The 180,274-nt window shown below is 74.4% G+C and carries 150 protein-coding genes, 4 tRNA genes, 1 pseudogene and 2 riboswitches (1 of these 157 running past the window's edge); of the genes and pseudogenes, 95 read left to right on the forward strand and 60 right to left on the reverse strand.

All coding sequences use genetic code 11. From position 1 onward, the window contains the following. The 3 genes from IEW03_RS03465 to IEW03_RS03475 all read left to right on the forward strand — a co-directional run. Nucleotides 1–489: the 3' end of a serine/threonine-protein kinase gene (locus IEW03_RS03465; protein WP_188522254.1), read on the forward strand. Its footprint begins 1,458 nt before the window's first position; only the last 489 of its 1,947 coding nucleotides appear in the window; its start codon lies beyond the left edge, outside the window; the stop codon is at nt 487–489. 135 nt (nt 490–624) lie between these two features. Further along, entirely contained in the window at nt 625–1,422 is a 798-nt protein-coding gene (locus IEW03_RS03470) for a DsbA family protein (protein WP_229737352.1), read from the forward strand. A gap of 64 nt (nt 1,423–1,486) precedes the next feature. Continuing rightward, a tRNA-Thr gene (locus tag IEW03_RS03475) sits at nt 1,487–1,562 on the forward strand. Nucleotides 1,563–1,623: 61 nt separating this feature from the next. Here the strand turns inward: IEW03_RS03475 and IEW03_RS03480 are convergent. Together IEW03_RS03480 and IEW03_RS03485 are read right to left on the reverse strand one after the other, a co-directional pair. After that, a complete protein-coding gene (locus tag IEW03_RS03480; RefSeq protein ID WP_308808195.1) occupies nt 1,624–2,541 on the reverse strand; it encodes an SGNH/GDSL hydrolase family protein in 918 nt (305 codons plus the stop codon). A gap of 55 nt (nt 2,542–2,596) precedes the next feature. After that, nucleotides 2,597–3,247 (reverse strand): uracil-DNA glycosylase, encoded by a 651-nt coding sequence (locus tag IEW03_RS03485; protein ID WP_229737425.1) that lies wholly within the window; start codon nt 3,245–3,247, stop codon nt 2,597–2,599. Between the two features lie 137 nt (nt 3,248–3,384). Here IEW03_RS03485 and IEW03_RS03490 point away from each other — a divergent pair, with 137 nt between their 5' ends. From IEW03_RS03490 to groL, 4 genes are all read left to right on the forward strand, one after another. Then, the gene (locus IEW03_RS03490; protein WP_188522257.1) at nt 3,385–3,723 is read left to right on the forward strand and encodes a DUF3263 domain-containing protein; all 339 of its coding nucleotides are present in this window, start codon (nt 3,385–3,387) and stop codon (nt 3,721–3,723) included. Nucleotides 3,724–3,786: 63 nt separating this feature from the next. Then, on the forward strand, nt 3,787–4,473 hold the full coding sequence (locus IEW03_RS03495) for a LytR C-terminal domain-containing protein (protein WP_188522258.1): 687 nt from the start codon (nt 3,787–3,789) through the stop codon (nt 4,471–4,473). A gap of 173 nt (nt 4,474–4,646) precedes the next feature. Next, nucleotides 4,647–4,850 carry a cold-shock protein gene (locus IEW03_RS03500; RefSeq protein ID WP_188522259.1) on the forward strand — a complete coding sequence of 68 codons (204 nt, stop codon included), beginning with the start codon at nt 4,647–4,649 and terminating at the stop codon, nt 4,848–4,850. Between the two features lie 358 nt (nt 4,851–5,208). Continuing rightward, entirely contained in the window at nt 5,209–6,834 is a 1,626-nt protein-coding gene (gene groL / locus IEW03_RS03505) for a chaperonin GroEL (RefSeq protein ID WP_188522260.1), read from the forward strand. 213 nt (nt 6,835–7,047) lie between these two features. Here groL and IEW03_RS03510 read toward each other — a convergent pair whose 3' ends face one another. From IEW03_RS03510 to IEW03_RS03530, 5 genes are all read right to left on the reverse strand, one after another. After that, complete coding sequence (locus IEW03_RS03510; protein ID WP_229737353.1) at nt 7,048–7,434, reverse strand: ScoMcrA-related endonuclease; 387 nt, start codon at nt 7,432–7,434, stop codon at nt 7,048–7,050. A 130-nt stretch (nt 7,435–7,564) separates the two neighbouring features. After that, complete coding sequence (locus IEW03_RS03515; RefSeq protein WP_188522262.1) at nt 7,565–7,852, reverse strand: WXG100 family type VII secretion target; 288 nt, start codon at nt 7,850–7,852, stop codon at nt 7,565–7,567. Between the two features lie 129 nt (nt 7,853–7,981). Further along, a complete protein-coding gene (locus IEW03_RS03520) occupies nt 7,982–8,710 on the reverse strand; it encodes an HD domain-containing protein (protein ID WP_188522263.1) in 729 nt (242 codons plus the stop codon). A gap of 58 nt (nt 8,711–8,768) precedes the next feature. After that, nucleotides 8,769–10,295 (reverse strand): sensor histidine kinase, encoded by a 1,527-nt coding sequence (locus IEW03_RS03525; protein WP_188522264.1) that lies wholly within the window; start codon nt 10,293–10,295, stop codon nt 8,769–8,771. After that, a complete protein-coding gene (locus IEW03_RS03530) occupies nt 10,292–11,026 on the reverse strand; it encodes a response regulator transcription factor (protein ID WP_188522265.1) in 735 nt (244 codons plus the stop codon). The genes IEW03_RS03525 and IEW03_RS03530 overlap by 4 nt, the downstream gene beginning before the upstream one ends. A gap of 148 nt (nt 11,027–11,174) precedes the next feature. On the opposite strand from IEW03_RS03530, the gene IEW03_RS03535 reads away from it, so the two are divergent. Then, nucleotides 11,175–12,422, forward strand: coding sequence for a winged helix DNA-binding domain-containing protein (locus IEW03_RS03535; RefSeq protein ID WP_188522266.1), 1,248 nt, complete (start codon nt 11,175–11,177; stop codon nt 12,420–12,422). Nucleotides 12,423–12,431: 9 nt separating this feature from the next. On the opposite strand, the gene IEW03_RS03540 is transcribed toward IEW03_RS03535, so the two are convergent. From IEW03_RS03540 to IEW03_RS03575, 8 genes are all read right to left on the reverse strand, one after another. Next, nucleotides 12,432–13,061, reverse strand: a complete 630-nt coding sequence (locus IEW03_RS03540) for an NYN domain-containing protein (protein WP_188522267.1) — start codon at nt 13,059–13,061, stop codon at nt 12,432–12,434. An 86-nt stretch (nt 13,062–13,147) separates the two neighbouring features. Continuing rightward, nucleotides 13,148–13,903, reverse strand: a complete 756-nt coding sequence (locus IEW03_RS03545) for a PspA/IM30 family protein (RefSeq protein WP_188522268.1) — start codon at nt 13,901–13,903, stop codon at nt 13,148–13,150. Nucleotides 13,904–13,985: 82 nt separating this feature from the next. Continuing rightward, nucleotides 13,986–16,091 carry a TPM domain-containing protein gene (locus tag IEW03_RS20540; protein ID WP_268236075.1) on the reverse strand — a complete coding sequence of 702 codons (2,106 nt, stop codon included), beginning with the start codon at nt 16,089–16,091 and terminating at the stop codon, nt 13,986–13,988. A gap of 208 nt (nt 16,092–16,299) precedes the next feature. Further along, nucleotides 16,300–17,568: an AI-2E family transporter gene (locus IEW03_RS03555; RefSeq protein ID WP_229737354.1), complete on the reverse strand. Its 1,269-nt coding sequence runs from the start codon at nt 17,566–17,568 to the stop codon at nt 16,300–16,302. A gap of 101 nt (nt 17,569–17,669) precedes the next feature. Then, nucleotides 17,670–18,668, reverse strand: coding sequence for a TIGR03557 family F420-dependent LLM class oxidoreductase (locus IEW03_RS03560; RefSeq protein WP_188522269.1), 999 nt, complete (start codon nt 18,666–18,668; stop codon nt 17,670–17,672). A 112-nt stretch (nt 18,669–18,780) separates the two neighbouring features. Then, nucleotides 18,781–20,469 (reverse strand): DNA repair helicase XPB, encoded by a 1,689-nt coding sequence (locus IEW03_RS03565; protein ID WP_188522270.1) that lies wholly within the window; start codon nt 20,467–20,469, stop codon nt 18,781–18,783. 134 nt (nt 20,470–20,603) lie between these two features. Continuing rightward, nucleotides 20,604–23,141, reverse strand: a complete 2,538-nt coding sequence (locus tag IEW03_RS03570; RefSeq protein WP_188522271.1) for a helicase-associated domain-containing protein — start codon at nt 23,139–23,141, stop codon at nt 20,604–20,606. Nucleotides 23,142–23,180: 39 nt separating this feature from the next. Beyond that, nucleotides 23,181–24,104 (reverse strand): NAD-dependent epimerase/dehydratase family protein, encoded by a 924-nt coding sequence (locus IEW03_RS03575; protein WP_188522272.1) that lies wholly within the window; start codon nt 24,102–24,104, stop codon nt 23,181–23,183. A gap of 122 nt (nt 24,105–24,226) precedes the next feature. Here IEW03_RS03575 and IEW03_RS03580 point away from each other — a divergent pair, with 122 nt between their 5' ends. The 4 genes from IEW03_RS03580 to IEW03_RS03595 all read left to right on the forward strand — a co-directional run bounded on the left by IEW03_RS03580 (nt 24,227) and on the right by IEW03_RS03595 (nt 29,689). Then, nucleotides 24,227–25,075: a TetR/AcrR family transcriptional regulator gene (locus IEW03_RS03580; protein ID WP_188522273.1), complete on the forward strand. Its 849-nt coding sequence runs from the start codon at nt 24,227–24,229 to the stop codon at nt 25,073–25,075. A gap of 69 nt (nt 25,076–25,144) precedes the next feature. After that, nucleotides 25,145–25,525 carry a cold-shock protein gene (locus IEW03_RS03585; protein WP_188522274.1) on the forward strand — a complete coding sequence of 127 codons (381 nt, stop codon included), beginning with the start codon at nt 25,145–25,147 and terminating at the stop codon, nt 25,523–25,525. Between the two features lie 34 nt (nt 25,526–25,559). Continuing rightward, on the forward strand, nt 25,560–26,369 hold the full coding sequence (locus tag IEW03_RS03590) for a DUF3027 domain-containing protein (RefSeq protein ID WP_188522275.1): 810 nt from the start codon (nt 25,560–25,562) through the stop codon (nt 26,367–26,369). Between the two features lie 8 nt (nt 26,370–26,377). After that, nucleotides 26,378–29,689: a sacsin N-terminal ATP-binding-like domain-containing protein gene (locus IEW03_RS03595; RefSeq protein ID WP_188522276.1), complete on the forward strand. Its 3,312-nt coding sequence runs from the start codon at nt 26,378–26,380 to the stop codon at nt 29,687–29,689. A 3-nt stretch (nt 29,690–29,692) separates the two neighbouring features. Here IEW03_RS03595 and IEW03_RS03600 read toward each other — a convergent pair whose 3' ends face one another. Beyond that, nucleotides 29,693–29,950 carry a DUF2530 domain-containing protein gene (locus IEW03_RS03600; protein ID WP_188522277.1) on the reverse strand — a complete coding sequence of 86 codons (258 nt, stop codon included), beginning with the start codon at nt 29,948–29,950 and terminating at the stop codon, nt 29,693–29,695. 217 nt (nt 29,951–30,167) lie between these two features. Here IEW03_RS03600 and IEW03_RS03605 point away from each other — a divergent pair, with 217 nt between their 5' ends. After that, on the forward strand, nt 30,168–31,676 hold the full coding sequence (locus tag IEW03_RS03605) for a sugar transferase (protein WP_229737355.1): 1,509 nt from the start codon (nt 30,168–30,170) through the stop codon (nt 31,674–31,676). A 27-nt stretch (nt 31,677–31,703) separates the two neighbouring features. On the opposite strand, the gene IEW03_RS03610 is transcribed toward IEW03_RS03605, so the two are convergent. Then, a complete protein-coding gene (locus IEW03_RS03610; protein ID WP_188522278.1) occupies nt 31,704–32,288 on the reverse strand; it encodes an arsenate-mycothiol transferase ArsC in 585 nt (194 codons plus the stop codon). A gap of 104 nt (nt 32,289–32,392) precedes the next feature. Between IEW03_RS03610 and IEW03_RS03615 the strand changes: the two genes are divergently transcribed. From IEW03_RS03615 to IEW03_RS03625, 3 genes are all read left to right on the forward strand, one after another. Next, the gene (locus IEW03_RS03615) at nt 32,393–34,243 is read left to right on the forward strand and encodes a DUF4012 domain-containing protein (RefSeq protein WP_188522279.1); all 1,851 of its coding nucleotides are present in this window, start codon (nt 32,393–32,395) and stop codon (nt 34,241–34,243) included. 222 nt (nt 34,244–34,465) lie between these two features. Then, a complete protein-coding gene (locus IEW03_RS03620; protein ID WP_188522280.1) occupies nt 34,466–34,960 on the forward strand; it encodes a peptidase in 495 nt (164 codons plus the stop codon). A 23-nt stretch (nt 34,961–34,983) separates the two neighbouring features. After that, nucleotides 34,984–36,495 carry a sugar transferase gene (locus IEW03_RS03625; RefSeq protein ID WP_188522281.1) on the forward strand — a complete coding sequence of 504 codons (1,512 nt, stop codon included), beginning with the start codon at nt 34,984–34,986 and terminating at the stop codon, nt 36,493–36,495. Here IEW03_RS03625 and IEW03_RS03630 read toward each other — a convergent pair. From IEW03_RS03630 to IEW03_RS03645, 4 genes are read right to left on the reverse strand one after another with little or no spacing between them, the layout of a single operon-like run. Beyond that, nucleotides 36,489–37,997, reverse strand: a complete 1,509-nt coding sequence (locus tag IEW03_RS03630; RefSeq protein ID WP_188522282.1) for a lipopolysaccharide biosynthesis protein — start codon at nt 37,995–37,997, stop codon at nt 36,489–36,491. The genes IEW03_RS03625 and IEW03_RS03630 overlap by 7 nt on opposite strands. Continuing rightward, nucleotides 37,994–39,265, reverse strand: a complete 1,272-nt coding sequence (locus IEW03_RS03635; protein WP_188522283.1) for a hypothetical protein — start codon at nt 39,263–39,265, stop codon at nt 37,994–37,996. Before IEW03_RS03635 ends, IEW03_RS03630 begins: the two co-directional genes overlap by 4 nt. After that, nucleotides 39,262–40,083 carry a glycosyltransferase family 2 protein gene (locus IEW03_RS03640; protein WP_188522284.1) on the reverse strand — a complete coding sequence of 274 codons (822 nt, stop codon included), beginning with the start codon at nt 40,081–40,083 and terminating at the stop codon, nt 39,262–39,264. The genes IEW03_RS03635 and IEW03_RS03640 overlap by 4 nt, the downstream gene beginning before the upstream one ends. Then, a complete protein-coding gene (locus tag IEW03_RS03645) occupies nt 40,080–40,979 on the reverse strand; it encodes a glycosyltransferase family 2 protein (protein WP_188522285.1) in 900 nt (299 codons plus the stop codon). Before IEW03_RS03645 ends, IEW03_RS03640 begins: the two co-directional genes overlap by 4 nt. A gap of 198 nt (nt 40,980–41,177) precedes the next feature. Between IEW03_RS03645 and IEW03_RS03650 the strand changes: the two genes are divergently transcribed. Further along, nucleotides 41,178–42,641, forward strand: coding sequence for a tyrosine-protein kinase domain-containing protein (locus IEW03_RS03650; protein WP_188522286.1), 1,464 nt, complete (start codon nt 41,178–41,180; stop codon nt 42,639–42,641). A gap of 3 nt (nt 42,642–42,644) precedes the next feature. Here the strand turns inward: IEW03_RS03650 and IEW03_RS03655 are convergent, their stop codons facing one another. Together IEW03_RS03655 and IEW03_RS03660 are read right to left on the reverse strand one after the other, a co-directional pair. Then, a complete protein-coding gene (locus tag IEW03_RS03655) occupies nt 42,645–43,334 on the reverse strand; it encodes an O-methyltransferase (RefSeq protein WP_188522287.1) in 690 nt (229 codons plus the stop codon). An 88-nt stretch (nt 43,335–43,422) separates the two neighbouring features. Further along, nucleotides 43,423–44,076 carry a class I SAM-dependent methyltransferase gene (locus IEW03_RS03660; RefSeq protein ID WP_188522288.1) on the reverse strand — a complete coding sequence of 218 codons (654 nt, stop codon included), beginning with the start codon at nt 44,074–44,076 and terminating at the stop codon, nt 43,423–43,425. Nucleotides 44,077–44,292: 216 nt separating this feature from the next. Here IEW03_RS03660 and IEW03_RS03665 point away from each other — a divergent pair, with 216 nt between their 5' ends. The 4 genes from IEW03_RS03665 (at nt 44,293) to IEW03_RS03680 (ending at nt 49,496) form a co-directional block, all read left to right on the forward strand. After that, nucleotides 44,293–45,018, forward strand: coding sequence for a CAP domain-containing protein (locus tag IEW03_RS03665; RefSeq protein WP_229737356.1), 726 nt, complete (start codon nt 44,293–44,295; stop codon nt 45,016–45,018). A 98-nt stretch (nt 45,019–45,116) separates the two neighbouring features. Continuing rightward, nucleotides 45,117–46,580: an NCS2 family permease gene (locus tag IEW03_RS03670; protein ID WP_188522289.1), complete on the forward strand. Its 1,464-nt coding sequence runs from the start codon at nt 45,117–45,119 to the stop codon at nt 46,578–46,580. A gap of 118 nt (nt 46,581–46,698) precedes the next feature. Beyond that, the gene (locus tag IEW03_RS03675) at nt 46,699–48,012 is read left to right on the forward strand and encodes a UDP-glucose dehydrogenase family protein (RefSeq protein ID WP_188522290.1); all 1,314 of its coding nucleotides are present in this window, start codon (nt 46,699–46,701) and stop codon (nt 48,010–48,012) included. Between the two features lie 176 nt (nt 48,013–48,188). Beyond that, nucleotides 48,189–49,496: an MFS transporter gene (locus IEW03_RS03680; protein ID WP_188522291.1), complete on the forward strand. Its 1,308-nt coding sequence runs from the start codon at nt 48,189–48,191 to the stop codon at nt 49,494–49,496. 30 nt (nt 49,497–49,526) lie between these two features. On the opposite strand, the gene IEW03_RS03685 is transcribed toward IEW03_RS03680, so the two are convergent. After that, nucleotides 49,527–50,318 carry an MHYT domain-containing protein gene (locus IEW03_RS03685; protein WP_188522292.1) on the reverse strand — a complete coding sequence of 264 codons (792 nt, stop codon included), beginning with the start codon at nt 50,316–50,318 and terminating at the stop codon, nt 49,527–49,529. Between the two features lie 163 nt (nt 50,319–50,481). Continuing rightward, nucleotides 50,482–51,633, reverse strand: a complete 1,152-nt coding sequence (serC, locus tag IEW03_RS03690) for a phosphoserine transaminase (RefSeq protein ID WP_188522293.1) — start codon at nt 51,631–51,633, stop codon at nt 50,482–50,484. Between the two features lie 164 nt (nt 51,634–51,797). Here serC and IEW03_RS03695 point away from each other — a divergent pair, with 164 nt between their 5' ends. From IEW03_RS03695 to IEW03_RS03710, 4 genes are all read left to right on the forward strand, one after another. Then, nucleotides 51,798–52,517: an iron-dependent transcriptional repressor DtxR gene (locus IEW03_RS03695; RefSeq protein ID WP_188522294.1), complete on the forward strand. Its 720-nt coding sequence runs from the start codon at nt 51,798–51,800 to the stop codon at nt 52,515–52,517. 152 nt (nt 52,518–52,669) lie between these two features. Continuing rightward, nucleotides 52,670–52,834, forward strand: a riboswitch (cyclic di-AMP (ydaO/yuaA leader). Nucleotides 52,835–52,837: 3 nt separating this feature from the next. Next, nucleotides 52,838–53,635 (forward strand): C40 family peptidase, encoded by a 798-nt coding sequence (locus IEW03_RS03700; protein ID WP_188522295.1) that lies wholly within the window; start codon nt 52,838–52,840, stop codon nt 53,633–53,635. A gap of 243 nt (nt 53,636–53,878) precedes the next feature. After that, nucleotides 53,879–54,050: riboswitch (cyclic di-AMP (ydaO/yuaA leader) on the forward strand. Continuing rightward, nucleotides 54,051–54,848 carry a C40 family peptidase gene (locus IEW03_RS03705; RefSeq protein WP_188522296.1) on the forward strand — a complete coding sequence of 266 codons (798 nt, stop codon included), beginning with the start codon at nt 54,051–54,053 and terminating at the stop codon, nt 54,846–54,848. Between the two features lie 163 nt (nt 54,849–55,011). Continuing rightward, complete coding sequence (locus IEW03_RS03710) at nt 55,012–55,971, forward strand: universal stress protein (RefSeq protein WP_188522297.1); 960 nt, start codon at nt 55,012–55,014, stop codon at nt 55,969–55,971. Nucleotides 55,972–56,043: 72 nt separating this feature from the next. On the opposite strand, the gene IEW03_RS03715 is transcribed toward IEW03_RS03710, so the two are convergent. Together IEW03_RS03715 and IEW03_RS03720 are read right to left on the reverse strand one after the other, a co-directional pair. Then, nucleotides 56,044–56,886 (reverse strand): ABC transporter permease, encoded by an 843-nt coding sequence (locus tag IEW03_RS03715; protein ID WP_188522298.1) that lies wholly within the window; start codon nt 56,884–56,886, stop codon nt 56,044–56,046. Continuing rightward, nucleotides 56,883–58,001 (reverse strand): ATP-binding cassette domain-containing protein, encoded by a 1,119-nt coding sequence (locus IEW03_RS03720; RefSeq protein WP_229737357.1) that lies wholly within the window; start codon nt 57,999–58,001, stop codon nt 56,883–56,885. Before IEW03_RS03720 ends, IEW03_RS03715 begins: the two co-directional genes overlap by 4 nt. Nucleotides 58,002–58,142: 141 nt before the next feature. Here IEW03_RS03720 and IEW03_RS03725 point away from each other — a divergent pair, with 141 nt between their 5' ends. Continuing rightward, on the forward strand, nt 58,143–59,540 hold the full coding sequence (locus IEW03_RS03725) for a serine hydrolase domain-containing protein (RefSeq protein ID WP_188522299.1): 1,398 nt from the start codon (nt 58,143–58,145) through the stop codon (nt 59,538–59,540). Between the two features lie 25 nt (nt 59,541–59,565). On the opposite strand, the gene IEW03_RS03730 is transcribed toward IEW03_RS03725, so the two are convergent. Continuing rightward, a complete protein-coding gene (locus tag IEW03_RS03730; protein ID WP_188522300.1) occupies nt 59,566–60,336 on the reverse strand; it encodes a GntR family transcriptional regulator in 771 nt (256 codons plus the stop codon). Nucleotides 60,337–60,671: 335 nt separating this feature from the next. On the opposite strand from IEW03_RS03730, the gene ehuB reads away from it, so the two are divergent. The 4 genes from ehuB to IEW03_RS03750 are packed head-to-tail and all read left to right on the forward strand — an operon-like array spanning nt 60,672 to nt 63,822. Beyond that, a complete protein-coding gene (gene ehuB, locus IEW03_RS03735; protein ID WP_188522301.1) occupies nt 60,672–61,601 on the forward strand; it encodes an ectoine/hydroxyectoine ABC transporter substrate-binding protein EhuB in 930 nt (309 codons plus the stop codon). A gap of 4 nt (nt 61,602–61,605) precedes the next feature. Next, nucleotides 61,606–62,352, forward strand: a complete 747-nt coding sequence (gene ehuC, locus IEW03_RS03740; RefSeq protein ID WP_188522302.1) for an ectoine/hydroxyectoine ABC transporter permease subunit EhuC — start codon at nt 61,606–61,608, stop codon at nt 62,350–62,352. Next, entirely contained in the window at nt 62,349–62,999 is a 651-nt protein-coding gene (gene ehuD, locus IEW03_RS03745) for an ectoine/hydroxyectoine ABC transporter permease subunit EhuD (protein ID WP_188522303.1), read from the forward strand. Before ehuC ends, ehuD begins: the two co-directional genes overlap by 4 nt. A gap of 28 nt (nt 63,000–63,027) precedes the next feature. After that, on the forward strand, nt 63,028–63,822 hold the full coding sequence (locus IEW03_RS03750) for an amino acid ABC transporter ATP-binding protein (RefSeq protein ID WP_188522304.1): 795 nt from the start codon (nt 63,028–63,030) through the stop codon (nt 63,820–63,822). Between the two features lie 108 nt (nt 63,823–63,930). Here IEW03_RS03750 and IEW03_RS03755 read toward each other — a convergent pair whose 3' ends face one another. From IEW03_RS03755 to IEW03_RS03775, 5 genes are all read right to left on the reverse strand, one after another. Beyond that, nucleotides 63,931–65,151: a hypothetical protein gene (locus IEW03_RS03755; protein WP_188522305.1), complete on the reverse strand. Its 1,221-nt coding sequence runs from the start codon at nt 65,149–65,151 to the stop codon at nt 63,931–63,933. A gap of 239 nt (nt 65,152–65,390) precedes the next feature. Continuing rightward, the gene (locus tag IEW03_RS03760; RefSeq protein ID WP_188522306.1) at nt 65,391–66,695 is read right to left on the reverse strand and encodes an aspartate aminotransferase type Ic; all 1,305 of its coding nucleotides are present in this window, start codon (nt 66,693–66,695) and stop codon (nt 65,391–65,393) included. A gap of 10 nt (nt 66,696–66,705) precedes the next feature. Then, nucleotides 66,706–67,194 (reverse strand): SRPBCC family protein, encoded by a 489-nt coding sequence (locus IEW03_RS03765; RefSeq protein WP_188522307.1) that lies wholly within the window; start codon nt 67,192–67,194, stop codon nt 66,706–66,708. A gap of 15 nt (nt 67,195–67,209) precedes the next feature. Continuing rightward, nucleotides 67,210–68,133 carry a hypothetical protein gene (locus tag IEW03_RS03770; protein WP_229737358.1) on the reverse strand — a complete coding sequence of 308 codons (924 nt, stop codon included), beginning with the start codon at nt 68,131–68,133 and terminating at the stop codon, nt 67,210–67,212. Then, entirely contained in the window at nt 68,130–68,654 is a 525-nt protein-coding gene (locus tag IEW03_RS03775) for an OsmC family protein (protein ID WP_188522308.1), read from the reverse strand. Before IEW03_RS03775 ends, IEW03_RS03770 begins: the two co-directional genes overlap by 4 nt. Nucleotides 68,655–68,763: 109 nt before the next feature. Here IEW03_RS03775 and IEW03_RS03780 point away from each other — a divergent pair, with 109 nt between their 5' ends. Next, the gene (locus tag IEW03_RS03780; RefSeq protein ID WP_188522309.1) at nt 68,764–69,516 is read left to right on the forward strand and encodes an SDR family oxidoreductase; all 753 of its coding nucleotides are present in this window, start codon (nt 68,764–68,766) and stop codon (nt 69,514–69,516) included. A gap of 27 nt (nt 69,517–69,543) precedes the next feature. After that, nucleotides 69,544–70,467, forward strand: a complete 924-nt coding sequence (gene sigJ, locus IEW03_RS03785) for an RNA polymerase sigma factor SigJ (RefSeq protein ID WP_188522310.1) — start codon at nt 69,544–69,546, stop codon at nt 70,465–70,467. 29 nt (nt 70,468–70,496) lie between these two features. On the opposite strand, the gene IEW03_RS03790 is transcribed toward sigJ, so the two are convergent. Beyond that, nucleotides 70,497–71,891 (reverse strand): NAD(P)/FAD-dependent oxidoreductase, encoded by a 1,395-nt coding sequence (locus IEW03_RS03790; RefSeq protein ID WP_188522311.1) that lies wholly within the window; start codon nt 71,889–71,891, stop codon nt 70,497–70,499. Between the two features lie 135 nt (nt 71,892–72,026). On the opposite strand from IEW03_RS03790, the gene IEW03_RS03795 reads away from it, so the two are divergent. Both IEW03_RS03795 and IEW03_RS03800 read left to right on the forward strand, forming a co-directional pair. Continuing rightward, on the forward strand, nt 72,027–72,848 hold the full coding sequence (locus IEW03_RS03795; RefSeq protein WP_188522312.1) for a thymidylate synthase: 822 nt from the start codon (nt 72,027–72,029) through the stop codon (nt 72,846–72,848). 17 nt (nt 72,849–72,865) lie between these two features. Continuing rightward, a complete protein-coding gene (locus IEW03_RS03800) occupies nt 72,866–73,381 on the forward strand; it encodes a dihydrofolate reductase (RefSeq protein ID WP_188522313.1) in 516 nt (171 codons plus the stop codon). Nucleotides 73,382–73,394: 13 nt separating this feature from the next. Here IEW03_RS03800 and catA read toward each other — a convergent pair whose 3' ends face one another. Further along, nucleotides 73,395–74,048, reverse strand: a complete 654-nt coding sequence (gene catA, locus IEW03_RS03805; protein ID WP_229737359.1) for a type A chloramphenicol O-acetyltransferase — start codon at nt 74,046–74,048, stop codon at nt 73,395–73,397. 209 nt (nt 74,049–74,257) lie between these two features. On the opposite strand from catA, the gene IEW03_RS20285 reads away from it, so the two are divergent. Then, the gene (locus tag IEW03_RS20285; RefSeq protein ID WP_229737360.1) at nt 74,258–75,673 is read left to right on the forward strand and encodes a hypothetical protein; all 1,416 of its coding nucleotides are present in this window, start codon (nt 74,258–74,260) and stop codon (nt 75,671–75,673) included. Between the two features lie 75 nt (nt 75,674–75,748). Here the strand turns inward: IEW03_RS20285 and IEW03_RS03815 are convergent, their stop codons facing one another. The 3 genes from IEW03_RS03815 to xylA form a co-directional block, all read right to left on the reverse strand. Then, nucleotides 75,749–78,337, reverse strand: coding sequence for a helix-turn-helix transcriptional regulator (locus IEW03_RS03815; protein ID WP_188522315.1), 2,589 nt, complete (start codon nt 78,335–78,337; stop codon nt 75,749–75,751). A gap of 22 nt (nt 78,338–78,359) precedes the next feature. After that, complete coding sequence (gene xylB / locus IEW03_RS03820) at nt 78,360–79,853, reverse strand: xylulokinase (protein WP_188522316.1); 1,494 nt, start codon at nt 79,851–79,853, stop codon at nt 78,360–78,362. 111 nt (nt 79,854–79,964) lie between these two features. Then, the gene (xylA, locus tag IEW03_RS03825; RefSeq protein WP_188522317.1) at nt 79,965–81,131 is read right to left on the reverse strand and encodes a xylose isomerase; all 1,167 of its coding nucleotides are present in this window, start codon (nt 81,129–81,131) and stop codon (nt 79,965–79,967) included. Nucleotides 81,132–81,249: 118 nt separating this feature from the next. Between xylA and IEW03_RS03830 the strand changes: the two genes are divergently transcribed. The 4 genes from IEW03_RS03830 (at nt 81,250) to IEW03_RS03845 (ending at nt 85,046) form a co-directional block, all read left to right on the forward strand. Then, nucleotides 81,250–82,479, forward strand: a complete 1,230-nt coding sequence (locus IEW03_RS03830) for an ROK family transcriptional regulator (RefSeq protein WP_188522318.1) — start codon at nt 81,250–81,252, stop codon at nt 82,477–82,479. A 268-nt stretch (nt 82,480–82,747) separates the two neighbouring features. Continuing rightward, nucleotides 82,748–84,103 carry an MFS transporter gene (locus tag IEW03_RS03835; RefSeq protein WP_229737361.1) on the forward strand — a complete coding sequence of 452 codons (1,356 nt, stop codon included), beginning with the start codon at nt 82,748–82,750 and terminating at the stop codon, nt 84,101–84,103. A gap of 185 nt (nt 84,104–84,288) precedes the next feature. Then, nucleotides 84,289–84,361, forward strand: a tRNA-Arg gene (locus tag IEW03_RS03840). A gap of 157 nt (nt 84,362–84,518) precedes the next feature. Then, nucleotides 84,519–85,046: a DinB family protein gene (locus tag IEW03_RS03845; protein WP_188522319.1), complete on the forward strand. Its 528-nt coding sequence runs from the start codon at nt 84,519–84,521 to the stop codon at nt 85,044–85,046. Nucleotides 85,047–85,061: 15 nt separating this feature from the next. Here IEW03_RS03845 and IEW03_RS03850 read toward each other — a convergent pair whose 3' ends face one another. Next, entirely contained in the window at nt 85,062–86,297 is a 1,236-nt protein-coding gene (locus IEW03_RS03850) for an MFS transporter (RefSeq protein WP_188522320.1), read from the reverse strand. A gap of 578 nt (nt 86,298–86,875) precedes the next feature. Here IEW03_RS03850 and IEW03_RS03855 point away from each other — a divergent pair. Then, entirely contained in the window at nt 86,876–91,084 is a 4,209-nt protein-coding gene (locus IEW03_RS03855) for a PDDEXK-like endonuclease domain-containing protein (protein WP_415803384.1), read from the forward strand. A 53-nt stretch (nt 91,085–91,137) separates the two neighbouring features. Continuing rightward, nucleotides 91,138–91,380 (forward strand): hypothetical protein, encoded by a 243-nt coding sequence (locus tag IEW03_RS03860; protein WP_188522321.1) that lies wholly within the window; start codon nt 91,138–91,140, stop codon nt 91,378–91,380. A 13-nt stretch (nt 91,381–91,393) separates the two neighbouring features. On the opposite strand, the gene mscL is transcribed toward IEW03_RS03860, so the two are convergent. From mscL to IEW03_RS03875, 3 genes are all read right to left on the reverse strand, one after another. Next, entirely contained in the window at nt 91,394–91,834 is a 441-nt protein-coding gene (gene mscL / locus IEW03_RS03865) for a large conductance mechanosensitive channel protein MscL (RefSeq protein ID WP_229737363.1), read from the reverse strand. 131 nt (nt 91,835–91,965) lie between these two features. Beyond that, nucleotides 91,966–92,778 carry an SAF domain-containing protein gene (locus IEW03_RS03870; protein WP_188522322.1) on the reverse strand — a complete coding sequence of 271 codons (813 nt, stop codon included), beginning with the start codon at nt 92,776–92,778 and terminating at the stop codon, nt 91,966–91,968. Nucleotides 92,779–92,897: 119 nt separating this feature from the next. Next, nucleotides 92,898–93,248, reverse strand: a complete 351-nt coding sequence (locus IEW03_RS03875) for an FmdB family zinc ribbon protein (protein ID WP_188522323.1) — start codon at nt 93,246–93,248, stop codon at nt 92,898–92,900. A 267-nt stretch (nt 93,249–93,515) separates the two neighbouring features. On the opposite strand from IEW03_RS03875, the gene IEW03_RS03880 reads away from it, so the two are divergent. Next, nucleotides 93,516–96,074 carry a penicillin acylase family protein gene (locus IEW03_RS03880; RefSeq protein WP_229737428.1) on the forward strand — a complete coding sequence of 853 codons (2,559 nt, stop codon included), beginning with the start codon at nt 93,516–93,518 and terminating at the stop codon, nt 96,072–96,074. A 29-nt stretch (nt 96,075–96,103) separates the two neighbouring features. Here the strand turns inward: IEW03_RS03880 and IEW03_RS03885 are convergent, their stop codons facing one another. Continuing rightward, on the reverse strand, nt 96,104–96,784 hold the full coding sequence (locus IEW03_RS03885) for a 5-formyltetrahydrofolate cyclo-ligase (RefSeq protein ID WP_188522324.1): 681 nt from the start codon (nt 96,782–96,784) through the stop codon (nt 96,104–96,106). Between the two features lie 122 nt (nt 96,785–96,906). Here IEW03_RS03885 and IEW03_RS03890 point away from each other — a divergent pair, with 122 nt between their 5' ends. The 5 genes from IEW03_RS03890 to IEW03_RS03910 all read left to right on the forward strand — a co-directional run bounded on the left by IEW03_RS03890 (nt 96,907) and on the right by IEW03_RS03910 (nt 102,742). Continuing rightward, nucleotides 96,907–97,548 (forward strand): GNAT family N-acetyltransferase, encoded by a 642-nt coding sequence (locus IEW03_RS03890; RefSeq protein ID WP_188522325.1) that lies wholly within the window; start codon nt 96,907–96,909, stop codon nt 97,546–97,548. A 138-nt stretch (nt 97,549–97,686) separates the two neighbouring features. Continuing rightward, a complete protein-coding gene (locus tag IEW03_RS03895; RefSeq protein WP_188522326.1) occupies nt 97,687–99,036 on the forward strand; it encodes a hypothetical protein in 1,350 nt (449 codons plus the stop codon). Nucleotides 99,037–99,087: 51 nt separating this feature from the next. Next, nucleotides 99,088–99,160 (forward strand) — tRNA-Ala (locus IEW03_RS03900). A gap of 174 nt (nt 99,161–99,334) precedes the next feature. After that, the gene (locus IEW03_RS03905) at nt 99,335–101,059 is read left to right on the forward strand and encodes a hypothetical protein (protein WP_188522327.1); all 1,725 of its coding nucleotides are present in this window, start codon (nt 99,335–99,337) and stop codon (nt 101,057–101,059) included. A 189-nt stretch (nt 101,060–101,248) separates the two neighbouring features. Next, nucleotides 101,249–102,742, forward strand: coding sequence for a beta-N-acetylhexosaminidase (locus IEW03_RS03910; RefSeq protein ID WP_229737364.1), 1,494 nt, complete (start codon nt 101,249–101,251; stop codon nt 102,740–102,742). Nucleotides 102,743–102,791: 49 nt separating this feature from the next. On the opposite strand, the gene IEW03_RS03915 is transcribed toward IEW03_RS03910, so the two are convergent. Continuing rightward, a complete protein-coding gene (locus tag IEW03_RS03915; RefSeq protein ID WP_188522328.1) occupies nt 102,792–104,627 on the reverse strand; it encodes a dolichyl-phosphate-mannose--protein mannosyltransferase in 1,836 nt (611 codons plus the stop codon). A 35-nt stretch (nt 104,628–104,662) separates the two neighbouring features. Between IEW03_RS03915 and rsmI the strand changes: the two genes are divergently transcribed. Next, nucleotides 104,663–105,625 carry a 16S rRNA (cytidine(1402)-2'-O)-methyltransferase gene (gene rsmI, locus IEW03_RS03920; RefSeq protein WP_188522329.1) on the forward strand — a complete coding sequence of 321 codons (963 nt, stop codon included), beginning with the start codon at nt 104,663–104,665 and terminating at the stop codon, nt 105,623–105,625. Nucleotides 105,626–105,632: 7 nt separating this feature from the next. On the opposite strand, the gene IEW03_RS03925 is transcribed toward rsmI, so the two are convergent. After that, nucleotides 105,633–106,100: a VOC family protein gene (locus tag IEW03_RS03925; RefSeq protein ID WP_188522330.1), complete on the reverse strand. Its 468-nt coding sequence runs from the start codon at nt 106,098–106,100 to the stop codon at nt 105,633–105,635. 106 nt (nt 106,101–106,206) lie between these two features. On the opposite strand from IEW03_RS03925, the gene IEW03_RS03930 reads away from it, so the two are divergent. Next, nucleotides 106,207–107,223, forward strand: coding sequence for a helix-turn-helix transcriptional regulator (locus IEW03_RS03930; RefSeq protein ID WP_188522331.1), 1,017 nt, complete (start codon nt 106,207–106,209; stop codon nt 107,221–107,223). 58 nt (nt 107,224–107,281) lie between these two features. On the opposite strand, the gene IEW03_RS03935 is transcribed toward IEW03_RS03930, so the two are convergent. Beyond that, entirely contained in the window at nt 107,282–107,884 is a 603-nt protein-coding gene (locus IEW03_RS03935; protein ID WP_188522332.1) for an isochorismatase family protein, read from the reverse strand. A gap of 117 nt (nt 107,885–108,001) precedes the next feature. Here IEW03_RS03935 and IEW03_RS03940 point away from each other — a divergent pair, with 117 nt between their 5' ends. The 8 genes from IEW03_RS03940 (at nt 108,002) to IEW03_RS03975 (ending at nt 118,362) form a co-directional block, all read left to right on the forward strand. Continuing rightward, nucleotides 108,002–109,228 (forward strand): PQQ-dependent sugar dehydrogenase, encoded by a 1,227-nt coding sequence (locus tag IEW03_RS03940; protein WP_188522333.1) that lies wholly within the window; start codon nt 108,002–108,004, stop codon nt 109,226–109,228. 63 nt (nt 109,229–109,291) lie between these two features. Beyond that, a complete protein-coding gene (gene metG, locus IEW03_RS03945; RefSeq protein ID WP_188522334.1) occupies nt 109,292–111,100 on the forward strand; it encodes a methionine--tRNA ligase in 1,809 nt (602 codons plus the stop codon). A 4-nt stretch (nt 111,101–111,104) separates the two neighbouring features. Continuing rightward, complete coding sequence (locus IEW03_RS03950) at nt 111,105–112,034, forward strand: TatD family hydrolase (RefSeq protein ID WP_188522335.1); 930 nt, start codon at nt 111,105–111,107, stop codon at nt 112,032–112,034. After that, nucleotides 112,031–113,311, forward strand: a complete 1,281-nt coding sequence (locus IEW03_RS03955) for a resuscitation-promoting factor (protein WP_229737365.1) — start codon at nt 112,031–112,033, stop codon at nt 113,309–113,311. The genes IEW03_RS03950 and IEW03_RS03955 overlap by 4 nt, the downstream gene beginning before the upstream one ends. Before the next feature lie 236 nt (nt 113,312–113,547). Then, nucleotides 113,548–114,816 carry a resuscitation-promoting factor gene (locus IEW03_RS03960; RefSeq protein WP_229737366.1) on the forward strand — a complete coding sequence of 423 codons (1,269 nt, stop codon included), beginning with the start codon at nt 113,548–113,550 and terminating at the stop codon, nt 114,814–114,816. Nucleotides 114,817–115,181: 365 nt separating this feature from the next. Then, on the forward strand, nt 115,182–116,510 hold the full coding sequence (locus IEW03_RS03965) for a resuscitation-promoting factor (RefSeq protein WP_188522337.1): 1,329 nt from the start codon (nt 115,182–115,184) through the stop codon (nt 116,508–116,510). 20 nt (nt 116,511–116,530) lie between these two features. Then, the gene (gene rsmA, locus IEW03_RS03970; protein ID WP_188522338.1) at nt 116,531–117,403 is read left to right on the forward strand and encodes a 16S rRNA (adenine(1518)-N(6)/adenine(1519)-N(6))-dimethyltransferase RsmA; all 873 of its coding nucleotides are present in this window, start codon (nt 116,531–116,533) and stop codon (nt 117,401–117,403) included. Beyond that, nucleotides 117,400–118,362 carry a 4-(cytidine 5'-diphospho)-2-C-methyl-D-erythritol kinase gene (locus tag IEW03_RS03975; protein WP_188522339.1) on the forward strand — a complete coding sequence of 321 codons (963 nt, stop codon included), beginning with the start codon at nt 117,400–117,402 and terminating at the stop codon, nt 118,360–118,362. Before rsmA ends, IEW03_RS03975 begins: the two co-directional genes overlap by 4 nt. 22 nt (nt 118,363–118,384) lie before the next feature. Here the strand turns inward: IEW03_RS03975 and IEW03_RS03980 are convergent, their stop codons facing one another. Continuing rightward, on the reverse strand, nt 118,385–119,374 hold the full coding sequence (locus IEW03_RS03980) for an acetylxylan esterase (RefSeq protein WP_188522340.1): 990 nt from the start codon (nt 119,372–119,374) through the stop codon (nt 118,385–118,387). 140 nt (nt 119,375–119,514) lie between these two features. Here IEW03_RS03980 and IEW03_RS03985 point away from each other — a divergent pair, with 140 nt between their 5' ends. From IEW03_RS03985 to IEW03_RS04065, 17 genes are all read left to right on the forward strand, one after another. Next, nucleotides 119,515–120,726 carry an ROK family transcriptional regulator gene (locus IEW03_RS03985; protein ID WP_229737367.1) on the forward strand — a complete coding sequence of 404 codons (1,212 nt, stop codon included), beginning with the start codon at nt 119,515–119,517 and terminating at the stop codon, nt 120,724–120,726. 139 nt (nt 120,727–120,865) lie between these two features. Beyond that, a complete protein-coding gene (locus tag IEW03_RS03990; RefSeq protein WP_188522342.1) occupies nt 120,866–122,224 on the forward strand; it encodes an ABC transporter substrate-binding protein in 1,359 nt (452 codons plus the stop codon). 4 nt (nt 122,225–122,228) lie between these two features. Next, nucleotides 122,229–123,164 carry a carbohydrate ABC transporter permease gene (locus IEW03_RS03995; protein WP_188522343.1) on the forward strand — a complete coding sequence of 312 codons (936 nt, stop codon included), beginning with the start codon at nt 122,229–122,231 and terminating at the stop codon, nt 123,162–123,164. A gap of 74 nt (nt 123,165–123,238) precedes the next feature. After that, a complete protein-coding gene (locus IEW03_RS04000; protein ID WP_188522428.1) occupies nt 123,239–124,069 on the forward strand; it encodes a carbohydrate ABC transporter permease in 831 nt (276 codons plus the stop codon). A 41-nt stretch (nt 124,070–124,110) separates the two neighbouring features. After that, complete coding sequence (locus IEW03_RS04005) at nt 124,111–127,179, forward strand: alpha-mannosidase (RefSeq protein WP_188522344.1); 3,069 nt, start codon at nt 124,111–124,113, stop codon at nt 127,177–127,179. A 110-nt stretch (nt 127,180–127,289) separates the two neighbouring features. Next, a complete protein-coding gene (locus tag IEW03_RS04010) occupies nt 127,290–128,483 on the forward strand; it encodes a glycoside hydrolase family 76 protein (RefSeq protein WP_188522345.1) in 1,194 nt (397 codons plus the stop codon). Nucleotides 128,484–128,528: 45 nt separating this feature from the next. Beyond that, the gene (locus tag IEW03_RS04015) at nt 128,529–130,418 is read left to right on the forward strand and encodes an ABC-F family ATP-binding cassette domain-containing protein (RefSeq protein WP_188522346.1); all 1,890 of its coding nucleotides are present in this window, start codon (nt 128,529–128,531) and stop codon (nt 130,416–130,418) included. Further along, nucleotides 130,415–130,882 (forward strand): Lrp/AsnC family transcriptional regulator, encoded by a 468-nt coding sequence (locus IEW03_RS04020; protein ID WP_188522347.1) that lies wholly within the window; start codon nt 130,415–130,417, stop codon nt 130,880–130,882. The genes IEW03_RS04015 and IEW03_RS04020 overlap by 4 nt, the downstream gene beginning before the upstream one ends. Before the next feature lie 58 nt (nt 130,883–130,940). Further along, nucleotides 130,941–132,302: an L-lysine 6-transaminase gene (gene lat / locus IEW03_RS04025; protein ID WP_188522348.1), complete on the forward strand. Its 1,362-nt coding sequence runs from the start codon at nt 130,941–130,943 to the stop codon at nt 132,300–132,302. A gap of 185 nt (nt 132,303–132,487) precedes the next feature. Further along, the gene (locus IEW03_RS04030; RefSeq protein ID WP_188522349.1) at nt 132,488–133,075 is read left to right on the forward strand and encodes an alpha/beta hydrolase; all 588 of its coding nucleotides are present in this window, start codon (nt 132,488–132,490) and stop codon (nt 133,073–133,075) included. A gap of 315 nt (nt 133,076–133,390) precedes the next feature. Beyond that, a complete protein-coding gene (locus IEW03_RS04035) occupies nt 133,391–135,046 on the forward strand; it encodes a peptide ABC transporter substrate-binding protein (RefSeq protein ID WP_188522350.1) in 1,656 nt (551 codons plus the stop codon). An 85-nt stretch (nt 135,047–135,131) separates the two neighbouring features. Further along, complete coding sequence (locus tag IEW03_RS04040) at nt 135,132–136,136, forward strand: ABC transporter permease (RefSeq protein ID WP_188522351.1); 1,005 nt, start codon at nt 135,132–135,134, stop codon at nt 136,134–136,136. Next, nucleotides 136,129–137,103, forward strand: coding sequence for an ABC transporter permease (locus IEW03_RS04045; RefSeq protein WP_188522352.1), 975 nt, complete (start codon nt 136,129–136,131; stop codon nt 137,101–137,103). Before IEW03_RS04040 ends, IEW03_RS04045 begins: the two co-directional genes overlap by 8 nt. Before the next feature lie 68 nt (nt 137,104–137,171). Beyond that, nucleotides 137,172–138,266 (forward strand): ABC transporter ATP-binding protein, encoded by a 1,095-nt coding sequence (locus IEW03_RS04050; RefSeq protein ID WP_188522353.1) that lies wholly within the window; start codon nt 137,172–137,174, stop codon nt 138,264–138,266. After that, nucleotides 138,259–139,416, forward strand: coding sequence for an ABC transporter ATP-binding protein (locus tag IEW03_RS04055; RefSeq protein WP_188522354.1), 1,158 nt, complete (start codon nt 138,259–138,261; stop codon nt 139,414–139,416). The genes IEW03_RS04050 and IEW03_RS04055 overlap by 8 nt, the downstream gene beginning before the upstream one ends. 3 nt (nt 139,417–139,419) lie before the next feature. Then, nucleotides 139,420–140,283 (forward strand): type 1 glutamine amidotransferase, encoded by an 864-nt coding sequence (locus IEW03_RS04060; protein WP_188522355.1) that lies wholly within the window; start codon nt 139,420–139,422, stop codon nt 140,281–140,283. Then, complete coding sequence (locus tag IEW03_RS04065; RefSeq protein WP_188522356.1) at nt 140,283–141,086, forward strand: serine hydrolase; 804 nt, start codon at nt 140,283–140,285, stop codon at nt 141,084–141,086. Before IEW03_RS04060 ends, IEW03_RS04065 begins: the two co-directional genes overlap by 1 nt. Here IEW03_RS04065 and IEW03_RS04070 read toward each other — a convergent pair. From IEW03_RS04070 to IEW03_RS04085, 4 genes are all read right to left on the reverse strand, one after another. Then, on the reverse strand, nt 141,064–141,831 hold the full coding sequence (locus tag IEW03_RS04070; RefSeq protein ID WP_371870589.1) for an MFS transporter: 768 nt from the start codon (nt 141,829–141,831) through the stop codon (nt 141,064–141,066). The two genes, IEW03_RS04065 and IEW03_RS04070, sit on opposite strands and share 23 nt — an antisense overlap. A gap of 9 nt (nt 141,832–141,840) precedes the next feature. Next, nucleotides 141,841–142,353, reverse strand: coding sequence for an MFS transporter (locus IEW03_RS04075; protein WP_188522358.1), 513 nt, complete (start codon nt 142,351–142,353; stop codon nt 141,841–141,843). Next, complete coding sequence (locus IEW03_RS04080) at nt 142,350–142,859, reverse strand: MarR family winged helix-turn-helix transcriptional regulator (protein ID WP_188522359.1); 510 nt, start codon at nt 142,857–142,859, stop codon at nt 142,350–142,352. Before IEW03_RS04080 ends, IEW03_RS04075 begins: the two co-directional genes overlap by 4 nt. A gap of 194 nt (nt 142,860–143,053) precedes the next feature. Continuing rightward, nucleotides 143,054–143,926 carry an alpha/beta fold hydrolase gene (locus IEW03_RS04085; protein ID WP_188522360.1) on the reverse strand — a complete coding sequence of 291 codons (873 nt, stop codon included), beginning with the start codon at nt 143,924–143,926 and terminating at the stop codon, nt 143,054–143,056. A gap of 90 nt (nt 143,927–144,016) precedes the next feature. On the opposite strand from IEW03_RS04085, the gene IEW03_RS04090 reads away from it, so the two are divergent. Further along, the gene (locus tag IEW03_RS04090) at nt 144,017–144,634 is read left to right on the forward strand and encodes a TetR/AcrR family transcriptional regulator (protein ID WP_188522361.1); all 618 of its coding nucleotides are present in this window, start codon (nt 144,017–144,019) and stop codon (nt 144,632–144,634) included. Nucleotides 144,635–144,666: 32 nt separating this feature from the next. Here IEW03_RS04090 and IEW03_RS04095 read toward each other — a convergent pair whose 3' ends face one another. Continuing rightward, entirely contained in the window at nt 144,667–146,943 is a 2,277-nt protein-coding gene (locus tag IEW03_RS04095; protein ID WP_188522362.1) for an FdhF/YdeP family oxidoreductase, read from the reverse strand. Continuing rightward, nucleotides 146,940–147,842, reverse strand: a complete 903-nt coding sequence (fdhD, locus tag IEW03_RS04100; protein WP_188522363.1) for a formate dehydrogenase accessory sulfurtransferase FdhD — start codon at nt 147,840–147,842, stop codon at nt 146,940–146,942. Before fdhD ends, IEW03_RS04095 begins: the two co-directional genes overlap by 4 nt. Before the next feature lie 157 nt (nt 147,843–147,999). On the opposite strand from fdhD, the gene fdhA reads away from it, so the two are divergent. Next, on the forward strand, nt 148,000–149,223 hold the full coding sequence (gene fdhA / locus IEW03_RS04105) for a formaldehyde dehydrogenase, glutathione-independent (RefSeq protein ID WP_188522364.1): 1,224 nt from the start codon (nt 148,000–148,002) through the stop codon (nt 149,221–149,223). Nucleotides 149,224–149,342: 119 nt separating this feature from the next. On the opposite strand, the gene IEW03_RS04110 is transcribed toward fdhA, so the two are convergent. Continuing rightward, entirely contained in the window at nt 149,343–149,942 is a 600-nt protein-coding gene (locus tag IEW03_RS04110; RefSeq protein WP_188522429.1) for a TetR/AcrR family transcriptional regulator, read from the reverse strand. A 218-nt stretch (nt 149,943–150,160) separates the two neighbouring features. Between IEW03_RS04110 and IEW03_RS04115 the strand changes: the two genes are divergently transcribed. The 10 genes from IEW03_RS04115 to IEW03_RS04160 all read left to right on the forward strand — a co-directional run bounded on the left by IEW03_RS04115 (nt 150,161) and on the right by IEW03_RS04160 (nt 162,688). Then, a tRNA-Gln gene (locus IEW03_RS04115) sits at nt 150,161–150,232 on the forward strand. Nucleotides 150,233–150,360: 128 nt separating this feature from the next. Continuing rightward, on the forward strand, nt 150,361–152,016 hold the full coding sequence (gene glmU / locus IEW03_RS04120) for a bifunctional UDP-N-acetylglucosamine diphosphorylase/glucosamine-1-phosphate N-acetyltransferase GlmU (RefSeq protein WP_229737368.1): 1,656 nt from the start codon (nt 150,361–150,363) through the stop codon (nt 152,014–152,016). Further along, the gene (locus IEW03_RS04125; RefSeq protein WP_188522366.1) at nt 152,013–152,996 is read left to right on the forward strand and encodes a ribose-phosphate diphosphokinase; all 984 of its coding nucleotides are present in this window, start codon (nt 152,013–152,015) and stop codon (nt 152,994–152,996) included. The genes glmU and IEW03_RS04125 overlap by 4 nt, the downstream gene beginning before the upstream one ends. A gap of 210 nt (nt 152,997–153,206) precedes the next feature. Beyond that, a complete protein-coding gene (locus IEW03_RS04130; protein WP_188522367.1) occupies nt 153,207–155,669 on the forward strand; it encodes a glycoside hydrolase family 84 protein in 2,463 nt (820 codons plus the stop codon). 93 nt (nt 155,670–155,762) lie between these two features. Then, nucleotides 155,763–156,893, forward strand: coding sequence for a glycosyltransferase (locus IEW03_RS04135; protein ID WP_188522368.1), 1,131 nt, complete (start codon nt 155,763–155,765; stop codon nt 156,891–156,893). Between the two features lie 313 nt (nt 156,894–157,206). Continuing rightward, entirely contained in the window at nt 157,207–157,836 is a 630-nt protein-coding gene (locus tag IEW03_RS04140) for a 50S ribosomal protein L25/general stress protein Ctc (protein ID WP_188522369.1), read from the forward strand. 94 nt (nt 157,837–157,930) lie between these two features. Next, nucleotides 157,931–158,533 carry an aminoacyl-tRNA hydrolase gene (pth, locus tag IEW03_RS04145; RefSeq protein ID WP_188522370.1) on the forward strand — a complete coding sequence of 201 codons (603 nt, stop codon included), beginning with the start codon at nt 157,931–157,933 and terminating at the stop codon, nt 158,531–158,533. Between the two features lie 137 nt (nt 158,534–158,670). Further along, nucleotides 158,671–159,825 (forward strand): glycosyltransferase, encoded by a 1,155-nt coding sequence (locus tag IEW03_RS04150; protein WP_188522371.1) that lies wholly within the window; start codon nt 158,671–158,673, stop codon nt 159,823–159,825. Then, nucleotides 159,822–161,462, forward strand: a complete 1,641-nt coding sequence (locus tag IEW03_RS04155; protein WP_188522372.1) for a polysaccharide biosynthesis tyrosine autokinase — start codon at nt 159,822–159,824, stop codon at nt 161,460–161,462. Before IEW03_RS04150 ends, IEW03_RS04155 begins: the two co-directional genes overlap by 4 nt. Nucleotides 161,463–161,524: 62 nt before the next feature. Beyond that, nucleotides 161,525–162,688 carry a glycosyltransferase gene (locus IEW03_RS04160; RefSeq protein ID WP_188522373.1) on the forward strand — a complete coding sequence of 388 codons (1,164 nt, stop codon included), beginning with the start codon at nt 161,525–161,527 and terminating at the stop codon, nt 162,686–162,688. Here IEW03_RS04160 and IEW03_RS04165 read toward each other — a convergent pair. Genes IEW03_RS04165 through IEW03_RS04180 form a run of 4 tightly spaced genes read right to left on the reverse strand, consistent with a single transcriptional unit; the run spans nt 162,636 to nt 168,284 of the window. Continuing rightward, nucleotides 162,636–163,841, reverse strand: coding sequence for a glycosyltransferase (locus tag IEW03_RS04165; RefSeq protein WP_188522374.1), 1,206 nt, complete (start codon nt 163,839–163,841; stop codon nt 162,636–162,638). The genes IEW03_RS04160 and IEW03_RS04165 overlap by 53 nt on opposite strands. Then, nucleotides 163,838–164,926: a glycosyltransferase family 4 protein gene (locus tag IEW03_RS04170; protein ID WP_188522375.1), complete on the reverse strand. Its 1,089-nt coding sequence runs from the start codon at nt 164,924–164,926 to the stop codon at nt 163,838–163,840. Before IEW03_RS04170 ends, IEW03_RS04165 begins: the two co-directional genes overlap by 4 nt. Beyond that, nucleotides 164,923–166,317, reverse strand: coding sequence for an O-antigen ligase family protein (locus tag IEW03_RS04175; protein WP_188522376.1), 1,395 nt, complete (start codon nt 166,315–166,317; stop codon nt 164,923–164,925). Before IEW03_RS04175 ends, IEW03_RS04170 begins: the two co-directional genes overlap by 4 nt. Next, nucleotides 166,314–168,284, reverse strand: a complete 1,971-nt coding sequence (locus IEW03_RS04180; protein ID WP_188522377.1) for a glycosyltransferase — start codon at nt 168,282–168,284, stop codon at nt 166,314–166,316. The genes IEW03_RS04175 and IEW03_RS04180 overlap by 4 nt, the downstream gene beginning before the upstream one ends. Nucleotides 168,285–168,484: 200 nt before the next feature. Here IEW03_RS04180 and IEW03_RS04185 point away from each other — a divergent pair, with 200 nt between their 5' ends. Together IEW03_RS04185 and IEW03_RS04190 are read left to right on the forward strand one after the other, a co-directional pair. Beyond that, nucleotides 168,485–169,507, forward strand: coding sequence for an NAD-dependent epimerase/dehydratase family protein (locus IEW03_RS04185; protein WP_188522378.1), 1,023 nt, complete (start codon nt 168,485–168,487; stop codon nt 169,505–169,507). Nucleotides 169,508–169,583: 76 nt separating this feature from the next. Next, nucleotides 169,584–170,762 carry a class I SAM-dependent methyltransferase gene (locus IEW03_RS04190; protein WP_188522379.1) on the forward strand — a complete coding sequence of 393 codons (1,179 nt, stop codon included), beginning with the start codon at nt 169,584–169,586 and terminating at the stop codon, nt 170,760–170,762. A gap of 78 nt (nt 170,763–170,840) precedes the next feature. Here IEW03_RS04190 and rfbC read toward each other — a convergent pair whose 3' ends face one another. Then, entirely contained in the window at nt 170,841–171,389 is a 549-nt protein-coding gene (gene rfbC, locus IEW03_RS04195) for a dTDP-4-dehydrorhamnose 3,5-epimerase (RefSeq protein ID WP_188522380.1), read from the reverse strand. 168 nt (nt 171,390–171,557) lie between these two features. On the opposite strand from rfbC, the gene IEW03_RS04200 reads away from it, so the two are divergent. From IEW03_RS04200 to IEW03_RS04230, 7 genes are read left to right on the forward strand one after another with little or no spacing between them, the layout of a single operon-like run. Beyond that, complete coding sequence (locus IEW03_RS04200; RefSeq protein ID WP_188522381.1) at nt 171,558–173,024, forward strand: glutamate-1-semialdehyde 2,1-aminomutase; 1,467 nt, start codon at nt 171,558–171,560, stop codon at nt 173,022–173,024. Beyond that, nucleotides 173,021–173,842 (forward strand): glycosyltransferase family protein, encoded by an 822-nt coding sequence (locus IEW03_RS04205; RefSeq protein WP_188522382.1) that lies wholly within the window; start codon nt 173,021–173,023, stop codon nt 173,840–173,842. The genes IEW03_RS04200 and IEW03_RS04205 overlap by 4 nt, the downstream gene beginning before the upstream one ends. Further along, nucleotides 173,839–174,498, forward strand: coding sequence for a PIG-L deacetylase family protein (locus IEW03_RS04210; protein ID WP_188522383.1), 660 nt, complete (start codon nt 173,839–173,841; stop codon nt 174,496–174,498). The genes IEW03_RS04205 and IEW03_RS04210 overlap by 4 nt, the downstream gene beginning before the upstream one ends. After that, nucleotides 174,495–175,916 carry a polysaccharide pyruvyl transferase family protein gene (locus IEW03_RS04215; RefSeq protein ID WP_188522384.1) on the forward strand — a complete coding sequence of 474 codons (1,422 nt, stop codon included), beginning with the start codon at nt 174,495–174,497 and terminating at the stop codon, nt 175,914–175,916. Before IEW03_RS04210 ends, IEW03_RS04215 begins: the two co-directional genes overlap by 4 nt. Continuing rightward, nucleotides 175,913–176,830 carry a glycosyltransferase family 2 protein gene (locus IEW03_RS04220; protein WP_188522385.1) on the forward strand — a complete coding sequence of 306 codons (918 nt, stop codon included), beginning with the start codon at nt 175,913–175,915 and terminating at the stop codon, nt 176,828–176,830. Before IEW03_RS04215 ends, IEW03_RS04220 begins: the two co-directional genes overlap by 4 nt. Then, nucleotides 176,827–178,020 carry a polysaccharide pyruvyl transferase family protein gene (locus tag IEW03_RS04225; protein ID WP_188522386.1) on the forward strand — a complete coding sequence of 398 codons (1,194 nt, stop codon included), beginning with the start codon at nt 176,827–176,829 and terminating at the stop codon, nt 178,018–178,020. The genes IEW03_RS04220 and IEW03_RS04225 overlap by 4 nt, the downstream gene beginning before the upstream one ends. Next, entirely contained in the window at nt 178,017–179,459 is a 1,443-nt protein-coding gene (locus IEW03_RS04230; protein WP_188522387.1) for an apiosidase-like domain-containing protein, read from the forward strand. The genes IEW03_RS04225 and IEW03_RS04230 overlap by 4 nt, the downstream gene beginning before the upstream one ends. Nucleotides 179,460–179,520: 61 nt before the next feature. On the opposite strand, the pseudogene IEW03_RS04235 reads toward IEW03_RS04230, so the two are convergent. After that, nucleotides 179,521–180,213 (reverse strand): annotated as a pseudogene (locus IEW03_RS04235) (IS481 family transposase); the annotation flags it as partial. Between the last annotated feature and the right edge of the window lie 61 nt (nt 180,214–180,274).

Raw genomic sequence — 180,274 nt, forward strand, 5'->3', positions numbered from 1 at the left:
GCGCTGCACCACCGCCGCGAGCGCAAGGGCGTGCGCGGCTCCGACGGGGTCGTGGGCACGCTCCTGTTCCCGTGGCACGCGCTGGTCGGGACGCTGGGCGTTATCCCCGCGGCACTGGTCGGGGCGTGCGCCGGCGTGCTGTGCGTCGTGGCGGGCTGGTGGTTCTTCGGTGCCGGCCACGTCGTGATCCTGCCGCGCGCCGACGTCGAGGCGCGGTCGGTCGGCGGGATGAATGAGGAGATCGTCTTCAACGGGGTGCTGGCCGGGTCGATGGTCGTGGCGCTGCTGGCCACCTGGTTCGGCCCGGCCGGGCGCACGGCCCGTGAGGGCGGGCGCACGCTCCTCGCCCGCGTCGCGCCCGGACGCTGGGGGCCGGTGGTCTTCGTCGCGGTGTGCCTGGTGGCCGCCGCGCTGCTCGCGCAGCCGCTCCTCGACCAGCCGCCGCTCATCGACTGGTGGCCGATGAGCGGCGCCCCCGACCTGCTCTGAGCCCGCTCCGGCGCGGCCCCCGGCGCAGGTAGTCTGGACCGCGTCCCGCCTCTCGCTCGACGCGGCCGGGGGGCCGCCTGTCTCGCACTGCCCGAAGGGATCCCCGAGGACACGATGTCGAACAACAACCCGAACATGACCAAGGCACAGCGCCGTGAGGCGGCGCGCGCCGAGGCGCTCGCGCTGCGCGAGAAGGAGCAGCAGCGCGACAAGCGCAACCGGGTCATCACCCTCTCGGTGCTGGCCGTCGCCCTCGTCGCCCTCGGCGTGGTCGTGTGGATGATCCTGCAGCAGGGACAGAAGAACAGCGTCGACGACGTTCCCCTGGCGGACGTGACGCGGCCCGCGGCGGCGCAGGAGGACGGCGGCATCCCGGTCGGCGCGGACGGCGCGGCCGGCACGTCGAACGAGGGGGCGCCGGTGATCGACGTCTACCTCGACTACATGTGCCCCGTCTGCGGCCAGTTCGAGCAGGTCAACGCCGCGAGCATCGACGAGCTGGTCGGCGCCGGTGACGCGACCGTCGTCTACCACCCGATCTCGATCCTCGACCGGCTGTCCGCCGGGACCGACTACTCGACGCGCTCGGGCGCCGCGGCCGCATGGGTCGCGGACAAGGCGCCCGAGGCGTTCCCCGCGTTCCACCAGGCGCTGTTCGCCAACCAGCCCGCGGAGAACAGCGAGGGCCTCACGGACGAGCAGCTCGCGTCGTTCGCCGAGGAGGCGGGCGCGCCCGCGGACGTCGCCGCCGGCATCTCCGACGGCACCGCCCGGGAGACCTTCGGTCAGTACGTCCACTCGGCCACGATGGAGATCCAGGAGACCGAGGGCTTCACCGGCACGCCGTACGTGCTGGTGGACGGCGAGGTCGTGCAGAACTGGAACGACCCCGCGGCCCTGCAGGACGCCGTCACGGCTGCCGCCGGCGGCTGACCGGCAGCCGATCAGGTAGCGCGGCACGGCCCCGGCCCCGGCCGGTAGGCTGTGTCGCGCTCCCGCCGCCTTAGCTCAGCTGGTAGAGCTCCCGTCTTGTAAACGGAAGGTCGTCGGTTCGAACCCGACAGGCGGCTCCACGCTCCGCACCACCTCGCGGGCCACCTCGCGGGCCACGTCGCGGCACCCGCCGCCCCGGAACTAGCGCGCGGACTCCTGGACGGCCTCGGCGTCGGGGGCCGGCCACGCCGCGGTCGGTGTCGGCCACTTCGGCTCGCGCCCGTCGCCGCTGGACGTGTGCTTGATACGGCGCTGCACCCATGGCACGACGTGCGTGCGCGCCCACTGCGCGTTCGCGCGGGCACGCTCGACGAACGCCTGCGGCGGCAGCGGGTCGAGCTGGGCGGCGTAGGCGGCGTCGTCGGGCGACAGGCCGAGGCCGACGAGGGCGGCGTCCGCGACGCGGCGGTGCCCCTCGGGCGTCAGGTGGATCCGGTCGTCGGACCACATCCGCAGGTCGAACAGCGGGTTGAGGCCCCACAGGTCCAGCACGTGCGCGCCGTGCTTGCGGGCGATCGACCAGATGTTCGCGTTGTACTGCCCCACCCGGCCGCGCGTCCAGCTCAGCCCGGCGCCCGCCTTGAAGCCCGTGCCGAGCAGGACGTCGGCGCCCGTGGCGCGGATCGCGGACACGCTCTGCTCGAGGTGCGCGGACAGCACGTCCACGTCGGCCTGCGGTCGCAGGATGTCGTTGCCGCCGCCGACCACCGAGACGAGGTCGGGCCCGGCCTCGAGCGCCACGTCGACCTGCTCGGCGAGGACCTGCCGCAGCAGCCGGCCGCGGATGGCGAGGTTGGCGTACTCGAGCGGGGCCTGCCCGGCGGCGGCGCGCCGCGCGGAGAGCGCGTCGGCGAGCCGGTCCGCCCAGCCGCGCTGCTTCGCGTCCGACTCGGTGCCGGCGGGGGCGGGGGACCCGTCGGCGAACGGGTACGGGTCCCACAGGCCTTCCGTGAACGAGTCGCCGACGGCGACGTAGCGCGACCAGCGGGGCGCGCCGCCGACGGCGGCCTCGGTGGCCGGGCTGTCTGTCCTGAGGCTGTCGATGGGCTCGGAAGTCACCCGGTCATTCTGCCCCCGCCGACGGGCGGGGTGCTCGCGGTCGCGGTCGCGGGCGTCAGACCAGGCGCCAGTCGACGGGCGCCGCCCCCTGGCTCTCCAGGAGCGCGTTGACCCGGGAGAACGGCCGGGAGCCGAAGAACCCGCGGTACGCCGACAGGGGGCTGGGGTGCGGGCTCTGGACGCTGGGCACGTCGCCGAGCCACGGCTCGAGCGACGCGGCGTCGCGCCCCCACAGGAGGGCGACCAGGGGCCCGCCGCGGGCGACGAGCGCCTTGATCGCCGCCTCCGTGACCTGCTCCCAGCCCTTGCCGCGGTGCGACGCGGGCGCGCCGGGGCGGACGGTCAGCACCCGGTTGAGCAGCATCACGCCCTGGTCCGCCCAGGGCCGCAGGTCGCCGTTCGGCGGCGGCGGGGCGCCGACGTCGTCGGCCAGCTCCGTGTAGATGTTGACGAGCGACTTCGGGACGGGCCGCACGTGCGGCTGCACGGAGAAGGACAGCCCCATCGGGTGGCCGGGCGTGGGGTACGGGTCCTGCCCGACGACAAGCACGCGCACGTCCGCCATCGGGCGCGCGAACGCCGCGAAGACGTCGCGGCCCTCGGGCAGGTACGTGCGCCCGGCCGCGACCTCCGCGCGCAGGAAGTCGCCCATGGCGTGGATCTGCGGCTCGACCGGCGCGAGCACCTCGGCCCAGTCCGGGGCCATCACCTGATCGAGGGGCGGGCGGGCGCTCGTCGTCGTCGCGGTGTCCACGTCGTCGACGCTAGCGCACCGTCGCGGGGGTGCGACGCGCGGGGCGAGGTCGACGGTCGGGGGCCGTGGGCGCGCCATACTGGGACGCCATGAGCGAGATGACGGTCCAGCAGGTGCCCGGGGTCCCCGAGGCGTCGGGGACGACGGCGGACGCGCCCGCCGTCGCGGCGGAGAGCGAGCTCTCCGACCGTGACCGCGAGATCCTCGCCTTCGAGCGGCAGTGGTGGAAGTACGCCGGCGCGAAGGAGCAGGCCGTCCGCGAGCTCTTCGACCTCTCGGCGACGCGCTACTACCAGGTGCTCAACGCCCTCATCGACTCGCCCGCCGCGCTCGCGCACGACCCGATGCTGGTCAAGCGGCTGCGGCGGATGCGCTCGACGCGGCAGCGCGCCCGCTCCGCCCGGCGCCTTTCGGACGCCCAGGGCTGATCCCGGAGGGTTCTTGTGAAGCGGCTGGACGGCTCGCACCGGCGAGCGGATACCCTGTCCGCCGTGAGCAAGAGCCAGTACTCCTACCCGCCAGACGAGTTCGACGTCCGCGGGCCCGAGGGCTCGCCGGTCGGCGTGCACCGCGAGCCGCGCAGCGGGTGGAGCTCGGTGTGGCCGTTCCTCCTGGTCGCCGTGGTGTGCGGCGGCATCGCCGTGGGCGCCGTGACGTTCCTGTCCGACGACAAGGAGCCCAGCTCGCCCCCCGCCGCGGAGCAGTCCGAGGGCGGAGCCGCCGAGGGGGACGCCGAGGGCACCGAGGAGGCGCCCACCGACGAGGAGTCGGACGCGGCCACCGAGCCCGAGGACGAGGCGGCCGAGGGGGAGGGCGAGGAGTCCGGCGAGGAGGAGCCCGCCGACGTCGACGCGCTGTTCGCCTCGGCCGACCCGACGGCGCCCATCCGCGTCGTGAACTCGTCCGCGTACGCGGGCGAGGCGGTCGCCGGTCTCGCGGGCAAGGGTGCCGGGGCGCTGGAGGCCCAGGGCTTCACCGACGTCACGCCCGCCGACGCCGAGTCGAGCGACATCACCACCGTCAACACCGTCTACTACGTGGGCGACCGCGCCGAGACAGCCGCCGCCGTCGCCGGGGTGCTGGGCATCCCCGCCGAGAACACGCAGCAGGTCGACGCGCTGGCCAACGAGGCCGAGGTGACCGCCGTGCTCGGCGAGGACATCGACGCCGCTCCCTGACACCGACGTGTCGGGGACGGGCCGGGACGCGCCCCCGCCCGCCCGGCAGGCGATCGTCTCGGTCAACGAAATCGTGGTCGCCGGTGCTTCCCTCGTCGTGAGGTGCGCCACTAGGCTCGCTCTCACCGTGGGGCGCCGGCCTTGCGGCCCGAGGGAAGCACAAGGAGAAGTACATGGCCCAGGGCACCGTCAAGTGGTTCAACGCGGAGAAGGGGTACGGGTTCATCACCCCGACCGCAGGCGGGCAGGACCTGTTCGTCCACTACAGCGCCATCCAGAGCGACGGCTACCGGAGCCTCGACGAGGGGCAGCCGGTCGAGTTCGAGGTCGGGCAGGGTCAGAAGGGGCCGCAGGCCGAGCAGGTCCGCCCGCTCTGACCTCTCCCCGCACCGCCCCGGAGGCCGGCACCCGACGACGCACGGACGCGTCCCGGGTGCCGGCCTCCGGCGTCTCCGCCGGGCGTGGGCGGAAGGACGCGGGCGCGCCGTCGGGCCATGTCCTCCACGCCCTGGGCGAACGTCTTGCACTCGGCACCCGAGAGTGCCAATAATGACTTAGCACTCTCGAGGGTCGAGTGACAGTCCCGCTCCGGCGGGCCGTCAGGAGACGCCGAGGGTGAAGCACTCGGGTCGACAGGTGAGGCCCCCGCGCGTGCGTGACGTGAACGCCGCGGGGTGGGTCGTCCGTCGCGGGCACCGGCCGGCCGATACAGCCACCAGCGGAGGATCAGTCCCCATGGCCAAGATCATCGCCTTCGACGAGGAAGCTCGTCGGAGCATGGAGCGCGGGCTCAACCAGCTCGCCGACACCGTGAAGGTCACGCTCGGCCCCAAGGGCCGCAACGTCGTCCTGGACAAGAAGTGGGGCGCCCCCACGATCACCAACGACGGTGTCTCCATCGCCAAGGAGATCGAGCTCGACGACCCGTACGAGAAGATCGGCGCGGAGCTCGTCAAGGAGGTCGCCAAGAAGACCGACGACGTCGCGGGTGACGGCACCACCACCGCCACCGTGCTCGCCCAGGCGCTCGTGCGCGAGGGCCTGCGCGTCGTCGCCGCCGGCGCCAACCCGATCGCCGTCAAGCGCGGCATCGAGAAGGCCGTCGAGGCGGTCACCGAGCAGCTGCTCAACGCCGCCGTCGACATCGAGACCAAGGAGCAGATCGCCGCGACCGCCGGCATCTCCGCCGGCGACCCCGCGATCGGCGAGCTCATCGCCGAGGCGCTGGACAAGGTCGGCAAGGAGGGCGTCGTCACGGTCGAGGAGTCGAACTCCTTCGGCCTGGAGCTCGAGCTCACCGAGGGCATGCGCTTCGACAAGGGCTTCCTCGCCCGCTACTTCGTCACCGACGAGGAGCGCCAGGAGGCCGTGCTCGAGGACCCGTACGTCCTGATCGTCGAGTCGAAGATCTCGAACGTCAAGGACATGCTGCCGCTGCTCGACCAGGTCATGAAGGCCGGTCGCCCGCTGCTCATCATCGCCGAGGACGTCGAGGGCGAGGCCCTGGCCACCCTCGCGCTGAACAAGATCCGCGGCACCTTCAAGTCCGTCGCCGTCAAGGCCCCGGGCTTCGGCGACCGCCGCAAGGCCATGCTGCAGGACATCGCGATCCTCACCGGCGGCCAGGTCATCACCGAGACGGTCGGCCTCAAGCTGGAAAACGCCACGCTCGACCTGCTGGGCACCGCCCGCAAGGTCGTCGTGACGAAGGACGAGACCACGATCGTCGAGGGTGCCGGCGACGCCGACCTCATCGAGGGCCGGGTCAAGCAGATCCGCGGCGAGATCGACAACTCCGACTCGGACTACGACCGCGAGAAGCTCCAGGAGCGTCTCGCCAAGCTGGCCGGCGGCGTCGCCGTCATCAAGGCCGGCGCGGCCACCGAGGTGGAGCTCAAGGAGCGCAAGCACCGCATCGAGGACGCGGTGCGCAACGCCAAGGCCGCCGTCGAGGAGGGCATCGTCGCCGGTGGTGGCGTCGCGCTCATCCAGGCCGGTGCCGCCGCGTTCCCGAAGCTCGAGCTCGAGGGCGACGAGGCGACCGGTGCGCAGATCGTCTCCGCGTCGATCTCCGCCCCGCTCAAGCAGATCGCCATCAACGCCGGCCTCGAGGGCGGCGTCGTGGCGGAGAAGGTCCGCAACCTCACCCCGGGTCACGGCCTCAACGCCGCGACCGGCGAGTACGAGGACCTGCTGGCCGCGGGCGTCAACGACCCGGTCAAGGTCACGCGCTCCGCGCTGCAGAACGCCGCGTCGATCGCCGCGCTGTTCCTCACCACCGAGGCCGTCGTGGCCGACAAGCCGGAGCCGGCCGCGGCCGCTCCGGGTGGTGACGGCGGCATGGGCGGCATGGACTTCTGATCGACAGCTGATCCGAGGTCCGCTGCAGCCTGGCGCTGACGCGAACGACGGCGGCCGGTCACCCCTCGCGGGGTGGCCGGCCGCCGTCGTCGTCGCTGCGGGAGGTGTGCCGGGGCGCCGTGGCTCAGCCGGGCTGTCTGTCGGCCGAGTCTGCGGCTCCGCTACGGGCGCGTGCCTCGTCCCTCGGCCCCCACCCTGCGCTGCACCTTCGCCTCAGCCGCAGTCGTCGCAGACGCCCGTCGCCGGGAGCGTCATCGAACAGGTCGGGCAGATGGCCGGCTCCGGTTCGGGGACCGCGTTCTGCCGCTGGGGCGCCGGTCGCTTGCGCGCCGTCGGCGTGCTCGGCCGCGGGGCCGCCTCGAAGCCGCACTTGCGCAGGATCTTGCCGGTGTCGACCTTGCCGCCCGTCAGCTCCTCGGTGGTCGCGGCCCTGCCGGTGGCGTACCGGTGCGCGACGCCGAGGACCGCCTTGGTGTCGTAGGTCCGGCCCTCGTGGGCGAAGGTGTCGCGGGACGCCGCGAAGCCGTAGACGCCCAGGAGGTTCTCGGCACCGCGGGAGTCGTACTCGGTGATCGCCTGGAGGATGTGTTGCCGGGTCACGGCGGAGAAGGTAGCCACACCACGAGAGTAGGCGCACCGGGAGCACCTCCCTGCCGCTCGGGCTTGCCCAGGGGCGTGAACCGCGACACGCGGCGCGGCCCGGCCGTCAGGGACCGGACCGCGCCGGGGGTCAGCGCGCGAACAGGCGGGACGCCTGGGCCTCCGCGTCCGCGTAGGTGCGCGACGCCGAGGACAGCGCCGCGGTCACCGCGTCGAGCGCCGCCTCGACCTGCGTCTGCGTGGTCTGCCACTGCCCCATGACGCCCGCGAAGGACGTCGCGGCGCTGCCGTGCCAGCTCGACTGCAGGTCCTGCAGGTGGCGCATCATGGCGCCCACCTCCGAGCGGATCGCCCCGACGGACCCGTTGACCGCGGCGCTCGCCTGCGCCACCCGCTCGCTGTCGACCTCGTACCGCACGTGCTCCTCCTTCGTCGTCCCACCCGTGCTCGGGCTGCCGACGACGACGCTAGGCGGAACGCGACCCTGCCGGCGGCCGTCCTCCACAGCCTGTGGACGACGGTGCCGGGCGAGCGGTGCGGGGTCGCTTCAGGAGCGCTCGGGGCCCGCGGGCGTCTCGGCCTCGAGCCGGGAGCGTTCCTTGAGCAGCCGGTGCAGCTCCGCGTCGACGTTCTGGCGGGCCGGCTCCTCCCACGCGGCGCCGAGCGGGCTCCAGTACAGCGACGGGCGCTTGAGCAGCTTGGTCAGCACGCGGATGCGGGCGTCGAGAAAGTCCGGCAGGGGGATGTGGGCGTACTCCGCGCGCACGTCGGCGATGTACTCGCGGTAGCGCTGGGGCTCGGCCGCGAGCATCCCCAGGTCGGCGTCGTTGAGGACGGCGGAGTCGACGTCACCCGCGAGCGGCTTGTGCCGGGCGAGCGAGTCGACCAGCTGCGCCACCCGCTCCGCGGAGGCGGCGGGCACGCCGAGCCCCGTGAGCTGGGAGCGCGCCAGCTCGGCGCTGACGGTGGTCTGCTCGCCGCCCTGCGTGGCATAGGCGACCTTGCGCGCCGCGTCGAACACGGCCCCGTGGTACCAGGCGGCGAGCCGGACGAGGTCGGGCTCGTGCGTCTCCTCGGACAGCTCGTCGACCCGGTGCAGGACGTCGGCGAGGTGGCGCAGGTTGTGGAACCGCCGGTCGGGGGCCGACCACCGGCCCACCAGGTCCCCTCCCACCTCGCGGACCGCGTCCACGTCGGCGGTGGCGCCGGCGCCGCGAGCGGCCCGGACGAACGCGGAGAGGAACCAGGCAGGTGCGTCGGCGCTGATCACGCCCATCGCTATCAGGCTTTCGGTCGTCGGGTGGTGCGGCTCGTGCATTCTGCCGCACCTGCCGTCAGGTTACGACCACCGGGGGCAGCGCGACACGGACCGTGAGCCCGCCGCCCGGCGTGTCGGCGACGGACACGTGCCCGTCGTGGGCGCCCACGATGGCGGCGACGATCGCCATGCCCAGCCCGGAGCCGCCCGAGGTGCGGTTGCGCGACGAGTCGGCGCGGTAGAACCGCTCGAAGATCCGGGCCGCCTGCTCGGGGGCGATGCCGGGCCCGTGGTCGCGCACCTCGACCACCGCGCCGCCGTCGGGCGCCGTGCCGACCGCGAGCTCGGCGGGCGAGCCGGCGGGGGTGTGCCGGGCGACGTTCCCGACCAGGTTGGTGAGCACCTGGCGCAGCCGGTCCGGGTCGCCGGTGGCGGGCACGGCCGTGGGCGGGGCGCCGTCGTGCAGGCCGACCACGGCGACCTCGCGCGACGGGTCGAGGGCGTGCAGGTCCTGCACCGCGTCGCGGGCCATCGCGGCGAGGTCGACCTCCTCGCGGCGCAGGGGGCGGCCCTCGTCGAGGCGGGCGAGCACGAGCAGGTCGTTCACGAGCGTGCTCATCCGCCGCGCGGAGTCCTCGATGCGGCCCATCGTGTCGTCGACCTTCGCGGGCGTGTCGAGCGCGCCCATCCGGTACAGCTCGCCGTAGCCCTTGACGGTGGCCAGCGGCGTGCGCAGCTCGTGGCTCGCGTCGGAGACGAACCGGCGCATGCGCCGCTCCGACTCCTCCTGGGCGGAGAACGCCCGCTCGATGTGCGCGAGCATCGTGTTCAGCGACCGGGACAGCGAGCCGACCTCCGTCGTCGGTGGCAGGTCGGGGACGCGCTGGGAGAGGTCGCCGTCCGCGATCTCTGCGGCCGTCGCCTCGATGCGGCGCAGCGGGCGCAGGGACCGGTGCACGAGCAGCAGCGCCGTCCCGCCGCCGAGCAGCACGATGCCGAGGCTGGAGATCATCAGGGACCGGGTGAGGAACGAGATCGTCTCGTCCACACCGACCAGGGGCAGGGAGACGTACGCGGAGCCGACCGGCTCGCCGCCCGAGGTGTACACGAACGGCACCACCCGCCACTGCGCGTCGTCCTGGCCGCCCGTCGAGGAGACCGTGAACGGCTCGCCCTCGTGGGCGGAGACCTCGTCGAGCGTCTCGCGCGGGATGTTCGGCGTGCCGAGGAGCTCCTCGGTCTGCGGCCAGGCGATCGTCCTGCCGACGCCGTTCGCGTCGCGGATCGTCACGGCGTAGTCGGTGGGGATCTGGGGGGAGGGGGAGTCGGGCGCGCGGAACGTGATGTTGGCGACCGCCGTCGCCGACTGCTTGAGCTGCTGGTCCACCTGCCGCACGAGGTAGTCGGAGACCACGGTGCGGGTCACCGCCGCCGCCAGGATGAGGCCCGCCGTCAGCAGCAGCACCGTGACGGCGACGAGGCGCGTGCGCAGCGGCACGCGCTGCAGCCAGCCCGGCCGGGCGTCGTCGGACACCGGCTTCCCGGTGGCCGACGCCTCGGTCACGGGCTCCTCGGGCGTGCCGGGCGGCGGGAGCGCGCTCATCGCGCCTGCGGCGCCCGCAGGAGGTAGCCCACGCCCCGCTTGGTGTGGATCAGTGCGGGCAGCGTGACGTCCTCGCCGTCGGGCCCGGTGACGGTGAGGTGGTCGATCTTGCGGCGCAGGTAGGAGATGTACGACTCGACGATGTTGGCGTCGCCGCCCCAGTCGTACTGCCACACGTGGTCGAGGATCTGCGCCTTGGACAGCACGCGGCCGGCGTTGAGCATGAGGTAGCGCAGCAGCTTGAACTCGGTGGGGGACAGCTCGACCTCGACCCCGGCGCGCCGCACCTCGTGCGAGTCCTCGTCGAGCTCGAGGTCGCCGACGCGCAGGACGGCCTCGTCCTCCGGCTCGCCCGCGTGCGTGCGGCGCAGGACGGCGCGGATGCGGGCCACGACCTCCTCCAGGCTGAAGGGCTTGGTGACGTAGTCGTCGCCGCCCACGGTGAGCCCCTGCACCTTGTCCTGCGTGTCGTCGCGGGCGGTGAGGAAGAGCACGGGCGTGTGCCGGCCGGTGGAGCGCATGCGGCGTGTCACGGTGAAGCCGTCCATGTCGGGCAGCATCACGTCGAGCACCACGAGGTCGGGCTCGACGTCGCGGACCAGCTGCAGCGCCCCGTTCCCGTCGGCGGCCGCGTGCACCTCGAACCCCGCGAACCGCAGGGAGGTGGACAGCAGCTCGCGGATGTTGGGCTCGTCGTCGACGACGACGAGGCGTGCCTCGGGTGCGCTCATGCTCCCCATGGTGCGTCCGGTTCCTGGAGGATGCCTGGGAACGTGCTTGGACCCACCCGGTCGTCCCGGGGCCGGTACCGCGCCGGCCCCACGCGCGGCCCCGCGCGTGGGGCCGCGGGTGTCGGTGGCCTCCGCGAGGATGGGGGCCGTGCGGATCACGGGGGACCAGCGGCGACGGCGGCTCGTCGCGCATCAGCTCGCGCTCGGCGTCGACCGGCCGGGGCTGCCCGCGGCCAGGTCGCCCGAGGACGTCACGCGGCGCCTGGTCGCGCTGCACGCCACCGACGCGCCCAGCGTGCACCTCGCCGTCCTGGCCCGGGTGCCCGGCCTGACGCTCGACGACGTGCGCGACGCGCTCTTCGAGCGGCGCGACCTCGTGCGGGTGCTCGGCATGCGCCGCACGATGTTCGTGGTGCGCCGGGAGATGGTGCCCGTGGTGCACGCGGGGGCGGCGACGGCCGTGGCGGGGCGCCTGCGCGCCCGGCTGCTCAAGGAGCTCGCCACGCTGCCCACCGACCCGCCGGTCGCCGACCCCGAGGCGCTCCTCGCGGCGGCGGAATACCAGGTGCACGCGGCCCTCGTGGAGCACGGGCCGCTCGACGGCGCGCAGCTCTCGCGGGCGGCGCCGCTGCTGCGCACCGCGTTCCTGCCCACCACCGACAAGGCCTGGGACGTGCGCCGCACCATGACGTCGCCCCTGCTCGCCGTGCTGTCGGCCGAGGGCAGCGTCGTGCGGGGCGAGCCGCGCGGGGCGTGGACGTCGCCCCGGCACGTGTGGGAGCTCATGACCGACTGGTTCCCGGACGGCATCCCCGCGCTCGACGAGGACGCCGCGCGCGTCGAGCTCGCGCGCGCCTGGCTGGAGGCCTTCGGCCCGGCGACGGTGGCCGACCTGAAGTGGTGGACCGGGTGGAACCTCGGTCAGGCCCGCCGCGCGGTCGCGGCGCTCGACGTGCGCGAGGTGGAGGTCGAGGTGGGCGCGCCCGGCGCGGACGTCCAGGTCGCCGACGGCGTGATGCTGCGCTCCACCGACCTCGACGGCCTCGGCCCGGCAGGCCCGGCCGACGACGTCGCGCAGGGCCACGCGGCCCTGCTGCCGACGCTCGACCCGACGACGATGGGGTGGACCGCCCGGGACTGGTACCTGGGCCCGCACCGCCCGTTGCTGTTCGACAGCGCGGGCAACGCGGGCGCGACCGTCTGGTGGCAGGGGCGGGTGGTCGGCGCCTGGACGGCCCGGCCGGACGGCGAGGTCGTGTGGCGGCTGCTCGAGGACGTCGGCCCCGAGGGCGAGGCGGCCGTCGCCGCCGAGGCCGCGCGCATCGGCGCGCTGCTCGGCGGCGTCGGGTTCACGCCGGGGTACGTGACGCCGCTGTACCGCGAGCTGCGGGCCTGAGCCCGCCGGTCAGAGGTAGCGCAGCGGGTCGAACTCGTCGAGCGGGATGATCCGCACGCGCGGCAGCGGGGCGGTGAACGCGTCGGCGTCGCCCTCCAGGTCGAAGGTCTCGAGACCCTTCTCGACGAGCGGGGTGAACTGCGCGTTGACGAACTCGCGGAACGCGAGCAGCCCGACCCGGCGGTCGGTGCCGAGCAGGGCCTCCATCTGCGGCAGGAAGTCGCCGTCGTGGCTCGCCAGGAGCACGTCGCCGTCGCGGTCGGCGAGCGCCTCCAGCGTGCGCTGGATACCGACGTCCACGACCTTCTCCGTGCCGGACGACGCCAGCGGGATGGGCTTGTAGCCCATCGCGAGCAGCGCCTGCACGAACGCCATGGGCATCTGCCCGCTGCTGGCGTTGAGGAAGAAGAGGGGGACGACCTCCTGGTCCCAGACCCGGTGCGCGAAGGAGGAGACGCGGTCCCAGCGCGGGCGCTCCTCCGGGTTCGGGCGCCTGCTCAGCACGTTCATGCCGAGGGTGGCGTCGATGTTCTCCCCGTCCACCAGGAGGTACGTGCGGCGGGCGGGAGCCTCTGCGGGCGCGGACGGCGTGGAGGAGGGCGCAGCCGTCGGCGTCGGGCCTGCGAAGGAGGGGGACATGGGCCCAGCGTATCCGCCCGCCCCCCTGCGCGACGCGGCGCGGACGGTGCCGGGGCGGTGCGGACCCGCACCGCCCCGGCGGCGGCTCAGGCCTGGTCGGAGCCGGTGCCGATCTGCGGCGCGGGCGAGCCGCCCGACTTCAGCGCGGCGAGGCGCGCCTCGAGCTCCAGCTCCGCGCCCGCGTCCTCGAGCTCCGAGAACTGCGCGTCGAGCGACGACGCCGCGATCTCGGCCTGGCCCATCGCCATGGCCTCCTCGCGGCGCACGGTCTCCTCGAAGCGGGACAGCTCGCTGGTCGGGTCCAGCACGTTGATGGAGCTGATCGCGCCCTGCACGGTCTGCTGCGCCTCGGCGGCCTTCTGCCGCGCGACGAGCTGGTCGCGGCGCGACTTGAGGTCGACGAGCTTGTCCTTCATCGCCGCCAGGCCCGTCTTGAGCTTCTCGACGGTCACCCGCTGCTGCTCGATCATGGGCTGCGCCTGCTTGACCTCGGACTCCGCGTCCATCTGCTTGCGCAGCGCGACCTTCGTCAGCTGGTCGAAGCGGTCCGCCTCGCCGGCGTTGCCCGCGGCGCGGTACTCCTCGGCCTTGCGCGACGCCGCGAGGGCCTTCGTGCCCCACTCGCGGACGGCGGTGACGTCCTCCTGGTAGTCCTGCTCCGCGAGGCGGAGGTTCCCGATCGTCTGCGCGATCGCCTGCTCGGCCTCGGCGATGTTGTTGGTGTAGTCGCGCACGAGCTGGTCCAGCATCTTCTGCGGGTCCTCGGCCCGGTCCAGCAGCGAGTTGATGTTCGCCTTCGCGAGCTGGCTGATGCGTCCGAGGATGCTCTGCTTCTGGGTCATCGTCGTGCTTCCTTCCGCCTGGTCCGTCACTGTCCGTGGCACTCGCGCCCGGAGGCCTCGGGGGTCGTCGTCGGAGCGTTCGTCAGAACCGTCCACCACGGGAACGTCCGCCACGGCCTCCGCGGTTCCCGCCCGCGCGGCCTGCGCCCCGGCGGCTGCGCCCGCCGCCGCCGAAACCGGCGCCGCCGAAGCCTCTGCCGACGCCGCCGGACCGGCCGCCGAGGCCGCCCGCCCGGCCGCCGAAGCCCCCGAACCCGCCACCGAGCCCGCCGGGCCGGGCGCGCCGGCCGCCGGAGCCGCGCAGCACCTCGCCGAGCAGGATCCCGCCCAGCACCATGCCGGCGGAGCCGGAGCCCGAGCCACCCTGGCCCGGGCCCTGGTTCATGCCCCAGCCGTCGGTGTCCTCGCGGGCGAGGCGGGCCGCGTCCTGCGCGCGCGACTCGGCGCGGTGGGCCGCGTCCAGGGCCGCCGACGGGTCGGTCCGCTGCAGGGAGCGGGCCTCGTCGGCGAGCCGCGCGGCCTCGGCGAGCCGGGTGCGTGCCTGCGGGCCGACGGCGCCGCGGCGGGTCGCGACGTAGTCCTGCGTCGCCGCGACCTGCGCGTCCACCCGGGCGAGCACGTCACGCAGGAGCGCGTTCGCCCGCGCGTCGGTCTCGGCCTGCTGGCGCGCGCCCGCGAGTGCCGCGTCCAGCGCCGCCTCGGCCGCGGTGATCCGCCGCAGCGCCGCGAGCGGGTCGCCGCCCGACCGGGCGTCGCGCGCCTGGTCGACCGCGGCCCGCGCCTCGGTGACGGCGGCGCCGACGGCCGGGTCGCCGGGGGCGAGGCGCTCGGCGTCGGACACGTCCTGGGTGATCGACGCGATGCCCTTGTCGAGGTCGGCGCTCGCCGTCGCGAGGGCGGTGCCCGCCGTCTCGACCGCCTCCAGGAGGGTGCCGGCCTGGCCCAGCGCGTTCTGGGCGGCGCGCAGGTGCCCCACGGCGGAGTTCCGGGTGCGCTCGGTGAGCGCCTCCTGCCCTGTGGCCACCGCGTCGCGGGCGTTGGCCACGAGGGCGGCCGCCTGGTCGGGGTTCTCGCGCACCGACGCGAGCGCGGACGCGGGGTAGGTGGTGGTCAGCCCGGCCAGCGTCTGGCGGGCGACGTCGACGCGGGAGTCGAGCTCGTCGGCGCGCTGCGCCGTCTCCGTGAGCAGCTCGGGTGCCCGGGCGTGCAGGTCGCGCAGCTCGTCGAACGCGTCGGTCTGGGCGTCCAGGGCTGCCGCCGCACGCTCGCAGCGGGCCAGGACGTCGAGCAGGATCCCGCGACGCTGCGCCTCGTCCTCGGGCGTCTCGTCGTCGAGCTCCTGCTGGCGGCGGAACGCGCCCGTGACGTCGCCGCGGGCGGTCTCGAGGGCGGCGGCGAACTCGCGGGTCGCCTCCACGCCGAACTCGGCCTGGGCGAAGCCGAGCTCCTGCTCGCTGGTGCGCAGGGCGTCGTCGACCTCGACGAGCGCCGCCCCGGCCCGCCGCTCCAGCTCGTCGGTGTCGAGGCCCGCCAGCGCGGCCTCACCGGGCACCGGGGTCCCGTGCCGCCCGATCGTCGTCGCACCCTGCGTCGCGGACCGCCGGCGCGACCGGAACCAGAACCAGCCCGCGACGGCGAGGAGCCCCACGACCAGGACCACGGGGACGACGCCCCACGCCGACCCGCCGCCGGAGCCCGGGGCACCGTCCAGCACGGTGTCCGCCGCGGCGATCGCGGCGTCCGCCCAGGCGCCGTCGCGCAGCTCGTCCTCGGCGGCCGACTCGACGGCGTCCAGCCGCTCGTCGCTCAGCGCGATGCTGCTGTCCACGGACAGGCCGTACGCGCCGTCCTCGGTGGCGACGGCGAGCAGCAGGTCGTCGACGCCGAGCGCGGCGTTCGTGGCGGTGGCGTTGGCCCAGTCCCTGCCGGCGACGCCGTCGAACGAGTCCACGTAGACGACGAAGAGCTGGTAGGGCGTCTCGTCCGCGAGCCGGTCCAGCGACTCCTGGACCTCGGCGGCGTCGTCGCCGAGCACCCCCGCCGGGTCGGTGATCTCGTCCTCCAGCTCCGTCAGCGGGGGGACGGCGTGGGCGGCGGGCGCGGCCGCGCCCGCGAGCCCGAGCGCGCCGGCGAGCGACAGCAGCACGGTCAGCAGGACGGTCAGCGACCCCGGCGGCAGCAGGGGCAACGGTCGGGAGGTGCTGGTCGTCGCCGCACGACGTGGAACGGCTGGTCGGGCGGGATTCACGCCCTGATCGTGACGCGGGGCGGGCCCCGACGCAATCGCGCCCGGCGCCGCGTCGGTCACACCGCGGCCGGTCACACCCCGGCCGGTCGCGACGCGGCGGTGCGCCTGCCGTGCGCCTGCTGCGCTTGTGCCCCGTGTCTCCGGAGCGTCAGCCGTGCGGCGGCTGCCGGTCCTCGCCCTCGCGCCGCTCGTCGACGGCCCGCGCGGCCTCGCGGGCGGCGCGACGGTTGGCGCGGCGCCGGCGCGACGTCCCGCCCGTGGCGTCGTCGGCCTCGCTGGTCTCGCCGGCCTCGGTGGTCTCGGCGCCACCGGTGCGCTCGGGGTCGGACAGCAGGTGCGACTCGACGAGCTCGTAGCGGTGCAGGTAGGTGTTGCCCACCGCCTGGATGGTCGCGGCGATCGGCAGGGCGAGGAACGCGCCGAGAGGCCCGAAGACGGCGCCGAAGGCGAGCACCGCGACGAAGCTCACGGCGGGGTTCATCTCGAGCGCGCGCGCCGAGACCTTGGGGGAGAAGACGAGGTTCTCGAGCTGCTGGTAGGCGATGACGAACACCAGCACCCCTACGGCCTGCGGCAGGCCCTGGGAGGTGAGCGCGACGGCGACGGGCAGCGCCCCCGCGAGGTAGGTGCCGATGGTCGGCACGAACTGCGAGACGACGCCGGTGAAGACCGACAGCGGCAGCGCGTACGGCGTGTCGATGATCAGCAGGAAGACGAACGTGAACGCCGCCGACAGCGCCGCGAGCACGATGCGGGAGTTGATGAAGTCCGACACCTTCAGCTGCGTGATCTCCCACATCCGCAGCACGTCGGTCTGCCGGTTCGGCGTGAGCCACCGGCACACCGACGCCCGGAACTGCGGCCCGGCCGCGAGCAGGTAGTACGTGACCAGCAGGATCGTCAGCGCGGCGAACACCACCCCGACGATCGTGGTGCCGATGAGGAGGGTGCCCGTCGCCACGTCGGTGCCGAACTGGTCGACCGCCTGACGCAGCAGCGCGTCCGACTCCGGCAGCGTCGCCCCCCACGTGCCCTGGGCGTAGTCGCGCAGCTGCGCGTACAGCTCCGGCAGCGACTCCACGAGCTGGATCAGCTGCTGCACGAACAGGTTCCCGAACAGCGCCATCACGACGAGCACCACGACCAGCGACCCGATGAGCGACACGAAGGCCGCCAGCCCCCGCCGCCAGCCGTGCCGCACCAGCCACAGGACGATCGGCTCGAGCGCGAGGCCCACGAAGAACGCGATGACGAGGTTGACGATCAGCCCGCGCAGCTGCCCCAGCGCGTACCCGACGGCGAGCGCCGCGAACACGGCGACGGTGGCCATGAGCAGGGCGCGCGGCACCCAGCGCGGCGGGCGGCGGGAGTCGTGCAGCACGGGCGGCTGCGCTGCGTCCTCGGGCGCACGTGTCATGGGAGCGAACGTAGCCTCCGTGGGCCGTCGGGGCGCGTCACGACGCGGGGGGAGGCCGGCCCGCGTGCCCGGGGGCCGGCCGTCCGGCGGTCACTCCACGGTCATCCCTCGGCGCCCGAGGGTGCCGCCTCCCGCAGCCTGGCGAGCAGCGGGCCCGCCGCCTCGTCGAGGAACTGCTGCTGCTTCTCGTCGCCGATCTGCACCAGTGCGAGATCGGTGAACCCCGCCTCCCAGAACGCCGACGCGGCCTCCACGACGCCGTCGAGATCGGGGCCGCAGGGGATCGACGAGGCGACGTCCTCGGGCCGCACGTACGCGGTCGCGCGGTCGAACGCCTCCGTGGTGGGAAGGTTGGCGTTCACCGGCCAGCCGAGGCCGAACCAGCGGAACTGGTCGTGGGCGCGCGCGACCGCGGCGTCGCGGTCGGGGTCCCACGAGATCGGCAGCTGCCCGATCTTGCGGGAGGCGGGCAGGCCCGGTTCGGCTCGCGCCGCGTCCCACTGCTGCAGCAGCTCGGCCTTCGGCTCGGTCGCGACGAGGTGGTCGACCTGCGGCGCGAACTGCTCCACCGACCGGCCGCCGGACACGGCGACGGCGAGCTCGACCGGCTCGTCGGGCAGGTCCCACAGGCGTGCCGAGTCCACCTGGAAGTGGTCGCCGCGGTAGCTGATGAGGTCGCCGGCCAGCAGGGCGCCGATGATCTCGACGGCCTCGGCGAGCAGCTCGTGCCGCTCGTCCACCGCGGGCCAGCGCTCGCCGGCGACGTGCTCGTTGAGGTTCTCGCCCGCCCCCAGGCCCAGCACGAAGCGCCCGTCGGACAGCAGGCCCGTCGTCGCCGCCTTCTGCGCGACGACGGCGGGGTGGTAGCGGACGGTCGGGCACGTCACGTACGTCATGAGCCCGACGCGCTCCGTCGCCTGCGCCACGGCGCCCAGGACGCTCCAGGCGTACGGCGCGTGCCCCTGCGCCCGGAGCCACGGGAAGTAGTGGTCGCTGCAGACCTCGAAGTCGAAGCCGGTGCGCTCCGCGGCCGCCGCGTACCGCACCAGCTCCCGGGGGCCGGACTGCTCGGTCATGAGGGTGTAGCCGAATCGGGTCATGCGGCCACCGTGCGGCGGCGCCCGGATGCCCGCACCCGGGGCGGCGGACCGCCCGGTAGTGCCCTCCGCGCTCCGGTAGGGCCCGCCGGGCACGACCGGAGCGCGGGCGGCACTACCTCGCGGTGTCGGTGGCTCCCAGGTCCTCCGCGTCGACGATGCGGTAGGCGTACCCCTGCTCGGCGAGGAACCGCTGGCGGTGCGCGGCGAAGTCCTGGTCGACGGTGTCGCGCGCGACGACGGCGTAGAAGTGCGCCGTCCGCCCGTCGGCCTTGGGCCGCATGACACGCCCGAGGCGCTGTGCCTCCTCCTGCCGCGACCCGAACGACCCGGACACCTGCACCGCGACCGACGCCTCCGGCAGGTCGATGGAAAAGTTCGCGACCTTCGACACCACGAGCCGGGAGATCTCGCCCTCGCGGAACGCGGCGAACAGCTTCTGGCGCTCGCGGACCGTCGTCGCCCCGGTGATGAGCGGCGCGTCCAGGTGCTCGCTCAGCTCCTGCAGCTGGTCGAGGTACTGGCCGATGACGAGCACCTGGTCGTCCGGGTGGGAGGCGACGATCTGCTCGACGACGCGGTTCTTGCCCGGCGCGCACGCGGCGAGGCGGTACTTGTCCTCCGGCTCCGCCGTCGCGTACAGCATCCGCTCGTGCTCGGGCAGCGTGAGGCGCACCTCGACGCAGTCGGCGGGAGCGATGTAGCCCTGCGCCTCGATGTCCTTCCACGGGGCGTCGTACCGCTTGGGCCCGATGAGGCTGAACACCTCGTCCTCGCGCCCGTCCTCGCGCACGAGCGTGGCGGTGAGGCCGAGGCGGCGGCGCGCCTGCAGGTCCGCCGTCATGCGGAAGATGGGCGCCGGCAGCAGGTGCACCTCGTCGTAGAGGATGAGACCCCAGTCGCGGGCGTCGAGCAGCTCGAGGTGGCTGTACACGCCCTTCCGCTTGGTCGTGAGCACCTGGTACGTGGCGATCGTGACCGGCTTGATCTCCTTGCGGGAGCCCGAGTACTCGCCGATCTCGTCCTCGGTGAGAGTGGTGCGGCGCACCAGCTCGTCGCGCCACTGCCGGGCGCTGACGGTGTTGGTCACGAGGATGAGCGTCGTGGTGCCGGAGCGCGCCATCGCCCCCGCGCCGACGATCGTCTTGCCCGCCCCGCAGGGCAGCACGACGACGCCGGAGCCGCCGTGGAAGAACCCGTCCACCGCCTGCGCCTGGTAGGGGCGCATCTCCCAGGTGTGGGGCTCCTCGGTCGGGGTGCGCGGGGTGGTGGGGGAGGCCAGGTCGATCGGGTGCTTCTCGCCGTCGACGTACCCGGCCAGGTCCTCCGCGGGCCAGCCCAGCTTGACCAGCACCTGCTTGAGGTGGCCCCGCTCGGACGGGTGCACGACGACGGTCTCGTCGTCCACGCGCTCGCCCACCAGGCCGGCGGTGCGCTTCGACTTGAGCACCTCCGCGAGCACGGCGCGGTCGGTGGCCTGCAGCACCAGACCGTGCGTGGGGTGCGTGGCGAGCGTGAGGCGCCCGTACCGACCCATCGTCTCCGCGAGGTCGACCAGCAGCGCGTGCGGCACGGGGTAGCGCGAGTACTCGAGCAGCGTGTCCACCACCTGCTCGGCGTCGTGGCCGGCGGCACGCGCGTTCCACAGCCCGAGGCTGGTGAGCCGGTAGGTGTGGATGTGCTCGGGTGCCCGCTCCAGCTCGGCGAACGGGGCGATGGCGCGGCGGGCGTCGTCGGCGCGCGGGTGGTCCACCTCGAGCAGGATGGACTTGTCGCTCTGGACGATGAGCGGGCCGTCGGGCATGCGGTTCCTCTCGGTGCGCCGGACGTGGGGACGGACGCCGGGGTGCGGACGTCCAGCATGCCAACACCACGTGCCGGCCGCGTGTTCCGGGGTGGCTGGCCGTCCGTGGCGCAAGCAGAGGGAGCCTCGGCCGGTCAGCCGTCGGCGGGCTCGACCCCGGCGATGCGGTGCACGGCCACCGTGAGCTCGGCCTCGCGGACGGGGTCGAGGGCGCGCAGCCGGCCGCCGTCGAGCCGCAGGGGCTTGAGCTCCCGGCGCTCCAGGGCGCCGCGGGGGCCGACCATCTCGATCCACACGCTGCGACCGTCGCGCAGGGCGTCGTGCAGCACGGCCATCGTGTCGCCGGGCAGCGGCCCGCCGTGGCGCGGTCGCGAGGTGCCGGCGCGCGGGGCGGACCGTCCGGGCCCGGCGTCGGCCTCCGGGCCAAGGGCGTGGGAGGGCCGTGCGGCGGCACGGGCGGCGAGCCGGTCGACCGCGGTCTCCTCGCCGCGGTCGGTGGCCCGCAGCCGGGCGACGAGCGCGGCGCGGGCCTCGTCCGAGGTGTCCCCGGACTCGACGCGTGCGGTGTCGACGCGCGCGACGGGGCCCCGGCGGCGCGGGTCGGCGTCCCGCTCCAGGCGGGGCGGGCGCCGCCACCGCGCGCTGAGCACGCGGCCGTCCGGCCCCTCCAGCGCGGACAGCAGCCCGCGGGTGCGCAGGGCCTCGTGCAGCTCGCCGGCGGGCACGGAGGAGGCGAGGACCGTCGGGGCGAGGCGCACCAGGCCGAGGTGGGCGAGCCGCGGGTCCTCGGCCAGGCCGGCGAGCGTCGTCGGGTCCGCCGACCGCACGTACGATCCGGCCGCACCCACGCGCACCGCCTCGTGCCGCCGCGCCGTGTCCCGCACCAGGTAGGCGAGCGGCTGCGGCACGGGGACCCGCGAGCGGTGCGCGAGGTCCGCGAGCAGCTCGTCCGCCGTGGTGCCGTGGTCCAGCGCACGCGTGACGGACGCCGTCGAGAACCGGACCGTCGTCGCCGCGCCGCGGGACTCGGTCTCCGCCGAGCGCTCGAGCAGCCGCGCCAGCGACTGCGACGGGCGCCCCGGCACGATGCCGGTGAGGTCGCCCTGCAGCAACACCTCGTCCACCTCGTCGGGCAGCGCTGCGCGCATCGCCCCCGCGAGGCCGCCGGCCGCCGGGAGGGGCGCGGCGCCGGGGGCGGCGTCCGGGTCCGGCTGCGCGAGCAGCGCCCGCCCCGGCCCGGACAGCGCGCCCGCGCCCGTGACGCCCAGCAGCGCGGCCTCGGCGAGCAGCCCGCCGACCGCCTGCTCCGGCGGCACGGTGCGCGGGGTGCGCCAGCGCAGCACGGCCATGACCGCGTCGAGGTCCAGCGCCGTGCCGGGCTGCGCGGCCAGCACGCCGAGCACGTGGCGGCGCAGCCGCGGCACCCACGCGCGGTGCAGGTCGGGGGCCAGGGCCGCGCGCACGGTGCCCTTCTCGTCGCGCGACCCGACGAGCCACGGCGTGCGGCGCGACGGCAGCCACGCCGCCGCGAGCAGCGCCCAGCGGTCGGCGTCGTCCAGGTCGTCCCACGTGTCGGCGACGGTCGTGGGCCGGTACGACGGCGGGGCGTCGCCGTCGTCGGCCACCACCCCGGCCGTCGCGGCGAGCTCCACGACGAACGCCGCGACCGGCTCGTCGCAGCCCAGCGCCTGCGCGGTGCGGCGCAGCTCGCGCACCCCGAGCCCGCCGCTGCGCAGCACGGACGGCGGCGTCTCCTCCCAGGCCGCGACGAGCAGATCGACGTACCGCACGAGGTCGAGGGCGGCGCTCGCGGACTCGGTGTCGGCGGTCTCGGCGCCGATCGCCCGCCCCGCGGGGCGCGGGGGCGCGAGCTCGGGGGAGCGGTGCGTGCGGCCGCCGCGCAGGGCCAGCCCGAGGTCGCGCGGCAGCACGACGTGCCGGGCGTCCGTGCGCTGCAGCAGCCCGGTGCCCACCAGCGCGTCGACGGCGGCGCGGGCCGGGGTGCCGGGGGCCGGGACGACGCCGACCGGCGGGCCCCACGCCAGCGCCTCGAGGACCTCGCGGCCGCCGCGGGGCAGGTCGTCGAGGCGCGGGCCCGCCGCGCGAGCGTCGGGCACGCCCGACGGGTCGGGACGCGCGCCGGGGTCACGACGAGGGCCGAGACCCGCGGGGTAGGGGCCGAGCGCGTCGTCGAGGCCGGGGCACACGCGCAGGTCGGGGCGGGCGGGGGTGCCGGCGTCCCACAGGAGGCCGGCGGCGAGCGCGTCGTCGACCACCTGCGCGACCGCGGCGCGGGCGTCGGGTCGGTCGGAGCCCTCAGGGCCGCCGGGCGGGTCGACGTCGTCGGCCCCGACCGCCCGTGCGACCTCCGGCGCGCCGACCGGCCCGGCGTCGGCGAGCGCGAGCACCGCCTCCAGGACCTGCAGCGTCCGGGCGTCGGCGTGCGCGAGCGCGCGCTCGAGGCTGGTGCGGCTCGACGCGCGGGCGGCGAGGGAGCGCAGCGTGGAGGGCGACGGCGTCGCCAGGTCGGGGCGGGCCCGCAGCAGCGCGACGAGGCCGGCGTCGTCACGGGATCGCAGCGACTCGGTGAACGTGAGGGGGCCCGCCGGGGCACCGGCGCCGTCGGGGACGTCGGCCACCGCCGTGGGGCTCCCGGGCGACGTGCTGGCCATCTGATCGATGCTACGCGCCCCGCTGTCACTGCCGCGCCGTCACTGCCGGGCCGTGCGGCGGCAGACCTCCTCCCAGGGGGTCGGGGCGATGCCGAACTGCTGCTGCGCGGCGGTGGAGTCCATGACGTACGGGCGCTCGAACTGGTAGGCGAGCTCGCGCAGCTCCCGCATCAGGGGAGAGACCAGCCCGGCCGCCCGCAGGGCGGGCCCGCGCAGCGAGCCGACACGCACCGGCGGGCGGCCGGCGGCGGCGAGCACGTCGGCCAGCGCCCGGGCCTGGGTGCGCGGGGCGTTGCTGGGCACGTGCCAGGTGCGTCCGTGCGACGCCGGGTCGTCGGCCGCGGCGACGAGGGTGCGGGCGACGTCGCCGACGTCGGTGAAGGAGTGCGGCAGGTCGGTGCGGCCGATCATGGTCACGCGCCGGCCCGCCAGGGCGGCCGGCAGCACCCGGGACACGTGGCCGTTGGCGCCCACGCCCGGGCCCAGGTAGTCCGCGGCGCGCACCTCGACCGCGCCGCGCAGCCGGCCGGCCTCGGACGCCGCGCGGGCGTCGGCCCACATGCGGGTGCGCAGGCGCGCCTTGGGGCCGGTGGCGGCGTCGGGGAGGTCCTCGGTCATCGGGCCGTCGACGGGGCCGTAGGGGTAGAGGTTGCCTGTGATGGCGTAGACGGCGCCGGCGCGCTCGGCCGCGGTCAGCAGCGCGGCGGCGAGCGGCGGCCAGGCGCGCTGCCACTGCGTGTAGTCGCCGGGGTTGGCGCAGTTGTGCAGGACGTCGACGCCGTCGGCCGCGCGGGACAGGGCGTCCGCGTCCGTGGCGTCGAGGGCGACGTGGGTGACGCCGTGGACGCCGGTGTCCCGCCCCGAGCGGGTGACGACGGTGACCTGCGAGCCGCGGGCCGCGAGGAGGGTCGCGACGTGGCGGCCGACGGGCCCGGCGCCGACGACGAGGTGGCGGTCGGTCATGGCTGATGCTCCAATCCGAGAGCGGTGCTCTCTGTCGGGTCGAGCATGACAGGGCGCCAGCGGTCTGACAAGAGCGGTGCTCGCGTTTGTGGTCGGTGATCTCGGCGTGGCATCCTCGGACGGTGACCCCCGAGACCCACGAGCCCGCTGTCACCGGTGGCGCCCCCCGCACTGCGCGCGCGCTCGCCCGCGCCACGATCACGCGCGAGATCCTCGCGGCCGCCCGCGCGCGGCTCGCCACGGAGGGCGCGGCCGGCCTGTCGCTGCGCGCCGTCGCCCGCGACGTGGGCATGGTCTCGTCCGCGGTCTACCGCTACTTCCCGAGCCGCGACGCCCTGCTCACCGCGCTGATCGTCGAGTGCTACGACGAGCTCGGCGCCGCCGTCGAGCAGGCCGAGGCCGGCGCCCGGCGGGACGAGGACGACGTGGCGGCGCGCTGGCTCGCGGCCTGCCGGGCCCTGCGCGCCTGGAGCGTGGCCCACCCGGCGGAGTTCGCCCTGCTGTACGGCACGCCCGTGCCCGGGTATGCGGCTCCGCGGGACACGGTCGGGCCCGCGACGCGGGTCGTGCGGGTGCTCGTGGCGGTGGTGCTGGACGCCCACGTCCGCGGCGCCCGGCCGGTGGGGGCGCCCGCGGGGCCGGCCGCCGAGGCTGACGGGGCCGTCGGGACCGGCGAGGGCGACCTCGTCGCCGCGGCGCGGGAGTTCGTCGTCGAGCGCGGGCTGTGGCGCGGGCGCGCGGCCGACGTGCCCACGGAGCCGGTGGTGCGCACGATCATGGCGTGGACGACGCTGTTCGGCACGGTGTCGTTCGAGCTGTTCGGGCACCTCGTGGGATCCGTCACGGACACGGCGCGCTGGTTCGACCTCGTCGCGGGGCGGCTGGGCGCCGACCTCGGCATCGTCGCAGGTGGCGACGTCGCCGGCGGGGGCGACGGGACGGATGCGACGTCGCCCGCCGGCGGCCGGTAACCTGGGACCTTCCGGCCCCGGGCACCTGCGCCCGCGGCCGTCACATCCGACGAGCACGAAGAGGTTGAGGTGCCCACCGGCAAGGTCAAGTGGTACGACGCGGAGCGCGGGTTCGGCTTCATCGCGGGCGACGACGTCGGCGAGGTCTTCCTGCACGCCTCGGCGCTGCCCCCGGACGCGAACCCGAAGCCCGGCACGCGCGTGGAGTTCGGTGTCGCCGACGGCCGCCGCGGACCCTCCGCCCTCTCGGTGACGGTCCTCGACCCGGCACCGTCGGTGGCCAAGGCGAAGCGCAAGGCCCCGTCGGAGATGGCGGGCATCGTCGAGGACCTCATCACGGTGCTCGACCGTGTCGGCGACCAGCTGAAGCGCGGCAAGTACCCTGAGGCCGCGACCGGCAAGCGCGTGGCGACGCTGCTGCGCGCCGTCGCCGACGACCTCGACAGCTGACGAGAACCCGAGACAGAGACCCGCGAGAGGGAACATGGTGACTGCTGCCGCTCCGGCGCCCGCGCGCACACCGCGGGTCAGCGCCCGCGCACGGAACGACGCCGTGCTGCTGGCCGCTGCCGACCAGGCGCGCGAGGCCGCGCAGGAGGTGGCCTCGTCGCCGTCCGACGTGGGGGAGCACCTCGGGACGGTGGCCGAGGGCGAGCGCCTCATGTCGCACCGCTTCGCCGCGACGATGAAGGGCTACCGCGGGTGGCACTGGACCGTGACCCTGGCCCGCGTGCCGCGCGGGCGCGTCGCGACGGTGTGCGAGGTCGAGCTGCTGCCGGGCGACGAGGCCGTCCTCGCGCCGGAGTGGCTGCCGTGGTCGGAGCGCCTGCGCCCCGGCGACATCGGCCCGGGGGACACGCTGCCGTTCCGGGCGGACGACCCGCGCCTCGAGCCCGGGTGGACGCCCACCGGCGACGAGGAGCTGGACTCCGTCGCGATCGACGAGCTGGCCCTCGCCCGTGCGCGCGTGCTGTCGCCGCAGGGTCGTGACGAGGCGGCCGAGCGCTGGTACCGCGGCTCCCGCGGGCCCACGTCGCGCGGCGCGGTGGCGTCGAAGGCCGAGTGCGGCACCTGCGCGTTCCTCGTCCCGCTGGCCGGCCCGCTCGGTCAGCTCTTCGCGGTCTGCGCCAACGAGTGGTCGCCGGACGACGGCAAGGTCGTCTCGCTCGACCACGGCTGCGGCGCGCACTCCGAGACGGACGTCGAGCCGTCCGGCACGGACTGGCCGGCGGACGCCCCGCTCATCGACGAGGTGAGCGTCGAACGGATCGATCCCGCCGACGACAGGCGGTGAGGGCGACGGTGGTCGCACATCGACAGGCTCAGGGGCCGCCCGTCGCGACCACTGAGCCGGACACCGACGCACGCACGAAGGGTCCGGCCGGCGCGACGCCGGACCCCTTCGGCGCCGCCGCGCTGCGGGACGCCGTGGTTGCGGCGTGGCTCGCCTCCGGCACCCGCTTCCGGGAGGACGCGAACGCGGAGGAGGACCACGCCCGCGGCTACTACCGCGACCGGGTGGTCGTCGAGCTCGCCCAGAACGCGGCCGACGCCGCCGCGCGCGCCGACGCCCGGGGGCGCCTGCGCCTGAGCCTCGAGCGCGTCCCGGAGGGCGGCTGGCGGCTCGTGGCGGCCAACACGGGCGCCCCCCTGGACGCCGACGGCGTCGCGTCGCTGGCCTCGCTGCGCGCGTCGGCGAAGGTGTCCGGCCCGGCGGACGAGCCCGCCGCCGGGAGCGGCCCGGTCGGCCGGTTCGGGGTCGGCTTCGCCGCCACCCGGTCGGTGTCGGACGACGTCGCGGTGCGCTCGACGACCGGCGGCGTGCGCTTCTCCCTGCGCCGCACCCGGGAGCTGCTCGACGCCGTCACCGCCCCCGCCGAGGGCGCGGGCGAGGGTGCCGAGCGCCTGCGGCGCGCGGTCGCCGAGCGGGGCGACGACCTGCCGGTGCTGCGGCTGCCGTTCGAGGCGCCGGCGCTGGCCGACGCCGCCCTCGACGCCCCCTCCGACGCCCCGGAATGGGCGGTCACCGTCGTCGAGCTCGCGCTGCGCGACGACGCCGTGGACGCCGTGCGCGACCAGCTCGCCGCCGTCGACGACGCGCTCCTGCTCGCCCTGCCCGCCCTCGCGGAGATCGTCGTCGAGCTGCCGGACACGGACGGCGAGACCCGGCGCACCACGGTGCGCGACGTCGCCGAGCGGTGGGCGGTGCGCCGCCGCGCGGGGGTCGTGGACGCCGACGACGTGGCCGACCTGCCGCGCGAGCAGCGGCGCACCGCGTGGTCCGTCACCTGGGCGCTGCCGCGGGAGGAGCCCGCGCGCGCCGGCGTGCTGCACGCGCCCACGCCCACGGACGTCCCGCTGACGCTGCCGGGCCTGCTGGTCGCGTCGTTCCCGGTCGACCCGGGTCGCCGGCAGGTGCTGCCGGGCGCGGTCACGGACCGGCTGGCGGCGGAGGCGGGGACGGCGTTCGCCGAGGTGCTCACCGACCTGGCCGCCGGGGAGTCGGGCCTGCACGGTGCGGCGGTCCTCGACCTCGTGCCCGCCGACCTGCCCGCGGGCGAGCTGGACGCCGCGGTCCGGGAGGCGGCCACCGACGCGCTGCGCACGGCGCCGCTGCTGCCGGCGGGGCCCGGCCCGGACGGCTCGGGCCCGGACGGCTCGGGCGCAGGTTCGCGGGTGGCCCCCGAGGACGCCACCGTGCTCGCCGGGCCGGCGGGCGAGGACGAGGCGCTCGTCGCCGCGCTCGCGGGGGTCGTCCCGGGGCTGGTCGCGCTCGCGCCGTCCCGCCAGGGCGTCGCCCGCCGGCTGGGCGCCACGACCGTGCAGCTCGCCGACGTCGTCGCCGAGCTGCCCGCGGCCCTGCCGCCCGCCGGCTGGTGGACGCTGTGCGAGGCGCTCGAGCCGCACGTCTCGGACGCCGGGGTGCTGGAGGCGCTGGCGGGCGCGCACGTGCCGCTCGTCGACGGGCGCCGGGCGTCGGGCGTGCGCGGCACGGTCGTGCTGCCGGAGGACGACGACGACCCCGCGCTGGTGGCGATCGCGCGCACCCTCGCCGTGCGCGTGGTGCACCCCGACGCGGCGCACCCGCTGCTGGTGCGCGCCGGGGCCACGCCGACCGACGCCCGCGCGCTGCTCGACGACGACGGGGTGCGCGCGCTCGCGCTCGCCGCGTCGGAGGCGCTGCTGGACGGGGCCGCCGAGGTGCCGCCGGTGGCGGACTGGCCGGCACCGACGACGCTCGTCGGGCCGGTCGACGCGCGACCGCGGGAGGTCGTGGAGACGGCGCTGGCGCTGGCGCGGCTGGCGCTGCCGGCGGGCGCGGAGGGCTTCCCGTTCTGGCTCGGCGAGCTGCCGCTGCCGACGGCCGACGGCGAGCTGGCTCCCGCGCGCGAGACGTCGGTGCCGGGCTCGTGGGCCGCCGACGCGATGGACGGCCTGGCGCCGGTGACGCGGGCGGCGATGGCCCGGCACGGGGCCGAGCTGCTGCGCGCGGTCGGCGCCCGCGCCGACCTCGCGGTGTACCGCGTCCCCGACGTGCTCACCCCCGACGCCGACGACCCCGAGCCGGAGCACGGCCCGGACGACCCGGCGGGCTGGCTGGCCGGGTGGGCCGACTACCTGCGCTTCCTCGGCGAGCGGCTGGGGCCCGGGGTGGACCTGGGCGACGTGCTCGCCGTGGCCGACCTGGACGCCGTCTCCGTCCCGGAGGCGGCGGACGGCGTGCCCGAGGACGACCGGGCCGACGACGACCCGGCCGACGACGACCGGTGGGCCGAGGTCCTGGCCCACCTGGCCGCCGACCCGGACGCGCGCCGCGCGCTCGTCACGCCGGTCTCCGGCGCGCCGTCGTACACCGCGTGGTGGCTGCGCCGCGCCCTGGGCGCGCCGTTCGCGCGCCACGCCGGCGTCCCGCTGCTGCCCCTGCTGCCGGAGGCGATGGCGGGGCTGGACGACGAGGTGCAGCGGGCGCTCGGCGCCGTCGACGGGCTCGGGGCGCTCGCGGCGGGGGACTGGCCGGCCGCGCTGGAGCGCCTTCCCGGCGTCGGCGAGGCGCTCCCGCTGCCCGTCGCCCTCGGCGTCTGGCGCGGTCTGGCCGGGCTGGCGGTGCGGCTCGGCCGGGCGGCGCGCGCCGCGGCCCTGGACCCGCTGCCCGACAGGCTTCCTGCGCTCGACGCGAGCGACGTCGTCGTGCGGCGGGCCGACGACGTGGAGGTGGCGGGCACCGCGCGCTGGGCCGTGCTCGGGCCGGTGCTCCCGGTGCCGGAGGTCGAGGTCGAGGCCGTCGCCGACCTGCTGGACCTGCCGGTCGTGGGAGAGGACGGGCTGCCCTCACCCGACGGTCAAGGGCAGGAGCAGCCGCTCGACCCGCGCGTCGTCGCGCTCGACCCGCGCCTGCCGGAGACCTGGCACTCCCACGAGCGTCTCTCCGTCGCCGGGGCGCCTGTGCCGTGGTGGGTGGACGCCGACGGCCGGGTGCACGCCACCGACCGGGCGGGGCTCGCGGCCGCGCTGGCCGACCGGCTGGGGCGTCCGGACCGTGCCGCGCTCCTCGCGACCGTGCTCGCCGCCCCCGAGCGGGCCACCGAGCTGTGGGTCACCACCGCCTGGGGCTGAGGATCAGTCCTCGCCGCGGTAGGCGCGCCGGTTGCGCCGCTCCCACAGCAGCCCCAGGCCGCCGAGCAGGACGCCGACGGCGCAGGTGACGACGACCTCCGGCGTCGCGCGCCCGAGGGCGAGCAGCACCACGGTCACCACCAGGACAACGGCCCAGGCTGCGATGCCGGCGAGGAGCACCCGGCGCAGGTCCACCCGCAGCGGCGGGGGCCCGGGACGACGACGCTCCGGGTGGAGCAGCAGGCTCATGATCGACGGCACGAGGTCAGTCTAGGCGGGCGGGCGCCCGTGCGGCGCCCCGTGCGGCGGCCGGGAGTCAAGGATGAAGGCCGGGTGACAGCGCTGGTCAGCGCCGTTTTCACCCCCGGGTGAAGCACGGGTGAAAGCCTGGGTGAAAGGACCACGAGAACGTCCTCCGCGCCGACATGGCGCTCCTACTGTGGTGATCGACCCGGCCGCACGAGAGGGAGGAGCCGCCGTGATCACCATCCCCGTCAACGGCCAGGCTCCGCGCTCGCGCCGGGCCGCCGTCCGTGCCGCGCAGCTCCGCGAGGTGCGGGACTCGTTCCGCGGGGAGCCGTGGCAGGCCGTGTACCGCCGCCGGCTGATCCGCACGGACGTGGCCGTCGTCCTCGCGACCGCGGTGCTGGCCGCCTGGGTGCGCGGCCTGGCCGTGCCGCAGAGCGTGACGCCGTGGGTCGTCCTCGACCAGCTGATCCTCGCCGTGGTGCTCGCAGCGGCGTGGTGCTGCAGCCTCGCGCTGGGCCGGGCCTACGACGTGCGGGTCTTCGCATCCGGGCCGGCCGAGTACCAGCGCGTCTTCTCCGCGTCGTGGAAGCTCGTCACCCCGCTGGCGCTGCTGGCGCTCCTCCTGTCGTGGCCGGGGGCGAGCTGGTTCCTGCTGGTCGCGGTGCCGACCGGGATCGGGCTGCTGCTCGCCGGCCGCTGGGCGAGCCGCACGTGGCTGCACCGGCAGCGCCGGGCGGGCGGATGCGTGACGCTCGTCCTCGCCGTCGGGCTGCGGGACCAGGTGGAACGGCTCGTCCACGAGCTCAACGAGCGCCCGTCCGGCTACCGGGTGGTCGGGGTGTGCGTACCCGTGACCGACGACGTGCGGCCGGGGGAGGAGATCCTGGGCGTGCCGATCGTGGGAGACCTGCGCACCGCCGGCACGATGGCGACGGCGGTCGGCGCCGACTGCGTGGCCGTGAGCGGGTCGGACTGCGTCACGGCCGACGTCGTGCGCCGCCTCGGCTGGGAGCTCGAGCCCGTGGGCGTCGACCTCATGCTGACCGCCGAGCTGGCCGACGTCGCCGGCCCGCGCATCACCGTCACCCCCGAGCAGTCCGTGTCGCTGCTGCACGTGGACGCCCCGCGGTTCACCGGGCCGCGGTACGTGCTGAAGTCCGTCGTGGACTGGATCGGGGCGGCCGTCATCACGCTCGTGCTGCTGCCGGTGCTGGTGGTCGTCGCGGTCGCCGTCAAGCTCACCAGCCCGGGGAAGGTCCTCTTCCGCCAGGACCGGGTCGGGCGCGACGGGCGCACGTTCCGGATGCTGAAGTTCCGCTCCATGCGCGAGGGCGCCGACCGTGAGACCGCCGTGCTCGCCGGCCCCAGCGACGGCGCCGGCGTGCTGTTCAAGCTGCGCGACGACCCCCGCGTGACGCCGCTGGGCCGCGTGCTGCGACGCTGCTCGCTGGACGAGCTGCCCCAGCTGTTCAACGTGCTCGCCGGCCAGATGTCGCTGGTCGGGCCGCGACCGCCCCTGCAGGCGGAGGTGTCGAAGTACGAGGCGCGCATGCGCCGCCGGCTGCGCGTGAAGCCGGGCATCACCGGGCTGTGGCAGGTGGCCGGGCGCTCCAGCCTCTCCTGGGAGGAGGCCGTGCGGCTGGACGTCTACTACGCGGAGAACTGGACGCTGATCGGCGACTTCCTCATCCTGCTGCGCACCGCCAAGGCCGTCGTCACCGGCTCCGGCGCGTACTGAGCGTCGCCCTTCCGCCCGTCGCCGTGGTCACCGGGGCCGGGGCGTGCCGACCGCGCCCGCGCCGCCGTGCAACGAGGTCACCAGACGACCCACCTGACGTCGGAGCCAGGCGTACGACCGCCAGTACTCGTCGTCGGGACGCCCGTAGGGGTCGCGGATGTCGTCGTCGCCGTCCTGCCCGAGGAACCGGGGACGGAGCGCGAGCGCGGCGGGCACCAGGGCGGCGAGACGTTCGGCGTCGGTGGCGCCCTGCACGCTCCCGCCGGGGAGCTCTGCCGCGAGGCGGGACAGCTCGCCGAGCGTGACCGTGTGCCGCACGGCGGAGGGGTGGAGCGCGAGCGCCGACGCCCGGTGCGCCGCGGTGACCGTGAGGACCAGGTCGGCGCCCGCCATCATCTCCCCCGTCAGAGGGCGGGACCGGAACGGGCCGAGCTCCACGCCGTCGTCCCTCAGGTGGGCGGCCATCCGCTCGTCGACCGGCCAGCCGGGCAGGCCACGGGTGCCGGCGCTCGAGACGGCGACGCTGTCGTCCAGCGCGCGGTCGAGCAGGTGCTGCGCCGCGGGCGAGCGGCAGATGTTGCCCGTGCACACGACCAGCACCGAGTACGTCATGCCACCTCCTCCACGGAAAGGCTCCACCGAGCCGGGCTCGGGCGCCGCGGGTAGCGTGACGGCGATCGACCGCTGCCCGAACCCAGCAGACGACGGGAGAGCTCATGACGCATCCCGGATGGGGCGAGCGGTGGGCGAACGCCCCGACACCGATGGTCGACATGGACGAGGACAGGGCGCCTTCCGGGCACGGACGCCCCCGCCGGCCCCGGACCCGGCGTGCGGTCCGCCGCCGTCGGGTGCGTATCGCGATCTGGGTGCTGGTGGTCGTCCTGCTCCTGCTCGCCCTCCTGCTCGCGCGCGTCGTCACGGACGCCCTGCGCGCCCGGGACTCGCTGGAGCAGGCGGCGACCAAGATCGCCGCGCTCTCGTCGGACGCCGTCGCGGGACGGTCGGACCAGGTCGACGCCGGCCTCGCAGGGCTCCAGGAGGACACCGCCGAGGCGGTGCAGGCGACGTCGGGCAGCCACTGGTCGTTCGCGGCGCGCCTCCCGGTCGCCGGCTCCACAGCCGAGGCGGTGGCGACGCTCGCCGAGGTCTCCGACACGCTGGCGCACGGCCCCCTGGAGGACCTGGCGGCCGCGGTCGCCGTGGTGAATCCCGGCGCGCTGGCGCCCAGCGACGGGCGCCTCGACCTCGAGCCGCTGCGTCAGGTCGCGCCGACCGTGGTCGACGCGGACCGCGACCTCGCGAGCGCCCAGGAGACGGTGACCGCGATCGACGACACCCTGCTCCCGCAGGTCGACGATGCCGTGGCGCAGGTCGGGGCCCGGCTCGCCGAGGTCCGGTCCACGACCGCCACCGCCGCGCGGGCCGCGGAGCTCGTCCCGGCCATGCTGGGCGCGCAGGAGGAGCGGCGGTACCTCGTCCTGGTGCAGTCCAACGCCGAGCCCCGCGCGCTCGGTGGCATCCCGGGCTCGCTGATCCAGCTGCGCGCCGACGACGGGGAGCTGGTGATCGAGGACCAGCGGGCGGCGTCGTCGCTGGGTGTGTTCGACGAGTCGGTGCTCCCGCTCGACGACTCGGAGTCCGCGCTGTTCGGCGACAAGCTCGCCCGCTTCGCTCAGAACGTCACGATGACCCCCGACTTTCCCCGGGCCGCCGAGCTCGCCCGCGAGATGTGGCGCGAGCGCACGGGCGTCACGGTCGACGGCGTGCTCTCGATGGACCCGGTGGCGCTCGCGGACGTCCTCGCCGCGGACGGCCCGCTCCAGGTGCCGGACGGCGACGAGCTGGCGGGGGAGCAGCTCGCCCGGTACCTGCTCCACGACGTCTACGTCCGGCACCCGGAACCGGACGACCAGGACGAGGTCTTCGCCGACGTCACCCAGGAGGCGTTCGAGCGTGTCATGGCCGGCGAGGGCGACACGGCCCGGCTCATGGACGCGTTGGCGGGCAGCGCCCGCGAGGGGCGCGTCATGCTCTGGTCGGCGGACGGCGCCGAGCAGGCCCAGCTCGACGGGACGGTGCTGGACGGGGCGCTGCGGGGGGTCCAGGGGGACGAAACCCCCGTCGTCGGCGTGTATGCGCAGATGACCCGCGCGGCCAAGATGGGCTGGTACCTGGACTCGGACGTCGACGTGGAGGTCGTGGCCGACCGGCCGGACGGCTCGCACGAGCTCGCCGTGACCGTCACGCACACGAACTCCGCGACCGCCGACGAGGTGCGCGGTCTGCCCGCATATGTCACGGGAATGGACGAGGAAAATCCTGGTGAGCTGCGGATGAACTCGCTGGTCTACGCCCCCGCCGGGGGGCGAATTGTGTCCGCACGCGACGCAGAGGGGAATGTCGGTCTTTTCCCGCAGGTGCATCATCACCTCATTGTCGGAGCGCGTTCATTGAGTTTGTCTCCTGGCGAGACAAGCGCTGTGACCTATGTCATGATCACCGGGAAGCATCAATCCGATGATGTCGTCGTCAGGTCGACCCCGGGTGCCCGCGCAGAGCGTTGAGGCGATGCCTTTCCAACTGATTTGGTTGAGGAGCGCCCCGTTGGGCGCCAGACGGGTGCGCCGAGCCGCGCACTTACCCCACACTTCGCCACACAGGGGACAGAGAGCATGATCCGACGTCTTGTCGCCTTTGTCGGGGCACTTGCCACATTGATGGTGATCCCGACCGCGGCTGCCATTGCAGACACCGACGACTTCACCTATTCGCCCGACGAGTACTCCATGACCGTCAGCGTCACCACCGCGACGGTCGGTGTGCCGTTCGCGGTCAACCTTTCCGGTCCCGCCGGAAATGCGTCGTTCACGCTCGAGATCCCAGGGGTCGACGACGACGCGATCGAGGTCGCCGGCGCGCAGACCGCCGTGACGACCGACGGGGCGGCGTCGTTCTCCGTCACCCTCCCGGAGGAGGGTACGTACACCCTCACCGGGACCGACGCCGAGGGGCAGGTCGTGGGCTCCGCGAGCGTGACCGCGGTGGCGGCAGGCTCCGACGGCGGGGGCGTCGGGTCCGTGACCGACGACGGCACCGTCGGCGTGAGCGCCGAGGACGGCTCCGACGGCGGCATCCTCGCGGTGACCGGTGCGTCCAGCGCGCCGTACCTGCTCGCGGCAGCCGGCCTCCTGGTCGCCGGCCTGGTCGCCCTCCTCGCCGCCCGCGCCCGGAGCCGCCGGGCTGCCCGGTCCGAGCCGGGTCGCAGCGGCAGCTCGTTGTGAGGTGAGCGGGAGGAACTGTCCCGATGACGGTCGAGAAGGACGTCACGCCCGTCCAGGGCAGCTCGGTCATCCATAAACCCCAGGTCTGGGGCGGCGTCGCGCCGGTCGCGCGGCCGCCCCGGGCCAGGGAAGCCTGGCAGTCGGCGCTCGTCTCGCGGGCGCTGCTCGTCGACGTGGCGGCGATCGTCGTCGCGGTCGCGGCGGCCTACCTGGTGCGCTTCGACCTCGAGGTCGACGTGGGGCTGCTGGAGCCGCGCGGCGGGCAGTACCTGCTGATCTCCGTGGTCCTGGTCGAGGCATGGGTGCTCGCGCTCGGCGTCGGCGGCGCCCGCAGCCACCGGGTGCTGGGATCCGGTCGCGAAGAGGTCGTGCGCGCCGTGCGAGCCTCGCTCGCGCTCTTCGGGCTCGTGGCGGTGATCTGCTACCTGCTGAAGTTCGACCTTGCCCGCTCGTACGTCGCGGTGGCGCTGCCCGTCGGCCTCGCCCTCCTGCTGGCCGGCCGGGCGCTCCTCGCACGGCGCCTGCACGCCGATCGCGCGCGAGGGGAGTACCGCCGGCGCACCCTGCTGGTCGGCGCGCTCGACACCGTCCACGACCTCGGTGTGCGCATGCGTCGCGCGCGCGCGGCCGGCTTCGACGTCGTCGGGGTCTGCGTGCCGGGCGGTGCCGCGGTGGCGTCGCCGCTGCCCGACGTCCCGGTGCTCGGAGACGTCCGGGAGGCGCCGGACATCGCGCGGAGGTCAGGCATCGACGCGGTCGCCGTCACTGCCTCCGACACGGCCACGACCCAGATGATCAAGCAGTTCGCGTGGGACCTCGAACCGACCGGGGCGGACCTGCTGGTCGTCCCCGGCCTCGCGGACGTCGCGAGTCCCCGCCTCCTGGTGACGCCGGTCGACGGGGTCCCCGTGGTCCAGGTCGCCCCGCCCGGCTACACCGGCACCCAGCACGTGCTGAAGCGCGCCTTCGACGTCGCGGTCGCAGGGATCGGCCTGGTGCTCGTCGCGCTGCCGCTGCTCCTCGTCGCCGGCGTCGTCCGCCTCACCAGTCCGGGCCCAGCCCTCTTCCGGCAGGAGCGCATCGGGCTGAACGGTGAGCCGTTCACCCTCTACAAGCTGCGCACCATGCGCCTCGGCGCCGAGGCGCAGCTCGCCGAGGCCCTCGACGGTGTGGCCGGGGTCTTCTACAAGCCCAAGGCCGACCCTCGGGTCACCCGCTTCGGCCGATTCCTGCGCCGGTACTCGATCGACGAGTTCCCTCAGCTGCTCAACGTGCTCAAGGGGGACATGAGCCTCGTCGGACCGCGGCCGCAGGTCGCGTTCGAGGTCGCGCAGTACGACGACGCTCTACGACGCCGGCTTCTCGTCAAGCCCGGCCTGACGGGGCTCTGGCAGGTGAGCGGTCGTAACGACCTGCCGCTCGACCAGAGCACGCGACTGGACCTGTATTACGTGGAGAACTGGACGCTCGTCGGCGACATCGGGATCCTGCTCCGCACCGCACGGGCGGTGCTCAGCCCTGACGGGGCCTACTGACGGCCTGGGCCGGAGCCCTCAGATCCGGTGGAACGCCTGAGGAGCCGTGTGCTGCGCCAGACGGTCGCGAGGTCACGGCGCAGCGTCGGCCAGCTCAGCGCCACGACGCCGAGGGTCGCGACGGTGCTGCCGAGGCCGACCGCGATCTCTGCCCATGGTCCGGCGAGGTCGAGTCGTGACGCGACGACGCTGCCCACGGTGGCGGCGGTCCCGTGCGCGACGACAGCACGGAAGGCGACGCCGAACAGCTGGCCGGCCGGGGCGTCGTTCGTCCGACGGATCCAGAGCAGGCCTGCCAGCCAGGTGACGACGGCCGACGCGGCCACGCCACCCGCCACACCTGTCATTCCGCCGACCGATCCGACGACGATGGCAACCAGCAGCAGCGGGCGGGTGACGAGGGTGAAGACGAACAGCGCGCGTGTACGACCCGTCGACAGCAGGACCCAGGTGGTCGGCTGTGTCGCCGTCTCGAAGACAGCGGCGATCATCAGCAGCGTCAGGACGGGCGCTGCCGGCGCCCAGGAGGGCCCGAGCACGATGTCGACGAGCGGTGAGGCCATCGCTGCGGCCACCGTGCAGATCGGTGTGAGCGCGTGCAGCAGGATCGTCTGGCCTCGTCGCACGAACGGCCAGAACTCGTCCTTCTCGTCCTGCAGGCGGGCCAGGATCGTCAGGGCGACGCGCTGCGCCGGGTACGTGAGCTGCCGCATGGGAAGGGCCATCAGCTGGAACGCCCGGTTGTAGAGTCCGGCCGAGACCGCGCCGAACCGGAAGCCGACCACGATCGTGTCGGCGGCGCGACACGTCTGCTCGACCAGCTGGCTGGCGAGAAGATGGAGGCCGTAGGACACGAGCGGGCGGATGCTCACCCGGCGATGGGGGAGACGCGGTACCCAACCCGCGACGCCGGCCGAGCCGACGCAGATCACCAGGGCGATCGCGAGGTTCTGCCCTACCAGGGCCCAGTAGGCGCCTCCGAGCAGGGCGATGGCGACCGCGGTGACGAGGCCGGCGACCTGGCCGACGACGTCGATCCCCGCAGCGGCCGTGAATCGCATCTCCCGCACGATGCTTGCGCTGTACTGGGTGGTCATTCCCCCCAGCACGAACGTCAGGGCGAGCCACCGCGTGACCTCGGTCAGGGTGGGCTCGCCGTAGAACGCCGCAACCAGCGGCGCGAGGAGGTAGAGCGTCGCTCCGGTGGCGCAACCGAGTGCCGTGTTGAGCCAGAACAGGTTGTCGCGCTCCTCCTCGGACAGCGTCGCGGCCTGGATCGCAGCGTTCGCCATCCCGCCCTCCCGCACGACGTCGCCGATACGCACCACAGCGGCGGCCATCGCCACCAGCCCGAAGTCCTCGGGCAGGAGGAGTCGGGCGAGGACGACCAGCGATATCCCCTGAACGCCTGCCCGCACGAGCTGTCCGACGAGTGTCGAGACGCCGCCGCGGGCGGCGATTCCTCCGAGGCGGCGCGGGCCACCCACAGCGCCGCCCGTCATGCGGTGGAGGCGGCACGTGGTGTTGCGGGCGGGTTGCCGTACGCGAGGGCGATGGGCACGGCGAGGCCGACGACGAAGTACAGCTCGTTGTGGCTCGAGTAGAGCGACGTGGCGACGACCAGGGCGACCAGAAACATGGCCATCACCCATTCCCTTCTGCGAACGAGGGCGAGCGCGGTCCGTGCCAGGACCGCGAGGTACAGGAGCGCGACCCACAGCGGGAACTCCAGGACGATCGAGCCCAGCGTCGAGTGGAGCGGCGCCGTGCCCTCCAAGATGGCCTGGTAGACCAAGGGATCCTTGACGGCGATGCTCGTGAGGTCGACCTGGCTCCCTGCCACGGAGTTCGAGAAACCCCCGGGTGTAACTCCGAGCAGCAGGTTCCATGCACTGTCCATCTTGAGCTGTGCGCCGAGCGAGAGCAGCTCGAGGTGAGAGGCCGTCGATGCGGACGTCGACTCGCCCGGAGCCAGCACCCGCTCGAAGACGGTGAACTGCGCCGCCGCGCGCGCTGCAAGCAGCCCGGGGAGCACGACGGCGGCGAGCAACACGAGATGCGCCCCGTACACCTGCCACACCTTGACCGCGTGGGCGCGAACCAGGCGGTACTCGGTCACGAAGGCCAGCGCGAGCAACGGAGCGAAGAAGAAGGGCATCCTGGAATAGGTGATCAGGGCGAGGGCGAAGAAGCCGAGGGCGACGAGCAGCCGGAGCGGCGTGCGGAGGAATCGCAGCGAGGCGAAGGCGAGAAAGCACGCTGCCACGGCGGCGTGCGAGTTGTCGTCGAAACCGAGGTCCGGAATCTCGGTTCCCGTCCAGCGGTCGTGGGCGAGCATCGCCACGAGCACCACCGCGGTCACGGGGATGGCGTGGCGGACCCCGTGCGACAGGGCGTCCGCGGCGCCGTGGTCACGGCTGGCCCGGTAGACGGCGACCAGGTAGACCGTGGCGAGCACGAAGTAGATCATGTGCGTAGGCAGGATCCGGGCGCCGTACTGCAACGAGATCGACAGCGACGCGACCGCCACGGAGGCGACGCCCGCCAGGATCAGGATCACGTCGCGGGCTCGCAGGAGCCGGGGATAGGCCACGAAGAGCAAGGCGATCCCGACGACCTGCGCGATGTTGGAGACGGCGAGCCGGTCCGCCAGCTTCATCCCGAAGAGCATCCCGACCATCACGATCACGGTCGACGCCGCGACGAGTCGCGCCGCGCGGTCGACGTCGTGAGGTGCCGCCGCCTGCACCGGGTCGGCGACGGCTGTCATGCAGATCCTTCGACGCGTACCGCACGCGCCCGACCGACCGTGGTGCGGACGGAGCGCAGCGCCGGCCGGACCAACCCGCGGGCCGTGGTGCGTGCGAGCGCGACGGGGTCTCGCGCGAACAACCGCCAGTGTCGCCCCATGATGCGACGGATGCTGGCGTCTCTGACCCGAGCGTCACCGCGGGTGATGGAGTCCTCGGACATGAACTTGTCCGCCACGACGACCGGCACGTGCAGAAGCCGGGCGTTCGTCCTCTCGATCAGGGACAACCACAGGTCCCAGTCCTGGAACCGCCGGAGGCCATGGTCGAATCGCACGACCTGGAGCAGGGCTGCGTCGAGGATCGCGGACTGGGTGGAGAACCGGTTCGTCAGCCGGAGCGCACGCCGGGGATCGCCGACGGGGCGTGGTGGCTCGAGCCTCGGGCTCGACCCGGCCCACGCCCGGCACGTCCCGAAGACCACGGTGTCGGGGCCGGCCCAGGGCCGCAGGTGCTCCACGAAGGTGGGCATCCATCGGTCGTCGCTGTCCTGGAACGCGACGAGGTCGCCCTCGGACTCGGCGATGCCCCGGTTCCGTGCGGCGGTCGCACCGAGGTGCGGCTGCTGCACCAGCCGGACGCGGGAGTCCCTCTCTGCTGCTTCCGCCACGATCGCGGGAGTGCTGTCGGAGGACCCGTCGTCGACGACGACGAGCTCGTGCACGGGGACGGTCTGCTCGAGCACACTGTCGATCGCTGCGGGCAGCGTCTCCGCGCGGTCGTAGGTCGGCAGCACGACGCTGACCCGGTCGTGCGTCGCCCTCGACGTCTCGCTCATGAGCCCGCCACCGCTGCCCTGGAGCGAACGGCGGCCCTCGACACGTCGGCGGCCTGCACGAGACCGCTCACCGCGGTGGAGAGCGCGAAGCGCAGCCAGATGCCCAGGACGACGCCTGCGTCGACCAGCGGGTGCCCCCGCTGATGCTTGAGGTAGAAGAGCACCATGCTGCGGTGGAAGTGGAAGTTCAGCCGCAACGGTCGTGTGCGGCCGGACGAACCTCCCTTGAGGTGCGTCGCGGAGACCCGGCCGTCGTAGACGATCCTCCAACCCTGGGACCGCATCCGCACGCACCAGTCCAGGTCTTCGGCGTACATCCAGAACCGCCCGTCGAGGGGACCGACCTCGCGGACAGCCTCGGAGCGGACGAGCATGAAGGCCCCGTTCACGGCTTCGACATCGGCGACGTCGAACTCGCCGACGTCCGGCGCGGTGTACGCGGTGCCGGTGCGTCCGACGAGCCTGAGGGCGAAGTACCGGGCAGCGGTCCAGGGCCTAGGGATCCGTCTCTTGGCAGCATGGTCGAGCGTTCCGTCGGCCGTGACGAGCCGGCATCCCACGATGCCCACGTCGGGCGCCCCGTCCATCCCGTCGAGGAGCTGATCGAGGATTCCGGGAGATATCTCGGTGTCGGGATTGAGGAGAAGCACGTAATCGGCAGAGATGTCGGAAAGGACCTCATTGTTCGCCACCGCGAAGCCGTCGTTCGACTTCCGGCGGTGCAGGATGAACTCCGGAAATCGTGCCGCCACCACATCGGGGGTGTCGTCGGGGGAGCAGTTGTCGACGACATGCACCGTCGTTTTATCCGGTGCAGAGAGGCGGACCGAGGAAAGGCACCGTGCGACAAGATCGGGCCGCCCGTAGGTCACCACGATGATCTGAAGCCGATCCACGGGACTGACCTCCTCGACGCGTCGCCGAGCATTTCGAGCCGAGCGGGACGATGTCACACTATCCACGCACCACAGCGAGTGCAGCGTGAGCGCGCGGTGCGCACCCTTCGCAGTTAGGCTCGCTGATGGTTCAACTTCGACAATCCGACCGACGTGCGACGACTCGGGTGGTTCGAGCGAGGTGACGACGGGGGTGCCATGGGGCTGGCCGAGTATCTGAGCGTCCTCCGTAAGCACTGGCTCGTGATCGCCATCTCGGCGGTTGCGGGGATCGTTCTTGCGGGACTGCTGTCGACCGCCACCACTCCGCAGTACCAGGCCCAGTCCCAGGTCTTCGTGTCGACACGGTCGGGAGAGTCTCTGGGTGACCTCGTCGCCGGGAACTCCTTCACCGCGAACCAGGTCTCGTCCTACACGGCGTTGGTGTCGAGCCCTCGAGTTCTCCAGCCGGTGATCGACGAGCTCGGGCTGGCAGACTCCGTCGACACCTTGGCGGAGAGGGTGACAGCGGAATCCCCCGAGGAGACTGTTCTCATCACCATCAGCGTCACCGATCCACAACCGCAGGGTGCGGCCGAGACGGCGGACGCGATCGCATCGAGCCTTGCGACCGTCGTCGCCGAGCTGGAGCGCCCTTCGGGCGGCGAACCCTCGCCGGTCCAGATCAGCACGGTCCGGGAGGCGCAGGTCCCGGAAGGCCCCGTCACGCCGCGCACGACGTTGAACGTCGCGTTGGGCCTCGCCCTCGGTCTCCTCATCGGCGTGGGCATCGCGGTGCTCCGAGCGACCCTCGACACCCGTGTGCGGTCGGACGAGGACGTCCGTGCTCTGACCGATGCACCGCTGCTCGGGACGATCGCGTTCGACGAAGAAGCGGTGAGCCAGCCGCTCATCGTCCAGGGCAGCCCGCACAGCCGTCGCGCCGAGTCGTTCCGGAGGCTCCGGACCAACCTGCAGTTCCTCGAGTTCGACGACGACCGACGGCGGGTGCTGGTCACCTCCTCGCTCCCGGGGGAAGGGAAGTCCACCACCGCGATCAACCTCGCCATCACCTTGGCGCACGCGGGTACGCGGGTCGTGCTCGTGGACGGAGACCTGCGACGTCCGAGCGTGTCCCGGTACCTCGGTCTCGAGGGGTCCGTGGGTCTGACGACCGTGCTCATCGGACGGGTGCCCCTGGAAGCAGCGGTGCAACCGTGGGGAGACACCAACCTGTTCGTGCTCCCGAGCGGGGAGATCCCCCCGAACCCGAGCGAGCTCCTGGGCTCGGCGCAGATGGAACGGCTGGTCGCCCAGCTCGACGAACAGTACGAGGTGGCCGTGATCGACAGCGCCCCGCTCCTTCCGGTCACCGACAGCGCGGTGCTCGCGAGGCTCACCGGCGGGACGATCCTGGTCGTCAGGGCGGGCGAGATCCACAACGCCCAGGTGCAACAGGCACTCCGCGTCCTGTCGACCGGCGGGGCAAGTCTCCACGGGGTCGTGCTGAACGGGGTGGCACAGTCCGATGCGTCGGAGTATCGCTACCAGTACTACGAGCAGGACGGTGGGTCCGACGGCAGATCAGGGGTCGGTGCACCGAGCCACCCGGGGGACCAGATGCTGCACGGGGCGCACTCCTCCGGTCGTACTCGTAGCCGGGTCGGGCTCGGAGGACCGTGACCATCAACGGGCGGGTGAGGTGGCCCGGGGCAGCCAGACCGTCGTCTGGGCCGCCTTCGACTTGCTCGGCGCAAGGCCCCGGATCGTGACGTGACGGTGCCTGCGGGCGAGCTCGAACGTGGGGGCGTACCGCGACCTCTCGGAGTCGTCGAGCAGCAGCATGCCTCCGGGACGGACCTTGGGCAGCGCGTGCTCGAAGCACCGGACGCGCTGCCTGCCGTCAACGACGACGACGTCGAAGTGCTCGTCGGGGTAGTCGTCGATCGCGGGAACGTAGTCGGCGTAGTCGTCGGCGGCGCTCCTGACGAGGAGGTCGACGTTCGAAAGGGCGGCCGTCCGTTCCCGTAGTGCCTCCGCCCACTCCGGGTCGTGCTCGACCGTCACCACCTCGCCGGCCCGTTCTGCCATCCACAGCGTCGAGCCGCCGCCCCCGTACTCGAAGACCGAGGACTCGGGGGTGAGCACCTCGTCGAGCCGGTCGATGATCTGGAAGGGTAGCCAGGGGAGCCTGAGCTCCAGGGTGGTGCGCTCGACCGTGGGGATCCATCGTCCGAGGTAGCCGACCTGGCGCGGGTCCCGGACGATCTGGCCTCCGACGCGAGCTGCGCCGCGGACCGCGATCCACAGTCGTCCCGGGTCGCGGACGAGCATCTTGGCAACGCGCGACGACGCCGAGGTTGACTCTCGCAGCATGGATTCGACTGTACGAGCGCGTGCTCAGCGGCGCGCGCTCAGAACGTCGGTATCGCAAGGCCTCGCGGCATTCCCGTCCCGATCTAAGTCATTTCGTCCCGACAAAGACGCGTTCGCCACGGACCAGGCCGTATCGTCGGCAGTCCGCCGGGCTGGCGACGAATTCGGAGAGCTCGAATCCCGCGGACTTGATCCGGTCGCGCAAGTCTTTGCCGAAATACCGGACATGGTCGGTCTGACCGAACTCGATCTTGCGCTCCCGGGCGTCCGTCACGCCGGTGTTCTCATGGCTGCGGTCCCAACCCTCCACGATGGGAACCATCACGATCAGGCGGCCCCCGGGAGCCAGGACGCGGTACAGCTCCCTGAGAGCCGATCGGTCGTCGACGTGTTCCAGGACGTGTGAGCACACGATCGCGTCGAAGGAGTCGTCTTCGAGGTCGATCGCCTCGATGTCGACTCGGATGTCCGCGACGGTCTCGTCGATGTCCGCGGACACGACGAGGCCCGGCGAGATCTCGTGGAGAAGCTGCGCTACCTGCATCTCGGGAGCGAAATGGAGGACGCGATCGCCCGGCGCGACGAGCGCTTGCCGCTGGACGGCGAGCAGGAGGAGCCGGTGTCGTTCGAACGACCGGCAGACCCGGCACTTGGCGTCGAGCCGCGGCGGGTCGCCCGCGGGCGAGAATCTTCCTCGATATCCGCAGAACGGACACTCGCGTGGTGCGACACCCCGGAGCATCCGGACGGTCGACCGCGCGACGAACCTCGCGTCTGCCGCGACGCTCCGGACCTGACCTGCGGCACGTCGCCTTCGCGGGGTCGACTGCGATGGTCGTACGGACCGCACGTGCGCCACTTGTTTTGATTCCATGCCACCGGCCTTCGCGCGTGTCGCCTGTGATTGGTGTGCGTGCATTTCGTCAGCCCACCGGAGGGAGACAATTCATTCCCGTCGATGTCCGGCATTCCCGCTGCAGCGAGCGTATCGCCGGACCTCGAGTTCGACCTCCCAGGGGAATTACGACACATGGATTGCGGCACACCGTTCGTGGCGCCGATGTCGAGTGCCGGAGGTAGTGTCGGCAGACGCCTGCCTCGGCAGCCGACGGGAGGTGCGCAGGTGCGGATCTGGCCGAGCTCCGGGGGCGCCACCGTGGGCCGACGCAGACAACACGGTGTTCGTTCCGCGCTCGTGCTGGTCCCCGCGGCCGTCGGCCTGTTCGTGGGCTGCGGCCTCACCGGCGGGCCGCCAGAGAGGACGGGTCCGTCCACGCCGCCGGGTCGCACCGCATCCGTCACCCCTGCTGCCGACCTCGAGAGGCTGGTGAACGTCGCACGCGAGGACGCGGGCGTCGAGGTGCTGGAGCACGACGACTGTGCCGCGCGGGTGGCCGCGGAGCGTGCGCAGGCCCTCGTCGGCGCACAGGAACTGACGCACGGTGACCTGGACGACGTGCTCGACGAGTGCGGCGTCGCGCGGGCGGGCGAGAACCTCGCCCGGTCGGAGCGACCGCCGCAGGAGGTGGTGGACGCGTGGCTCGCTTCGCCGGGGCATGCATCGAACGTCCGTGACCAGGGCTTCGACCGTGGCGCGGTGGCGTGCGTGCAGGACGGGGAGGCCGAAAAGAGGCCGCAGATGCTGTGCTCGCACGTGTTCCTCGAGAGCGACGACGCCGACTGAGCGGCGGCGCCCCTCCGGTGGACCGGCCGATGTGAAATCGGCGTCACGGACGGGATTCCATGAAGGAATCCTTCACACGGTCTGCCATGATTCTGCTCATGGCGAACCAGACCACCGCGCCGCCGGCAGGCGACCTGAGCGCGATCGACCGCTTCTTCAAGATCACCGAGCGAGGCTCGACCATCGGGTCGGAGATCCGCGGCGGGCTGGTGACGTTCTTCGCGATGAGCTACATCATCGTGCTGAACCCGCTGATCATCGGCACGGTGCCGGACGGCACGGGCCAGGTGCTCGGCGGCGGTGCGGAGGCGACGCCCGAGAGCCTCGCCATGGTCGCGTCCGCCACGGCGCTGGTCGCCGGTGTCGTGACCATCATCATGGGCGTCGGCGCGAACTACCCCCTCGGCCTCGCGGCGGGCCTGGGCCTCAACGCCGTCGTCGCGTACTCGATCGCCGGCCTGCCGAACGTGACCTGGGCCGACGCGATGGGCCTCGTGGTCATCGAGGGCATCATCATCCTGCTCCTGGTGCTCACCGGGTTCCGCGAGGCGGTGTTCCGGGCCGTCCCGGTGGAGCTCAAGACGGCGATCAGCGTCGGCATCGGCATGTTCATCGCGCTCGTCGGCCTGGTCAACGCCGGCTTCGTCGTGCCGGGCGACGGCACCGTCCTCGCGCTGGGCAACCTCGGCACCTGGCCGATCCTCGTGTTCGTCGTCGGGCTCGTGCTGACGATCGTGCTGTTCGTGCGCAAGGTCCGCGGCGCCATGCTCGTCGCGATCATCACGGCGACGGCGCTCGCGGTGGTGCTGGAGAACACGCTGCACATCGGCACCAAGGCCGAGGGCAACCCGAACGGCTTCAACCTCAACGCCCCGGCGTTCGACGGCGTCGTGACCACGCCCGACCTCGGCCTGATCGGCGAGTTCTCCCTGCTGGGCTCCTTCGAGAACATCGCCGCGGTCTCCGTGGTCCTCATCGTGTTCTCGCTGCTCATCGCGGACTTCTTCGACACGATGGGCACGATGGTCGCCGTCGGCGGCGAGGCCAAGCTGCTCGACGCCGAGGGGAACCCGCCCCGCACGCGCGCCATCCTCGTCGCGGACTCCGTGGCCGCCATCGCCGGCGGCGTCGGCAGCACGTCGTCCAACACCGCCTACGTGGAGTCGACGACGGGCGTGGGCGCCGGCGCCCGCACCGGCTTCGCGGCCGTCGTCACCGGTGTCGCCTTCCTGCTCGCGACCTTCCTGTCGCCGGTGGTCGCACTGGTGCCCTACGAGGCGGCCGCCCCGGCCCTCGTCTTCGTGGGCTACCTGATGATGGCGCAGGTGGCGGGCATCTCCTGGCGCAACGTGGAGATCGCCATCCCGGCGTTCCTCACGATCATCATCATGCCGTTCACCTACTCCATCGCCGACGGCATCGGCGCCGGCTTCATCTCCTTCGTCATCATCAAGCTCGCGCTGGGCAAGGTGCGGCAGATCCACGCGCTGATGTGGATCGCCGCGGCCATGTTCGTCGTCTACTTCACGCTGGGGCCGATCCAGGCGGCGCTCGGCCTCTGACCTGAGGGCCGACCACCTGGGACCGTCGTCGCCCCGGGGAGTGCCCGCGCCCTAGGCTGAGCGCGACACCGCCCGGACAGGCCTGCCCGGGCGGCGCCTGCGACGAAGGGCGGCACGCGTGAAGGTCTCGGTGATCGGCCTCGGTTACCTCGGGGCGGTCCACGCCGCGAGCATGGCGAGCCTGGGGCACGACGTCGTGGGGGTCGACGTGGACGCCGGCCGCGTGGCGGCGCTCGCGGCCGGCAAGGCCCCGTTCTTCGAGCCAGGGCTGGACGACCTGCTGGCCCGGGTCGAGGCCACGGGGCGGCTCACCGTGTCCACCGACATGTCGGCGGTCGCGGGCGCCCGGGTGCACTTCATGTGCGTCGGGACGCCGCAGCGCGACGACGGCAACGCGGCCGACCTGTCCTTCGTCGACACGGCGACGGCCGCGCTGGCGGCGCACCTCGGCCCGGGGGAGGTGGTCGCGGGCAAGTCGACGGTCCCGGTGGGGACGGCGGCGCGCCTGGCCGAGGCGGTGGCGGCCGCGGCGCCGGGCGCCGTCCTCGCGTGGAACCCGGAGTTCCTGCGCGAGGGCCTCGCCGTGCAGGACACGCTGCACCCCGACCGGCTGGTCTACGGGGTCCCCGAGGGCCCGGCGGGGGAGCGCGCGGCGGCGGCCCTCGACGAGGTGTACGCCGCGCCCCTGGCCGAGGGCGTGCCGCGCATCGTCACCGACTACCCGACGGCGGAGCTCGTCAAGGTGGCGGCCAACTCGTTCCTCGCCACCAAGATCTCCTTCATCAACGCGATGGCGGAGCTCTGCGAGGTCGCCGGGGGAGACGTGACCCGGCTGGCCGACGCCATCGGGCACGACGCGCGCATCGGCCGCCGCTTCCTCAACGCCGGGCTCGGCTTCGGCGGCGGCTGCCTGCCCAAGGACATCCGCGCCTTCATGGCACGCGCCGACGAGCTCGGGGCGGGTGACGCCGTCGCGTTCCTCGGCGAGGTGGACGCCATCAACACCCGCCGCCGGGCACGCATGGTCGAGCTGGCGACCGAGGTGCTCGGGGGCATGGTCGACGGCGCCGAGGTGACCGTGCTGGGGGCCGCGTTCAAGCCCGACAGCGACGACGTGCGCGACTCCCCGGCGCTCGACGTGGCGACGCGGCTCGCCGAGCTCGGTGCGGCCGTCACGGTGCACGACCCGCAGGCGATCGACAACGCGCGCGCCAAGCGGCCCGACCTGCGGTACGAGCGCGACCTCGAGGAGGCCCTCGCCGGCGCGGACGCCGTCCTCGTGCTGACGGAGTGGCAGGACTACAAGGAGCTGGACCCGGAGCGCGTGGGCGTCCTCGTCGCGCAGCGCACGGTGCTCGACGGTCGCAACGCGCTGAGCCGGTCCGCGTGGACCGCGGCGGGCTGGCGGTACCGCGCCCTCGGCAGGCGCTGAGGGGCCCCCGGTCGCCACCCCGCGGCCGCGGGAGCCGGCGTCCCGGCTGTGGCCCGGGTCTCTCCACGGGTGGGAATAGAACGATTCGATCGTTGGTTGACCAAGGCGTCCACCCCCCCGAGGAACAGGAGTCCTGTGGCACCCGTGAGTGACGACCACCTCCGGAGCATCGACCGATGAGCGCCACGTTCTCCTCCCTCAAGTACGCCAACTACCGCATCTGGTTCGCGGCCGCCCTGGTGGCCAACGTGGGCACCTGGATGCAGCGCGTCGCGCAGGACTGGATCGTCCTGACCGACCTCAGCGACGAGTCGGGCGTCGCCGTCGGCATCACCACGGCCCTGCAGTTCGTGCCGTTCCTGCTGCTGTCCCCGTGGGCCGGCGTCCTGGCCGACCGGCTGCCGCGCCGCCGCCTGCTGATGGCGACCCAGGGCGGCATGGGCCTGCTCGCGCTCGGGCTCGGCGCCCTCGTGCTGTCCGGGCGGGCGGAGCTGTGGCACGTCTACGTCTTCGCGCTGCTGCTCGGCGTGGTCTCGGCGCTGGACAGCCCGGCCCGGCAGACGTTCGTCGCCGACCTGGTGCCCGTGGAGAAGCTGCCCAACGCCATCGGCCTGAACAGCGCGTCGTTCAACGGCGCCCGCCTCATCGGCCCGGGCGTCGCCGGCCTGCTCATCGCCGCCGTCGGCGCGGGCTGGGTCTTCATGATCAACGGCGTCACGTTCGCCGCGACCATCGCGGCGCTCGCCCTGATGAACGTGCGCCAGCTGCGCAGCCGCCCGGCCACGCCCCGCGCGAAGGGCCAGATCCTCGAGGGCGTGCGCTACGTGCGGGGCCGCACCGACATCGTCGTCATCATGGTCGTGATGTTCGTGGTCTCGGTGTTCGGGCTGAACTTCCAGCTCACGTCCGCGCTGATGGCCCGGGTCGAGTTCGACCGGGGGGCGAGCGAGTACGGCATCCTCGGCTCGGTGCTGGCCATCGGGTCGCTGACGGGGGCGCTGCTCGCCGCGCGCCGCGACCGGCCGCGGGTGCGGCTGGTCATCGGCTCCGCCTTCGCCTTCGCGGTGTCGACCGCGGTGCTGGGCCTCATGCCGACCTACTCGACGTTCGTGGTCGCGTGCATCCCGGTGGGGCTCGCGTCCCTGACGATGATGACGGCCGCGAACAGCGCGCTGCAGGTCTCCACCGACCCCGTGATGCGGGGGCGGGTCATGGCGCTGTACGTCATGGTCTTCCAGGGCGCGACGCCGATCGGCGCGCCGGTCGTCGGCTGGATCGGCGAGGCGTGGGGGCCGCGCTGGTCCATCCTGGTCGGCTCGATCGCGACGTTCGCGGTCGCGATCGCGGCGACCGTCTGGGCGATCCGGCGCTGGCGCCTGCGGGTGCGCTACCGCGTGCTGCAGCGCCCGCACCTGCAGATCGAGTACCTCGACCGCGACCGCGACTGCGCCGTCGAGCGGCCGGCGGCCGCGCTGGCCGCCTGACCGCGCGGCGGGGCCGTCCGGGCGACGACGTCAGACGCCGGCCTTGGCCTGCTGGCGCCGCTTGAGGCGCCGCTCGAAGGCGTCCCGCGACCGCATCTCGTCCTCGGTGGGCCACATCATCACGATGAAGATCAGGGCCACCGTGAGCGCCGCGATCCCGAAGATGAGCGGGCCGAGGAGGTCGATCGGGTTGGTGCCGCCCGGCGGCACGCCGGGCGTGCCCTCGATGTTCAGCGCCGCCATGCCGGTGTAGTGCATGCCGCTCACCGCCACGCCCATGATCATCGCGGCGCCGGTGGTGGCCTTCCACCCCTTCACGTGCACGCACAGCCACAGGGCGGCGGTCGCGGCGACGATCGCGATGACGACCGACACCCCGACGATCCAGGTGGTGTAGGTCATGTGGCCGGACATCCGCATGGCCGCCATGCCCATGTAGTGCATCGCCGCGACGCCGAACCCGGCCACGAGCCCGCCGATGAGCAGCACCCAGGCGCGGTCGCCGGCGAAGCCCACGAGGAACAGCCCGATCGCGACGACGACCACGGCCACCAGGGCGCTGAGGACGGTCATCGGGACGTCGTAGTAGATCGGCATGCCGGTCACGGTGAAGCCGAGCATCGCGATGAAGTGCATGACCCACACGCCGGTGCCGCCGATGGCGACCGCGCCGATCAGCAGCCAGATGCTGCGGGTGCGGGCGTCCTTCGACGCTCGTGCGCGCGACGTCGCGGACAGGCCCGTCGCCGCGCCCACGCAGGACGCGAGGTACGCGAGGATCGGGGTGATGATCCCGTACGTGAGGTGGTTCATCTCCAGCATTGGTCGCCCTCCCTGGCAGCATTGCCCGGGACCCTGGCTCCAGCGTGGTGGGTCCACTCGGCGGCCGCACGCTAACAGGAAGTCGACCGGGTGAAAAAGCCGGTGATTCCGGGCGCGTCCGGTCCGGGGTGTGGTATGCACGTCCGCCGGACGGCGCCGCCCCTCAGAGGTGGGCGACGACGTGGTCGACGCACGCGGTGAGGGCGCGCACGTCGTCCGGCTCGACGGCGGGGAAGAGCCCCACGCGCAGCTGGTTGCGGCCCAGCTTCCGGTACGGGAAGACGTCGAGCACGCCGTGGGCACGCAGCGTCGCCACCACCGCGGCGGCGTCGATCGCGGGGTCCAGGTCGACGGTGCCGACGACGGTCGACCGCGCGGACGGCTCGGTGACGAACGGCGTCGCCCAGTCCCGGGCCTCGGCCCACCCGTAGAGGGCGCCGGCCGACTCCGCGCAGCGCGCCGTCGACCAGGCCAGCCCGCCCTGCTCGAGCATCCACTCGACCTGCTCGGCGAGCAGCACGAGGGTGCCGACCGCGGGGGTGTTGAGGGTCTGGTCCGCGCGCGAGTTGGCGAGCGCCGTCGTGAGGGAGAGGAACTCCGGCACCCAGCGCCCGGTCCGGTCCGCCGCTCCCTCCACCCGGGCGGCACGCTCGACGGCCGCGGGCGAGCAGATCGCGAGCCACAGGCCGCCGTCCGAGGCGAAGACCTTCTGGGGCCCGAAGTAGTACACGTCGGTCGCGCCGACGTCGACGGGCAGGGCGCCGGCGCCCGACGTCGCGTCCACGAGCAGCAGGGCCCCGTCCGCCCGCGCGTCGGGCACCTGCGCGGCCGGGGCCATGGCGCCGGTCGAGGTCTCGTTGTGCACCGTCGCGTAGGTGTCGACGCCGTCGGCCGTCGCGAGCAGGGCGACCGAGCCCGGCGCGGCGTCACGGACCTGGGACGGCTCGAGGAAGGGGGCGCGTCCCGTGGCGGCGGCGAACTTGCCGCCGAACTCGCCGAAGACGGCGTGCTGGGCACGGCGCTCGACCAGGCACGCGGTGGCCACCTCCCAGAACGCGGTCGACCCACCGTTGCCGAGCGCGATCTCGTAGCCGTCGGGCAGGTCGAACAGGGTGGCCAGGCCCTGGCGGACCCGACGGACGAGGTCCTTCACCGGCGGCTGACGGTGGGACGTGCCCAGCACGGGCGCAGCCGGGTCCCCCGCGGCGGCCAGGGCGGCGACCTGCGCGGGGCGCACCTTCGACGGGCCGGAGCCGAAGCGGCCGTCGGAGGGCAGCAGCGACGGCGGGATGGCGAGGGTGGGCTGCGTGGGCATCGGCTCTCCGTGGTCTGGGTGGTGGGATCCGTGGGAATCGGCGTGCTCGGTGTCGGTGGCGTGGGGCAGGATGTCGCGAGCGCCGCGCCAGTCGTGCGCCAGGACCGGGCCTGGGCGGACGGGGTGCGAATAGACTAGGCCCGGGCCTGAAGACGGGAGTGGACGTGACGGACCTGATCGACACCACCGAGATGTATCTCAAGACGATCTACGAGCTCGGCGAGGAGGGCATCCCGGCGCTGCGGGCGCGCATCGCCGAGCGCCTGGGACACTCCGGGCCGACGGTGTCGCAGACGGTCGCCCGCATGGAGCGTGACGGACTCGTCGTCGTGACCGGCGACCGCCACCTGGAGCTGACCGACGCCGGCCAGACGAAGGCGACGCGCGTGATGCGCAAGCACCGGCTCGCCGAGCGGCTGCTGACCGACGTCATCAAGCTCGACTGGGAGCACGTGCACACCGAGGCGTGCCGCTGGGAGCACGTGATGAGCGACCTCGTCGAGAAGCGGCTCGTCACCCTCCTCGACCACCCGCACATGGACCCGTACGGCAACCCGATCCCGGGGCTGTCCGAGCTGGGGGAGCAGTACGAGGACGTCCCCTTCCTGGCGGGCGTCCAGTCGCTGCCGGCAGTGCTCTCCGCCCCGGCCGCCGGCGGTGACGCGGACGGCGACGGCAGGTCGCTGGTGCTGCAGCGCATCGCCGAGCCGCTCCAGGTCGACGTCGAGCTCCTGGCCCGGCTCGCGGAGTCCGGCCTCGTGCCCGGGGCGCAGATCGTCGCCCGCCGCGCGGGCGCGGACTACGCGGTGCAGGTCGAGGACGGGCCGACCGTCCTCGAGCTCCCCGAGGACCTGGCCAAGCACCTGTTCGTCGCGGCCCGCTGACCACGGCGTCCGTCCCGCGTGCACGGATCGTGCGCGTGTCGTGACCGGAGCGTGACATGGGCCCTGTCCTTCGGGTACGGTCGGGACGCTCGTCGGAGATCGATCTGGCGGGCGCTCGTCCGGACGCCGAATCCTGCCACCGGTCGAGCTCCCACGGAACATCGCAAGGCAGGAGCGGGGGACCCACTTCCGGGCGTCGGTAACGGCGCCCTCGGGGTGAAGCCGCACGGCCCGGTCTGGACGACGGGTACCGGCGGCCGGGTGATTTCTCCCACCCGAACCCGACAGCTGACCTCGTAGGCGACAGGAGAGGTTGACACGTGACCGCACGCACGACTCGCGGCCGGCACCGCGCCGCCCGCCGCCCGATCGCCATCGCCACGAACGGCAACGCCGGCCGTCGCGCGGCAGTCGTCGCGACCGCCGGTGGCCTGCTGGTCTCGACCTTCGCCAGCGCCGGTGCCGCACAGGCCGCGCCGGTGGACTCCGACGCCGCGAACAAGCTCAGCACGGTCGACCTCGGTGCCCTCACGGACCAGGCCCGCAGCGCGCTCGAGGCGGCCCCTGTCGTCACCGTCGACGCCCAGGCAAAGGTCGCCGTCGAGAAGGTCACCCCGAAGATCGCCGCCGCCGCGGAGATCACCCCGGCCCCCGAGCCGGAGCCGGAGCCCGTCGTCGTCGAGGCCTCGTACGAGGCGAGCGCGACCGAGGACTCGGCGGCCACCGAGACCACCGACACCGCGTCGCGCTCCGCCGAGCGCGAGGAGGTCGCCGAGGCGCCCGCGTCGGCCAACGGCTCGTCGATCGTCTCGATCGCGATGCGCTACGTCGGCGTCCCGTACGTCTCCGGCGGCACCAGCCCGTCCGGCTTCGACTGCTCGGGCCTGACGCAGTACGTCTACGCCCAGGTCGGCATCAGCCTCCCGCGCACCACCTCGGAGCAGCGCTACGCGGGCACCGTGGTGTCCGACCCGCAGCCGGGCGACCTGGTCTGGACCCCGGGCCACGTGGCGATCTACGCCGGCGACGGGATGCAGATCGACGCCCCCAAGCCGGGCGACGTCGTCCAGTACCGCTCCATCTGGCAGTCGAACCCCACGTTCATCCGCGTGGGCTGAGCCGCCCTTCACGGCAGGCGCCACGACGCCTCTCCGACGCCCCGTCGCGCATCGCGCGGCGGGGCGTCGGCGTGTCGGAGAAAAGCTCGTCAGAGGGGCCAGGAACGGCGTCCTGGCGCGGTTCGTGGCGCGGTTCGCCGCCTGCTGTGATCGAAACGTGACATTGCCGTTCTCGTCCGCTACGGTTTCAACCACTCGCCGGTCATTCGGTGAGTCTCGACCGGAACGCCGAGCCCTGCCGCCGGTCGAGCACCGCTATCCCCGGCAGGGACGGGGGACCCACTTCCGGGCATTGGAAACGGTGTCCTTGGGGTGAAGCCGCACGGGTCGGTCTGCATGTCAGACCCGGACGGCCGGGTGCTTTCTCCCACCCGAACCCGACAGCTCACCTCGTAGGCGACAGGAGAGGGAACACGTGAACGCACGCACCACGCGCGCCCGGCACCGCGCCGCGCGCCGTCCGATCACGCCGCTCAGCGTCGGTTCCGCCGCTGCAGGGCGCCGGGCAGCTGTTGTCGCCACCGCCGGTGGTCTGCTGGTCTCGACCTTCGCGAGCGCGGGCGCTGCCCAGGCCGCGCCGGTCGACAGCGACGCTGCCAACAAGCTCAACACCGTCGACCTCGGCGCGCTGACCGACCAGGCGAAGAACGCCCTGCAGTCGGCCCCCGTCGTCTCGGTCGACGCCAAGGCCAAGGTCGACGTCGAGAAGGTCACCGCCAGCATCGCGCAGAAGGCGGAGATCACCCCGGCGCCGGAGCCCGAGCCGGAGCCCGAGCCCGTCGTCGAGGAGGCCGTGGAGACGGTCTCCGACACCGCCTCGCGCACCTCCGAGCGCACCGAGGTGCCCGAGGTCGCGGCCTCGTCCTCCGTGGGCTCCCAGGTCGTGTCGATCGCCTCGCGGTACATCGGCACCCCCTACGTCGTGGGCGGCGGCTCGCCCGGCGGGTTCGACTGCTCCGGTCTGGTCAGCTACGTGTACGCGCAGGTCGGTATCCACCTGCCGCACCAGTCGACCGGCATCCTGGAGGCTGCGAACACGCACGAGATCTCGGAGGCCGAGCTCCAGCCTGGTGACCTCCTCTGGTCGCCGGGGCACATCGGCATCTACATCGGCAACGGGCAGCAGATCGACGCCTCGCGACCCGACGGCTGGGTCACCAAGGTGCGCGACATCTGGCAGTCCAACCCGACGTACCTGCGCGTCACGGGCTGACCTCCCGTACCCACGGCCCCCGACGCTCCGCCACGGAGCGTCGGGGGCCGTCGCACGCCCGCACTCTTTGCTGGGACTTGCGCGTATCTTTCGCTAGGCTTGAACGTGCCCGGTCGTCTCGACGGTGAGGCGGCGCGACGGGAGCGTTCGAGGGAGGCTCGTGATGACACGTCCTGAGGTCGTCCTGGTGGGTGTCGACGGCTCCGCTGCGAGCCTGCACGCCCTGGACTGGGCCGCCGGCTACGCGCGGCGGACCGGCTGGGCGTTGCACATCGTCTGTAGCTACTCCCTCCCGTCGTTCACGGCGGCCTCCCTCGACGGGGGCTACGCCGCGCTCGACGACACCGCGATCCAGGAGGGTGCCCGGGCCGTCCTGGCCGAGGCTCAGGAGCGGGTCGCGGACTGCGGCGTCCCGGTGACGTCGGCGGTCGCGTCCGGGGACGCGGCCGGGGTGCTCGTGGAGCTGTCGCGCGAGCACGGGCTGGCCGTCGTCGGCACGCGCGGCAAGGGCGGGTTCACCGAGCGCCTCCTCGGCACGGTCTCGTCGGCGCTGCCGGCTCACTCGCACTGTCCCACCGTCGTGGTGCCGTACCGCGGGCCGGGGACGGGGGAGTCGACCGACCCGGAGCGGCGCGACGGCGACGTCGTGCACGAGGTGCGCCGCATCGTCGTCGGTGTCGACGGCTCGCCGTCCGCGGAGGTGGCGCTGCGGCACGCCGTCGCCCAGGCGCAGGTCTGGCGGGCGGAGCTGGTGGCGGTCGCCGGGGTGCCGCTCGCCGGCGGCGCCGGGGTGCTCGCCTGGCTGCCCTCGCAGATCGACCACGAGCAGGTGCTGGCCGACGTCAAGGAGGGCCTGGACGTCACGGTGGACAAGTTCGAGGCCCAGAACCCCGGGGTCACCATCAAGCGGCACGTGCTGGACGGCTCGGGGGCCGAGCTCCTCACCGAGTTCTCGACCGGCGCCGACCTGATCGTCGTCGGCTCGCGCGGCCGCGGCGGGTTCCGCGGGCTCCTGCTCGGCTCCACCAGCCAGGCCGTGCTGCACCACTCGGCCTGCCCGGTGCTCGTCGTGACGCGCAAGTGCGACGAGGAGATGCGGCACGACGCCGAGCCCGCCGCCTGACCGAGACGTGGGAGGGACGAGTCCGGCGTGGTTTCCCCCTCGGGACCACGCCGGACTCGTGCCCGCACCGGGTCAGTGGCGGGTGCGGTACAGCCGCATCGTGATCGGTCCGAAGACGGCGGTGAGCACCACCGACGCGACGAGCACCCACACGATCTCGCCGCTGTCCGGCTGCCCGGCCATGAGGCCGCGGACCGCGGTGACCAGGTGCGACACGGGGTTGACGTCGACGAAGCGCTGGAGCGCCGCGGGCATCGTCGACGGGTCGACGAAGATGTTCGACGCGAACGTCAGCGGCATCAGCACCATCATGGACACGCCCATCACGGCGTTCGGCGTGCGCAGCAGCAGGCCGAGGATGGTGAAGATCCAGCTCAGGGAGAACGCGAAGACCAGCAGGAGCAGCACGCCGAGCAGCACACCGACGACGCCGCCGTCGGGCCGGAACCCGAGGATCAGGCCGAGGCCGATGCACATCACGGACGCGATGGAGTAGCGGACCGTGTCGCCGAGCAGGGCCCCCACGATCGGGGCGGGCCGCCAGATCGGCAACGAGCGGAACCGGTCGAAGACGCCCTTCGTGATGTCCGTGTTGAGGGTGTAGCCCGTGTAGACGGTCACGATGATGATCGTCTGCACGAGGATGCCGGGCAGCAGGAACTGGATGTACGCCGACGTCGACCCCGCCAGGGCACCCCCGAACAGGTACGTGAACATCAGGGTGAAGATGACGGGCGAGACGAGCACGTCGAAGAGCTGCTCGGGCACGTGCTTGATCTTCAGCAGCGCCCGCCAGCCGAACGTGAACGTGGTCGACAGCGCCGACGGACGCGACGGACGCTCCTGCAGCGCGACCGCCTCGCGCAGGCTCGTCGTCGTGATCGTGGCCTCGTGGTCCGTGGACTGCGCGGTCATCGGGACACCTCCTCGGCAGCGACGTTCGCGCGACGCCCGGCGTCGCCGTCCGCCCCGGGCTCCGCGGAGTCCTCGTCGGGGAGCGGCCTGCCCGTGAGGGTCAGGAACACCTCGTCCAGGCTGGGCTGGCCGAGAGAGAACTCCGGGACCGCGATCCCGGCGTCGGCCAGGGCGGGAAGGATGCGCGCCACCGCGTCGGCGCCGTCGTCGGGCACCCGGGCGCCGAGCGCGTACGGGTCGGTCGGCAGCGTCGGCGAGGTGCCGAGCAGCTTCTCGAGGATCTCCGCCGCCTCGGCCCGCCGCGCGGAGTCGGCCAGGCGCAGGTCGACCGCACCCTGCCCGACCGACCGCTTGAGCTCGTTGGTCGTGCCCTCCGCGATGACCTTGCCGTGGTCGATGACGGAGATGCGGTCGGCGAGCTGGTCGGCCTCCTCGAGGTACTGCGTGGTCAGCAGCACCGTGGCGCCGTCCTCCACGAGCACCCGCACGATGTCCCACACCTGGTTGCGGGAGCGCGGGTCGAGGCCGGTGGTGGGCTCGTCGAGGAACAGCACGCGCGGCGCCAGGACGAGCGACGCGGCGAGGTCGATCCGGCGACGCATGCCGCCGGAGTAGGTCTTGACCTGGCGCCCGCCCGCGTCGGACAGGCTGAACGCCTCGAGGAGACCCTCGACGCGGCTGCGTGCCCCGGCGCCGGTGAAGCCGTAGAGCCGGGCGAGCATGAGGAGGTTCTCGGTGCCGGTGAGGTCCTCGTCGACGGAGGCGTACTGGCCGGTCAGCCCCACGGCGCCGCGCACCGCGTCGGCGTCGCCGACGACGTCGTGGCCCAGGACCCGGGCCGACCCGGCGTCAGGGCGCAGCAGGGTGGCGAGCATCCGGACGACGGTCGTCTTGCCGGCGCCGTTGGGGCCGAGCAGGCCGAAGACGGTGCCGGTCGGGATCTGCAGGTCGACGCCGTCGACCGCCTTCGTGACCTGCTTGCGGGTGGAGAAGTGCTTGACGAGGCCGGTGGCCTCGACCGCGAGGGCCGAGCCGGGAGGGGCGTGCGCGGGCACGGCGCTCGCGTGGCGGCCCGGAGGCCGGTCGGGTTCGGGGGCGTCCATGGGTGAGGTCATGAGCTCTCCTGGGGTGACGTGGGCCACGTTAGACGCTAAGACAGGCCACCGACAGAGAATTCATCGCTGGGCGAATCCACGGGTGAATTCCGGACCGGGACGTCCGGCCGGGGCCCCCGGGCCCCTGGCTAGGGTGTCGCCATGAGCGACGACATCGACCCTGGTTACCTCGCGCAGTGGGTCGCGACGCAGGCCGGGCTCGCGCGCGTGCCGGGTGTGCAGTACGCGGTGCTGGTCGGCGACGACGTGGTCGCCGGGGGCGCGTGGGGCGTCGCCGACGTCACCACGGCGGAGCCGTTGCGCACCGACCACCTGTTCCGCGTGGCGTCGCACTCCAAGACCTTCACGGCGTCGGCCGTGGCGCGGCTCGTGGAGGACGGGACGCTGCGGCTCGACGACCCGTTCGCGACCCACCTGCCCGAGCTGGAGGAGGCGGCGGTCGGCCGGGTGACGGTGCGGGAGGCGCTCGGCCACACGGGCGGGGTGCTGCGTGACGGGCGGGACGCGGACTTCTGGCAGCTGGGCGCCCCGTTCCCCGACCGGGCGGCGCTGCTCGCGTCGGTCCGCGCGGACGGCGAGGCGCTCGGCCGCGGCGAGCGCTTCAAGTACTCCAACCTGGCGTACGGGCTGCTCGGCCTCGTGATCGAGGCGGTGACCGGCACGTCGTACGCCGACCACGTGCGGCGGACGCTCGTGGAGCCGCTCGGCCTGCGCGACACGGCCCCCGAGCTCGACGACGGGCTCACCGGCCGGGCGGTCGTCGGGCACTCCGCGCGGGGCGTCGCGGACGACGGCCGCCTGCCGGTCGCCCCGGTGACCACCGGTGCCCTGGCGGCGGCGACGGGGTTCTGCTCCACGGCCCACGACCTGGTGCGCTGGCTCGCCACCCACTTCGACGACGACGGCGGCCGCGACGGGATCGCACGCCTGCGGCCGGAGTCCCGGCGGCTGCTGCAGCGCGAGGAGTCGGTGATCGACGTGCCGCACGCGCGCCGGCGCGCCTACGGCCTCGGGTTCGAGGCGCGGGAGATCGAGGGCCGGCGCGTGGTGGGCCACTCCGGCGGCTTCCCCGGCCAGCTCACGCGCACGTGGGCCGACCCGGCGGGGCGGGTCGCCGTCTCGGTGCTGACGAACGCGGTGGACGGGCCGGCGGACGCGATCGCGACCGGGCTGTTCACGCTGGTCGCCACGGCCTTGGACGGCGGGGCGGCGGACGCGCCGCCGGTCGCCGAGCTCGACCGCTGGACGGGACGCTTCGCCAACCTGTGGGGCCAGACCGACATCGTGCGGCTGGGCCGCCGGCTGTGGCTGGTCGACCCGCGGGAGGCGGACCCGCTGGCCGGCGCGGACGAGGTCACCGTCGACGGCGCGGTGCTGCGACCGGTCGCCCGCCCCGGGTTCGGGCCGGTCGGCGAGCCGGTCGAGGTGCTCCGGGACGACGACGGCCGACCGGCGGCGATCGTCGTGGGCGGGATGACGTCGTGGCCGGTCGAGGAATACGAGCGCGAGCGCCTGGCGCAGCTCTCCCGCCCCCGCTGACGCGGGCCGGTCGGGACCGGCCCGGTCAGGACTCGGCGAAGGTCGGGGTGATGGGCTCCAGCCGCGGCGCGGGGGAGGGTTTGGGCTCGTCGAAGGTCTCGATCTCGACGCTCTCCGGGGCGAGCAGCCGCACGACGGCCTCGTCGAGGCTGGCGCGGATCGCGGCGACGAGGCCGTCGGCGTCGCGGGCCTCGAGGCGCTCCACCAGCTCGAGGTGGGACTCGGCGGCGTCCTTGCGCACGGCGTAGTCCTCGCTCGTCGTGAAGCTGGCGATCCGCACCTCGACGATGAGGGTCGACATCCAGCGCAGCAGCCACGGGTTGCCGCTGGCCGCGACGATGCTCCAGTGGACGTTGAGGTCGGTGTCGCCGATCCGGCGGGCGTCCTCGCTGTGCTCGGCGGCGACCAGGGCGTCGTGGGCCCGCCGCACCGCCGCCACCTGGGACGACGTGGCCCGCTCGACGGCCAGCGGGGCCGCGGAGGTCTCCACGAAGGTGCGGGCCTCGTACAGTGCCCGCACCCGGTCGCTGCCGATCCGCACGACGCTGAGACCCCGGCCTGGCGTCGACAGGAGCAGGCCCTCCTGCACCAGGCGCTGGGCCGCCTCGCGGAACGGGCCGCGGCTCACCCCGAGCTGGCCCGACATCTCGACCTCGCGGATCGGCGCCCCCACCGGGAGCGCCCCCGAGTAGATGGCGTTGCGCAGCTCGACGGCGATGAGGTCCACCGTCGAGGGTCGTGTCACCGGCGCCCGGAACGGTGCGCTGCCGACGGGGACCCGTGACGACGAGGTCATCTGCTCTCCTTCCACGCGGCCAGGGACGCCGCGTCCCGGCCGATATCATCCCGCAATCCGGACACACACCAGATCGTGACCAGACTGTGACGGAGCGTTTTCCGTGCGCTGACGCCCGCGTGACAGCCGGCATGTCGCCCACGAAACGTCGCTGACCTGCACCGTCATGGGGCGACCGGGGCGAGGTCGGGGCGCATCCCGAGATTGTAGACAATCGGACAGGCTGACACGTAGATTGTCGCACCATCAGCATCGACGCTACGGTGTCCGATCGTCCACGTACCTCAGGCCCGTGTGACGCAGTTGTGACGCCGGGCCACGGAAGGGAGACACCCGTGTCGTCCACCACGACCAGGAACGGCCGGCGAGCGATCGTCGCCGCCGGCTCCGTACTTGCCATGACGGCGCTCGCCGCCTGCTCGAGTGTCGACGAGGGGGGTTCGGGCGACGGCGGTGGCTCGACCCTGAGCCGGCTCCAGGACGAGGGCACCGTGAACGTCGCGTACAACGGCGAGAAGCCCTACAGCTACGACGACGGTGGCGAGCTCACCGGCGCCACCATCGAGCTCGACCGGCAGATCTTCGGCGCGCTGGGCGTCGACGAGGTCGAAGGCACCCAGACCGAGTGGAACTCGCTGATCCCCGGCCTCACCGCCGAGCGCTACGACACCGTCAGCGCGGGGATGTCGATCCTGCCGGAGCGCTGTGAGCAGGCGGCCTTCGCAGAGCCGACCATCATGTACACCACCGCGTTCCTCGTGCCCGAGGGCAACCCGGACAAGCTCACCGACTGGCAGTCGGTGGAGGGCTCCGACCTCACCGTGGCCGTGACCAGCGGCGCGATCGAGGACGGCTACGCGAAGGACACCGGCGTCAAGACGATCACGGTCGGCGACTCGACCGACGGCCTCAACGCCGTGGTGGCGGGCCGCGCCGATGCCTTCGCGCTGACCGGCATCTCGATCCGTGCCCTCGCCGAGAGCACCGACGAGCCCGTCGAGGCCACCGAGGCGTTCGTCGCGAAGATCGACGGTGTGTCGCAGGTCGGCGCCGGTTCGGAGGTCTTCCGCAAGGGCGACACCGAGCTGCTCGAGGCCTACAACGAGGAGCTCGCGAAGTTCACCGGCGACGAGGCCAAGTGGCTCGAGGTCATGGAGCCGTTCGGCTTCACCGAGGCGGAGTTCCCGCCGGAGGGCCTGACCGCGGAGATGCTGTGCGAGGGCGACCTGGAGAAAATCTCCAACGAGCTGGGGCTGGACTCCTGACCGCATGTCAGATGATCTCCAGCTACTGATCGACAGTCTTCCCGACCTCGGCAACGGCGTCCTCGTCACGCTCCAGATGACGCTCGGCGGCGCCCTTCTGGCGATGGTTGTCGCGCTCGTGCTCGGGTTCGGCGCACGCACCCCGTCGCTCTGGGTGCGTGCGCCCTCCCGCGTGGTCATCGAGTTCTTCCGGGGCACCTCGCTGGTGGTCCAGATCTTCTGGCTCTTCTACGTGCTGCCGCAGTTCGGGTTCAAGATGGAGGCGCTCGCGGTCGCCATCGTGGCTCTGGGGCTCAACTACGGGGCTTACGCCGCCGAGGTCGTGCGCGGTTCCATCGAGTCCGTCCCGACGGGCCAGTGGGAGGCTGCGACGGCGCTCAACCTGGGATGGCTGCACAAGGTGCGGCGCGTGGTCTTCCCCCAGGCGTGGGCGCTGATGATCCCGCAGCTGGCCAACCTGCTGATCCAGCTCCTCAAGGGGTCGGCGCTGGCGTTCTACATCACCCTGCACGACGTGTATTGGTGGACGGACGAACTGCAGCGAGACACGAGGGACACGTTCTTCAGCTTCGGCTGCGGTCTGATCGTCTACTTCGTGATCGCCTACATCCTCACCTGGGGAATGAACTGGCTCGAGGAGCGAGCAAAGCGGCGTCTCGGGCGCGGAACGCGCCCGCGGCTGCGTGACGTCTTCGGCCTCAAGCCGGGCGTCCCGTCGGAGATCGCCCGGATGAAGGGGGGCACGGCATGAACGACGAGAGCATCTGGAGCTGGGAAACCGCCTGGGACGTTCTGCCAGCGCTCCTTCGTGGGCTGGTCGTCACCATCGAGGCGACGGTCGTGGGGATGGTGATCGCGTCGATCCTGGGGCTGCTCATCGCGCTGGCGATGCGCGCACCGACGCGGTGGGTCCGAGGACCCTTGCGGTTCATCGTCGACTTCATCCGCATGACGCCGCTGCTGGTGCAGCTGGTGTTCGTGTACCTGCTGTCGCCGCCGGAGATCCCCGCCCTGGTGATCGGGTTCGTGGTGCTGGGCATCCACTACGCGACGTACATGTCCGAGGTGTACCGCGCGGGGATCGAGGCGGTCCCGCAGGGGCAGTGGGAGGCGGCCACCGCGCTGAACCTCCCGAAGGCCCGCACGTGGCGCGCGATCATCCTGCCGCAGGCGATCCGCAACACCCTGCCCGGGCTCGGGAACTACGCGGTCTCCATGTTCAAGGAGACGCCGTTCCTGTTCGCCATCTCTGTCGTCGAGATGTACACGGAGGCGCAGAGCTACGGCGCCAACACGTTCTCGTACATCGAGCCGCTGACGATGGTCGGGCTGCTCTTCCTCATCGTGAGCTACCCGACGTCGCTGCTGGTGCGCAGGATGGAGATCCGCCTTGCCTGACCCGAAGACCCCCGCTGGGAGCCACACCATGACCACATCGACCAGCAGCACGGGCGACGTGCCCGCCATCGAGTTCAAGGACGTCGTCAAGCGCTTCGGCGACAACGTCGTGCTCGACAAGCTGAACTTCAGCGTCGCGCAGGGCGACCGCGTGACGCTCATCGGCCCGTCGGGATCCGGCAAGACGACGATCCTGCGCCTCCTCATGACTCTCGAGGAGGCGAACGGCGGGCTCATCCTCATCGACGGCGACCCCTACACCCACGAGTACAAGGGGCAGAAGTGGGTCGAGATCCCGGAGAAGCGGCGCCGCGTCGTGCGCAACCGGGTGGGGATGGTGTTCCAGCAGTTCAACCTGTTCCCCAACATGACGGTCATCGAGAACATCATCGAGGCGCCGATCCACGTGCTCGGCAAGTCGAAGGCCGAGGCCGTCGCCCGCGGGGAGGAGCTGCTCGAGCAGGTCGGCATGTCCGAGAAGCGGGACTTCAAGACGAACCAGCTCTCAGGCGGCCAGCAGCAGCGCGTGGCGATCGCCCGCGCGCTGGCCATGGACCCCGAGATCCTGCTGCTCGACGAGGTCACGTCGGCGCTCGACCCCGAGATCGTCGCCGACGTCCTCGGCGTCCTGCGCGAGATCGCGGAGACCACGGACATCACGATGCTGCTGGTCACGCACGAGATGCAGTTCGCGCGGGAGGTCTCCAACCGCGTGCTGATGTTCGACCAGGGGCAGATCGTCGAGGAGGCCGACCCGGAGACGATGTTCACCAACCCGACCCACGCGCGCACGAAGGAGTTCCTCAAGGCCGTGCTGGGCTGACCGCACGGGCCGGAGGGCCCTGGACACCCCGCTCCCGGCGGGTGGCGCGAACGACGACGGCGAGGACCCGCGAAGGGTCCTCGCCGTCGTCGTGCCTGGCCGGCCTGGTCAGGAGGCGGGGGCCTCCTCGACGGTGCCGCCCAGCGTGCTGCCGGAGCCGCCGCTGCTCGTGGCGTCGTCGCCGGACGTCCCGCCGCTCCCGGTCTCGGGGGCCACGCCACCGTCGCCGGAGTCCGTTCCCGTGCCCGTATCCGTGCCGCCGGTGTCGGTCCCGGTGCCGCCCGAGCCGCCGTCGGTCCCGGTGTCGCCGGATCCACCGGTCCCGGTGTCGGTCGACCCGTCCGTCGAACCGTCGGTCGAACCGTCCGTCGAGCCGTCGGTCGACCCGTCCGTCGAGCCTCCGGTCGACCCGGACCCGTCGGTGGTCGGGGCGGTGGGGTCGGTGTCGGGCACGGTCGCCGGGTCGTCGGCGGGGGCGTCCTGGTCCTGCTCCTGGCGGCCCTGGCCGTCGTCGCCCGAGCGGTCGCCGGTGGAGTCGCGCCCGTCGGTGTCGTCGGTGCCCGCCGGCGCGTCGGAGCCGGAGCCGCCACGCATCGTGCTGATGGACGTGCCGGAGCCCTCCTGGCCGCGGACCGCGTCGGAGATCGGCTTGCCGATGGCCAGCTCGATGGTCAGCACCACACCCATCACGACGGCGAACAGCGCCAGCGCGCTCACGGTGAGGACCTTGACCTTGCCGTGCCGGTCGATGAGCCGGAGCCAGCGGTTGCGCGGCTCCGGCGCGTCGTCGGCGTCTGCCGGCAGGTCCGCGGGCTCGCCGGCCGCCGACACCTGCCCGAGCGGCACGGTCTCGGATCCTGCGGCCGTGAACGCCGCGGTGTCGGACGCCGTGCCCGACGTCGCCGTGTCGTCGGCCGTACCGACCGCCGTACCGACCGCCGTGCCGGTGGCCGTGCGGCGGGCGCCGGCCGACCAGTCGGCCCCGGTCGTCGAGAGCGTGGTCCGCGGGCGCAGCCCGGGCCGGATGCTGGCCACGACGGGCTTGAGCTGGGCCTGCGTGCGCTCGATCGAGCGCGTGTACAGGAAGTTGCCGACGACGGTGACGACGCTCGCCAGGCCCGCGCCGATGATGGTGCCGGCGACGCCGAAGAACGACATCAGCACGGTGGCGCTGACGGCCGCGAGGCCGCTGGCCACCACCTGGGTGAGCGACAGTCGGGTCGTGCTGGCCGGTGCCTCCTGGTCGGCGCGGCCCTGGGCGGGCGTCTCGCCGGTCGGGGCGTCGTGCTGGTGGCCCGGGATGGCGGGGGAGCGGGAGGAGGGGGTCACAGGGCTCGCGTCCAGGTCGGCGGTGGTCGGTCGGACGCCCGAGCTCCGCCGGCGTGTGGTGCCGCGCGCCGCGGGGCTCCGGCGTCAGCCGCGGGCGTCCCTCCCAGCCTAGGACGACCTTGTGCGCGCCGCGCCGGGCAGGCGTGACCCGCCCCGTGAGGAAGGGCGAAGATCCTGTGATGCCGGGACGACAGGCCCTGGCGAGGGCCCGCGAGAGCGCCGGCCGGGCCCGGCCGGTGTCAGCCGGCAGCGGCCTCCGCGGCGGCGAGCAGGATGCAGGTGGCGACGCCGTCCATCGCGACCCGGACCTCGTCCAGGGGCGGCATGGTCGGGGCGAGGCGGATGTTGCGGTCCTGCGGGTCCCGGCCGTAGGGGAAGGTGGCCCCGGCGGGGGTGAGCGCGATGCCGGCCTCCTTGGCGAGCTGCACCACGCGCGACGCGGTGCCGGCCGTGACGTCGACCGAGACGAAGTACCCGCCGGCCGGCTCCGTCCACGTCGCGACGCCGAGGTCGCCGAGGCGGTCGGCGAGGATGCCCGTGACGGCGGCGAACTTGGGGGCGAGGATCTCGCGGTGCCGGCGCATGTGGGCGCGCACGCCCTCGGCGTCGCCGAAGAACATCGCGTGCCGCAGGTGGTTGATCTTGTCGGGGCCGATCGACCGGATGCCGAGGTGCTTCGTGAACCAGGCGACGTTCGCGGGGGACGACGCGAAGAAGGCGACGCCGGACCCCGCGAAGGTGATCTTCGACGTCGACGCGTACATCAGCACCCGGTCGGGGTGCCCGGCCTCCTCGGCGAGCGCGATCGCGTCGGCCGACTTCGCCTCGTGCGCCGTGAGGTGGTGCACGGCGTAGGCGTTGTCCCAGAAGATCCGGAAGTCGGGTGCTGCCGTGGGCATCGACACCAGCCGGCGGGCCACGGCCTCGGAGACGACGGACCCGTCCGGGTTGCCGTACGTCGGCACCACCCACATGCCCTTGATGCTGGGGTCGGTGGCGACGAGCTCGGCCACCGCCTCGGCGTCCGGCCCGTCGGAGGTCATCGGCACCGTGACCATCCGGATGCCGAGCTCCTCGCAGACGGCGAAGTGCCGGTCGTAGCCGGGCACCGGGCACACGAACGTGATCTGCTCCTCGCGCGACCACGGGCGCTCGGACCCGGGGACGCCGAACAGCAGCGCCTGCACGACGGTGTCGTACATGAGCGTCAGCGACGCGTTGCCCTGCGCGAGCAGCTGCTCCGTGGGCACGCCCAGCAGCTCGGCGAAGATGCCGCGCAGCTCGGGCAGGCCGGCCAGGCCACCGTAGTTGCGGGTGTCCGTGCCGTTCTCGCTGGTGTGCACGCCCTCGCCGGGCAGGGCGAGCAGCGCCTCGGAGAGGTCGAGCTGCTCGGCGGACGGCTTGCCGCGGGTGAGGTCCAGGCGCAGCCCGCGGGCCTGCAGCGCGGCGTACTCGCCGCGCAGCTCGTCGAGGCGGGAGGCGAGGCCCTGGGCGGGGACCTGGGCGGGGACCGGGGCGGGCTCGGGCGACGGCACGGTGCTCACGCCCGCGACTCTACCGGCCGCGGCGCTCCAGCAGTCGGCCGAGCCTGGACAGCGAGACGCGCATCATGACCCACAGCCCCAGCCTGAGCAGCGGGTCGGTGAGGGAGCGGGGGAGCGGGCCGGCGGCGCGCGCGGCGAGGTGCGCCTCCTCCCACCACACGACGCGGCTGCGGCGGTCGTCCACGGGCACGACGTCGAAGCCCGCCGCACCCAGCAGCACCGGGCCGAGCTTGCGCAGCCGTGTGCGCCCGACCCGCGCCGCCGCGGTCGAGGGGCGCTCGATCGTCTCGACCTCCATCCGGTCGGTGACGGGGCCGCTGACCATCGTGAACCGGTCGCCCGGCTCGGGCCCGCGCGTCGCCGGCGACACCAGGTGCGTCAGCGGGATCCAGCGCGGGTGCGTGCGCAGGTCGGCGACCCACGCGAAGGCGACGGACGCCTCGAGGGGCAGCAGCCGCGCCACCTCGACGCGGCGGGCCGGACGCTGCGGGTCGGTCATCGCGGCACCCGCTCGTCAGCCATCGGCCGGTCCGCCGGTGGCCTCGCCCGCGGACCTGCCGCGGCGACGCGGCAGCCAGCGGCTGACCCGGGTGCCGCGCGGCGCGGTCCCGGTGCCGGGCGCGGCGTCCAGGGCCGGCAGGTCGGACGGGCCGGACACGTCGCCCTCGACCACCCGGGGGAAGTGGTCCGGCGGAGGGCCGAAGGCTCGGCGCGACTGCGCGACCACGCCGTGCCCGAGCGCGCGACCGCCCGCGACGCCCACGACGACGCCGACGCCGAACGGCAGCAGCCGGCCGAGCGCGAGCGAGCCCTGCTTCGCGACCTGCCGCTTGAGGAACTGGCGCGCGAGCGTCTTGTTGACCCGCTTGATCGTGGTCTGCGGCATCGACGTGAGCAGCACCTTGCCCCACGCCACGGTCGAGCCGCCGACGGCGTTCTCCACGTCGCGCGCGCCCCTGTCGCCCAGCACCGTCGCCAGCAGCAGGGCGCGGCGGCGCGGCACGTCGTCGATCTCGATGCCGTGCACGTCGGCGACCGCCAGCGCGAAGGCCGACGACGCGGCGAAGTACGTGGCGACGTCGCCCGTGGTGAGGGCGGTGGCCGCCGCCGTCCCGACCGCCGGCGCGGCCGCCGCGGCGCCGACCGCGCCGCCCGCCGTCGTCAGCAGCGTCAGGTACTCCCGCTCCAGCAGGCGGATGATCTGCGCGGGGTCGGCCTCGGGGTTGCGGGCCCGCAACCGGTCCACGTGCCGGTGGATCGACGCCGACGGGATCGTCACGGCCTTGTCGAGGAGCATGTCCAGCAGCGGCGTCCGCCGGTACGTCAGCCACTCCTCCCGGCGCGCCGAGACCTCGCGGTCGCCGGCACCCGGCTGCGTGCCGTCGTCGCCGCGCACCACCTCGCCGCGAGCGTCGTCGACCCCGCGGCCGGTGGTCACGGCCGGCCCCCCGCCGGGTCCCCGTCCCCGCGCGCGGTGTCCGGCGCGGGCGGGTCGAACACTGCCGGCGGCACCAGCGCACCGGCCTTCAGCGTGCGGCCCACCGTGCAGGCGCGGTCGATCGAGCGCTGCGCGAGCAGGAGCGTCTTGTTGCGTGCCGCCTCGTCGAGCCCCGACAGGTCGATCTCGAACCGCTCGGTCAGGACCGGGTAGCGGTCCTCGTCCAGGTCCTTCGGGTCCTCGACGCGGATCGTGGTGCGGTAGTCGTCGCCGAGGACGCGGGCGAACTTCGTGTCGCTGCTCATGCCGGCGCAGGCGGCCAGCGCGATCTTCAGCAGCTCGCCCGGCGTGAAGACGGCGCCCGCCTCGGCGGGCCCGATCTCCACGCTCGCGCCGCGGGCCGAGTACCCGCGGTAGGTGCGGCTGCCGGTGCGCTCCACCCACAGGGGGTCCGTGGGCGACGGCGTCACGGGGGCCTCCGCGTCGGCGGCCGGGGTCTCGGGCGTGGTGTCCTCCGTCATGAGCCGATCCTCCCACTCCGGCCGCGGCCCGGGGTGTCACATCCGGCCGTCCCGCTCGGTCGGGTGGGTGGCAGGCGGCCACGGGCCGCACCCAGGAGAGGAGAACGTCATGAAGATCGTCGTCGTCGGTGGGACAGGCCTCATCGGCAGCCAGACCATCGAGTTCCTGCGCGACGCCGGGCACGACGCCGTCGCGGCCGCGCCCAGCACCGGCGTGGACACGCTGACCGGCCAGGGGGTGGACGAGGCGCTCGCTGGCGCCGACGTCGTGGTGGACGTGTCGAACTCGCCGTCCTTCGCGGACGACGACGTGCTGCGGTTCTTCACCACCTCCACGCGCACCCTGCTCGACGCCGAGGCGCGCGCGGGGGTGCGCCACCACGTCGCCCTCTCGATCGTCGGCGCCGACCGGACGCCCGACTCCGGGTACCTGCGCGCGAAGGTGGCCCAGGAGCAGCTGATCCGCGAGTCCGTCGCCGGGTGGTCGATCGTCCGTGCCACGCAGTTCTTCGAGTTCGCCGGCAGGATCGCGGACGGCGCGACCGTCGACGGCCGGGTGCGCATCCCGCCGGTGGCGTTCCAGCCGGTCGCGTCCGTGGACGTCGCGCGCACCGTGGCCGAGGTCGCGGCGGGGGAGCCCCGTGGCGGCGTCGTGGAGCTGGCCGGCCCGGAGCGCCTGCGCTTCGACGAGTTCGTCCGGGCGGCGCTCGCGGCCCGCGGGGACGAGCGCGACGTCGTGGCCGATCCCGCCGCGCCGTACTTCGGGGCGGTCCTCGCGGAGGGCTCGCTCGTGCCCGCCGGGGAGCACCGCCGCGGCGCCGTCACGGCGGGCGACTTCGCGGCCGCGCAGCGCCCGGCATGACACCCGGCCCGGGCGTAGCGTGACCGCATGACGTCGCGCCCGCCCGCGCCCGAGCGCCCCGGCGTCGGCGAGGCCACCACCCTCGACGACACCGGGGCGCTCGACACGTTCCTCGCCGTGCGGCCGCAGCTGTTCGGCATCGCGTACCGCATGCTGGGTGGCGTCGCGGAGGCGGAGGACGTCGTCCAGGACGCCTGGATCCGCTGGCAGGGGACCGACCGGACCGTCGTGGCGAACCCGGCGGCGTTCCTCACCACCGTGACGACCCGGCTCGCGATCAACGCGGCGACGTCGGCGCGCGCCCGGCGGGAGACGTACGTCGGGCCGTGGCTGCCGGAGCCGGTGGACACCTCCGACGACCCGGCGCTGGGCGCCGAGCGGGCGGAGGCGCTCGAGACGGCGACCCTGCTGCTCATGGAGCACCTCACGCCGGTGGAGCGCGCGGTGTACGTGCTGCGCGAGGCGTTCGGGTACCCGCACCGGAAGGTCGCGGAGATCCTCGACCTCAGCGAGGCGAACGCCCGGCAGCTCGCCCGTCGCGCCCGCGACCGGCTCGGCCGCCGGGAGGCCGTGCCCGTGGACGCGGGGGAGCACCGTCGCCTGCTCGACGAGTTCGTCGCCGCCGCGCACGAGGGCGACCTGGCGCGCTTCGAGCGCTACCTCGCGGACGGCGTCGTCGCGCGGCCCGACGGCGGCGGGCGGGTGCACGCGTCGCGTGTCGAGCTCGTGGGGAGGGCGCGGGTGTCGCTGTTCTTCGAGAACGTGTGGCGCAAGTACTGGGACGCCGGCCGGGTGCGGTCCGTCGAGGCCAACGGGCTGCCCGCGATCGTCGTCGACCTCGACGGCGCCCCGTTCGCGCTCGTGTCGCTCGACGTCGTCGACGGCCGGGTCGAGCACGTGTACGTGCAGGTCAACCCCGACAAGCTCGGCGGGTACACCGCCGCGGGCTGAACCCGCGGCGGCGCGGCCGGGCGTCGTCGTCAGGCGGCGCGGACCGGCGTGCTCGTGCTCGTGCCCTCCTCCGCGGGGGCGGGCGCCTCGGCGACCCGCACCGGTGGGGCCGCGGCCGCGAACGCGGCACGTGGCGTCTGCACCGAGGCCAGCGACACGACGTCCCGGCCGAACAGCGCGGCCGTGAGCCAGACCGCCGCCACGCGGGCCTTGCGCTCCCACGTCGGGATGGCGAGCACGTGGTATCCGCGGTGCATGAGCCACGCGAGGCGGCCGCGCACCACGATCCCGCGGTACTGGAAGATCCCGGAGCCCAGGCCGAGCGTCGCGACCACGCCGAGGCTGCCGTGCACGTACGGGCGGGTCGCCCGGCCGCGGCGGGCGGCGACGAGGTTGCGCGCCAGCCGACGCCCCTGGCGCACGGCGTGCTGCGCGTTGGGGACGGCGAGCGCCCCCGGCCGCGGCACGGCGAGGTCGGGCACCGCCGCGCCGTCGCCCGCCGCCCACGCGTCGGCCACGGGCGCGCCGTCGGTGCCCACCCGCAGGTCGGGGCGCACGACGACGTACCCGCGGTCGTCCACCGGCATGTCGGTGTGGGTCGCGACCACGGGGTTGGCCGCGTTGCCCGCCGTCCACACGAGCAGGCCGGAGGGGAAGGACTCGCCGCTCGAGAGCGTGACGACGCCCCCCGCGGCCGACACCAGGCCGGTCTCGAGGTGGACGCGTGCGCCGCGCCGCTCGAGCCGTTCGGCGACCCAGCGGCCCTGCGGCTCGGTCACCTCGGGCAGGATCCGGGCGCCCCGCTCGACGAGGTGGAACGCCGGCTCCGACGCGTCGATCTCCGGGTAGCGACGCAGCAGGTCGTGGGCGAGGGACAGCAGCTCGGCGAAGCCCTCCACGCCGGAGAAGCCGCCGCCGACGAACGTCACGGTGAGCAGCCGCGCGCGCTCGGGCCCGGCGGGCAGGCTCGCCGCCCGGTCGAAGGAGGTCAGGAGCCGGTCGCGGATCGCGACGGCCTCCTCCACGTGCTTCATCCCGATGGCGTGCTCCGCGACGCCCGGCACGGGGAAGACGCGGGTGACGGCGCCGGCGGTGACGACCACGGTGTCGTAGTCCAGCCGGAACGGCTCCCCGGAGCGCGGCCGCACGACGACGACGCGGGCGGCGTGGTCGATGCGCTCGACGGCGCCGTCGACGAGCCGCGTGCGGCGCAGGTGGCGCCGGTGCGAGACCGCGGCGTGCCGTGCCTCGACGGACCCGGCGACGACCTCGGGAAGGAACGGCTGGTAGGTCATGTACGGCCGCGGGTCGACGAGGACGAGCTCGACCTCGCCGCGCCGCAGCTCGCGCCGCAGGCCCTTCTTGAGCTCCCGGGCCGCCGTGAACCCGGCGTAGCCGCCACCGACGATGACGATGCGTCCCATCACTGCCTCCTGTGCCGCGCCCTGCGGGCGCTCTCACTACGTCGACCGCGCAGCGCCGGGCGACGTGACACCTGATCGGTGTGACGTCGGCCGCGTCCGTGGGACGCACGCCGGGGCGAACCTAGACTGGCCGGCATGAGCGCGCCCACGCCGTCGAGCCCCGTCCCCACGCCGTACGAGGACCTCCTGCGCGACGTGCTGGAGCACGGCACGCACAAGGACGACCGCACCGGGACGGGCACGCGCAGCGTCTTCGGCCGGCAGCTCCGCTACGACCTGCAGCAGGGTTTCCCGCTGATCACGACCAAGCGGGTGCACCTCAAGTCGATCGCCTACGAGCTGCTGTGGTTCCTGCGCGGCGACAGCAACGTGCGCTGGCTGCAGGAGCACGGCGTGAGCATCTGGGACGAGTGGGCCTCCCCCCAGGGCGAGCTCGGCCCGGTGTACGGCGTGCAGTGGCGCTCGTGGCCGACGCCGGACGGCGAGCACGTCGACCAGATCGCGGGCGTCATCGACCAGATCAAGGTCAACCCCGACTCGCGGCGCCTGATCGTCAGCGCCTGGAACGTGGCCGAGCTGGCGGACATGGCGCTGCCGCCCTGCCACCTGCTGTTCCAGTTCTACGTCGCCGACGGCAGGCTCAGCTGCCAGCTCTACCAGCGCTCGGCGGACCTCTTCCTCGGGGTGCCGTTCAACATCGCCTCGTACGCGCTGCTCACGCACATGGTGGCCGCGCAGACCGGGCTCGAGGTGGGCGAGTTCGTGTGGACCGGCGGCGACTGCCACGTCTACGACAACCACGTCGAGCAGGTGCGCACCCAGCTGGAGCGCGAGCCCTACCCGTACCCGACGCTGCGCCTCGCGCCGCGCGAGTCGATCTTCGACTACGCCTTCGAGGACATCGAGGTCGAGAACTACCAGCACCACCCGGGCATCAAGGCCCCGGTCGCCGTCTGACCGCGGATCGGGCTGACGTGATCGGGCTGATCTGGGCGCAGGCACGCGACGGCGAGGGGCGGCCCGTCATCGGGGCCGCGGGCACCATCCCCTGGCGGGTGCCGGAGGACTTCGCGCACTTCAAGGCGACGACGGCCGGGCACCCGGTGGTGATGGGTCGCCGCACCTGGGAGTCCCTGCCGCGGCGTCCGCTGCCGGGCCGCACCAACGTGGTCGTCACGCGGCGGGCGGGCTGGCACGACGACGGCGCGGTCGTCGCCTCCTCGCTCGACGAGGCGCTCGCGACGGCGGCCGCCGCGGACGGCGGCGACGAGGTCTGGGTGATGGGCGGCGAGCAGGTCTACGCCGACGCGCTGGCGCTCGCCGACCGGCTCGTCGTCACCGAGGTCGACCTGGACGTCGCGGGCGACGCCTTCGCCCCGGTCGTCGACCCGGCCATGTGGCGGCTGGTCGACGACGGCGCGTGGGCGACGTCGTCCGGCCCGGGGAGCCTGCGTCACCGCGTCCGTGCCTACGGCCGGGCGCGCGCGTAGCGGGAAGAGGTCGTCAGGAGATCCACGACGGGTCGGACGCGAGCTCCTGGAGCTCGTTCACCAGCCGGGCCGTGTGGAACCCGTCGGCGACGGCGTGGTGCACCTGCACCGCCAGCGGGAGCACCGTGCGCCCGTCCCGCTCGGTGTACCGACCGAGGGTGAAGATCGGCGCGAAGTGGTCCCACCCGCCCGCGACCTGCAGCGTGAAGCCGGTGAACGACGTCCAGGGCAGGCTCGACACGTCGAACGTGTTGGCGGGGACGTCGTCCTGGGGGAAGAAGGTCGTGGCGCTCCGGTGCGTGGCCAGGAGGTCGGCCGCGACGTCGTGGAACCGGCCGAAGTCGGCGTCGAAGGGCGCCCAGACCGCGGCGAACGTCTCCCGCTCCGGGTTGAGCACGGTGAACATCGGGTGCAGCTCGTCCCACGTCGCCGGGGCGCCGTCGGCCGTGAGCGTCGTGCGGAACTCCGCGTGCCGGTTGACGAGCGAGGCCAGCGCCCACACCTGGGCGACGTAGGTCTTGCGGCCGGAGGCCCGCAGCGCGGCCGCCATCTCGGTCACGTCGACGTCGACCGTGACGGCGTAGGTGCACGGCACGCGGTCGCGGTAGTGCTCGAAGTGCTCGCGTCGGGGCCAGGTGGCGAGGTCGATCGGGCGCGCGGTGGTCACCAGCCGGAGCATGCCAGCCCGCGTCGTCGGGACGCCAGCGCATAGTCGGTCGCCGCCGCCGTGCACCCTCTCCAGGAGCGACTTGCACCCTGTCGGGCGCGCCGGCACCCACTCTGAGGCCGACGGCACCCATGCGCCTCCCCGCGCGCCCTGGGTGTCCTCTGGCCTGCGCGAACGTGGTCATACCACCACTTCAACAGGAGGAGACCATGAAGACCACGAGGACCACCAAGATGCTCCGCACCGGTACGTGCTTCGCCGCGGGGGCGGCCCTCGCGCTCGCCCCGGGCGTCGCGACGGCCGTGGGCCAGGAGTCCGGGACCGGAGCGGACGGCGTCGGGGGTGGCCTCGAGGTCGAGACGGCCCCTCCGGCCGAGGAGACCACCGAGACGGAGCAGCCGTCGGTGGAGCCGGAGCCGGTGGAGCCTGCGCCGGTCGAGCCTGCGCCGGTCGAGACGGCTCCTGTCGAGCCTGCGCCGGTCGAGACGGCTCCTGTCGAGCCTGCGCCGGTCGAGCCTGAGCCGGTCGAGCCCGAGCCCGTCGAGCCCGCGCCGGTCGACACGGCTCCTGTCGAGCCCGCGCCGGCGGAGACGGCTCCTGCCGCGGACGACGCGGAGGCCGCGACCCCGGACAAGGGCGAACCGGCCACCGAGACGTCGAAGCCCGCGGCACCGAAGCCGGAGACGTCGGAGCCGAAGGCCTCGACGACGCAGAAGGCCGACGAGCCCGCCGGTGCGGGCCCCGGGATGTCGAACGGCGGCTTCGTCGACGGCAACGACAAGTATCCGAACCCGGTCGACAAGATCGACGGGGACAGCTGGGAGGGCGCCGGCATTCCCGGTGTGACCTTCACGTTCACGAACAAGGGGACGATCGTCCTGACCTTCGGACCCGAGTTCAACCCGGAGACGCCGATCAACACCATCGTCCTGAAGGCCGGCAGCGGGCACGTCGTCTACACGGCCGACCGCCCGTTCCGGGCCGGGGACGTCGTGACCCTCACGACGGACCTGCTGCTCGAGGGCAAGGACATCAGCCACGTGACGTTCTACCCCGGTGGCGAGGACCCGACCGACCCGACGGACCCGACGGACCCGACGGACCCGACGGACCCGACGGACCCGACGGACCCGACGGACCCGACGGACCCGACGGACCCGACGGACCCGACGGACCCGACGGACCCGACGGACCCGACGGACCCGACGGATCCCACGGACCCGACGGACCCGACGGACCCGACGGACCCGACGGACCCGACGGACCCGACGGACCCGACGGACCCGACGGACCCGGTGGACCCGGTGGACCCGGTGGACCCGGTGGACCCGGTGGACCCGGCTGACCCCACGGTGCCGACCGACCCGACCGACCCGGCGAACCTGCCGACGTCGGACGTCACGACGGTGGCCCTGGACGTCGACACCATCGGCGCTCCGAGCCTGACCGAACCCGTGGCGGCACCGGTGGCCGAATCGGCGGCAGTGGTCGAGACGGACGGCGACGCACTCCCGCGGACCGGCCCGGACGGTGCCGGTGCGATGGCCGCGGCGGCCGCCGGACTGGTCGCCCTGGGCGGCCTGAGCCTGGCCGGGGCGCGCCGGGCGCGTCACGACGCGGACTGACTCGGGCTGACGAGGGCACGATGCCGGCCGGTGAGCGATCACCGGCCGGCATCGCGTTGTGCCGGAAGGGCGTCGTCAGCCGCGCAGCGCGGCGCGGACGCCGGACCGGTCGGTGACCCCGAGCTTGTGCAGCAGCCGGTTGAGGTGGTTCTCGACGGTCTTGACGGAGATCCCGAGGGCGCGGGCGATCTCGCCGTTGGCGAGGCCGTCCGCGACGAGCGTGCCGACCTCCTGCTCGCGGGCCGTGAGCGTGGCCCCCGGCAGCGGGTCCAGCAGGGCGTCCGGGTCGACCCCGGCCCGGCGCAGCGCACGGTCGACGTCCTGCTGCACGGCTCGTGCCTCAGCGTTCCGGTCCTCCGCCCGGAGACGGCGGACGGTCGCCCTTGCCGCGCGGACACCGAGCGTGACCTGGCCGGCGTCCGCGAGACGGCGGCCCAGCGTCGCACCCGCCATGACGTCCTCGTCGACGGTCGCCTCCGCGACCTGCACGATCGTCTCGACGAGGCCCGCGGGCTCCGGCCCGACGGCACCGCGCAGCGTCGCTACCCGCTCGGGGTCGGGGGCGACGTCGATCAGGTCCCCGGCGCGCACCGCCGCGGAGACGAGGTAGCCGCGCTCGAGCAGGTCGAGCACGGCCTCCCACCCCTGCTCGGGGTCGACGCCGTCGGCACCGTCCGTCCGGGGCACCCAGGACACCGACGGCAGCAGGGCGGCCCCGCGGCGGGACGTCCGTTCGGCCTGACCGGCCAACATCGCCGACGACGTCACGTGGCCGTCGCGCCGGGCGACGGCGGCGGCGACCTCGAGGATGGCAGCCAGGTAGTGGCGCTGCAGGGCGGAGCCGAGCCCGATCGCCAGGACCGACCCGAGCAGGCGGCGCAGCTCGCGCGTCCGTCCGAGCAGCAGGAGGGCGCTGAGCGCCACGAACGCGTGCCCGGGGACGGCCTCGACGTCGACGTGGGCCCGCGCGCGCTCAAGATGCGCCGAGCTCCAGGTCAGCGCGCCGTGCACGTCACCGTCGACGAGCATCGCCAGGCCCGTGAGCACCCGCGACCGCGTCGCGAAGTCGGGGTCGGTCCACTCGGTGGCGCTCAGCAGGGCGGCGGCGGCCTCGGGCCTGCCCGTGGCGAGCAGGTGCTCCGCGTCGACCGTCGACGAGAACTCGCGAGTGCGGGACCACACCGGGTCGGACGTCGCGGGCCACTCCCGCCACGCGGGGACCCGGTCGTACACGAGGGTCAGATGGTCCTCGACCGCGTGGAGCAGCCCCGACCAGGGGCCGACCTCGCCTCCCGCCCGGCGCAGCAGGGCACGGGCGGCGTCGGGGTCGTCGTCGGCGGTGGCGAGCGCGTGAGCCCGCCACCGGTAGAAGGCCGCCATCTCGGCCGGGTCGTCGGACGGTGGCGTTCCGTCGACGACCTCGTGCATCGCCTCGATGCTGCCGTTGCCGATCAGCAACGCCCGCAGATAGTGGGCGGCGGTGCGCGGCGACGGGTGGCGCTCCCACTCGTGGCGGCGCAGGAGGAGCTGCCGGCGCTGCTCGTCCGCGGTGAGCCGGTTGAGCACCGTGTCCGAGAGCCCGGCCCTGCCCGGCTCCTCTGTGGGCACCGCCGAGGCGTCCACCACGGGCTCGAACCACTGCGCCACGGTCGAGCGTTCACGCTCCTCCGGCTCGGTGCGAGCCCCCGGGTCGAGCAGCTGCGTCATCCGGTCGGCGAACCGCAGGCGGCGCGCACCGAGTGGCAGGTGGCGGTACCGCTCCTCGACGAGCGGCGGGTAGATGCCGACGACGACGCCGTCGCCCTGCGGGACGAAGCGCAGGAGCTGGCAGGCGTCCAGGTCCTCGAGCGCCTGCCAGCCGACGAGCTCCACCGCGGTCGGCAGGTCGACAGCGCCCGCGAGCGACAGGATCTGCACCGCCTCCACGCCGTCCGGGTCGAGGTCGGCGATCAGCGGCTGGACGACGCGGGTCAGGCCGGGGCTCCACAGGTCCGGGCCGGCGACCCAGGTGCCGTTCACCTGGCGGAGCCGGCCGCTGCGCCGGGCGGCCTCGGCGACGGCGACCACCAGCCCGGGCAGCCCGCCCGACGACCGGTTGATGCGGGTGACCACCTCCGGGTCGACCTCTCCCGGCAGGACCGCGCCCAGCAGGGCGGACACGTCGACGTAGTCGAGCACCGGCACGGTGAGCTGGACGCCGGGGCGGACCTCCGACGGCAGCGCGTACGGGTCCGCGGACCGTTCCGGCCGCGGGCGGGAGGCGGTGAGCAGCGGGAACGCGCGGCGCGCGTGCGCCGCGGTGACCGCACCGGCTGACGCCTGGTCGAGGTCGTCGACGTCGTCCACGACGAGCACGGTGCGGCCGTCGTCGACCGCCTTCTCGACGAGCCGCACGGCCGTCGTCACCGCCGACTCGCCGCGGTGGTCGCCACGACGGGCCAGGTCGGCGACCGCGAGCGCTTCGAGCGGCCGGTCCTTGAGCGTCGCGATCCCCTGGACGCGCACCACGTCCCAGCCGCGCTCCACCAGTCCGGAGGTCGCGTCGGCGACCAGCATGCTGCGGCCCGAGCCCTTCTGGCCGATCAGGTCGACGCTGGACCCGGCGACGAGGTGGTCGACGATCTCGTCACGCAGGTCCGTGCGGAACGCGTCCCGGCCGGCCATCGCACCACCTCACCCGTCGTCGTCACCCTGGATCGACGATGTCACGGACGGCGGCGTACTGCTCGCGCACCACGGGCCGGGGGTCGGCGTCCAGGGTGGTGGTGACCGTCGTGGACCATGCCGGCGCGGGTGCGCCCGCGTCGTGGGTCGTGGCCAGCACCCACGCGGCCTGGCGCGCGGCGCCGTCGGCGACGTACTCGCCGGGCTCGGGGATGCTCACCGGAGTCCCGAGCACCTGCGCGGCCACCTGTTGCACGGCGGGCGACTGCGCCGCCCCGCCGATGAGCATGACCCGCTGGACCGGGACGCCCTGGGAGCGCAGGGCGTCCAGACCGTCGGCGAGCCCGCACAGCATGCCCTCCACGTAGGCGCGGGCCAGGTGCTCGCGGGTCGACGTCGCGAGCCGGATGCCGTGCAGGGTCCCGGTGGCGTCGGGGCGGTTGGGGGTGCGCTCGCCCTCGAGGTAGGGGACCAGCACCAGGCCGTCGGCGCCGGCGGGCGCGGCGAGGGCGAGGCGCGCGAGCTCGTCGACGTCGACGCCGAGCACGGCGCGGGCGGCGTCGAGCACGCGGGCGGCGTTGAGGGTGACGGCCAGCATGAGGGCGTTGCCGGTCGCGTCGGCGAAGCCGTTGATGGCGCCGGTGCCGTCGGCGGTCCGCCTCGGGGCGACCGCGGACACGACGCCGGAGGTGCCGATGGAGACGGCGATGTCGCCCGGCTCCATCCCGAGCCCCAGCGAGGCTCCGGCGTTGTCGCCGGTGCCGGGGCCGATCAGGGCGCCGCCGTCGACGCCGGAGCCGGCGACCGAGGCGTGGGCGACGCCGCCGGACTCGGCCGGGCCGAGCACGCGGGGGAGGATCACGTCGTCGCGCCCGAGTGCGAGCCGCAGCAGGTCGCGGCGGTACTCGCCGGCCCCGTCCGCGCCCTCGGCGTCGTAGTAGCCGGTGCCGGAGGCGTCGGAGCGGTCGGTGACGAGCGCGTCGAGCCGCGGCCCGAGCGGCGACTCGCCCTCGGGCCCGTAGCCGGCGATGCGCCAGGTCAGCCAGTCGTGGGGGAGCGCGACGGCGGCGACGCGGGCGGCGTTCTCCGGCTCGGCGTCGCGCAGCCAGCGCAGCTTGGTGACGGTGAGGGACGCGACGAGGACGGAGCCGACGGCGTCGGCCCACGCCTGGGCGCCGGTGGCCCGGTCGCCGTCGCCGAGCTCGCGGACCAGGTCCTCCGCGGCGGGAGCGGAGCGGGTGTCGTTCCACAGGATCGCGTCGCGGATCACGCGGCCCTCGGCGTCGAGGGCGACGAGCCCGTGCTGCTGCCCGCCGACGGCGATCGCGGCGACGTCGTCCAGGCCGCCGGCCTCCTGCGCCGCGGTGCGGAAGGCGTCCCACCAGTGCTGCGGGTCGATCGAGGTGCCGTCGGGGTGCTTCGCGGACCCGGACCGGACCAGCCGGCCCGTCTCGGCGTCGCGCACGACGATCTTGCAGGACTGCGTGGACGTGTCCACGCCGGCGACGAGGGGCATCGTTGCTTCTCTCTCAGGCGGGCCGGAGCGTGGTGAGCGCGGGCTCGGGACGGTCCGAGGTCGGACGGCCCGGGCCCGCGCTCACCACGTCGGCGGGGATGTGGTCGGGCGTCAGCCGATGAGGTGGCGCAGCGCGAGCTGGTGCAGACGCACCAGACCGTAGTCGCGCTCCGCGACCGCGTCGACGTCGACGTCCTCGTAGGCGGACGTGTCGGCGAGGAAACTCTCGAACGACTCGCCCTCGGCCAGCGTCGGCTGACCCAGCTCGAAGATGCCGGCGTGCTCGAAGGCCTGCTGCACCTCCGGGTCCTCGCGGTAGGCCTTGGCCTTGGCGGCGAGCATGTCGTAGGTCTCCATGTTCGCCTTGGCCGACTCCCACACGCCGTCGAGGTACTCGGTGCGGCTGGGCTTGTAGTCGAAGTGGCGCGGGCCCTCGTAGCGCGGGCCGCCGTTCGGGAAGCCGTTCTCGAGCATGTCGACCGTGAAGAACGCGCTCAGCAGGTCACCGTGGCCGAAGACCAGGTCCTGGTCGTACTTCGGGCCGTGCTGGCCGTTGAGGTCGATGTGGAACAGCTTGCCCGCGTACAGCGCCAGCGCGAGGCCGTGCGTGTAGTTGAGGCCCGCCATCTGCTCGTGGCCCGTCTCCGGGTTGAGGCCGACGATGTCGCCGTGGTCGAGCGTGTCGATGAGGGCGATCGCGTGGCCGATGCTCGGCAGGAAGATGTCGCCGCGCGGCTCGTTGGGCTTCGGCTCCAGCGCGATGCGCAGGTCGTAGCCCTTCTCCTTGATGTACGCGGCGACGGTGTCGATGCCCTCGGCGTAGCGGGCGTGCGCGGCGTGCAGGTCCTTGGAGTTGTCGTACTCCGTGCCCTCGCGGCCGCCCCACATGACGAACGTCGAGGCGCCCATCTCCGCGGCGAGGTCGGCGTTGCGCAGCACCTTGCGCAGGCCGTAGCGACGCACCTCGCGGTTGTTCGAGGTGAACGCGCCGTCCTTGAAGATCGGGTGCGTGAAGGTGTTGGTGGTGACCATCTCGCAGACGAGGCCGGTCTCCTCGGACGCCTTCTTCACCGAGTCGATGTGCTTCTGCCGGTCGGCGCCCTCGGAGCCGAACGGGAACACGTCGTTGTCGTGGAACGTGAAGCCCCACGCGCCGAGGTCGGCGAGCTTGCGGATCGAGTCCGCCGGGTCCAGGTCGGGGCGGGTGGCGGTGCCGAACGGGTCGTTGGCCGGCCAGCCGACGGTCCAGAGGCCGAACGAGTACTTGATGTCGCTCACGGGGTTCTCCTCGTTGAGGTGGGGATGTCGAGTCGGGGGTACCGCGCGACGTCGCGGGCCACCGCGACGTTTTGTTGTATGGCTGAACTATTGCGCGCCGCTGGGCTAGAGTCAACACGTGCCAGCCACCCCGACGACGGCGCCGACCGCGCACCCCGCGCCTCCCACCGGCGCTGCCGCCTCGCGCCAGCACACGCTGCGCGAGCGCAACCTGAGCCTCGTCGCGTCCGCCGTCTACGAGGCCACCACACCACCGTCGCGCGCCGACGTCGCCGCCGCCACGGGACTGACCCGCGCGACCGTCTCCACCCTCGTCGACCGGCTCGTCGCCGGCGGCCTCCTCGCCGAGCTGCCGCCCGTCGTCGCGCAGCGCGCCGGGCGCCCCGCCGTCCCGCTCCAGCCCGCGCGGCGCACCCTCGTCGGCCTCGGGCTCGAGGTCAATGTCGACTACCTCGGGGTGCGGGCGCTGGACCTCGTCGGCGACGTCGTCGCCGAGCGCGTCGTCACCGGGTCGCTGCACGACTCCGACCCGGGCGAGGTGCTCGCGCGGCTCCGCGGCCTCGCGGCCGGGGCGATCGCCGAGCTCGAGGGCGCGGGCATGCGGGTGGCCGGTGCGCGGCTCGCGCTGCCCGGGCTCGTGGACGCCCGCGGTGCACGGCTCGAGGTGGCGCCCAACCTCGGCTGGTCGTCGGTCGAGCCCGTGCCCGTGCTCGACCTGCGCGCCGGTGACGGCAGCCCGCTCGACGTCGAGGTCGCCAACGAGGCCAAGCTCGCGGCCCTCGCCGAGCTCGCGGGCGATGTGCCGTCCTCGTTCCTCTACGTCTCCGGCGACGTCGGCGTCGGCGCGGGGATCGTCGTGGACCGGCAGCTCTTTCTCGGGCAGCGCGGCTGGAACGGCGAGATCGGGCACGTCGTCGTCGACCCCGCCGGGCCACGCTGCTCCTGCGGCGCCACCGGCTGCCTGGAGCAGTACGCGGGCAAGGAGGTGCTGCTGCGCGGCGCCGGGCTGCCCGCGTCTGCGCCCGTGCACGCCGTCGTCGACCTGCTGCGCGACGGGGACGACGCCGCGCTCGCCACCGTGCAGCGCGCCGGCCGGGCCCTCGGCTCCGCGCTCGCCACGTTCGTCAACCTTGTCGACGTCTCGACCATCGTCCTCGGCGGAACGTACGCCGAGCTGTTCGGCTGGGTCGGGCACGTCGTGGCGGGCGTCGTCGAGGAGCGCGCCCTCGCCGCGCCGTTCGCGCCCGTCGACGTGCGGCCCGCCGCCGCCGGCCCGCACGCCGCGCTCACCGGCGGCGCGCGCGAGGTGTTGCGGGCGGTCGTCGCCGACCCCGCGGTGTGGGTGTGAGTACTGCGGCGACGGCGTCGGACGGGTGACGTGGTCGCTCGGTTAGGGTTTCTCCCGTGTCTGGTGCTTCTGCCGCGGCCGCTGCCGCAGTGACGAGGGCGCTCCGCTAGCGGCGGGGCGTCCGACTCCTCACTTCAGCTGAACGCTCCGCCGCTCCGTGTCCACCCCGGAGCGGCCGTCTCGTGCTGCCCGGGATCCACTCTCGAGCAACGGAGCAACTCTCGTGTTTCCAGCCATTCTTCCCGCACGCCTGACCGGCCACCCTGCGGTGCGTGCGCGCTGGGTGCTGGCCTGCCTGGCCATGCTGCAGTTCCTCGTCGCGGTCGACGTGACCGTGGTCAACATCGCCCTGCCGTCGATCGGCGCCGACTTCGGCACGAGCGCCCGTCAGCTGACCTGGGTCGTCGTGGGGTACACGATCACCGGCGGCGGACTGCTGATGCTGGGCGGCCGCCTCGGCGACGTGCTCGGGCGGCGGCGCGTCCTGCTGGCCGGCACCGGCATCTTCGGGGCCGCGTCCCTGCTCGCCGGCCTCGCACCGACGTTCCCCCTCCTGGTCGTGGCGAGGCTGCTGCAGGGCGCCGGCGAGGCGCTGGCCCTGCCCGCCGCGATGGCCGTCATCGTGCTGATGTTCCCCGAGGGCCCGCGCCGGTCGCGCGCCCTGGGGGTGTGGGCGGCCGTGGCCAGCTGCGGCCTCGTGCTCGGCTTCGTGCTGTCCGGCGTCATCACCGAGCTGTTCGGCTGGCGGTGGATCTTCCTCGTGGCCGTGCCGTTCGTCGTCGTGATCCTGCTCGGCGTGGTCGCCCTCGTCCCGCCGGACGAGCCGGCCCGGCGCGCTCCCGTCGACATCCCCGGCGCGCTGCTGCTGACGGCCGCGCCCCTGCTGTTCGCGTGGGGGGTCGTCGAGGCCGGTGAGAGCGGGGCTGCCGGCTGGTGGCCCGCGGTGGCGCTCGTCGGCGCGGTGGCCGCCGCCGCGTCGTTCGTCGTCGTCGAGCGGCGCTCGACCGACCCGTTGGTGCCGCTCGGTCTTTTCCGCCACCGGCCGCGGGTCATGGCCAACCTCGCGACGGCGCTGCTGAGCGCCGCCCTCTCGACGTCGTTCCTGCTGTTCACCTTCCACCTGCAGGACCGGCTCGGGCTGAGCCCGCTCGCGGCCGGCGTCACGCTCCTTCCGCTCGCTGTGGCCCTCGTCGCGGCCGCCACGACCGTCCCGCGCCTGCTCGACCGCTGGGGTGCGCGCACCTGCGCGCTCGTCGGGATCGCGTGCACCGCGCTCGGTGTCGGCGTCATCGCCCTGGTCGCCCACGTCGGGGCGGGAGCGGTCGCGACGGTGCCGGCGATGATCCTGGTGGCCGCGGGGATGGGCTTCGGCATCGTCGGGCTGCAGTACGTCGCCGTGAGCGGTGTGACCGACGACGACGCGGGCGTCGCCTCCGGCGTCCAGCGTGCCGCCGACCAGCTCGGTGGCGCCACGGGCGTCACCCTCTACATCGGGATCGGTTTCGCTCCCGGGGTCGCCGATCCGTTCGTCGTCACCGGGGGCCTTGCCGTGGTGGGTCTGGTCGGCGCGGCGCTCGTCGCCCGGCGCATCGCCGTTCCTGCAAAGGCGCGAGCGGGCGACTGACCGTCCTGCGAGCCCGACCTCGCGTGCAGGGGCGTCGACGGCCGTGTCGTTCGCGGCCGTCGACGCCTCCACGGGGAGCGCAGGGCGTCCAAGCGCCGATTCCAAGGGCCCGACGTCGGACGCTAGGCTGTGGGGCGTCGCCGGCTCCTGGCATCGGAACTGACGACGGGTCGCACTGCGGCCTCGCCTGCGTAGCTCAGTGGATAGAGCAACCGCCTCCTAAGCGGTAGGTCGCGCGTTCGAGTCGCGCCGCGGGCACCTGACCTCGGCGCCTCGCAGTTCGCGTACAACCAGTGACGACGCGGTCGCCCGTACCGGTGAGTCGCTGGTCTCGACGTCCCAGTCGCCGCAGGACGGGGCCGAGCAGGCCTGATCCGCGTCCGCCGCCCGAACGGCCACGCCGTACGCTGCCGGCATGCCGCTCTCCGACGTCGAACCCCGCCTGGACTCTGCCGACCCGTTGGCGCAGTTCGCCGCCTACCTCGACTACTACCGCGGCGCGGTCGCGCGGAAGCTCGAGGGCATGACGGAGGACCAGCTGCGCACGAGCCTGGTCCCGAGCGGCTGGGCGCCGCTGGAGATGCTCACCCACCTGGTGCACATGGAGCGCCGCTGGTTCGTCTGGGGGTTCCTCGGCGAGCAGGTCGCCGACCCGTGGGGCGACCACACCGGCGGCGATCCCACGGGGCCGTGGCGGGTGCCCGGCGACGTCGGTCTGGGGGCGCTCGTCGACGCCCTCCACGCAGGCGGCGCGCGCACGCGCGAGGTCCTCGCGACCCACGACCTCGCCGAGCGTGGTGCCGTCGGCGGCCGGTTCGCGGACGACGGGACGCCGCCGCCGACGCTCGCCTGGATCTGCTTCCACGTGCTCCAGGAGTACGCCCGGCACGCCGGGCACCTCGACGTCGTGCGCGAGCTGGCGGACGGCGCGACCGGGGAGTAGGCGGCCGCCTCGCGGTCAGTCGGCGGACTCGGTGTGCGCGATGTGCGCCAGCTGCGGCCACACGAGCACGAGCGTCAGGCCCGCGCCGACGAAGCCGAACCACATCGGCGCGGTGAGGCCCCACTGCTGCGCGAGGACGCCGCCGAGGGCGTTGCCGACGACGATGCCCCCGAAGACGCACATCATGTAGACGGACGCCACCCGCCCCTGGAAGCGCGCCGGCGTCGCGCGCTGCCGGATCGTGTTGGACACGGTGCCCCACACGAAGCCGTACGCGCCGAACACGAAGAGCGTCGCCATCGCGACCCACCCGGTCGTCGCCAGCGCGAGCGCCAGGTGGAAGAGCACCTCGAGCGACAGGCACACCTTCATGAGGGTCGCGAGGGAGAACCGGCGCTCCAGCCGCCCGTAGGAGAACGTGCCGACCAGGCCGCCCACGGCGGACGCCGTCGTCAGCAGGCCGAAGCCGATCTCGCCCATGTGCAGGTGGTCGAGCGAGTACTTCACGAGGATGGCCCAGGGCGCAGCCCACGTGACGTTGAAGACGAGGATCACCAGGGCGAGCGTGCGCACGGGCGGGTGGTGCCAGATCCAGCGCAGGCCCTCGGCGACGTCGTGGCGCACGCGCGTGCGCTCGGTGGTGACGTCGCGGGCCACCGGCGGCAGGACGACGCGGGCGACGAGGAGCACCGCCAGCACGACGCACAGCACCTGGACGACGAACGGCCAGGCCATCCCGGCGGCGAACAGGAACGCGCCCAGCGGCGGGCCGACGAGCTGGTTCGCGGTGAGGAACCCCGCCTGGAGCCGGGAGTTGCCGGTGCCGAGGTCGGCGGGGCGCACGAGCATCGGCAGCAGCGTCTGCGACGTGGTGTCCGCGAACACCTCGGCCACGCCCATCAGCAGCATCGCCGTCAGGACCATGCCGATGCTCACGTGGCCGGTCACGATCACGACGCTCAGCGCCGCGACGACGACGGCGCGCAGCAGGTTCGCGACCACGACCAGCCGGCGACGGTCCAGCCGGTCGGCGAGCACCCCTGCCCACAGCCCGAAGACGAGCCAGGGGAGACGTTGCAGCATCGCGGCCAGCGCGACGAGGAAGGCGGAGTCCGTCTGCGACGCCACCAGCAGCGGCCCGGCGGCGAGCGCGACGCCGTCGCCGATGTTGCTCGTCCACGACGACGACAGCAGCCAGCGGAAGCTGCTGCCCATGCGGGCCGGGACCACCGCCTCGACCAGCCTCGTCATCGCTCCTGCCACGACCGACGAGCATAGTTGCCTCGGGAATCCCCTGGTCACGGGAATTTTTCGTCCTGAGGTTGCGAGGACGCCCGGTGCCAGGTATTGACGGAACCCGCCCCGAGCGGCAAACTCTCGATGGCAGCGCGCATCGCCCGCCCCCTGCGCGGTGCGCGCTGCCCTATGCCGGGCCAGCCCGGCCGCGACGCCCCTTCGGACCCCCCGCCGAGGGGGCGTCGACTCGTCTTCCGGCGCTTCACGCGGGCCTGTCGTGCCGCCGTCGGCGTGCCGGACCCCGTGCGGGACCCGCGCCGTTCTACCGTGCTGGCGTGAGAGCCGCCCGACGAACCACCGCCCCGACCGCGGTCACGCCCCCGGCCGCGGAGCCTGCCGAGCCGGTCGCCGCCCCGGAGGCGGGCCGGCGTGCCGACGCGGGGGAGAACGGCCGCGGGACGAACGGCGGTCGTGCGGGTGCTCAGCCGGCCGGCGGGCGGGACGCGCGCGACGGCTCCGGCCCGGTGCCCGGCCCGACGGTCCCCGACGCCGTCGAGGCCGCCACCCGCCGCTGGCGGGCGTCGCTGGTGGAGATGGTGGGCGGCTCGTCGCTCTCCGACGTGGGCCTGCTCGGCGAGGCCGTGGTCGACCTGTCGGCCGCGCACCCCTCAGGAGTCGCGGGCCTCTTCGCGGGCCGCCCCACGAGGCTCTCCAACCTGGTGCGCGAGGGCGAGGCCCTCCCGGCGGCACGACGCCGCGCCCGTGCGGTCGCGGCGCGCTCGGCCGAGCACGCGTCGAGGTACGGGGTGGCACCCACCTACCTGGCGATCGGCGTCGCCACCTGGGTGGAGCCCGACGAGGCGCCGGAGGTCCCGTTCGGCGGGGGTGGTCCGCAGCGCTACGACGTCGCGGCCCTGGCGCGGGTCGCGTCCGGCCCGGCCGAAGGTCCCCAGGCGGGACACGAGGCAGGCGACGCCCCCGACGGCGACCCCGCCGGCGACGCGCACGACCCGGCCGCCGACGGTCAGCCGGCCTCAGCCGCCGCCGAGGACGAGGGCCCCGCGCTCACGAGCTCGATCCCCGTCGTGTCGATGGCCGCCCGCGACTCCGGGGAGCGACCCGTGCCACCCGCGGGCGCGACCGGCCGCGTCGACGGCACGCCGGACGGCAAGGTCGACGGCGCCGCCGAGGCGCCGGCCCGCGGCCGGGTCGTGCACGCGCCCGTCGTCCTGCGGCCTGTGACGCTCACCCCGCGCGGCGACGGCGGCGCGGACTACGACCTCACGCTCGAGCCCACCGTCGAGATCAACCCGGTCGTCGCGCGCACCCTGCGCGCGCACGGTGCCCTGCTCGACCCGGCGGCGCTCGCGAAGGCCACGTTCACGCTCGCCGGCTTCGACCCGACGGACGTGCTCGCCCGCATCGCCTCGCTCGGGGAGGCGGTGCTCACCGACTTCACGCTCGACCGGCGGGTGCTCGTCGGCACGTTCGTCCACCCGGGGCAGATGCTCGTCGACGACCTCGACGAGCTCGCGCCGTCGCTGCACCGCCACGAGGTGGTCGCCGCGCTCGCCGGGGTGGACGACGCGGCGGACAGGCTCCGCTCGCTCGAGCTCCCCGAGGTGCGCCGCACCGACGCCGACCCGACGCGCGAACGCGGCGTGGGCGACCTCGACCCGCACCAGCGGCACGCGCTCGACGCGCTGGCCACCGGCGGCCACTTCTTCGTCGACGCCCCCGTCGGCTCGGACGTCGCGGGCACGCTCGCCGCCGTCGTGGCCGAGGCGACCTCCGCCGGCCGGTCCGTGCTGTACGTGACGGGGCACCGGCGGGCGGCCGACCGCCTGTCGCTGCGGCTCGAGAACCTGGGCCTCGACTCCCTGCTGCTGGACATCCCCCCGCACCCGACGTGGCGCGAGGAGGTCTCCCGTCGCCTGCTCGCGGCGATGGCCAGCGAGCCGGAGCAGGTCGACACCGACGCGACGGCGCGGGTGCGCGACGCACTGATCGGCACGCGCGCCCAGCTCACGGGGTACATCGAGGCGCTGCACGAGCGGCGCTCGCCCTGGCAGGTCTCCGCGTACGACGCGCTGCAGGCGCTCGCGCGGCTCACCTCGGAGCGGCCCGCGCCGTCGACCGGGGTGCGGCTCGCCTCCGAGGCCGTCGTCGCGCTCGACGGCCCGCGGCGCCGCGAGCTCGCGGCCGACCTCGTGCGCGCCGCCGAGCTCGGCGCCTTCACCCTGCGCCCGTCGTCGACGCCGTGGTTCGGCGCCCAGCTCGTCACGGACGACGACGCCCGCCAGGCGCTGCTGCGCGTCGAGCGGCTGCGCGACGTCACCCTGCCGCAGCTGCGACGCCAGATCGCGTACACGGTCGAGGTCACCGGCCTGACGACGCCGACGACCGTGCGCCGGTGGGGTGAGCAGCTCACGATGCTGGGCGGGATGCGCAGCACCCTCGACGTCTTCCACCCGATGGTCTTCGAGCGCACGGCCGCCGACCTGGTGCAGGCGACGGCGTCCCGGCGGTGGCGGGCGGAGCACGGCATCGAGATGGGCTGGCCGACGCGGCGCCGGCTGCGCAAGCGGGCCAAGGACATGGTGCGCCCCGGCGTGCGCGTGCCCGACCTGCACGCGGCGCTCGTCAACGTGCAGGAGCAGCGCGAGGTCTGGGCCGAGCACGCCCAGCGCGGCGGGTGGCCGACGCTCCCCGAGGGGCTCGCCTCCATCGAGGACACCTACGAGGCCGTGCGGATCGACCTCGAGGCGCTCGAGCCCGTGCTCGCCACGACGACGCTGGGCGGGCACCTGCTCGACCTCGACCTCGACGGGCTCGCCGAACGGCTCCAGCGCCTGGCCGGGGACTCCGTCGCGCTCGCCGCCCTGCCCGAGCGCACCGCCCTGCTTCGCCGGGCCCGCTCCGCCGGTATCGGGGACCTCGTCGACGACCTCGCCGACCGGCGCTCGCCGGCCACGCTCGTCCACGCGGAGCTCGAGCTCGCCTGGTGGTCGTCGGTGTTCGAGCAGCTCCTGGCCGCCGACCCGGCGCTGGCCGGGCAGGACGGCGCCGGCCTCGACGCGCTCGCCCGCCGGTTCCGCCAGCTCGACCGGGAGCACCTGGCGGCCCTGGCCCAGCCGGTGCGGGTCGCGACGCGGGCCCACCTGGGCGCGGTGATGCGGGAGGACCGCGACGGTGCGGAGGCGCTGTTCACCGAGCTCATCGAGGGCCGTCTCACGACCTTGCGCGACCTGGCCGAGCGGCACGGCGACGTGCTGCGGCGCCTGCGGCCCACGCTCATCGCCACGCCCACCCTCGTGCCGCACCTGCTGCCCGCGCACCGCACCGCCGACGTCGTGATCCTCGACGCCGTGCAGCACGTGCCCACGGAGGTCGTGGTGCCGGCGATCGCGCGTGCCCGCCAGGTCGTGGTGGTCGGCGACCCGCGGTCGGCGTCGGGCACGAGCGTGCACGACCTGGCCGGCCTGCTGCCCACCGTCACCCTGCAGCCGCACGACAACAGCCGCGACCCCGAGCTGACGCGGCTGCTCGCCGCCCACGGGTACGAGGGGCTGCTGCGACCGGCCCCCCTGCCGCGCGCCGAGGAGCTGGTGCGCCTCGACGTCGTCGACGGCACGGGGATGCCGGACCCGGTGTCCGGGAGCGTGGAGAGCACGCAGGCCGAGGTGGACCGCGTCGTCGAGGCGTCGATCGAGCACGCCCTGACCCGGCCCGAGGAGACGTTCGCGGTCGTCACCGTGACGGCCGCCCACGCGGACCGGGTCCGCGAGGCCCTGCTCGCCGAGGTGCGGGCCAACCCGGCGCTCGCGCCGTTCTTCTCCGGGTCGCGGCCCGAGCCGGTGGTCGTCGCCGACATCACGGGCGTCGCAGGACTGTCCCGCGACACGATCCTGCTGTCCGTCGGCTTCGGCCGCACGCCGCACGGTCGCGTGCTGCACCGCTTCGGCGTCCTCGGCGAGGCGGGGGGAGAGGCGATGCTGCTCGGGGCGCTGGGCGCCACCCGGCAGCGCCTGCACGTGGTGTCCTGCTTCCGGGCCGACGCGCTCGACCCGGAACGCCTGCGCGGCGCCGGGCCCCGGCTCCTCGCCGAGATGCTCGACCTCGCCGAGCGCCGCTCGGGGGCGGCCGACCAGGTGCGGCTCGGCAACGGCGTGGACGTGGGCCGTGCGCCCGACCGGCTCCTGGTCGACCTGGGCGAGCGGCTGTGGAAGCTCGGCTACCTGGTCGAGACCGACTACGGGGCCGAGGACGGCGACCGCATCCCGCTGGTCGTCGGCCACCCCGACCTGCCCGGCCAGCTCCTGGTCGCGGTGCTCACCGACGACGCCGCGTACGTCGCCGAGCCGTCGGTGCGGGTGCGCGACCGTCAGCTCGCCGAGCGCCTCGAGCGGGTCGGGTGGGTCGTGACGCAGGTCTGGTCGGCGGCCGCGTTCCTCGACCCCGACGGCGAGGCGGAGCGCGTGCGCGTGCTCGTGCAGCGCGTGCGCGACGAGCGGATCGGCACCGCGGGCGGTGTCGTGCCGCCGCGGGAGGTCGTCGTGCCGGTGCTGCCCGACGAGGACGACGAGGACGACGCCCCGCCGGTGGAGGTCGTCGCCGACGATGCCGAGCAGGCGCCCGAACCCGACGCCGGCCCGGACGTCCCGGACGCCGAGGCCGCGACGGACGACGCCGAGGCCTCGACGGACGCCGAGGCCGCGGGCGAGGGGCAGGACGCCGCCCGTCCCCTCGGGGACGACGAGCCGGCCCCCGCGGACGGGACGAAGGACGCCGTCACCGACTGAGCGCGAGCCGGTCGCGCCCGCGCGGGCCGGGCGACGGGTGGACAATGGCCTCCGTGAGCGAGCACGACACCGAGCAGGAGGAGCCGCGCCCCGACCGGGAGCAGCGGCCCGGGTCGCCCGAGCCCGGTGCGCGTCTTCCCGACGACCCGGCGACGGAGCGTCGTCGACGCGGCCCCCGCCGGGCGGTCCGGAAGGGCACGGAGCGGGAGAGCGGCTTCGGGGTGACGCGCGACGAGCGCGGCGGCCACGGCTCGAACGACGACCGGCTGCAGCAGGACGTGCCGCCGCACTGGTGAGGGGCCGACCGGGTCAGAGCCCGTGCGAGCTGTGCGGCGGCTCGGCCGACGTGGCGCCGGGCCGCTGGGCCGCGAGCAGGTCGCGGATCTCCTGCAGCAGGATGACGTCCTGCTCCATGGGCTCGGGCTCCTCCTCCTTGCCGCGCGCGCGGCGCTCGGCCAGGTGGTTGAGCGGCGCGACGACGATGAAGTACAACGCGGCGGCGACGATGAGGAAGTTCAGCACGGCGTTGAGGAACACCCCGATGCTGAACAGGGACTCGTTGATCTCGAACTGCCCCACCCCGGAGATGTCCGGCTGCCCGAAGATCGCGGCGATGAGCGGGTTGATGATGCCGTCCAGCAGCCCCGTCACGACCGCCGTGAAGGCACCGCCGATGACGATGCCGACGGCGAGGTCGACGACGTTCCCCCGCATGATGAAGTCCTTGAACCCGGACATCATGTTCTTCATGTCTTCCCCCTGAGTGCGTGTCCCCGGGCAGCTCGCACACGGCGGATGCCCGGATGGCCGTGGCCGATTCTCGCCGCGACGGGGCGGCCCTGCAACGGATGGCGCTTGCCCGGCGGGTCGGTCCACGCCGCTCACGGGACGAGGACGGCGCCCACCGTGCCCCAGCCGGACGCCGCTGACAGCGCGGGCGCGTCGTCGGGCGCGACGGCCACGAGCGTGACGTCCCGCCCGGGGGACGGGCCGGTGGCGGCGCCGCCCAGCAGCCCGCCGCCGGCCCCGCCGCCGTCGGCCGGAGAGCCCGTGCCGGGAAGCACCAGCGCCCGCCTCGCCAGGTAGTCGTCCTTGCCTGAGCCCGCGTCTGAGCCAGCGCCCGCGCCGCTCGTGCCGTTCGCGCCGTCCTCGCTCTCGACGCCGGCGGAGACCGGCGTCGCCCCGCCGTCGTCACGCGCGAGGAGGTCGACGCGGTCGCCGGGCCGCAGCCAGCCGGCGGCGGTCTCGTCGAGCCGGACGGGCACGACGACGGTGCCCTTCGGCGCCTGGGAGACGACCCCGCCGCCAGGCAGCAGCCCGGGGTGCAGCGGCAGGCCGGCGGGCAGCGTCACGGCGGGTGCCCGGCCGACGACGGCTCCCGCGTCGGTCAGCACGTCGGCGGGCACCATGGCCGCCGGCACGGTGCGCACGTCGAGGTCCGCGCGCCGCACGGCCTCGCCGGCGGCGAGCGGGTGCGCGGGGACGACGACGTCGACGGTGGGCGGCGGCTCGGGCCGCAGCGCCTGCACGACGAGCGCGGCCGCGATGCCACAGCAGGCGGCCGCGAGCACGTAGCGCAGCCGCCAGGACAGCGTCCTCAGCCGGCGGGCGAGCCGCCGCGGTGACGGGCGGTCGGGGCGCCCGGCGTCGCGGCGCGGGGCGGAGGGGCGGGTGCTCGGGGTGCGGTCGGGCATGGCCGTGACGCTAGGTCGCCGTGCACCCCGGCCTCCGTCGTCCGGACGACGCCTGTGGACGCGCAGGCTTGGGGGCAGGCTCGGCGCCGACCCTCAGGCCACAACGTCAGGCGGAGGCGTCAGGCGGAGGCGGCCTTGGACGACCCCGACGATCCGGACGAGCTCGAGGACGAGCCGCCCGACGAGCTGCTGCCGCTCGACGACGAGCCCGACGACGAGCCCGACGAGCTGCTGGACGACGAATCCTTGGAGCCGCCGGACGACGACGACCCGGAGCTCGACGAGCCCGCGCCCTTGCGCGAGTCGTTGCGGTAGAAGCCCGAGCCCTTGAAGGTCACCCCCACGGAGCCGAACTGCTTGCGCAGGCGGCCGCCGCACTCGGGGCAGACGGTCAGCGAGTCGTCGGTGAACGCCTGGTGGACGTCGAACGCGTGGTCGCAGTCGGCGCACCGGTACGCGTAGGTGGGCACGTGATCTCCTCGGGACGGATGCGGCGATCGGGCAGGATCGCTGGCACTCAGGTCTTGCGAGTGCCAATCATACGGGGCGGTAGTCTCGCCTGCGTGTCATCGACCGCGCCCCCCGCAGCACCTGGCAGCTCGCCCGACGACGACCCCACGTCGGGCCCCACGTCCGCCGGCATCCCGCCGGAGCTCGAGGAGTCGCTGGAGGACGAGCCGGCGCCGCGGCGCCGGTCCCGGCTGCGCAGCGTCGTCGTCGGGATCGCCGTGGTCGTCGTGCTCGCCCTGGTGGCCAGCACCGTGTTCGCCGTCGTCACCGTCCGGCGTCCGCTGCCCGACCACGAGGGCACGCAGAAGGTGCCGGGCCTCTCGGCCGACGTCGAGGTCCGTCGTGACGCGCAGGACGTGCCCCACGTGTACGGCGACTCCGCCGAGGACCTCTTCCTCGCCCAGGGGTACCTGCACGCGCAGGACCGCTTCTTCGAGATGGACTACCGCCGCCACGTGACGTCGGGCCGGCTGGCCGAGCTCGTCGGCAACGTCCCCGAGGCGGTCGAGGCCGACAAGGTCATCCGCACGTTCGGGTGGCGGCGCGTGGCCGAGGAGGAGTGGCACCTGATCTCCGACTCCACGCGCGAGTACCTCCAGGCGTACACGCAGGGCGTCAACGCCTACCTGGAGGAGCGCGACCCCGAGCAGCTCGCCGTCGAGTACACGGTGCTCGGGGCGAACGCCGAGGTCTCCGAGCCGGAGCCGTGGGACCCCGTGGACTCGCTCGCCTGGCTCAAGGCGATGGCCTGGGACCTGCGGGGCAACTACGACGACGAGCTCGACCGCGCGCTCGCCTACAGCACGCTCGGGGACAGCGCCCTCGTCGACGAGCTCTTCCCGGCCTACGACGAGAGCGGGAACGCGCCGGTCCTGCGCACCCGCGACCTGGCGAACCGGACGGACGACGGCCCGGCGGCCGGCTCCGAGGCCACCGGGCCCGAGGACGCCGACATCCTCGGCTCGGCCGGCGGCGAGGCCTCCGCCCGCCTCGAGAGCGCGATGGACGCCACCCGCACCGCGCTGGACGCCGTGCCGGTGCTCGTCGGCCGGGGCGACGCCTCGGGCTCCAACTCGTGGGTGGTGTCGGGGGAGCACACGGCGTCCGGCAAGCCGCTGCTGGCCAACGACCCGCACCTGGCGCTGTCCTCGCCGGGCATCTGGTCGCAGGTGGGCCTGCACTGCAACGAGGTGACGGCGGAGTGCCCCTTCGACGTCGCCGGCTTCTCGTTCGCCGGCTTCCCCGGCGTCATCATCGGGCACAACGCCGACCTGGCCTGGGGCCTGACCAACATGGGCGCCGACGTCACCGACTTCTTCGTCGAGCGCGTCCGCGGCGACACGTGGCTGCGGGACTCCGAGGCCGAGGAGTGGGAGCCCCTCGACGTGCGGACCGAGACGATCCGGGTCGCGGGCGCCAGCCCGGTCGACCTCACGGTGCGCAGCACCGCGCACGGCCCGCTCGTCTCCGACGTCCTCGACGTCGAGGACGTCGTCGGATCGCCCACCGAGTCCGGCACCGAGTTCGGGGAGTACGACGTCGCCCTGCAGTGGACGGCCCTGCAGCCGGGCCGCACGGCCGACGCCGTCTTCGCGTTCAACACGGCCCGCGACGAGGACGACGTGCGGGACGCCGCGGCCCAGTTCGAGGTGCCCGCCCAGAGCATCGTCTTCGCGACCACCGACGGGCACATCGGCTACCAGGCGCCCGGCCGCATCCCCGAGCGCGACGACGTCGAGGGGCCCGTGCCGTCCGACGGCACGTGGCCGCGTCCGGGCTGGGACCCGCGCTACGACTGGCAGGGCTGGGTCCCGGAGGAGCGGATGCCGCGCGCCCTCGACCCCGCCCAGGGGTACGTCGTCGCCGCCAACCAGGCCGTGCTGCCGGGGGAGTCGGGCCCGTTCCTCACCGAGGACTGGGACTACGGCTACCGCTCCGAGCGCATCCGCACGCTGCTGGACGAGCAGATCTCGACCGGGCGGCCGTTCGACGCGGCCGACATGAACCGCATCCAGAACGACGACTGGTCGCCGTTCGCCGCGGCGCTCGTCCCGGTGCTGCTCGAGCTCGACGTGGACGGGTCGTTCGAGTCCGCGGGCCTCGAGCTGCTGGCCGACTGGGACTACCGCACCGACGTGGACTCGCCGGCCGCGGCCTACTTCGCCGCGGTCTGGCGCAACCTCCTCGCCGAGACCTTCTGGGACGACCTGCCGGAGAGCATGCGGCCCGAGGGCGGCTCGCGCTGGCTGCAGGTCGTGCAGTCCATGCTGGAACGCCCCGACGACCGGTTCTGGGACGACCGCACCACCGTGAACGTCGTCGAGACCCGGGACGAGATCCTCACCCGCGCGGTCACGACGGCGCGCCGCGACCTGACGGTCGAGCTGTCCAAGGAGCCCGCCGACTGGACGTGGGGCACCCTGCACTCGCTCCGGCTCGAGCACCCCGTGCTCGGCGGCGCGGGCGTGCCCGCCTTCGTGCGCGACTACATGAACCCGGACCCGGTGCGGATGCCGGGCGGGTCGTCGATAGTCAACGCCACCGGGTGGGACGCCGGCACCGGCAGCTTCGCCGTGACGACCGGCCCGTCGATGCGGATGGTCGTGGACCTCGCCGACCTGGACGCCTCGACGTGGGTGACCGCCACGGGCACGTCAGGCCACCCGGCGTCGTCCCACTACGACGACCAGCTAGGGGCGTGGGCGGCGGGAGAGACGTTCGCGTGGCCGTTCTCGCGCGAGGCGGTCGAGGCCGCGGCGGAGGCGCGCAGCACCCTCACGCCCTGATCGCTCTCGGGGTCAGCCCCCGCGCGGGATCAGCCCGCCCGCGCCGGAGCGGGGGCGGGCGCCGGCAGCGGCTGCCAGCCCGTCGGCGTCACGAAGGCGTGCACGGGCACGTCGTGCTCCTCGAGCGGCAGCGGGCGCTCGGTGGCGTCGTAGACCTCCTCGGGGAAGACGAGCACCACCACCGGCACGCCGGGGCGGGCCATCTTGAGCGACCGGTCGTACCAGCCGCCGCCCTGGCCGAGGCGCACCCCGCGGTTGTCGACCGCGAGTGCTGGCGCGACGACGACGTCCGCCTGCGTGATCGCGTCGGCGCCGAGGGCAGGCCCGGACGGCTCGGGCGGCCGTCCGGGGGCGCGCTCGAGCAGGTCGTCGGCGCCGGCGTACTCGGCCCAGTCGCGGGCCAGCCCCGCACCCAGCACCGGCAGGAGCACGCGGGTGCCGCGCGCGGCGAGGCGGTCCAGCAGGACGCCCGTGCCCGGCTCGGTGGGTCGGGAGACGTAGGTGGCGACGACGGCCGCGTCGCGCACGGCAGGCACCGTGTCGAGGACGTCGGCGAACGCGACGGCCGCCTCGTCGCGCAACCGCGGGGAGCGCTCGGTGCGATGGCTGCGGATGGCTCTGCGCAGCTCCTCCTTCGCCTCGGCGGGCTCCATCCCCCCGAGGATCGGGTAGGGCTGGTGAGCTGAGTTTTCCTTGCGGTCGCCGCGCATGGGGCCATTGTGGCAGGGTCCCGTCGGGAGGGCCCCGGCGCGCGCCGGGAGGCATCGAGGGTGGCCCGGATCACTGGTCCGAGCGAAGGACGAGGGCCGGGCGACCGGCGGATCGGGGTGGCATGACGCACAAGCACGCCCGGGCGTGGAGCGTGTCGCGCTCCTGGCCGGTCACGCTGCGCGAGGACGGGGGCGCGGGCGCCGTGGTGCTGCGCCCGCTGCGTCGTCGCGACGGGGCGGAGTGGCAGCGGCTGCGCATCGAGAACGCGCGCTGGCTCGAGCCGTGGGAGGCGACCGCCCCGGGGGAGCGGCAGGGCGCGGCCACGTTCGTCGACTACCTGCGGGCCCTGTCCGCGCAGGCGCGCGCCGGCACCACCCTGCCGTTCGCGGTCGAGCTGGACGGCGCCCTGGTGGGACAGCTGACGGTGTCGCAGATCGTGTACGGGTCGCTGTGCTCCGCGAGCATCGGCTACTGGGTGTCCCAGGAGGTCGCGGGCCGCGGCGTGATCCCGACCGCGGTCGCGATGGCGGGCGACTACTGCCTCGGGGTGCTGGGGCTGCACCGCATCGAGGTGAACATCCGCCCGGAGAACGCCCCGAGCCTGCGGGTGGTCGCCAAGCTCGGGTTCCGCGACGAGGGCGTGCGGGAGCGGTACCTGCACATCCAGGGCGCATGGCGCGACCACCGCACCTTCGCGCTCACGACGGAGGACGTCCCCGAGGGCCTGCTGGCCCGCTGGCAGCGCGCCCGCGACGAGCTCTAGGTCGAGGCCGGGTCGAGGCCGGGTCGAGGCCGGGTCGGGTCCAGGTCGGGTCCAGGTCGGCGCTCGACCGGCACCGACACCGGACACGCCGTCCCCGGTGCCGTCCATGGGGTCAAGGCGTCCCCTACCGTCGCGTGTGTGGAATCGTCGGCGGCAGGGGTAGCAGCGCTCGCGCTGTTCGTCCTGTGGCTGGGCTTCTGGGTGCCGCACCGTCTACGGCTTCGGCAGCAGCTGGTCGACTCGCGCGTGGACGACAGGTTCTCCGCCGGGTTGCGGGTGCTGGCCGTGGCCGACGGCGGCCGGGTGCCCGCGCCGGCGATCACCACCGACGGGCCGGTGCCGCTCCTGGCGTCCGGGCCGTCGCCTGACGACGCAGGAGGGGAGCGACCGATGGGTCACGACGAGCACAGGGACGCGCCGCGCAGCCCGGCGCCTGCCGGGTCGTCCCGTCCGCAGCCCCGCGCGTCCCGCCTCGCGGTGCTCGAGCGCCGGGCCGCGCGCGCCCGCCGCCGGCTGGTGCTCACGCTGCTGCTGCTCCTGGCGACCGCGGCCGGCTGGGCCGTGGTCGCGACCGGCACGGCCGGTTGGTACGCGGGGGCGGTCCCCTCGGGGCTGCTGCTGGTCGTGCTCGTCCTCGGTCGCCTCGCGGCGCGGGCGGCACGCCGCACCGACGCGCGCTGGGTCGCGGAGCGTCGCAGCGCGCAGCGGGAGGCGACACAGGCCCGTGCCCTCGCCAACGGCGGGCCGTACGTGCCGCGCAACCGGGCGCGCGTCACGGGCCACGCCGTCCGCCCGTCGGCCACCCACACGCAGATGATCCCGCGGGTGAGCGCGTCGTCGTCGGGCCGGTCCGCGTCGAACGCCGCCGCGGACGACGCGACGTCGTCCCGACCGCTCGTCTCGCCCGCGCGACCCGACCGGGCCGACCCCGTCGAGGTCGTCACCACCGCGCAGGTGCGCCGTGAGCCCGCGGGCCGCGCCCCGGGCGGCTCCGGCCGGAGCGGCGGTGACGGCGACCGGGAGGTCGCACCGGCACCGCAGGCGCCCGCACCCGAGCAGTCCGCGCCCGCGCCGTCGGCTCCCGAACCGCCGGCGCCCGCGAAGGCCCGTCCCGTCGGGGGCGAGCCGTGGGACCCGGTCCCCGTGCCCCTGCCGACGTACGTCACCAAGGCCACGGCGCCGCCGCGCATGCCGCGGGTGTCGCCGGACGGGTCGTTCACGCTCGGTCGTCAGACGGCGGCCGGGTCGCTCGCCGCGACCATGGACGGCGCGCTCGGGCCGACCGCGACGCCCGCCCGTGGCGCCGCGGACCGTGCTGCCGACCGCGCCGTCGACCGCGCTGCGGCACCCGACGACGGCGCCGACCGAGGCGCCGGCCAGACGGCCGACCAGGCGTCCGCCACGGCGGGCGACGAGCCCCGGCCCCGGACCGAGACGCTCGGTCTGCCGCTGGAGCAGATCCTCGCTCGGCGCCGGGCCGCGGGCTGACCACGATTTGCCGACCTGCCGTGGCGGGGTGCTAATGTTGGCACCGCTCTTGGGGCTATGGCGCAGTTGGTAGCGCGTCTCGTTCGCAATGAGAAGGTCGGGGGTTCGAATCCCCCTAGCTCCACCGAAGGCGAAGGCCGTCGACCGTGAGGTCGGCGGCCTTCGTCGTCCCCGGACTGTCCCTACTCCCCTTCGAGAACGCCCTCGTGGACGAAAGTCGCGCGTGTTTCGACCGCGAGGACGTTCTCGAAGGGGGTCGGCATCGACCCTGGGTGGTCGGATGCGCAAAGATGTGCTCGTGCCCCTCCGGAACGCCCGATTCGTCCTGCCTGCCCTCGTCGCGACCGGTGCGCTGGTGCTCAGCGGGTGCAGCGCTCCGCAGACCGACGACGCCGCGAGCCCCGACGCGTCGGCGCCGTCCGTGGCGGTGCGCGACATCGAGCCGCACGCCGTGCTGCTCGACTCCGCCGACCCGGCCGAGCTGGCGCTCACGGCCAGCCAGACGGTGTACTCCCGCGCCGAGACGGTGGTGCTCGCCGACGCCGACGACGAGGAGGCCCGGGGGGCGCTCGCCGCGGCCGCTGTCGCGGTGCGGGCCCCGGCGCTGCTCGCCCGGGGCGGGACGTCCGACGGGGGGCTGGGCGAGGAGCTGCAGCGCCTCGGCGCCCGCGCCGCCGTGGTGGTCGGCGAGGAGGACGGTGTCGCGGCCGAGGCCGCGGAGGCGGCCGGTGTGCAGGTGGTGCACCTGGAGGCCGACGTCGTGACGACGCCCCCGGAGCCCGACCAGGCGGACCCGGAGGACGACCAGCCCGAGTACCCGGAGCTGGAGGAGGACGACCTGGCGGACCTGGTCGGAGACCTCGAGGACGTCCTCGGAACGCCTGTGGCGGCGGGCGCCGACGACGGCTCCGGTGAGGGGATGCTGCGCGAGGTCCTGGCCGTCGTCGACCCGCAGCCCGGGCAGGAGGCGGCGATCGCGTCGCTGCGGGCGGCCGGCGCGGTCCCCGCCGACGTGCCGGGCGGCGACCTCGGCGCGCTGAGCGCCGTCAGCACGCTGGACGAGGCGCAGGCGCTCACGGTCGTGGGGGTGGGTGCGTCGTTCGGCGACCCGGAGGAGTTCGGCTGGCGCGTCGCGGCGGCCGAGCGGGCCGCCCTCCTGCCGACGGGCTCCCAGCACCTGCTGCCCGCGCGGTACGTCACGACGTCGGCGTCCGTCTGGGACGACCCCGAGTCCGTCGTCGCGCGGGCGCAGGAGGCCGCCGCGGCCTACGGCGAAGTGCCCGACGCCACCGACGAGTCGGCGGGCGGCACGACGGACGACGCTTCGGACGACGCTTCGGACGACACGACCGGCGACACGACGGACGACGCCGGTGACGACGAGCAGGAGCCGCCGACGACGTCCGAGGGCGAGCTCGTCGTCCCGACCCTGGTCGTGACGGCGAGCGCGTCGTCCGGCTCCCCGGGGGAGGACGGGGACTGGGTGGACGAGGAGGAGCTCGACACGCTGCGGCCGCTCGTCGCCGCCGCACGGGACGAGGGGGTGTACGTGCTGCTGGACATCGGGGCGGGCGCGGCGCCGCTCGTCGAGGAGGTCCGGCACGTGGAGCCGCTGCTGCGCGCCGGGGGCGTGGGCGTGTCGGTGCACCCGGAGGGCCGGATCGGTGACGGCGTGCAGACGACGAGCCACGAGGTCCCGGTCGCCGAGGTGCAGGACGTCGTGGACCACCTGGCCGGCGTCGTGACGGGCGAGGGTCTGCCTCCGGCGATGCTCGTGGTCCACCAGACGCGCCCGGAGTCCGTCGTCGACCGCGCGGAGCTGCGGCCCGTGCCGCAGGTCGAGACCGTGGTGCTGGCCGACCGCACCGGCGGCCCCACCACCGGCGAGTGGGTGTGGGGGCAGGTGAGCATCGGTCTGCCCGACGGCGTCCACGCCGGGTGGTCCGGCCCGGCCGCGCCGTACCCGGGCGTGGCCGGGACGGTCCCGTCGGAGCCTGCGCCGGTGCTGGTCGCCGCGTCCTGACCGGGTCGGAGCAGGTCGGAGCAGGTCGGAGCAGGTCGGAGCAGGTCGGAGCAGGTCGGAGCAGGTCGGAGCACGGCGTCGAGCCGGGGTGGTCGCCGGTGGCGCGGCGTCGTTGACAGGGATTCGGCAGGGTCACTAACGTTTCATGTTCCGCGGCCCTGGCCGACCCCTGTCTGGAGACTGATCGCGATGCTGCCTCTGATCCCCTGGCCCACCGCCGTCGAACCGAGCGACGCGCCGCCGCTGCGCGCGGGGGCGGTGCGGATCACGGCGCCGGACGCCGAGCTCGCCGGGCTGGCCGCCGAGCAGCTCGCCGCCGCCGGGCTGCCGGTCGTGACCGGGGGCGACGCCTCCTCGGCCGACGCCCCTGCGGCCGCGGGTGCTGCGGACGTCGTCGGGGTCGTCGACGTCGTGCTGCGGCTGGACGAGAGTGCCGGGCCGGCCGGCTCCGACAACCCGGAGCGCTACACCCTGCGGGTCGCCGCCGACGGCGTCGTCGCCACGGCCCCCGAGCGGGTGGGCCTGCTGCACGCGGTGCGCACGCTGCGCCAGCTGGTGCCCGCGCCGGCCGGTGCCGGCGCCGCGCCGACCGTGCCCGCCGTCGTCGTGCACGACGCCCCGCGCTACGGGTGGCGGGGCCTGTCGTTCGACGTCGTGCGGCACTGGTTCGGGCCGGCGGACATGCGCGCCGTGGTCGACCTGGTCGCGGCGTTCAAGTTGCGCGTGCTGCACCTGCACCTCACCGACGACCAGGGGTGGCGCATCGAGATCCCGTCGCGCCCCGAGCTGGAGAAGGCGTCGGACAACCAGGTGGGCGGCGGCACCGCCGGCTTCCTCACGACCGAGGACTACCGCGAGCTGCAGGAGTACGCCGCGGCACGGTTCGTCACGATCGTGCCGGAGTTCGACATGCCGGGGCACATCAACGCGGCGACGCACGTCTACGGCCATCTGACGAAGGACGGACTGCCGACCGACTCGTACGACGGCATCGAGGTGGGCTTCTCCCGCCTGTGGTTCGACAACCCGGCCACCGAGCCGTTCCTGCGCGACGTCATCGGCGACCTGGCGGCGATGACCGTCGGCGAGTGGGTGCATGTGGGGGGCGACGAGGTCCACACGATGGAGGTCGAGGAGTTCGGCAGGTTCGTCGAGCTCGCGGCCCGGATCGTGCGTGAGTCCGGGAAAACGCCGGTCTTCTGGCAGGAGGGCGCGCGCGGCCCCGTCGAGCCGGGCACGCTGCTGCAGTACTGGGAGCCCAAGGGCGAGGAGTTCGACCGGTTCGTCGCCGCGGCGGGCGCCGGGGCGCGCTTCATCATGTCGCCGGGGAACCACGCGTACCTCGACATGAAGTACACGCCGGAGCACCCGCTCGGCCTCGCCTGGGCGGGCCATGTCGAGCTGCGCGACTCCTACGAGTGGGAGCCGACGGCGGTCATCGACGGGCTGTCGGCGGACGCCGTCGAGGGCGTCGAGGCCGCCGTCTGGACCGAGACGATCACCACCCGCGACGAGCTGTTCTCCATGCTGCTGCCCCGCCTGGGCGCGGTCGCCGAGGTGGCGTGGACCGCTCCCGAGCGCAAGGACTGGGAGGCGTTCCGCGCCCGGACTGCCGCGCAGGCCCCGGCATGGCGCGACGCGGGGTGGGAGTTCCACCCGACCCCCCAGGTCGACTGGCCCTGATCCGGGGTGCTGTGGGCGTGGGGCTCACGCCCACAGCCCCTCCGGCTCGTCAGATCCACGACTCCAGCCGCATGACGGACTGCCAGTACGGGTACGGCACCTGCATGCCCGACCACAGCGGGTAGAAGACCACCGACACGGCGACGATCATCGCCACGACCACGGTGATCACGGCGACGGTGCGGCCGCGGCCGGGCCGGTCCTCCGTCCGCTCGAGCGCGACGACCATCGGGTACAGCAGCGTGAGCACCACCCACGGCGTGAAGACGATCGAGTAGAACGTGAAGATGGTCCGGTCGCTGAACGGCGGGGCGTACGCGAACCACGGCAGCCAGCCGGCGACGGTGCCGCTGAGCACGGCGAGCGCCCGCCAGTCCCGCAGCCGGACCCCCAGCCACACGGTGGCGACGATCGCGAGCGCGGCGAGCAGCCACAGCAGCGGGTTGCCGAGCGACGTGACCGCCCGCGCGCAGGCGTCCGCGGCGTCGGCGGGGCACCCGCCCGTGCCGGGGGCGTCCTTCTCCCAGAAGAACGACGTGGGGCGCCACTGCACGATCCACCCCAGGGGGTGGGCGGCGTAGCCGTGCTCGGAGCTCAGCCCGGTGTGGAAGTCCCACATCTGGCGGTGGTACTCGACGAGGCTGCGCAGCGGGTCCGGGAGCCAGGTGACGCCGGCGCCCGGATTGTCCGCGGCCCACTGCCGCAGGTAGGCGCCCTGGTGGGTGAACCAGGACCACCACGACGCCACGTAGACGACGAGCGCGGTCGGCACGATCGTCACGAACGCGGGCACGGCGTCGACGACGAGGGAGTCCTCCCACCAGCGCCCGACGCCGGCGGCGCGCCGCGCGGCCAGGTCCCACAGCACGGTGAGGATGCCGAAGACGGCGACGAACCACAGGCCCGACCACTTGGTGCCGCACGCGAGGCCGAGGCTGACCCCCGCCGCGAGCCGCCACCACCGGAACCCGAGGCGCGGCCCGTACCGGGCCACCGTGCCGCCCGCGTCCAGGATGGAACCCACCCGGGCCGCGAGCCGCCGCCGGGCCTGCTCGCGATCCATCACGAGACAGCCGAACGCGACCAGCACCCACAGCATGAGGAACTGGTCGAGCAGCGCGACGCGCGAGTGCACGATCGCCTCGCCGTCGACGGCCAGCAGCAGGCCGGCCAGCACCCCCATCAGCGACGACGAGAACAGGCGGCGCGCGATCCGCACCAGCAGGAACACGGCGAGGATGCCGACGACGGCGCTCGCCAGCCGCCACGCGAACGCGCTGGTCGCGCCGCCGCCCGCCTCCATGCCGAGCCAGATCATCCACTTGCCGACCGGCGGGTGGACGACGTACGACGCCTTCTCGAGGAAGGTGAAGACGTCGCCCGACTCGAAGGCGGGGTTCGGCTCCTTGGGCCACTGCCCCTCGAAGCCGAGCTCGCCGAGCGTGAAGGCGTCCTTGACGTAGTACGTCTCGTCGAACACGAGGGTCTGCGGCTGCCCGAGCTGCCACAGCCGCGCGGCCGCCGCCACGAGCGTCACGACGAGCGTGCCGAACCAGCCCCAGAACCGGTCGCGCACGCGCAGGTCGAGCTGCAGCCGGCGACGGCCCAGCAGGCGCTCCAGCAGCCGGGTCTCGGTGGACCGCTCGTCGGCGGGCACGTCGGACGGGCTGACGAACGGCGGCACGGGGCGCGCCCACGGGTCGGGCGGCGGGGCGGCGCCGGCGGGCTGCGCCGGCTCCTGGTCGCCCTGCGGCTCGCGCTCGTGCGGCTCCTGCTCGTCCCGCGGCGGCGCGTCGGTGGCGAGGTGCCTGGCCCGGGTCGCGGGCGCCACGACGGGGGACGGCGGCTCTCCGACGGCGGCGGCGTCGGCGTCGGGTTCGGTCATCCGCGCCATCGTAGAGGCGTGGGACGCTGGTCTCCATGACCGCCCACCCGGCCGCCGAGCGTGGCCCCGACGCTTCCTCCCCCGACGAGCCGCCCGCCACGACGGTCCCGGCCGGTGCGCGGCGCGGTGCCCCCGACGCCGGCGCCCCCGAGGCGGGTGCGGTCGTGCTGGCGGCGACGCCGATCGGGAACGTCGAGGACGCGTCGCCGCGGCTGCGGCGGCTGCTCGCGGAGGCGGACGTGGTCGCCGCGGAGGACACCCGCCGGCTGCACGCCCTGGCGGCCCGGCTGGGCGTGACCGTGGGCGGGCGGGTCACGTCGTACCACGAGCACAACGAGACGGCGCGGGCCGACGAGCTGCTCGACGTCGTCGCGGGCGGCGGGACGGTGGTCGTCGTGTCGGACGCCGGGATGCCCGTCGTGTCGGATCCCGGCTACCGGGTCGTGGCGCGGGCGGTGGAGCGCGGGCTGCGGGTGACCTCGGCCCCCGGGCCGTCGGCGGTGCTCACGGCCCTGGCCCTGTCGGGCCTGCCCACCGACCGGTTCACGTTCGAGGGGTTCGTGCCCCGCAAGGCCGGGGAGCGTGCGCGCTGGCTCACGGCGCTGGCGGCCGAGCCGCGCACGATGGTCTTCTTCGAGGCGCCGCACCGCATCACGGAGACGCTGCGCGCGATGGCGGAGGCGTTCGGCGACGGACGCCCGGCGGCGGTGTGCCGGGAGCTGACCAAGACGTACGAGGAGGCGCTGCGCGGGTCCCTCGCGGAGCTGGTCGCGGAGGCGGAGGAGCGCGCCGCCGACGGCGACGGCCTGCGCGGCGAGATCTGCGTCGTCGTCGGCGGGGCGCCGCCGCGCGAGGCGCCGGGCGTCGAGGATCTGGCGGCCGAGGTGCTGGCCCGCGTCGCGGCGGGGGAGCGGCTGAAGGCCGCCGTCGCCGACGTCGCGACGACGGCGGGCGTGCCCAAGCGCGACCTCTACGCGGCGGCCCTCGCCGCGAGGTAGACCGGCGTCACGCGACGTCGTCGGGGGCGGCGACGTCGATGCTCCAGGTGACACCGTGCCGGTCGGTGAGCATGCCGAAACCCGGGCTCCATGCCGAGGCGGCGAGGGTCTCGACGATCGACGCGCCCTCGGAGAGCTTGTCCCAGTAGGCCCGGACCTCGTCGAGGCTGTCGCCGCGCACGGAGACGAAGAACGGCTGGTCGGTGACGGTCGTGCCGTTCTCTCGTCGCGTCGTACCCGGAGCGGACGTGTACCCGCCCGAGGTGCCCGGGACGTCGTAACCCATCACCCGGAACCCGTTGTCGGCCTCGACCTGCCCGAAGACGACGTCGTCCGCGCCGGGGGCGTCCTCCGGGGCTCCGAGGTCGCCGTAGGTCACGATCGTGAGCTGTCCGCCGAAGACGGACCGGTAGAGCTCCAGCGCCGCGCGCGCATCGCCGCGGAAGTTGAGGTGGGTGGTCGTTGTCAGGCTCATGTCCGCTCCAAGGTGAGGGTCTCGACGGGGCGCTTCCCCGGTCGAGAAGCCAGTCTTCCCACCGAGTAGGTCAGTTTCCGTCCTAGACCCGCCTATCGTCGACGGCGTGACCACGACCACCTCGCGGCTGCTGCGTCTGCTGTCGCTGCTGCAGACCAGGCGCCACTGGCCAGGCTCCGTGCTCGCGGACCGGCTCGGCATCAGCCCGCGGACGGTACGCCGCGACGTCGACCGGCTCCGGGAGATGGGGTACAGCATCCACGCCACGATGGGACCCGACGGCGGCTATCGCCTCGACGCGGGGAACGAGCTGCCGCCACTGCTGTTCGACGACGACCAGGTGGTCGCCCTCGCCGTCGCCCTGGGAGCCGCCACCGCCACCGGCGCAGGCATCGAGGAGGCCGCGGTCCGTGCGCTGACCACCGTGCGGCAGGTGATGCCCTCCCGCCTGCGCCACCGCCTGGACGCCCTCGCCTTCACCACCCTCGGCGCCGGACACGGAGACGCAGGGCCGGAGGCCGTGTCGTCCGAGGTTCTCACCGCGATCTCCACAGCCGTCCGTGCTCGCGAGGTGCTCCGCTTCGACTACGCGGGCGGCCACCAGGACGCCCGAGGAGAGCCGGCACCGCGGCGCCGCGGCGAACCGCACCATCTCGTCACCTCACGAGGACGCTGGTACCTCGTCGCCTGGGACCTCGACCGCGACGACTGGCGCCTCTTCCGCGCCGACCGCATCACCCCGCGCATCCCGACCGGGCCGCGTTTCACACCACGCGAGATCCCCGGAGGCGACGTCGTCGACTACGTGTCCGCTCGCTTCAAAGGCTCGAGCGAGCACGATCGCTGGCCGTGCACCGGCAAGGTCGTCCTCCGCCGGCCGGCCAGGGAGGTGGTCCCGTTCGCCGGCGACGGGACCGTCGAAGACCTCGGACCCGACCGGTGCGCCCTCGAAGCCGGCTCCTGGTCGTGGGTGGCCCTCGCGGCCTCCCTCAACCGCTTCGACACCGACATCGAGGTCGTCCACCCGCCCGAGCTCACCCGAGCGTTCGCACTTCTCGCCGTCCGCAACACAGCCACCGCCGCCGTGCGGCGCGCGGGCCCTCCCGGACCCGAGCCCGGGTGAGCACGGACCCACCGACCTGGTCGCGAGCGCGGCGTCGGGACCGATGCGTCTCGACGGCTCAGCCGGCGGTGGAGAGGCCCAGCTCGACGCCCGCGGCGGTGAGCTCGCGCCGGGCCTGCTCGCCCTGCTCGGGGCTCACGGGGATGGTGAGGTCGGTGAGCACGCGGGTCGCGAGCCCGAGGCCGGCGGCGTCCAGGGCGGTGCGCTTGACGCAGTGCGACTCGACGAGCCCGACGACGTCGGCGGCCTCGATGCGCGCGTCGCGCAGCGCCTGCTCCAGCGTGCGGCCGTCGTCGTCGGTGCCCTCGAAACCGGAGTAGCCGTGCGCGTACTGCCCCTTCTTCACGGAGACGTCGGGGTGCAGGTCGGCGAGGGCCGGGTGCAGCTCGGCGTTCGGGGTGCCGGCGATGCCGTGCGGCGGCCACGAGTCGACGAAGTCGGGGGTGTCGCTGAAGTGGTCGCCGGGGTCGACGTGCCAGTCCTGCGTCGTCACGACCAGCGCGTAGCGGCCCCGGTGCGCCGCGACGTACGCGGCGACGTCGCGTGCGACCTGGTCACCGCCGTCGACGGCGAGCTCACCGCCCTCGCAGAACGTGGGCTGCACGTCGACGACGACGAGGGCGCGCCGGGGGACCGGCGGCGAGGCGGTGGTGTCGCTCATGCGTCCACTCTGCCACCGTTCGTCCGGACGGCGTGAGTGGTGCACACCACGGGTGAACCGGGCGCCCGACGGCCGGATGCCGGTGCGCCCTGCGGCGCGGGCCAGCAGGATGGGCGGATGACGCGCACCCGAAGGCACGGCACCGTCGTCGCGGCGGCCGTCCTCGCGCTCGCCGCCGGGTGCACGAGCCCCGGCCCGCCGCCCGAGGACCGGATGCTGCTGCCCACCAGCGGACAGCCGCAGCCCACCCTGGAGCCGCGGGAACAGCCACGGGCCGCGGTCACGGGCGTCGTCGACGGCCTCGACGTGCCGTGGGGGCTCGCCGCGCTGCCGGACGAGCACCTGCTGGTGAGCCTGCGCGACGCCGCACGGCTGGTGATCGTCGACCTGGCCACCGGCACGACGACGCCGGTCACCGGCCCTGGCGCCGAGCGGCTCGCGGCCGAGACGGTGCCAGGCGGAGAGGCGGGCCTGCTCGGCGTCGCGGTCGCGCCGCAGGGCGCGGAGCGGCCGGGCGAGGTGTTCGTGTACCGCACGGGCGCCGACGACAACGCGGTGCTGCGCGGCACCCTGGACGGCACCGAGCTGGGCGAGCTGACCCCGGTCGTCGAGGGGATCCCGCGCGCCGCGAACCACGACGGCGGCGTGCTGGCGTTCGGCCCCGACGGCCACCTCTACGTGGGCACGGGCGACGCGGCGGACACGGCGAACGCCCAGGACCCGGGCTCGCTCGGGGGCAAGATCCTGCGGATGACGCCCGACGGCGAGCCCGCCCCCGGAAACCCGGAGCCCGGCTCGCCGGTGTGGTCGTCCGGGCACCGCAACGTGCAGGGCCTCGGCTGGGACCCGGATGGGCGGATGTTCGCGAGCGAGTTCGGGCAGAACACCTGGGACGAGCTCAACGTGATCGTCGCGGGCGGGAACTACGGGTGGCCGGACGCCGAGGGGCCGAGCGGGTCGGGCGGGTCCGGCGGCGACCTCGTCGACCCGGTCGCGTGGTGGACGCCCGCCGAGGCGTCGCCGTCCGGCCTGACCGTGACCGCCGACGCCGTCTACCTCGCCGGGCTGCGCGGCGAGACGCTGTGGCGCGTGCCGTTCCTCGAGACCGCCGACGAGACCGCCGACGAGAGCGCCGACGAGACCGCCGACGTCGAGCGCGACGGCGACCACGCCGGCCTCGGCCGGCCGCAGGCGCTGCTGCGCGGCGAGCTGGGCCGGCTGCGCAACGTCGGGGCCGTCGCCGCGACCGACCGCACCGGCCTGTGGCTGCTGACGAGCAACACGGACGGCCGCGGCTCGCCGCGCGAGGACGACGACCGGCTGGTGCACGTCACGCTCGGCTGACGGACCCGACCGGGCTGCGGGACGTCGGAGCCGCCCCGGCGTCCGGGCCCTAGAATCGCCCGCATGACCCACATCCTCTCGGCCGTGGCATGGCCCTACGCCAACGGCCCGCGGCACATCGGCCACGTCGCCGGCTTCGGCGTCCCCTCCGACGTCTTCAGCCGGTACATGCGGATGGCGGGTCACGACGTGCTGATGGTCTCCGGCACGGACGAGCACGGGACGCCGATCCTCGTGCAGGCGGAGCAGGAGGGCGTGACGCCGCAGGAGCTCGCCGACCGGTACAACCGCGTCATCGTGGAGGACCTGGCGTCGCTCGGGCTGTCCTACGACCTGTTCACCCGCACCACCACGCGCAACCACTACGCCGTCGTGCAGGAGATGTTCCGCACGGTCCACAAGAACGGCTACATGGTCGAGAAGACCACGATGGGCGCGATCTCCCCGTCGACGGGCCGCACGCTGCCCGACCGCTTCATCGAGGGCACGTGCCCCATCTGCGGGTACGACGGCGCGCGCGGCGACCAGTGCGACAACTGCGGCAACCAGCTCGACCCGATCGACCTGAAGAACCCGCGCAGCCGCATCAACGGCGAGACGCCGAAGTTCGTCGAGTCGGACCACTTCTTCCTCGACCTGCCCGCGCTCGTGGACTCGCTGGCGTCCTGGCTGGGTACCCGGTCGGGGTGGCGGCCGAACGTGCTGAACTTCAGCCGCAACCTCCTCGACGACGTGCGCCCGCGCGCCATGACGCGCGACATCGACTGGGGCATCCCGGTCCCGCTGCCCGGCTGGGAGGAGAACCCCACCAAGCGCCTGTACGTGTGGTTCGACGCCGTCATCGGCTACCTGTCCGCGTCGATCGAGTGGGCGCGGCGCACGGGCGACCCGGAGGCGTGGCGCGCCTGGTGGACCGACCAGGACGCGCGGTCGTTCTACTTCATGGGCAAGGACAACATCACGTTCCACTCCCAGATCTGGCCGGCCGAGCTGCTGGCCTACGACGGGCGGGGGAACAAGGGCGGCGCGCCCGGTCCGTACGGCGAGCTCCAGCTCCCCACCGAGGTGGTCAGCAGCGAGTTCCTCAACGTCGAGGGGCAGAAGTTCTCGTCCTCGCGCGGCGTCGTCATCTACGTGCGCGACATGCTGGCGCGCTACCAGCCGGACGCCTTCCGCTACTACGTCGCGGCGGCCGGGCCGGAGAGCCAGGACGTCGACTTCACGTGGGAGAGCTTCCTGCGCCGCACCAACGACGAGCTCGTCGCGGGCTGGGGCAACCTCGTCAACCGCACGGCGAGCATGGTCCACAAGAACTTCGGCGAGATCCCGACGCCGGGCGAGCTGGCCGACGTCGACCGCGACGTCCTGGCGACGACGTCGAAGGCGTTCGGCACCATCGGCGACCTCGTCGAGGCGAACCGGCAGCGGGCCGCCGTCGCGGAGGCGATGCGCGTGGTCGGCGACGTCAACCGGTACGTGTCGGAGACGGCGCCGTGGAAGCTCAAGACCGACCCGGAGCGCCTCGGCACGGTGCTGCACACGGTCACGCAGGCGGTCAGCGACTGCAACACGCTGCTGAGCCCCTTCCTGCCGCACTCGGCGCAGAAGGTGCACGAGACCTTCGGCGGCACCGGTACGTTCGCCCCGCAGCCGCGCATCGAGGAGGTCACCGACCTCGACGACGACTCCCGCGAGTACCCGGTGATCACGGGGGACTACCTGTCCGACCAGCATGGTGAGGGCGGGTTCCCGGAGTGGACGTCGCGCCCGGTGGCGCCCGGCACCCCGGTCGCGAAGCCGGTGCCGGTGTTCACCAAGCTCGACGACTCGATCGTCGACGAGGAGCTCGAGCGGCTGCGACGGACGGCCTGACCGGGTGGCGCGCAAGCGCGAGCGGGGCTTCCCCGCCGCCCCCGAGCCCCTGCCCCTGCCCGTCGTCGACAACCACACCCACCTGGACGTGATCGCCGCCGTCCTGCCGCAGGACGTCCCGGTGCCCACCGTGGCAGAGCACCTGGCCCGGGCCGCCGCGGCCGGCGTCGACCGGGTGGTCCAGGTCGGCTCCGACCTGCCGGCGATCGACTGGACGGACGCCCTGCTCCGCGGCGCCGACGCGGCGCGGGTGCTGGGTGCCGTCGCCATCCACCCCAACGAGGCGGTGCTGCACGCGGGGGTGCGCGAGGTCGGGCCCGACGGGCTGGAGCCGGACCCGGCGGCGCACCACGAGGTGTCGCTCGACGACGCGCTGGCCCGTGTCGCCGAGGTGGCCCGCGCCAACCCGCGGGTGCGGGCGATCGGCGAGACCGGCATGGACCTGTTCCGCACCGGGCCGCGGGGCGAGATCGCCCAGCGCGAGGCGTTCCGCGCCCACGTCGCGCTCGCCAAGGAGCTCGGCCTGGCGCTGCAGATCCACGACCGCGACGCGCACGCGCAGGTGATCGACGTCCTGCTGGCCGACGGCGCCCCCGAGCGCACCGTCTTCCACTGCTACTCGGGCGACGAGGAGATGGCGCGGCTGGCGGCGTCCCACGGCTGGTACCTGTCGTTCGCCGGCCCGGTGACGTACCCGAAGAACGAGCACCTGCGCGCCGCCCTGCGGGCGGTGCCGCTCGGTCAGGTGCTCGTCGAGACTGACGCACCGTTCCTGCCGCCCCACCCGTACCGCGGGCAGCCCAACGCGCCGTACGTCGCCGCGCACACCGTGCGGGCGATGGCGGGCGTCCTCGGGCGACCGCTGGACGAGGTCTGCTCGGCGGTCTCGGCCACGTCCGTGCAGGTCTACGGGTCGTTCGACGGTCCGGCGTGACCGACGGGCCCCTTCCTCCCCGGCGCCGGTTCCGCTACGGTCTGGTGCCCGTGCGGAGTGCGAGCAGGACGGCCGGGCAGGACGACCGGCGGCAGGGCCGGAGGGCCGGCCGGCGGCAGGGCCGTGACCCGCTGCCCACCCCGGCCCGCCATGCCGTGCACGGCGTGGTGCTGGTCGCCCTCCTGGGCGGCTCCCTCGCCGTGGCGCAGCAGCACAAGTCGGTGACGATCGACTACGACGGGCAGATCGCCACCGTCGACGCCTACGGCGACTCCGTGGGCGACCTGCTGGCCTACCACCACATCCCGGTGGGTCCCGACGACCTGGTGCAGCCCGCGGCGAGCGCGTCGGCCCGGGACGGCGGCGAGGTCGTGGTCCGCACGAGCCGCGAGGTGACCGTCGAGATCGACGGCGAGCTCACGACCTTCCCGACGACGGCGCACACCGTCGGCGAGCTGCTCGCGGCGCTCGGGCCGCGTGGCGACGGCGCGGTGACGTCGGCGTCCCGCTCGTCCGTGCTCGACCGCGACGCCGTGCGCGTGTCGACGGTCAAGACGGTGCACGTCGCGGTGGACGGGTCGGTGCTGCCCATCCGCACGTCGCAGGCCACGGTGCGCGACGTGCTCGACAAGGCGGGCATCTCCCTCGGCAAGCACGACCGCACGTCCGCGCCGCTCGACGGGGCCGCCGTGGACGGCATGGTCGTGCTGGTGAGCCGGGGCGACTCGAGCTCGGACACCACGACCGAGGTCATCCCGTTCGAGACGAGGACGATCGAGTCCGACGACCTCCCGAAGGGCTACGAGACGGTCCGCACGGCGGGGGTGCCGGGGGAGCGGGTCACGACGTACTCCGTCAAGACGCTCGACGGCGCCGAGATCGAGCGCACGGTGAAGAAGCGCGAGGTCACGCGCGAGCCGGTGGACGAGGAGATCCTCGTCGGCACCATGGACGTCGCCACGGCCACCCCGGACCCGGGCTCCGCCAAGGCGATCGGGCAGGCGATGGCGGCCGAGCGCGGCTGGACCGGCGCGGAGTGGCCCTGCCTCGAGAACCTGTGGGACAAGGAGTCCGGCTGGCGCTGGAACGCGGACAACCCGGCCAGCAGCGCGTACGGGATCCCGCAGGCCCTCCCGGGCTCGAAGATGGCGACCGCCGGCGCCGACTGGGAGACCAACCCGTCCACGCAGATCGAGTGGGGCCTGGGGTACATCGCCGGCCGCTACGGGTCGCCGTGCGCCGCGTGGGGCCACTCGGTGGACGTCGGCTGGTACTGACGACTACTGACGACCCGACGGGGCGACACGACGGGGGCGACACGCTGAGTGTGGCGTGATCGAACCCCGTGACTTTCCGGTCAACCGAGCACAGACCCGGGCATAACTACCACAGGGCGTCTTGGTGGATGGTCACGATCCGGTTACGGTCTCTGGAGCCGCCGGATCGATGACCGGACCCGACCGCCAGCCGGGAACCCGCCATCGTGCCCGGGACCACTGATGACTGGACCCGTGTGAACCCCTCGAACGACACCCCGACCCCGTCGTCCGCGCCGGCCTCCGAGGAGGCCGCCACCGCGGCCGGCACCTCGACCCGTACGCGCCGGCGCTGGCCGCTCGTCGCGGGCCTCGCGGCAGGCGCGATCGTCCTCGCCGGTGGTGGAGCCGCCGCCTACGGGCAGGCGCACAAGACCGTCACCCTCGACATCGACGGTGAGACCCGCACCGTCGACACCTACTCCGGTTCCGTCTCCGGGCTGCTCGAGTCGCAGGGCGTCCGCGTGGGCGACCGTGACGCGGTCACCCCGGGCGCGGACGCCGCGCTGCGCGACGGCTCCGACGTCGTCGTCCGCTACGGGCGCGAGCTCACGGTGGACGTGGACGGCGAGCGCGACGACGTCTGGGTCACCGCGCTCGACGCCGACGAGGCGCTGCAGGGCCTCGACGCCCGCGGCTCCGACGTCGCGCTCGTCGCGTCCCGCTCCGGCGACCGCGCGTCGCTGCCCCTGCGGCTGGACGCCGAGGAGCCCGTCGCGGTCGCCGTCGACGGCACCACGACCGTGGTCGACGACGCGAGCGTCGGCCTCGAGCCGATCCTCGCCGGCCTCGACGTCACGGTCGACGGCGACGACAACGTCTACGTCGAGCGTCAGGCGCCGAAGACCGAGGGCGACCCCACCGTGCGGGTCGTCGTCGAGCGCGTCGAGACGAAGAAGGTCACCAAGAAGGCCGCGATCGAGCACGAGACGCGCACCAAGACCGACGCCGACCGGTTCGCCGACCTGGGCAGCACCGTTGCCCAGGAGGGGAAGGACGGCGAGCGGACACGCGTCTTCCGCGTGACGACCGTCGACGGCAAGGTCACCGACCGCGAGAAGCTGTCGGACAAGGTGACGACGAAGCCGGTCACCGAGGTCGTGGTCGAGGGCACCAAGGAGCGCCCTGAGCCGGAGCCCGAGCCGGCGCCCGAGCCCGAGCCGGCCCCGGCCGAGGAGAGCACGGACTCGTCGTCCGACTCCGGCTCGTCGTCCGGGGGCTCCGCCCCTGCGGGCGTGTGGGCCCAGCTCGCCGAGTGCGAGTCGGGCGGCGACCCGACGACGAACACCGGCAACGGCTACTACGGCCTGTACCAGTTCTCCGCGGAGACCTGGGCCGCCATGGGCGGCAGCGGCCTGCCCTCGGACGCCTCGGCAGCCGAGCAGACGCAGCGCGCCCAGGCCCTGCAGGCGCAGTCCGGGTGGGGCCAGTGGCCCGCCTGTGCCGCCCAGCTCGGCCTGCTCTGACGTCACCGTCGTGACACCTGGGTCGTGACCTGCGGGTCGCGGCCGACGACGAGACCGCCCGGCCCCGCACGGGGCCGGGCGGTCTCGCTTTCCGGCCCCGCCGCGCCCGTGTCCTTCGTCACGGAGCGGGCGCTGAGCTAGGAACCTGATAACGAATCGGTTACGGTCGGATGTCCCGCGTGCGAGCCGCGCCCACAAGGTGTATGGCCGCGCGGGATGTCGACCGCCGGATCGGCGGGTCGAGTCCGTGATGGCACCACCCGGTGCCGACGTCGCCCGCGGGCGACCCCGTCCGCGGACGGGTGCGGAGGGCGCCCTGCCCGCACTCGACCGCCGTGGCCGGAACCCGCGACGACTGGACCCCTGTGACCCTCACCCCTGACACCACCCCCGAGACCGCCGCGACCGCGAGCGGCACCGTCCGACGCCGCCGCTGGCCGCTCGTGGCCGCCACGGCCGCCGTGGCCGTCGCGGTCGCCGGTGGCGCGCTGGCGTACGGCGACGCGCGCAAGACCGTCACGCTCGACGTCGACGGCAACGTGCGCACCGTGACGACCATGGCCGACTCCGTGGACGCGCTCCTCGAGTCGCAGGGCGTCGTCGTGGACGAGCGCGACCTGGTCGCCCCCGCCGCGACCAGCGACCTGTCGGAGGACGCCGACGTCGTCGTGCGCAGCGGCAAGCAGCTCGACCTCCAGGTCGACGGCGAGCGGACCGACGCCTGGGTCACCGCCCTCGACGCGGACGAGGCCCTCGACACCCTCACCGCCCGCGGCGGCGACGTGCGCATCATCGCGTCGCGCTCGGGCGAGCGGACCTCGCTCCCGGTCGACCTCGACACCGACGGCCCCGTCGCCGTCGTGCACGACGGCGACGCGCAGATCGTCGACGACGCCGAGGACGTGGCGGGCGCGCTGCAGCAGGCGGACGTCTCGATCGACGGCGACGACCGCGTGCACGTGACCGCCGCGTCGCACCCCGAGGTGAAGAAGGACGTCGTCACGGCGGCGAAGAAGACCGAGAAGAAGGCCGAGAAGGCCGAGCCCGGCACCGAGGTCGAGAACGTCGCCTCGCAGGACGCCGACGCCCCGGCGGAGGCCCCGCAGGTCGCCCTCGTGGTGGAGCGGGTGGAGACCAAGAAGGTCACCACGAAGAAGGACGTCGCGCACGACACGACGACCAAGAGGTCGGGCGACCGCTACTCCGACCTCGACGCGAAGGTCTCTCGCGAGGGCGCCGACGGCGTCCGCACGGTGGTGCACCGGGTGACGACCGTGGACGGCGACGTCGTCAAGAAGTCCAAGGTCTCCGACGAGGTCACCAAGAAGCCGGTGACCGAGGTGCTCGTCAAGGGCACCAAGGAGCGCCCCGAGCCCGAGCCGGCGACGCCGACCGGCTCCACCCGCGAGATCGGCCAGCAGATGGCCGCCGCCCGCGGCTGGACCGGCTCGGAGTGGACCTGCCTCGAGTCCCTGTGGACCAAGGAGTCCGGCTGGGACGCCTCGGCGACGAACCCCTCCTCGGGCGCCTACGGCATCCCGCAGTCCCTGCCCGGCTCGAAGATGGCGACCGCCGGCTCCGACTGGCAGTCCAACCCCGCCACGCAGATCGAGTGGGGCCTGGACTACATCTCCGGCCGCTACGGCACCCCGTGCGGCGCGTGGGGCCACTCGCAGTCCGTCGGCTGGTACTGAGCCACGGCTAAACTCCCTGCATGACCCATACCCCTGGCGCCCTGCTCGGCCCTGCGGAGATCCGCGAGCTGGCAGGGCGCCTCGGCGTGCGGCCCACCAAGACGCTCGGCCAGAACTTCGTGCACGACGGCGGCACCGTCCGCAAGATCGTGCGTGCGGCGGCCCTGCGGCCCGGCGAGCGGGTGGTCGAGATCGGCCCCGGCCTCGGGTCCCTGACCCTCGGCCTGCTCGAGGCCGGCTGCTCCGTGGTCGCGGTCGAGATCGACCCGGTGCTCGCCGGCGAGATCGAGGCCACCGTGGCCGCGCACGCCCCCGGCGCCGACTTCGAGGTCGTGGTGGCCGACGCGCTGGACGTCACCGCGCTGCCGGGGGAGCCGCCCACCGCCCTGGTGGCGAACCTGCCCTACAACGTCGCCGTCCCCGTGCTGCTGACGTTCCTGCAGCGCTTCGACTCCCTCGAGCGCGTGCTCGTCATGGTGCAGGCGGAGGTGGCCGACCGGCTCGCCGCCCCGCCCGGCTCGCGCACGTACGGCATCCCGTCCGTCAAGGCGGCCTGGTACGCCGCCGCGCGGCGGTCCCTCACCGTGAGCCGCAACGTCTTCTGGCCCGTGCCGAACGTCGACTCCGCGCTCGTGGCGCTGGAGCGTCGTGACCCGCCGCCGACCACGGCGTCGCGCGAGCAGGTCTTCACGGTCATCGACGCCGCGTTCGCCCAGCGCCGCAAGACGCTGCGGGCCGCGCTGTCCGGGCTGTTCGGCTCGGGCGCCGCCGCGGAGGAGGCGCTCCGCGCCGCCGGCGTCGACCCGGGCCTGCGGGGGGAGCGGCTCGACGTCGCCGACTTCGCGCGGATCGCCGAGCGGCTGGGGCGACCTGCTGGCACGGTGGACGCGTGACGCACCTCGCCGCCGCCCCGACGCCGTCCGTCCGCGTCCGCGCGCCCGGCAAGATCAACCTGTCCCTGCGGGTCGGCCCGGTGCAGGACGACGGCTTCCACCCGCTCGTGACGATCTTCCAGGCCGTCGCCCTGTACGAGGAGGTCACCGCCCGGGAGGTGCCGCCCGGCTCCGGCGTGAGCCTCACCGTCGACGGCCCGCAGGCCGAGCGGGTGCCGCTCGACCGCACCAACCTCGCCTGGCGCGCGGCCGAGGCGCTCGCCGAGCACGTCGGGCTGGCCGCCGACGTCGCGCTGCACGTCGTCAAGGGCGTGCCCGTGGCGGGCGGCATGGCCGGCGGTTCGGCGGACGCCGCCGCGACCCTGGTGGCGTGCGACGCCCTCTGGGAGACCGGCCTGCCCCGCTCCGAGCTGCAGACCGTCGCCGCCGGGCTGGGCTCCGACGTCCCCTTCGCGCTGCTGGGCCACACCGCCGTCGGCACGGGCCGCGGGCACCTGCTCACGCCGGCCATGACGCGCGGCGAGTTCCACTGGGTCTTCGCCACCCGCGACGACGGCCTCTCGACTCCCGCCGTCTACGGGCGGTTCGACGAGCTCGGCGCCGGCGCCCCGTCGGGCGACGCGCCCGACGAGATGCCCGCGGACCCCGGCCTGGCCGAGGAGACCGGGCTCATGCAGGCGCTGCGCGCCGGCGACCCCCACGCGCTGGGTGCCGCGCTGCACAACGACCTCCAGGAGGCCGCCCTGTCGCTGCGCCCCGAGCTGGCCCGCACGCTGGAGGTCGCCCGCGAGGCGGGGGCGCTGGGCACGCTCGTCTCCGGCTCCGGCCCCAGCGTCGCGGCCCTGGCACGCTCGCGCCAGCACGCGCTCGCCATCGCCGCGACGTGGACGGCGGAGGGTGCCGCCGACGCGGTGTGGTGCACCAGCGGCCCGGCGCAGGGCGCCCGCGTCCTGCCCTGACCCGCACGTTGCTGTCGGCCGGTCAGACGTGCTTGGCCAGCCAGGCCAGGGCCGGGGCGAACCGGTAGGCCTCGCCGCCCTCGTGCCCGTTGTAGGGGTAGACGTCGATCCGCTTCTCGGCGGGGCCGTCGGCCCCGGTGTGCAGGCCCCAGGAGTTGAACGCGGCGTACACGGTGGACGGCGGGCAGACGGTGTCCATGAGCGCCGTGGAGAACAGCCCGGCGGCGCGGGCCCGGCGCGCGAAGCTCACCCCGTCGAGGTAGGAGAACGTGCGCCACACGGCGTCCTCGTGCTCCCGGTGCACCGACAGGTACTTCGTGATCTCGCCGTAGGGCATGGCGTCGGAGATCTCGACGGCGCGCCGGTAGTGGCACAGGAAGGGCACGTCCGGCAGGGCCGCCGCGACGTCGGGGACCAGGCCGGCCACGGCGAGGGTGATCCCGCCGCCCTGGCTGATGCCGGCGACCGCGACGCGCGCGGGGTCGATGCCGTCGACCTGGCGCACGGCGTCGACGGCCCGCACCCCGTCGGTGAACACGCGCCGGTAGTAGTGGTCGGCCGGGTCGAGGACGCCGCGGGTCATGACGCCCGGCAGGGCCGGCCCGCTGCCGACCGGGTCCGGGGTGTCGCCGCCCGAGCCCCAGCCCGTGCCCTGCCCGCGCGTGTCCATCACCAGGTGCGCGTACCCCGCGGCGGCCAGGGCGAGCCGCTCGTGCGGCAGGCCGCGTCCGCCGCCGTACCCGAGGAACTCGACGACGGCGGGGAGCGGCCCCTCGGCGTGCGCGGGCCGCACCAGCCAGCCCTTGACCGGGTGCCCGCCGAAGCCGGGGAAGGTCACGTCGTCGACCACGACGGCGGTGAGCCCGGTGTCCACGCGGACCAGCTCCGGGCCGCCGCCGTGCCTGCGCGCCTCGGCGATCGTCCCGGTCCAGAACTCGTCGAAGTCGGCGGGCTCGTCGAGCTCGGGACGGTACGCCTCGAGCTCGGCGCGGGACAGGTCGAACTGGGCCATGGGTCCTCCGGGTCGCGAGCGGACCGGCGTCCGTGCCGGCGCGTCAGCACTGTAGCGTCGCGCGCGGGACGACGTCGTCAGGCGGGTCGAGCGAGGGCGAGCGGGGGGACGCAGTGGGACGCGGGACCAACCTGCCGCGCGTGGGGGACTTCAACCAGCGCGTGGTGCTCGACCGGATCCGCCGGGCCGCGCACGGCGTGAGCCGCGTGGAGCTGGCCGCCAGCACGGGGCTGTCCCTGCAGACGATCTCGAACATCGTCACCCGGCTGCTGGCGCGCGGGCTGGTGGTCGAGGGGGAGCGCAAGGCCGAGGGGCGGGGCAAGCCGCGCACGATGCTGCACCTGGACCCGCGGGGTGCGCACGCCCTCGGCGTGCACGTGGACCCGGTGGTCGTGACCGCCGTGCTCACCGACCTCGACGGGGCGGTGCTCCAGCGCCGGACGCTGCCGACGCCCGTCGGCCCCGACGCGCTGGTCTCGGCCGTCGCCACGACCACCCGCGAGCTGCTCGACGCCGCGGGCATCGAGCCGGCCGGGGTTCTGGGGCTCGGGGTGGCCGCGCCGGGGCCGATCGACATGTCCGCCGGGCGGGTCATCCACCCGCCGCTGCTGGAGGGCTGGTCCGACGTCCCCCTGCGCGACGCGCTGGCGCGCGCCACCGGCCTCGACGTGCTGCTCGAGAAGGACGTGAGCGCGGCGATGGTCGCGGAGCTGTGGCGCGGCAACCGGATGCTGCGGGGCACGTCGTTGTTCTTCTCCATGGGCTTCGGGGTCGCGGCCGCCGTCGCGCACGAGGGCGAGCTCTTCGCCGGCACGTCCCGCAACGCGGGGGAGGTGGGCCACCTCATCGTGGATCCGGACGGCCCCTCGTGCGACTGCGGGCACCGGGGCTGCATCGGGGTGAGCGCCGCGCCGGCGACGCTCGTGCGCGACGCGGTCGACCGCGGTCTGCTCGACCCCGGCACGCCGCGGGTCACGCCGCGCGAGCTGGACGCCGCGCTCACCCGGGTGTGCCGGCAGGCCGGCGCGGGCGACCGGTCGGCGGGCGACGTGCTGCGCACCTCGGCACGCCGGGTCGCGCGCGGGATCACGATCGTCGCCGACCTGGTGGACGCCGACGTCGTGGTCTTCGGCGGGCCGAGCTGGTCGCGGCTCGCGCCGTTCTACGTGCCCGTCGTGCGAGCAGAGCTCGCCGCGCACGCGACGCTGCGGGAGATGCACCCGGTGGAGGTGCTCGGGTCCGCGGTCGGCGACGACGTGGGCGCCGTCGGGGCGGCGAGCCTGGTGCTCGACGACGCCTTCGCGCCGCGGCCGTCCGGGCTGGTTGGCGCCACGGGCGTCGTGCAGCCCTGAGGGCCGCCGAACCGGACCCTCGTGACCGCTTCGGGCCGGCACCCGTGAGAGGGTTGACATCATTAAATCTATTCTGTTGAGTTAATCGCGTCAGGCGGCCCGACGCCGTCGGGCCACGCACTGTGGGCAAAGGAGCACCATGCGACTGGCACGACCCCTGGCCGCGGGAACCGCGGCAGCAGCGCTCGTCCTTGTGGTCGGCGCGTGCGGCTCGGGCACGGGCGGCGACGACGGCGAGGCGACGATCAAGATCGCCTACCAGAAGTTCGGCAACTTCACGCAGGCCGACGAGCTGTTCAAGGACGTCAAGGCGGAGTACGAGGACGCCAACCCCGACGTCACCATCGAGCTCGTGCCCATCGAGGCCAGCCAGAACGACTACTTCACCAAGCTGGCCCTCATGCAGCGCTCGCCGAGCACCGCGCCGGACCTCATGTACGAGGACACGTTCATGATCAAGTCCGACGTCGAGGCGGGATACCTCCTGCCGCTCGACGACCACCTCGCCGGCTGGGACGAGTGGGACCAGTTCGTCGACACCGCGAAGCAGGCCGGGCTCGGCGACGACGGCAAGACGTACGGCGTGCCCATGGGCACCGACACCCGCGGCCTGTGGTTCAACAAGAAGGTGCTGGCCAAGGCGGGCCTGCCCGAGGACTGGGCCCCGAAGACCTGGGACGAGCTGCTCGAGGCCGCCCGCGCCATCAAGAAGGCCGACCCGGACGTCATCCCGCTCAACGTGTACTCGGGCAAGCCCATGGGCGAGGGCTCGACGATGCAGGGCTTCGAGATGCTCCTGTACGGCACGGGCGGCACGCTCTACGACGACGCGTCGTCGAAGTGGGTCGTCGGCTCGCAGGAGTTCGTCGACTCGCTGGCCTTCATCGAGACCATCTACTCCGAGGGGCTCGCCCCGACGCCGCAGCAGGCGCTCGACCCCAACGTCGGCAACACCGTCTCGGCCGAGTGGCTGCCCGCCGACCAGCTGGGCATCGCCCTCGACGGGTCGTGGATGCCGGGCACGTGGCTGGAGGAGGGCACCGCGCCCTGGCCCGAGTGGACCGAGGTCATGGGCACGGCCGCGATGCCCACGCAGGACGGCCAGGAACCCGGCGCGGTGAGCATGTCCGGCGGCTGGACCCTGTCCGTCGGCGCCGGCACGGAGCACCCGGACGAGGCGTTCGACGTGCTGACGATGGCGCTCGACAAGGAGAACTCGCTGCGGTTCGCGATCGACAACAGCCAGATCGCGGTGCGCACCGACGTCGCCGAGGAGCCGTCGTACGCCGAGGCGAACCCGACCGTGCCGTTCTTCTCCGACCTCGTCGAGGTGACGAACTTCCGCCCGGCCACGTCCGACTACGCGCAGATCTCCAACGCGATCCAGGTCGCGATGGAGGCCGTCATGACCGGACAGGCGTCGCCCGAGGACGCAGCCGCCGCCTACGACCAGGCCGTGGTCGACCAGGTCGGCGAAGAGAACACCACGGAGGGCTGAGCAGATGGCCACCCTCGCCCCCGCCGCCGCGGGGACGAGGGGGCCCGGCCCTCAGGCGTCGCGCGGCAGGCACCTGCGGCGCGACGCCCGGCGTCTGGTCCCTCTCGCCCCGGCCGTGGTCCTCCTCGCGCTCTTCATGCTCGGCCCCGTGCTCTGGTCGTTCTACGGCTCGTTCACGAACGCCGCGCTGACGGGCCCGGCCGCGGCGAACCCCGAGTTCGTCGGCTTCGAGAACTACGCGAACCTGCTGGCGGACCCCGACTTCCCGAAGTCGCTGTGGCTGACGGTGCTGTTCGTCGTCGCGTCGGCGATCGTCGGGCAGAACGTGCTCGGGCTGTCGCTCGCGATGCTCATGCGCTCCGCCGTGGCGCCCGTGCGCGCGGTGGTCGCCACCCTCGTGGTCGCCGCCTGGGTGCTGCCGGAGATCGTCGCCGCGTTCGCGGCCTACGCCTTCTTCCACGCCGACGGCACGCTGAACTCGGTGCTGTCCGGCATCGGGGTCGCCGGCCCCGACTGGCTGTTCGAGTACCCGATGCTCGCCGTGATCCTCGCCAACGTCTGGCGCGGGACGGCGTTCTCGATGATGGTCTACTCCGCCGCCATCGCCGAGGTGCCGCCGGAGATCACCGAGGCCGCGACCGTCGACGGCGCCTCCGGGGTGCAGCGCCTCGTGTGGGTCACGCTGCCCACGATCCGCCGCAGTATCTCGACGAACCTCATGCTCACCACGCTGCAGACCCTGTCGGTCTTCACGCTCATCTACGTGATGACCGGCGGTGGGCCCGGCACGGACAGCTCCACGCTGCCGATCCTCGCCTACCAGGAGGCGTTCAAGTTCGCGCAGGTGGGCTACGGCACCGCCATCGCGACCGTCATGCTCGTCATCGGCGCGGTCTTCTCCGTGGTGTACATCCGCAGCCTCAAGCCGGAGGTGGACTGATGGCCGACGTCGCCGCTCCCGCCCGTCGCACCCCCGCGGTGCCGGCGCCCGCCCGTCGCTCCCACCGGCCGTCGATGGCCGCGCCCGGCCAGCGGCTGACCCGGATGCTCGCCAACCTCGTGCTCGTCGTCGTGGGGCTGTGCTTCCTGCTGCCGCTCGGCTGGATCGTCCTGGCGTCCCTCGACGCGCGGGCGACGCTCGTCGTGGACCTGCCCGACGAGGTGACGTTCGCGAACTTCACCGCCGTGATGACGCCCGAGCAGACGTGGGTGCCGCTGTGGAACGCCTTCGTGCTCTCGGCGGGCGCCGGCCTCGTGACGGTGCTCGCCGCGGTCCTCGCCGCCTACCCGCTGTCGCGGTACCGGATGCGGTTCAACAAGCCGTTCATGTACGCCGTCCTGTTCGGGACGTGCCTGCCCATCACCGCGATGATGGTGCCGGTCTACTCCCTGTTCGTGCGGCTGAACCTGCTCGACTCCCTGCCGGGGACCATCTTCTTCATGGCGGCGACCTCGCTGCCGATGGCCCTGTGGATGACGAAGAACTTCATGGACTCCGTGCCGCTCTCCCTGGAGGAGGCGGCCTGGACCGACGGCGCGTCCGCCATGACGACGCTGCGGCGCATCGTGCTGCCGCTCATGCGGCCCGGCCTCGCGGTCGTCTTCATCTTCGTGTTCATCCAGGCGTGGGGGAACTTCTTCGTCCCGTTCGTGCTGCTCCTCTCGCCCGAGAAGCAGCCGGCGGCGGTGAGCATCTTCGCCTTCTTCGGGCAGTACGGGTCGGTGGCCTACGGCCAGCTCGCCGCGTACTCGATGCTCTACTCCCTGCCCGTGATCGGACTGTACGTGCTCGTCTCGCGCATCTCCGGCTCCGGCTTCTCCCTCGCCGGCGCCGTCAAGGGCTGACCAGCCCTGTCCGTCCCACCCAGCATCAGGAGCTTCGATCCATGCACGACACCACCGTCCGCACCACCATGCGTCTCGAGCGCTTCGTCCGTGACTGGTTGGAGGGCGCCGTCCACCGCGACCGCCGCCCGCTCGAGGTCGCCTCGTGGACCGTCGGCGGCGAGCCGGTGCCGTTCGCCGAGGCGGCGCGGGCCACGTACGAGCCGCACGCGATCGGGGCGCCGTGGGGCCGCCCGTGGGACACGGTGTGGTTCCGCGTCACGGGTGAGGTGCCGCCCGAGTGGCGGCCCGGCTCGGCCCCGGCCGGCACGCGGGCGGAGCTCGTCGTGGACCTCGGGTTCACGGGCGCCGGTCCCGGCTTCCAGGCGGAGGGCACCGCGTGGACCACCGACGGGCGGATCATCAAGGCCGTCGAGCCCCGCAACCAGCACGTGCCGCTGGCGCCGGGCGGGGCGCTGGGCGCCGACGGGACGGTCGACCTGTTCGTCGAGGCGGCCGCCAACCCCGACGTCCCCAACGGGGCCTGGACCCGCCCCACCCCCATGGGTGCCTGGGACACGGCCGGCGACGCCCCGATCTACTCGCTGCGCACGATGCACGTCGCCCTCGTCGACGAGACCGTCGCCGAGCTGCTCGCCGACGTGCGCACGCTCTCGGGCCTGGTGCGCGTGCTGCCGCCGGCCAGCCCGCGCGGTGCGCAGGTGCTGCGCGCGCTGGAGGACATGCTCGACGTCGTCGACCCGGACGACATCGCGGGCACGGCGGCGGCCGGCCGCGCGGCCCTGGCCGACGCGCTCGCCGCCCCCGCGACGCCGAGCGCGCACCGCGTGCACGCCGTCGGGCACGCCCACATCGACTCCGCGTGGCTGTGGCCGACGCGTGAGACGGTGCGCAAGTGCGCCCGCACGTTCTCCAACGTGCTGTCCCTGATGGACGAGGACCCGGACGTGCGGTTCGCCTGCTCGTCGGCGCAGCAGTACGCCTGGGTGCAGGAGCACTACCCGGAGCTGTTCGAGCGGATCCGGGAGCGCGTGCGCGAGGGGCGGTTCGTGCCGGTCGGCGGCATGTGGGTCGAGTCGGACACGAACCTGCCGGGCTCCGAGGCGCTCGCGCGCCAGCTCGTGGCGGGCAAGCGCTACTTCATCGACGAGCTGGGCGTGGAGCCGCGCGAGGTGTGGCTGCCGGACTCGTTCGGGTACACCGCCGCGATGCCGCAGCTCGCCCGGCTGGCGGGCAGCGAGAACTTCCTCACCCAGAAGATCTCGTGGAACGACACCAACACGATGCCGCACCACACGTTCTGGTGGGAGGGCATCGACGGCAGCCGCGTCTTCACGCACTTCCCGCCCGTCGACACGTACAACTCCGACCTGAGCGCCGAGGAGCTGGAGCGCGCCGAGCGGCAGTACGCCGAGAAGGGCCGCGCGAACACGTCGCTCGCGCCGTTCGGGTACGGCGACGGCGGCGGCGGCCCGACGCGCGAGATGGTCGCCCAGGCCCGGCGGACGGCGGACCTCGAGGGTTCGCCGCGCGTCGAGCTGTCCGACTCGCAGTCGTTCTTCGACGCGGCACGCGCCGAGTACGCCGCGCCGCCCACCTGGGTCGGGGAGATGTACCTCGAGTACCACCGCGGCACCTACACGTCGCAGGCGCGCACCAAGCGCGGCAACCGGCGCAGCGAGCACCTGCTGCGCGAGGCCGAGCTGTGGGCGACGACCGCGGCGGTGCGCTGCGGCACGCCGTACCCGGCCGAGCGGCTGCAGCGGATCTGGCGCACCGTGCTGCTCCAGCAGTTCCACGACATCCTGCCCGGGTCGTCGATCGCCTGGGTGCACCGCGAGGCCGAGCGGAACTACGCCGAGGTGGCGCGGGAGCTCGAGGAGATCGTCGCCACCTCGCTGCGCGCGCTGGTCGGCGACGGCGACGCCACGGTCGCCGTCAACTCCGCGCCGTTCGCGCGCGACGGCGTCACCGGCGTGGGCGCGCGCGTGCTCGACGGGCCGCGCCGCGGGACCACCGTGGCCCCCGTGCCGGCCGCCACCGGCCCCGGCGACGGCTGGGTGCTGGAGAACGACGTCGTCCGCGTCGTCGTCGACGCCTCGGGGCACGTCGTCTCCGCCGTGGACCGCGCCACCGGGCGCGAGGCGGTCCTGCCCGGCGCGCGGGCGAACCTGCTGCAGCTGCACCGCGACATCCCCAACGAGTGGGAGGCGTGGGACATCGACGAGCACCACCGGCGGACCACGACCGACCTGGACGCGGCGGCGAAGGTCGAGGTCGTCGACGGGCCCGCGGGCCCGTCGCTGCGGGTGCTCCGCGAGTTCGGGTCGTCGCGGGTGGAGCAGGACCTCGAGCTGCCCACGGACGGCCGGGCGCTGCGCATCACGACCCGCGTCGACTGGCACGAGCGCCAGAAGCTGCTCAAGCTGGCGTTCCCGCTCGACGTGCGCGCCGAGCGCGCGACGTCCGAGATCCAGTTCGGGCACGTGCACCGGCCCACGCACGTCAACACGTCGTGGGACCACGCGCGGTTCGAGACGGTCGCGCACCGCTGGGTGCACGTCGCCGAGCCGGGCTTCGGCGTCGCCGTCACGAACGACTCGACGTACGGGCACGACATCACCGCCACGCGGGTCGACGACGGCCGGGACGGTCGTGACTCCGCCACCGGCACGACCGTGCGCCTGTCGCTGCTGCGGGCCCCGATGTTCCCGGACCCCGACGCCGACCAGGGCGAGCACGAGCTGCGCTGCGAGCTCGTCGTCGGCGCCGGCATCGACGACGCCATCCGGCACGGCTACGCGCTCAACCTGCCCGAGCGGGTCGTGACGGGGGAGCGCGGCGTCGAGCCGCTGGTGACGGTCGACGACGACGCCGTCGTGGTCGAGGCCGTGAAGCTGGCCGAGGACGGCAGCGGCGACGTCGTGCTGCGCCTGTACGAGAGCCGGGGCGGCCGGGCGCGGGCGCGGGTGGCGCTGGGCTTCGCCCACGGCGACGTCGAGGTCACCGACCTGCTGGAGCGCCCCGTCGGCGCGGCCGAGCGTGACGGCGACGACGTCGTCGTGGACCTCACCGGGTTCCAGGTCCTCACGCTGCGCGTCCGCCGCTGACCGAACCCCTTCCAGCACCGGATCCGTGCCGCCGTCCGACCGGGCGGCGGCACGGGTCCCGTGCTCGGAGGTGACACGACCGAGCACCACCCCGAGCGAAGGAGAGAACGATGAGGTTCACCCGAGTCATCGGTACGGTCGCCGCGCTGGCGTGCGTGGCGGGGGCCGCGGCGCCCGCGTCGGCGCAGGTCGAGCCGCGGGGCGGTGACGGGCGCGAGACGTCGCAGCGGACGCAGGTGCAGCGCGCCGTCGCCGGCTACGAGGCGATGCAGGAGCACCTGTACGTCGACGACGGGTCGGGGCTCTACCGCGAGCGCTACCCGTCGGGTGCCGACGACCGGCCGTACTCGTACGAGTGGCCGTTCTCCCAGGCGCACGTCGCGACGCTCGACCTCACGGGGATGCCCGGGCGCACGGGCCGGGAGTTCGTCGACGACCTCGCCGACCGGTCGGTGGGCCAGGAGCGGTTCTGGAACTCCGACGGCGGCACGACGGGCCTGCCGGCGTACGACTCGTACGCGCGCGCCCCGTACGGCGACGGCGGCGACATCTTCTACGACGACAACGAGTGGGTCGCGCTCGCCAAGGTGCAGCAGCACCTCGCCACGGGCGACGCGGCGGCGCTCGAGCGGGCCCGCGAGATCTTCGAGCTCGTCGTCTCCGGCTGGGACACCGACCCGAGCCACCCGGCGCCGGGCGGCGTCTTCTGGACGCAGGCCGAGTGGAGCACCGACCGCAACACGGTCTCCACGATGCCGGGCGCCCAGCTCGCGACGCGGCTGTACATGATCACCGGGGAGGAGCGGTACCTGCGCTGGGCCGAGCGGATGGTCGAGTGGACCGACGAGCACCTGCTGGCGCCCAACGGCCTGTACTGGGACAACATCAAGCTCGACGGGTCGATCGACCGGACGCAGTGGTCGTACAACCAGGGCGTGCCGGTCGGCACGTTCACGCTGCTGTACGAGGCGACGGGCGAGGAGCGCTACCTCGCCAAGGCGGAGGCGGTCGCGGAGGCGTCGTACCGGTTCTACGTCACCGAGGAGCGGCTGGCCGGCCAGCCGATGTTCTTCAACTCGATCTGGTTCAAGAACCTCCTGCTGCTGGAGTCGGTGACCGGCACCACGACCTACCGGCAGGCGATGGCGGACTACGCCGACCGGCAGTGGCGCGAGGCCCGCGACCCCGCCACCGGCCTCTTCAACGCCGGCGACGAGCACACGGAGCTCCTGGAGCAGGCGGCGATGGTGCAGATCTATGCCACCCTCGCCTGGCCGCGGGACAGGGCGTCGATCCTGTACTGACGCAGGGCGTCGATCCTGAACTGACGGCGCCACTACCCTCGTGGGGTGGCACATCTTCTCGGCGCCGACGGCATCGCGCTGACCATCGGCACCCGCACCCTCCTGGCGGACGTCTCCCTCGGCCTCGACGACGGCGACCGCATCGGCGTCGTCGGCCCCAACGGCGCCGGCAAGTCGACGCTGCTGCGTCTGCTTGCCGGCACCCAGGCGCCCGACGCCGGCCGTGTCACGCGGGTCGGCGGGTCGCGCCTGGGGATGCTCGTCCAGCGCGACGTGGACGACGACGCGGCGACGATCCGCGACCTCGTGCACGGGGACGACGCCACCCACACGTGGGCGTCGGACGCCCGCATCCGCAACGTGCACGCCGGCCTGCTGGCCGACCTCGACCTCGACCAGCCGGCGTCGACGCTCTCGGGCGGCCAGCGCCGGCGGGTGGCGCTCGCGGCCCTGCTGGTCGAGGACCCGGACGTCCTGCTGCTCGACGAGCCCACCAACCACCTGGACGTCGAGGGCGTCGCGTGGCTGGCGGAGCACCTGCAGGCCCGCTACGGGCGCCCCGGCGCCACGGGCGCGCTCGTCGTCGTCACGCACGACCGGTGGTTCCTCGACGCGGTGTGCTCGCGCACCTGGGAGGTGCGCGGAGACGGGACGGGCGCCGTCGACGGGTACGACGGCGGGTACGCGGCGTACATCCTGGCCCGGGCGGAGCGGGACCGGCAAGCGGCCCAGGCCGCCGAGAAGCGCAACAACCTGCTGCGCAAGGAGCTCGCGTGGCTGAAGCGCGGGGCCCCGGCGCGCACGTCGAAGCCGAAGTTCCGCCTCGACGCGGCGGCCGCGCTCATCGACGACGAGCCGCCGCCGCGCGACAGCCTCGAGCTCACGCAGATGGCCACGCGCCGGCTCGGCAAGGACGTGCTCGACCTCGAGGACGTCACCGTCGCCGTGCCCGCCCGGGACGGCCACGAGGCCGGCCCGCGCGACGCCGCCGGCCGGCGGGTGCTGCTCGACGACGTCACCTGGCGGCTCGGCCCCGGCGACCGGTTCGGCGTCGTCGGCGTCAACGGCGCCGGCAAGACGACCCTGCTGTCGCTGCTCGCCGGAAGCCGCGAGCCCGACTCCGGCCGTGTGCGGCGCGGCAAGACCGTGCACGTCGCGGAGCTCAGCCAGGACGTCGGCGAGCTCGACGAGGTCGCGCACCTCACGGCCGTCCAGGTGGTCGACTCCGAGAAGCGCACCGTCGTCGTGGACGGCAAGGAGCTCACCGCCGGGCAGCTCACCGAGCGCCTCGGCTTCACGCGCGAGCGCGCGCACACGATCGTGCGCGACCTGTCCGGCGGGGAGCGGCGGCGCCTGCAGCTGCTGCGGCTGCTGGTCTCCGAGCCGAACGTCCTGCTGCTCGACGAGCCCACCAACGACCTCGACACCGACACCCTCGCGGCGGTGGAGGACCTGCTCGACGGCTGGCCCGGCACCCTCATCGTCGTCTCCCACGACCGGTACCTGCTGGAGCGCGTGTGCGACCGGCAGTGGGCGCTGCTCGGCGACGGCGCGCTGCGCGACCTGCCCGGCGGCGTCGAGCAGTACCTGGCGCTGCGCCGCGGGGCGCGCTCCGCGGGCGGCGCGCCGGCGGCCGCGCCCGCGGGCCGGGGCGACGCGGGCGCCACGTCGTCGCCCGCCGCGCCGGACACGACGCAGGCCGCCGCGCCCGCGGCGTCGCCGGCCGAGACCCGCGCCGCACGCAAGGAGATCGCGCGGGTCGAGCGGCGGCTGGCGAGGATCGCGGACGAGGAGCAGGACCTGCACGCGAAGATGGCGGCCGACCCGACGGACTACGCGGGCGTCGCCGCCCTCGACGCGCGGCTGCGCGAGCTGGCGGCGGAGAAGGAGGAGCTGGAGATGGCGTGGCTCGAGGCGGCGGAGGTCGCGGGATGAACGACCGGACGGGCGAGGGGGTGCTCGACGACGTCGACCGCGTGCTCGTCGCGACGCTCCGGGAGGACGGCCGGGCGACGCTCGGGGCGCTCGCGGCGGCGTCGGGGCTGTCGCAGTCGGCGGTCCAGGCGCGGGTGCGCAAGCTCGAGGCGCGGGGCGTGATCACCGGCTACCGGGCCGTCGTCGACCCGGAGGCGGTGGGGCTGCCGATCGCGGCGTACGTGGAGATCACCCCGCTGGACCAGTCGCAGGCGGACGACGCGCCCGAGCGGCTGCGCGACGTGCCGGGCATCGAGGCGTGCTGGTCGGTGGCGGGCGCGGCCAACTACCTGCTGCTGGTGCGGGTGCCCTCGCCGAGCGCGCTGGAGGACCTGCTCGGCCGGATCCGGCGGGAGGCGAGCGTCTCGACGCGGTCGACGATCGTGCTGCGCACGTACTTCGAGGGGCGTCCGGTCACCCCCTGACAGGACGATCTCCGGTCAACCTCTGGTTGAACCGGAGAATCTCCCCTACGGTCGGGATATGACCGAGACAATCTCTCAGCGCACAGCCCCCAGCGTCGGCGGCTCGATCGAGGCCACCGCCGTCCTCGAGTCGCTGCGCGAGCACCTGCTCGTCGACGGCTTCGACCTCGTCCTCGACCTCGACCGCTCGCACGGGTCGACGCTCGTCGACGCGCGCGACGGCCGCGAGTGGACGGACCTGTTCACCTTCTTCGCGTCCAACCCGCTGGGCATGAACCACCCCGCCCTGTCCCGCGACCCCGTGTTCCGCGAGGACCTGACCCGCGCCGCCATCAACAAGCCCTCCAACTCCGACGTCTACACCGCCGAGATGGCGCGCTTCGTCGCCACGTTCGCCCGCGTGCTCGGCGACCCCGCCCTGCCGCACCTGTTCTTCGTCGACGGCGGCGCGCTCGCCGTCGAGAACGCGCTCAAGGTCGCGTTCGACTGGAAGTCGCGGCACAACGAGGCGAACGGCCGCTCGGGGGAGCTCGGCACCAAGGTGCTGCACCTGCAGCACGCGTTCCACGGGCGGTCCGGCTACACGATGTCGCTGACGAACACCGAGCCGGGCAAGGTCGCCCGGTTCCCCAAGTTCGACTGGCCCCGCATCACCTCGCCCTATCCCGGTCACGACGCCGACGGCGCGCCCCGCGACGTCGAGGCCCTCGAGGCCCGCGCGCTGGCCGAGGCGCGCGCGGCGTTCGAGGCGCACCCGCACGACATCGCCTGCTTCGTCGCCGAGCCGATCCAGGGCGAGGGCGGCGACCACCACCTGCGGCCCGAGTTCCTGCAGGCCATGCAGGCCCTGTGCCACTCCCGCGACGCGCTGTTCGTGCTCGACGAGGTGCAGACCGGCACCGGGTTCACCGGCACCGCGTGGGCCTACCAGCAGCTCGGCGTGCAGCCCGACGTCGTCGCGTTCGGCAAGAAGGCACAGGTGTGCGGCCTCATGGCCGGCGGCCGCGTGGACGAGGTCGGCGACAACGTGTTCCACGTCTCCTCGCGCATCAACTCCACGTGGGGCGGCAACCTCGCCGACATGGTGCGCTCGCGGCGCATCCTCGAGGTGTACGAGGCGGAAGGCCTGATCGAGCGGGCCGCGCGCGTCGGTGCCGGACTGCTGGAGCGGCTGGAGAAGCTCGCCGCCGCGCACCCCGGGACCGTCACCGACCCGCGCGGGCGCGGGCTCATGTGCGCGGTGTCGCTGCCGTCGCGCGCCGTGCGCGACGCCGTCCTCGCCGGCCTGCACGCCGAGCACTTCCTGATCCTCGGCTGCGGCGAGCGGTCGGTGCGGTTCCGCCCGGCGATGACGGTCGAGGAGCCGGTGCTCGACGCCGCCGTCGAGGCGCTCGACCGGGTGGTGGCGCGGGTCGTGTGAGTTCTGGCCGAAACCTCCGGCGCGGCCGAAACCTCGGCGAGGGTTGACGGCCAGCCGGGGAATCGCGCGCACGGTCGCGTTCACGGGCGCCAGGGCGCCCTCCACTTCGGGACTTCTACGACCGTGCGCGCGATTCCCCGCCCGGCCTTCTTCCGGCTCGCGGTCGTACGTGACAGGCTCGGGTCGTGGTCAGTCATCAGGTGAGGGTGGACGAAGGTGAGCCAGGGCTGGTGGTGACCGTGCTGCCCGGTGCTGGGTACACCGCCGAGGGGCCGCTGCTCGCGCGGCCCGCCGTGGCGTTGCGGGGTGCCGGGTGGACGGTGCGGACCGTCGTCTGGGACGGGGTGTGCCGGGAACCCGACGTGGCTCGGTCTGTGTACGACGGGGTGGTCCGTGCGGGGGTCGACGCCGCTCCCGGGGCGGTGCACCTGGTGCTGGCCAAGTCGCTCGGCACGCTGGCGCTCCCGGTGGCCCTCGAGCTGGGGCTGGCGGGTGCGTGGCTGACGCCGCTGCTCACCGCCGGCCAGGCGCCCGAGGTGCGCGTCGCCGCGGCCGGGCTCGGGGAGTCCGGCGTGCCGGCGCTGCTCGTAGGCGGGACGGGTGACGGGCTGTGGGACTCCGCGCTGGCGGCGTCGTCCGGGGCGCGCGTGGTGGAGGCCGCCGGCGCCGACCACGCCATGGAGGTGCCGGGCGACCCCGGGCGCACGGGCGAGATCCTCGCCGACGTGACGGCCGCCGTCGTCGACCTGGCACGCGTGATCGACCGCCGCTGACCCTGCGGATCCGTTCGGCAGGGGGTGCTTCCGTTCGGCACGACCGCCTGCCGAACGGACGCACGACCTGCCGAAACGATCCGGCGTCCGCCCGCCGCGCCGCGACACGCGGTGATCGTTACGCATCCTTAACAGTGATTTTCACCACGACAGGCCAAGATGGCGATATGTTCCACGGCAACGCCGCCGCGGGCACGAGGACGCGCCCGGGGCGACGAGCACGACGACGTGTACGACGCCAGGGACCGACGGCAGGTCGACGGCTGGGGTGACGACGCCCCGAAGCGACCACGAGGTGGGGAGTAGCCGGTGAGGATGAGGCGAAGGGCCGCCACGGCGGCCGCAGCGGCGACGGTGACGACGTTGTTGCTCGCGAGCTGCGGCGGTGGCGGCGGCAACGAGGAGGGCGACGGCGAGGGCAGCGGCGGCGAGTCCGCGACGGTGCGGCTCGCGCTGGCGCAGGACGTCGAGACGCTGCTGCCGATGGACTCGAACGTGAGCGACAACATCTCGGTGCTCGACGTCGTGTACGACGGGCTGGTCCGGTACGACCCGGAGACCACGGAGCCGTACAACTACGTGGCCGAGAGCATCGAGTCCGAGGACAACACGGTCTGGACCATCAAGATCAAGCCGGACCTGACGTTCCAGAACGGCGAGCCGGTAGACGCCGAGGCGTTCGCCCGCGCCTGGAACTACGCCGCGTACGGGCCGAACGCGATGGCCAACAACTACTTCTTCGAGCGCATCGCCGGCTACGACGAGATGCAGGGCGAGACGGACGACGAGGGCAACGTCGTGGAGGAGCCGGCCGCGAAGGAGCTGTCGGGCCTGAAGGTCGTGGACCCGCAGACCCTCGAGGTCACGCTGACGGGGCCGTTCGCCGGGTTCGCCACGATGCTGGGCTACACGGGCTTCTTCCCGGTCGCGCAGGAGTGCCTGGACGACGTCGAGGCGTGCGCGGTCAAGCCGATCGGCAACGGCCCCTTCCAGGTCGAGGAGTGGGAGCAGGGCATCGGCCTCACCGCCACGCGCTGGGACGAGTACCCGCTCGAGGAGGCGCCCACCTACGGGACCATCGAGTGGACCGAGTACGCGGGCGAGGAGAACTGGCCCGACTTCCAGGCCGGCAACCTGGACTTCGCCGTCCCGCCGCCCGCCGAGCTGGCGTCGGCCGCGGCCGACCCGGACCTGCAGGAGCGGTTCGTCGAGGGCCCGGGTGCCGCGCTGACGTACATGGCGTTCCCGCTGTACCAGGACGGCCCGTGGTCCGACGTCGAGTTCCGCAAGGCGATCTCGATGGCGATCGACCGGCAGGGCATCGTCGACGCCCTCCTGCCCGGCGAGCGCGTCCCCGCCGACAGCTGGGTGGTGCCGGACGGCGTCCCCGGCGGCGAGGCCGGCACGTGCGAGTGGTGCGAGTTCGACCCCGACGCCGCGAAGGCGGCCCTGGAGAAGGCCGGCGGCTGGCCCGAGGGCGAGACGCTGACCATCCACCTCGGCCAGGACGAGACGGAGGAGGCGCTGTTCAAGGCGATCGGCGACTCCATCCAGCAGGTGCTCGGCATCCCGTACGAGCTCGACCCCACGCCCGACTACTTCGACCGGCGCGCGGCCCGCGAGTTCACGGGGGCGTTCCGCGCCAACTGGTTCCCGGACTACCCGCTGAACGAGAATTACCTGGCACCGGTGTACGCGAGCGGTGACCCGAAGAAGGGCAACACCGAGTTCGGGTACTACGGCAAGGAGTTCGAGGCGGCGATCGCCGCGGGCGACGAGGCCGCCACCCTCGAGGAGGCCGTCACCAAGTACCAGGAGGCCGAGGCCGCGCTGGCGCAGGACTTCCCGACGGTGCCGGTCGTCTTCTCGGTGAACTCGTACTACTACAGCGAGAACATGTCGAACGTGGTGCTCGACCCGTTCAGCGGTGAGCCCAAGCTGCGCCTGCTGGAGGTCAGCGACGCCATGTGACCCGGCACGCGGTGGGTGGTCCGGCGTGACCGCCCACCGCACCGGGTCCCGCCGCCGCACGACCGCACCATCAGAAAGACAGTGAATGGGCCGCTACATCATCCGCCGGGTCCTGCTGGGCGCGGCCACGCTCCTGCTCGTGACGTTCGTCCTGCACCTGCTCACGACGTTCGCGATCCAGCTCAACGGGAGCCCCGCGCTCGCGTTCTTCGGTGACCGGATCCCGACCGACGCTCAGCTCGCCGCCGTCGAGGAGCGCTACGGGCTCGACGACCCCTGCTACGACCAGACCGGCAACCCGTGCCTCGGGCCCTACGTGGAGCGCCTGGGCGCGTACGCGCAGGGCGACTTCGGCACGAACCTGCGCGGCCGGGAGGTCACCGACATCGTCGCGACGGCGGCGCCCAACACGCTCAAGCTGTTCGCGATCGTCACGGTCACGTGGTTCGTGCTCGGCATGGGGCTCGGGTCGGCCGCCGCGCGGTGGCGCGGCCGCTCGGCGGACCACGGGATCCGCATGACGTCGGTGCTCATCGACGCGTTCCCGATCTTCGTGCTCCTGCTCGTCTACCGGTACGTGTTCGCCGTCCCCCTCAGCGACTGGGCCCGCTCCACCTTCGGCGACGACAGCATGGTCGCGCTGTGGTTCCGGCCGTCGTTCGACGCCGACCACCCCTGGGCGACGGTGCTCGTGCCGGGCATCCTGCTCGGCCTGGCCGGCTCGGCGGCGTTCATCCGCCTGGTGCGGGCGAGCCAGCTGGAGTCGTACGCCGGCGAGCACGTGCGCACCGCCCGGTCCCGCGGGCTGGCGGAACGGCACGTCGTGCTGCACCACGTCGTGCGCAACTCGTCCGTCCCGGTCGTCACGGCGGTGGGGCTGACGTTCACCGAGGCGCTCGCCGGGGCCGTGATCACCGAGGGGATGATGAACATCTACGGCATGGGCGGGGTGCTGTGGGAGGCGGTGCGCGGCAACGACGTCGCGCTCGTCGTCGGCATCGTGACGATCCTGGCGATCGTGACCGTCGTCGTGATGCTGGTCGTCGACATCGCCTACGCCGCCCTCGACCCGAGGATCCGTTATGCCTGAGCCCACACCGTCCGGCACCCCGGGCGCCGCCCCCGGCGGCGCCGCAGCCACCGCGGTACCCGGCGCGGCCCCCGCGACCGGTGCCGGGTCGCGGTCGCTGGCGGCCGACGCTTGGCGCCGCCTGCGCCGCCGGCCCGACGTGGTGACCGCGACCGTGGTGGTCGTGTTCTTCACCGTGATGGCCGCGTTCCCGGGGCTGTTCACCGACACCGACCCGAAGCGCTGCATCATCGGGGACTCGAAGATCCACCCCCAGGGTCTCGGCGCCACGCACCCGTTCGGTACGGACGTGCACGGCTGCGACGTCCTCGCCCAGCTCGCGCACGGCGCCCGGCCGTCGCTCCTCCTGGCGTTCGTCGTGGTGGGCGCGTCGCTGGTCATCGGGGTGGTGCTGGGGCTCCTCGCCGGGTACTACCTCGGCTGGGTGGACACCGTCGTGTCGCGCACGGTCGAGGTGTTCCTCGTGATCCCGCTGCTGCTCGCCGCGCTGCTGCTGCTGTCGCTGTTCCACAACGTCAGCGTCGGGTCGGGCACCTTCGACGTGATCCTGCTGCCCGCGCTGGTGCTCACCCTGTTCGGCTGGATGGGCTATGCGCGGTACGTGCGCGCCAGCGTGCTGGAGGCGAAGAACCTCGACTACGTGACGGCGGCCCGCGCGCTGGGCGCGTCGGACGTGCGGATCATGCTGCGGCACGTGCTGCCCAACGCCATCGGCCCCGTCACGGCGCTCGTGCCCACCGCCATCGCGGGCGTGATCAGCGCCGAGGCGGTGCTCGCGTTCCTCGGTATCGGGGTGCGCCCGCCGGCGATCAGCTGGGGGATCATGATCACGCGGGGCTCGGAGTGGGTGACGGGCGGCTACGCCTACCTGCTCGTCTTCCCGCTCGCGTGCCTCGTGCTGACGGTGCTCGCGCTCGTCGTCCTCGGCGACGCGCTGCGCGACGCCCTGGACCCGAGGCTGCGGTGAGCGGCGTGGACGGCGGCACGACGAGCGGCACGAGGACCGGCGCCACGAGGACCAGCACGAGGGGCGGCATGGAGATCGAGATCCAGGCGGGCACCGAGGCGGGCGTGCCCGCGCCGGAGACGGCGCAGGAACGGACCGTGGGCACGACGCTGCTCGAGGTCAGCGACCTCGCGGTCGAGTTCCGCACCGACGACGGCACCGTGCGCGCCGTGGACGGGCTGAGCTACCGCGTCGAGGCCGGGCGCACCCTCGCGCTCGTCGGCGAGTCCGGTTGCGGCAAGTCGGTGAGCTCGCTGGCGGTGATGGGGCTCCTGCCGGCGACGGCGCACGTGGTCGCCGGGCAGGTCCGCTACCGCGGCGACGACCTGCTGGCGATGCCGCGCACCCGGCACCGCGCGCACTGCGGCCGGCACGTCGCGATGGTCTTCCAGGACGCGCTCGCCGCGCTCAACCCGGTGCACACCGTCGGCTACCAGCTCACGGAGTCCCTGCGGGCCCGCGCGGGGATGTCGCGCCGCGAGTCGCGCCGCCGCGCCGTCGAGCTGCTCGACCTGGTGAAGGTGCCCAACGCCGCCCAGCGCATCGACGAGTACCCGCACCAGTTCTCGGGCGGCATGCGCCAGCGCGTGATGATCGCGTCGGCGCTCGCGATGGACCCCGACGTGCTGATCGCCGACGAGCCGACGACGGCCCTCGACGTGACCGTGCAGGCCCAGGTGATGCGGCTGCTCGCCGAGATCCAGGCCGAGCGGCAGATGGGGCTGGTGCTCATCACGCACGACCTGGGGGTCGTGGCGGGCGTGGCCGACGACGTCACCGTGATGTACGCGGGCCGGGCCGTCGAGCGCTCCGCCGTGCGCGACCTGTACGCCGCGCCCGCGCACCCGTACACCCGGTCGCTGCTGCGCTCGGTGCCGCGCCTCGGCACCCGTGACGACGGCCACGACGACGCCCACGACGGCGCCCGCCGCGGGCGGCTGCCCGTGGTGCCCGGGCGCCCGCCGTCGCCGGGGCACGTGCCGTCGGGCTGCCCGTTCCACCCCCGGTGCGACATGGCGCGCGACGTGTGCGCCACCGACCGGCCGCCGCTCGCGGAGGTCGCCGCAGGGCGGTCGTCCGCCTGCCACTTCGCCGACGAGCTGCTGGGAGGGGACCGTGGCTGAGGAGGGCCCGAAGGACGACGTCGTGCTGGAGGTGCGCGACCTGGCCAAGTCGTACCCGGTGCGCAGCGGGGTCGTGCTCAAGCGCACGGTCGGGCAGGTGCAGGCCGTGGACGGCGTCTCGCTCACGCTGCGGCGCGGTCGGACGCTGGGGCTCGTGGGGGAGTCCGGCTCCGGCAAGTCGACCCTCGCGCGCGTGCTGGTGGGGATCGAGAAGCCGACGCGGGGCACCGTGCTCGTCGACGGCGAGGACGTGTCGACGATGTCGCGGGCCGCGCGCCGCGAGCTGCGCCGCTCGGTCCAGATGGTCTTCCAGGACCCGTACACGTCGCTGAACCCGCGCATGTCGGTGGGGGACATCGTCGCGGAGCCGTTCCGGATCCACCCCGACGCCGTCCCCGCGGGGGGCCGCCGACAGGCCGTGGCCGAGCTGCTCGAGCTGGTCGGGCTCGACCCCGACCACGTGAACCGCTACCCGCACCAGTTCTCCGGCGGGCAGCGCCAGCGCATCGGCATCGCACGGGCGCTGGCGGTCAAGCCGCGCGTGCTCGTGTGCGACGAGCCGGTGTCCGCGCTCGACGTGTCCGTGCAGGGGCAGGTCATCAACCTGCTGGCGGACCTGCAGGACGAGCTGGGCCTGTCGTACCTGTTCATCGCGCACGACCTGGCCGTGGTGCGCCATATCGCCGACGAGGTCGCCGTCATGTACCTCGGCCGGGTCGTGGAGCAGGGGGTGGACCGGGACGTCTACGACGCGTCCGGCCACCCCTACACGCGTGCCCTGCTGTCCGCCGTGCCGGTGCCCGACCCGGCAGCCCAGGCCGACGACGAGGTGCTCCTGCTGGACGGCGACCCGCCCTCGCCCGCCGACCCGCCGTCCGGGTGCCGCTTCCACACCCGGTGCTGGCTGGCTCGCCAGCTGGCGTCCGGCACCGGCCCGGAGGCCGCGGACGCCGTCGAGACGGACGGCGGCCCGCGCGTGCCGCGGCGGTGCGCCACCGACGACCCGGTGCTCGTCCCGCTCGGCCGGCACGACGCGCACGCCGCCGCGTGCCACTTCGTGGGCGCCGCGACGGCCGTGTCCGCCGCGCGCCGTCCCGACCCCGCGACCGTGCCCGACCCCGCGACCGTGCCCGACCCCCGAGGGAGCTGACCCGTGCCCGGACCGTCCGCCGACACCACCGCCGACACCACCACCGACACCACGACCGGCCGCACCACCGACGCGACCGACGACCGCGCCGGCCGCCCCGCCGTCGTCCTCGTCCAGAACTCGCCGCACAGCGGCCCGGGCCGGTTGCCGGGCTGGCTCGCCGAGGCGGGGATCGACGCCCGCGTGGTGCAGGGGGCGGAGCTGGCCGCCCGGGTGCCCGGGCTCGACGGCGTCCTCGACGCCGACGCCTCGGGCGACGCGCCGCCGGTGGCAGGGCTGGTCCTGCTCGGCGGCGGCCTGCTGCCGGACGAGGACGAGCGCGCCCCGTGGCTGCCGCACGAGCGGCGGCTGACCGACGCGGCGCTGGTTGCCGGGGTCCCGGTGCTGGGGATCTGCCTGGGCGGCCAGCTGCTCGCGCACGTCACGGGCGGCGAGGTGACGGCGAGGTCGGGCGAGACGGAGAAGGGGCTGTGCCCGGTACGGCTGCTGCCGGGCGCGGCCGACGACCCGCTGCTCGGGGGCCTGCGCGACGTGGCGGGCGGCGACGAGCTGCGCATGGTCGAGAGCCACGTCGACTCGATCACGGGCCTGCCGCCCGCGGCCGTGCACCTCGCGACGAGCGACGCGTGCACGGTGCAGGCGTTCCGCGTGGGCGAGGCGGCCTGGGGGCTGCAGTTCCACCCGGAGGCCGACCCGGACCGGATCGCCCGCTGGGACGCGGAGGAGCTCGCCGCGCTCGGGTACGACCGCGACGAGCTGCACGCCGCCGGGATGGCGAGGGCCGCGGAGAACGAGCGGCAGGCCCGCGCGCTGGCCGAGGCCTTCGCCGCCGTCGTCCACGCGCACCACGTCGGCGGGAGGCGCTGATGCCGACGACCGGGACGCACTCGGACGGCGTGGCCGTCGTCTCCTACCAGGTGCGGCGGGCGGGGGGCGCCGTGCTGGCCGCCCGGGGCGCCGACGAGCCGTACTACGCCGCCTCGACGGTGAAGCTCGCCGTGCTGGTCGCGGCGGCCCGCGGGCTGGAGGCCGGGACGCTGTCGCTCGATCAGAAGGTGGTCTCCACCGACACCTTCTCCTCGCAGGTCCCGGGCGCGCCGGACTACCGGATCGAGCCCGACGACCTGGACGACGGGATGCCCGCGCCCAGCACGACGATGCCGCTGGGCGACGTGCTCGAGCGCATGGTGGTGGTCTCGTCCAACGAGGCCACCAACATGGTCATCGAGCTGGTCGGGCTGCCCGCCACCAACCGGGTGCTGCAGGACGCCGGGGCGACCTCGAGCGTCGTCGGGCGCAAGTACAGCGACCTCGAGGCGGAGGCGCGCGGCGCGACGCACCGCACCACCGCGGCCGACCTCGCGGCGCTGATGTCCGCCGTCGTGACGGGCCGGCTGACGGGGCCGGAGGCGACGTCGTGGACCCTGGAGCTGCTGGGGCGCCAGACGGACCGGCAGCTCACCGCGTCCGTGCCCGACCACGTGCCGCACGGGTCCAAGTCGGGCTGGGTGGACGGCATCCGGCACGACGTGGCGTTCGTGGGGCCGCCCGGCCCGGACGCGCTGGTCGTCGCGGTGTGCACGCGCGGCTACGCGGAGTCCGACGCCGAGGAGCTGCTGCGGGCGGTCGGCGCGCTGGCGCTCGACCTCACGGGCGCCCGGGAGCGGTAGGGCCCGCGGGCTCGTCGGGCGGCTGCGCGGTCGCGCGCCCGGACGCGACCCACATCGTCGCGGTCATGGTGCCGAGGACGCCGGCGATCAGGGCCAGGGGCACCGTCCACCCGCCGCTCGCCGCGTGCACGGCGCCCATCCAGGTCGGCGCGAGCGCGGCGCACGCGTAGCCCGCCGTCTGGATCGCGGCGGAGGCGCGGCGCGCGACCGACAGCACCGGGCTGCGCTGGGCGACGAGCGTGAAGATCACCGTGAAGTTGCCGCCCTGCGCGGCGCCCGCGAGCCCGACCCACACCAGCCACAGGCCCGGCGCGACGAGCAGCCCCACCGGGAGCGACAGCCACATCGCCGCCATGACCATCGCGGTCGTGCGGGCGGACAGGGCACGGGCGAACGCGATCGGCACCAGGAACGACCCGGCCACCGCGCACAGCTGGAAGGGGGCCGACGCCCCGCCCGCCGCCGCGTCGGTCATGCCGAGCCGGTCCTGCAGGATGGCGGGCAGCCACGCCGTCATCGCGTAGTAGCCGGTGGCCTGCCCGGCGAAGGCCACGGACAGCAGGACCGTCAGCCGGCGGGCCGACCGGCGCGCGCCGGGCGACAGCGCCGCCAGCTCGGCGCGGGCGGAGGGCGGCCGGGTGCTCGCCCGGGAGCCGCCGGGCGGGTCGCCGAGCCGCGCGAGGGCGCGCCCGGCGGGGACCCAGGCGACCAGCGCGACGACCGCCAGCACGCCCCAGCCGGCCAGCGCCCACTGTCAGCCGAACGTCACGGCCAGCGGCACGGTCAGCATCGTGGTGAAGGTGGAACCGAGGTTCATCGTCGCGCTGTACGCCCCGGTCACGGCGGCGGCGCGGCGCCGGAAGTCGCGCGTGATCAGCACGGGCACGGCCACGTTGCCGATGGTGATCGCGACGCCGATGACGGCCGTCCCGACGAGCGCGACCGGCACGTTGCCGCCCGAGCGCAGGAGCGTCCCGGCGACGATCCCGCCGAGGGCGGCGCCGAGGGAGAGCTCCGGGCCCAGCCGGGCGACCGCCACGGACGCCAGCGGCGTGCACAGGGCGAAGCACAGCACCGGCACCGACGTGAGCAGGCCCACGCCGGCGGAGGACAGGCCGAGGCCGGCCGCGACGTCGTCGACCACGGGCGGCACCGACGTGATGGGCGCACGCAGGTTCAGCGCGACGAGCAGCAGCGCGCCGAGCAGCCAGCCGGTCCGCGCCGTGCCCCCGCCGCCCCCGTGGTCGTTCCTGGGGCGGCGCGTCATTCGTCGAACTGGGCGACGACGGTGCGCAGCAGGGCGGCGAGCTGGGGCCGCACCGCCGGGGGCAGGGCGTCCAGCACGCGCGCCTCGACGTCGAGCAGGTCGCTCATCGCCGCGTCGACGCGCTCGAGGCCGGCGCCGGTGAGCTGGACGAGGACGCCGCGCCGGTCGTCGGGGGAGCGGTGCCGCTCCACGAGCCCGCGCTTCTCGAGACGGTCGATGCGGTTGGTCATGGTGCCGCTGGTGACGAGTGTCTGCGCCACGAGCACGCCGGGCGAGAGCCGGTACGGCTCGCCCGCGCGCCGCAGGGCGGACAGGACGTCGAACTCCCAGGTCTCCAGCGCGTACCGGTCGAACGCGCCCCGCCGGGCCCGGTCGAGGTGCCGGGCGAGCCGGCTGACCCGCGAGAAGACGGTGAGCGGCTCGACGTCGAGGTCGGGGCGTTCCCGGCGCCAGGCCGCGACGATGCGGTCGACCTCGTCGCCGCCGTTCGTCGCCGTCTCGTCCATCCCGCGAGGGTACTCCGGATCTCTCGACGTCAAGACTCTTGACGCGGCCTCGCCGCTGGCGAGGCCGACCCTGACGAAACGCGCGTGCTGAATTGATCCTCAAACCGCGGGTTTGAGGATCAATTCAGCACGCGCGTTTCGTCAGGGGGGGAGGGGCCGGAGGGAGGGATCGGGCGGGGTGGGCGAGGTGCCGCTCAGGGGGTGTCGTGCGTGCGGCAGAACTCCTCGACCAGCGGCAGCACCTGGTCCGGCAGCTGCCACAGCACGCCGTGCCCGCCGCCCGGCACCAGCTCGACGCGTGAGTCCGCCACCAGCGCGGTGACCCGGTGCGCGGCGGCGACGGGGTCGCCCAGCCGGGTCTCGGCCCCGAAGATCGCCAGGGTGGGCGCGGTGATCGCGCGCAGCCGCTCGTCGGGCACCGGGCTCGGCCACGGCGTCCGGCGGCGGTAGGCCGTCGCGGCGCGCGCGAGCGCCCGGTCCTCGTCCGTCAGCGTCACCCCGGGCGTGAGCCACTCGTCGAGGCGCGCGAAGCTCTTCGCGGTGGGCACGGCGGCGGCCCGGACCATCCGCGCCACCACCTTGCGCGACGGCTTGACCAGTGCGGTGATGCCCTCGCCGAGGGTGAGGGTGGCCACGCGACCGGGGGCGCGGGCCGCGAGGAGCGTCGCGAACCAGGCGCCCTCGGAGTAGCCGAGGACGTGCGCGCGGTCGAGCCCCAGGCCGTCCAGCAGCTCGGCGCCCCACGTGCCGTAGTCGTCTGCGCTCGTCAGGGGTGCCGTCTGGACGCTGCGGCCGGCGGTGCCGACGACGTCCGGCGCGTAGACGACGCGCTCGGCGGCCAGGCGCCCGACGACGCCGTGCCAGCTCAGCCCGGACCCGTTGAGGCCGTGCAGCAGCACGAGCGGGATCCCGTCGCCCGCCCCCGACCGGCGCACCCGGGTCGGGCCGAAGGAGGTGGGGACCGTGAGGTCGGTGGACGGCACGGGCCAGCGGGCGGCCAGGGCGTCGTACGCGGCCTCGTACCGCTCGCGCGCGTCGTCGTTCGTGAACCGGCCGGTCGTCGCCATGGGTGCCCTCCTCCAGGTTTGGTGGTATGAACGTACCATCAAAATGGTATGCACGTATCATCTCGACGGTCGACGATGGAGGAGGGACCGGTGCCACGACGGGTGGACCATGCGCAGCGGCGGCGGCAGATCACGGACGCGAGCCGCCGCGTCGTCGCCCGGGGCGGCCTGGAGGCGGCCACGTTCCAGGCCGTCGCGGCCGAGGCCGGCGTCTCCGTCCGCCTGGTCCAGTACTACTTCGGCAACAAGCACGGGCTCCTGGTCGCGACCCACCGCGCGGTGATCGAGGACGCCGCCGGCCGGTTCGGGCCCGGCGGCACCCCGCCGCCGGGCGCCGGCGCCCCCGCCCCGCGGGCCGTGCTCGCCGCCGTCGTCGGCGCGCTGCTCCCGCTCGACGACGACCGCCGCGCGGACGCCGTCGTGCTCGCGGCCTTCCACGCCGCGGCGCTCACCGACGCCGACGTGGCGCCGGACGAGCTGCTGGGTGCGCCGCGCGCTCTCGTGGACCTCGTCGCCGCACAGCTCGCGGCGGCCGACGGCGGTGGCGGGGCGGACGGCGGGGCGAGGCTGGACGCCGAGCTCGTGCTCGCCGCCGCCGCCGGTCTCACGCAGGGGCTGCTCGCCGGGCACGTCACCGAGCAGACGGCGCTCGCCGTCGTCGAGCGGCTGCTCGACCGCCTGCTGGGCGCACGGGACACGACCGCCTGAGCGCGACCGCCGCCGCGCCGGCCCGGTCCAGGTCAGACCGGCTCGAGACGGACCACCACGGCCTTGGACACCGGAGTCCGGGAGGTCTCGGCCGTCGCGCCCAGCGGCACGAGGACGTTCGCCTCGGGGAAGTACGCGGCGGCGCACCCGCGCGCCGTCGGGTACGCGACGACCCGCTGCCCGCGCAGCACCCGGTCGACACCGTCGGCGTACTCGCTGTGCACGTCCACCGTCGCGCCGTCCGCGAGGCCGAGCTCGGCGACGTCGTCCGGGTGGACGAGGACGACGGAGCGCCCGCCCTTGATCCCGCGGTAGCGGTCGTCGCGGCGGTAGATCGTGGTGTTGAACTGGTCGTGCGAGCGGATGGTCTGCAGCAGCAGGCGGCCCGGCGGGCACACCACCGGCGCGAGCTCGTTCACCGTGAGGTGCGCCCGGCCGTCGGGCGTGGGGAAGGTGCGCGAGTCGCGCGGGCCGTGCGGCAGGCGAAAGCCCTGGGTGCGGCGGACCTTCGCGTTGTAGTCCTCGCAGCCGGGCACGACGCGGGCGATGTGCTCGCGGATCACGTCGTAGTCGCGCTCCATCGCGGCCCAGTCGACGGGTCCGGGCCCGCCCTCCCGCGCGTCGAGCACGGCCCGCGCCGCCCGCGTGACGATCGCGACCTCCGAGAGCAGCCCGGGCCCGACCGGCTCCACCTTGCCGCGCGAGGCGTGCACCGCGCACACCGTGTCCTCGACGGTGACGAGCTGCTCGCCCGACGCCTGCCGGTCGACCTCCGTGCGCCCGAGCGTGGGCAGGATCAGCGCCTCCTTCCCGACGACGGCGTGCGAGCGGTTGAGCTTGGTCGAGATCTGCACCGTGAGGTCGGTGCGGCCCAGCGCCTCCTCGGCGGCGGCGGTGTCGGAGACCGCGCCGACGAGGTTGCCGCCCAGCGCGACGAGCGCCCTGACGCGACCGGCCGCCATGCCCTCGACCGTGCCGACCGTGTCGAGGCCGTGCTCCCGCGGCACCGGGAAGCCGAACTCCGCCTCGAGCGCGTCGAGGAACTCGGGCGGCATCTGCTCCCAGATGCCCATGGTGCGGTCGCCCTGGACGTTGGAGTGGCCCCGGATCGGCGAGGCACCCGCCCCGGGGCGGCCGATGTTCCCGCGCAGCAGCAGGAGATTGACGATCTCCTTGATGGTGGGGACGGCCTTGGTGTGCTGGGTCAGGCCCATCGCCCACGTGACGATGACGCGCTCGGCGCGCACGTAGCGCTGTGCGAGCTCGTCGATCTCGGCGCTCGTCAGCCCGGTGGCGGTGAGCACGGCCTCCTCGTCGAGGTCCGCCAGGTGCGCCGTCAGCTCCGCCAGGCCCGACGTGTGCGCGTCGAGGAACGCCTGGTCTAGCACCGTCCCGGGGGCCGCGGCCTCGGCGTCGAGCACCCGCCGCGACACCGCCTGCAGCAGCGCCATGTCGCCGCCGAGCCGGATCTGCAGGAACTGGTCGGCGAGCTGCGTGCCGCGACCCGCGAGCCCGCGCACGGTCTGCGGGTTCTTGTAGCGCATGAGCCCGGCCTCCGGCAGCGGGTTCACGGCGACGATGCTCGCCCCGTGCTCCTTGGCCTCCTCGAGCGCCGTGAGCATGCGGGGGTGGTTGGTGCCCGGGTTCTGGCCCATGATCACGATGAGGTCGGCCTGGGCGAAGTCGTCGTAGGTGATCGTCGCCTTGCCGACGCCGATGGTCTCGCCGAGCGCGGCGCCCGTGGACTCGTGGCACATGTTCGAGCAGTCCGGCAGGTTGTTCGTGCCGAAGGCGCGCGCGAACAGCTGGTAGACGAACGCCGCCTCGTTGGAGGCCCGGCCGCTCGTGTAGAACGCGGCCTGGTCGGGGTGCTCCAGGCCGGCCAGCCGGTCGCCGAGGATCGCGAACGCCTCGTCCCAGGAGACCGGGACGTAGCGGTCGGAGCCCGCCGCCTTGTGCACCGGCTCGACCAGCCGGCCCTGCTGGCCGAGCCAGTGCTCGGAGCGGGTGCGCAGGTCGTCGAGCGGGTGGTCGGCCCAGAACTGCGCGTCCACGACGAGCGGCGTCGCCTCCCACGTGACGGCCTTCGCGCCGTTCTCGCAGAACTCCGCCGGCTTGCGCCGGTCCGGGTCGGGCCACGCGCAGCTCATGCAGTCGAAGCCGTCCTGGTGGTTCATCGACAGCAGGAGCTTCGCCGACCGGGCGGGCCCCATCCCGCGCACCGCCGGCACGAGCGCGTGCACGATGCCGGGCACCCCCGCCGCCCACTGCTTCGGCGGCTTCGTCTCCTTCGGCCGGTCCGGCGTCATGCGGCGTCTCCTGTCCGGTCGTGGTGGGCGTGCCCGACGGGCTCCTCGGCGACGGGCTCGTCGACGGCGGGTTGCTCGACGACGCGTTGCTCGCCGGCGTAGACGACCAGCGACGGGTCGCGCACGAAGCCGACCAGGGTCAGGCCCGCCTCGTCGGCGAGCTCGACCGCCAGCGACGACGGCGCAGACACGGCCGCGAGCACCGGGACGCCGGCCATGACCGCCTTCTGCGTGAGCTCGAAGCTGGCGCGGCCCGACACGACGAGCACCGTGCCGCGCAGCGGCAGCAGCCCGCGCGCGGCGGCCCAGCCGACCACCTTGTCGACCGCGTTGTGCCGCCCGACGTCCTCGCGGACCACGAGCGGCTCGCCGGTGGCGGCGTCGAACAGCCCCGCCGCGTGCAGCCCGCCGGTGCGCGCGAACACGTCCTGCGCCGCGCGCAGCCGGCCGGGCAGCACCGCCAGCAGGCGGGCGTCCACGCGGACCGGGTCGTGCGCCACCGTGAACGCGCTGCGCGTGCGCACCGCGTCGACCGACGCCTTGCCGCACAGGCCGCACGCGCTCGAAGTGAAGAACTCCCGCGCGAGCGCCGGGTCCGGGGGCCGGACGCCGGGGGCGAGCCCGACGTCGAGCACGTTGTAGGCGTTCTCGCCGGGAGCGTCCCCCGCGCAGTAGCGCGCCCCGGCGACCTGGTCGCCGGCGGTCACGACCCCCTCGGAGACGAGGAAGCCGGTGGCGAGCTCGACGTCGTGGCCGGGGGTGCGCATCGTGACGGCGTACGAGCGCCCGCCCACGCGGATCTCCAGCGGTTCCTCGCCGGCCAGGACGTCCTCGACCCGCGAGGTGCGCTCGCCGATCGTGACGCGCCGGACGCGGCGTCGGACGGTGACCCGGGTCATAGAGCAGGCCTAGCAGACCACCGCGGCACGCACAACGGCGAGGCGCCCGACGACGAGTTCCTCGCCGCCCCTGGCCTCACGGGCGGGACGCGCCTACGGTCGGTCGTACCGGCTCGGACCGGGTCGGTCGTGCAGTGCGTGTTCAAGGAGGAGCACCATGGCGGACAAGAACCGCGCGGTCGCCTACAAGGGACCGGGCGTGGTGGAGGTCATCGACATCGACTACCCGACCTTCGAGCTCAGGGACGGGCCCGGGGTGAACCCGGCCAACGTCGGGCGCAAGGTCCCGCACGGCGTGATCGTCAAGACCGTCGCGACGAACATCTGCGGCTCGGACCAGCACATGGTCCGGGGCCGCACCACCGCCCCGAAGGACCTCGTGCTCGGTCACGAGATCACGGGCGAGGTGGTCGAGAAGGGTCCCGACGTCGAGTTCGTGCAGGTCGGCGACATCGTCTCGGTGCCGTTCAACATCGCGTGCGGGCGGTGCAAGAACTGCAAGGAGCGCAAGACGGGGATCTGCCTCAACGTGAACCCGGACCGTCCGGGCAGCGCCTACGGGTACGTCGACATGGGCGGCTGGGTCGGCGGGCAGGCGAACTACGTGCTGGTGCCGTACGCCGACTGGAACCTGCTGCGGTTCCCGGACCGGGACCAGGCCCTCGAGAAGATGCTGGACCTGACGATGCTGTCGGACATCTTCCCGACAGGCTTCCACGGCGCCGTCACCGCCGGCGTCGAGGTGGGGTCGACCGTGTACGTCGCGGGCGCCGGCCCGGTCGGGCTCGCGGCCGCGACGGGGGCGCTGCTGCTGGGCGCCGCCGTCGTGATCGTGGGGGACATGAACGCGGACCGGCTCGCGCAGGCCCGCACGTTCGGCTGCGAGACCGTCGACCTCACGAAGGGCGACCCGGCCGAGCAGATCGAGCAGATCCTGGGCGTCCCCGAGGTCGACTGCGGCATCGACGCCGTCGGCTTCGAGGCGAAGGGGCACGGCGCGGACTCGGGCCACGAGGCCCCGGCGACCGTCCTCAACTCGCTGATGGACATCACGGCCGCGGGCGGCGCGATGGGCATCCCGGGGCTCTACGTCACCGGCGACCCGGGCGGCATCGACGAGGCGGCGCAGAAGGGGGCGCTGTCGCTCAGCCTCGGCACCGGCTGGGCGAAGTCGCTGTCGTTCACCACCGGGCAGTGCCCGGTGATGAAGTACCACCGCGGGCTCATGCAGGCGATCCTGCACGACCGCGTGCAGATCGCGAGGAACGTGGGCGCGAAGGCGATCACGCTCGACCAGGCGCCGCAGGGCTACGCGGAGTTCGACGCCGGCGCCGCGACCAAGTACGTGATCAACGCCAACGGCTACCTCGACGGCCGCTGACCGACCCGGCGCCGGGCAACGTGCGTGCTGGCTTGATCCTCAAACCGCCGTCGTGAGGATCAAGCCAGCACGCACGTTGCGACGGGGCGGTGCGACGGGGCGGTGCGACGGGGCCGGAGTCAGCGGGGCCGCGTCAGGGTGGGCCGCTTCTCCATGCCGGACAGGCCGTTCCACGCGAGGTTGACCAGGTGCGCGGCCACCTCGGTCTTGCGCGGGCTGCGGGCGTCGAGCCAGTACTGCCCGGTGAGGGCGACCATGCCGACCAGCATCTGCGCGTACAGCGGGGCCGACCTCGGGTCGAGCCCGTTGGCGCGGAAGTGCTCGCCGAGGATGTGCTCCACCTGCGACGCGACGTCGCCGATGAGGCTGGAGAACGTGCCGGTCGCCTGCGCGACGGGGGAGTCGCGCACGAGGATGCGGAAGCCGTCCTCGGACGCCTCGATGTACCCGAGCAGCGCCAGGGCCGTGCGCTCGACCAGCACCTTCGGGTGCCCGCCCTCGGCGAGCGCCCCCGTCAGGGCGGCGGTCAGAGCCTGCACCTCGCGGTCGACGACGACCGCGTAGACGCCCTCCTTGCCGCCGAAGTGCTCGTAGACGACCGGCTTGGAGACCTCCGCCCGGGCGGCGATCTCCTCGACGCTGGTGCCCTCGAAGCCCTTCTCCGCGAACAGCACGCGACCGACCTCGAGGAGCTGCTCGCGCCGCTGGCTCGCCGTCATCCGCGCGCGCGGCGTGCGCTTGGATCCTCGGGCGTCGGCAGGCATGGGGCCCATTGTGCCTGCTCGGCGCGCACGCCCGTCGATGTGGTGCGCGCCACGGGATCCGGGTGTCCACTTCGTCCGGTGCGCGTGAGGGCGGTGCCGACGACCTGGCAGACTGAGGACGGACGCCCGGGGTGGGTCGCGTCACGACGCGCGAACGACGCCGCGGGGCCCGTTCCGCCTTGGTGTAATCGGCAGCACATGGGTTTTTGGTGCCCTTGGTCCAGGTTCGAGTCCTGGGGGCGGAGCACGTGTCATACCCGACGGAGACGGAGAAGACGTGGTCTCGACAGGCTCGACAGGCGGAGCAGCGCCGGACGGAGGGGCGCCCGCACCGGCAGCCGTCGTCGTCCTCGCGGCAGGGCAGGGCACGCGGATGCGGTCCGCCACCCCCAAGGTGCTGCACGCGCTCGGCGGGCGCTCGATGCTGGGGCACGCCATGGCGGCGGCCCGGGAGCTCGACCCCGCACAGCTCGCCGTCGTCGTCCGTCACGAGCGCGAGCTCGTCGCGGCGGCGGCCCGGAAGCTCGACCCGGCGGCGCTCGTCGTCGACCAGGACGAGGTCCCCGGCACCGGTCGCGCGGTGCAGTGCGCGCTGGACGCCCTCGACATCAAGGCCCACGCCGGCCGGGCGGCGCAGCTCGTGCACGACGACGCGGTCGACGACGAGCTGCACGTCGACCACGCGAACGGCGGCGACCACCCGCTCGGGGACGGGCTGGACGGCGCCGTGGTCGTGCTCGCCGGCGACATCCCGCTGCTGGACGGCGCGACGCTCGGCGAGCTGCTCGCCGCGCACCACGCCGACGGCAACGCGGTCACGATCCTCACCACCGAGGTCGCCGACGCCACGGGCTACGGCCGCATCGTGCGCGAGGAGGGCACGGGCGACGTGCTCGCCATCGTCGAGCACAAGGACGCCTCGGACGCCCAGCGCGAGATCCGCGAGATCAACAGCTCGGTCTACGTCTTCGACGCCGCGGTGCTGCGCCGCGGCCTCGGCGGCCTCGGCACCGACAACGCGCAGGGCGAGGTGTACCTCACCGACGTCGTGGCCTCCGCCCGGGCCGAGGGCGGCGCCGTGCGGGCGCTGCTCAGCGACGACCCGATGCTCGTGGAGGGCGTGAACGACCGGGTCGCGCTCGCGACGCTGGGCGCGGAGCTCAACCGCCGCGTCCTCGAGGGCTGGATGCGCGCCGGCGTGACCGTGGTCGACCCGGCCACCACGTGGGTGGACGTCGACGTCGAGCTGGCCGAGGACGTGACCCTGCTGCCCGGCACGCAGCTGCAGGGCGCCACGACCGTCGCGACCGGCGCGACCGTCGGCCCCGACACCACGCTGCGGGACGTCGAGGTCGGCGCCGGAGCGTCCGTCGTGCGCACGCACGGCTCGCTGGCCGTGATCGGCGACGGGGCCTCGGTGGGCCCCTTCGCGTACCTGCGCCCGAACACGGTGCTCGGCGCGAACGGCAAGATCGGCACGTTCGTCGAGGTGAAGAACTCCGACATCGGGGCCGGTTCGAAGGTGCCGCACCTGTCGTACGTCGGCGACACGACGATCGGCGAGCAGTCGAACATCGGCGCGGCGTCGGTCACGGTCAACTACGACGGCGTGGCCAAGCACCGCACGGTGATCGGCTCGTTCGCCCGCACCGGCGCCGACAACATGTTCGTCGCGCCGGTCACGGTGGGCGACGGCGCGTACACCGCGGCCGGCTCGGTCATCGTCAAGGACGTGCCCGCCGGCTCGCTCGGCGTCGCCCGGGCCCAGCAGCGCAACGTCGACGGCTGGGTCGAGCGCCGCTGGCCCGACACGCCGTCCGCGCAGGCCGCCGCGGCCGCCCGCACCGAGGAGGCCGCGTCGCCGACGCCGCTCGGCCGGCAGGCGCAGCGCCAGCTCGCCGAGCACAATTCCCTCACGGGCGCCGTCCCCACCGTCCCGCCGGCCGGGGCGCAGGCCCCGGGCTCGGGCTCCGAGAACCGCACCGACGACAGCTCCGCCGCCGACACCGAAGGAAACACGCAGCGATGAACAACTTCATCCCCGGAACGGGCGCGCGCCAGCTCGTCCTCGCCTCGGGCCGGGCGCACCCGGAGCTCGCGGAGGCGGTGGCGACCGAGCTCGGCATCGAGCTGCTGCCGGTCTCCGCGTACGACTTCGCGAACAGCGAGACCTACGTGCGCTTCAGCGAGTCGGTGCGCGGCAGCGACATCTTCCTGCTGCAGAGCCACACGGCGCCGGTGAACCAGTGGCTGATGGAGCAGCTGCTCATGGTGGACGCGGCGAAGCGCGGTTCCGCCCGTTCCGTGACCGCCGTCGCGCCGTTCTACGCCTACGCCCGCCAGGACAAGAAGAGCCGCGGCCGCGAGCCGATCTCCGCCCGCCTCGTCGCCGACATGCTCAAGACCGCCGGCGCCGACCGGATCCTGAGCGTCGACCTGCACACGCCGCAGATCCAGGGCTTCTTCGACGGCCCGGTGGACCACCTGTGGGCGATGCCCGTGCTGGTCGACTACGTGCGCACCCGCGTCGACGTGTCCAACGCCGCGGTCGTCTCCCCGGACGCCGGCCGCATCCGCGTCGCCGAGCAGTGGGCGGCGAAGCTGGGCGGCTGCCCGCTCGCGTTCGTGCACAAGACGCGCGACGTCACGCGCCCCAACCAGGCCGTGGCCAACCGCGTCGTCGGTGACGTCGAGGGCCGCGACTGCGTGCTGGTCGACGACCTCATCGACACCGGCGGCACCATCGCCGAGGCGGTCAAGGTCGTCACGGACGCCGGGGCGCGGTCGGTCATCGTCGCGGCCACGCACGGCGTGCTGTCCGACCCGGCGCCGAAGCGGCTCCAGGAGTGCGGCGCGTCGGAGGTCGTGGTCACCGACACGCTGCCGATCACGGCCGACAAGCAGTTCGGCTGCCTCAAGGTGCTGTCGATCGCGCCGCTCGTCGCGCGCGCGATCCGCGAGGTCTTCGACGACGGCTCGGTGACGAGCCTGTTCGACGGCAACGCCTGACCCCACCGCAGGTTCCTCACCGCGCAGGGCGCGGGGCGTGAGATCTCACGCCCCGCGCCCTGCGTGCGTCCGGGGCCGCGCTGCCCTGGCCGGAGGTCGGCGGGCTCGCTAGCATCGGGGCATTCATCGCGAAACTGACGGTTTCGCGGTGAGATGCATCAGAACCTGTCAGGTTCAGGATGTCGATTCGCCACTCAGAGACGAGGAACGATGACCACACCAGATGCCCGCCCCCACGCCCGCCGCACCGCGGCGCCCGGGCGTTCCCGTGCCCGCGGGGCCGCCGGGGCCGTCGCCGCCACCACCGCCGTCCTCGTCGCCGCGGCCGGCCTCGTGGCGGCCTCCGGCGCCCAGGCCGCCGACGCCGAGCAGGCGGCTCCACCGCCCGCCGTGTTCCCCACGCCGCAGCAGATGAGCACCCACCCCGACGGCGTCGACCTGTCCGGGCGGGTCACGCTCGTCGTCGGCCCGGGCACGGACGGCTCCGCCGTCGCCGCGACCCGCGAGGTGCTCGCCTCGGCCGGCGCGAAGGTGCAGGTCAGCGTGGTGGAGGGCGGCGACGCGGCCGCGCAGGACGGCGTCGGCGGCAAGCGCGTCTACCTCGGCACCGCGACGGACAACCCCGCGCTCGCCGGCGTGCGGGACCGGCTCGGCGTCGAGCCGGCCACCGAACTCCCGGCCGACGGCTACGTGCTGGCGACCGGCCGCGACCGCGGCCCCGTCCTCGTGCTCGAGGGCCGCGACGACACGGGCGCGTTCTACGCCGCCCAGACGCTCCGCCAGGTCGTGGGCGACGACGGCGAGGTGCCCGGCCTCGAGGTGCACGACTGGCCGCTGATGGAGATCCGCGGGGCGATCGAGGGCTTCTACGGGATCCCCTGGTCGCACGAGGCCCGGCTGGACCAGCTCGAGTTCTACGGCGAGCACAAGATGAACGCCTACGTCTACACGCCGAAGGACGACCGCAAGCTGCGGTTCGAGTGGCGCGACCTCTACGAGGGCGAGGAGCTCGACCGGCTGCGCGAGCTCGTCGAGACGGCGAACCGGAACCACGTGAAGTTCACGTTCGCGCTCTCGCCCGGCAACGACGTCTGCTACTCCTCCCAGGAGGACTTCGACGCGACCGTCGCCAAGTTCGACCAGCTCCGCGAGCTCGGCGTCACGAGCTTCTACGTCGCCCTCGACGACATCCCGCTCGAGCTGCACTGCGACGCCGACAAGGAGCGGTTCACCGCGCCGAACTGGGGCTACCTCGCCGACGCGCAGACGCACTACCTCAACCGGATCCAGCGCGAGTACGTCGAGCCGAACGGGCTGGAGCCGCTGCAGACCGTCCCGACGAACTACGCGGGCAGCGCCGAGGACCCGTACAAGGGCCGGTTCGGCGACGGGCTCGACGACGACGTGCGGGTGCAGTGGACGGGGGAGGGCGTCTTCTCCGACACCGTCACGAGCGAGTCGGTGCAGCGCGCGTCGCAGACGTATCGCACCGACCACCTGTTCGTCTGGGACAACTTCCCCGTGAACGACGGGCGCCGGGACCGGCTGTTCCTCAACCCGCTCACCGGCCGGGACACCGACCTGCACGAGCACCTCGCCGGGTTCACGTCCAACCCGATGATCCAGCCGTACGCGTCGATGCCCGCGCTCGCCGACTACGGCGACTACACCTGGAACCCGCCCGCCTACGACCCGCAGGCGTCCCACGCCCATGCCCTCGACGACCTCGCCGGGCCGGACGCGGGCGTGCGGGCGGCGCTCGAGGTGTTCACCGACCTCAACCAGCTCTGGCCGTACCGGTCGGCGACGGTCCAGGCCCCCGCGTTCACCGCGGACGCCGAGGCCTTCTGGGCGGCGTACGAGAGCGGGGACGACGCCGGGCGCGCCGCGCTCACCGAGCGGCTGACGGCGATCGAGGCGCTCCCGGAGACCCTCGCCCCGATGGCGGAGCCGGGCTTCTACGCCGACGCGCGCCCGTGGGTCGACGCCGCCTCGCACTGGGCGAGCGCGATGCTGGCCGAGACGCGGATGCTGGCCGCGCTCGAGGATGGCGACGTCGAGGAGGCGTCCGCGCAGGGGGCGACGGCGCGCGAGCACCTCGAGCTCGCCGGCCGCCCGACCGTGGACGACCAGGGCTCCGACGGCGTCTACCGCGAGGACCAGATCGTCCCGAGCGTCGGGGACGAGCGGTTCACCGAGTTCTCGGCCCGCGCGTTCCGCGTGTTCTGCGAGGCCGTCGCCGACGACCCGTCGTGCCCGGTCCCGACCCTGCCCGGCACGGCGAGCTCGACCATGCCCCAGTACCAGGGCTACGGGCCGGCGAACATGCTCGACGGCGACGACTCGACGCTGTTCTGGTCGTCGCGGGCCCCGGAGGTGGGCGACGAGGTCCGGGTCGACCTCGACGCGGAGGCCGCCGTCCGGTACGTCGCGGTGCACATGGCCGACAACGACACGCGGGCCGGCGACATGATCTACCACGGCCGCGTCGAGGCGTCGGCCGACGGCGAGACGTGGACGTCCCTCGGCGAGTTCCACGACACCCCGGTGGTGGAGCTCACGCTGGACGAGCCGGTGCAGGCGCGGCACGTGCGCCTGGTCGTGACGGACCCGAACCCCGGCTCGCGCTGGGTGAAGGTGCGCGAGCTGGTCGTCTCCGACCGCGCCCGCTGACCGCCGTCCGGCCGGCCTCCCGCTGTGCCGGGCCGCCCGGGCAGCCTGCGCCCCCTCGGGGGCCGTAGGCTGTCCGGGCGAAGGAGGCCCGGAGTGGATGTGACCGTGGTGGTCCCCACGTACAACGAGGGGCCGAACGTCGCGGAGCTGGTCCGCCGGTTGGCGGCGGCTCTCGACGACGACGTGGTGCCCGGCGGCGCCGAGGTGCTCTTCGTCGACGACTCGACGGACGACACCCCGGCGGTGATCGCCGGCGTCGCCGCGCAGGCGCCGCTGCCGGTGCGCACGATCCACCGCGAGCGGCCGACCGGCGGGCTGTCGGGGGCGGTGGTCGCCGGTCTGGAGGCCGCGGCCGGGGCGCGTGTGGTCGTGATGGACGGCGACCTGCAGCACCCGCCCGAGATGGTCCCCGTGCTGCTGACGACCGCGCACGAGACCGGCGCGGACGTCGTCGTGGCGTCCCGCTACACGGGCCGCGGGGACGCGGGCGGCCTCGACGGGTGGTGGCGCCGGCTGGTGTCGAAGGCGTCGGGCCTGCTCGCGCGGTCGATGTTCCCCGTCAAGCTGCGTGACGTCTCCGACCCGATGACGGGCTTCTTCCTGCTGCGCCCCGGTGCCGTGGACGTGGCGGCCCTGCACCCGCGCGGCTTCAAGATCCTGCTGGAGATCCTGGCCCGGCAGCGCCTGCGCGTCGTGGAGGTGCCGTTCGTCTTCGGCGAGCGGTTCGCCGGGCGGTCCAAGGCGACCGTCGCCAACGGCATGCGGTACGTGCAGCAGCTGACGTCGCTGCGCTTCGGGCGGATGTCCCCGTTCGCGGTCATCGGGGCCCTCGGCGCGGTGCTCAACCTCGCGATCCTCGCCGGGCTGCAGGGGCTGGGCGCGCACTACCTGCCCGCCGTGATCACGGCCAACGCGGTGACGATCGTGCTCAACTTCCTGCTGCAGGAGCGGTTCGTCTTCGCCGACCTGCGCGACGGCGCGTACTCCGTCGCCGGCCGGTTCGCCCGGTCGTTCGCGTTCAACGGGACCGAGGCCGCGGTGCGCACGCTGCTGCTGTGGTGGATCGTCGAGCGGGCCGTGCCGCACCCGGAGCTCGTGCAGGCCGTGCTGATCCTCGTCGCGTTCGTCGTGCGGTTCGTCTTCCAGTCGCAGGTGGTCTACCGGCCGCGCCAGGGGGCGGACGTGACGGAGCCGACGCCGAGCAGGGCCCGGCCCGGGCTGTAGCACGCCGCCGATGGAGGCTATACTCGTCCGGTTGCCTCGGCGAGGGACGTCTGACGGGCGCCGGTCCATGCAGTTCCTGCAGCGACCAGGTCGCACCCTCAGAGCAGGATCCGTCGGATTTCCGTGATCGACTGGGCGGCCTCGGTGCACCGCGCTTGCGCGCGGATTATCGCGGCGCGTCCTTCGACCGCGTCCGTCATGTGTCCCACGCCGACGCAGCTGCCGGTCCGCGGGGCATCTCCCCACACCTCGAGGACCAGCCGACGGCTCCCACTGGCCGTCGGCACGCACAGACCTTCCAGGAGTGATCCACGTGTCCGAGATCAAGCTCGCCGCCGAGGCCCGCACCGAGTTCGGCAAGGGCGCAGCCCGCCGCATCCGCCGGGAGAACAAGATCCCCGCCGTCCTCTACGGTCACGGCACCGACCCGGTCCACATCACCCTCCCGGGCCACGCGACCATGCTTGCGATGCGCCAGTCGAACGTCCTGTTCTCGATCGAGCTCGACGGGAAGTCGCAGCTCGCCGTCGCGAAGGACGTGCAGCGCACCCCGGTCAACAGCATCATCGAGCACGTCGACCTGCTGCTGGTGCGCCGCGGCGAGAAGATCGTCGTCGACATCAACGTGAACGTCGTGGGCGAGTCCGCCCCCGGCACCATCCACTTCGTCGAGGCGCAGACGCTGTCCGTCGAGGCCGAGGCCACCCACCTGCCCGAGTCGGTCGACGTGTCGATCGAGGGCCTCGAGGCCGGCTCGCACGTCACCGCCGGCGAGGTCGAGCTGCCGTCGGGCGTCGTGCTGCTGACCGACCCGGAGGCCGCCGTCGTCGCCGTGTCCGAGCCGCGCGCCGAGGCCGCCGCCGAGGACGAGGAGGCCGAGGAGGGCGCGGAGGCCGCCGCCGAGGAGACCACCGAGGCCGCCGCCGAGTCCACCGAGGGCTGACACCCGCACCACGCCGAGGGCGCCCGGTACCGTCTGGTCCGGGCGCCCTTCGCGCGCCCGCTCCCGTGAGCGCACCGAGAGGAACGCACCGCAGATGACCGACACCCCGTGGCTCGTGGTCGGGCTGGGCAACCCCGGCCCGAAGTACGCGGGCAACCGGCACAACGTCGGGCAGATGGTGCTCGACCTGCTCGCCGAGCGCGCCGGCGCCCGCTTCGCCCGGCACCCGCGTGCCCAGGCGGCCGTCGCCGAGGCCCGCCTCGGCGTGCTGCCCGGCGGTGCCCCCGGCCCGCGGGTCGTGCTGGCCAAGCCCTCGACGTACATGAACGTCTCGGGCGGCCCGGTGTCCGGGCTGGCGAGGTACTACGGCATCGACGCCGACCACGTGCTCGTCGTGCACGACGAGGTCGACATCCCGTTCGACACGATCAAGCTCAAGACCGGCGGCGGCGAGGGCGGCCACAACGGCCTGCGGGACATCACCAAGGCGCTCGGCACCAAGGACTACGTGCGGGTGCGCGTCGGCGTCGGCCGGCCGCCGGGGCGCATGGACACCGCGGACCACGTGCTCAAGGACTTCTCGGCCACCGAGCGCAAGGACCTGCCCATCCTCGTGGACGACGCCGCCGACGCCGTCGAGATGGTGCTCGTCGAGGGGCTCCTCGCGGCCCAGGGCAGGTTCCACTCCAAGGTCTGAGGCGCGCGTCCCACGACGCGCCACGGGGGAGGCGACGAGGCCTTTCACCCGGGTGGAATGACCCCTGACGAGCCCCATCCGTGCCCCGGTCTCCTTACGCTCGACGGGCGGTGCCGACGTCCGCACGAGGAGGAACCATGGGGTCCACGGTGGCGCTCGCACACGACTACGCGACCCAGCGCGGGGGCGCCGAGCGCGTCGCGCTCATGATGGCCGACGCGTTCCCCGGGGCGCCGATGTACACCGCGCTCCACGACCCGGCCGGCACCTTCCCGCAGTTCGCGGAGCTGGACGTGCGCACGTCGGGCCTCGACAGGTACGGGGTGCTGCGACGCCACCACCGGCTCGCGCTGCCGTTCCTCGCGGGCGCCGTCGGCCGGACCGTCGTCGAGGCGGACGTGCTGCTCGCCAGCTCCACGGGCTGGGCGCACGGCTACCGGGGCGCCGGGCGCACCGTCGTGTACTGCCACGCACCCGCGCGCTGGCTCTACCAGCGCGACCGCTATCTGGGCCCGGCGGCCGGGAGCGCCGCGCACCGGGGCCGCCGCGCCCTGGCCGCCGCGGCTCTCGGCGCCCTGTCCCCGTCGCTGCGCCGCTGGGACGCGGCGGCGGCGGCCGGCGCCGACGTGTACCTCGCGAACTCCAGCGTCACCCGGGCGGCCGTGCGCGACGCCTACGGCATCGACGCGGAGGTGCTGCCCCCGCCCCCGGCGATGCTGCCCGGCGGCGAGGAGCGCCCGGTCGACGGGCTCGAGCCCGGCTTCCTGCTGTGCGTGGCTCGGCTGCTGCCGTACAAGAACGTCGACGTCGTGGTCCGGGCCGCCCGCGCGACGGGCCGTGAGCTGGTCGTGGTGGGCGACGGACCGGACCGCGCCCGCCTGGCCGCGCTCGCCGACGGGGCGCCGGTGCGGCTGCTCGGCCGCGTCGACGACGCGCACCTGCGATGGGTGTACCGCCACGCGTCGGCGCTGGTCGCCGCGTCGTACGAGGACTACGGGCTGTCGCCGCTCGAGGCGGCCGCGTTCGGGCGCCCCGCCGTGGTGCTGCGCGACGGCGGCTACCTCGACACCGTCGTCGACGGCGTCACCGGCGTGTTCTTCGACCGTCCGCAGGCCGACGACGTCGCGCGCGCCGTCGAGGAGGCGGTCTCCCGGTCGTGGGACGCGGAGAAGCTCGAGTCGCACGCCGCGCGGTTCGGCGTCGAGCGGTTCGCGGCGCGGCTGCGGGCCGTCGTCGACGCGCAGGCACCGGGCGCGGCGCCGGCCGCCGCCGTCACCGAGGGGGACGCATGACCGTCAGAGACTTCCTCCGGACGCTGTGGGCGGGCAAGTACCTGATCGTCGCGGCGGTGCTGGTCGTCGTGGCGGGCACCGCGGTGTACCTGCAGCGGGCGGTGCCCGTCTACGAGTCCACCGCCACCGTGCAGATCCGGTCCTCGCCGGCGGTCGGCTCCGAGGGCGAGAGCGAGGTCGTCACGGTGGACGCCGACCCCGAGCTCGTCAGCAGCCCGGAGGTGCTGGGCGCCGCGGCCCACGCCCTGGGCGACGGCACCTCGGCCGCGACGCTCGGCGGGGTCACCGAGGTGAGCTTCGTGCCCGAGGCGGCGACGATGTCCGTGACGGTGCAGGGTGCCGACCCGGCGGCGGCGGCCGCACGCGCCGACGCCGTCGCCGCGGCCTACGTGGCCGCCCTCCCGGCCGTCCTCGAGGCCGACGTCGCCGCGCTCGACGCCCGGGCGGACGCGCTGCGCGACCAGCTCGGCGACGTGCAGGCGGTGCTCCGCGAGAGCAGGAACGACCCCCTGGCGACGGCGGAGCGCACGTCGATCGTCGAGCAGTACCAGGGCCTGGTGACGCAGCGCAGCGCGTTGACGTCGATCGGCAAGCCGGCGGTGGTCCTGGAGGCGGCGCCCCCGGGCGAGCGCGTGGGGCTGCCGCCGACCGTGCTGCTGGCGCTGGCGGCGCTCGCCGGGCTCGTGGCCGGCATCGGCCTGGCGCTCGCGCGCCGCGGGCTGGACGTCACCGTGCGCACGCCGGGGGACACGGCAGAGATCGCGGCCGCCCCCGTGCTCGCCGACCTGTACGGCGTGCCGGCCGCGGACCGCGAGTTCCGCCGCAGCGCCAAGCTCCCGGTGACGAGCCGGCACGCGACGCCGTTCACCGAGTCGATCCGCGAGCTGCGCACGGCGGTGCGCGTGTCGCTGGGCGACGAGCCGCACAAGGTCGTCGTCGTGACGGCGTCGGACCCCCACGCGCCGCGGGCGTTCATCGCGGCGAACCTCGCCGCCTCGTTCGCCCTCAGCGGCCGGCCCACCGTCGTCCTCGCGGGCGACCTGCGCCGCGCCGAGCTGTCGGAGCTGCTGCCGGCCGGCGGCCACGACGACGGCGAGCGGGCCGGCGACGACGCCGAGGACGGCGGGCTGCGGCCCACGCGCGTGCCGAACCTGCGCGTGATGACGATCCAGGACAACACCATGGACCCGGCCGACTACCTGGCCACGACGCAGGTGCGCGCGGTGGTGGAGCGGCTGCGCCGGGAGGCGGCGGTGGTGGTCATCGACGCGCCCCCGGTGCTCGCGGCCGCCGACGCGACGATCCTCGGCGGGTACGCCGACGGCGTCGTGCTCGTCGCGACGGCGGGCAAGACGGCCCGGGAGGTGCTGCGGGAGGCCGCCGACCGGCTGCGCATCAACCACGTGCCGCTCGTCGGCGTCGCCCTCGCCGGCGTCAAGGGCGACCGGCGGATGCTCTACGCCTCGACCTACGGCATCGACCGCACCGTGGACGGGAGCCCCGATCCGGCGGACGACACCGCGGGCGCGGCGCTCGACCCGGACGAGGAGCCCCGGCCGGGGGACGACGGCTCGGACGCCGCCGCCGCGGGCGCGCGGTCCGACGACACCGAGCAGCCGTGGCCCGTGGGCCGCTGACGCGGCCGGCGCCGACACGGCCGCCGCCGACGCGGCCGGCGCCGACACGGCCGCCGCTGCGGGTGCTCGTCGTCGACCACACGGCCGAGCCGGGCGGCGCCGAGCTGGCGCTGCTGCGGCTGTGCCGGGAGCTCGTGACGACCGCGGACGACCTGGAGGTCCGGGCGCTGCTGCTGTCCGACGGGCCGCTGGTCGACCGGCTCGAGGCCGTCGGCGTCCCGGTCGACGTGCTGGCCGTAGCCCGCGACGTCGTCACCGCCTCCCGGTACGGGCTGTCCGGCGGCGGGGCCCTGCGCCGGCTGCGGGGCGTGGCACGCACGCAGGTGGCGCTCTGGCGGGCGCTGCGCCGCGCGGACATCGACGTCGTGCACACGACGTCGCTCAAGGCGCACCTGCTGGCGACGGTGCCGGCGCTCGCGGCGCGCCGCCGCGTCGTCTGGTACGCCCACGACCGGGTGGCCCCCGACTACCTGCCGTGGCCGGCGGTGCTCCTCGTGCGGGCCGTGGGGCGGCTGCCGCGCGCGGTGATCGCCAACTCGCGGGCCACCGCCGCGACGCTGGGGCGTGCCGCCGTCGTCGCCTACCCGGGCCTGGACCCGGACCAGGCGATCGCCCCGTCGCTGCCCGTCCCGCCGCGGGCCGGGGCGCCGGTGGTGGGCATCGTCGGGCGGGTGAGCCCCACGAAGGGGCAGCTCGAGCTGGTCCGGGCGGCGCCCCGGGTGCTGGAGCGCCACCCCGGGGCCCGGTTCCGGGTCGTGGGCGGGCCGATGTTCGGCGCGGCGGACCACCTCGCCCGCGTGCGCGCCGAGGCGGAGCGGCTCGGGGTGGCCGAGCGCTTCGCCTGGCCGGGCACCGTGCCGGACACACGGGCCGAGCTCGACGCGATGGCGGTGTGCGTGCACGCCTCGCCGGTCCCGGAGCCGTTCGGGCAGGTGGTCGTCGAGGCGCTCGCGCGCGGCGTGCCCGTCGTCGCGACCGACGCCGGCGGCGTCCCGGAGATCGTCGGCCGCGGGCCGCACGCGCTCGGGGCGCTGGTGCCCCCGGGCGACGTGGCGGCGCTCGCCGACGCGATCGTCGCCGTCCTCGACGACCTGCCCGCCGCGGCGCGCCGCGCCGACCGGGCGCGCCGCGTCGTGGCCGAGCGGTTCGGCGTGGCCGGGACGGCGCGGGTCGTCAGCGCAGCCTGGCGGGACGCCGCGCGACGCGGTCGACGACGTCGCCCATGAGCGCCGCCTGGCCGGCCCAGGTGGGGATCCCGGCCGCGGGGCCGGCATCGGCGCCGGCGTCGGGGCTGCCGGCACGCCCGGAGCCGTCGCTCCGGGTCAACGCGTCGCGCACCGCCGCCGGGAACGCGTCGGCCGCGGCGACCACGACGCCCGGCCCGGCGGCGTCGCGGAACCCCGCGACCGGGGTGGAGACCACGGGCCGCCCCACGGCCCGGTACTCGTAGAGCTTGATCGGGTCGAGGCTCTCGGTGAACGGCGACACGACGTGCGGCACGACGAGCACGTCCGCGTGCTGCAGGTAGGCCGGCACGTCGTCGCGGTGGCGCGCCCCCAGCAGCCGCACGCCGGCCTGCTCCAGCGCGGCCGTCGCGGACCGGTCCAGGTCGACCACGGGCCCGGCCAGCACGAGCGTCCCGGCGCCCGCGGTCGCGCGCGCCGTGCGCAGCGCGAGGCCGACGTCGAACCGGTCGGGGTGGACGGTGCCGAGGTAGAGCGCCACGGGTCCGGCGGGCAGGTCGTCCGGGCGGGGCCGGGGCCGGCGGTACCGGGCGACGTCGACGCCGTTGGTCACGAGCGTGACGGGCCGGGCGGCCCCCTTCGACCGGGCCAGGGTCGGCGAGCACACGACGACCTCCGCGCAGGCGTCGAGCAGCACGGCCTCGGCCGCGGTGAGGCGGGCGTGCTCGGCGGGGCCGCGGGGGGCCAGCAGCCAGTCGTCCGTGACGTCGTAGAGGGCGGGCCAGCCGGTGGCGGCGAGCAGGCCGGCGGCCGCCGGGTCGTTGACCCACAGCACCGGGTCGGCGATGCCCGCGCGCGTCGCGGCCCGGCGCACCGACCCGGCCAGGCGGTCGTCCGCCCGCCGGTCGAGGCGGCGCGGCCACAGCTTGGTCGGCTCGTGCAGCCAGAGCCGCCCCGCGCGCCCGTCGTCGCCCGGGCCGCGCCGCAGCCCGCGCCCGGGGCGGGGCGGCCGGCCGCGGCGGGCCGCGAAGGCGGGGTCGGCGGGCGGCTCGACGAAGAGCACCCGCAGCGCCGGGTCGCGGTCCAGCAGCCCGGACACGAGGTACTGGTTGCGGCGCCAGACCTCGTCCCACGCCTCCAGGGACACGACGACGAGATCCCGGCCGGCGCGGGCCGGCCGCCCGGCGGGGCTCACGTCGTCACCCCGGCGTCGGCGGCGGAGCGCCCGCCCGGCGCGCCGCCGACACGGCGGCCGGCGGCGGGGAGCACGCCGCGGTAGACGGCGTCGGTCGCGGCGACCTGGGCCTGCGGCGTGGCGCGCCGCACGACGGCGCGCCCGCCGGCCGCGAGGCGGCGCCGTGCCGCGGCGTCGGTCGCGACCTCGAACAGCAGGCGGGCCGCCGCGGCGTGGTCGCCGGGCGCGAACAGCGGCGCCCCGGGCACCGCGCCGGCGGTCTCCAGGTGCCCGCCAGCCGCCGACGCGACGACGGGCAGCCCGGCCCGCATCGCCTCGAGCACGCTCAGCCCGAGGCCCTCGCGCGGGCACGGGGCGACGAGCACCGTCGCGTCGCGCATGAGGTCCGCGACGTCGTCGCGCCGGCCCAGGAGCTCGGCCGACCGGGCGAGGCCGAGGTCGGCGGCGAGGCGCCCGAGGGCGTCGCGCTGCGCGCCGTCGCCCGCCACCCGCAGCACCCACCCGCCGGCGGCGAGGCCGGAGCCGGCGAAGGCGCGCAGGGCGGTGGCGGTGTCCTTCTCGGCCTCCAGCCGCTGGACGACCAGGACCACGCGCGACCGCGCGCCGGCGTCGGGCGGGGTGCCGGCGTCGTCGAGCCCGGGCGGGACGACCGTGCTGTCGCCCTCCACGTGCTCGGCGACGAACCGCGAGATCGCGACCTGCGCGCGCACCCGGCGGGCCGCGACGCGGGCGACCGCCGGCCCCAGCGGTCCCGACCCGCGGTGCGCGGCGAAGTGCCGGGTCGTGACGACCGGCGGTGCGGCGCGCAGCCCGGCGAGGCCGAGCGCGGCGGCCAGCTCGGCCGCCGTCATGTGCACGTGCACGACGTCGGCGCCACGGGCGTGGCGGCGGACCGCGGCCGCCGCCGCCCGCAGCGAGGCCGCCGGCTCGTGCCGGACGTGCGGGGCGAGCCGGGCCGTGCCGCGCGCGTCGCCGCCGAGCACGGTCACCGTGTGGCCGTGGGCGGCCTGCGCCTGGGCGAGGCGCGCGACGTGCTGCTCGACCCCGGCGAACGCGTCGGTCACGACGACGTGGAGCACCCTCATGCCGGCACCTCGGTCGGCGCCGTGCGGGGCGGCGGCCCGGCCGGTTCGGGGACGACCGGTTCGGGGACGACCGGTTCGGGGACGACCGGTTCGGGGTCGGCGGGCGTGGGCGGGGGTGCCGCCCGGGCCTCCTCCCACGCCCGTGCGCCCAGGATCACGCCGGCGAGCACGAAGGGCACCGAGACCTGCACGGACACCCAGAACAGGTCGAACTGGGCCTGCACGAACCGGCTGAGCACGAGGGCGGCCGCCAGCGTGCCGAACCGGCGGTCGACCCGCCACAGCACGACGACCGAGCCGAGCATCATCACGAGGAACCCGACCAGTCCCACGACCCCGGTGGAGGTGAGCACCTCCAGCTCGGCGTTGGGCGGCTGGAACTCGTACTCGGAGCGCCCCGCCGTCCACCACCGCAGCCCGATCCCGACCCAGGGGCTGGACTGCCAGACCTCGACCGCCTGCTGGTACCAGGTGAGGCGGGTGTACGCGGAGTTGAACTCGTTGCCCGACTCGAGCTGCTCGCGCACCATCGACACGACGGCCACCATCGCGGGCACGACCGCCAGCAGCACGACGAGGTTGCGGCGGCGGCCGGGCTCGGGCCGCAGCGCCAGGACGACGACCGCGACCCCCAGCCCGACGAGGGCCTGGCGGGCCTGGGAGGCGACGACCCCGGCGGTGCAGAGCCAGAACGCGGCCCAGGTGACGGACCGCGGCCACGCCAGCCACGACGGGCGCGCGTACACGACGACGGCGGCGAAGCCGAGCACGCAGCCGATGAAGTTCTTGTGCATCCCCCACGGCTGGTCCAGGTAGACGGGGCCGAGCTCGCCGGTGCTCGCCCACGCGACCGCCGCCGAGAGCACCGTGAGGGCGGCGATGGCGCAGGACCCGCCCACGAACAGCGCCAGCCCGGCGGAGGCGCGGCCGGAGCGGCCGACGGCCCAGCCGACGACGAGCGCGCCGCCGGTGAGGAGCCAGCCGTGCACCCACTCGACGGCGTTGGCGGTGTACGGGTTGGCGATCACGGTGAAGAGCGCCGCCACCTGGTAGACGACCGTCAGCCACAGGAGCGCCCGCAGGGGCGGGGAGAACGGCCGGGGCGCGAGGACGACCGCCGCCCAGAACGCGACGAAGAGCACCGCGTCGCTCGCGGAGAGGTTGAGCGAGTCGCCGCCGACGCGCTCGATCACCACCAGCGTCGCCATGCTCGCCAGCGGCAGCGCCTCGGCCCGCAGCGCGGTGAGCCCGAGCAGCAGCAGCCCGCCCGCGACCGCCATCGCGAGCCGCGGCTCGACCGGCACGAGGAAGCCGGTCGCGAGCAGCAGGATGCCGACGACCATGGCGACCGTGAACCGGCCGGAGGCGGCGCGCAGCCGGGCGGCGCTCACGCGGTCCCCGCCTCGGCGCGCACGGGTCCCCGCAGGTACAGCCGCAGCCGCCGGCGCGCCTCGCGCGCCCGGTCGCCCGGCAGGACGAGTGCGCGCACCGCGGACCCGGCCACGACCGCGCCCCGGGCGACGGCCCAGCCGGCCGTGCCGTGGTGCTTGCGGAGGTAGCGCTCCTGGGAGGCGTGGAAGAAGGCCTCGCGGGCCGCGGGGTCGCTGCTCGTGGCGCCGCCGACGTGCGTGGCCCGCACCCCGTCGACGACCGCGTGCCGCCAGCCGGCCCGTACCGCCCGGTACGCCCAGTCGGTCTCCTCCGCGTAGAGGAAGAAGCGCTCGTCGAGCCCGCCCACCTCGGCCAGGGCCTCGGCGCGCAGCAGCAGCACGGAGCCGACGACGAACGACCGGCCGGCGGGGGTGCGGCGCAGCCGGCCCAGGCCGACGGCCTCGAGCCAGGACCCGGCCGGGCTCGGGAACGGCCAGGCGACGCGGGCGGGCACCCCGTGCTCGTCGACCTGGCGCGGTCCGACGCTCGCCGTGCCCGGCGCGGCGTGCAGCGCACGCTGGAGCGCGAGCACGTCCTCCGGGGCGACGACGGCGTCGGGGTTGAGCAGCAGCACGTCCGCCCCGGGCGCCTGGCGGTGCGCGAGCGCGTGGTTGACGCCCGCGGCGAAGCCGCCGTTGCGGCCCGGGTCGAGGTAGCGCCCGCCGGCGAGCTCCGTGATCTCGCGGACCCGCGGCAGCGAGGAGTTGTCCACCACCGTCAGGAGGTACGTGCCCGCCAGCGGCTCCAGCGCGGCGCGCAGCAGGTCGGGGGAGCCGTACGCGACGACGACCACCTCGGGCGGGGCGACGCCCTCGGCCGGCGAGGCCGTCCCGGCGACGACGGCGCGGTAGAGGGCGTCCTGCTGCCGCGCCACCTGCGCCCACGAGCACGACGCGGCGCGCTGCGCCCCCGCCTCCCGCAGCCGCCGGGCCAGACCCGGCTCGGTGCCGACCCGCAGCAGCGCGTCGCGCAGGGCGGCGGCGTCGCCGGGCGGCACGAGGATCCCGGCCCCGCCGACGACGTCGGGCAGCGCGCCGGAGTCGGACGCGACGACGGGGACGCCGCACGCCATCGCCTCGACGGCGACGCGCCCGAACTGCTCGACCCACCCGGGGGTGTCGAGGGACGGCACGGCGAGGACGTCGAGGGACCGGTAGAAGTCCGCCAGGCCGGGCCCCGACAGCGCGCCGTGGAGCCGGACCCGCGCACCGTGGGCCGCCCGCTCGACGGCGGCGCGGTCGGGCCCGTCGCCGGCGACGTCGAGGTGCAGCCGGTCGTCGCCCGCCACGGCCTCGAGCAGGACCGTGACGCCCTTGTGCGGCGCGAGCCGGCCGGCGTAGCCCACGCGGACCGGGTCGCCGGCCGCCCGGGATCGCGGCTCGCCGGGGTGCAGGTCGGCGAGGTCCACGCCCAGCGGGACGGTCGTCACGACGCCGCGCGCGCCCTTGCGCCGCAGGATCTGGCCCGCCCGGTCGTTGCAGACGTGGATGCCCGCGGCCGTGCGCAGCGCGCGCCGCTCGAGCCGGCGGAACGGCCACGGGTAGCGCTTGTCGAGGTTCTGCGCCGAGTACAGCACGACCGGTGGCGCCGGACGGCGGCCGGTCAGGGCACGCAGCCGCCGCAGCACCAGCACCTCGGCCGTGGCCAGCGCGAACGGCTCCTCGTGCACGTCCAGCACGTCCCAGCGCTCGCCCAGCGCCCGCCACAGCGGGCCGGGGGAGTAGACGAACAGCGCGGGGTGCGTGCCGAGCGTGCGCACGCCGCGCACCGGCTCGCCAGGGCGCGGCTCGAGGGGCACGCGCCGCCCGCCCTCGTCCCACGCCCGCGCGGACAACGTGCGCACGTCGTGGCCCAGCGCACGCAGCTCGCGCTCGCGCTCGCGCCACGCGTCCACGACGGCGCTGTGCGAGACGCGCAGGACTCTCATGGCCTCGATCGTGGTCGGTGGGGCGCCCCACGGGAATGTCCCGGAGCAGCAATCACCCGGGCGGACGGGCTTTTCACCCACGCTGCGTCTACGGCTCCCGACCGGCGCTGGTTAGCGTCGAGAGGGCCGAACCGGGCGGGTTCGACGGCCGGGACTCCGGGCCGACGACCGGCCGGACCAACGATGACGGGGAGCGGACCATGCGAGTGCTTGTCGACGGCGACCGAGGCTATGTCGGGGCCGTGCTGGTCCCGTTCCTGCAGGCGGCCGGCCACGAGGTGGTCGGCCTGGACGTCGGCTGGTACGACGGGTGCGACTTCGGCCCGCCGGTGACCGGCTACGAGCAGCGCACCGGCGACGTCCGGGACGCGCGGCCCGAGGACCTGGCGGGCTTCGACGCCGTCGTGCACCTCGCGGCCATCTCGAACGACCCCCTCGGGCACCTGAACCCGCAGGCCACCTTCTCCGTGAACGCGGACGGCGCCGTGCACATGGCGCGGACCGCGCGGGCCGCGGGGGTGCCCCGGTTCCTGTTCTCCTCGTCCTGCTCCCTGTACGGGGCCGCCGGCGACGCCCCGGTGGACGAGAGCTCGGGGTTCAACCCCGTCACCCCGTACGGGGAGTCGAAGGTCGTGGCCGAGCGCGGGATCTCCGCCCTGGCGGACGACGGCTTCTCGCCCACGTTCCTGCGCAACGCCACCGCGTACGGCTCGTCGCCGCGCCTGCGGGCGGACATCGTCGTCAACAGCCTCACCGGGACCGCCTACACGCGCGGGCAGGTGCGGCTCCAGTCGGACGGGAGCCCCTGGCGCCCGCTCGTGCACGTCGAGGACATCGCCCGCGCCTTCCTCGCGGGGCTCGAGGCGCCGCGCGAGGTCGTGCACGACCAGGCGTTCAACGTGGGGCGCGACGAGGACGTCGTGCAGATCCGCACCATCGCCGAGCAGGTCAGCGAGATCACGGGCGCGCCCGTGACCTTCGCCGAGGGCGCCGGCGCCGACTCCCGCAACTACCGCGTCGACTTCACCAAGATCCGCGCGACGCTGCCGGCCGCCGCGCCGAGCTGGACCATCCCCGACGGCATCCGGGAGATCTGGAAGGACGCCGCGGACCGGAACCTGACCGCCGAGCAGTTCGAGGGCGAGCGCTTCGTGCGGCTCGCGCGCATCAACCGGCTCGCCGCCGACGGCCGTCTCGACATCGCCACGCTCCGGCTCCGCTGAGCCGCAGCTCTGAGCCGGAGACCTGAGCCGGAGACCCGAGCCAAGACCCGAGCCGGAAGACTCTGAGAGGGACACCATGACCGACATCTCGACCCCCACCCCCGTGGCGGGGCCGTCCGCGGCACCCGTCGACCCCGCCTGGCGTGACCGCTGGGACGCGACGGCCGAGGGCGTCGTCGTCCTCGACCTGGGGATGCAGCCGCCCGCCGACCTGTTCCCCGAGCCGTCCGACCCGACCCCCGACCCGGAGCACCCGCTGCGCATGGTGCTCGGCACGTCGACCGGGCTGGCGCAGATCGAGACGGACCCCACGACGCCGCAGGAGCCCCGCGGCGTCGAGCCCGCCGCGCTCGTGGCGCAGGCGGAGGCCGCCGTCGACCAGGCGGAGGCCGCCGGCTTCGTGCGCCGGGGCGCCCGCGTGCTGGAGTACCCGAGCCCGCACGGCGGCACGTGGGTGGACCAGCTGGCGCGGCGCGACATGGTCGAGGTCTCCGAGGGGCCCGCCGAGCTGATCGTCGACATCTTCGGGATGATGCACGACGCCGACCAGCGGGCCGCGCTGCTCGAGCGCCGCGACCGGCTCGCGGACGACGGCGTGCTGCTCATGCAGTACCACACGCTCGCCGCCATCGTGCGGGGCGGGATCTGGAACGCGCTGCGGCACGGCCACTTCGCCTACTACTCGACGCCCGCGCTGGTGCGCATGGGCGCGGAGGTGGGCCTCACCGCCGTCGGCGCCTGGGAGTACCCCCTGTACGGCGGCACGATCATGCTGGCGTTCGCCAAGGAGGGCTCGCGGTGGGGCGGGCAGACGCCCGACGTGACCGCGATGGTGGAGCGCGAGACGGCCGAGGGGATCCTGGACGCCCGGTCGGTCGGGAGCCTGGACACCGCGCTGCGCGAGTCCGTGGCCGCCATCGGGGCCTACCTGCGCGACGCGACGGACCGCGGGCTGCGCGTGGCCGGCTACGGCGCGGCGTCCCGCACGTCCGCGCTGCTGCGGGCGTCGGGCATCGAGGCGACGCAGGTCGTCGCGGTCGCCGACGCCTCCACGGCCAAGCACGGCCGCACGATGCCGGGCAACCGGATCCCGATCGTGTCGCCGGACGACCTCGTGGCCCTGCGCCCCGACCGGGTGCTGCTCTTCGTCCCCGACCTGCTGGACGAGGTGCGGCGTGCGCTGCCCCAGGTCGAGGCGGCCGGCGGCCGGTGGGTCGTGCTGGACCCGATGCCGCGGGAGGTCGCGCCGCTCTGAGCCGTCCGGCCCCGGACGACAGCGGTCCGGCTCCGAGACCGGAGCCGGACGGTCGTCGTGCCTGGGCCCTCAGGGGGGTCAACGACCCAGGCTCGCCTTGTACTCGGCCCACGACAGGGCGTGCCGGTCGCGCTCGCTGACGATCGTGATCGGAGCGGGCCACGGCACGGCGAGGTCGGGGTCGTCGAAGCTGACGGTGACGTCCTCGTCCGGGCCGTAGAAGTCGTCCATCCGGTAGACGAAGTCCGTCTGTGACGTCAGCGCCTGGTACCCGTGCAGGAACCCGCGCGGGATGTACACCTGCCGGCAGAGCTGGTCGTCGAGCAGGAACGTCTCCATGCGCCCGAACGTGGGGGAGTCCGGCCGGGCGTCGATCGCGACGTCGAGCACGGCGCCGTGCGCGCACCGCACCAGCTTGGCCTCGCCCGCGTTCGACCGGCCGTGCAGGCCGCGCACGACGCCCTGGTAGGACCGCGACTGGTTCTCCTGCTTGAAGCCGGCCGGGTCGATCCCGGCGTCGGCCATGACGGCGACGTCGAACGTGCGGGAGAAGTACCCGCGCTCGTCGCGGTGGGGTGTCGGCTCGAAGACGAGGAGCCCGGGGATGGTTGTCTCGATGACCTTCATGCGACCTCACGCTAGGTCGGCCGTGCGCCCCGCGGACCGTCCGGGGCGGATGAAATCCGGCCGTAAGGCGGCGCCGGCCGGGTGAACTGCCGGGGATCGTCTTCCGCCCGCCGCGCCGCGGTGCACAGACTGGCGACGGCCAGCAGGTCCGATCCCAGGGAGCCTCAGATGACCCAGACCGCAGGCAGCACAGGGAGCGCCACGACGGCGTCCGCGCCCGCGCGGCACCGGTTCGGGCGGTCGGACTCGGCGCAGCGCCGGCTGCACGAGCTCGTGCCCGGCGGGGCCCACACCTACGCCCGCGGCTCGGACCAGTACCCGGAGGGCATGGCGCCGGTGCTGGTGCGCGGCAGCGGCGCCCGGGTGCAGGACCTCGACGGCAACTGGTTCGTCGAGTACGGCATGGGGCTGCGCGCGGTGACGCTCGGGCACGGGTACGAGCCGGTCGTCGCCGCCGTGACGCGCGCCGCGTCCCAGGGCGTGAACTTCTCCCGCCCGTCCGTCTGGGAGCTGCAGGCGGCGGAACGCTTCTGCGCCCAGGTGCCGGGCGCCGAGATGGTGAAGTTCGCCAAGAACGGGTCGGACGTCACCACGGCGGCGATCAAGCTCGCGCGCGCGGCCACGGGCCGCGACCTGGTGGCGGTGTGCTCCACGCAGCCGTTCTTCTCCACCGACGACTGGTTCGTCGGCACGACGGCGATGTCGGCCGGCATCCCGGCGGCGCACCGCGACCTGACGGTCGGCTTCCGGTACAACGACCTCGACTCGGTGCGCGCGGTGCTGGACGCCCACCCGGGCCGGGTCGCGGCGCTCATCCTCGAGCAGGCGACCGCGACGGCCGAGCCGGCGCCGGGCTTCCTCGAGGGCCTGCGCGAGCTGGCCGACCGCGACGGGTTCGTGCTCGTCTTCGACGAGATGATCACCGGCATGCGCTGGGCCGCCGGCGGGGCGCAGTCCGTGTACGGCGTCGTCCCCGACCTGTCCACGTGGGGCAAGGCCCTCGGCAACGGGTTCTCCGTCTCGGCGCTCGCGGGCCGCGCGGACCTCATGGAGGTCGGCGGGCTCAACACCGACGACCCCCGCGCGTTCCTGCTGTCCACCACGCACGGGGCGGAGACGACGGGCCTGGCCGCGTACCTCGCCGTCGCCGACGCGTACGCCGAGCGCGACGTCGTCGGGATCATGGAGGCCCAGGGGCAGCGGCTGCGCGCGGGCGTCGAGCAGGCCGCGGCCGAGGCGGGGCTGTCCGACCACGTGACGGTCATGGGCAGGTCGTCGTGCCTCGTGTTCGGCACGCGCGACACGGAGCGCAACCCGTCGCAGGCGTTCCGCACCCTGTTCCTGCAGGAGCTGCTGTCGCGGGGGGTGCTGGCCCAGTCCTTCGTGATCTCGGCGGCGCACACCGACGCCGACGTCGACGCGACCGTGGAGGCGGTGCGCGGCGCGCTCGTCGTCTACGGGCAGGCCGTCGACGCCGGCACCACCGACGGGCTGCTGCAGGGCCGGCCCGTCGCGCCGGCGATGCGGGAGCGGGCCGCCCCGCGGCGGCTGCCGGACACGCTGCCGGGGTCCGGCGGCGGGGGAGAGGGCGGCGGCGGCGACGCCGGCGCGGGGACGACGGAGGTCGGGTCATGAAGGTCGTGCTGTTCTGCGGCGGGCTGGGGATGCGGATGCGCTCCGGGCCGGAGTCGCTGCCCAAGCCGATGACGTCGATCGGGTCCCGACCGGTCCTGTGGCACATCATGAAGTACTACGCGCACTTCGGGCACACGGAGTTCATCCTGTGCCTCGGGTACGGCGCGACGGCCGTCAAGGACTACTTCCTCCACTACTCGGAGACCCACTCGAACGACTTCGTGCTGACGAAGGGCGGGGAGCAGGTCGAGCTGCTGAGCACCGACATCAGCGAGTGGCGCATCACGTTCGTCGACACCGGGATCGACACGCCGATCGGCGAGCGGCTGCGGCGCGTGCGCCCGTTCCTGGAGGACGACGACGTCTTCCTCGCGAACTACGGCGACGTGCTCACCGACGCCCCGATGAACGACATCATCGACGAGCTCGTCGCCACCGACGCCGTCGGCTCGCTGCTGGCGGTGCCGCCGCAGGACTCGTTCCACGTCGTGCGGTACGACGAGGACGGCACGATGCGGGACCTCGAGCCCGTGGCCGGCATGACCATGTGCATCAACGGCGGCTACTTCGTGCTGCGCCAGGGCATCTTCGACTACCTGGACGAGGGCGACGACCTCGTCATGAACGGCTGCGTGCGGGCCGCGCGCGACGGGCGCTTCCGGGCCGTGGGCTACGAGGGGTTCTGGGCGCCGATGGACACCCTCAAGGAGCGCAACATGCTCGAGGAGATGGACCGCCGGGGCCGCCGGCCGTGGGCCGTGTGGGAGCACGACGCGGGCTCGCTGCGTCCCCGTGCCGTGCCGAGCGCGGTCCGATGATCGGGCTCGGCCTGCCGCCCGGCGACCTGCGGGTGCTGTGCGTGGCCGCCCACCCCGACGACGTCGAGATCGCGTGCGGGGGCACCCTGCTGGCGCTCGCGGCCCGGGGCGGCGTGCAGGTCGCCGTCGCGACGCTCACCGGCAGCCCGGAGCGCCGCGCCGAGGCCGAGGCGGCGGCCCAGGCGTTCAGCCCGGGCGCGACGAGCCGGTTCTGGTCGTGGCCCGACGGCCGGCTGCCGGAGCACTGGGGCGCGGTCAAGGACGCGCTCGAGTCCCTGGCCCGCGAGCTGGAGCCGGCGGGCCGGATCGACCTCGTGCTCGCCCCGAGCCCGCAGGACGCCCACCAGGACCACCGCCTCGTCGGCGAGCTGGTGCCGACGGTGTGGCGGGACGCCCTCGTGCTGGAGTACGAGATCCCGAAGTGGGACGGCGACCTGCGCCGCGTGACGACGTACGTGCCCGTCCCGCGCGCCGACGCGCGTCGCAAGGTCGAGCTGCTGACCAAGCACTACCCCTCCCAGACCGCCCGCGACTGGTGGGACGACGAGACGTTCCTCGGCCTCATGCGCCTGCGCGGGATGGAGTGCCGGGCGCCGTACGCGGAGGGGTTCACGGTGCGCAAGCAGCGCCTGGACCTGGGGCCGGGGGCCCGGTGACCCGCGCGCGTCGTGGGCCTGCGGGCGTCGACGCACCCCGGGTCGCGCTCTTCGGCGAGGTCGGCGTCGGGAACCTCGGCAACGACGCGTCGTTCACGGCGGTCGCGGCCCTGCTGCGCGAACGCGTGCGAGGCATCCGGGTCGAGGTGATCGGGCGCGACGTCGGCCTCGAGGACGGGGCCCGGAGGGCACGACGGGCGGACGTCCGCTTCGACGGCACGGTCCCGCTGCGCTCGTCGTTCGGCCTGCGGCTGCAGCGGTCCGGGCGGGGCGGCGCGATGACGCGCACGGCGGCGAAGCTCGCCGACCTGCTGCACCTGGTGCGGGTGGTCGGGGGCTACGACGCGGTGGTGGTCCCCGGCACCGGCGTGCTCGAGCGCGCAGGTCGCCGCGACCCGGGCGGGGTGCTCGTGTGGCTCGCGGTCCTCGCGCTCGCCTGCCGGCTGCGGCGGGTGCCGTTCGCGTGGTTCGCGGTCGGTGGCGGCCCGTACGACAGCCGTCTGCCCGCCTGGACAGCGGGCGTCGCCGCGCGGGGGGCCCGCTACCGCTCCTTCCGCGACGCCGGGTCGCGCGACGCCCTGCCGGCCTGGGCGGGCGTGGGCAGGGACGCGGTGACGCACGACGTCGTTCTGGGCCGTCCCGAGGCGCTGCGGCGGGGGACACCGTCGGAGCGGTCGGAGCGGTCGGAGCGGTCGGAGCGGTCGGAGCGGTCGGAGCCGTCGGCCGGGCCGCGCACGGTGGCGGTGGGGGTCATCGACCACGACCCGCCCGGCGGGGACAGCGCGTCGCTGCGCCGCCGCTACCTGGACCGGGCCGCCGCGCTCGTGCGGACGCTGGTGGGATCCGGGTCGGTGGTGGAGCTTCTCGCTGCCGACGGCGCCGACCACGGGCCGGTGGCCGACGTCCGAGAGGCCGTGAGCGCCGTCCCGGCGGACGTCCCGATGGGCCGCAGGGGCGTGCCCGCGGCATCCGTGCACACCGAGGTGACCGGCCTGGACGCCCTGGTGGTGTACCTGGCCGACGTCGACGTCGTCGTGTCGAGCCGCTACCACGTGCTCGTCGCCGCCTTCCTGGCACGCCGGCCGGTCGTGGCCCTGAGCCACGCGCACAAGGACGACGCGCTGCTGCACGGCGCCGGTCTCGGGGCGTACGTGGTGCCGATCGACGCGGCGGAACCCGGCCGCGTCGCCGCCCTCGTGAGGGCAGCCCACGCCGACGCGGCCCGCGTCGCCGAGGAGCTCGACGCCACCTGCCGGGCCGCGTACGCCTCCGTGCACGGGGAGGCCGACCGGCTGGTCGCCGCGCTCGGGCTCGTCGCCACGGTCGGGCCGGCCGACCCGGCGCACGACGCCCTCGCCGGGGTGCTCCAGGACGTGACGACTCCGTCGCTCGACGACCGGGCCCGGGAGTCGTCATGACCGCGCCGCCGCGCGTGACCATCGGCGTGCCCGTGCACGACGGCGAGCGCTACCTCCCGGAGGCCCTCGCGGCTCTCGAACGCCAGGACCTCGGTGACTTCGCCGTGGTCGTGGCCGACAACGCCTCCACGGACGGCACCCAGGAGATCGCGCGCGAGGCAGCCGCCCGCGACCCGCGGTTCACGTATGTGCGGCACGAGGTGAACATCGGCGGCGGCCACAACGCCGCGTGGCTGCTGGACCATGCGCGCTCCCCGCTGTTCGCGTGGGCGTACCACGACGACCTGCGCGACCCGGCGTGGCTGCGCCGCAGCGTCGAGGTGCTGGACGACGCCGGCCCGGGCGCGGTGTGCGCCGTCCCGCGCGTCGTGCTCGTCGACACCGAGGGCCGGGAGGTCGGCGAGCACCAGGACGGCGACGCCGACCTCGCGGGCGGGCTGGCGGCGTCCGCCCCGCACCGGCGGCTCGGCACGGTGCTGCGCCGCATGGTGGGGCAGGTCGGGTTCGGCCTGATGCGCACCGCGGCGGCGCGCGCGGCGGGCGGCGTCCGGGTCTCGACGGCGGGCGAGATGGTGCTGCCGGCGGCGCTCGCCCTGGCCGGCCGCCTCGAGGTGGTGCCCGAGCGCGGGCTGCTGCACATCCGCGCCCACGACCAGCGGCACGGCGGCGACCGGGCCAGCGAGGCCGCGTGGGTGGACCCGAGCCGGCCGCGCACCGTGTTCCCGTACTCGCGCTCCACGTTCCTCCTGCTGGGGGCGGTGGGCGCCGCACCGCTCGACGTCGTCGAACGCGCGCGGTGCGCGGCGACGGTGCTCGGGCGCTGGACGGTGCCCGGGTGGCGCACCGTCGCCGGGGACCTCGTGCGCCTGCCGCAGGACGCCGGGCTCGTCGGGTCCCGCCGGAGGACGACGTGAGGCGGGTGCGCCGGGTCGCGTTCTTCGGCGAGACGGGCATCGGCAACCACGGGAACGACGCCTCGCTGGCCGCGGGCCTGGCGCTGCTCGACGGTACGGGCGTGCGTCCGCTGGCGGTGGCGCAGCTGCCTGCCGTGGTGGCGGCCGAGCATGGCGTCGAGGCCGTGGAGATCCGTTGCCCGAGCGGCCCGCGCCACGGGCTGAGCAGCCTCGCGGGCCGGGTGGCCGACGTGCTGCACCTGGGCCGTACGGTGCGGTCGGTGGACGCCGTCGTCGTGCCCGGCACGGGGATCTTCGAGGGGCAGGGGCAGCGCCCGCGCGGCATCCCGTTCTCGCTGTTCTGGCTCGCCGCCTGGGCGCGCCTGCACCGCCGACCCCTGCTGCTGCTCAGCGTGGGGGTCGACGGCCAGGGGTCCCCCGGCGTGCGCTGGTTCTTCGCCCGGACGCTCGCGTGGGCGGACGTCGTGACCGTGCGCGACGACGGGTCGGCCCGCGCGCTGGCCGCGCTCGGGGTGCGGCGGGCGGCGGCGGTGGTGCCCGACCTCGTGCTGCGCCGGGACCCCGTCACCGCGCCGCCGGCCCGCGGGACCGGGGAGACGGACCCGCTGGTCGCCGTCGGGGTCATGGACTGGGGCGGCACCGAGCGCGACGCCGACCGGGAGCGCTGCACCGGCCGCGCCGTCGTGCTCGTGCGTGCTCTGCTCGGCACGGGGGCCCGCGTGCGGGTCGTGACCGGCGAGGAGCTGGACCTGCGCGTCGCCCGCGAGGTGGTGCGCCGGGTGCGCGCCGGCGACCCGGGGGCCGCCGTCGAGCTGAGCGAGGCACGCACCGTGGAGGACGTCGCGCACGCGCTCGGCGGGTGCCACGCGCTGGTCGCCGCGCGCTACCACAACCTGGTCGCCGCGGTGGGCGAGGGGGTGCCGGTCGTCGCCACGGGGTACGGGCCCAAGCAGGCGTCGCTCGTGGCGCACTACGCCCCGCCCGGCCAGGGCGCGGAGCGGTCGCACGACCGCGACACGTTCGACCCGGCGGCCGTCGTCGCCCAGGTGCGCGACATCCTGGCCGACCACGACGCGGAGTCGGCGCACGTGCGCGCCGTCGCGGACGCCGACCGCGCCGCCGTCCGCGCGCAGGAGGACCGCGTGCGTCAGCTGCTCGGGATCCGCGCCCGGGAGCCGGCGACGCCGTGAACCGGCGGCTCGCGGCACGCACCGCCGCGGTGCTGGCCGCTGTGCTGGCCGCAGTGGCGGTCGCCGTCCTGGTGGTCCTCGGCGGGTACCAGGCGCTCCGTCCCGAGCGGGCGGCGCCGGAGCCGTCGAGCGGGCCCGCGGCCGCCGCCCCCGCGACCTCGGGCGCCCCGACGGCGTCGCCGCGGGCGGACGGCGGGACGCGGTTCGTCACGGCCGTCTCGGGCGACGGCCGGTACTTCGTGGACCAGGACGGCGACCCGGTGCTGGTGCGCGGCGACTCGCCGTGGTCGCTGCTGGTGGACCTGCGGCCCGACGAGGCCGAGACGTACCTGACCGCCCGGGCGGAGCAGGGCTTCAACACCCTGGTCGTGTCGCTGCTGGGCAACCCGATGAACGGCGGGGTCACCGCGGACGGCGCCACGGTCGACGGGCTGCTCCCGTTCGCCCAGGGCGACGTCACGGGCTGGCACGAGCCGTACTGGGACCGGGCGCACGCCACCCTGGCGCGGGCGGCCGACCTCGGGCTCACCGTCCTGCTGTACCCGGTGGACAGCTGGACGGTCGAGGAGCCGTTCGGCTCGCCGTCCGTCGAGGACTGCCGCGCGTACGGCGCGCAGGTGGGCGAGTGGGCTGCGGACCTGCCGAACGTCCTGTGGATGGCGGGCGGCGACTACACGCCGAGCCCGGAGCACGACGCGTGCTTCGAGGCGGTGCAGGAGGGGATCCGGTCCACCGGCGACGACCGGCCGTTCTCCGCCCAGCTGATCACGGTGCGGTTCGCCGGTCAGGACCCGCACTGGGGTCCGCTCGTCGACTGGGACTTCGTGTACTCGTACCAGCCGGTGTACGAGGCCGTGCGCGAGGCGTACGACACCGGGCCCGTGCGGCCCGCCCTGCTCGCCGAGTCGAACTACGAGGGCGAGAACAACCTCGAGGACGAGCCCACGACCACCGAGACCCTGCGGCGCCAGGTGCTGTGGGCCGTCACGAGCGGGTCGCCGGGGGACGTGTTCGGCACCGACGACTGGGAGTTCCTGCCCGGCTGGCAGGGGCGGCTGCGCTCGGAGGGCGCGCAGCAGGTGGCGCGGCTGCGCGACGTCGTCGCGGCCCTGCCCTGGTGGACGCTGGTGCCGGACGACGGGTCACTGCTCGTCGGGGGAGCCAGCGGGAACCCGGAGGCCCTCGACCAGCTGGAGAGCGACCTCGCGACCGCGGCGGCGAGCCCCGACGGCGACCTCGCCCTCGTCTACGTGCCGACCGCCCGCACGGTCACGCTCGACCTCGACGGGCTCGCGGCGGGGGCTCAGGCCTGGTGGGTGGACCCGACGACCGGCGAGCCCGAGTCCGCCACCCTCGCCGCGTCGATGACCACGCCGGGCGCGAACGCCGACGGCGACCACGACTGGCTGCTGGTGCTGGGCACCCATCGGCCGTGGTGACGTCCGGATCGACCAGGCGATGGCGCCGCGACAGGTGGCCCGACTGCTGGTTACGGGTGGACTAGCTGTACTGACCGGACAGGTTGGTCAATCGGGTGACTGGTGGCTTGTTCCCGCAGGCGGTGTGGGGTCGGTGGTGGTTGTACTCGTGGAGCCATCCTGGCAGGGCTGCGCGGCGTTCAGCCTCCGAGGTGTAGCAGCGGGCATATCCCCATCCGTCGGCGAGGGTGCGATGGAAGCGTTCGATCTTGCCGTTGGTCTGGGGCCGGTAGGGGCGGGTGCGGGTGTGCCTGATCGCAAGCTCGAGACAGGTGTCATGCCACAGGTGAGAGCGATACGGGGCGCCGTTGTCCGACAGGACTCGTTCGGTCGTGATCCCGCGGGCGGCGAACCACGCCACGGCCCGGCGCAGGACGCCCGTAGCGGTGACGGCGGTCTCGTCGTCGTGGACTTCGGCGTAGGCGACCCGGGAGTGGTCATCGATGACGGTGTGCACGAACGCGTGCCCCATCTTCGGGTTGTGGTGGGCGTTGCGCGGCTTGCCGGGCGTAGCGGCCCGATTCCGGTCGCCGCGGGTGCGACCGACGAACCTCCAGCCGCCGCCGTCGGGGATGTTCCCGAGTTTCTTGACATCCACGTGCAGCATCGCACCGGGATGGTCGTGCTCGTAGCGGCGCACCGGCTCGCCCGTGGCCCGGTCCACATGAGACAGGCGGTTGAGCCGGCAACGGACCAGGACCCGGTGGACGGTTGTCCCGCCCCGGGTTCAGTGGAGGCTCGATACTGACGCCTCGACGGTAGCCGGGGCGGTGTGG

This window comes from Isoptericola cucumis (assembly GCF_014635665.1).
Lineage (GTDB): Bacteria > Actinomycetota > Actinomycetes > Actinomycetales > Cellulomonadaceae > Isoptericola > Isoptericola cucumis.

Coding starts and splice junctions, on each gene's coding strand:
- IEW03_RS03490 (WP_188522257.1), top strand. CDS start 3,385: ATGAGCGAGATGACGGTCCAGCAGGTGCCCGGGGTCCCCGAGGCGTCG.
- IEW03_RS03530 (WP_188522265.1), bottom strand. CDS start 11,026: ATGAGCGCACCCGAGGCACGCCTCGTCGTCGTCGACGACGAGCCCAAC.
- IEW03_RS03925 (WP_188522330.1), bottom strand. CDS start 106,100: ATGAGCCTGACAACGACCACCCACCTCAACTTCCGCGGCGATGCGCGC.
- IEW03_RS03520 (WP_188522263.1), bottom strand. CDS start 8,710: ATGGGCGTGATCAGCGCCGACGCACCTGCCTGGTTCCTCTCCGCGTTC.
- metG (WP_188522334.1), top strand. CDS start 109,292: ATGACCCACATCCTCTCGGCCGTGGCATGGCCCTACGCCAACGGCCCG.
- IEW03_RS03630 (WP_188522282.1), bottom strand. CDS start 37,997: ATGACGGGCGGCGCTGTGGGTGGCCCGCGCCGCCTCGGAGGAATCGCC.
- IEW03_RS04125 (WP_188522366.1), top strand. CDS start 152,013: ATGAACAACTTCATCCCCGGAACGGGCGCGCGCCAGCTCGTCCTCGCC.
- IEW03_RS04205 (WP_188522382.1), top strand. CDS start 173,021: ATGAAGGTCGTGCTGTTCTGCGGCGGGCTGGGGATGCGGATGCGCTCC.
- IEW03_RS03885 (WP_188522324.1), bottom strand. CDS start 96,784: ATGCGCGGCGACCGCAAGGAAAACTCAGCTCACCAGCCCTACCCGATC.
- rsmA (WP_188522338.1), top strand. CDS start 116,531: ATGACCCATACCCCTGGCGCCCTGCTCGGCCCTGCGGAGATCCGCGAG.
- IEW03_RS03845 (WP_188522319.1), top strand. CDS start 84,519: ATGCCGCTCTCCGACGTCGAACCCCGCCTGGACTCTGCCGACCCGTTG.
- IEW03_RS04200 (WP_188522381.1), top strand. CDS start 171,558: ATGACCCAGACCGCAGGCAGCACAGGGAGCGCCACGACGGCGTCCGCG.
- IEW03_RS04000 (WP_188522428.1), top strand. CDS start 123,239: ATGGCCGCGCCCGGCCAGCGGCTGACCCGGATGCTCGCCAACCTCGTG.
- IEW03_RS04010 (WP_188522345.1), top strand. CDS start 127,290: ATGAGGTTCACCCGAGTCATCGGTACGGTCGCCGCGCTGGCGTGCGTG.
- IEW03_RS04180 (WP_188522377.1), bottom strand. CDS start 168,284: ATGAGAGTCCTGCGCGTCTCGCACAGCGCCGTCGTGGACGCGTGGCGC.
- sigJ (WP_188522310.1), top strand. CDS start 69,544: ATGACGTCGCGCCCGCCCGCGCCCGAGCGCCCCGGCGTCGGCGAGGCC.
- IEW03_RS03980 (WP_188522340.1), bottom strand. CDS start 119,374: ATGGCCCAGTTCGACCTGTCCCGCGCCGAGCTCGAGGCGTACCGTCCC.
- IEW03_RS03615 (WP_188522279.1), top strand. CDS start 32,393: ATGACGCATCCCGGATGGGGCGAGCGGTGGGCGAACGCCCCGACACCG.
- IEW03_RS04080 (WP_188522359.1), bottom strand. CDS start 142,859: ATGGACGAGACGGCGACGAACGGCGGCGACGAGGTCGACCGCATCGTC.
- xylB (WP_188522316.1), bottom strand. CDS start 79,853: ATGCCCCTCGTCGCCGGCGTGGACACGTCCACGCAGTCCTGCAAGATC.
- IEW03_RS03635 (WP_188522283.1), bottom strand. CDS start 39,265: ATGACAGCCGTCGCCGACCCGGTGCAGGCGGCGGCACCTCACGACGTC.
- IEW03_RS03500 (WP_188522259.1), top strand. CDS start 4,647: ATGGCCCAGGGCACCGTCAAGTGGTTCAACGCGGAGAAGGGGTACGGG.
- IEW03_RS04005 (WP_188522344.1), top strand. CDS start 124,111: ATGCACGACACCACCGTCCGCACCACCATGCGTCTCGAGCGCTTCGTC.
- IEW03_RS04210 (WP_188522383.1), top strand. CDS start 173,839: ATGATCGGGCTCGGCCTGCCGCCCGGCGACCTGCGGGTGCTGTGCGTG.
- IEW03_RS03555 (WP_229737354.1), bottom strand. CDS start 17,568: ATGACACGTGCGCCCGAGGACGCAGCGCAGCCGCCCGTGCTGCACGAC.
- IEW03_RS03545 (WP_188522268.1), bottom strand. CDS start 13,903: ATGACCCAGAAGCAGAGCATCCTCGGACGCATCAGCCAGCTCGCGAAG.
- IEW03_RS03765 (WP_188522307.1), bottom strand. CDS start 67,194: ATGACCGACCCGCAGCGTCCGGCCCGCCGCGTCGAGGTGGCGCGGCTG.
- IEW03_RS03725 (WP_188522299.1), top strand. CDS start 58,143: ATGAGCGACGACATCGACCCTGGTTACCTCGCGCAGTGGGTCGCGACG.
- IEW03_RS04170 (WP_188522375.1), bottom strand. CDS start 164,926: ATGAGGGTGCTCCACGTCGTCGTGACCGACGCGTTCGCCGGGGTCGAG.
- IEW03_RS03710 (WP_188522297.1), top strand. CDS start 55,012: ATGACACGTCCTGAGGTCGTCCTGGTGGGTGTCGACGGCTCCGCTGCG.
- IEW03_RS03560 (WP_188522269.1), bottom strand. CDS start 18,668: ATGACCCGATTCGGCTACACCCTCATGACCGAGCAGTCCGGCCCCCGG.
- IEW03_RS03795 (WP_188522312.1), top strand. CDS start 72,027: ATGAGCGCGCCCACGCCGTCGAGCCCCGTCCCCACGCCGTACGAGGAC.
- IEW03_RS03470 (WP_229737352.1), top strand. CDS start 625: ATGACCAAGGCACAGCGCCGTGAGGCGGCGCGCGCCGAGGCGCTCGCG.
- IEW03_RS03680 (WP_188522291.1), top strand. CDS start 48,189: ATGAGCGCCACGTTCTCCTCCCTCAAGTACGCCAACTACCGCATCTGG.
- IEW03_RS03910 (WP_229737364.1), top strand. CDS start 101,249: ATGCTGCCTCTGATCCCCTGGCCCACCGCCGTCGAACCGAGCGACGCG.
- IEW03_RS03670 (WP_188522289.1), top strand. CDS start 45,117: ATGGCGAACCAGACCACCGCGCCGCCGGCAGGCGACCTGAGCGCGATC.
- IEW03_RS03650 (WP_188522286.1), top strand. CDS start 41,178: ATGGGGCTGGCCGAGTATCTGAGCGTCCTCCGTAAGCACTGGCTCGTG.
- IEW03_RS03790 (WP_188522311.1), bottom strand. CDS start 71,891: ATGGGACGCATCGTCATCGTCGGTGGCGGCTACGCCGGGTTCACGGCG.
- IEW03_RS03750 (WP_188522304.1), top strand. CDS start 63,028: ATGACCACATCGACCAGCAGCACGGGCGACGTGCCCGCCATCGAGTTC.
- IEW03_RS03815 (WP_188522315.1), bottom strand. CDS start 78,337: ATGGCCGGCCGGGACGCGTTCCGCACGGACCTGCGTGACGAGATCGTC.
- IEW03_RS03625 (WP_188522281.1), top strand. CDS start 34,984: ATGACGGTCGAGAAGGACGTCACGCCCGTCCAGGGCAGCTCGGTCATC.
- IEW03_RS04190 (WP_188522379.1), top strand. CDS start 169,584: ATGACCGACATCTCGACCCCCACCCCCGTGGCGGGGCCGTCCGCGGCA.
- IEW03_RS03620 (WP_188522280.1), top strand. CDS start 34,466: ATGACCGTCAGCGTCACCACCGCGACGGTCGGTGTGCCGTTCGCGGTC.
- IEW03_RS04095 (WP_188522362.1), bottom strand. CDS start 146,943: ATGACGCCGGACCGGCCGAAGGAGACGAAGCCGCCGAAGCAGTGGGCG.
- fdhA (WP_188522364.1), top strand. CDS start 148,000: ATGGCGGACAAGAACCGCGCGGTCGCCTACAAGGGACCGGGCGTGGTG.
- rfbC (WP_188522380.1), bottom strand. CDS start 171,389: ATGAAGGTCATCGAGACAACCATCCCCGGGCTCCTCGTCTTCGAGCCG.
- IEW03_RS03660 (WP_188522288.1), bottom strand. CDS start 44,076: ATGCTCCGGGGTGTCGCACCACGCGAGTGTCCGTTCTGCGGATATCGA.
- IEW03_RS04075 (WP_188522358.1), bottom strand. CDS start 142,353: ATGACGCGCCGCCCCAGGAACGACCACGGGGGCGGCGGGGGCACGGCG.
- IEW03_RS03640 (WP_188522284.1), bottom strand. CDS start 40,083: ATGAGCGAGACGTCGAGGGCGACGCACGACCGGGTCAGCGTCGTGCTG.
- serC (WP_188522293.1), bottom strand. CDS start 51,633: ATGCCCACGCAGCCCACCCTCGCCATCCCGCCGTCGCTGCTGCCCTCC.
- IEW03_RS03890 (WP_188522325.1), top strand. CDS start 96,907: ATGACGCACAAGCACGCCCGGGCGTGGAGCGTGTCGCGCTCCTGGCCG.
- groL (WP_188522260.1), top strand. CDS start 5,209: ATGGCCAAGATCATCGCCTTCGACGAGGAAGCTCGTCGGAGCATGGAG.
- IEW03_RS04150 (WP_188522371.1), top strand. CDS start 158,671: ATGGGGTCCACGGTGGCGCTCGCACACGACTACGCGACCCAGCGCGGG.
- IEW03_RS03665 (WP_229737356.1), top strand. CDS start 44,293: ATGTCCGGCATTCCCGCTGCAGCGAGCGTATCGCCGGACCTCGAGTTC.
- glmU (WP_229737368.1), top strand. CDS start 150,361: ATGCGGTCCGCCACCCCCAAGGTGCTGCACGCGCTCGGCGGGCGCTCG.
- IEW03_RS03990 (WP_188522342.1), top strand. CDS start 120,866: ATGCGACTGGCACGACCCCTGGCCGCGGGAACCGCGGCAGCAGCGCTC.
- IEW03_RS03730 (WP_188522300.1), bottom strand. CDS start 60,336: ATGACCTCGTCGTCACGGGTCCCCGTCGGCAGCGCACCGTTCCGGGCG.
- ehuC (WP_188522302.1), top strand. CDS start 61,606: ATGTCAGATGATCTCCAGCTACTGATCGACAGTCTTCCCGACCTCGGC.
- pth (WP_188522370.1), top strand. CDS start 157,931: ATGACCGACACCCCGTGGCTCGTGGTCGGGCTGGGCAACCCCGGCCCG.
- IEW03_RS04110 (WP_188522429.1), bottom strand. CDS start 149,942: ATGACGGCGAGCCAGCGGCGCGAGCAGCTCCTCGAGGTCGGTCGCGTG.
- IEW03_RS03610 (WP_188522278.1), bottom strand. CDS start 32,288: ATGACGTACTCGGTGCTGGTCGTGTGCACGGGCAACATCTGCCGCTCG.
- IEW03_RS04065 (WP_188522356.1), top strand. CDS start 140,283: ATGCCGACGACCGGGACGCACTCGGACGGCGTGGCCGTCGTCTCCTAC.
- IEW03_RS03995 (WP_188522343.1), top strand. CDS start 122,229: ATGGCCACCCTCGCCCCCGCCGCCGCGGGGACGAGGGGGCCCGGCCCT.
- IEW03_RS03855 (WP_415803384.1), top strand. CDS start 86,876: ATGGTGGGCGGCTCGTCGCTCTCCGACGTGGGCCTGCTCGGCGAGGCC.
- IEW03_RS04130 (WP_188522367.1), top strand. CDS start 153,207: ATGACCACACCAGATGCCCGCCCCCACGCCCGCCGCACCGCGGCGCCC.
- IEW03_RS03685 (WP_188522292.1), bottom strand. CDS start 50,318: ATGCTGGAGATGAACCACCTCACGTACGGGATCATCACCCCGATCCTC.
- IEW03_RS03655 (WP_188522287.1), bottom strand. CDS start 43,334: ATGCTGCGAGAGTCAACCTCGGCGTCGTCGCGCGTTGCCAAGATGCTC.
- IEW03_RS04050 (WP_188522353.1), top strand. CDS start 137,172: ATGGAGATCGAGATCCAGGCGGGCACCGAGGCGGGCGTGCCCGCGCCG.
- ehuD (WP_188522303.1), top strand. CDS start 62,349: ATGAACGACGAGAGCATCTGGAGCTGGGAAACCGCCTGGGACGTTCTG.
- IEW03_RS20285 (WP_229737360.1), top strand. CDS start 74,258: ATGAAGACCACGAGGACCACCAAGATGCTCCGCACCGGTACGTGCTTC.
- IEW03_RS03915 (WP_188522328.1), bottom strand. CDS start 104,627: ATGACCGAACCCGACGCCGACGCCGCCGCCGTCGGAGAGCCGCCGTCC.
- IEW03_RS03540 (WP_188522267.1), bottom strand. CDS start 13,061: ATGTCCCCCTCCTTCGCAGGCCCGACGCCGACGGCTGCGCCCTCCTCC.
- lat (WP_188522348.1), top strand. CDS start 130,941: ATGACCGAGACAATCTCTCAGCGCACAGCCCCCAGCGTCGGCGGCTCG.
- IEW03_RS04040 (WP_188522351.1), top strand. CDS start 135,132: ATGGGCCGCTACATCATCCGCCGGGTCCTGCTGGGCGCGGCCACGCTC.
- fdhD (WP_188522363.1), bottom strand. CDS start 147,842: ATGACCCGGGTCACCGTCCGACGCCGCGTCCGGCGCGTCACGATCGGC.
- IEW03_RS03575 (WP_188522272.1), bottom strand. CDS start 24,104: ATGACCGACCGCCACCTCGTCGTCGGCGCCGGGCCCGTCGGCCGCCAC.
- IEW03_RS04045 (WP_188522352.1), top strand. CDS start 136,129: ATGCCTGAGCCCACACCGTCCGGCACCCCGGGCGCCGCCCCCGGCGGC.
- IEW03_RS03720 (WP_229737357.1), bottom strand. CDS start 58,001: ATGACCTCACCCATGGACGCCCCCGAACCCGACCGGCCTCCGGGCCGC.
- IEW03_RS04020 (WP_188522347.1), top strand. CDS start 130,415: ATGAACGACCGGACGGGCGAGGGGGTGCTCGACGACGTCGACCGCGTG.
- IEW03_RS03850 (WP_188522320.1), bottom strand. CDS start 86,297: ATGACGAGGCTGGTCGAGGCGGTGGTCCCGGCCCGCATGGGCAGCAGC.
- IEW03_RS04220 (WP_188522385.1), top strand. CDS start 175,913: ATGACCGCGCCGCCGCGCGTGACCATCGGCGTGCCCGTGCACGACGGC.
- IEW03_RS04155 (WP_188522372.1), top strand. CDS start 159,822: ATGACCGTCAGAGACTTCCTCCGGACGCTGTGGGCGGGCAAGTACCTG.
- IEW03_RS04085 (WP_188522360.1), bottom strand. CDS start 143,926: ATGGCGACGACCGGCCGGTTCACGAACGACGACGCGCGCGAGCGGTAC.
- IEW03_RS03565 (WP_188522270.1), bottom strand. CDS start 20,469: ATGCCCGACGGCCCGCTCATCGTCCAGAGCGACAAGTCCATCCTGCTC.
- IEW03_RS03940 (WP_188522333.1), top strand. CDS start 108,002: ATGACGCGCACCCGAAGGCACGGCACCGTCGTCGCGGCGGCCGTCCTC.
- IEW03_RS03775 (WP_188522308.1), bottom strand. CDS start 68,654: ATGACGGAGGACACCACGCCCGAGACCCCGGCCGCCGACGCGGAGGCC.
- rsmI (WP_188522329.1), top strand. CDS start 104,663: ATGACCGCCCACCCGGCCGCCGAGCGTGGCCCCGACGCTTCCTCCCCC.
- IEW03_RS03485 (WP_229737425.1), bottom strand. CDS start 3,247: ATGGCCCCGGACTGGGCCGAGGTGCTCGCGCCGGTCGAGCCGCAGATC.
- mscL (WP_229737363.1), bottom strand. CDS start 91,834: ATGAAGAACATGATGTCCGGGTTCAAGGACTTCATCATGCGGGGGAAC.
- IEW03_RS03525 (WP_188522264.1), bottom strand. CDS start 10,295: ATGAGCGCGCTCCCGCCGCCCGGCACGCCCGAGGAGCCCGTGACCGAG.
- IEW03_RS04185 (WP_188522378.1), top strand. CDS start 168,485: ATGCGAGTGCTTGTCGACGGCGACCGAGGCTATGTCGGGGCCGTGCTG.
- IEW03_RS04035 (WP_188522350.1), top strand. CDS start 133,391: ATGAGGCGAAGGGCCGCCACGGCGGCCGCAGCGGCGACGGTGACGACG.
- IEW03_RS03570 (WP_188522271.1), bottom strand. CDS start 23,141: ATGGCCAGCACGTCGCCCGGGAGCCCCACGGCGGTGGCCGACGTCCCC.
- IEW03_RS03780 (WP_188522309.1), top strand. CDS start 68,764: ATGAAGATCGTCGTCGTCGGTGGGACAGGCCTCATCGGCAGCCAGACC.
- IEW03_RS03935 (WP_188522332.1), bottom strand. CDS start 107,884: ATGAGCGACACCACCGCCTCGCCGCCGGTCCCCCGGCGCGCCCTCGTC.
- IEW03_RS03715 (WP_188522298.1), bottom strand. CDS start 56,886: ATGACCGCGCAGTCCACGGACCACGAGGCCACGATCACGACGACGAGC.
- IEW03_RS03870 (WP_188522322.1), bottom strand. CDS start 92,778: ATGCCCGACCGCACCCCGAGCACCCGCCCCTCCGCCCCGCGCCGCGAC.
- IEW03_RS03590 (WP_188522275.1), top strand. CDS start 25,560: ATGGTGACTGCTGCCGCTCCGGCGCCCGCGCGCACACCGCGGGTCAGC.